General features: G+C 65.4%; 208 protein-coding genes, 9 tRNA genes and 5 pseudogenes (2 of these 222 cut by a window edge). 122 read left to right on the top strand and 100 right to left on the bottom strand.

Annotated features, from left to right (window positions below; all coding sequences use genetic code 11):
* From moeB to QE373_RS10500, 8 genes are all read left to right on the top strand, one after another.
* Positions 1-951: the 3' portion of a molybdopterin-synthase adenylyltransferase MoeB gene (moeB, locus tag QE373_RS10535; RefSeq protein WP_309686200.1), read on the top strand. 210 nt of this gene lie to the left of the window's left edge; 951 of the gene's 1,161 nt are visible here — the last part of the coding sequence; its start codon lies beyond the left edge, outside the window; its stop codon occupies positions 949-951.
* Positions 952-1,070: 119 nt separating this feature from the next.
* The gene (locus QE373_RS10530; RefSeq protein ID WP_309686198.1) at positions 1,071-2,903 is read left to right on the top strand and encodes a monovalent cation:proton antiporter-2 (CPA2) family protein; all 1,833 of its coding nucleotides are present in this window, start codon (positions 1,071-1,073) and stop codon (positions 2,901-2,903) included.
* A 168-nt stretch (positions 2,904-3,071) separates the two neighbouring features.
* The gene (gene folD, locus QE373_RS10525; protein ID WP_309686196.1) at positions 3,072-3,953 is read left to right on the top strand and encodes a bifunctional methylenetetrahydrofolate dehydrogenase/methenyltetrahydrofolate cyclohydrolase FolD; all 882 of its coding nucleotides are present in this window, start codon (positions 3,072-3,074) and stop codon (positions 3,951-3,953) included.
* Positions 3,954-4,120: 167 nt separating this feature from the next.
* Complete coding sequence (gene guaB, locus QE373_RS10520) at positions 4,121-5,575, top strand: IMP dehydrogenase (RefSeq protein ID WP_057506798.1); 1,455 nt, start codon at positions 4,121-4,123, stop codon at positions 5,573-5,575.
* Between the two features lie 109 nt (positions 5,576-5,684).
* The gene (gene guaA, locus QE373_RS10515) at positions 5,685-7,250 is read left to right on the top strand and encodes a glutamine-hydrolyzing GMP synthase (protein WP_309686193.1); all 1,566 of its coding nucleotides are present in this window, start codon (positions 5,685-5,687) and stop codon (positions 7,248-7,250) included.
* A 214-nt stretch (positions 7,251-7,464) separates the two neighbouring features.
* A complete protein-coding gene (locus QE373_RS10510) occupies positions 7,465-7,992 on the top strand; it encodes a hypothetical protein (RefSeq protein ID WP_309686191.1) in 528 nt (175 codons plus the stop codon).
* A 79-nt stretch (positions 7,993-8,071) separates the two neighbouring features.
* Positions 8,072-8,503: a hypothetical protein gene (locus tag QE373_RS10505; protein ID WP_309686190.1), complete on the top strand. Its 432-nt coding sequence runs from the start codon at positions 8,072-8,074 to the stop codon at positions 8,501-8,503.
* Between the two features lie 75 nt (positions 8,504-8,578).
* Entirely contained in the window at positions 8,579-9,442 is an 864-nt protein-coding gene (locus QE373_RS10500; protein ID WP_309686187.1) for a hypothetical protein, read from the top strand.
* A 159-nt stretch (positions 9,443-9,601) separates the two neighbouring features.
* On the opposite strand, the gene QE373_RS10495 is transcribed toward QE373_RS10500, so the two are convergent.
* Positions 9,602-10,546, bottom strand: a complete 945-nt coding sequence (locus tag QE373_RS10495) for a hypothetical protein (protein ID WP_309686185.1) — start codon at positions 10,544-10,546, stop codon at positions 9,602-9,604.
* Between the two features lie 132 nt (positions 10,547-10,678).
* On the opposite strand from QE373_RS10495, the gene QE373_RS10490 reads away from it, so the two are divergent.
* Both QE373_RS10490 and QE373_RS10485 read left to right on the top strand, forming a co-directional pair.
* Entirely contained in the window at positions 10,679-10,981 is a 303-nt protein-coding gene (locus tag QE373_RS10490; protein WP_309686183.1) for a hypothetical protein, read from the top strand.
* A 584-nt stretch (positions 10,982-11,565) separates the two neighbouring features.
* A complete protein-coding gene (locus QE373_RS10485; protein ID WP_309686181.1) occupies positions 11,566-12,270 on the top strand; it encodes a cyclodeaminase/cyclohydrolase family protein in 705 nt (234 codons plus the stop codon).
* Between the two features lie 236 nt (positions 12,271-12,506).
* Here QE373_RS10485 and QE373_RS10480 read toward each other — a convergent pair whose 3' ends face one another.
* The 3 genes and pseudogenes from QE373_RS10480 to QE373_RS10470 form a co-directional block, all read right to left on the bottom strand.
* Positions 12,507-13,655, bottom strand: a complete 1,149-nt coding sequence (locus QE373_RS10480) for a hypothetical protein (protein ID WP_309686176.1) — start codon at positions 13,653-13,655, stop codon at positions 12,507-12,509.
* A 234-nt stretch (positions 13,656-13,889) separates the two neighbouring features.
* On the bottom strand, positions 13,890-14,246 hold the full coding sequence (locus QE373_RS10475; protein WP_309686173.1) for a hypothetical protein: 357 nt from the start codon (positions 14,244-14,246) through the stop codon (positions 13,890-13,892).
* 546 nt (positions 14,247-14,792) lie between these two features.
* Positions 14,793-15,716, bottom strand: a pseudogene (locus QE373_RS10470) (LysR family transcriptional regulator).
* Between the two features lie 96 nt (positions 15,717-15,812).
* Between QE373_RS10470 and QE373_RS10465 the strand changes: the two are divergent.
* On the top strand, positions 15,813-16,652 hold the full coding sequence (locus QE373_RS10465) for a type 1 glutamine amidotransferase domain-containing protein (RefSeq protein ID WP_309686171.1): 840 nt from the start codon (positions 15,813-15,815) through the stop codon (positions 16,650-16,652).
* Positions 16,653-17,164: 512 nt separating this feature from the next.
* Here the strand turns inward: QE373_RS10465 and QE373_RS10460 are convergent.
* Both QE373_RS10460 and QE373_RS10455 read right to left on the bottom strand, forming a co-directional pair.
* Complete coding sequence (locus QE373_RS10460) at positions 17,165-17,314, bottom strand: hypothetical protein (protein ID WP_309686170.1); 150 nt, start codon at positions 17,312-17,314, stop codon at positions 17,165-17,167.
* A complete protein-coding gene (locus QE373_RS10455) occupies positions 17,307-17,975 on the bottom strand; it encodes a hypothetical protein (protein WP_309686167.1) in 669 nt (222 codons plus the stop codon). Before QE373_RS10455 ends, QE373_RS10460 begins: the two co-directional genes overlap by 8 nt.
* Before the next feature lie 251 nt (positions 17,976-18,226).
* On the opposite strand from QE373_RS10455, the gene QE373_RS10450 reads away from it, so the two are divergent.
* On the top strand, positions 18,227-19,009 hold the full coding sequence (locus QE373_RS10450) for a 3-hydroxybutyrate dehydrogenase (RefSeq protein ID WP_309686165.1): 783 nt from the start codon (positions 18,227-18,229) through the stop codon (positions 19,007-19,009).
* 70 nt (positions 19,010-19,079) lie between these two features.
* Here the strand turns inward: QE373_RS10450 and QE373_RS10445 are convergent, their stop codons facing one another.
* From QE373_RS10445 to QE373_RS10435, 3 genes are all read right to left on the bottom strand, one after another.
* The gene (locus QE373_RS10445; RefSeq protein WP_309686163.1) at positions 19,080-19,388 is read right to left on the bottom strand and encodes a transcriptional regulator; all 309 of its coding nucleotides are present in this window, start codon (positions 19,386-19,388) and stop codon (positions 19,080-19,082) included.
* Positions 19,385-19,801 (bottom strand): hypothetical protein, encoded by a 417-nt coding sequence (locus QE373_RS10440; protein ID WP_309686161.1) that lies wholly within the window; start codon positions 19,799-19,801, stop codon positions 19,385-19,387. Before QE373_RS10440 ends, QE373_RS10445 begins: the two co-directional genes overlap by 4 nt.
* A 502-nt stretch (positions 19,802-20,303) precedes the next feature.
* Positions 20,304-23,426, bottom strand: coding sequence for a discoidin domain-containing protein (locus QE373_RS10435; RefSeq protein ID WP_309686159.1), 3,123 nt, complete (start codon positions 23,424-23,426; stop codon positions 20,304-20,306).
* 493 nt (positions 23,427-23,919) lie between these two features.
* Here QE373_RS10435 and QE373_RS10430 point away from each other — a divergent pair, with 493 nt between their 5' ends.
* The gene (locus QE373_RS10430; RefSeq protein ID WP_309686156.1) at positions 23,920-24,669 is read left to right on the top strand and encodes a hypothetical protein; all 750 of its coding nucleotides are present in this window, start codon (positions 23,920-23,922) and stop codon (positions 24,667-24,669) included.
* Between the two features lie 18 nt (positions 24,670-24,687).
* Here QE373_RS10430 and QE373_RS10425 read toward each other — a convergent pair whose 3' ends face one another.
* From QE373_RS10425 to galE, 8 genes are all read right to left on the bottom strand, one after another.
* Entirely contained in the window at positions 24,688-25,557 is an 870-nt protein-coding gene (locus tag QE373_RS10425; protein WP_057506713.1) for a DMT family transporter, read from the bottom strand.
* Between the two features lie 50 nt (positions 25,558-25,607).
* Positions 25,608-26,651 (bottom strand): UDP-N-acetylmuramate dehydrogenase, encoded by a 1,044-nt coding sequence (murB, locus tag QE373_RS10420; protein ID WP_309686152.1) that lies wholly within the window; start codon positions 26,649-26,651, stop codon positions 25,608-25,610.
* Complete coding sequence (locus QE373_RS10415; RefSeq protein WP_309686148.1) at positions 26,651-27,706, bottom strand: quinone-dependent dihydroorotate dehydrogenase; 1,056 nt, start codon at positions 27,704-27,706, stop codon at positions 26,651-26,653. The genes murB and QE373_RS10415 overlap by 1 nt, the downstream gene beginning before the upstream one ends.
* Positions 27,707-27,713: 7 nt before the next feature.
* Positions 27,714-28,484, bottom strand: a complete 771-nt coding sequence (locus tag QE373_RS10410) for a class I SAM-dependent methyltransferase (protein ID WP_309686147.1) — start codon at positions 28,482-28,484, stop codon at positions 27,714-27,716.
* A 7-nt stretch (positions 28,485-28,491) separates the two neighbouring features.
* Positions 28,492-28,776 carry a DUF4190 domain-containing protein gene (locus QE373_RS10405; protein WP_057506717.1) on the bottom strand — a complete coding sequence of 95 codons (285 nt, stop codon included), beginning with the start codon at positions 28,774-28,776 and terminating at the stop codon, positions 28,492-28,494.
* Positions 28,777-28,822: 46 nt separating this feature from the next.
* On the bottom strand, positions 28,823-29,605 hold the full coding sequence (locus tag QE373_RS10400) for an SDR family oxidoreductase (protein WP_309686143.1): 783 nt from the start codon (positions 29,603-29,605) through the stop codon (positions 28,823-28,825).
* Complete coding sequence (locus QE373_RS10395; protein WP_309686141.1) at positions 29,605-31,137, bottom strand: aldehyde dehydrogenase family protein; 1,533 nt, start codon at positions 31,135-31,137, stop codon at positions 29,605-29,607. Before QE373_RS10395 ends, QE373_RS10400 begins: the two co-directional genes overlap by 1 nt.
* 247 nt (positions 31,138-31,384) lie before the next feature.
* Positions 31,385-32,380, bottom strand: coding sequence for a UDP-glucose 4-epimerase GalE (gene galE, locus QE373_RS10390; protein WP_309689700.1), 996 nt, complete (start codon positions 32,378-32,380; stop codon positions 31,385-31,387).
* A 618-nt stretch (positions 32,381-32,998) separates the two neighbouring features.
* Here galE and QE373_RS10385 point away from each other — a divergent pair.
* Positions 32,999-34,171, top strand: coding sequence for an undecaprenyl-phosphate glucose phosphotransferase (locus tag QE373_RS10385; protein ID WP_309686139.1), 1,173 nt, complete (start codon positions 32,999-33,001; stop codon positions 34,169-34,171).
* Between the two features lie 56 nt (positions 34,172-34,227).
* Positions 34,228-34,662, top strand: a complete 435-nt coding sequence (locus QE373_RS10380) for a low molecular weight protein-tyrosine-phosphatase (RefSeq protein WP_309686137.1) — start codon at positions 34,228-34,230, stop codon at positions 34,660-34,662.
* Positions 34,663-34,707: 45 nt separating this feature from the next.
* On the opposite strand, the gene QE373_RS10375 is transcribed toward QE373_RS10380, so the two are convergent.
* The 6 genes from QE373_RS10375 to QE373_RS10350 form a co-directional block, all read right to left on the bottom strand.
* On the bottom strand, positions 34,708-36,918 hold the full coding sequence (locus tag QE373_RS10375; protein ID WP_309686135.1) for a YjbH domain-containing protein: 2,211 nt from the start codon (positions 36,916-36,918) through the stop codon (positions 34,708-34,710).
* Positions 36,918-37,685, bottom strand: a complete 768-nt coding sequence (locus QE373_RS10370; protein ID WP_309686131.1) for a capsule biosynthesis GfcC family protein — start codon at positions 37,683-37,685, stop codon at positions 36,918-36,920. The genes QE373_RS10375 and QE373_RS10370 overlap by 1 nt, the downstream gene beginning before the upstream one ends.
* A gap of 6 nt (positions 37,686-37,691) precedes the next feature.
* Positions 37,692-38,381 (bottom strand): YjbF family lipoprotein, encoded by a 690-nt coding sequence (locus QE373_RS10365; protein ID WP_309686128.1) that lies wholly within the window; start codon positions 38,379-38,381, stop codon positions 37,692-37,694.
* Between the two features lies 1 nt (position 38,382).
* Complete coding sequence (locus tag QE373_RS10360) at positions 38,383-39,492, bottom strand: polysaccharide biosynthesis/export family protein (protein ID WP_309686125.1); 1,110 nt, start codon at positions 39,490-39,492, stop codon at positions 38,383-38,385.
* Positions 39,493-39,574: 82 nt separating this feature from the next.
* Positions 39,575-39,922, bottom strand: coding sequence for a hypothetical protein (locus QE373_RS10355; RefSeq protein WP_309686122.1), 348 nt, complete (start codon positions 39,920-39,922; stop codon positions 39,575-39,577).
* Positions 39,923-40,016: 94 nt separating this feature from the next.
* Positions 40,017-40,649, bottom strand: a complete 633-nt coding sequence (locus QE373_RS10350; RefSeq protein ID WP_309686120.1) for a phosphatase PAP2 family protein — start codon at positions 40,647-40,649, stop codon at positions 40,017-40,019.
* Between the two features lie 125 nt (positions 40,650-40,774).
* On the opposite strand from QE373_RS10350, the gene QE373_RS10345 reads away from it, so the two are divergent.
* Positions 40,775-40,851 (top strand) — tRNA-Arg (locus tag QE373_RS10345).
* Positions 40,852-41,159: 308 nt separating this feature from the next.
* On the opposite strand, the gene QE373_RS10340 is transcribed toward QE373_RS10345, so the two are convergent.
* The 3 genes from QE373_RS10340 to QE373_RS10330 form a co-directional block, all read right to left on the bottom strand.
* Positions 41,160-42,338, bottom strand: a complete 1,179-nt coding sequence (locus QE373_RS10340) for an alginate lyase family protein (RefSeq protein WP_309686116.1) — start codon at positions 42,336-42,338, stop codon at positions 41,160-41,162.
* Positions 42,339-42,571: 233 nt separating this feature from the next.
* Entirely contained in the window at positions 42,572-43,111 is a 540-nt protein-coding gene (locus tag QE373_RS10335; RefSeq protein ID WP_309686114.1) for a glycosyltransferase, read from the bottom strand.
* A 390-nt stretch (positions 43,112-43,501) separates the two neighbouring features.
* Positions 43,502-44,566, bottom strand: coding sequence for a glycosyltransferase (locus tag QE373_RS10330; protein ID WP_309686111.1), 1,065 nt, complete (start codon positions 44,564-44,566; stop codon positions 43,502-43,504).
* Between the two features lie 200 nt (positions 44,567-44,766).
* Between QE373_RS10330 and QE373_RS10325 the strand changes: the two genes are divergently transcribed.
* Positions 44,767-44,964: a hypothetical protein gene (locus QE373_RS10325; protein ID WP_309686108.1), complete on the top strand. Its 198-nt coding sequence runs from the start codon at positions 44,767-44,769 to the stop codon at positions 44,962-44,964.
* A gap of 90 nt (positions 44,965-45,054) precedes the next feature.
* Here QE373_RS10325 and QE373_RS10320 read toward each other — a convergent pair whose 3' ends face one another.
* Both QE373_RS10320 and QE373_RS10315 read right to left on the bottom strand, forming a co-directional pair.
* Positions 45,055-46,401: a hypothetical protein gene (locus QE373_RS10320; protein ID WP_309686105.1), complete on the bottom strand. Its 1,347-nt coding sequence runs from the start codon at positions 46,399-46,401 to the stop codon at positions 45,055-45,057.
* Entirely contained in the window at positions 46,385-47,785 is a 1,401-nt protein-coding gene (locus QE373_RS10315) for an oligosaccharide flippase family protein (RefSeq protein WP_309686102.1), read from the bottom strand. Before QE373_RS10315 ends, QE373_RS10320 begins: the two co-directional genes overlap by 17 nt.
* Before the next feature lie 296 nt (positions 47,786-48,081).
* On the opposite strand from QE373_RS10315, the gene QE373_RS10310 reads away from it, so the two are divergent.
* Positions 48,082-50,307, top strand: coding sequence for a polysaccharide biosynthesis tyrosine autokinase (locus tag QE373_RS10310; protein WP_309686098.1), 2,226 nt, complete (start codon positions 48,082-48,084; stop codon positions 50,305-50,307).
* 1,169 nt (positions 50,308-51,476) lie between these two features.
* Here the strand turns inward: QE373_RS10310 and QE373_RS10305 are convergent.
* On the bottom strand, positions 51,477-52,124 hold the full coding sequence (locus QE373_RS10305) for a hypothetical protein (RefSeq protein ID WP_309686097.1): 648 nt from the start codon (positions 52,122-52,124) through the stop codon (positions 51,477-51,479).
* 170 nt (positions 52,125-52,294) lie between these two features.
* On the opposite strand from QE373_RS10305, the gene QE373_RS10300 reads away from it, so the two are divergent.
* Both QE373_RS10300 and QE373_RS10295 read left to right on the top strand, forming a co-directional pair.
* A complete protein-coding gene (locus QE373_RS10300; protein WP_309686095.1) occupies positions 52,295-52,891 on the top strand; it encodes a hypothetical protein in 597 nt (198 codons plus the stop codon).
* Positions 52,876-53,079, top strand: a complete 204-nt coding sequence (locus tag QE373_RS10295; protein ID WP_309686092.1) for a hypothetical protein — start codon at positions 52,876-52,878, stop codon at positions 53,077-53,079. Before QE373_RS10300 ends, QE373_RS10295 begins: the two co-directional genes overlap by 16 nt.
* A 35-nt stretch (positions 53,080-53,114) precedes the next feature.
* Here the strand turns inward: QE373_RS10295 and QE373_RS10290 are convergent, their stop codons facing one another.
* On the bottom strand, positions 53,115-53,351 hold the full coding sequence (locus QE373_RS10290) for a DUF1272 domain-containing protein (RefSeq protein WP_309686088.1): 237 nt from the start codon (positions 53,349-53,351) through the stop codon (positions 53,115-53,117).
* 139 nt (positions 53,352-53,490) lie between these two features.
* Here QE373_RS10290 and QE373_RS10285 point away from each other — a divergent pair, with 139 nt between their 5' ends.
* On the top strand, positions 53,491-54,519 hold the full coding sequence (locus tag QE373_RS10285) for a TraB/GumN family protein (RefSeq protein ID WP_309686085.1): 1,029 nt from the start codon (positions 53,491-53,493) through the stop codon (positions 54,517-54,519).
* 26 nt (positions 54,520-54,545) lie between these two features.
* Here the strand turns inward: QE373_RS10285 and QE373_RS10280 are convergent, their stop codons facing one another.
* On the bottom strand, positions 54,546-55,769 hold the full coding sequence (locus QE373_RS10280; RefSeq protein ID WP_309686082.1) for a GAF domain-containing sensor histidine kinase: 1,224 nt from the start codon (positions 55,767-55,769) through the stop codon (positions 54,546-54,548).
* A gap of 565 nt (positions 55,770-56,334) precedes the next feature.
* On the opposite strand from QE373_RS10280, the gene QE373_RS10275 reads away from it, so the two are divergent.
* Positions 56,335-56,514, top strand: coding sequence for a hypothetical protein (locus QE373_RS10275; RefSeq protein ID WP_309686079.1), 180 nt, complete (start codon positions 56,335-56,337; stop codon positions 56,512-56,514).
* Positions 56,515-56,641: 127 nt separating this feature from the next.
* Positions 56,642-57,328, top strand: coding sequence for an outer membrane beta-barrel protein (locus tag QE373_RS10270; RefSeq protein WP_309686076.1), 687 nt, complete (start codon positions 56,642-56,644; stop codon positions 57,326-57,328).
* A gap of 87 nt (positions 57,329-57,415) precedes the next feature.
* Here the strand turns inward: QE373_RS10270 and QE373_RS10265 are convergent, their stop codons facing one another.
* The gene (locus QE373_RS10265) at positions 57,416-57,772 is read right to left on the bottom strand and encodes a response regulator (protein WP_123700699.1); all 357 of its coding nucleotides are present in this window, start codon (positions 57,770-57,772) and stop codon (positions 57,416-57,418) included.
* Entirely contained in the window at positions 57,765-58,871 is a 1,107-nt protein-coding gene (locus QE373_RS10260) for an ATP-binding protein (RefSeq protein ID WP_309686072.1), read from the bottom strand. The genes QE373_RS10265 and QE373_RS10260 overlap by 8 nt, the downstream gene beginning before the upstream one ends.
* Positions 58,872-59,066: 195 nt before the next feature.
* Here QE373_RS10260 and QE373_RS10255 point away from each other — a divergent pair, with 195 nt between their 5' ends.
* The 10 genes and pseudogenes from QE373_RS10255 to thrC all read left to right on the top strand — a co-directional run bounded on the left by QE373_RS10255 (position 59,067) and on the right by thrC (position 71,581).
* Positions 59,067-62,204: a response regulator gene (locus tag QE373_RS10255; protein ID WP_309686069.1), complete on the top strand. Its 3,138-nt coding sequence runs from the start codon at positions 59,067-59,069 to the stop codon at positions 62,202-62,204.
* The gene (locus tag QE373_RS10250; protein WP_309686066.1) at positions 62,201-63,025 is read left to right on the top strand and encodes a protein-glutamate O-methyltransferase CheR; all 825 of its coding nucleotides are present in this window, start codon (positions 62,201-62,203) and stop codon (positions 63,023-63,025) included. The genes QE373_RS10255 and QE373_RS10250 overlap by 4 nt, the downstream gene beginning before the upstream one ends.
* Entirely contained in the window at positions 63,025-63,594 is a 570-nt protein-coding gene (locus QE373_RS10245) for a chemotaxis protein CheB (protein ID WP_123700697.1), read from the top strand. The genes QE373_RS10250 and QE373_RS10245 overlap by 1 nt, the downstream gene beginning before the upstream one ends.
* Positions 63,591-64,703: a hybrid sensor histidine kinase/response regulator gene (locus tag QE373_RS10240; RefSeq protein WP_309686061.1), complete on the top strand. Its 1,113-nt coding sequence runs from the start codon at positions 63,591-63,593 to the stop codon at positions 64,701-64,703. Before QE373_RS10245 ends, QE373_RS10240 begins: the two co-directional genes overlap by 4 nt.
* Positions 64,704-64,748: 45 nt before the next feature.
* Positions 64,749-65,447: an AraC family transcriptional regulator gene (locus QE373_RS10235; RefSeq protein ID WP_309686059.1), complete on the top strand. Its 699-nt coding sequence runs from the start codon at positions 64,749-64,751 to the stop codon at positions 65,445-65,447.
* A gap of 66 nt (positions 65,448-65,513) precedes the next feature.
* Positions 65,514-66,461, top strand: coding sequence for a DMT family transporter (locus tag QE373_RS10230; RefSeq protein ID WP_309686057.1), 948 nt, complete (start codon positions 65,514-65,516; stop codon positions 66,459-66,461).
* Between the two features lie 68 nt (positions 66,462-66,529).
* Complete coding sequence (locus QE373_RS10225; protein ID WP_309686055.1) at positions 66,530-66,730, top strand: hypothetical protein; 201 nt, start codon at positions 66,530-66,532, stop codon at positions 66,728-66,730.
* A 157-nt stretch (positions 66,731-66,887) separates the two neighbouring features.
* Positions 66,888-69,330, top strand: a pseudogene (gene thrA / locus QE373_RS10220) (bifunctional aspartate kinase/homoserine dehydrogenase I).
* A complete protein-coding gene (locus QE373_RS10215) occupies positions 69,327-70,241 on the top strand; it encodes a homoserine kinase (protein WP_309686052.1) in 915 nt (304 codons plus the stop codon). Before thrA ends, QE373_RS10215 begins: the two are co-directional and overlap by 4 nt.
* A gap of 26 nt (positions 70,242-70,267) precedes the next feature.
* The gene (gene thrC, locus QE373_RS10210) at positions 70,268-71,581 is read left to right on the top strand and encodes a threonine synthase (RefSeq protein WP_309686049.1); all 1,314 of its coding nucleotides are present in this window, start codon (positions 70,268-70,270) and stop codon (positions 71,579-71,581) included.
* 149 nt (positions 71,582-71,730) lie between these two features.
* Here the strand turns inward: thrC and QE373_RS10205 are convergent, their stop codons facing one another.
* Entirely contained in the window at positions 71,731-72,471 is a 741-nt protein-coding gene (locus QE373_RS10205; protein ID WP_309686046.1) for a helix-turn-helix domain-containing protein, read from the bottom strand.
* 143 nt (positions 72,472-72,614) lie between these two features.
* Between QE373_RS10205 and hisS the strand changes: the two genes are divergently transcribed.
* The 10 genes from hisS to hisIE all read left to right on the top strand — a co-directional run bounded on the left by hisS (position 72,615) and on the right by hisIE (position 81,677).
* Positions 72,615-74,012: a histidine--tRNA ligase gene (gene hisS / locus QE373_RS10200; RefSeq protein ID WP_057506745.1), complete on the top strand. Its 1,398-nt coding sequence runs from the start codon at positions 72,615-72,617 to the stop codon at positions 74,010-74,012.
* A gap of 222 nt (positions 74,013-74,234) precedes the next feature.
* Positions 74,235-74,543, top strand: a complete 309-nt coding sequence (locus QE373_RS10195; protein ID WP_309686042.1) for a YerC/YecD family TrpR-related protein — start codon at positions 74,235-74,237, stop codon at positions 74,541-74,543.
* 56 nt (positions 74,544-74,599) lie between these two features.
* Positions 74,600-75,511: an ATP phosphoribosyltransferase gene (gene hisG / locus QE373_RS10190; RefSeq protein ID WP_309686039.1), complete on the top strand. Its 912-nt coding sequence runs from the start codon at positions 74,600-74,602 to the stop codon at positions 75,509-75,511.
* Positions 75,508-76,803 carry a histidinol dehydrogenase gene (hisD, locus tag QE373_RS10185; RefSeq protein ID WP_309686036.1) on the top strand — a complete coding sequence of 432 codons (1,296 nt, stop codon included), beginning with the start codon at positions 75,508-75,510 and terminating at the stop codon, positions 76,801-76,803. Before hisG ends, hisD begins: the two co-directional genes overlap by 4 nt.
* The gene (gene hisC / locus QE373_RS10180) at positions 76,800-77,894 is read left to right on the top strand and encodes a histidinol-phosphate transaminase (RefSeq protein WP_309686034.1); all 1,095 of its coding nucleotides are present in this window, start codon (positions 76,800-76,802) and stop codon (positions 77,892-77,894) included. Before hisD ends, hisC begins: the two co-directional genes overlap by 4 nt.
* Complete coding sequence (gene hisB, locus QE373_RS10175) at positions 77,891-78,964, top strand: bifunctional histidinol-phosphatase/imidazoleglycerol-phosphate dehydratase HisB (protein ID WP_309686031.1); 1,074 nt, start codon at positions 77,891-77,893, stop codon at positions 78,962-78,964. Before hisC ends, hisB begins: the two co-directional genes overlap by 4 nt.
* Positions 78,961-79,566, top strand: a complete 606-nt coding sequence (hisH, locus tag QE373_RS10170; RefSeq protein ID WP_057506751.1) for an imidazole glycerol phosphate synthase subunit HisH — start codon at positions 78,961-78,963, stop codon at positions 79,564-79,566. The genes hisB and hisH overlap by 4 nt, the downstream gene beginning before the upstream one ends.
* A complete protein-coding gene (gene hisA / locus QE373_RS10165) occupies positions 79,563-80,297 on the top strand; it encodes a 1-(5-phosphoribosyl)-5-[(5-phosphoribosylamino)methylideneamino]imidazole-4-carboxamide isomerase (RefSeq protein ID WP_309686026.1) in 735 nt (244 codons plus the stop codon). The genes hisH and hisA overlap by 4 nt, the downstream gene beginning before the upstream one ends.
* Positions 80,291-81,067 carry an imidazole glycerol phosphate synthase subunit HisF gene (gene hisF / locus QE373_RS10160; protein WP_057506753.1) on the top strand — a complete coding sequence of 259 codons (777 nt, stop codon included), beginning with the start codon at positions 80,291-80,293 and terminating at the stop codon, positions 81,065-81,067. Before hisA ends, hisF begins: the two co-directional genes overlap by 7 nt.
* Positions 81,057-81,677, top strand: a complete 621-nt coding sequence (gene hisIE / locus QE373_RS10155; RefSeq protein WP_057506754.1) for a bifunctional phosphoribosyl-AMP cyclohydrolase/phosphoribosyl-ATP diphosphatase HisIE — start codon at positions 81,057-81,059, stop codon at positions 81,675-81,677. Before hisF ends, hisIE begins: the two co-directional genes overlap by 11 nt.
* Positions 81,678-81,695: 18 nt before the next feature.
* On the opposite strand, the gene QE373_RS10150 is transcribed toward hisIE, so the two are convergent.
* From QE373_RS10150 to QE373_RS10135, 4 genes are all read right to left on the bottom strand, one after another.
* Positions 81,696-83,867, bottom strand: coding sequence for a hypothetical protein (locus tag QE373_RS10150; protein ID WP_309686021.1), 2,172 nt, complete (start codon positions 83,865-83,867; stop codon positions 81,696-81,698).
* Positions 83,868-83,948: 81 nt separating this feature from the next.
* Positions 83,949-85,466 carry a serine hydrolase domain-containing protein gene (locus QE373_RS10145; RefSeq protein WP_309686019.1) on the bottom strand — a complete coding sequence of 506 codons (1,518 nt, stop codon included), beginning with the start codon at positions 85,464-85,466 and terminating at the stop codon, positions 83,949-83,951.
* Between the two features lie 161 nt (positions 85,467-85,627).
* The gene (locus QE373_RS10140; RefSeq protein WP_309686017.1) at positions 85,628-87,193 is read right to left on the bottom strand and encodes a M56 family metallopeptidase; all 1,566 of its coding nucleotides are present in this window, start codon (positions 87,191-87,193) and stop codon (positions 85,628-85,630) included.
* A complete protein-coding gene (locus QE373_RS10135) occupies positions 87,190-87,585 on the bottom strand; it encodes a BlaI/MecI/CopY family transcriptional regulator (RefSeq protein ID WP_309686015.1) in 396 nt (131 codons plus the stop codon). The genes QE373_RS10140 and QE373_RS10135 overlap by 4 nt, the downstream gene beginning before the upstream one ends.
* A gap of 183 nt (positions 87,586-87,768) precedes the next feature.
* Between QE373_RS10135 and QE373_RS10130 the strand changes: the two genes are divergently transcribed.
* From QE373_RS10130 to QE373_RS10120, 3 genes are all read left to right on the top strand, one after another.
* Positions 87,769-88,488 carry an SGNH/GDSL hydrolase family protein gene (locus QE373_RS10130; protein ID WP_309689697.1) on the top strand — a complete coding sequence of 240 codons (720 nt, stop codon included), beginning with the start codon at positions 87,769-87,771 and terminating at the stop codon, positions 88,486-88,488.
* A 23-nt stretch (positions 88,489-88,511) separates the two neighbouring features.
* A complete protein-coding gene (locus QE373_RS10125; protein ID WP_309686013.1) occupies positions 88,512-88,952 on the top strand; it encodes a hypothetical protein in 441 nt (146 codons plus the stop codon).
* 115 nt (positions 88,953-89,067) lie between these two features.
* Positions 89,068-89,496, top strand: a complete 429-nt coding sequence (locus QE373_RS10120; RefSeq protein WP_309686011.1) for a hypothetical protein — start codon at positions 89,068-89,070, stop codon at positions 89,494-89,496.
* A gap of 78 nt (positions 89,497-89,574) precedes the next feature.
* Here QE373_RS10120 and QE373_RS10115 read toward each other — a convergent pair whose 3' ends face one another.
* The 6 genes from QE373_RS10115 to hutI form a co-directional block, all read right to left on the bottom strand.
* Positions 89,575-91,473, bottom strand: a complete 1,899-nt coding sequence (locus QE373_RS10115; RefSeq protein ID WP_309686009.1) for an HWE histidine kinase domain-containing protein — start codon at positions 91,471-91,473, stop codon at positions 89,575-89,577.
* 85 nt (positions 91,474-91,558) lie between these two features.
* On the bottom strand, positions 91,559-93,673 hold the full coding sequence (locus tag QE373_RS10110; RefSeq protein WP_309686007.1) for a TonB-dependent receptor: 2,115 nt from the start codon (positions 93,671-93,673) through the stop codon (positions 91,559-91,561).
* A gap of 349 nt (positions 93,674-94,022) precedes the next feature.
* Positions 94,023-95,690, bottom strand: a complete 1,668-nt coding sequence (hutU, locus tag QE373_RS10105) for a urocanate hydratase (RefSeq protein ID WP_309686005.1) — start codon at positions 95,688-95,690, stop codon at positions 94,023-94,025.
* A complete protein-coding gene (hutG, locus tag QE373_RS10100) occupies positions 95,687-96,541 on the bottom strand; it encodes an N-formylglutamate deformylase (protein ID WP_309686003.1) in 855 nt (284 codons plus the stop codon). The genes hutU and hutG overlap by 4 nt, the downstream gene beginning before the upstream one ends.
* On the bottom strand, positions 96,538-98,091 hold the full coding sequence (gene hutH, locus QE373_RS10095) for a histidine ammonia-lyase (protein WP_309686001.1): 1,554 nt from the start codon (positions 98,089-98,091) through the stop codon (positions 96,538-96,540). The genes hutG and hutH overlap by 4 nt, the downstream gene beginning before the upstream one ends.
* Positions 98,092-98,105: 14 nt before the next feature.
* Positions 98,106-99,311: an imidazolonepropionase gene (hutI, locus tag QE373_RS10090; protein ID WP_309685999.1), complete on the bottom strand. Its 1,206-nt coding sequence runs from the start codon at positions 99,309-99,311 to the stop codon at positions 98,106-98,108.
* 67 nt (positions 99,312-99,378) lie between these two features.
* On the opposite strand from hutI, the gene QE373_RS10085 reads away from it, so the two are divergent.
* Entirely contained in the window at positions 99,379-100,749 is a 1,371-nt protein-coding gene (locus QE373_RS10085; RefSeq protein WP_309685996.1) for a formimidoylglutamate deiminase, read from the top strand.
* Positions 100,750-100,773: 24 nt separating this feature from the next.
* On the top strand, positions 100,774-101,505 hold the full coding sequence (gene hutC, locus QE373_RS10080) for a histidine utilization repressor (protein WP_309685994.1): 732 nt from the start codon (positions 100,774-100,776) through the stop codon (positions 101,503-101,505).
* Between the two features lie 35 nt (positions 101,506-101,540).
* Here hutC and QE373_RS10075 read toward each other — a convergent pair whose 3' ends face one another.
* From QE373_RS10075 to QE373_RS10065, 3 genes are all read right to left on the bottom strand, one after another.
* Positions 101,541-102,542, bottom strand: coding sequence for a restriction endonuclease (locus QE373_RS10075; protein ID WP_309685992.1), 1,002 nt, complete (start codon positions 102,540-102,542; stop codon positions 101,541-101,543).
* A 237-nt stretch (positions 102,543-102,779) separates the two neighbouring features.
* On the bottom strand, positions 102,780-103,280 hold the full coding sequence (locus tag QE373_RS10070) for a phasin family protein (RefSeq protein ID WP_309685990.1): 501 nt from the start codon (positions 103,278-103,280) through the stop codon (positions 102,780-102,782).
* A gap of 106 nt (positions 103,281-103,386) precedes the next feature.
* A complete protein-coding gene (locus tag QE373_RS10065) occupies positions 103,387-103,662 on the bottom strand; it encodes a polyhydroxyalkanoic acid system family protein (RefSeq protein ID WP_309685988.1) in 276 nt (91 codons plus the stop codon).
* A 114-nt stretch (positions 103,663-103,776) separates the two neighbouring features.
* On the opposite strand from QE373_RS10065, the pseudogene QE373_RS10060 reads away from it, so the two are divergent.
* From QE373_RS10060 to aroA, 4 genes and pseudogenes are all read left to right on the top strand, one after another.
* Positions 103,777-104,578: pseudogene (locus QE373_RS10060) on the top strand (FHA domain-containing protein).
* 404 nt (positions 104,579-104,982) lie between these two features.
* Positions 104,983-106,068, top strand: coding sequence for a 3-phosphoserine/phosphohydroxythreonine transaminase (gene serC / locus QE373_RS10055; RefSeq protein ID WP_309685986.1), 1,086 nt, complete (start codon positions 104,983-104,985; stop codon positions 106,066-106,068).
* A gap of 62 nt (positions 106,069-106,130) precedes the next feature.
* The gene (pheA, locus tag QE373_RS10050; protein WP_309685984.1) at positions 106,131-107,327 is read left to right on the top strand and encodes a prephenate dehydratase; all 1,197 of its coding nucleotides are present in this window, start codon (positions 106,131-106,133) and stop codon (positions 107,325-107,327) included.
* A 79-nt stretch (positions 107,328-107,406) separates the two neighbouring features.
* Positions 107,407-108,718, top strand: a pseudogene (gene aroA / locus QE373_RS10045) (3-phosphoshikimate 1-carboxyvinyltransferase).
* A gap of 265 nt (positions 108,719-108,983) precedes the next feature.
* Here aroA and QE373_RS10040 read toward each other — a convergent pair.
* Both QE373_RS10040 and QE373_RS10035 read right to left on the bottom strand, forming a co-directional pair.
* Complete coding sequence (locus tag QE373_RS10040; RefSeq protein ID WP_309685982.1) at positions 108,984-109,553, bottom strand: energy transducer TonB; 570 nt, start codon at positions 109,551-109,553, stop codon at positions 108,984-108,986.
* Between the two features lie 143 nt (positions 109,554-109,696).
* Entirely contained in the window at positions 109,697-110,341 is a 645-nt protein-coding gene (locus QE373_RS10035) for a TonB family protein (RefSeq protein ID WP_309685980.1), read from the bottom strand.
* Between the two features lie 115 nt (positions 110,342-110,456).
* Between QE373_RS10035 and serS the strand changes: the two genes are divergently transcribed.
* Positions 110,457-111,737 (top strand): serine--tRNA ligase, encoded by a 1,281-nt coding sequence (gene serS / locus QE373_RS10030; RefSeq protein ID WP_057506779.1) that lies wholly within the window; start codon positions 110,457-110,459, stop codon positions 111,735-111,737.
* A 333-nt stretch (positions 111,738-112,070) separates the two neighbouring features.
* Here the strand turns inward: serS and QE373_RS10025 are convergent, their stop codons facing one another.
* Positions 112,071-112,649 (bottom strand): NAD(P)H-dependent oxidoreductase, encoded by a 579-nt coding sequence (locus tag QE373_RS10025; protein WP_309685977.1) that lies wholly within the window; start codon positions 112,647-112,649, stop codon positions 112,071-112,073.
* Between the two features lie 109 nt (positions 112,650-112,758).
* Between QE373_RS10025 and QE373_RS10020 the strand changes: the two genes are divergently transcribed.
* Together QE373_RS10020 and QE373_RS10015 are read left to right on the top strand one after the other, a co-directional pair.
* Entirely contained in the window at positions 112,759-113,766 is a 1,008-nt protein-coding gene (locus QE373_RS10020; RefSeq protein WP_101099119.1) for a LysR substrate-binding domain-containing protein, read from the top strand.
* 150 nt (positions 113,767-113,916) lie between these two features.
* Positions 113,917-114,006, top strand: a tRNA-Ser gene (locus tag QE373_RS10015).
* Positions 114,007-114,560: 554 nt separating this feature from the next.
* Here QE373_RS10015 and QE373_RS10010 read toward each other — a convergent pair.
* The gene (locus QE373_RS10010) at positions 114,561-115,577 is read right to left on the bottom strand and encodes an IS30 family transposase (protein WP_309685976.1); all 1,017 of its coding nucleotides are present in this window, start codon (positions 115,575-115,577) and stop codon (positions 114,561-114,563) included.
* Between the two features lie 841 nt (positions 115,578-116,418).
* Between QE373_RS10010 and QE373_RS10005 the strand changes: the two genes are divergently transcribed.
* From QE373_RS10005 to cho, 7 genes and pseudogenes are all read left to right on the top strand, one after another.
* Entirely contained in the window at positions 116,419-117,783 is a 1,365-nt protein-coding gene (locus tag QE373_RS10005; protein WP_309685973.1) for a S41 family peptidase, read from the top strand.
* Position 117,784: 1 nt separating this feature from the next.
* On the top strand, positions 117,785-118,777 hold the full coding sequence (locus tag QE373_RS10000) for a hypothetical protein (RefSeq protein WP_309685971.1): 993 nt from the start codon (positions 117,785-117,787) through the stop codon (positions 118,775-118,777).
* 247 nt (positions 118,778-119,024) lie between these two features.
* Complete coding sequence (locus QE373_RS09995) at positions 119,025-119,315, top strand: hypothetical protein (RefSeq protein ID WP_309685968.1); 291 nt, start codon at positions 119,025-119,027, stop codon at positions 119,313-119,315.
* A 583-nt stretch (positions 119,316-119,898) separates the two neighbouring features.
* Positions 119,899-120,135: pseudogene (locus tag QE373_RS09990) on the top strand (hypothetical protein); the annotation flags it as partial.
* A 713-nt stretch (positions 120,136-120,848) separates the two neighbouring features.
* Entirely contained in the window at positions 120,849-121,076 is a 228-nt protein-coding gene (locus QE373_RS09985) for a hypothetical protein (protein ID WP_309685966.1), read from the top strand.
* A 738-nt stretch (positions 121,077-121,814) separates the two neighbouring features.
* A complete protein-coding gene (locus QE373_RS09980) occupies positions 121,815-122,132 on the top strand; it encodes a hypothetical protein (protein WP_309685964.1) in 318 nt (105 codons plus the stop codon).
* A 118-nt stretch (positions 122,133-122,250) separates the two neighbouring features.
* On the top strand, positions 122,251-123,111 hold the full coding sequence (gene cho, locus QE373_RS09975) for an excinuclease Cho (protein WP_309685962.1): 861 nt from the start codon (positions 122,251-122,253) through the stop codon (positions 123,109-123,111).
* A 36-nt stretch (positions 123,112-123,147) separates the two neighbouring features.
* On the opposite strand, the gene QE373_RS09970 is transcribed toward cho, so the two are convergent.
* Positions 123,148-124,113: an AraC family transcriptional regulator gene (locus QE373_RS09970; RefSeq protein WP_309685960.1), complete on the bottom strand. Its 966-nt coding sequence runs from the start codon at positions 124,111-124,113 to the stop codon at positions 123,148-123,150.
* 191 nt (positions 124,114-124,304) lie between these two features.
* Between QE373_RS09970 and QE373_RS09965 the strand changes: the two genes are divergently transcribed.
* Positions 124,305-125,462: an MFS transporter gene (locus QE373_RS09965; protein WP_309685958.1), complete on the top strand. Its 1,158-nt coding sequence runs from the start codon at positions 124,305-124,307 to the stop codon at positions 125,460-125,462.
* A gap of 22 nt (positions 125,463-125,484) precedes the next feature.
* Here QE373_RS09965 and QE373_RS09960 read toward each other — a convergent pair whose 3' ends face one another.
* On the bottom strand, positions 125,485-125,850 hold the full coding sequence (locus QE373_RS09960; protein WP_309685956.1) for a hypothetical protein: 366 nt from the start codon (positions 125,848-125,850) through the stop codon (positions 125,485-125,487).
* A gap of 191 nt (positions 125,851-126,041) precedes the next feature.
* Here QE373_RS09960 and QE373_RS09955 point away from each other — a divergent pair, with 191 nt between their 5' ends.
* Both QE373_RS09955 and yecR read left to right on the top strand, forming a co-directional pair.
* Entirely contained in the window at positions 126,042-126,377 is a 336-nt protein-coding gene (locus QE373_RS09955) for a hypothetical protein (protein ID WP_309685954.1), read from the top strand.
* Between the two features lie 213 nt (positions 126,378-126,590).
* On the top strand, positions 126,591-126,983 hold the full coding sequence (yecR, locus tag QE373_RS09950; RefSeq protein ID WP_309685952.1) for a YecR family lipoprotein: 393 nt from the start codon (positions 126,591-126,593) through the stop codon (positions 126,981-126,983).
* Between the two features lie 249 nt (positions 126,984-127,232).
* On the opposite strand, the gene QE373_RS09945 is transcribed toward yecR, so the two are convergent.
* A complete protein-coding gene (locus tag QE373_RS09945) occupies positions 127,233-128,456 on the bottom strand; it encodes a hypothetical protein (RefSeq protein WP_309685951.1) in 1,224 nt (407 codons plus the stop codon).
* Between the two features lie 285 nt (positions 128,457-128,741).
* Between QE373_RS09945 and QE373_RS09940 the strand changes: the two genes are divergently transcribed.
* From QE373_RS09940 to QE373_RS09920, 5 genes are all read left to right on the top strand, one after another.
* Positions 128,742-129,002 (top strand): hypothetical protein, encoded by a 261-nt coding sequence (locus tag QE373_RS09940; RefSeq protein ID WP_309685949.1) that lies wholly within the window; start codon positions 128,742-128,744, stop codon positions 129,000-129,002.
* A 327-nt stretch (positions 129,003-129,329) separates the two neighbouring features.
* Positions 129,330-129,719: a hypothetical protein gene (locus QE373_RS09935; RefSeq protein WP_309685948.1), complete on the top strand. Its 390-nt coding sequence runs from the start codon at positions 129,330-129,332 to the stop codon at positions 129,717-129,719.
* An 82-nt stretch (positions 129,720-129,801) separates the two neighbouring features.
* A complete protein-coding gene (locus tag QE373_RS09930) occupies positions 129,802-130,278 on the top strand; it encodes a hypothetical protein (protein WP_309685946.1) in 477 nt (158 codons plus the stop codon).
* 61 nt (positions 130,279-130,339) lie between these two features.
* Positions 130,340-130,600: a hypothetical protein gene (locus QE373_RS09925; protein ID WP_123700648.1), complete on the top strand. Its 261-nt coding sequence runs from the start codon at positions 130,340-130,342 to the stop codon at positions 130,598-130,600.
* A 171-nt stretch (positions 130,601-130,771) separates the two neighbouring features.
* Entirely contained in the window at positions 130,772-131,338 is a 567-nt protein-coding gene (locus QE373_RS09920; protein ID WP_309685944.1) for a hypothetical protein, read from the top strand.
* 65 nt (positions 131,339-131,403) lie between these two features.
* Here QE373_RS09920 and QE373_RS09915 read toward each other — a convergent pair whose 3' ends face one another.
* Positions 131,404-131,901, bottom strand: a complete 498-nt coding sequence (locus QE373_RS09915; protein ID WP_057506796.1) for a ferritin-like domain-containing protein — start codon at positions 131,899-131,901, stop codon at positions 131,404-131,406.
* A 199-nt stretch (positions 131,902-132,100) separates the two neighbouring features.
* On the opposite strand from QE373_RS09915, the gene QE373_RS09910 reads away from it, so the two are divergent.
* Positions 132,101-133,168, top strand: a complete 1,068-nt coding sequence (locus QE373_RS09910) for a hypothetical protein (RefSeq protein ID WP_309685941.1) — start codon at positions 132,101-132,103, stop codon at positions 133,166-133,168.
* Between the two features lie 159 nt (positions 133,169-133,327).
* Here the strand turns inward: QE373_RS09910 and QE373_RS09905 are convergent, their stop codons facing one another.
* From QE373_RS09905 to QE373_RS09890, 4 genes are all read right to left on the bottom strand, one after another.
* The gene (locus QE373_RS09905) at positions 133,328-133,804 is read right to left on the bottom strand and encodes a hypothetical protein (RefSeq protein ID WP_309685939.1); all 477 of its coding nucleotides are present in this window, start codon (positions 133,802-133,804) and stop codon (positions 133,328-133,330) included.
* Between the two features lie 155 nt (positions 133,805-133,959).
* The gene (locus QE373_RS09900) at positions 133,960-134,376 is read right to left on the bottom strand and encodes a type II toxin-antitoxin system VapC family toxin (RefSeq protein WP_309685938.1); all 417 of its coding nucleotides are present in this window, start codon (positions 134,374-134,376) and stop codon (positions 133,960-133,962) included.
* The gene (locus QE373_RS09895; protein WP_309685936.1) at positions 134,373-134,627 is read right to left on the bottom strand and encodes a plasmid stabilization protein; all 255 of its coding nucleotides are present in this window, start codon (positions 134,625-134,627) and stop codon (positions 134,373-134,375) included. Before QE373_RS09895 ends, QE373_RS09900 begins: the two co-directional genes overlap by 4 nt.
* A gap of 189 nt (positions 134,628-134,816) precedes the next feature.
* Positions 134,817-135,203: a DUF2628 domain-containing protein gene (locus QE373_RS09890; RefSeq protein ID WP_309685934.1), complete on the bottom strand. Its 387-nt coding sequence runs from the start codon at positions 135,201-135,203 to the stop codon at positions 134,817-134,819.
* 283 nt (positions 135,204-135,486) lie between these two features.
* Here QE373_RS09890 and QE373_RS09885 point away from each other — a divergent pair, with 283 nt between their 5' ends.
* The gene (locus QE373_RS09885; protein ID WP_309685933.1) at positions 135,487-136,911 is read left to right on the top strand and encodes a DUF4832 domain-containing protein; all 1,425 of its coding nucleotides are present in this window, start codon (positions 135,487-135,489) and stop codon (positions 136,909-136,911) included.
* A 134-nt stretch (positions 136,912-137,045) separates the two neighbouring features.
* Here the strand turns inward: QE373_RS09885 and QE373_RS09880 are convergent, their stop codons facing one another.
* The gene (locus QE373_RS09880; RefSeq protein ID WP_309685931.1) at positions 137,046-138,110 is read right to left on the bottom strand and encodes an SDR family oxidoreductase; all 1,065 of its coding nucleotides are present in this window, start codon (positions 138,108-138,110) and stop codon (positions 137,046-137,048) included.
* 87 nt (positions 138,111-138,197) lie between these two features.
* Between QE373_RS09880 and QE373_RS09875 the strand changes: the two genes are divergently transcribed.
* On the top strand, positions 138,198-138,581 hold the full coding sequence (locus QE373_RS09875) for a helix-turn-helix domain-containing protein (protein ID WP_309685929.1): 384 nt from the start codon (positions 138,198-138,200) through the stop codon (positions 138,579-138,581).
* Positions 138,582-138,742: 161 nt separating this feature from the next.
* On the opposite strand, the gene QE373_RS09870 is transcribed toward QE373_RS09875, so the two are convergent.
* Together QE373_RS09870 and QE373_RS09865 are read right to left on the bottom strand one after the other, a co-directional pair.
* Positions 138,743-139,789: an NYN domain-containing protein gene (locus QE373_RS09870; RefSeq protein WP_309685928.1), complete on the bottom strand. Its 1,047-nt coding sequence runs from the start codon at positions 139,787-139,789 to the stop codon at positions 138,743-138,745.
* 88 nt (positions 139,790-139,877) lie between these two features.
* Complete coding sequence (locus tag QE373_RS09865) at positions 139,878-140,132, bottom strand: DUF3253 domain-containing protein (protein WP_309685926.1); 255 nt, start codon at positions 140,130-140,132, stop codon at positions 139,878-139,880.
* 1,065 nt (positions 140,133-141,197) lie between these two features.
* On the opposite strand from QE373_RS09865, the gene QE373_RS09860 reads away from it, so the two are divergent.
* Together QE373_RS09860 and QE373_RS09855 are read left to right on the top strand one after the other, a co-directional pair.
* Complete coding sequence (locus QE373_RS09860; protein WP_309685924.1) at positions 141,198-142,400, top strand: OmpA family protein; 1,203 nt, start codon at positions 141,198-141,200, stop codon at positions 142,398-142,400.
* Positions 142,401-142,438: 38 nt separating this feature from the next.
* Entirely contained in the window at positions 142,439-142,828 is a 390-nt protein-coding gene (locus QE373_RS09855) for a DUF6180 family protein (protein WP_309685922.1), read from the top strand.
* 8 nt (positions 142,829-142,836) lie between these two features.
* Here the strand turns inward: QE373_RS09855 and QE373_RS09850 are convergent, their stop codons facing one another.
* The 3 genes from QE373_RS09850 to QE373_RS09840 form a co-directional block, all read right to left on the bottom strand.
* A complete protein-coding gene (locus QE373_RS09850; RefSeq protein ID WP_309685920.1) occupies positions 142,837-143,502 on the bottom strand; it encodes an NAD-dependent epimerase/dehydratase family protein in 666 nt (221 codons plus the stop codon).
* Between the two features lie 62 nt (positions 143,503-143,564).
* Positions 143,565-144,617, bottom strand: a complete 1,053-nt coding sequence (locus QE373_RS09845) for a DUF4189 domain-containing protein (protein ID WP_309685918.1) — start codon at positions 144,615-144,617, stop codon at positions 143,565-143,567.
* On the bottom strand, positions 144,601-145,173 hold the full coding sequence (locus QE373_RS09840; protein ID WP_309685916.1) for a DUF4189 domain-containing protein: 573 nt from the start codon (positions 145,171-145,173) through the stop codon (positions 144,601-144,603). The genes QE373_RS09845 and QE373_RS09840 overlap by 17 nt, the downstream gene beginning before the upstream one ends.
* Before the next feature lie 89 nt (positions 145,174-145,262).
* Here QE373_RS09840 and QE373_RS09835 point away from each other — a divergent pair, with 89 nt between their 5' ends.
* The 15 genes from QE373_RS09835 to QE373_RS09765 all read left to right on the top strand — a co-directional run bounded on the left by QE373_RS09835 (position 145,263) and on the right by QE373_RS09765 (position 160,168).
* Positions 145,263-146,939 carry a type IV secretory system conjugative DNA transfer family protein gene (locus QE373_RS09835; RefSeq protein ID WP_309685914.1) on the top strand — a complete coding sequence of 559 codons (1,677 nt, stop codon included), beginning with the start codon at positions 145,263-145,265 and terminating at the stop codon, positions 146,937-146,939.
* A gap of 409 nt (positions 146,940-147,348) precedes the next feature.
* A complete protein-coding gene (locus tag QE373_RS09830) occupies positions 147,349-147,828 on the top strand; it encodes a hypothetical protein (protein WP_057687460.1) in 480 nt (159 codons plus the stop codon).
* A gap of 85 nt (positions 147,829-147,913) precedes the next feature.
* Positions 147,914-148,993 carry a VirB8/TrbF family protein gene (locus tag QE373_RS09825; RefSeq protein ID WP_309685912.1) on the top strand — a complete coding sequence of 360 codons (1,080 nt, stop codon included), beginning with the start codon at positions 147,914-147,916 and terminating at the stop codon, positions 148,991-148,993.
* Positions 148,990-149,766 carry a TrbG/VirB9 family P-type conjugative transfer protein gene (locus tag QE373_RS09820; protein ID WP_057687458.1) on the top strand — a complete coding sequence of 259 codons (777 nt, stop codon included), beginning with the start codon at positions 148,990-148,992 and terminating at the stop codon, positions 149,764-149,766. Before QE373_RS09825 ends, QE373_RS09820 begins: the two co-directional genes overlap by 4 nt.
* Entirely contained in the window at positions 149,763-150,974 is a 1,212-nt protein-coding gene (locus QE373_RS09815; protein WP_309685910.1) for a TrbI/VirB10 family protein, read from the top strand. Before QE373_RS09820 ends, QE373_RS09815 begins: the two co-directional genes overlap by 4 nt.
* 15 nt (positions 150,975-150,989) lie before the next feature.
* Entirely contained in the window at positions 150,990-152,033 is a 1,044-nt protein-coding gene (gene virB11, locus QE373_RS09810) for a P-type DNA transfer ATPase VirB11 (protein WP_057687456.1), read from the top strand.
* A gap of 55 nt (positions 152,034-152,088) precedes the next feature.
* The gene (locus QE373_RS09805; protein ID WP_309685907.1) at positions 152,089-153,015 is read left to right on the top strand and encodes a lytic transglycosylase domain-containing protein; all 927 of its coding nucleotides are present in this window, start codon (positions 152,089-152,091) and stop codon (positions 153,013-153,015) included.
* A 69-nt stretch (positions 153,016-153,084) separates the two neighbouring features.
* Complete coding sequence (locus tag QE373_RS09800; RefSeq protein WP_057687454.1) at positions 153,085-153,465, top strand: TrbC/VirB2 family protein; 381 nt, start codon at positions 153,085-153,087, stop codon at positions 153,463-153,465.
* Positions 153,458-153,790, top strand: a complete 333-nt coding sequence (locus QE373_RS09795; RefSeq protein ID WP_057687453.1) for a VirB3 family type IV secretion system protein — start codon at positions 153,458-153,460, stop codon at positions 153,788-153,790. The genes QE373_RS09800 and QE373_RS09795 overlap by 8 nt, the downstream gene beginning before the upstream one ends.
* Before the next feature lie 47 nt (positions 153,791-153,837).
* The gene (locus tag QE373_RS09790) at positions 153,838-156,285 is read left to right on the top strand and encodes a VirB4 family type IV secretion/conjugal transfer ATPase (protein ID WP_309685904.1); all 2,448 of its coding nucleotides are present in this window, start codon (positions 153,838-153,840) and stop codon (positions 156,283-156,285) included.
* A gap of 31 nt (positions 156,286-156,316) precedes the next feature.
* Positions 156,317-157,090 (top strand): hypothetical protein, encoded by a 774-nt coding sequence (locus QE373_RS09785; protein WP_309685902.1) that lies wholly within the window; start codon positions 156,317-156,319, stop codon positions 157,088-157,090.
* A gap of 71 nt (positions 157,091-157,161) precedes the next feature.
* On the top strand, positions 157,162-158,307 hold the full coding sequence (locus QE373_RS09780) for a type IV secretion system protein (RefSeq protein WP_123700626.1): 1,146 nt from the start codon (positions 157,162-157,164) through the stop codon (positions 158,305-158,307).
* A 33-nt stretch (positions 158,308-158,340) separates the two neighbouring features.
* On the top strand, positions 158,341-158,856 hold the full coding sequence (locus QE373_RS09775; protein WP_309685900.1) for a DUF4189 domain-containing protein: 516 nt from the start codon (positions 158,341-158,343) through the stop codon (positions 158,854-158,856).
* A 131-nt stretch (positions 158,857-158,987) separates the two neighbouring features.
* The gene (locus QE373_RS09770; RefSeq protein ID WP_309685898.1) at positions 158,988-159,527 is read left to right on the top strand and encodes a DUF4189 domain-containing protein; all 540 of its coding nucleotides are present in this window, start codon (positions 158,988-158,990) and stop codon (positions 159,525-159,527) included.
* Between the two features lie 326 nt (positions 159,528-159,853).
* Positions 159,854-160,168, top strand: a complete 315-nt coding sequence (locus tag QE373_RS09765) for a DUF4189 domain-containing protein (protein ID WP_309685896.1) — start codon at positions 159,854-159,856, stop codon at positions 160,166-160,168.
* 250 nt (positions 160,169-160,418) lie between these two features.
* Here QE373_RS09765 and QE373_RS09760 read toward each other — a convergent pair whose 3' ends face one another.
* From QE373_RS09760 to QE373_RS09740, 5 genes are read right to left on the bottom strand one after another with little or no spacing between them, the layout of a single operon-like run.
* Positions 160,419-161,747 carry an XVIPCD domain-containing protein gene (locus QE373_RS09760; protein WP_309685895.1) on the bottom strand — a complete coding sequence of 443 codons (1,329 nt, stop codon included), beginning with the start codon at positions 161,745-161,747 and terminating at the stop codon, positions 160,419-160,421.
* A complete protein-coding gene (locus tag QE373_RS09755; RefSeq protein WP_309689690.1) occupies positions 161,744-162,394 on the bottom strand; it encodes a hypothetical protein in 651 nt (216 codons plus the stop codon). The genes QE373_RS09760 and QE373_RS09755 overlap by 4 nt, the downstream gene beginning before the upstream one ends.
* Before the next feature lie 58 nt (positions 162,395-162,452).
* Positions 162,453-163,103 (bottom strand): hypothetical protein, encoded by a 651-nt coding sequence (locus QE373_RS09750; protein WP_309685893.1) that lies wholly within the window; start codon positions 163,101-163,103, stop codon positions 162,453-162,455.
* Positions 163,104-163,146: 43 nt separating this feature from the next.
* Positions 163,147-164,469, bottom strand: coding sequence for an XVIPCD domain-containing protein (locus QE373_RS09745; RefSeq protein ID WP_309685891.1), 1,323 nt, complete (start codon positions 164,467-164,469; stop codon positions 163,147-163,149).
* Positions 164,469-165,119 carry a hypothetical protein gene (locus tag QE373_RS09740; protein WP_309685889.1) on the bottom strand — a complete coding sequence of 217 codons (651 nt, stop codon included), beginning with the start codon at positions 165,117-165,119 and terminating at the stop codon, positions 164,469-164,471. The genes QE373_RS09745 and QE373_RS09740 overlap by 1 nt, the downstream gene beginning before the upstream one ends.
* Positions 165,120-165,544: 425 nt before the next feature.
* Here QE373_RS09740 and QE373_RS09735 point away from each other — a divergent pair, with 425 nt between their 5' ends.
* The 6 genes from QE373_RS09735 (at position 165,545) to QE373_RS09710 (ending at position 170,695) form a co-directional block, all read left to right on the top strand.
* Positions 165,545-166,642: a DNA adenine methylase gene (locus tag QE373_RS09735; RefSeq protein WP_309685887.1), complete on the top strand. Its 1,098-nt coding sequence runs from the start codon at positions 165,545-165,547 to the stop codon at positions 166,640-166,642.
* Between the two features lie 153 nt (positions 166,643-166,795).
* The gene (mntR, locus tag QE373_RS09730; protein ID WP_309685885.1) at positions 166,796-167,251 is read left to right on the top strand and encodes a manganese-binding transcriptional regulator MntR; all 456 of its coding nucleotides are present in this window, start codon (positions 166,796-166,798) and stop codon (positions 167,249-167,251) included.
* Positions 167,244-167,765: a tRNA adenosine(34) deaminase TadA gene (gene tadA, locus QE373_RS09725; protein WP_309685883.1), complete on the top strand. Its 522-nt coding sequence runs from the start codon at positions 167,244-167,246 to the stop codon at positions 167,763-167,765. The genes mntR and tadA overlap by 8 nt, the downstream gene beginning before the upstream one ends.
* 67 nt (positions 167,766-167,832) lie before the next feature.
* Complete coding sequence (orn, locus tag QE373_RS09720) at positions 167,833-168,402, top strand: oligoribonuclease (protein ID WP_309685881.1); 570 nt, start codon at positions 167,833-167,835, stop codon at positions 168,400-168,402.
* Between the two features lie 201 nt (positions 168,403-168,603).
* Positions 168,604-169,452 carry an EcsC family protein gene (locus QE373_RS09715; RefSeq protein ID WP_057687441.1) on the top strand — a complete coding sequence of 283 codons (849 nt, stop codon included), beginning with the start codon at positions 168,604-168,606 and terminating at the stop codon, positions 169,450-169,452.
* A 130-nt stretch (positions 169,453-169,582) separates the two neighbouring features.
* Entirely contained in the window at positions 169,583-170,695 is a 1,113-nt protein-coding gene (locus QE373_RS09710; protein WP_309685877.1) for an alkene reductase, read from the top strand.
* Between the two features lie 39 nt (positions 170,696-170,734).
* Here QE373_RS09710 and QE373_RS09705 read toward each other — a convergent pair whose 3' ends face one another.
* The gene (locus tag QE373_RS09705) at positions 170,735-171,643 is read right to left on the bottom strand and encodes a mechanosensitive ion channel domain-containing protein (protein ID WP_309685875.1); all 909 of its coding nucleotides are present in this window, start codon (positions 171,641-171,643) and stop codon (positions 170,735-170,737) included.
* 249 nt (positions 171,644-171,892) lie between these two features.
* Positions 171,893-174,271, bottom strand: a complete 2,379-nt coding sequence (ppsA, locus tag QE373_RS09700) for a phosphoenolpyruvate synthase (protein WP_309685873.1) — start codon at positions 174,269-174,271, stop codon at positions 171,893-171,895.
* Between the two features lie 146 nt (positions 174,272-174,417).
* Between ppsA and QE373_RS09695 the strand changes: the two genes are divergently transcribed.
* From QE373_RS09695 to QE373_RS09640, 12 genes are all read left to right on the top strand, one after another.
* Positions 174,418-175,254 carry a pyruvate, water dikinase regulatory protein gene (locus QE373_RS09695; protein WP_309685871.1) on the top strand — a complete coding sequence of 279 codons (837 nt, stop codon included), beginning with the start codon at positions 174,418-174,420 and terminating at the stop codon, positions 175,252-175,254.
* Between the two features lie 155 nt (positions 175,255-175,409).
* On the top strand, positions 175,410-175,922 hold the full coding sequence (locus tag QE373_RS09690; protein WP_309685869.1) for a DUF1249 domain-containing protein: 513 nt from the start codon (positions 175,410-175,412) through the stop codon (positions 175,920-175,922).
* A gap of 40 nt (positions 175,923-175,962) precedes the next feature.
* On the top strand, positions 175,963-176,451 hold the full coding sequence (locus tag QE373_RS09685) for an 8-oxo-dGTP diphosphatase (RefSeq protein ID WP_309685867.1): 489 nt from the start codon (positions 175,963-175,965) through the stop codon (positions 176,449-176,451).
* Between the two features lie 444 nt (positions 176,452-176,895).
* On the top strand, positions 176,896-177,510 hold the full coding sequence (locus tag QE373_RS09680) for a CDP-alcohol phosphatidyltransferase family protein (protein ID WP_309685866.1): 615 nt from the start codon (positions 176,896-176,898) through the stop codon (positions 177,508-177,510).
* A gap of 13 nt (positions 177,511-177,523) precedes the next feature.
* A complete protein-coding gene (gene phaE / locus QE373_RS09675; protein WP_309685864.1) occupies positions 177,524-178,603 on the top strand; it encodes a class III poly(R)-hydroxyalkanoic acid synthase subunit PhaE in 1,080 nt (359 codons plus the stop codon).
* Positions 178,600-179,667, top strand: coding sequence for a class III poly(R)-hydroxyalkanoic acid synthase subunit PhaC (phaC, locus tag QE373_RS09670; protein WP_309685862.1), 1,068 nt, complete (start codon positions 178,600-178,602; stop codon positions 179,665-179,667). Before phaE ends, phaC begins: the two co-directional genes overlap by 4 nt.
* A 65-nt stretch (positions 179,668-179,732) precedes the next feature.
* Positions 179,733-179,939, top strand: a complete 207-nt coding sequence (locus QE373_RS09665) for a PspC domain-containing protein (RefSeq protein WP_309685860.1) — start codon at positions 179,733-179,735, stop codon at positions 179,937-179,939.
* Entirely contained in the window at positions 179,909-180,376 is a 468-nt protein-coding gene (locus tag QE373_RS09660) for a hypothetical protein (RefSeq protein ID WP_309685858.1), read from the top strand. The genes QE373_RS09665 and QE373_RS09660 overlap by 31 nt, the downstream gene beginning before the upstream one ends.
* A 253-nt stretch (positions 180,377-180,629) precedes the next feature.
* Complete coding sequence (locus QE373_RS09655) at positions 180,630-180,845, top strand: hypothetical protein (protein ID WP_057508615.1); 216 nt, start codon at positions 180,630-180,632, stop codon at positions 180,843-180,845.
* Between the two features lie 181 nt (positions 180,846-181,026).
* Positions 181,027-183,405, top strand: coding sequence for a Tex family protein (locus tag QE373_RS09650; protein WP_309685854.1), 2,379 nt, complete (start codon positions 181,027-181,029; stop codon positions 183,403-183,405).
* 232 nt (positions 183,406-183,637) lie between these two features.
* Positions 183,638-185,812, top strand: a complete 2,175-nt coding sequence (locus QE373_RS09645; RefSeq protein WP_309685852.1) for a PAS domain S-box protein — start codon at positions 183,638-183,640, stop codon at positions 185,810-185,812.
* Between the two features lie 134 nt (positions 185,813-185,946).
* Positions 185,947-186,105 (top strand): hypothetical protein, encoded by a 159-nt coding sequence (locus QE373_RS09640; RefSeq protein WP_309685850.1) that lies wholly within the window; start codon positions 185,947-185,949, stop codon positions 186,103-186,105.
* Positions 186,106-186,217: 112 nt separating this feature from the next.
* Here the strand turns inward: QE373_RS09640 and QE373_RS09635 are convergent.
* The 10 genes from QE373_RS09635 to QE373_RS09590 form a co-directional block, all read right to left on the bottom strand.
* Positions 186,218-186,303, bottom strand: a tRNA-Leu gene (locus QE373_RS09635).
* Between the two features lie 46 nt (positions 186,304-186,349).
* The gene (locus QE373_RS09630; RefSeq protein ID WP_309685848.1) at positions 186,350-187,297 is read right to left on the bottom strand and encodes an SOS response-associated peptidase family protein; all 948 of its coding nucleotides are present in this window, start codon (positions 187,295-187,297) and stop codon (positions 186,350-186,352) included.
* 57 nt (positions 187,298-187,354) lie between these two features.
* A tRNA-Glu gene (locus tag QE373_RS09625) sits at positions 187,355-187,430 on the bottom strand.
* Between the two features lie 49 nt (positions 187,431-187,479).
* Positions 187,480-187,555, bottom strand: a tRNA-Ala gene (locus QE373_RS09620).
* Between the two features lie 44 nt (positions 187,556-187,599).
* Positions 187,600-187,675, bottom strand: a tRNA-Glu gene (locus QE373_RS09615).
* 49 nt (positions 187,676-187,724) lie between these two features.
* Positions 187,725-187,800, bottom strand: a tRNA-Ala gene (locus QE373_RS09610).
* 181 nt (positions 187,801-187,981) lie between these two features.
* Positions 187,982-188,057, bottom strand: a tRNA-Glu gene (locus QE373_RS09605).
* 52 nt (positions 188,058-188,109) lie between these two features.
* Positions 188,110-188,185: transfer RNA gene (locus tag QE373_RS09600), tRNA-Ala, on the bottom strand.
* Positions 188,186-188,261: 76 nt separating this feature from the next.
* Positions 188,262-190,616, bottom strand: coding sequence for a heavy metal translocating P-type ATPase (locus tag QE373_RS09595; RefSeq protein ID WP_309685846.1), 2,355 nt, complete (start codon positions 190,614-190,616; stop codon positions 188,262-188,264).
* Positions 190,613-191,011, bottom strand: a complete 399-nt coding sequence (locus QE373_RS09590) for a heavy metal-responsive transcriptional regulator (RefSeq protein ID WP_309685844.1) — start codon at positions 191,009-191,011, stop codon at positions 190,613-190,615. Before QE373_RS09590 ends, QE373_RS09595 begins: the two co-directional genes overlap by 4 nt.
* A 196-nt stretch (positions 191,012-191,207) precedes the next feature.
* On the opposite strand from QE373_RS09590, the gene QE373_RS09585 reads away from it, so the two are divergent.
* The 3 genes from QE373_RS09585 (at position 191,208) to dsbG (ending at position 194,015) form a co-directional block, all read left to right on the top strand.
* The gene (locus QE373_RS09585; protein WP_309685842.1) at positions 191,208-192,251 is read left to right on the top strand and encodes a helix-turn-helix domain-containing protein; all 1,044 of its coding nucleotides are present in this window, start codon (positions 191,208-191,210) and stop codon (positions 192,249-192,251) included.
* Between the two features lie 100 nt (positions 192,252-192,351).
* A complete protein-coding gene (locus tag QE373_RS09580) occupies positions 192,352-193,149 on the top strand; it encodes a TlpA disulfide reductase family protein (RefSeq protein WP_309685840.1) in 798 nt (265 codons plus the stop codon).
* Positions 193,150-193,178: 29 nt separating this feature from the next.
* Positions 193,179-194,015: a thiol:disulfide interchange protein DsbG gene (gene dsbG, locus QE373_RS09575; protein ID WP_309685838.1), complete on the top strand. Its 837-nt coding sequence runs from the start codon at positions 193,179-193,181 to the stop codon at positions 194,013-194,015.
* 533 nt (positions 194,016-194,548) lie between these two features.
* Here the strand turns inward: dsbG and QE373_RS09570 are convergent.
* On the bottom strand, positions 194,549-195,055 hold the full coding sequence (locus tag QE373_RS09570; RefSeq protein ID WP_309685836.1) for a hypothetical protein: 507 nt from the start codon (positions 195,053-195,055) through the stop codon (positions 194,549-194,551).
* Positions 195,056-195,370: 315 nt separating this feature from the next.
* On the opposite strand from QE373_RS09570, the gene QE373_RS09565 reads away from it, so the two are divergent.
* Positions 195,371-198,157, top strand: coding sequence for a glycoside hydrolase family 3 C-terminal domain-containing protein (locus tag QE373_RS09565; RefSeq protein WP_309685834.1), 2,787 nt, complete (start codon positions 195,371-195,373; stop codon positions 198,155-198,157).
* A 138-nt stretch (positions 198,158-198,295) separates the two neighbouring features.
* On the opposite strand, the gene QE373_RS09560 is transcribed toward QE373_RS09565, so the two are convergent.
* Positions 198,296-199,381: an alkene reductase gene (locus QE373_RS09560; RefSeq protein ID WP_309685832.1), complete on the bottom strand. Its 1,086-nt coding sequence runs from the start codon at positions 199,379-199,381 to the stop codon at positions 198,296-198,298.
* Positions 199,382-199,575: 194 nt separating this feature from the next.
* On the opposite strand from QE373_RS09560, the gene QE373_RS09555 reads away from it, so the two are divergent.
* The 4 genes from QE373_RS09555 to QE373_RS09540 all read left to right on the top strand — a co-directional run bounded on the left by QE373_RS09555 (position 199,576) and on the right by QE373_RS09540 (position 203,006).
* A complete protein-coding gene (locus QE373_RS09555; RefSeq protein ID WP_309685830.1) occupies positions 199,576-200,334 on the top strand; it encodes an SDR family NAD(P)-dependent oxidoreductase in 759 nt (252 codons plus the stop codon).
* Between the two features lie 70 nt (positions 200,335-200,404).
* On the top strand, positions 200,405-200,854 hold the full coding sequence (locus tag QE373_RS09550) for an MgtC/SapB family protein (protein ID WP_309685828.1): 450 nt from the start codon (positions 200,405-200,407) through the stop codon (positions 200,852-200,854).
* A gap of 60 nt (positions 200,855-200,914) precedes the next feature.
* Positions 200,915-202,054, top strand: a complete 1,140-nt coding sequence (gene lldD, locus QE373_RS09545; RefSeq protein ID WP_057508630.1) for an FMN-dependent L-lactate dehydrogenase LldD — start codon at positions 200,915-200,917, stop codon at positions 202,052-202,054.
* Between the two features lie 160 nt (positions 202,055-202,214).
* Positions 202,215-203,006 (top strand): CDP-diacylglycerol diphosphatase, encoded by a 792-nt coding sequence (locus QE373_RS09540; protein ID WP_309685825.1) that lies wholly within the window; start codon positions 202,215-202,217, stop codon positions 203,004-203,006.
* Between the two features lie 12 nt (positions 203,007-203,018).
* Here the strand turns inward: QE373_RS09540 and QE373_RS09535 are convergent, their stop codons facing one another.
* Entirely contained in the window at positions 203,019-203,648 is a 630-nt protein-coding gene (locus QE373_RS09535; protein WP_309685824.1) for a hypothetical protein, read from the bottom strand.
* 166 nt (positions 203,649-203,814) lie between these two features.
* Between QE373_RS09535 and QE373_RS09530 the strand changes: the two genes are divergently transcribed.
* Complete coding sequence (locus tag QE373_RS09530; RefSeq protein WP_309685822.1) at positions 203,815-204,996, top strand: amidohydrolase family protein; 1,182 nt, start codon at positions 203,815-203,817, stop codon at positions 204,994-204,996.
* 10 nt (positions 204,997-205,006) lie between these two features.
* On the opposite strand, the gene QE373_RS09525 is transcribed toward QE373_RS09530, so the two are convergent.
* Positions 205,007-205,879, bottom strand: a complete 873-nt coding sequence (locus QE373_RS09525; protein WP_309685820.1) for a LysR substrate-binding domain-containing protein — start codon at positions 205,877-205,879, stop codon at positions 205,007-205,009.
* Positions 205,880-206,006: 127 nt separating this feature from the next.
* Here QE373_RS09525 and QE373_RS09520 point away from each other — a divergent pair, with 127 nt between their 5' ends.
* Positions 206,007-207,473 (top strand): amidohydrolase family protein, encoded by a 1,467-nt coding sequence (locus tag QE373_RS09520; RefSeq protein WP_309685818.1) that lies wholly within the window; start codon positions 206,007-206,009, stop codon positions 207,471-207,473.
* A 12-nt stretch (positions 207,474-207,485) separates the two neighbouring features.
* Here the strand turns inward: QE373_RS09520 and QE373_RS09515 are convergent, their stop codons facing one another.
* A complete protein-coding gene (locus QE373_RS09515; RefSeq protein WP_309685816.1) occupies positions 207,486-208,238 on the bottom strand; it encodes an ion transporter in 753 nt (250 codons plus the stop codon).
* Positions 208,239-208,454: 216 nt separating this feature from the next.
* On the opposite strand from QE373_RS09515, the gene QE373_RS09510 reads away from it, so the two are divergent.
* The 3 genes from QE373_RS09510 to QE373_RS09500 all read left to right on the top strand — a co-directional run bounded on the left by QE373_RS09510 (position 208,455) and on the right by QE373_RS09500 (position 214,242).
* Positions 208,455-208,838 carry a hypothetical protein gene (locus tag QE373_RS09510; protein WP_309685814.1) on the top strand — a complete coding sequence of 128 codons (384 nt, stop codon included), beginning with the start codon at positions 208,455-208,457 and terminating at the stop codon, positions 208,836-208,838.
* 239 nt (positions 208,839-209,077) lie between these two features.
* Positions 209,078-210,763, top strand: coding sequence for an ATP-binding protein (locus QE373_RS09505; protein WP_309685812.1), 1,686 nt, complete (start codon positions 209,078-209,080; stop codon positions 210,761-210,763).
* 65 nt (positions 210,764-210,828) lie between these two features.
* Positions 210,829-214,242, top strand: a complete 3,414-nt coding sequence (locus QE373_RS09500) for a response regulator (RefSeq protein ID WP_309685810.1) — start codon at positions 210,829-210,831, stop codon at positions 214,240-214,242.
* Between the two features lie 22 nt (positions 214,243-214,264).
* Here the strand turns inward: QE373_RS09500 and QE373_RS09495 are convergent, their stop codons facing one another.
* Positions 214,265-214,915, bottom strand: a complete 651-nt coding sequence (locus tag QE373_RS09495) for a response regulator transcription factor (RefSeq protein WP_309685809.1) — start codon at positions 214,913-214,915, stop codon at positions 214,265-214,267.
* Positions 214,916-215,035: 120 nt separating this feature from the next.
* Between QE373_RS09495 and QE373_RS09490 the strand changes: the two genes are divergently transcribed.
* Positions 215,036-215,707 carry a response regulator transcription factor gene (locus tag QE373_RS09490; RefSeq protein ID WP_309685807.1) on the top strand — a complete coding sequence of 224 codons (672 nt, stop codon included), beginning with the start codon at positions 215,036-215,038 and terminating at the stop codon, positions 215,705-215,707.
* Positions 215,708-216,056: 349 nt separating this feature from the next.
* Here QE373_RS09490 and QE373_RS09485 read toward each other — a convergent pair whose 3' ends face one another.
* The 12 genes from QE373_RS09485 to QE373_RS09430 form a co-directional block, all read right to left on the bottom strand.
* Entirely contained in the window at positions 216,057-216,686 is a 630-nt protein-coding gene (locus tag QE373_RS09485; RefSeq protein ID WP_309689687.1) for a DUF2968 domain-containing protein, read from the bottom strand.
* 164 nt (positions 216,687-216,850) lie between these two features.
* The gene (locus tag QE373_RS09480; protein WP_309685805.1) at positions 216,851-219,025 is read right to left on the bottom strand and encodes a TadG family pilus assembly protein; all 2,175 of its coding nucleotides are present in this window, start codon (positions 219,023-219,025) and stop codon (positions 216,851-216,853) included.
* A gap of 2 nt (positions 219,026-219,027) precedes the next feature.
* Positions 219,028-219,483 carry a DUF3613 domain-containing protein gene (locus tag QE373_RS09475; RefSeq protein ID WP_309685803.1) on the bottom strand — a complete coding sequence of 152 codons (456 nt, stop codon included), beginning with the start codon at positions 219,481-219,483 and terminating at the stop codon, positions 219,028-219,030.
* A complete protein-coding gene (locus tag QE373_RS09470; RefSeq protein ID WP_309685802.1) occupies positions 219,480-220,367 on the bottom strand; it encodes a Flp pilus assembly protein TadD in 888 nt (295 codons plus the stop codon). The genes QE373_RS09475 and QE373_RS09470 overlap by 4 nt, the downstream gene beginning before the upstream one ends.
* A gap of 4 nt (positions 220,368-220,371) precedes the next feature.
* Positions 220,372-221,289, bottom strand: a complete 918-nt coding sequence (locus QE373_RS09465; RefSeq protein ID WP_309685800.1) for a type II secretion system F family protein — start codon at positions 221,287-221,289, stop codon at positions 220,372-220,374.
* Positions 221,290-221,320: 31 nt separating this feature from the next.
* On the bottom strand, positions 221,321-222,289 hold the full coding sequence (locus QE373_RS09460) for a type II secretion system F family protein (RefSeq protein WP_309685798.1): 969 nt from the start codon (positions 222,287-222,289) through the stop codon (positions 221,321-221,323).
* Positions 222,290-222,291: 2 nt separating this feature from the next.
* Positions 222,292-223,638 carry a CpaF family protein gene (locus QE373_RS09455; protein WP_309685795.1) on the bottom strand — a complete coding sequence of 449 codons (1,347 nt, stop codon included), beginning with the start codon at positions 223,636-223,638 and terminating at the stop codon, positions 222,292-222,294.
* Positions 223,623-224,867 (bottom strand): fimbrial protein, encoded by a 1,245-nt coding sequence (locus QE373_RS09450; RefSeq protein ID WP_309685793.1) that lies wholly within the window; start codon positions 224,865-224,867, stop codon positions 223,623-223,625. The genes QE373_RS09455 and QE373_RS09450 overlap by 16 nt, the downstream gene beginning before the upstream one ends.
* A 23-nt stretch (positions 224,868-224,890) precedes the next feature.
* A complete protein-coding gene (locus tag QE373_RS09445) occupies positions 224,891-226,216 on the bottom strand; it encodes a type II and III secretion system protein family protein (protein WP_309685791.1) in 1,326 nt (441 codons plus the stop codon).
* Positions 226,217-226,234: 18 nt separating this feature from the next.
* Entirely contained in the window at positions 226,235-227,269 is a 1,035-nt protein-coding gene (cpaB, locus tag QE373_RS09440) for a Flp pilus assembly protein CpaB (protein ID WP_309685789.1), read from the bottom strand.
* Between the two features lie 20 nt (positions 227,270-227,289).
* On the bottom strand, positions 227,290-227,772 hold the full coding sequence (locus QE373_RS09435) for a pilus assembly protein (RefSeq protein WP_309685787.1): 483 nt from the start codon (positions 227,770-227,772) through the stop codon (positions 227,290-227,292).
* Positions 227,769-228,088: the 3' portion of a prepilin peptidase gene (locus QE373_RS09430; protein ID WP_309685785.1), read on the bottom strand. Its footprint extends 226 nt past the window's final position; 320 of the gene's 546 nt are visible here — the last part of the coding sequence; the start codon falls outside the window, past its right edge — the gene reads right to left on this strand; its stop codon occupies positions 227,769-227,771. The genes QE373_RS09435 and QE373_RS09430 overlap by 4 nt, the downstream gene beginning before the upstream one ends.

The raw sequence follows: 228,088 nt of genomic DNA, 5'->3' as shown, positions 1-228,088 counted from the left end.
TGCCAGACCGGCAAGCGCTCTGCCGATGCCGTGCAGTTCCTGCATGCCGCAGGCTACGCGCAGGTCGCCTCGGTGGCCGGTGGCACCGTCGCCTGGCGCCTGCAGCAGCTGCCGCTGGTGCAGCCAGCCGGCAGCGCCGAAGACCGCGATTTCCATGACCGCTATTCCCGCCACCTGCTGCTGCCGCAGGTCGGCGTGGATGGTCAGCGCCTGCTGCAGCGTTCGCGCGTGCTGGTGCTGGGCGCCGGCGGCCTGGGCTCGCCAGCCGGTTTCTACTTGGCCGCCGCCGGGGTAGGGCAGCTGCGCTTCGTCGACGATGACCGCGTGGAGCGCAGCAACCTGCACCGGCAGATCGTCCACACCGAAGCCAGCGTCGGCCAGTACAAGGTCGATTCGGCGCGCGAGCGCCTGCTGGCGTTGAACCCTTCCATCGCCATCGAGGCCATCGCCGAACGCGCGACGTCGGCCAACATCGACGCCTTGATGGACGGCGTGGACGTGGTGCTGGACGGTTCGGACAATTTCCCGCTGCGCTACCTGCTCAATGATGCGTGCATCAAGCACGCCACGCCGCTGGTATACGCGGCCATCGAGCGTTTCGACGGTCAGGTGAGTGTGTTCGATGCCGGTCGCCAGCGTGGCGTGGCGCCGTGCTACCGCTGCCTGTTCCCGCAGCCCCCGCCGCCGGAATTCGCGCCCAACTGCGCCGAAGCCGGGGTACTGGGCGCGCTGCCCGGTCTGGCCGGCGTGCTGCAGGCTACCGAAGTGCTGAAGCTGCTGCTGGGCATCGGCGAACCGCTGACCGGGCGGCTGCTGCGCTTCGATGCGCTGTCCATGTGCTTCCGCGAAACCCGGCTGTCGCCGGATCCCCACTGCGCCGCCTGCGCGCCCGGTCAGGCCTTCCCCGGCTACATCGACTACGCTGCGTTCTGCTCAAATCCGCAACGATGACCGCGATGATTCGGGTGCTTGTTTCATATCCGGAACGATGAACCGCAACCCACGTGCTATTGATTGCGACCTGCATGCCCTATCGTTGACGCACTTCAACGCATCACAGGAATGGCCGCATGGCGGTGGAAGCAGCTGCAAGCAGTGAACTGGTCAAGGTCGTCGCCCTGTTGGGCGCGGCAGTGGTGATGGTGCCGTTGTTCCGGCGCTTCGGCCTTGGGTCGGTGCTGGGGTACTTCACTGCTGGCCTGGCGATCGGGCCGTTTGGGCTGGGCTGGTTCTCCGATCCCCAGGCGATCCTGCACACCGCCGAACTCGGCGTGGTGATGTTTCTTTTCGTGATCGGACTGGAGATGCGGCCCTCGCACCTGTGGAGCCTGCGCAAGGAGATCTTCGGGCTGGGCACGGCGCAGATCGCCACCTGTGCGATCGTGCTGACCCTGGTCGCCAAGCTGTTCGGGCTGCCGTGGCGGGTGGCCTTCATCGGCGCCACCGGCTTCGTGCTGACCTCTACCGCGGTGGTGATGCAGCTGCTGGCCGAACGCGGCGACATCGCGCTGCCGCCGGGCCAGAAGATCGTCTCCATCCTGCTGTTCGAAGACCTGCTGATCGTGCCGCTGCTGGCGCTGGTCGCCTTCATGGGCCCCTCGGCCGGCAGTGCCGACGGCGAAGGGTCGCGCTGGCTTTCGGTGGCCATCGGCGCCGGCGCGGTGGTCGGCCTGGTTCTGGTCGGGCGCTTCCTGCTCAATCCGCTGTTCCGCATCCTGGCCGCCGCCAAGGCACGCGAGGTGATGACCGCCGCCGCGCTGCTGGTGGTGCTCGGCGCGGCGCTGTTGATGCAGCTGTCCGGCCTGTCGATGGCGATGGGCGCCTTCCTGGCCGGCGTGCTGCTCAGCGAATCCACCTTCCGGCACCAGATCGAAGCGGATATCGAGCCGTTCCGCGGCATCCTGCTGGGACTGTTCTTCCTCAGCGTCGGCATGGCGCTGGACCTGGGCGTGGTGGCGCGCAACTGGCCGCTGATCGTCGGGCTGGTGCTGGCGCTGATGGCGGCCAAGGCACTGTGCATCTATGCCGTGGCCCGGGTGATGGGCAGCAGCCATGCGCAGGCGCTGGACCGCGGCGTGGTGATGGCGCAGGGCGGTGAGTTCGCCTTCGTGCTGTTCGCCGCGGCCGCCAGTGCCGGCGTCATCGATGTCGACATCAATGCGAACTTCACTGCCGTGGTGGTGCTTTCGATGGCGCTGACCCCGCTGGTGGTGCTGGCGCACAAGCATTTTGCCGCGCCTGCGGTGGTCAGCATGGAAGGCGTGGAAACCGCCGAAGGGCTGTCCGGCAGCGTGCTGCTGATCGGCTTCGGCCGCTTCGGCCAGGTCGCCAGCCAGTCGCTGTTGGCGCGCGACGTGGACGTGACCATCATCGACAACGACGTGGAGATGATCCACAGCGCCGAGCGCTTCGGCTTCAAGATCTATTACGGTGACGGCACCCGGCTGGACGTGCTGCATGCCTCCGGTGCGGGCAGCGCCCGGGCGATCGCGGTGTGCGTCAACGATGCGGCCGAGGCCGACCGCATCGTCGAACTGGTCTCCCACGAGTTCCCGCAGGCCAAGCTGCTGGTGCGCTCGTTCGACCGCGAACATTCGCTGCGGCTGATCCATGCCGGCGTCGATTTCCAGATCCGCGAAACCTTCGAATCGGCGGTGATGTTCGGCCAGGCCGCGCTGATGGAACTGGGTGCGGACGAAGACGATGCGCGCGACATCGCCGAGCAGATCCGCGAGCGCGACGCCGAGCGCCTGCAGCTGGAAATGGCCGGCGGCGACCTCAGGGCCGGCGCGCACATGACCTTCGGCAGTTCACTGCCGGGCGTGCCCACGCCGACCCCGTTCACCGTGCCCAAGCGGCAGTCGCGCACGCTGAACGCCGATCAGGTGCCGCCCGAGGCCTGAGCAGGGGAGGGACCGCCCGGTAGCGACGGCCGCTGGCCGTCATTGCGGGATTGACCGCCCGGTAGTGACGGCCGCTGGCCGTCATTCCCTGATTGACGGCCAACGGCCGTCACTACCGGGCCTGAATCAGGGACAATAGCCCTCCCCGCCGCTCCACGCCCGCTTTCGATGACCTTGCCAGCCACCGCCTCCCACCCCGCGCGCATCCTCGACGGCCGCCGCATCTCCGAAGACCTGCTGGACAGCCTGAAGGTGCGCGTAGACGCCCGTGTCGCCGCCGGTGGCAGCCGTCCGGGCCTGGCCGTGGTGCTGGTGGGCGGCGACCCGGCGTCCACCGTCTACGTGCGCAACAAGCGCCGTGCGGCGGAAAAGGTCGGTATCGAGGCACATGATTTCGATCTCCCGGCCGGTACCAGCGAATCCGAGCTGCTGGCCCTGATCGACCGCTTGAACGCCGACCCGAAGATCCACGGCATCCTGATCCAGCTGCCGCTGCCCGGCATTCCCGACGCGCGCCGGCTGATCCAGCGCATCGATCCGCGCAAGGACGTGGACGGTTTCCACCCGGAGAACGTCGGCCACCTGGCCCTGCGCGAGTTCGGCCTGCGCCCCTGCACCCCGCGCGGCATCACCACGCTGCTGGGCCACACCGACCAGCCGGTGCGGGGCCGCAACGCCACCATCGTCGGGGTCAGCAACCATGTCGGCCGGCCGATGGGACTGGAACTGCTGATCGCCGGCTGCACGGTGACCAGCTGCCACAAGTTCACCCCCAAGGACGTGCTGGAACAGGCCGTGCGCAACGCCGACATCCTGGTGGTGGCGGTCGGCCGCCCCGGCATCGTGCCGGGTGAATGGGTCAAACCCGGCGCGGTGGTGATCGACGTGGGCATCAACCGCCTGGAAGATGGCCGGCTGGTCGGCGATGTCGGCTTCGAAGCGGCCGCAGAGCGCGCCAGCTGGATCACCCCGGTGCCCGGCGGTGTCGGCCCGATGACCGTGGCCACCCTGATGCAGAACACCCTGGAAGCGGCCGAAGCGTTCGTCTGAGGGCACCCGGTCGCTGACGGATGGGTAGCGCCGACCCATGGTCGGCGAGCGCAGCGGCGCCGTTCGCCCCACACCCCACCGGCGCGACACTGCGTCGCATCTACCCCCTGCCGCTGGGCGGAGAAACAGGGTAAAATGACGCGCTTCCCCACATCTCGGGTATGCCGATGCTGCGCATCCAGGCTGAAGCTCTCACCTACGACGACGTCTCGCTCGTCCCCGCCCACTCGATCATCCTGCCCAAGGATGTCAGCCTGGAAACCCGGCTGACCCGCGACCTGCGGCTGAAGCTCCCGATCCTGTCCGCTGCGATGGATACCGTCACCGAAGCACGCCTGGCCATCGCCATGGCCCAGCTCGGCGGCATGGGCATCATCCACAAGAACCTGAGCGTGGAACAGCAGGCCGCCGAAGTGGCCAAGGTCAAGAAGTTCGAGGCCGGCGTCATCCGCGACCCGATCACCGTCGGGCCGGAAACCACCATCCGCGACGTGCTGGCGCTGACCCAGGCCCGCAACATCTCCGGCGTGCCGGTGGTCGATGGCGGCCAGCTGGTCGGCATCGTGACCCACCGCGACATGCGCTTTGAAACCGAGCTGGACGATCCGGTCCGCCACATCATGACCAAGAAGGATCGCCTGATCACGGTCAAGGAAGGCGCCGCGTCCGAAGAAGTGCAGCAGCTGCTGCATCGCAACCGCATCGAAAAGATTCTGGTGGTCAACGATGATTTCGCCCTGCGTGGCCTGATCACCGTCAAGGACATCCAGAAGAACACCGACTACCCGAACGCCGCCAAGGATTCGGCCACGCGCCTGCTGGTCGGTGCCGCGGTCGGCGTGGGCGGCGATACCGATCGCCGCGTCGAAGCGCTGGTCGCCGCCGGCGTGGACGTGCTGGTGGTGGATACCGCGCACGGCCATTCGCAGGGCGTGCTGGACCGCGTCAGCTGGGTCAAGAAGCACTTCCCGCAGGTGCAGGTGGTCGGTGGCAACATCTGCACCGGCGAAGCCGCACTGGCGCTGCTGGATTGCGGCGCGGACGCGGTCAAGGTCGGCATCGGTCCGGGCTCGATCTGCACCACCCGCGTGGTCGCCGGTGTCGGCGTGCCGCAGATCACCGCCATCGACCTGGTCGCCGAGGCGCTGCAGGATCGCATCCCGCTGATCGCCGACGGTGGCATCCGCTACTCCGGTGACATCGGCAAGGCGCTGGCCGCCGGTGCATCCACCATCATGATCGGTGGCCTGCTGGCCGGTACCGAGGAATCGCCCGGCGAGACCGAGCTGTTCCAGGGCCGTTCGTACAAGAGCTACCGCGGCATGGGCTCGCTGGCGGCGATGGAAAAGGGGTCCAAGGACCGCTACTTCCAGGATGCTTCCAGTGCCGACAAGCTGGTGCCGGAAGGCATCGAAGGCCGCGTGCCGTATCGCGGCCCGGTCGGCGGCATCATCCACCAGCTGATGGGCGGCCTGCGTGCCACCATGGGCTACGTGGGCTGCGGCACGGTCGAAGACATGCGCAGCAAGCCGAAGTTCGTCAAGATCAGCGGCGCCGGCCAACGTGAGAGCCACGTCCACGACGTGCAGATCACCAAGGAACCGCCGAACTACCGCGCCTGAGGCCGGACGCAGGAAGAGGAACGAGGAAGCTGATTCCCGTTCCTCTTTCTACATACGCCGCTGGTTGCGCTTTCGTACTCCGTTATTCCTCCTGCATCGCCCGGGCATCATGACCAACATCCATACCGACAAGATCCTCATCCTCGATTTCGGCGCGCAGTACACCCAGCTGATCGCCCGTCGCATCCGCGAACTGGGTGTCTACTGCGAAATCTGGGCGTGGGACCACAACCCGGCCGACATCGCCGGCTTCGGTGCCAAGGGCATCATCCTGTCCGGTGGCCCGGAGTCGACCACCCTGCCGGGCGCGCCCGCCGCGCCGCAGGAAGTGTTCGACAGCGGCCTGCCGGTGTTCGGCATCTGCTACGGCATGCAGACCCTGGCCGCGCAGCTGGGTGGTGAAACCGAAGCGGCCGACCAGCGCGAGTTCGGCCACGCCGAAGTCAACATCGTCGCCCCGGATGCGCTGTTCGCCGGGCTCAGCGACCATCCGGGCGAGGCCAAGCTCAATGTGTGGATGAGCCACGGCGACCACGTTTCCAAGGCACCGCCGGGCTTCACCATCACCGCCACGACCGACCGCATCCCGGTGGCCGCCATGGCCAACGAAGAAAAGCGCTGGTACGGCGTGCAGTTCCACCCGGAAGTGACCCACACCCTGCAGGGCCAGGCGCTGCTGCGCCGCTTCGTGGTGGACGTGTGCGGCTGCGAAACCCTGTGGACCGCAGCGAACATCATCGAAGACCAGATCGCCCGCGTGCGCGAACAGGTCGGCGATGACGAAGTGATCCTGGGCCTGTCCGGCGGCGTCGATTCGTCGGTCGTGGCCGCACTGCTGCACAAGGCGATCGGTGACAAGCTGACCTGCGTGTTCGTCGATACCGGCCTGCTGCGCTGGCAGGAAGGCGACCAGGTGATGGCGATGTTCGCCGAGCACATGGGCGTCAAGGTGATCCGCGTCAACGCGGCCGACCGCTACTTCGCCAAGCTGGAAGGCGTGAGCGATCCGGAAGCCAAGCGCAAGATCATCGGCAACCTGTTCGTGGACATCTTCGACGAAGAATCCAACAAGCTGAAGAACGCCAAGTGGCTGGCGCAGGGCACCATCTACCCGGACGTGATCGAATCGGCCGGCAGCAAGACCGGCAAGGCGCATGTGATCAAGAGCCACCACAACGTGGGCGGCCTGCCGGAACACATGAAGCTGGGCCTGGTGGAGCCGCTGCGCGAGCTGTTCAAGGACGAAGTGCGTCGCCTCGGCGTCGAACTCGGCCTGCCGCGCAGCATGGTCTACCGCCATCCGTTCCCGGGCCCGGGCCTGGGCGTGCGTATCCTGGGCGAAGTGAAGCGCGAATACGCCGAACTGCTGGCCAAGGCCGATGCGATCTTCATCGAAGAGCTGCGCAAGGCGGACCTGTACGACAAGACAAGCCAGGCGTTCGCGGTGTTCCTGCCGGTGAAGTCGGTGGGCGTGGTGGGCGACGCGCGTGCGTATGAGTGGGTGATCGCGCTGCGGGCCGTTGAGACCATCGATTTCATGACGGCGCATTGGGCGCATCTGCCGTATGAGTTCCTGGGTACTGTGAGCAACCGGATCATCAATGAGTTGCGGGGGGTGTCGCGGGTGGTTTATGACATCTCGGGGAAGCCGCCGGCTACTATTGAGTGGGAATGAGTTGAAAGAACGAGGGCGCCGATAGGCGCCCTTTTTGTTTGTGGTGTCCGCTAGCGCTTGGTCCAGTTCTACGCCGGCTTGTTAGCCGGGCCCTCCTGCCCTAAGATCGAGGTAAGTCAACGGGAAAGCCCACCATACGGCGCTTTGTGGATGAGTCGTATTGCCGGGCCCGCAGGTCCGTCTATTGGGTGGTTGGGCATCAACGGAGAGGTTCGTGTTCATTCCTTCAGGCAGAAATCCACGCGTCGCTTCCTCGATTAACCCATTTGTTGCAAGCTCGATAAATCCGCGGGTCGCGAGCAGTCTCAATCCGCGAATTGCCTCAAGCAAGAATCCGTTTATTGCTTCAAGCCTGAACCCGCGCGTCGCCAGCAGCATCAACCCAAAGGTCGCAAGCAACCTCAACTATCGCGTGGCGAGCGGCATAAATCCGGCTGTAAGCTCCAGCCTAAATCCTCGGGTAGCTTCATCAATCAACCCCAACATCAGCTCAAACATTCCGGGCCTATTTACGTTCAACCTCGACCTTGACCCGACTGGCTTCACTGTTCAGGCAAATGATCGAGTGAGCCTACTGTTTACCCCTGGGTGTGATTTCACTGGCGTTCTTATCACGGCTAGAAATGACTTCCGCAATGAGTTCGATCTCTCCAACGAGTGGATAGGCTACTGGGTCCATGCGCGCGATGACATTTGGTTGCGTTATGACCTCTCCAACGAGTGGGTAGGCTTCACGAGCTGATGCCCAACAATTAATTCAAGCCGAGCCGACCTCACGGGTCGGCTTAAAATTCAGAGTTTAAGAAGGGATTCTTAAAGACATGAGCGATCATTCCCAAATTCTTGTTATCTCTTCCGAGCATACGCTTCTCGGCACGCACCGCGGCACTGTCCGGGTAACTTCGGGCGGCACCCTGTGTCTGGAGGGGACATTAAAGGGAACACTCGATATTCAGATCGGAGCCACAGTACGCATCAACGGGCAGCAGCAGGGAACCGTTGCGATTGCTGCGCGTGCTTCGGTCACTGTCTTTGGTGCCATTCAAGGCACCACCAGTCTAGAGCGTGGCGCGTCTTTGACCATCGAGCCTTCCGGCAAGCTCGCGGGAACGCTTGTTAACTATGGGCTGGTCGTAGTCCGTGGTGTTTTCGGTGGCGCACAATCCGGCAATGGCACTATTCGCCTAGAGGGCGATGGCTACATTAAGAAGCCCACCTCGATCAAAGATGGCGCTCACTACTACGAGTGGTAGGCAGCGGTGCAACCTAACAATTCATTCAAGCCGACGTCGCTTCGCTGGCGTTAGCTCTTCTATCGAGAGTTCATTGTGTCCGAGCAGAAGATTGAAGAACCGCGCACCCCAGTGACTCTGGCTGAGTTTCTAGAGTCTTCGCCACCGGCAACGCTGGCCGTTATTAGTGATCTGACCTCGATGGAGTGGCGTGGCGGTGCGCACTGGTACTTCATTGCGGCGCCGGAGTTGCATCTGCACTGCGGAAATGAACGGTGCAGCGGAATGCGCGTGTTCCGGGCGGTTCAGCCGCCGCGCTCCAAGGATGTGCCAACGAGCGACTATCAATTTCTCTTCGTTGACTACTGTTGCTCCAATTGTGCTGCGACGACGAAGACATTCTCATTGGCCGTCAAACGACATGGCGACGGCCCGGCCGGACATGCATATAAGTTCGGTGAGCTTCCAAATTTCGGGCCTCCCACGCCCGCCCGCCTTCTCAAGCTGATCGGACCTGACCGCGAGCTTTTCTTGCGGGGTCGTCGCTGTGAGAATCAGGGGCTCGGTATTGGAGCGTTTGTCTACTATCGGCGCGTGATTGAAGGACAAAAGAACAGGATCATTGATGAGATCTTGAAGGTTTCACAAAAGATTGGTGCGCCTCCTGAGGTGCTGGCGGCTCTTGAAGCCGCGAAAGCCGAAACGCAGTTCAGTAAAGCCATCGACACCATCAAGCCTGCGGTTCCACAAGCACTCCTCGTAAACGGTCATAATCCGCTCACGCTTTTGCATTCCGCGCTCAGTGAAGGCCTGCACCAACAATCGGATGAGGTCTGCTTGGAACTTGCCACAAGCGTCCGCGTTGTCCTGGCGGAGCTTTCAGAGCGCTTGGCGCAGGCACTGAAGGATGAGGCGGAACTCAACAAAGCCATCTCGCGACTGATGCAGGCGAAGGGCTGACAATTCGTTCAATCCGAAGCCGCTTCGCGGCTCGGCTTAACTCAGGCGCCGAACGTCCGCCACTGGCCGGAAGCGGACATGGCTGCAGGCAGGCTGGTGAGGCTGCGGCTAAAGCCCGCTCTCGATCCGAAGCGGGCATAGATGCGAAGCGCTGCCACTTCAGGTGATAATCGAACTTTTGCCCACCTGTTGAACCTTGACGTCATGCGTCGCACGACCGGTGCGAACCCCAATCAAGGTGCCTAGCCATGACCTGAGCCAGGGAAGGTCGAGTGCCTCGCCCTCGACGTTAATCGCAGGGGTGTCGAAAAAGCCCTGAATGTCGGACTTCGCGTAAGAATGTAGGTCGAATCCGCCAGAAACTATCCCCACGATGCCCCACTGATTCCCGACTGTTGCGAGAATGGGGCCGCCGCTCATCCCGCTCAAGATGTCAACATCTGTTGTCTGGTCTAACGACAAGGGCTCAAACATCCGAACCTTTTTGCCGACGGGCTTCTCAATTGCCGAGCGCAAGGTGATATTGCTAATCGCCAAGGTATCGTCGGGCTTCTCTCGACCATAGATTCTTCGATTAGCTTCCGGATATCCAGAAGCCAGTGCGCCCACTTGTGCTGGCCATTCAACCGGCAAGTCCTGGCTCTCGCCGATGTCAATTGCCTCACGGCCAATGGAATTAAACACCTCCGGGGGGATCCAGCCGGCAGCAAGATCAACGTCAGGATCGTTCGCCCGGTGCAACTGAACATTGACGTCGACGTGAGTGTCGCCTGCAGGGAAAAAGAAGCGCTTCCAAACCTCTGAAGGGTATGGCTCTTGGTCCCCAGCAAGAGCAAGATACTTGCGCCTGTCATCATCAATAGCGACTTCAAGTGCATCAATAACATGTGCACAAGTGATTCCAAATATCTCACCTTGGTGTCGAACAAAGGTCAGCGTGCCACTGCGGAGCTTGGGTAGCTCCTGGTCGGGTTGGACCAAGATATGCTCGGGAGGCTCGAGAAACGCTCCCAAGCTATGGTTTCCAATAAGGATGGGGCAGCAGAAGCGGTAAGCGTTGGAACTTTCATCCGCGTCGAACAAGTCGTCATGGTATTCGTACATGGTCGAATTATCCGTGTAAGCATGGGCGCCTTGTCAAGGTCGTCCGGGCAGGCTTCGTGCGCTCTCTCTTACGGCCTTTTGTTGCTAATCATCCGTTTGTGCTACGAGGCGACCTTGGAATGGAGGTCTCATATGGCGATACCCGATTGGGTGTGCCCGAAGAGCTTCTATGTCGACGCGGAAGGTATCACGTATGAACGAGGGTCATTGAAGATGTATTTGGACAGCACTCATCCCGAAGGTGATGCCATCTTGGGCGGCATCCGCGATACATTTCGGGGTGCTGTTTCTGATGGCGGGCCTCGTTTGCCGGGAGAATGCGATATCGCGATTATCAGGTCCGCGGATCTTCGAATGATCTACGAGGGAGGTTTTCATCACTTCCTGGAAGACCTGGCTTTCGAGTCTCGCCTGGTGCGCGCCAGGTTCGAGTGACCGGTTGTGGCCGGAGGACGTCATACGACCCCAAGCGGACATCTGGCTTTCTACCGGAGCGAGATCACAATAGTCACTGAGCCATCGCTAGGTCCGGCTATACGCTGGCTTGTTAGACGGAGTCAGTCGCCCTAGGATCGAGTTGTATCAGGGGGAAAGCCCACCATGCGCTGTCTTGTGGCTAAAAACATCTCTACGCTCGGAGAGCATATGACTGGGCCATGTAGCTGGCGCGATTGGCTTTCCGTGCTTCGGCTGCCGATCACTTGACCCCTACCGACTCGGTGAGCTTGGGGTACATGGGCTACATACTGGAGACATGCTAGGCCCGGACTGGGAGAAGATCGTCGTCGTCGTCGTCGTTCCGACTGAGTACCAGTTTTATGAGCTTCGGATCTACAAGCCGTCGGATACCAAGCCGCATATTGAAAGTTCCTATGTTCGCATGCTCGTCCCACAGGACAGACCAACTGTCGTACAATACATGTAGCGCCCTCTCGTTGAGCACGATTGACATTTTATTTAAGCCTAACCCTCCACGCGGAGCGGCTTAATTCAGGCGTTATAATCCATGCGAGGCATTCGTGACTGAGAAACAGCAAGACAACAGACAGGTGGCGCTTCTCGATCGCTCGACAGGGCAGCTGCTCAATGATTTTGGCGCAGGGAAAGCCTCCCCGGGGTCTGGGAGTGCTGCAGCGCTGATGGGGCTTCTTGCTGCCAAGCTGCTTATAACAGTGTGCGACAAAAGCGCGACCAAGCCTGAGTGCAAAAAGAATGAGAACGTACTCATGTATATCAAGGAGCAAGTTCTAGCAATTGAGCCAAGACTAATAGAGCTCTTTGAGAAGGATGCAAGTGAGTTTGACGAAGTTGTAGCACTCCGCATCGCTCGAGACATCGCAGAATCAGCTCAGGAAAAGTCAAAGCTTTCCCGTCAATCACAGGATCTGCTGGAAACAGCTACTGATAATGCTTTTCATATCATCGAGCTCTGTATGAAACTCATCGACCATGGCGTGGTCGTATTTGAGTCAGGGTGGCATGCCGTTCGCGGCGACTCTGGCGCCGCTCTGAGCGCAGCCATAGCCGGAGTGATGTCAGCTATCTTCATAGCAAACCTGAACATCAAAACACTTAAAGGTCGCAAATATGCTGAGGATAACCTTCGCCGTTGCGATGAGCTATACAAAGAGCTTTCCGCCAAACAAACTAAGGCCTTCTCCTGCGTCACATCTCTCAATGCAGAGGCGATCGCATCCATCCAGATCGAGCTTGATGGAACCTGAAAATTCTCTGCAAGCCGAGCACTTCTTCGCAGCGTTGGCTTATTCTAGCGTTGAACGTCCGCTACTGGCCGCAGGGCTTCATGCGACCCAAAGCGGACTATTCAAAATAGGGAGCTACTGATCCATTGCGGTCTTCCGAGGCTCATAATAAACCAGGGGTGATTAAGCCATTTCGCCTGACATGACAACGATATACTGCCTATGGTCAGGCCTGTCAGGCAATCTCGTATTTGAACTCAGCTTGAGCTATTTCCTAGTTTGAAGTTCATGTGTATGGCATGTATTGCCAGTTTCGGGGCAAGCCGCTCCAGCTCGTTGTGGATATCATTGATGTACGTATCACCTTCAGGAGAGAGCCACGCGCTTCGAATTCCACTTGGATTGATTGTTTCGCCATGTAGTGCCATGTAGTTCGCTTCACACTCCATTGCCCATTCATCTATTGCTATCTGGGCAGAATCCTTGTGCAGACTTAGGGCCTCCACCAAAGCCAAGGAATACACGAACATCAGGTAAAGCATTCTGATCGGAGGGTGAGGATGAGAACTCTCGTCTTGTAAATCCCGTTCCCAGTGAAGATGCTCGAACATTCGTAACGGCAAATACATGCCCATGAACGAATACTTCGCTGCGGACGAGTCATCGGCATAAAGTATCTGAAGGGCCAGAAGACTAGCGGGGTCGGCGCTCTTGAAATACCCGATTGAGAGGGCGTGCTGTACAGAAAATAGATAATTGAAGCCTTCTTCAATAGCCCCGCCATCCGCATCAAACTCTAACGCTTGCTTCGTCAGCGCTGCTAATCCCCCTGGTACATCGTCGCCTTCCGACCAGTCGAATGCACCAAGACTTTGAATTAGACCAAGGTGGCCACGGACTAAATGGCTGACCTCATGCATAAAGACACTCTCGACAAAGCGGACAGTCAGAAAGGCGGCGAACGCTTTGCGAATCGGGCAAGCAGGCTGGGCCGGGTGAAATTGAGAATTTGCCATGCTGCTTGGCATGTGGGAGATCGGATCGGCCTGAGTCTCTTTTTCAGGTGAGCCCACTTCTGTCAGCATATCGCTGCGCGACAGCATCATGGTCGTCAAGCAAGCTGCGTTGAACACGAATCCGTAGCTGATGCCAATAAAGGCCACCTTGGCAGGCTGAGCCTGTGAAGAAAGCGAAGAAAATGCTCGGGCGTTAAGCTCATTGTAAATGCCGCAGCGCAGTTTCATGCCAATAGCTTTGAAGTACAGATTCTCGATTCGCTTTCGATACTGCTCAAGCCCGCTTGCGACCTGAGATATCAGATGTCTAGTCCATGCATCAGGGTGCGATGGCAACTCTAGGCCGCCTCTCGTATTCAGCATCACTTGCAAGTCATGAGGAAGAGGCATGCTCGTATTTTACTCTTGCGGGGGAATGCCCGCTCAAGAATGTTATCAAAAGTACTCGTGTGAAAGGTGATCCCGACATGTCCAGTGCCGTGACGCAGTGTTTTTTGTCTATGGTAGGCCCACATTCAAAGTTATTGAAACTCACTCGGCAGTACGGTCGCCTCTGGCCGGAAGCGGACGTTGTTCTATTCGACGCTAGACGAAGTTTGCCGTGAGTATGCTCCGGGAGGCAGGTTACTCCGGTCTCACCTCGTGGCACGCCCACTCAGCCAACCCCCGGCAAGCCAGAAATAGCCCATCAACGGTCCCCTCATCCAAATGCCGCTCCGGCTCCGCTGCCACCCGGCAGCGGTCCGCCGCATGCAGCACCTCCAGCACCGTCAGTAGCCCCACCAACGCGCGCTCGGTCCGCGCCAGGCTCACGCGGCGGCCGGGTGACACGTCGTTCTCCGGCCAGGGCAGCCCATCAGCCCCCTCGCATCCGCGCATGCGCTTGAGAATGCCCAAGAAGGTGCTCAGGTACGGCAGTTGAGTGTCGTCTTTGGTAGGCTCAACAGCGGCGTACGAGGAGAAGGTGTCGGATTCGCCCATGGCGTCGGTTTCCTTGGTTGTGCTTAACAGCGCCACCGCGTAGGCCGGGTGGCGGACGATGCGTGGCTGCAAACCGGTTGATGCAGCGCTATTGGCCGGTGAGTCCGAGGACTCCCACGCACCGCCCGCCATAAAGGCCGACGGATTGCCCGCCGGCACCGGTTAAGGACGGTGCCGACGGGCAAGCGTAAACGGCAGACGTCGCCTTCTTCGGGTTTGCAGACGCGCGCCCCCGTTGTCGGTGGCGCGCCATGGTGCTTACGCCGTCGCTCCGAATACCAATAGAATTCGCGAAGAAATCGCGGGATTCGAGAGCGAAGAACTATTGTTGCACGCGCTATTCGTGCAGCGCACGACGCCTCAAGGCGCATTCACGCAGGTGGTCTGCTGATTGCGAATTGACGTGGCGCAATCTCCCATGCCGCAAGCGAATAGTGCGACGGCCTTCTTTGCAACAATTTTTACTCCGCAGCGAATGGCAACGCTGCTCGATCAGTCGCACAGCCCGAATCGCAAACGCGACACCGCTAGGAAGGGCCAGAAACCTCAACCAACGCCGTCCTCGACGACTGCCGCATTCCCCACCAGCAACTCAATCATCGCTCGCGCCGCCGCCGACTGCCGCCGATGCGGCGCATAGATCACCGAGAACGGCCGCGACCGCCCCCGCAACTGCGACAGCACCTCCACCAAGTCCCCCCGCTTCAACCGCTCCCGCACGATGAACTCGTAACTCTCGCAGATCCCAATCCCCTGTTCGGCCAGCGACACCACCCCCAGTACATCGTCAGAAGTCTCGATCGACGAACGCGGCAGCCAGTCTACATCCCGCCCATCATCGCGAAACACCCACGGCGCCAACCGCCCAGTACGCGGCATCACAAACGGCAGGCACATGTGCTGCTCCAGATCCTCCAGCGTCTGCGGCGTACCCCGGCGCTGCAGGTACTCCGGCGAAGCCACCAGCACGAAAGGCGCATCTTCCAGCTTTCGTCCCACCAGTCCGCGATCCGGTAGCTGCCCCAGGCGAATAGCCAGATCTAAGCCCTCAGCCACCAGGTCCACATTGCGGTTGGTGATGCTCAGTTCCACCTGCACCTGTGAATGCTGCTGCGCAAAGCGCGCCAGCACGGGCGGCAGCCGATAGTGGCCATAGGTGGTGGGCACGCCCAGGCGCAGGCGGCCGGCGAGCGCACCGTCCTGGGCCATTACGTCGCGCTCGGCGTCGTCCAGCAGGCCGAAGGCGGTACGCACCTGTTCCCGGTAGAGCCGCCCGGCGTCGGTCAGGCCCACGCGGCGGGTGGTCCGCTGCAGCAGTTGCCGGCCCAGCCGGGCTTCCAAGCGGGTGACCGCGCGGCTCAGCACCGAGGGCGTGGTGGACAGCGCCACCGCGCCGACCGTGAACTAGCCGTGCTCGACCACCGCCAGGAACACCTCCACATCGCCCAGATAGTCGAACTTGCGGCTCATTTGGCTCTTCGCGGAACAGATGTTTTGCGATGGGGCCAATTTATCGCCGGTGGGGCGATGAATAAAGTGGCGGCCATTTCCCGATAGGAGCTCCCCATGAACCTGATGACTGGGCTGGCCGCAGGGCTGGCCCTGACCCTGGCCGCCAGCGGCGCGCATGCTGCCAACGTGCTGGTGGTGCTATTCGACGAAAACCACCTGGACCTGAAGGACGGCAAGGTGTTGTCCACCGGCTTCTATCTCAACGAGTTGATGCAGCCGGTCAAGCTGCCGCTGGACGCGGGTCACGAGGTGACCTTCGCCACACCGCAGGGGCGGGCGCCGACATTGGATGCGTCCTCGGTGACGCCGGTGTACTTCGGCAACGATGCCGCGCAGCTGACGCTGCACAAGGACCTGCTGGAGAAGCTGGCGCTGACCTCGCCGACGGCGTCGTCGGTGGTCAGTCTGGCGCGCATCGAGCACCAGGGATACGCGCGTTTCGATGCGGTCTACATTCCCGGTGGCCACGCGCCGATGCAGGACCTGCTGAAGAGCCCTGCGTTGGGCCGGCTGCTGGCCGACTTCCACCAGCGCAACAAGACCATCGCGCTGGTCTTTCATGGGCCGATCGCGCTGCTGTCCACGCTGCCGGATGCGGGTGGTTTCGTGGCGACGCTGGAAGCTGGTGCGATGCCGGCCACGCCGAAGTGGATCTACAGCGCCTACCAGATGACGGTGATCAGCAACCAGGAAGAAGAGCAGGCCAAGCCGCTGCTGGGCGGCAGTGAGATGAAGTTCTACCCGCAGACCGCGCTGCAGCGAGCGGGCGCGCGGTTCAGCAGCAACGCCACGCCGTGGACGGGGCATGTGGTGGTGGATCGTGAGCTGATTACCGGGCAGAATCCCGCTTCGGCGCTGGAGGTGGGGCGGCGTTTGGTGGAGCGGTTGAAGTAAGCCGGTTCCTGCAGCGCATGTCTTTCTGGCGCTCGATCTTGCCCGGTACATGCAGTCTGCTCATCGTTCGCAGCAACCCAACAGGCTGCCGCGAACGATCACTCGCTTAGTTCATGTGGCGCATCGCCGATGTCGTCTGTTCTTGCTGCTGTGTCTGGTCCTGAGTCAACTTAAGATGGGTTGGACTGTCGAACTTCTTCCGCGTGTTGCAGGTTCTGCGCTGCTGGCTGCTGGCTGCTGAGCAGCAACCTTTCCATCCACATGCGAGTGGAACTGCGGTCCCTCTGCCTGCTTGATCGCCTGATCCAGCTCGTATGAGAGCCGGTAAGCACTGAGCTCCGTCGATCGCGCCATCATAGCGTGGCCTGTTTCGTGACCGAGAATCGACGTGAGCTGGTCGATTCGTTCGTTCCGTCGTGGACGATCCAGGATGTTGGCATTGACGCTGATACTGCGCAGCTCGGCGTCGTAGTGACCACCCTCGTTGGAAGGCGGATCGAATGTAATTTTCCTCAGTGAATCTGCTTGATGGCTTTGACCATCAGATCAGAAAGGAATGGGGATGATTCAATCGCCTCGCGCAGATCGCGGGTCGACGCAGGTGTCAATGAAGCCTGCTGACGCGTCTCTTCAATCATCCGCTCAATGCGGGGATCAATCATCGCTTGGCTCCAGCTCGAGCATGACAGTCCTTGCGCAGGTTGGTGCGTCACGGCGATCTACGGAAACAGCCACATAGAGTGTCAGTGATGATTCGGCGGGTTTGTAGAACGTGATCCGGTCATCATCCCCGAACGTGGGCACATACATCTTGAACCCGTCAGTTAGCAGCGGAACTTTCAGTGCATCAAAGCTCAGGCAAGCGTCCGGTGGCTCCAGCGACAATTGCACGGAGTTGCCTGCGGAAGAGGTTGATCGCTTCCAGACCGCCCACGTATAGGTTCCGTTGCCGGCTGTCCCGGTGATGCCGCGCCGACGTCCATCGACGTCATTGGGCAGTGCGACGCCGAGCGCCTTCTGCACACGGTCCGGCTCTGCGTCCGCGTAGCTGCGCAGGGTGCGCGCCAATGTGTGGATCTGATCAACCAAGGCGGAAGCGCTGAACGACGGTCCAGCCTTCATCGCAGGATATTGGGTCCACTTCAGTCGCTGCTGTGCCTCGCCGGGAATCGCGGCGTCGCCAATTGCAGCAGCCTTGTCCTGTTCACGTTGGATATCAGTCGATGTTACGTCCTGCACGGCCTTCTCCTGATTGGCTTTTGAGGGCTGAGCACACGCCGAAAGCCCCAGCACTAATAGCCCGGTCAACAGCGACAGGGGCATACGTCGTCCTTTTCGATACCGGTCCATCACCTTCTCGCGCGGAGTGGAGTGCAGGGAGTCTAGACCAGCGGATGGTGCGATTGTGGTGACGACGCTCACTGGTGACGAGCTGCTTGCCGCACCCATACGTGTCTTTGGGACGCGCTTCCTGGGGGCGGCTTATTGGGGTGCAGTGGCGTTGAGGAAGAGCATCCACGCTTGGGGTGGGGCTACAGCTACACTGACCACCCATGCCCGATGGAAGCTCGCCCATGTTCAGTGGAAAAGTCGCCGTGGTCACCGGCTCCACCAGCGGAATCGGTCTCGGTATTGCCACCGCGCTGGCGCGGCAGGGCGCCGACATCGTGCTGAATGGATTCGGCGATGCGCAGGAGATCGAAAGGATCCGCGCCGGGCTGGAGGCCGACTTCGGTGTGCGGGTTGCGCATGATGGCGCCGACCTGTCGCGTGGCGAGGCGGTGCGGGAAATGATCGCCCACGCGGTTGCGACAATGGGGCGCATCGACATCCTGGTGAACAATGCAGGCATCCAGCACACCGCATCGATCGAGGAGTTCCCAGTCGAGAAGTGGGATGCGATTCTCGCTTTGAATCTATCGGCAGTGTTCCATGCCACGGCGGCGGCCCTGCCCCGCATGAAGCAGCAGGGGGCCGGTCGCATCATCAATATCGCGTCGGTGCATGGACTGGTTGCTTCGGTGAACAAGGCGGCTTACGTGACGGCCAAGCATGGCGTGGTTGGATTCACCAAGGCGACGGCACTGGAAACCGCTGGCACGGGCATCACCGCCAACGCCATCTGCCCCGGATGGGTGCGAACGGCGCTGGTCGAACAGCAGATCACCGCGCTGGCGGAGCGGGACGGAACGGACCAAGAGTCGGCCGCTCGCGCGTTGTTGGCCGAGAAGCAGCCATCGCTGCAGTTCGTGACGTCCGAGCAGCTCGGGGACATGGTGGTCTTCCTGGCTTCGGACGCTGCGGCTCAGATGACGGGGACGGCGCTTCCGATGGATGGTGGTTGGACAGCGCGGTAGGTCGTTGTGAGGTTGCCGGCCGGCGGCCGGCACTACCGAAGCCGACGGGGTTGCCGGCCAGCGCCCGGCACTACCGGGGGCGGTCGGGTAGTGCCTCTACCCGCAGTTGCACACCTAGCGCACGCGTCACCTGCAGCACCGAGTCGAAGTGGAGCGGACGCGTGCCGCTCAATTGCCTTCGCATGAACTCGGTGCCCACGCCGCACGCCCTGGCGACATCGTCGATTCCATCCAGCTCCGCGACCAGCAGCAAGGCGCGGGCGAAGCTGGCTTCGTCGCAGCCGTCCATCCGCAGGCGCACATCAAGGAACTCCGCACGCTGGGCGGCGCGGGCTTCGGGGCTGTTGACGGCGGGGCCGGTGAAGTCGTCTCCGCTCATTGCGTGCCCCACATTTCCGCCATCGACGACTTCACCATCTCGCGTCCGCAGACGATCAGCCCTTCGACCATCTGCCCGGTGATTGCCGCTTCCGGATGCACTTCCGGCTTGGCCACGTGGACGGCGTGCAGGATTTCCAGGACCGAGCCCAATGCCTGCAGCGTGCGGATGGGGACGCCGACTTTGCCTTGCCGTTTGAGCTCGGCATGGCTGTCCGGGCCGATCAGGGGAGCATCGCTGCCAACGTCCGGTACGAGCCGCAGGCTGACGACGGGCTCGCTGCGTGCGCGCAGCAACTCCGACTCTTCTAGCCGATGTTCCAGGCGTTCTATGAAGTAGGGCGGGAACTCGCTGATCCGGTCGCCGATCAAGGCGTACAGGCGCTTGGCGCTGAGGGGGTAGTTGGTTTCCATCGGTCGTCCTTCGCATGGCGGGTGGCCACCTGCGCGAAGGCGCGAGGTGGCGGGCGATGCGGGTTGGCATACCGGTGATGATTCCCAAAAAAGCCGGCGGATCAGGATCCCCTCGCATCGCCCACCGTCGAACCGATGGGCAATGCTGTGCATTCTCCGCCGTGCCCAGAGGGCAAAACAGAGCTAAGTAGGGAATCAATCAAACAGGATGCCAATCCCGGCTGTTGCTCTTCGGCTTCAGCACGGCCAGCTTGCGATGGGGTGGGGGAGGCGTCCATGAGGAAAATTGCGAAGTTGGGGATGTCCGTCAGAGCAGAAGCGTGACGACCCACGGTCGTCACCCACCAAGGCAAGGAGACACCCACCAAGGCAAGGATCACTCACCCGGGCGGGGGATCATTTACCCGGGCGGGGGATCATTTACCCGGGCGGGGGATCATTTACCCGGGCGGGGATTCTCTGTGACGACCAGCGGTCGTCACTACCCATGCGGAAAGGCGGTTTACCAGCGCGCTTCCAGGTGCTTGAACGCGCGCGGCAGCAACACGCCATCGGCATCGAATGCGTCCATGCGGCGTCCGTCCACGCGTACCGCGCGCGGCCGCGTGCGGCTCGGCCACCACACCCGCACGGCGGTTCCTTCGCGCAGGCCTTCGCCCAGCGTCACGCTCAGCACGCCGTCGCGCTGCCATGCGTCCAGCTTCAATATGCCGTAGGCCGTCGGCAGGCGTTCCACTGACAGGCCGTCGCCCACAAGCCAGGACGCTGGCGTGCCCGGCAGCAGGGACAGCGCGTCGTCGTCCTCGCGCATCAGCATGCCGAACAAGGTGCGGCCATATTCCGCGCCGATCCACGTATGCGGCATGTCGCCCAGGTAGCGCGGGAAGCGCAGTCGCGAATGCACCACTTCGGCCAGCACCTGCCATTCCAGCGGGCGACGGTCATGCAGCAGGCCGAGCAGCAGTTCGTTCGCCGCCTCCGGTTGGCCAAGGTGCACGTAGCTGAGCACATTGCGGATTTCGTACGGCGTGTACGCATACAGCGCGCCCGGCTGTGCGCGCTTGCGGACATCGTCCAGGTAACGCGCGAAGGTGGTGCGCAGGGCCGCGTCGGGCAGCACGTCCTGCGCGCCGGTCGGGTCCAGCGCGATCGAAACGCCGGTCGGATCGCCATCGCCCAGGTCGGCCGAAGACGGGATGAAATCGATGCCTTCCCAGGCCATCGTGGCGCGGATCGAAGCGGCGACTGCCTCATGCAGCAGGCGGCCCTGTTCGCGCGCCCAGAGGGCGGTTTCGCGATCGCCCAGCGCATCGGCCAGCCATGCGCCGTCGTGCCAGCCCTTGATGCCCCAGTAGTCATCCCAGTAGCTGTGGGTGGGTGCGGGATAGCCTTCGTGGCTGATCGAAGGCGCCAGGATGCCGGCGAAGCGCTCCGCTGCGGGGTGGCTGGCCATGTAGCCTGGCACCAGCGTGCGCTCGCGCAGTTCCTGCAGGAAACGCATCGCGGCCTTCACCTTGGGCAGGTAGGCACGCACCGATTCCGGGCCCCCGTCCAGCCGTGCCACGTCGGCGACCAGGCTGATGTACTGGCCCTGGCTGTCGTACTCGATGTCCGAACCGAAGCCGGTGTTGACGCTGCCATCGTTGTTGAGGATCGGCGAAACCAGGCCGTTGGCATGCACGCCGTGCGCGCTGTACCAGGCCAGGTAATCGCGCGCCACCGCTGCTTCGCCCATGCGCAGCAGCACCGCCGAGGTGGCCATGCCATCGCGGATGAAGGAACGGTTGTAGTTGCGCGGGCCGGGCTGCATCGCCGGGCCGGTCTGGTTGATCAGCATGTAGGCGGCCTGCGCGCGCAGCATGTCCACCAGCGAATTGTCCGGCAGCCGCAGGCCGACCTGGCCCAGCCGCGCCTGCCAGTCGGCGGCGGCGCGTGCGGCCAGTGCATCGAATTGCGCGTCGGCGTCAGCAGGGGCGTCGGGCAGCACCAGCGGCGGCGCCTGCGGCAGGCTGCCATCGGCCGCCGCTGGCGCAGTGCCCAGCGGGAAGGCGACCACGACAGCGCGGGATTCACCCGGCTGCAGCGACATGCGGTAGGCGAAGGCGGCCGCGGCCAGTCCGTCGGCATCCTCCGCACGCTGCGCGTGGGGCAGCTGGCCGCTGGCAATGGCGGCGCTGATTTCACTGCTGCCTTCCATGCCGAACGGTGCGGCGCCCGCGGCGTCCACCGGGGTCAGCGACTGCAGCAGGCGGCGACCATTGACGCTGATCGTGCGGCCCTCGATGGCCACCTCGCGGATCGGCGACAGGCCGCCGTTCTGCCACGGCGGGTTCATCTGCATCGGGCGCACGGCGAGGGTCAGCGTGCCGTTGATCGGGGTCGTGCCGGTGTTGTGCAGGCGATGACGCAGCAGCGTCACCGGTTGCCCGCCCAGTTCAATGGCGAACGCCTCGCTGTGCAGGTCCAGCCCCGGCTGCGGTGTCCACGCTGCCGATGGCATCGGCTTCCAGCCATCGCGCAGCGCATGCCGCACCGGTTGCCCGGCAGCGCCTGCGGCGCGGCCGTCGGCACTGCGCCAGATCGGTTGCACCAGCGGGGCGCCCTTGAAGGCTTCGATGTTGCCGTACTCGTCGAAGATCGATTTCTGCACGCCGGCATGCACGCCCACGGCGGTCCAGTAGGTCTGCTGCATCTGCAGCGATGCCGGCGCCAACGCACGCTGCGCGCCACTGGCGGCCACCTGGTAGCGCTTCATCGGGGTCATTACCGCGGCAGGTCCCAGCAGGCGGATCCGCTGGATGGACGGCGCGCGGCCTTCCACCCGCAGGCGCAGGCCATGTGCGGTGACCGCGGCAGTGCCGGCCAGCCAACTCTGCTGGCGGCTGCCGGCCTGCGGGTCGCGCGCCAGCACGCTCCATCTGCCGTTCGCGTCCTGCACCTCCAGCTGCGCAGGGCCATGTGCGCCTTCCGCCCAGTCCACCACCAGGCCGGTCGTGGCCAGGGCGCGGGGCAGGGCGACATCCAGCACATGCGTGCCATCGGCTGCAGCGGGAACCGCTACCGTGCCACCGCCCTGCCACAGCGCGGCGGCCGGCTCGGCGCCCAGCTGGGCCAGGCGCGCGCTGCTGCGCGTATCCAGCGGTTCCATTTCAAGGATCGACACGCCCCAGTCCGAGGTACGTTCGGGGCTTGCTACGCGCAGATAGCGGGCCTGGCGCGGAGCGAAGAACAGGGTTTCGACGCCGCCCAGCGAATCGCCCATGGTGTAGGCCAGGTCCCACTGCTTGCCATCCAGCGAGGTCTGCAGGGTGTAGCCCTCCGGATTGGAGACGTCCCAGGTGATGCGAACGCCGCCGAGCAGCGCCGGCTGGCCGACATCGACCTGGAACCAGTGGCCGGGGGTGAAGGCACCACCGGTCACCGTTGCGGGATCGTTGTCGATCAGGTGGCCGATGGCCATCGCCGCCACCTGCTGCGATGAACTGCTGGCCTGCCACTGGCTGCGGGGCGCCAGGTCCTGCGCGCTGCAGATCCCGGTCCAGGCAAGGGTCGTCAGCAACAGCAGGCGTGCCACGCCCGCCGTCGCGCCTCGGATCGTCTTCCCGTTACTGGCTTGCAGCAGCATCTCTCCACTCCTCTACGCATGGGTAACCCCACGCTGGGATGAGCAGACGCTAACAGGCACTGGAAGCGCTTACACGACGCGCTGCGGCAGGCCGCCGGCGACGCCCCGGGCCTGACCGGGCCCGGGGGCGGGGTGGGCAGGTGATCCGCGGAAACGGGGAGCCAGAGGAGGAAGGCAGGCGATTGCGCGGATCGCTGGCTGAACGCGCCAGATTGCGCCAGATTCCCAAGCGTGCGTGCAAGCGATTCCTGGTAGCCGGCATTCCGCCGACACCGCATCCTGCGCGGGCTCGGTCGTCCATCTTGCGGTTGAAGTCGGGCCATAGCCCGCACCTCTCGACGATCCTGAGCCTTGTGTGGCGTAAATGGCTTGTCGGTGAGCCGGTCCATCGGGCCGGGAGCGACCTGCGATGTCGCCGTGAGGCTGTTTCTACATCCGCTTTTCCCGGTTCTGGGATAGTTCGGATTCAGACCAGTCCTATGGCGGATTCCTCATGAACCAGGTGCCGATCGTCCACGCAACGGAGATGTTGGCCCGCGCGTTCGGCGTCGTCGCAGCGAGCGTACGACGGCAGTCCAATGAGAATGACGGCGTCACGGCGAGGTTCGACGTCGTCGATGACGCCGGCCGACAGTGGCGGCTGGACGCAGCGCCCCTGCGGCGTCAGGCGGGCCACCACGCGCGGCCCCCTGGCGCGACCCGCTGGGGTCGGCATTGGGTGCTGAGGGAAGTATTTGCCGCGCCGGACGGACCGGGCGATGCAACGCCGCCGCAACCGCTTCTGGTCGAACCGGCACCGCCTTGCATACCCGATGCCTGGGAGTGCGCCGACGGGCGCCCGCTGGAACGGGTGGGCAGCTGGCTCGCACAGCCGGCTGGCCTGCCCACGGCAACGGACATCCTGGGACAGGCGTTCGTCGATATGTGGCTCGGCAACCGCCAGCACATCGCGACCATGCACGCGCGTGCCGAAGCGCTGCACGATGCGTTGGCCCGGCATGCGTTGGCATTGGAACAAGCCCCGCCAAGCGGTGCCGCATCGCCGGTATGCAATGAAGCCTACCGCCACCAGCGCGTGCTGCGGCATCTGGTGGAAACCCAGCAGCTGCTGCTGGGCCCGCAGGCGTCAGGGCATCCGGTCGGCGTGCGTCGCGACGCGCTGCGGCGCCTGAACGCCCTGCTGGAAACCGAGCGGACCCGGAGCGTGCAGGGCGATACGTTATGGTGGGCCGGAGCGGGCTGATCCCACCGCGGCGGCCGTCTATTCGCCCGGCTTGGCGGCCGCGCTGGCGGCTTCGCTCTTCGCCCGGCGTGCCAGCACCGCCTCGCGGTGTGCGATGTAGGCATTGGAACCGAGGATGATCAGCGCGCCGATCACGGTCCAGCGATCCAGCACCTCGTCGAACAACAGCCAGGCCATGACGCTGACCAGGGGCAACTGCATGAAGCTGATCGGGGTCAATGCGGACACCTCCCCCAGGCGCAGGGCGCGGGTCCACAGCAGCTGGCCAAGCGTGCCCAGCACCCCCGTGAGCGCCAGCCACAGCCAGGCGATGCCGCTGGGCCATTGCCAGACAAACAGCGCCGGTATCAACGACAGTGGCACCCAGAACACATAGGTGTAGAACACCACGGTATCGGCGCTGTCCACGCGGGTGAGCTGTTTGATCTGGATGGCGACCACCGAGCTCAGCACGGCCGCGGCCACTGCCACCAGGCTGCCCGCGCTGAAGCTGCCGGTGCCCGGCCGCACGATCACCAGCACACCGATGAAGCCGATGATCACCGCGGCCCAGCGCCGCACGCGGACCGTTTCGCCCAGCCACAGCACCGCGGCGATGGTGACGAACAATGGCGTGGAGTAGGACAGCGATACCGCCTGCGCCATCGGCAGATGACCCAGCGCCCAGAAGGCGCACAGCATCGAGGCCAGGCCGATCGCACTGCGCATGAAGTAGCGCGGAAGCTGCTGGGTTTTCAGCGGAGCGCGGCCGGGGCGAAGCAGCATTGGCAGCAACGCCAGCAGGCCGAACGCGTTGCGGAAGAAGGCCACTTCCTGGGTGGGCACGTAGGCGGTGGCATAGCGGATGGCCAGGGCCATGAAGCCGAAGGACAACGTACTGCCCAGCATCAACCAGGCCGCGCGTATCGGCGGCGCACGGGTACTCGAAAGGGAGGGGGTCACCACTGCGCGCCGATCAGCCTCGGTTCCGGTTCAATGGCGACCGAGAAGGTTTCCAGCACCGAAGCGGAGATGCGCCTGGCCAGGGCGAGCAGCTCTGCGCCGCTGGCGTTGCCGTGGTTGACCAGCACCAGCGCATGGCTGGGCGCCACCCCGGCATCGCCTTCGCGGAATCCCTTCCAGCCGCAGTGCTCGATCATCCAGGCGGCCGATACCTTGCGCTGGTCCTCGCGTTCTGCCGGATACACCGGCAGTTCCGGGAAGGACTGCAGCAGCACCTCCACCTGGTCCACGCCAAGGATCGGATTCTTGAAGAAGCTGCCCGCATTGCCCAGTACGTCCGGGTCCGGCAGCTTGCGGCTGCGGATCGCGATCACCGCGTTGGCCACGTCCACCGCACTGGGCGTATCGATGCCCTGCGCCTGCAGTTCTTCGGCGATGCCGGCGTAGTCCATGCGCAGTGCGTGCAGCAGCGGCAGGCGCAGCTCCACGGCGGTGATCAGGTAGCGCTCCGGCTGCTGCTTGAACACGCTGTCGCGGTAGCCGAAGGCACACTGTTCGGTGTCCAGCCGCACCCATTGGCCTGCATCGCGGTCCCAGGCTTCGACGGTCTGGATGAACTCACCGACCTGGACGCCGTAGGCGCCGATGTTCTGGATCGGCGATGCGCCCACGGTGCCGGGAATCAGCGCCAGGTTTTCCAGTCCGGACAGCCCGTGCTGCAGCGACCAGAGCACCAGCTTGTGCCAGTTCACCCCGGCCGCGGCGCGCACCACGGTGTAGTCGGCGCGGTGTTCCAGGATGTCGATGCCCTGGTTGGCGAACACCAGCACGGTGCCCTGCACGTCACCGGCCAGCAGCACGTTGCTGCCACTGCCCAGCACCAGCAAGGGGCCTTCGGCCACGCTTGGCAGGGCCAGGGCATCGGGCAGGGTGGCGGAGTCCTGGATTTCCAGCAGCTGCGCGGCCTGCGCCTGCACATGGAAGGTGTTGAGCGCCAGCAGGGAGGCGTTTTCGGTGAGGGTCCAGCCGCTGGTTGCCATCACAGGCCTCCCACCGCACCGCGACTGGGTGCTTCGCGGCGGCGACGGATCGCTTCGACGCATTCGGAAACCAGCGCCGGGCCGCGGAACACCAGCCCGCTGTAGAGTTGCACCAGCGCGGCACCGGCGGCCATCTTGGCCACGGCATCGGCACCGGAGCTGATTCCGCCCACGCCGACCAGCGGCATGCTTTCCGGCAGCCGCGCGCGCAGGCGGCGCAGCACCAGCGTGGACTGGTCCAGCAGCGGCGCACCGGACAGGCCGCCGGCCTCGTTGGCGCGCGCATCGCCGGCGATGCGGCTGCGATCGATGGTGGTATTGGTGGCGATCACCCCGTCCACCTGCAGTTCGGCCAGCACGCGCGCTGCGGCATCGATATCGCGCTCATTGAGATCCGGTGCCACCTTGACCAGCATCGGCACGCGCTTGCCGTGCACGCTGGCCAGCTGTTCCTGGCGCTCGCGCAGGCCGGCAACCAGCTGGCGCAGGGCGTTTTCTTCCTGCAGTTCGCGCAGGCCGGCGGTGTTGGGCGAGGAGATGTTGACGGTGATGTAGTCCGCCAGCGGGTACACCTTGTCCAGGCAGGCGATGTAATCGTCCAGCGCCTGCTCGTTGGGGGTGTCCTTGTTCTTGCCGATGTTGATGCCCAGCAGCCCGCGGCGGTCGCGTGCGGCTTCCACGTTGCGCACCAGTGCGCCCACGCCGGCGTTGTTGAAGCCCATCCGGTTGATGATGGCGCCGTGGTCCGGCAGCCGGAACAGCCGCGGCCTGGGGTTGCCCGCCTGCGGGCGCGGGGTGATGGTGCCGATCTCCACCGACCCGAACCCCAGCGCGAACAGGGCGTCGATGTGCGCCCCGTTCTTGTCCAGCCCCGCAGCCAGGCCGACCGGGTTGGGGAAGGTCAGGCCGAAGGCGGGCGTGGGCAACGGCGCGATGCGCGGCGCCACCAGCGGCGTGGTGCCGAAGCGGTAGGCGGTGTCCAGCGCGGCCAGGCCCAGGCCGTGGGCGCGCTCGGCATCGAGGGAGAACAGGAAGGGGCGTGCAAGCGAGTACATGGGCAGATCAGTCCAGCGTGCCGAGGAAGGCACGGGTTTGGTATTCAAAAGCGACCTTGCCGTCGACGGCATGCTGGTCGAACAAGGTGCGCAGCGCGGCAAGCATCGATTCGTGATTCGGCTGGCCGGCAGTGGGGGCGTAGGACGATGAGAGCAGGCGACCCTGCAGGGCATCGAAGTCCAGCATCTGCACGTTGGGGAAATAGCCGATGGCCTGCAGGCCGCCGGCGAACCAGTCACGCATCTGCTCGTCGGTCTGGTAACGCTCGGCCACCGCGCTGTAGTCGGTGCCGAACTCCAGCAGCAGCTGTTCGTAGCCGCGCAGGAACGGGGACGCATCCAGCAGGCGCGAGTTCCAGAACACCAGCACCCGTCCGCCCGGGGCCAGGATGCGTTTCCACTCGCGGCGCACGGCGTGCGTGTCGAACCAGTGGAAGGCCTGCGCGGCGCTGACCAATCCGATGGTGGCATCGGCCAGGCCGGTCGCCTCGGCGGTGCCATCGGCGGCGCGGAAGCGGGGGTACTCCCTGCCCAGCCAGTGCTCGGCTGCCGCGCGCATGGCTGCATTGGGTTCCACTGCGATAAGCGGATGGCCGGCGGCCAGCAGGATCTGGCTGGAAATGCCGGTGCCGGCCCCGATGTCGGCAACCAGCGCCTCGCGCGGCACGCCTTGTTCGTCATGCAGCCAGCGCAGCAGGGCCGGCGGATAACCCGGGCGGAAGCGCACGTAGTCTTCGACGCGGTTGGAAAAACGGGATGCCGATTCAGGAGTGCTCATGCCCACCTCATGATGAAACGTGGGCCAGCCAGGCCAGGCCACCGAAGAAGGCAAGGAAGGCGCCGATGGCCAGCACCGCGCCCAGCACCATCAGCCAGCCGAGGACCAGGCCCCCGATGGCCAGCCCGTCGCCGTCGAGCTCGTGCGGGCGGCGGCGGATTTCGGCGCGGGCCATGTGCCCGGTGATGATCGCCCCGATGCTGGCGATGAAGGGCAGCACGGTCCAGCTGCAGATCCCCAGGACCAGGCTGGCGACGGCCAGTCCACTGGTATGACGGTTAGGCACGCTCATGCGGGTCCTCCCTAAAGACCCGGCCATGATAGAGGTTGTGCCTCGATTAGCCCATCAATACCTGACCACCGTCCACATTGAGCACGTGCCCGGTAATCCATCCGGCCAGCGGCGAGCACAGGAACAGGGCGGCATGGGCGATCTCTTCGGGCCGGCCGAAGCGGCCGAAGGGAATCTTCGCCAGCGTGCCGTGGTACAGCGCCGGATCGTCCACGCGGCGGCGGTCCCACAGGCCGTCTTCGAATTCGATCGAGCCCGGCGCGATCGCGTTGACCCGGATCCGGTACTGCGCCAGGGCCAGCGCCTGGCTGGTGGTGTAGTGGGACAGCGCGGCCTTGGCCGCGGCGTACGGCGCAGCGCCCGGACGCGGTTGCTGGGCGGCGATGGAGGACAGGTTGAGGATGCAGGCATCGGTGGATGCACGCAGCCAGGGCAGGGCCAGCCGCGAAGCGCGCACCGCTGCCATCAGGTCGACCTGCAGGCTGGCGGCCCAGCCGTCTTCGTCGTCGGCCATGCCGTAGCCGGTCGCATTGTTGACCAGCACATCGATGCCGCCCAGCGCTTCGGCAACGTTTTCCAGCCATCCGCCGATCTGCTCCAGACCGGAGAGATCGGCGGCGTGGGTATGCAGCGGGGTGCCCTGGTCCTGGGCATCACGTGCCAGGGCGGCGAGGCCCTGCTGGCCGCGCGCGCAGACCGACACCGACGCACCTGCGCCGGCGAAGGCCAGCGCGATGCAGCGCCCGATGCCCTTGCTGCCACCGGCGATGGCGACCCGGCGGCCAGCCAGCGTCGCGCCATGCCCGGCGGCAGTACGGCCCGTGTCCATCACAGGTCGAACTTGATGCCCTGGGCCAGCGGCAGCGAATCCGAATAGTTGATGGTGTTGGTCTGCCGGCGCATGTAGACCTTCCAGGCATCGGAGCCGGATTCGCGGCCGCCGCCGGTGTCCTTCTCACCACCGAAGGCGCCGCCGATCTCCGCACCGGACGTGCCGATGTTGACGTTGGCGATGCCGCAGTCCGAACCGGCCGCCGACAGGAAGCGCTCGGCGGTCTTCAGGTTGGTGGTGAAGATCGACGAAGACAGGCCCTGCGGCACGCCGTTCTGCATGTCGATGGCTTCGTCCAGCGTGCTGTACTTCATCACGTACAGGATCGGCGCGAAGGTCTCGTGCTGCACCACTTCATCGCTGTTCTTCAGGCCGGTGACGATGGCCGGCAGCACGAAATTGCCGGGGCGGTCGATGCGCGTGCCGCCGGTTTCGATGGTGCCGCCGCTGGCCTTGGCCTTTTCAATGGAGGCCAGGAACTGCTGCACGGCGCCGTCGCTGTTGAGCGGGCCCATCAGGTTGGCCGGGTCGGTCGGATCACCGATCTTGCCTTCCACCTGCTTGTACGCCTTGACCAGCGTGGCCAGCACGTCGTCATGGATGGATTCGTGCACGATCAGGCGGCGGGTGGTGGTGCAGCGCTGGCCGGCGGTGCCGACCGCACCGAACACGATGCCGGGAATGGCCAGCTTCAGATCGGCGGTTTCGTCGAGGATGATCGCGTTGTTGCCGCCCAGTTCCAGCAGGCAGCGGCCAAGGCGGTGCGCGACCTTCTCGGCGACCGTGCGGCCGACCTGGGTCGAACCGGTGAAGCTGATCAGCGGCACGCGCTTGTCGGCCACCATCTTTTCCGACAGCGCGGTGCCGGCGTCGTTGATCAGGAAGAACAGGTCCGGGAAGCCGGCATCGCGCAGCGCTTCATTGCAGACGCGCATGGAGGCGATCGCGGTCAGCGGGGTCTTGTTGGACGGCTTCCACAGGCAGATGTCGCCGCAGACGGTAGCCAGGAACGCATTCCACGCCCAAACCGCGACCGGGAAATTGAACGCGCTGATGATGCCGACCAGGCCGAGCGGCTGGTACTGCTCGTACATGCGGTGGCCGGGGCGCTCGGAATGCATGGTGTAGCCGTACAGCATGCGGCTCTGGCCGACCGCGAAGTCGGCGATGTCGATCATCTCCTGCACTTCACCGTCGCCTTCCGGCTTGCTCTTGCCCATTTCCAGGGCAACCAGCGAACCCAGCGCATCCTTGTTGGCGCGCAGGGCTTCGCCGCACAGGCGCACCGCTTCGCCACGGCGCGGAGCCGGGGTGGTGCGCCAGGTCTTGAAGGCTTCCTGCGCCCGCGCGATCACGGTTTCGTATTCGTCGGCGGTGGTGGCGCGGACCTGGGCGATGGCTTCACCGGTGGTCGGGTTGACCGGGGTGATCAGCTCGCCGCCGGTGGCGGTGGACCACTCGCCGTTGCCCAGATAGGTACCGGCGTTGATCGCATCCAGGCCCAAGGCCTTGAGCAGCTTGGCAGACATGCAGACTCCCTCTTTTCGCGTTGTATTGGGGCAGCCGCAGGCCCGGGGGGCAGCGGCGCACTGAGCCGGAGATGGTAGCAGAGGGCCCGGCGGGGCCATGGTGCGGTGCGGTGGGGCGGACGTTATCGGTAGCGCCGAGCCGTGCCCGGCGGGGGCGGTAGGAAGACGAGGCGTGACGGCCCCCGCCCCGGTAGTGACGGCCGCTGGCCGTCTGCTTTTGCTCGTGGTGGCGGACGACCGTTGGTCGTCACGCTCCTTGCCTGGACCAGTCCGGCTGAGCCCGGTGCCAGCGCCACGCGCTTTCAATGATCGGCCCCAGTTCGGTCCAGCGCGGTACCCAGCCCAGTTGCGCCCGCGCCTTCGCGCTGGACGCCACCAGGCTTGCCGGATCGCCGTCCCGGCGCGGTGCCACCTCGAACGGCACCGGCTTGCCGGACACCTTGGCCGCAGTCGCTATGACCTCCCGCACCGAGAAGCCTTGGTCGTTACCCAGGTTGAAGGCATGCGCGCCGGCACTGGATTCCATGAAATCCAGCGCAAGCGCGTGCGCCTGGGCAAGGTCCTGCACATGCACGTAATCCCGCACGCAGGTGCCATCGGGTGTCGGGTAATCGTCGCCGAACACTTTCAGCGCCGGACCGTCGCCCAGCGCGGCCTTCAGCACATTCGGTATCAGGTGGGTCTCGCACAGGTGGGCCTCGCCGATACCCTGATCGGGCAGGGCACCTGCAGCGTTGAAGTAGCGCAGCGTCACCGAACGCAGGCCGTAGGCGTGGGCGGCGTCGGCCAGGATGCGCTCTGCCATCAGCTTGCTGGCGCCGTAGGGGTTGATCGGGGCCTTGGGGTGCTCTTCGTCGATGAGGTCAGCCACCGGGTTGCCGAACACCGCTGCCGTCGACGAAAACACGATGCGGCCCACGTCATGACGACGCATCGCCTCAAGCAGGTTCAGCGTACCGGCCACGTTGTTCAGGTAGTACGCGTAGGGCTGGGTGACAGACTCCCCCACCAGCGAGCGCGCGCAGAAGTGCATGACGGCATCGAAACGGCCGCCTGCCAAGGCCCGGTCCAGCGACGCCGGGTCCAGCAGATCGGCGTGGATGAAGTCGCCCCAGCGCACTGCGCCGCGATGACCGGTGGAGAGGTTGTCCAGCACGGTGACCCGATGGCCCTGATCGTGCAGCCAATGCGACATGTGGCTGCCGATGTAGCCGGCGCCGCCGCAGATGAGGATGTTTTTCATGACGTCCCGTAAGGCGAGGGGAACTTTCAGATTTTTCCGCTGGCAGCAGCGCGCGCTGTGTGGCGGAATGCTCGAGGCGACCTGCACTGTACGAGCGCCCTGAAAGGATAGTGGACCCGTGCATGTCAAAATATTGACGTTTTCTGCCCGAAATAGGGTGTGCTGTGAAGCAGTTCACCTTTTAGAAGTACTGGAGCAGGGTCAATCTCTGGTACATTTGCGTCATAAATCAATGCGTTTCTTCCATTGTGGTTTTTATTGTTGCGCTGCCAGGGGAGGTCAGTGCACGAGCGAGAAGGTGCCGGAAGATGCGTAATCCAGGAGAAGTTGAAGTGCTACAGGGATCTGTAGGCGGCCTTCCAGAACCGCAGGCAGCAGGACGCGGTCGTCGCGTTGAGGCGCGGGCCGCGCTGGAATTGGGGCTTCGGCTTGCTGACCTTCTGGTCATACCCGCTGCCGCGATCGTGAGTCATCTGGTTCGCAACGGCGGCATGGCCCCGTCGCAGCCGCAGCGGATCGTATTCGGCGCACTGCTGCTCAGCACGGTGATCTGCTTCGGTATCGCCCCGGTGTACCGCAACTGGCGCCGCACGAGGCCTGCTGGCCGATCTGTGGATCGTGCTTCTCGCCTGGACGGCCTCGTTCGGCCTGTTCTCCACCTATGCGGTGCTGGTGGACATGGCCGATGCCGTGCCGACGTTCTGGCTGGTGGGCTGGTATGCCCTGGGACTGCTGGGCATGACGGCAACGCGGGTCAGCTTGCGCGTGCAGCTGCATCGCCTGCGCTCAAAGGGACTGGATTGCCAGCGCGTGATCCTGGTGGGCCTGCGCGCGCCATCGCTGAAGCTGCATCGCCTGCTGCGCGGCAAGCCCGAACTGGGCAAGGAAGTGGTCGGTTATTTCTCCAGTCCCGGCGACATCGCGCGACCACGCCGCGAAGACGGTCTGCGCTGCCTTGGCACCATTGATGACCTTCCTCAGTACATGGACCTGCACCGCGGCGAATTCGACCAGCTGTGGGTGTCGCTGCAGATGGGTAGCGGCCCGCAGATCAAGCAGATCTTGAAGCGGATCGAGCGCTATCCGGTGCCGGTCCGCATCATCCCGGACATCAGCGGCTACGGTACGCTCAATCCGGGCGTGCATCTGGTCGGCAACGTGCCGATGATCGGGGTGCGGCAAGGCTTGCCGGACCAGCATTTCAGGTTGGTGAAGCGCGTCGAGGACTTGATTGTCGCCAGCGCAGCCCTGGTGCTGCTGGCGCCGCTGTTGGCCGTGTTGGCCGCGGGTGTCAAGATCAGCTCGCCGGGGCCGGTCTTTTTCAGGCAGCGCCGCCATGGCCTGGGCGGTAAAGAATTTTCGATGCTCAAGTTCCGTTCCATGCGGGTGCATGCCGAGACGCCGGACAAGATTACCCAGGCGACCCGCAACGACCCCCGCATTACCCGTTTTGGTGCTTTCCTCCGCCGGTCCAGCCTGGATGAGTTGCCGCAGTTCCTGAACGTACTGGGCGGCAGCATGTCAGTGGTGGGTCCACGACCGCATGCGATCCAGCACAACAACCACTATGAAAAGCTGATCGAGCGCTACATGCATCGGCACTACGTCAAGCCCGGCATTACCGGGTGGGCGCAGGTGCATGGATTGCGTGGCGAGACGCCGGAGCTGCGATCAATGAAGAAGCGCGTTCAGTACGATATCGACTACATCCGTCGTTGGAGTCCGACGCTGGATGTGAGGATCATCGCGTTGACGGCGTTCAAGGTGTTGGGGCAGAAGTCGGCTTATTGATGCAGCACGGGCGCCCGCTGCGCTACCCTGTGCGCTGATGGCGACAGGAACGGGTTGTGTTCAAGAATATTCTTTTCGTATGCGTGGGAAACATCTGCCGCAGCCCCTCCGCGGAGTTCATGCTGCGGGAGCTGGTGGCTGATAAAGGCATCCAGGTGTCCTCCGCGGGACTGGGTGCACTGGTCGACCACGGCGTGGACCCCACCGCGCAGGCGCTGCTGCTCGAGCATGGGCTGGATGGCAGCAGCCATCGTGGGCGGCAGATCAGTGGCGGCATCCTCGGCCAGGCCGACCTGGTGCTGACGATGGAGCGCAAGCATGTACGGCGCATCACCGAGATCGCACCGGAAGCCTCGGGCAAGACGTTCCTGCTCGGCAAGTGGCAGCAGGACCGTGAGATTCCCGATCCCTACCGCCAGCAGCGCGCTGCCTTCGAACACGTCTACGGTCTGATGGCTGAGGGCGTGCAGAGTTGGATCAAGTACCTGTAAGCCCAGTGCGAAGTGTCGGTGCCGAGCGGTTCGGCACCGTAGTGGTCAGTCGCTGATCGACTTCAGGTTGTCATAGAAGAAGCGCTCGTCGCGCTCGCCGGTGACGTTGTACAGCGAGTACTTGCGCTGCAGCATCGCGCCGCCATCGCGGATCAGCGGATTCCAGTTGATCGCCGCCCGGGAGCGGGTGGAGCGGGGCAGGATGTTGTCGAACGGGATGCTGAAATACAAGCCCTTGTCGAAGCTGCCTTCGCCGAAGTCCGCGGCCGATACATCGGTCTTGGTCGCATAGGCCCCCATGGTCACGCCATTGTCGAACACGCGGGCGATGTTGACCGTGGCGCCGTAGTCGCCGGCCAGATAGCGTCCCACCGACATCGAGCCGACGATGCGTTCGCGTGCGTCAAAGGCGTAGTAGAGCGTGGCGTGCCCCGTTGTCATCCGGTAGTCGCGCAGGCCCCAGTGCTGGTCGTAGTCGCGCTGCTGCACGCGGTTGATGTTCGCACTGACGGCCCATGGCTGGTCCATCGGCCGGTACAGCAGTTCGCCACCCACGCCGGCGTACATCCATTCCAGGTAGCCGGCGTAGGCCATGCCGTAGACATCACGTCCGAAGCGATGGGCCACGTTGAGCTGAAGGTTGGGCAGGGTGACATCATTGTCAACCATGTAGCGGCGCAGGTCGGTGCGCACGCGAGGCAGTCGGCTGGGCGCGTTGTACTTGAACTTGTCGTAGTTGTTCAGCAGGTCGGCGCTGACCGTGCCGGTGAGCCACACGTCGGGCCGGAAGAAGAAGCTGCCAGAGTAGTTGGCCGCGACCTGGTACAGGATGAATCCGTCCGGACCGCCAAGGTTCTGCCGATAACCCAAGCTGAAGCCGCCGCCATAAGGACGGTTCGGTGCGCGGTACAGCACCTCGCGCGCAACCTCCGTGGGAACCTGCAGGCCGGTGCTGCGGCGTAGGACATCATCACTGACCGTACCGTCAAGGTTGCCGAGCAGGGCATCGCGCTTTACCGACATGTCCACGATTGGCATCCCCAGACGCGTTGTGCGCAGGGTGTACCAGTCGTAATCATCGGCCGTGCTGCTGGACAGGATCCTGCCCGCACGGCCGAGGCCCTTGGCCGGGCTGAAGTAGCGCGTCTGGTAGCCGTCAACGAATAGTTCCTTGCCGCGGCGGGATATTGCGTCCACACGGAAACCGGCATTGTTGCGGAGCTGGGAGGCGATGGTCGCCCAGTGGGGCTCCGCCTCGTTTAAGACGCGGGGTTCAACCGTCGCGGTGTCCGCGATTGCCGAGCCACGGGTATCCGCGACAGGAGCTCCTGGGTCGGCACGTGGGGTCGGATTGATCGGCGGTGGATCGAAAGGCTTGGGCGCCGAGGAGGCGCCGCCGGGATTGCCGCGCAGGGTAAGCGAGAACATCGCCGCGTCGCCGCGCTCCCACGCCGCTGTCAGTTCGACATTGGCATTGGGCACGTAGACCAGGCCAACGTTGACCGGCGTACGTTGGGTCAGGTTGTTCTCACGGGGCTCGCGCTTGTAGTCGTTGCCGTCATACTCCACTTTCACCAGCAGCGCGTCCATCGGTGTCTGGTAGGTAAGGCCACCGAAAATGCCGACTGGCCCGCGGAACATGTTGCTCACGCCGAATTTGCCGGCCTGAGCGATCGCGCTGGTGGCGATCGGCCGACGATCCTTGAACCGGTCATCAATGACGCCCAGCGGGTTGGAAAAGTCACCGCGGTTGCCAAGATAGCCGGTGGCCAGGCCCAACGATGCATCCACGGGGCCGAAGCTCTTGCTGGCCACCAGATATTCACTGGAGAAAAAGCCGGTGCCACCGATGTCGCGCACACCGAACGATACGTCAGGCAGCCAGCGCGATTCCTGCCACAGGCGTAGCTTGAAATCGATCGATTTGTCTTTGTAGTTCTGGTCGCCGGCGATGCTCGGGCCGTAGCGGATGTTCGACACGTTGATGTAGCGGAACGTGCCTTCGAACCAGGTTAACGGCTGCAACGTGACGTTGTAGCGGCTGTAAGGGGAATTGTGTGACGCGGTAAAGGCGATGTCTCCCGCCTTGTTCATGCGTGCGGTCGGGGTCTGCAGCAGCCCGCTGCCGCCCCATTCGCTGGCCGTCACCGGCGGTGCCTGCTGCGCATGCAGCGCCGTGGACAGGCACATTGCAAGCATGCTCACCGTGAGCGTGGCACGGCGACGGGCGACCAGGGGTTTTGCGGAAACGGTCATCAAGGATCGACAGGTTGCGTGGCGACGAACGAAGCGAAATCTTCGTTGAAGGAGGCATCAATGCGCTTCAGCGCGGATTCGCGGATCGGCACGTAGATCGTGCCGCCGGCAGCCACGGGCTGTGGATCGGCGCGGTTCCACGCGGCGACACCGAGTGCCTGAACAAGTCCATCGGGCTGCACCACGTACAGCGTGCTCGGATCGGCGGCGCCGGAGACCGGACAGCGCGCCAGGTAAGTCTTCGCGTCCTGCAGCGGTTGGTGCGGCAGCTCGCAGGGCTGGGTCACGGCGCCGATGACGTGCACGGTCTGCGGGCGCAACGGGATCATGATGCTGTCCCCCTGCGTGGCGATGGGATTATTGAGCGGCTGGACCTGCATCAGACGGCGATCAAGCACGAGGCGCACGCGACCCGTCGCGGGATGGGCATCGAGCCAGTCGTGCAGTAGTGCGCCTGCCACCCGCACATCGAGGTTTTCATGCTGCGGCAGCTGTCCCAGCGTATGCAGCAGGCCGGCACGCTGGCGCACCTGGTCCTGCCGTTCGTGCTCGCGCTGCAGGCTTCCGCCGAGCAGGTAGGCGGCTGCGTCCGGGCGCACGGCGTTGAGCACATCGGAGATGCGTCCACCCTGCTTTACCTGCACCACACCGGGCGACTGCACGGCTCCCACGACGGCGACCTCGGAGATGCCGGCCGGGAGCGGTGGCTCCGCCTTGGCGGGCAAACCGGTTACAAGGAAAACAAGCGCTGCCGCACTGCGAAACATCATCGTTCAATCCTGCGCCGGGCGATAGGGTTTGAGCTGGGTCAGTTCAACCGCGTAGCCTGGTGCCAAGTGCTGGCGGCTCTTCCAGATGAAGCCGGTCGTTGCATCGGCCCAATACAGGTTGGTGGCGTCGATTCCGCTGCCCTTCAAGCGTTCCTCGAAGCGCACAAGCTGCATGGGCCTGCCAAGGATTTCAACCTTGTCGGTGCCATGGCGCGTAAGCGTGCCGCTGACCGGCACCGACACCGCATACGGCGGAGTGGCGTCGTACTGCCGCTGCACCTGCACTGCCGTGGTGACTCCGGCGAGGTGATCGAAAGGCGAGTCGCCGAGGATCCGCATGCTGAATTGCCGGCCGTTACCGGAGGTGCCGGTCACCAGCCCGTCGCGGTCAAGCTGGAACACCGCTTGCTTCCCTGCGTACCACGACTGTTGCCCGTCATCGACGTAGCCCAGCACCATCACCGCGCTCATGTCCGGTGCGCGCAGCTGGATCTGCGGATAGCGATTGGCCGCTACCTGGGCAGGTGTGGCTTCTACCTGCCGATTGAACAGCAACCGGAACGAGTCGCTGGTGGAGCGACTGGCGGACGTGCAGGCGGCCAGACCCAACACCAGCAGCGACGCGATCGCGCGCAGTCCCAGGCTGCGCCAGCCGACCAGAGAGGCAGCGCGGGATACCTCAGCGTGCGCCATGTCAGTTGTTTCCGATCTCGCTTTCCGTACGCGCTGCGTTGTACAGGATGCTGGTGAACGGCAGCAGCTGGTTGACGAAGCGGTTCCAGCGCGTCACGCCCGCGGCACCGACGAAGACGACGTCACCGGGCTGCAGCATGAACTGGCTGGCGACAGCGAAGGCGGTCGGCGAACGCGCTTCGAGCTGGTAGACCATCGACGGCTCGGCAAGCAGGTCATGGGAGCCGCGGATTACGTACACGGAGTTGCCGCTCGCGGTGGCCTGGGTGATGCCGCGGGCGCGACCCAGTGCCTGGTTGAGCGACACATCGCCGGTACGGAAGCTGTAGGCGCCCGGCAGGTTCACTTCACCTACGACGAAGATTTCCTTGCGGTCCAGGTAAGGAACGAAGATCGAATCGCCGTCTTTCAGGTAGAGCTGACGCCCGCCGTACTGGTTGGCCAACGTCTCCAGGTTGATCGTATAGGTCACGCCGGCGCGGCTGAGCCGCACGCCGGATAGGTCCGCCTGGCTGGCGTTCAAGCCGCCCTGGCTGATCGCATCGGACAGCGTCAATGGCGAGGTGCCCAGCGACAGCGGCGTCGAGCGCTCGGCTGCACCGGTGATCCAGACGCGCTGGCTGCCATAGGTCAGTACCGATACGTCAACCTGCGGCGATTCGATGTACTTGGCAAGCCGCTGGGTGATTTCTTCCCGCAGCTGCACCGGCGTCCTGCCCTGGGCAGTGATCTTGCCGATGTACGGGTAGAACATCGAGCCATCACTCTGCACCAGGCGACCCGCCAGATTGCCCTGCTGCTGTGAGCCGGCGGGCACCGTCAACTCGGGGTGGTCCCAGACGGTCACGTACAGGACATCACCAATGCCGACTTGGTATTCCTGTGGCTGGTAGTCGAAAAGCTCTGCCGGCAGCACCTGCTCGGCCTGCGTTGCACGGTCCATCGCAATCAACTTAGGCGTGATCGTGACCATCTCCAAGCGACCATCGTCGCTTTGCTGCGAGCGCGAAACATCGCCCTGCCGCAGATGCTGGCCGGGCGCGAGCAGGCAGCCGGGAAGGGTGACGGACGCCAGGACGGCGACAGCAAGGCAGGAGAGCTTGGTCTTCATGGATCGATGTAGTTTCCAGCAGGCAAAAAAAACCCTCGCCAAGCATTGCCCGGCGAGGGCTGGGATTCAAGCGGGCTAGATATCAGCCGCCGGTGCCACCGGTACCGCCGGTGCCGCCAGTACCACCGGTACCGCCCGTGCCGCCGGTGCCACCACCGCCGTCGCCGCCACCGCCGCCGCCGCCGCCGCCTGCATCGTTTTCACCGCTGGAGCTGTCGCCGCCAACGCTGTAAAGAACGGCGGCTGTCGCCACTGTGGCAACTACGGTACCTGCGATGGCGACAGTGGAGTAGCCAGCTGCCACCTCCGCGCCGGCTACTTCTGCGCTGGTGGCTGCGCCTCCGGTCGAGGCCTGCTCAACCTGTGCATCCTGGGCCAGGACGGGGGAAGACAGGCCAACGAGGGCCAGTACTGCAAAGATCTTCTTCATAAAACGGGGTCTCCTACTCCGTCTGGGGGGATTTGAACGCCCCTATGGTCGCGGTAATGAGCTCTAGGTGTCAAGGCGATTACGTCATAAAGGCCTAATCCGTCAGCACCTTAGCTTCCACTGTGACGGACTTCTCATGTAGCGTGCTTCGCGCATGCGGGTCTTCTGCCCCGGACAGCGCCGTGGCGAGACGGACCACGGCCTCATGTGTTGTTGCCTCAGGAAACGCCAGCGGTATAAAGGCGCCGGCGACGAGCGCCGTGGCGAGCCATCCGGGCCGCGCCGGGGAGCTCGCGTCCAGCCTCCGTAATGTCCATACCGCGCCACTTGCGCCGAGCAGCCAGCCGCTCACGATCTCCGACCACGAATGCGCTTGCAACGGAAGCCGCGAATAGGCAATGACCGCTGCCAGCATCAGTCCGGCCGCTGCGCTCCAGTGCGATCGCCGTGTGCTCAGCCCCACTGCAAGCAGCACCGGCCAGATCAACGCGGACAGGGTGGCGTGACCGCTGAACCCGGTGAAATCGAGCCGCGCCAAGCCGATGCCCCATCCCAGAAAGGCGAGTTTGGAGCCAAGCACCAGCGTTCCGATGACGCAAAGCGAGGCAATACATCGCAGCGACCAGCGACTGCGCTGGCAGGCACCGAAGGCAATCAGGACCATTGCGGCTGGCAGCAGCGAGCGGCTGTCGCCGAGCATCGAAAGCGGCTGCCATATATAGGGCATGCGGTTGCGGCGCCACGCGGGGGAGGGTTCGCCAGCATACGAGGTGGATAGCCTGTGCAGCTGACCGCGAGGCGTCCCAGCTAGTCGGGCAGGCCGCCACCCTGTATCCTTCACACTCTCGATCTGGCCCCGTAGCTCAGCTGGATAGAGCGTCCCCCTCCTAAGGGGAAGGTCGCCCGTTCGAATCGGGCCGGGGTCACCATCAATTTTCAAGCAGGGTAGGTGGCCATATGTGTCTCCTTCAAACCCACATTGATTCAGAGATCCTAAAGCCGGAATCGCGTTCCCCGAATGTGAGCCGATCGAGCATTACTTGGCAAGGATCTTTCTTCATATAGCTCGCAGTTCTGGCGACGGCTTGCTGTTACTGTTGAACAAGGCACGCGCGGAGTCGATCAAAGCGAGGCCATCAGCTGATCTTCTGGCGCGGGCTAATCTGTGTACCACTCAACGCAGACAGCACGTCTCCTCATGAATCCTTACTGGCGTGGGAGGTCTTTCTCAGGCCACTCAATTTTCTGAGTCATCGGCGACTATAGGTATCCCATGTGTAAGCGTCTCCCAGAGCATGTGCAACGTGCCTCGACTGGGTCGATTATGCGATAACCACTTCGCTGTCTGAGGCATCGAAACTCCCAGCACCCCTGCGTAGTACGCATAGCTGATCTCGAGGGTTCCAGATAACCTAGCAGACAGCTTTCCGCCGCAAAGCCATTCGGGGGGCTGCTTTCGATTTAGTACGGTCGAATGAAATTCCATGGCGGCAACGAGGCGGTACGCGGAGTCTTGGAATAGAGTCCCTCCTTGGATTCTATCTGTCTCGGCGGCATTTGAAATTGCTGATAGTCCCATCGCGGTGTGCGTAAGGTCTCGGCAGGTCTCTTGAGTTACACCGGGCGCTAGGAGCGACTGGCCATGCCAGTGCGTGTTGAGATTTTTATTACACTCTGGGTCTGGCAGCGGCCCTTTGCCATCACCAGGGGCATATATGTATGCAGGCACTCTCTCCCGCCACTCACGGACTGCGCTGTCGTAAAGATCTCTACGGTCAGTGAAAACCGCAATATTCATCTTCGCTTCCACGCGACTTGCATACCAGTTGCCGTTAAGGCAATTTCCCATTTTTTGGATGTCAGGGAGATACTGCTGGAGCAAATACGATTTAAAGTTCTGAACGTCTGAAGCTGGCCACAAGTCGCTCGTATGAGCAATGATCTCTGCCGCTCGTGTCCACATTTGTGCCGCCCAAGCCGCTTGGAGCGGCGCGTTGCTTAGTGCATGGCCTTGTGACAAAGTTGAAGACCATGCGTTCATTATCTCTGCTGCCTTGCGGGCATGCCGCTCGTCCTTTAGATACACCCAGAGTAAAGCATGAGAGTAAGCTGCCTGAGCGTCAGAAATTTCGGCGCTACATCCGATATCCGGTTTGGAGTACGGGCCGCATTCTACTCGGGAAACAGGGCTGGCCTCGTAACCAAGAGATGCACGGCGATCATCTCGAAGTAGCGTAAGGGCTGCAACCTTGAACTTATCGCCGTGTTCGATCGAATTACGACCTGACTCCATTGTGGCCCCGTCGATCAGAACGCCAGGGTGCACAAAGTGCGGTGGCGCACTCTGTGCATTCAACTCTTGGCTGCTGAGCATCAAAGATGCTGTTAGGGTGACACTCAGCTGAATACGCTTCATAACGAAGAATAGGGGGGGCATTAATATCCCATTACGAAGGTCGCGGGGCGCGCTCTTTTTAATTCGATAGCCCAGAACGGAGTAGGAATGAGCTTTTGCGTACATAGTTCATGATTTCAGAAAAGCATGAAGAATAGGGGGGGCATTAATATCCCATTACGAAGGTCGCGGGGCGCGCTCTTTTTAATTCGATAGCCCAGAACGGAGTAGGAATGAGCTTTTGCGTACATAGTTCATGATTTCAGAAAAGCATGTACCGCGTCCAGGAGCTCTTGCCTGGCGGGCGACTCAATGAGTGAATCGCGGGTCGCGCTGTTGAGTGCATCGCTCATAGCCTTCTCGAATTCTTCGGAGTCGCCAAAGCAGGGGAAGATTCCTGGGATTTCTTTGAATTCGGTAAGGGTGTCTAGCTGGTGATCGTTAACGTGTTCGCCCAGAGCGTGCCTTCTTGGCAATACAACCGTGGGGATGCCTGCTTCAAGTGCGCGAATTATGTTTCCCATTCCGGCGTGGGTCACAAATAGGTCAGATTCCGATATCTTGATTGAGAAGGTTTCAGGATCAATGAAGGGTTTATTGGCGAAAGGTAAGTGCGTTGCTTCGTGGTCAGCGGTCTGTGCAAAAATTCTACAATTAGAATGGTGTAGCGCCCATTCCGAAAGTAAACCAGATAACCGGGGGAAAGGCGCTTGTGTTCCGGCTGAAGAAAAAATAACTTTCAAATCACTCTGCCTCGGTACTTGGGGTTTGAAGTTTGCGCTAACGCCGGCCATTGAGTCCATACTTCGTTAGCCAAGTAGAGGGCCATCCGTCCCGAGACCGAGAGACGTCGAGTATTGGCTATGCTGTCGATCCAGAGCGTTTTTGCTCCCAGAAGGCGTGCGAATGCTATGCCAATCAGGCCGGGTGCTGCCCCGGTAGAAATTACGTGAGTGGGGCGGGTCTTTAATACTGATTTAACGACAACCGGAATGCCTCTCAGGGTGGCAGGAAGTGACTGCCTATTGAAGTCCGGCAAGGAGATCGTCTCAGTATAAAAACCCTTATGAAGCTGTGAGCGTCCCGTAGTTGCAAGCATTACTATTCCGTGCTCCGACAGTCCTGGAGCTAGACGCTCCATCTGTACCAGATGCCCACCCCCTGAACAAATAAGTAAAATTCTCCTATTCATGAATTGCTCTTACAAGTTCTTGTGCCTGCTGCTCCCAGCGAAGGTTCTTCGCCAGCAAGCCAGCACGTGACGCTGCTTCGTAGGATTCTCTATTTGAAATGGCATCCCGTACGCCGGCAGCGATTGACTCTGGATCAAGAGTGCGTACGAAACGGGCGCCATTAAAAAGTGAGCGCAGAGTAGGGGTGTCGGAAAGCACCATCGCTTTCCCAAGGCTGATTGCCTCATTGGCCACGCTTAGCTGGACGTTTTCTCTTGTCGTAAGACCAAGCACGGCAGCTACGCCGGACAAGAGGCTGTCAAACTTTTTCAGTGGCAGGAATCCGGTCAGCGTCACATTTGGCGGCGCCTCGGCAAGTTCGTCGGGGCTTATTTTCCCGTCGTGCCGCCCAGTAATAATGAAGCGAACTGATGGCGCCTTGCGAGCTGCTTCGAATACAACCTGTAGCGGCTCATCCTCGTCGAATGAGCAAGGAAACAGCACCGCATCAGACAGTTCTTCATGCTTGTCGTCATCGCGAGAGTCATTGGAGTTCTCAAGCGCCTTGTCCTCCAGAACAAACAGGTTGCTTTGGGTACCTAGCGCTTCCTCGAACTCTCGCCTGACGCTCTCATTGTGCACGACGACTGCGTCCATGCGCGGTATCAAGCGCGAGATGCCTGGAACGGCAAGCCATTTGCGCCGCAGGAAGCTATTGTGAATATCAATAACAACTCGAGCGTTTTTACCTTGTGCAATTTTGTATATATACGCTAAATGTAGCAGAAAGCTTGGTGGAGCCTGGACCCACAGGGTGCTGGGACGGATTCGAGCAAGGATGATGCAAGTCCTGATTATGCGGATAGAATAATCGAGAGGTAAGAGGAGGGGGCTCTTGAGGATCTTAGGTAAATAGATAATCTTGTAGCCCCAGTACTGATCCATCGTCTCGCCTCGGCGCTGATAGCCGACCCAAGCGACCATTAATTTTCTACTGTTCATATGGCGAAATGCACCGGGAAGTTGGCGGTGTATGAAATTTCCCTCGATCTCTCGCTGATGATTGTGGCCGGACATCCCGCGACGATCATGTATTCGGGGACTGATTTAGTGACAATGCTCCCCGGGTACACTACGGCGCCGCGTCCAATAGTGACTCCTGGCATAATTCTTGCGCCTGGAAAGATCCATGCGTAATCTTCTATCGTGACACTGCGGGACACGGTGCGCGCGAGAGGGTCGTTTAGGTCGTGCCCCATCGTGTAGATTCGAACGTCGTGAGAGATATTTACGTTAGATCCAATCGTTACGGGGGCTCGGTTGTCTATGAAGCACCAGCGATTTACCGTGGAATTGTTGCCGATACTGCACTTGCCGATGTCAAAAAAACGGACGTAACCGTGAATAGTGGTCCGGCGCCCAATGCTGCCCATAAAGACGGAGAAAAGAAGTCTTCGAGCTGGGAAGAAAAATGAGGCGGTGATCGAAATGCAGAGTAGCTCGACAGCAAGCTTCTTGATGGTTAATCGAATATGCATAATTGGCTCACTAAGCAGCTTTATTTGTCAGTTGCACACTTCATTTGATGATTTCGCTTTCCTTTTCTGCTTGAAAAGGAAGAATGTTAAGGTCATCGCAATGATATACATGGGCTTAAATATCCCTCGGTTCATCAACTCAAGCATGTAGATGAAGAATACTGACAGAGCTGCCAATGTCCTCGGGTCATGAGATGCAGCGTGACGTCTGACCAAGTAGGAAAAGATCGCGCCTGTTATCAAGAAGAATACTATGACGCCCCACATTCCGTAGCCGATCATGAGCCCGCCTAGGATTGATGGAGTAAGTGACGAATCTTCGCGTCCATTCACGACGACGCCGAGCACTCTTCCTGACGTCATCGAGTATCCTGGCAACATTGTCAGAAAATCCGAGAAAAAGAACCAAGAGCGCTGAACGTAGTCGGTCAGTGAGTCCAGCCTTTCTATGGATGCTTCCGCGACACCCATGCCCTCGCGTGAGGCTAAGTGCAACGGTACATAAGGAAGTGTGAACTCAGGTAGGACTACCGAGTACTCCCTGATCATAGCCTCCCAGTCAAGAGTTCGCCCGGTTGAATTATTAGTTCGAACTAGGTAGGAAATGCCGAATAGGAACATTACCACCGGAACCAGCAGCGCAAAAGGCGTACGGTACTGCAATAGTCGGCTTCCGGCTGGAATGGCGATGAGGGTTGGAAGGAGAAGCCCTAAAACTAAGAGGATAGGCTGATTGCGATAGCCCAGTGAAAGTAAGATTAGGAATGTCATCGCCGGCAGAGTCGCCATCTTCCATCGAAAACGTCCATGCACGGATAGCTCATAGCAGAATTTGGCAATCACCGCCGGAATGGCTAGTTCAACTAGATAGGAGATCTTAGCTGATATTCCGAAGCGGGCTTCGGGGTTGAATAGAACTAGTCCGTGGTTTGCGATGATCCATCCGGCACACAGTGCCGAGATAAGGATGATCAGGCTGGCGAATGAGCTTCGAAGCTGCACCGTTACATCTTTGTCTTTTTTGTAACTGACGGCGCCTGAGATAGACCGGCCCAAAAGAAAGCTTGCTATTGCACAGGCAAGCACGCTCATCCACATCAGCTCGTCGATGTATCCGCGATACGTTGTCAGCGGGAATATGCCAAAGCCGTAGTAGACGGTTAATATAAGAATGAAGCTGAGATCAGGCTTCTTGGCCAGTCTTGTGACGGATGGATAGAAAAAGTATGCGGCGAAGAAGACCGGAAGAAGTCCTACTGCAGATCCCACCAAGGAAGCGAGATCTTGATTTTCAGCGAGTAACAGCGCTGACAGCAGTGTCGCTCCGCCAGCGATTGCGGCTGATGCAATGACGTTATCACGCGTGGTGGCCATTGACATTGCCCTCCCGTTTCTTCAGGTAAATGGCGGTACCGTAGAGCAAGATGCAAAGAATCAGATCGCATGCGACCGATGTAAATGCTGCGCCTCGCCAGCCTAACGTTGGAATTAGTAAGACATTGAACCCGACATTGAGTGCTGCAATTGTAACTTGTATGCAGCTCCGAATTCCTTGATAGTCTGCGCCTGTCAAAGCATCGGCGATCAGGAAATGGAAAGCGCGAAGCAGAGGAATGATCGCTAGGTATTTGAGGACCGTAGCGGTCTCCTCGTAGCCGGCCCCGAGTATCATCGGGGCAAGGCTGGAACACAGGAAGACGCCTGCTGTTCCAGCCATTCCAAGCGCTAATGTAGATGGGAGATAACTATGGGCATAGCTCAACGATGGGCCTATTCCGCCCGATCCGGCCTTGAAGAACCCTGCATAAGTGACTGTCAAAAGCGCTCTGATTGGGGAAAACGCAACGTCAACAATCTTGTAGGCCGCAGCATAGTTGCCTGCGATAGCATCTGTGCTATAGCGCGGAAGGATAAGCTTGTCCGCGTCATTGTAAATGCCTTGCGAAGATATACCGATGGAGAACTTAAGCCCTTCGAAGACCTCTGAGAAGTGAGCTGCCCTGGTAACCTCGTATGATTTCAAAAATATCGCCTGGACTATAGCGCACGGCACTAGCGCGCTTGCAATGTACAGTACCAGCCAAGTATTTAGATTGTCGCCTGCCAAGAAATAGCCGAGGGCGGCGGCTATGATTCTAGATGTTGATGACAAAAGTGTAGCTGTGGCGACAAGCTGCATTTTGCCTTGCGACTGGAATGCCTGGGTTGTGATTTCTTGTATTTTTGTGAACACCAGCTCTGCGATTAATACTGCTACCCCGACCGTAGCCCACTGGTGGCCCGCGCTCTTGCCGATTAGAAATAGGTACAGAGGAGTCGCAATCAGGATGGTGGTCGATGTGAAGAACAATGCGTTGCCATAGTAGGCCGGGAGTCGCGTACTGTCCCTGGAGCAGTTCTTCACTATAAGCGCGCCGCTTCCCAGGCCTATAAACGGGGCCATGATTACTGCTAGTGCAATAGCTGATGCAAAGTGGGCGAACTGATTTGGTCCGACCGAGCGTGCAAAAGCGACAAAATACAATGCCTGCGCCAGGAGTCTGCCAAGGTTCGCAGCGACAATTAGTATCGTGTTCTTGGTTGTGCTTCCTTGGCGGCTCGCAACCTTCCTGAGTATTTTTCGCAGCATGGTCGTGTTCAGTCCATTTTTTCTCTCGCGCGATAGGTGGGTTGGTTCCGCTGCTGCGAAGACATGCCCTGCGCGAATCATTTGAATCAGTGTTGTTACGGGACGATGGCTGCGGTTGGTCGGCGGCATCGAGGCGCAGCTGGTAAAGCCTTTTATCATAGCAATAGAGCGCGCGGGGTGCACATGTTTGATGTTGGGGATTGCCTGCGTTGTGCTGAATTCTGAGGGTCAGTGCAGCGAGTGGCCGCTTCTTAACGCTTTTGCGGCCCCTGTCGCTGCGGTGATCGTGTAGACTTCCCGGGTCGCGCGGGCGTAAAGACGCGGTTGCGCGCTGCTTTAACGTCGCTCCCTTGTCCTTGGGTTCGGCTTCATTTGAAGGCTTCTCGGTTCATGACGACCGGTAATTTCAGGGTTTAATTAATCACATGACAAGTAGAACGGATTCGCGAGCTGTCGGCGAAAGTGAGCTCGACTTGCGCGAGCTCGCCGGCATCATGGTCGACCGCAAGTGGTGGTTATTGGGCACAACGATGCTGTTCATGCTCGGTGGGCTTGCGTATGCGTTGTTGGCTCCAAGGGTCTATCTCGCGCAAGCTATGGTGCAAGTGGAATCGAAGGTCCCTAGTATCCCCGGTTTAGCTGACCTTGCGTCTTTGGGAGGTAGTGGTAGTACTGCGTCTACCACTGAGGTCGCGCTCCTTACTTCGCGAACGTCTATTGGTGAAGCTGTCGACGCGTTGCACTGGGACGTTTCAATTACTCCTTATCGGTTGCCCGTGATTGGTGACTTTTATGCGCGAAATTTCAAACCCCAGTCAGACGATCGGCTTGCTCCCTCTAGGTTCGGGCTCTCCAGCTATGGTTGGGGTGGCGAAGATATCGTAGTTTCTGAGTTGGAAGTCGTTCCATCGATGGTTGATGCCACGATGATGCTTCAGGTCGGCGCTGGCGGGAAGGATTATGTCCTCTACGATGAAGATGGCAACGTTATTCTGAAGGGGGCGGCAGGTGCCGTTGCTCAGGGTAAGGGCGTTAAGATTTTTGTCGAATCTCTGGACGCGCGTCCGGGAATGCGTTTTGAGGTGGTTAAACGCAGGCGTCTGGATGTGCTGTCTGAATTGCAGCGGGATATTAATGTAGTAGAGGATGGTAAGGATTCTGGAATTCTGCAGGTTACCTATGAGAGCACTGACCCACTTCGTGCCGAGGCTTTGGTACAGAGGCTGGTCGAGGCCTACGTTCGGCAGAATGTGGAAAGAAGTTCCGCCGAAGCCGCTTCGCAGCTGAAGTTTGTGAAGGATCAGCTGCCCACGATCCGCCTGCAGGTTGAAAGAGCTCAGCTTGCGATGAGTGCGTATCAGTCGCGCGCAAATTCTGTCGACATCACGATGCAGACCAAGGGACTGTTGGAACAGGAAGTGGCGGTTGAGGCGAGCATCCAACAGTTGCGACTCAAGCAGGCCGAGATGGATCGGAGTTTTACCAGAGAGCATCCGGCTTATCGCGCACTTCTGACTCAGCTAGCTGGGTTGGAATCTCGAAAAGGTGGATTCCAACGAGAAGTGGGTCGTCTTCCTGAGACTCAGCAAGAGCTGCTGCGTCTTACTAGAGACCTTCAAGTAAGTAACGAACTTTACACAGCGTTGCTCAACCAGGCTCAACAGCTTGATGTCGCACGGGCAGGTGCGGTCGGTAATGTCCGCATTGTTGACGCTGCGGTTAGCGATGTGGCGAACCCGATCAAGCCGCGTCGAGGGCTAGTCGTGCTCATCGCAACCGTCCTGGGTGCATGTCTGGCTCTTGGCGTGGTTCTTGTTCAGCGTCTGCTAAATCCGGGGATCGAGGACCCTGCAGACATTGAGGCCTTGGGACTTCCCGTGTATGCGGCGATTCCGCTCAGCGTCTCCAACGCGTTGCCGAAGTTGCGCAAGGGTAAGCATGGAACGCGTGTCATTGCTGATGGGCGACAACATTTGTTGGCAGTCAATTCACCTGCAGACCCTACTGTAGAGGCGCTTCGGAGCTTGAGGACTAGCTTGCATTTCGCGATGTTGGAGGCCAAGAACAATATATTGACTATTTCTGGCCCTCGGCCCGGAGTCGGTAAAACGTTCGTTTCCACTAATCTTGCGGCAGTTATCGCTCTTGCTGGTCAACGAGTGCTCGTCATCGACGCCGATATGCGAAAGGGCACTCTTCATAAGATCCTTGGAGTTTCGCACCAGAAGGGTCTGTCTGATCTTTTGGCTGGGAAGCTGACCGCGGAAGAGGCCATTCGTCCAGTGTCAGGTCTTGACAACATGCATTATATGGTTCGTGGTGAAATCCCGCCTAATCCGGCGGAATTGCTCATGCATCCGCGTTTCGTAGAGTTGCTGGATTCCGTCGCTACCCAGTACGACTTAGTGATTGTTGATACGCCGCCTATTCTCGCCGTTACAGATGCTGCGCTCGTCGCGGCGCACGCGGGTTCCAGCTTGCTCGTTACTAGGTTTGGCGTGAACCAGCCTAAGGAAATTGAGTTGACCATGCAGCGGTTCGAGCAGAACGGAGTCCAGGTTAAGGGTGCTATCTTCAACGCGGTAGAAAAGCGGGCGACGGGCTATTACAGTTATGGGTATTACGAGTACAAGTCTGACGATAAGGGTTGAGCTGTATCGCAATTAGTGGTTAACGGGTCCCGGGAGTAATCTCGGGGCCCTTTTTTTGCATTGGTTTTCGAATATTATCTAAACAAACTCGGTCGAAGTTCGACTGAATCTTCCCGCGTGTTTTAGGATGCGACTCACATAAGTTTGGGGCTCACTGCTCAATTCATATTCAATTGTGCCGGGGCCGCAGGCCTGCCTGGGATGACGTGTCTGGAGCTGTTCCTCCTCGAAATGAATCAGGCACTCCCTTGGTAGTCCGAGCCGGCGTTGGCTGGACGGCAGTATCCGATTTCACCTGTGTGAGGCCAGCTCGCGTCCTGTCGGTACTCAAGTTGTTATCAATTGTCTACAGCGGTGGCGTGCACTGAGTGATAGGTCGATGGAAGAGGCGCATTGCGGCTCGCAGTGCTTCGCCGATTTACTGGCGTCAACAGCCTGTAGCGTATTCGCCACAATATTCTCAACGTCCGTTGATCACTGGGCATATACCCTATACGTCACTGCCTTCACCTTGCGGTTCGCGGCCCGAAACCCTTAAATCCACCACCCAGGAGTTGCATCTTGATCGCCAACAAGCGAGGCCAGTTGAAGGCGATAAAGAAAGCCGGGAATTAAAGGCTTCTAGCTGGAGGCGTCACGGATGACTTGCAACTCGACCTAAGTCCGGTTCGGTGGCCAAAGCCAGATAGGCCCGGCGGGACGTCCGCCGCGAGGCAGGTTCATAATAAATCCGACGCGCCAAACACTCCGCCAGGCTGATATTCAATTGGATTGCTCTTGTGCAGACTTTGGGCCGCTTCAGATCAAGAAGCGTCCAAAATCCGCGGTTTCCTCGTTGCTCTGGCTGTATCGATTCAATGGCGCTGTGGAGCTAGGACCGGCCGACTCGCCTCATACATCGCCGCTGCTGCCGCCTGCAACATGCGCGATGTAGTCGCGTCTGGTCGGCCGCAGAAGAGACTGATGGCAGATAAGGAACGGTGGCGCCGTGGGCGTTGGCTGGTTCGTGTCGGACGTGTACCCGATAGAGCATCAGGTGCTCCATCCGGTTTGCCGGCAGGGGCTTCTGATATTGCCAAGCGGAGCCTGCGCTACACAACCCCATGGTGGAGCTTTGCAGATTTACTTACTCTTCAATCGAACATGGACGGCAAGGAGCACCACCCATCTCACACCCCCGGCCCATGCACACTGACCAGCACATACACCACCACGCTGTTGGCGGCCGATCCGGCAATACAGATCACCGTCGCCGCCACCGCGCAGCGCCACAGCCGCAGCGCGGTCCGTTGCCGTAGCCAGGCAACCTGCGCAACCCAGAACCACCCCGCTGCGAGCAATGACAGCACCACGCCCGCCAGCACCGCTCCTTCCTGCCCCATCGAGATCAGGCTCAGGCCGATGGAGGCCAGCAGCGCGAATGGCGAAACCAGGTAGCACTGCTCGTAGAAGGGCAGCCGCAGCGTCTCCCGGTCCACCGGCCGGCGGGTGCGCAGCAGGTAGTAAAGCGATCCGGCCAATGCCCAGATCCCGAACGCGATGGTCCGGTACAGCAGCAGGTTCTGCTCCGAGGCCAGCACCACGGCCGCCAGCGAGCCGCCCAGATCCGGCGCGGAGGACCGGATCGCCATGTCAACGCCATGGGCGATCAGCACGCACAGGATCAACAGCAGCGGTGGACTGATCGCCGCACTGAAGCGGGTCTCGCTTTCCGAACGCAGCTGGCTTGCAGCGTATTCGGCCATCACCACCGGGGAGTGCAGGATGCGCAGCAGTGAACGCGGCAGCAGCGCGATCCAGCTCAGGGCTTCGAACACCAGTTCTTCAAGCGATTTCAGGATCTTCAGGAAATCCGTGCTGGGGTCCGCTGTCGGGCGGGACGGGCCCGTTGGCGCACATTACCACCGGCACTCTGTCGCACCCGTCATTCCCTGTGGCAATCTCCACTCAACGCGGCCAGCCCGGCCTGCCCATCCGGAGATCTGCAATGTCCATTGCCCATCGCAGTGCCTTGGCGGTCGCGATCATGCTGTCGGCGCTGTGCGCCTCGTCGCGCGTTTCTGCGCAGGACCCCGCACCCGGCCTGGGCGACCTGCAGGGCCTGGATGATCGCGATGCCGCCCGCACGCTGGGTGCCCGTGGCTATGCGCGGCAATCAGTTTCCGGTGAGTACGGCAACTGGTGGAACGAGCGCGACCAGCGCTGCGTGATGGTCCGCAGTGACCGTGGCCGCATCGCATCGGCGGTCACCACCCCCGCGCCGGACTGTGGCAAGCAGCCTGGCGGTAAGAAGGACGGGATGAGCGATGGCGCCAAGGTGGCCGTGGCCGCTGCCGCCATCCTCGGCATTGCCGCACTCGCGCACCAGGCGCACCATCACGACGATGGTGACCACGACGATGATGCACGCCACGAAGCCGACTACGAACGCGGCTACCGCGATGCCGTGCACGGTTACGATGCCGATGCAGATCAGGGTGCTTACAGCGATGGCTATGGCGCCGGCTGCGCGAGCGCTCCAGGCAGGTGCCGTGGCGCTCTGGCAACAGTGCGGGAGCATCCGCCGGCATGGACGACCTGCTAGGCGCACGTGCCGCGGGTGCGGACACGCAACTGCGGGCGCGCGGCTTTACTGATCGCGACGCACAGCAGCGCCATGGCCGCTCGGTGGTGACGTGGTGGAATGCGCAGACCCGCGAATGCCTGCACGTTGCGACCGGGGACGGCAGGATCGAGTCGATCCGCCGCGTCGACGCCGACAACTGCCGCTGACGCCGGCACGCCGCAGCGCCCGCGCGCGGCCTGGATCAGCCAGCCAGCGGTTTGAATACCCGCACCGGCGAGGCGGAGTTGCGTTCCAGCGCGGCGCCCTCGCGCGTCGGGCGCGGGCACAGCGTGCCGCCGCAGTTCGGGCAGCGTTCGCCCAGTCGTTCCTGCGCACAAGCGGTGCAGAAGGTGCACTCGAACGAGCAGATCCACGCGCCGGTCGACGCGGCGGGCAGGTCGGTGTCGCAGCATTCGCAGCCAGGACGCATCTGCAACATGGGGTGGGCCCCGAACAAGGATCGGGCGCCAGCGTAACGCCGGGCCGCCCGCGGTTCCAGCGCAGACCGGCGCCAACGAACGTTTTACACAGCACGCAGAGGCACTGGATACAGTGCGCGATCACTCAAGGGGTTGGCCATGCAGCACCGACATGACGGGCAATGGATCAGGTGCGGTTTCATCCTGGCGCTGCTGCTGTGCGCGCCGCTCTCTGTCGCCGCGCAGGCCGTCACCGCAGAAGGGCCCGTGGTGGACATGGCGGCCGTCCAGGTCACCGGCGAGCAGCCCGGTCCGGGCTTGTGGAAGGTGAGCAACGCGCAGGGCCATGTGTTGTGGCTGTTGGGTACGGTGGCACCGTTGCCGGCCGGCGTGACCTGGCGTTCGGACCCGGTGCAGCAGGTCATCGCCGCCTCCGACCACGTGCTGGGTCCGCCCGGCTGGACACCGGACGTCAAGCTCGGCCTGCTGCGCGGCCTCACCCTGCTGCCGCTGGCGATGAAGACCGCCAGGGATCCGCAGGGGCGCACCTTGCATCAGATCGTGGCACCGGACACCTACGCGCGATGGCTGGGCTTGAAGGCCACCTACCTGGGGCGCGATGGCGGGGTGGAAAAGAAGCGCCCGATGATCGCTTCGGGCGAGCTGTACATGGCCTTCCTCAAGCGCCAGGGGCTGCGCGACAGCGGGCAGGTCACCGAGGCCCTTGAACGTGCCTACAAAGCCAACAAGCTGGAGCCGGAAGAGGCGCGGGTGAAGCTGCCCATTGCCGATGCGCGCGGCGCCCTGAAGGAATTGCAGGGCAGCGAGGTGGACGACCGCGCCTGCTTCGAGCGCACCCTGGATACGGTGGAATTCCAGGCCCCGGTACTGCGCGAGCGTGCCAATGCCTGGGCTGCTGGAGATATCGGGGCCCTGCGCCGGCTGGCCGTGATGTCCATGGCGCGCACCTGCAGGGACGTAGTGCAGGATTCGGCGTTCGCGCGCAGCCGCGGCTGGAACGACCTGGGGCAGCAGGCGCGCACGCAGTGGCTGGGCCTGGCCGACAAGGCGCTGGCCCAGCACGCCAGCACGTTCTCCACGGTGCCGGTCAGCCTGCTGCTGGGACCGGAAGATTATCTGGGCGCGCTGCGCGCACGCGGCTACACCATCGAAGCGCCGCCGGAATGAGCTGCCTTTGCTGACGCCTGTACGGCTCAGCGCAATGGCATGCGCAGGGTAAAGGTGGTGCCGATGGCGTCTGCGGACTGCACCGTCAGCGCGCCGCCATGCGAAACGGCGATCTGCGAGGCGATGTAGAGTCCCAGGCCCAGGCCGGAATCCAGCCGCTGGTCGCCGGTGCGGTGGAAGGGCTCGAACAAGGTCTTCATCGACGCCTCGGCGATCACGCCCTCGTTGCGCACTTCCAGCACCAGCGCCGTGTCGTCGGCGTGGCCGCGCAGGGCGATCGGACTGCCCTTGCGGCCGTGGATGGCCGCGTTGATCAGCAGGTTGCTGACCAGTTGCGAGAGGCGGTCGGCATCGCAGGTCACCACCTCGGGAAGGGCCAGTTCAACGATCAACGGGCAACCGGGGTAGGGCGCCATTGCCTGCTCGGCGGCGTTGGCCAGCAAGGCAGACAGGTCTCGCCAGGGCCGCACGCGCAGGGCGATGCCCGAGCCGAGGCGGCCGCGCGCGAAATCCAGCGTCACATCGATCAGTTCCGCCATCCGGTCAGCGCTGTCGTCCAGGTGCCGCAGCAGACTCTGCTGCGCCTCGCTGGTGGCCGACAGGGACAGCAGGTCGGAGGTCACCCGGATCGCCTGCAGCGGGTTGCGCAGGTCGTGGGCCAGCACCGCGATGAACTCCTCGCGCTCCTTGCCTTCCTGGCGCAGCGCGCTGTTGAGCACTTCGGAGGCCTGCAGGCGGCTCTCAGAAGATGCGGCCCGATCCCGCTCGACGCTGTCGTGGTGGTCATCGGTGTCATGTGCTTCCGCCGCGCTGATCTGCTCGGCCACCACCGCACCCAGTGCGCGCATGGCGTGCAGGATTTCATCGGTGATCGGGCGCGGCTCCGGGTCCAGCGTGCACAGGGTGCCGAACACCCGCCCATCGGCCAGCACCACCGGCACCGAGATGTAGCTGCGGAAGCCGTGCATCGCCGGGATGGGACTGTCGCAGCGCTTCTGGTCCTGGCGGTAATCGCCGAACCAGATCGCCTCCTGGGTCGCGGTGACGTCGCGGCAGAAGGTGTTGATAAGGTCCAGCCGCAGGCCGGCGGAGATGCCGAGCCCGGCACGGTCCAGTGCGTGCACGGCGCGCCATTGCTGCTCACCGACTTCACCGATCAGTGCGACCCGCATGCCGCTGACGGCACAGGCGAGTTCCAGGCAGGAGTGGAACGAGGGCAGGGGGCCTTCCTTGGTGGATCTGTTCTGCATGGGTAGGTGCTTTTGTCTCGGCAACGTTGAGTCGATCACGGCGTGTGCGGGTCGATTGTGACATCGCCTTTCGTGCTCCGTCCCTGCGTGCTGGGCCTTACCCTTAATCATTCAGCGTTGCGCTGGTGGTTTGGTGAGTCGTTCAGGGGCTGAGGGATAGGCGTGCGAAGGGATTCCGGAAATGCGCACGTGTTTGCAGACCGGGGCGAGGACAGGGCGCTAGCGTGTCAGCTGCAGGCCCGATTTCTCCAGGCCGAGGATTACCCGTATGCACCTCCTGCTCGCGGTGTCGGAAGTCGCAATCGCCTTTGCCTGCGTCCTGGGTCTGGTGCATCTGGGCAGTCGTGCGCGGCAGCGGAGCAAGCGCAAAGGTAAGCGAAGTCCATTTTCAGATAAGTCTCATTGAGCTCCTGGCAGGGCGTCCTTAGCGTTGGCCCGGCAGCGGTCCGCTGCGTGGGTCACCGCTTGCGTCTTTCGACGTGCGTGGCGGCGATCTCCCGTCCTTCGGAGTGTCGTGAAATTGTCTGAACGTTCGAAAGGTCCCCGCGTAGCGCCGGGGCGTGCCGTGCCAAAAAACCGCTTCTTCTACGCCTACGCGAAGCTGCGTCACTGGCATGTCGGGATGATGTCGGCACTGTGCCCGGCCATCCGCTATGCGCTTACCGGCGACACCGGCAAGGTGCGTTCGCATGGGGGCTGGCGCAAATCGCGCCTGCGCATCCCCGGCCTGCGCGACACCGACTGAATCGTGATGGTTGCCTGCACTTAGCCGCGTCCTATGGGGTGCGTGCGTCGCATGCGCCAAGATCTCGCCGACAACTTGCCCGGCCACCTGCATCGCAGGTGCCGGCTTCCCCCACTACGAGAATCAAATGTCCAAGATCAAGCTTGCTTCCCTTTCGCTGCTCGCCCTGGCCAGCCTGCAATCAACCGCAGCGCTCGCCGACGACGGCAACTACTACGTCGCAGGTCGCGTTGTCGGTGCCGAGCACAAGGCGCGGGAAATGGCCGACAGCGCGCGTCCGGGCATCGGCGCGTTCGTGCCGGGCCAACAGAAAGACAAGTTCACCACCGGCTCGTTTGCCGCCGGCTACCAGTATGGCAACGGCTGGCGCGTGGAGGGTGAGTACACCCTGCCGAAGACCGATACCTTCACCAGCGGCTCGACCGTATTCCCGACCAGCAGCAACGTGCATTACATCGAGGCCCAGCGCCTGATGGCCAACGTGTACCGCGATTTCGCCATCACCGACCAGGTCGCGCTGTACGGTTCGGTCGGTCTGGGCATCACCCGCCTGAAGTCCGATGGCTGGCAGGGCACCGTGGCGCGCCAGTACAACGTGGGCCGCCAGGATAACCTGTCGTGGTCGCTCGGCGCCGGCGTTGCGTACTCGCCGATCGACAAGCTGACCCTGGACCTGGGCTATCGCTATGTCGACATGGGCCGCACCGAGAGTGGCTGGAATGCCTTCCCGAATGCACGCAGCCTGCAGGACGAGAAGATGAGCGCCAACCTGGTGTCGAGCGAAATCTATCTGGGCGGCCGTTACGCCTTCTGACGGCGCAGCGTGCCGGTTACCGGCGATGCTGCGTTCGGTGGCGGGCTGCACGCGCAGCCCGTCGCCGCGCTCGATCCTGGCGACCGATCAACGTGCGGTCAGCAGCTCGACCAGCTGCCGCAGCCGATACGGCTTGGGCAGGAATTCCACATGCCCCGGCAACGGCGGCAGCTGCGAGCGGGCATAACCTGACGACAGGATCATCCGGGCGCCCGGCTGGGTACGGGCGACATGTTCGCTGAGCTCGATCCCGGACATGCCGTTGGGCATGCTGACATCGCTGAACACCACGTCGTACTGACGCTCGCCGGCCATCATCGCCAGCGCCTCGTGGCCATCGGCGGTGGTATCGACGTTGATGCCCATGTCCTGCAGGGCCAGTCCGATCATGTCGCGCAGGTCTTCCTGGTCTTCGACCATGAGTACGCGGATGGAATCAGTCATTGGCGGGAACCTCCAGGGCAGGCAGCAGCAGGCTGACCGTCGTGCCACCACCTTCGGTGCTGGACACGTCGACGAAACCGCCGCATTGGGTGATGAAACCGAACACCTGGCTCAGGCCCAGACCGCTGCCCTTGCCGATGTCCTTGGTCGTGAAAAACGGCTCGCTGGCCCGCGCGGCGACGTCTGGCGCCATGCCGTGGCCTTCATCCTGAACGCGGATGGCGACGAAATTACGGTAGGTGGGCGTGTCGGCCTGCGGATCCAGGCGACGCTCGATGTCCCCGATGATACAGATACGACCGCCCTGCGGCATGGCATCGCAGGCATTGCCGACCAGGTTGGACAGCGCCGCCTCCAGCTGCCCCGGATCCAGCAGCACGTCGGGCAGGTCGCTGCGCAGCTGCAGGCTGAGCGAATGATGGGCCAGGCAGCGCTGCTGCAGCGCCGCCATCGCCGGCTGCAGCCAGTTCGCGGTGGTGACGCGTTCGCGCACCAGCGTCTGGCCGGCGCCGAAGGCCAGCAGCTGCCGGGTCAGCAGCGCGCCACGGTCGGCCGCGGCCTGCGCATTGCCGATCAGGCGTTCGGTGGTCTCATCGGCCGCACAGCGCAGCGCGATCAGGTCCAGCGCATTGTGGATGGTGGTCAGCAGGTTGTTGAACTCGTGTGCCAGCCCGCGGCTGAGCTGGCTGACTTTCTCGAACTGCTGGGTGCTGGCCAGCGCACGTTGCGCATCCCGCAGCAGCACCTGTGCCTGGTAGCTTTCGGTGATATCGCGGGTCACCTTGACGAAGCCGACCAGCTGCTCGGCCTCGAATACCGGCTCGATGACCACGCTGGCGCGGAAACGACTGCCGTCACTGCGCAGGCGCCAGCCTTCCCCGGCATAGCGGCCTTCGCTTATGGCGATCGACAGCGAGCGTTCGGGCTCGCCGGCATCGCGGTCGGCGGGGCAGTGGAAACGGCTGAAATGGGTGCCGATCACTTCTTCGGCGCTGTAGCCCTTGATCCGCTGCGCACCGGGATTCCAGGTGCACACCACGCCGTCCGGATCCATCAGGTACAGGGCATGGTCAGTGACGCTCTCGATGAGGAGCGTCAACTGTCGGGACGTATCTGTCTGGGCGGTGAGCTTGGAGACGGCGTTTACCACGGGACTGCGCTGAAACCCCTGAGGCCGGTGACGCTAGAAGCGACAGTGTGAAGGAATTGTGTAGGCAGGCACGTGCCGAAAGTCGTGCCGGAAACGACGGGCATTCAGTTAACATCCCACTTCTTTGTGTCGGGATCTCCAACGATGACGTCAGCTTCAAGTATGCGCGACCCGTGGATATGGGCTTTGTCGGCCGCCCTGCTGGGAGCAACCGCCGCCCTTGAACTGGTTGTGCCACTTGGCTATGCGGTGTGGCTGGCGTATTTCCTGGCGATCGGCGTGACGGTATTCCAGCGCCATGCCGGGCTGCCGTTGGTGGTTGCGGTGGCGGCCTGTGTGTTCCTCGCGGTGGGCTACAACATTGCCCCCGCCAGTACCAATTCAGCTTTCTCTTTCGTCAACCGGACGATTGGCGGATTTGCCTTCCTGATGATCGCGTTGATCGTCAATCGCGCAATCCAGGCGCGCCGCGAAGCGTCCGAGGCGCTGTGGCTGCAGGAAAGCGAAAACGTGGTGGCGATGAGCCTGCGCGGCGACCTGGGGCCGGAAAAAATCGCTGAAGCGGCGATGACAACCCTGGCTGAGCAGCTGAAGGCGCAGACCGCGGTGATGTACCGCATCGAGAACCATCAGTTGCTGCTGACCGGCGGCGTGGCGCTGCCGGCGTCCATTCCGCAGTCGCTGGGCCTGGAAGAAGGACAGCTGGGCCAGGTGATCCGCGAGGGCAAGGTGCGCCACCTGCAGGAAAGCGAGGGCAGCGTGCTGCAGATCAGTACCAGCCTGGGCAGCACCCAGCTGCGCGAGCGGGTGCTGGCGCCGATCTTCAGCGATGAGCAGATCGTCGGCGTGGTGGAACTGGGCCGGATCCGCCCGGGTCGTGCCCCGCAGCTGGACCGCGAGCTGCTGCAGCGCTGCGCCGACACCATCGGCATCGCGCTGCGCGCGGCGGTGCTGCGCGCGCGACTGGCCGAGCTGCTGGAAGAATCCCAGCGCCAGGGCGAAGAACTGCAGGCCCAGCAGGAAGAGCTGCGGGTGGCCAACGAAGAACTGGAAGAACAGAGCCGCAGCCTGCTGCATTCGCAGACCAACCTGGAGCAGCAGCAGGCCGAGATGGAACAGACCAACGTGCAGCTGGAAGAGCGCACGCATGAGCTGGAAGGCCAGAAGCAGGCGCTGCTGGTGGCGCAGGCGCAGCTGGTGCGCAATTCCAATGAACTGTCGGCCGCCTCGCGCTACAAGTCCGAGTTCCTGGCCAACATGTCGCATGAGCTGCGCACTCCGCTCAACAGCTCGCTGATCCTGGCCAAGCTGCTTTCGGACAACCGCGATGGCACGCTCAGCGATGAGCAGGTCAAGTACGCGCAGGCCATCCTGTCGTCCAACAACGACCTGCTGGCCCTGATCAACGACATCCTGGACCTGGCCCGCATCGAGGCCGGTCACGTGGAGCTGGCCGATGAAATCGTCGTGGTCGAAGGTGCATTGCAGCGCCTGCGCGAGACCTTCGAGCCGCTGGCGCGCGAAAAGGGACTGGTGCTGGAGATCGTCGCCGACGCCGGCGCACCCAGCCAGTTCACCGCCGACAGCCAACGCCTGCAGCAGATCCTGAAGAACCTGCTGGCCAACGCGGTGAAGTTCACCGAACACGGCACGGTCAGCCTGCAGGTGCAGGCGGTCGGCCGCGACCGCGTGCGTTTCGTGGTGCGCGACAGCGGTATCGGCATCGCCGCCGAGCAGCTGGACGCCATCTTCGAAGCCTTCCGCCAGGCCGATGGCAGTACCCGCCGCCGCTACGGCGGCACCGGCCTGGGGCTTTCCATTTCGCGCGACCTGGCAACCCGCATGGGCGGTGACATCCGCGTGGACAGCGAGCCGGGTCGCGGCAGTACCTTCACGGTGGAATTGCCGCTGAGCGGAGCACCGGAACAGGCCGACGCGCCGGCGACATTGGGCACGGCGCACGCGCCGCAGCCGGTGGTCGCTTCGGCACCGTCACCGGCCCGGGCAGCGTCCGGCGCCGGCCCGTCGCCGGTGCGCAGCGACGCGGTTCCGCCGTCGTTGGGCGCCTGGAAGACAGCCGTGGCCAACGGTGCCGGCGCCCAGCGCAGTGAGCGCCTGATCCTGGCCGTGGAAGATGACGCGACGTTCGCCGAAGCGCTGGTCGCGCTGGCGCGCGAACTCGATTTCGACTGCGTGGTGGCCACCACCGCCGAAGAAGCCTTGTCGCTGGCGCGCGAGCTGCGCCCCAGTGGCGTGCTGCTGGATATCGGCCTTCCCGATGTGTCCGGCCTGAGCGTGCTGGAGCGCCTGAAGCGCGATCCGCTGACCCGCCACATCCCCGTGCACGTGGTGTCGGGCATGGAGCGCAGCCAGCTGGCGATGGAACTGGGCGCCATCGGTTACGTGATCAAGCCGGCCACCCGCGAGCGGCTGGTCGAGGCGATCCAGCACCTGGAAAAGACCAGCCAGCGCGACGTGCGCCGTCTGCTGATCGTGGAAGACGACACCGAACTGCGCGGCAACCTGGAACTGCTGCTGGGCCGGGAGCAGCTGGAAATCACTGCCGTCGGCACCCTCGCCGAGGCGGTGCAGCAGCTCAGCAGCGCGACCTTCGACTGCATGGTGACCGACCTGGCGCTGCCCGATGGCAGTGGCTACGACCTGCTGGAGTTCATGGCCGGCAGCGAAGATGTCAGCTTCCCGCCGGTGATCGTGTATACCGGCCGCGCGCTGGGCCGCGAAGAAGAACAGCGCCTGCGCCGTTATTCCAAGAGCATCATCATCAAGGGCGCACGATCGCCTGAGCGCCTGCTCGACGAGGTCACCCTGTTCCTGCACAGCGTGGAAGCGAACCTGCCCAGCGACCAGCAGCGCCTGCTGCGCGAAGCGCGGCGCCGCGATTCGGTGCTCGATGGCCGCACGGTGCTGTTGGCCGAAGACGATGTGCGCAACATCTTCGCGCTGTCCAGCGTGCTCGAACCGCTGGGGGTGAAGCTGGAAATCGCCCGCAACGGCCGCGAAGCCGTCGATCGCCTGGCCAGCGTGGAAGTGGACCTGGTGTTGATGGACATCATGATGCCGGAGATGGATGGCTTGACCGCGATGCGGGAAATCCGCAGCCAGCGCCAGCACAAGGACCTGCCGATCATCGCGCTGACCGCCAAGGCCATGCCCGACGACCGCGAGCGTTGCCTGCAGGCCGGCGCCAACGACTACATCGCCAAGCCCATCGACGTCGACAAGCTGGTGTCGTTGTGCCGTGTGTGGTGCTCGCGGCAATGAACGATCAGGAGCTGTTCGACCTGGAACTGAAGGTGCTGGTGGAGGCGATCTACCAGCGCTACCACTACGATTTCCGCAACTATGCGGTGTCTTCGCTGCGGCGCCGGATGCACCAGGCGATGCAGCGCTACGAGTGTGCGCGCCTGTCGGACCTGCAGCACCGGCTGCTGCACGAGCCCGAACTGTTCACCCAGGCCATGCAGTTCTTCACCGTGCAGGTGTCGGAGATGTTCCGTGACCCGTCCTACTTCCTGGCACTGCGCGAGCACGCCGTGCCGGTGTTGAAGACCTATCCGTCGATCAAGCTGTGGGTGGCCGGCTGCAGCACCGGCGAGGAAGTCTGGTCGCTGGCGATCCTGCTGCAGGAAGAGGGGCTGCTGGACCGCAGCATCATCTACGCCACCGACATCAACCCGGCTGCTTTGGCGGCCGCCGAATCAGGCACCTACGGCATCGACCGCATCGCCCAGTTCAGCCGCAATTACCTGCAGGCCGGCGGTCACGGTTCGTTGTCGGACTACTACACCACCGGCTACGACGGGGCGATGTTCGATCGTCGCCTGCGCCGAAACGTGGTGTTCGCCGACCACAGCCTGGCTACCGACACGGTGTTCTCCGAAGTACACCTGGTGTCCTGCCGCAACGTGCTGATCTACTTCAACCGGCCGCTGCAGGACCGCGCCGTCGGCCTGTTCCGCGAAGCCCTGGTGCATCGGGGTTTCCTGGGACTGGGCAGCAAGGAATCGCTGCAGTTCGGCGAGCACGGCAACGCCTTTGAAGCCGCTGCGCGCGAACAGCGCCTGTACCGGAAGGCGGCCTGATGGACGCCCTGGTCCCGCGCCTGTTGGTGATCGGTGCTTCGGCCGGCGGTGTTTCGGCGCTGCAGCGCGTGCTGGGTGCGCTGCCGGCGGCGCTGCCCTGCCCGGCGCTGGTGGTGCTGCACATCCCCCGTGACCGGCCCAGCCGCATTGCCGAACTGCTCGATCCGGGCTCGGCGTTGCGGGTGCGCGAGGCCGAGGACAAGCAGCCGCTGGAGGTGGGCACGGTGACCTTCGCGCCACCGGACTACCATATGCTGGTCGAAGACGAAGCCTCCATCGCGCTGTCGCTGGATGAGGCCGTGTTGTTCTCGCGGCCGGCCATCGACCCGTTGTTCGAATCGGCCGCGGCGGTGTTTGGACCCGATGTACTGGCGATCCTGCTGACCGGGGCCAGCAGCGATGGCAGCGAAGGCGTGGCCGCGGTGCGCCAGGCCGGTGGCCAGGCCTGGCTGCAATGCCCCGAAGATGCCGAGGCGTCGATGATGCCTGCCTCGGCCCTGCAGCGTGCCGGCGCCGATGCGGTGCTGACGCTGGACGAGATATGCGAATGCCTGAAGGAAATGAAATGAACCTGCTTGCTCCCGCGCCAGTGGCAGACGCCTCGCCGGTCAACATACTGATTGTCGATGACGTGCCGCAGAACCTGGTCGCGATGGAAGCGCTGCTGCGCCGTGATGGCCTGCGCATCCTCTGCGCTGCCTCCGGCAACGAGGCGCTGGAACTGCTGCTTGAACACGAAGTCGCGCTGGCCCTGCTGGACGTGCAGATGCCGGAAATGGATGGTTTCGCGCTGGCCGAACTGATGCGCGGCTCGGCGCGCAGCCGCGATGTGCCGATCATCTTCCTGACCGCCTCGCCGCAGGATCCGGTGCGTGCGTTCAAGGGCTATGAAAGCGGTGCCGTGGACTTCCTGCACAAGCCGATCGAACCGCAGATCATCCTCGGCAAGCTGGGCGTGTTCATCGAGCTCTACCAGCAGAAGCGCCTGTTGAAATCGCGCAACGAAGCGCTGGAGCGCGCGCTGACGCTCAACGAAACCATGATGGCGGTGCTGACCCACGACCTGCGCACGCCGCTGTCGGCGATCCTGCTGTGTGCGGACAAACTGTCGCTCGACATTCCGGCTGATGCCAGCGCGCAGCAGACCCTGCGCCACCTGGAAACCAGCACGCTGCGGATGGCGCGCATGGTTGACCAGCTGCTCGACTTCTCACGCATCCGCTCCGGCGGGCTGCGCCTGGAGCGCACCCCGTGCAACGCCGCCAGCGTGGTGGACGCGGTCGTGCAGGAGGTGGAGCAGGGCAACGCGACGGCCGCGATCGAAGTGGTCGCGCTGGGCGATGCGCGCATGCAGGGCGACCCGGACCGGCTGGCCCAGGTGGCCTCCAACCTGATCGGCAATGCGCTGCTGCATGGCGGGCAGTCGCCGATCCAGGTGCACGTGGATGGCGAGGACCCGGCCCAGGTGGTGCTGCGCGTGCGCAACCGCGGGCAGATCGGTGAAAGCCTGCTGCCGCGCCTGTTCGAACCGTTCAAGGCCAGCTTCCACGCCAGCAAGGGACTGGGCCTGGGCCTGTTCATCGCCGACCAGTTCGTGCGTGCGCACGGCGGCCAGCTGCAGGCGCGCAACGAAGCGCAGGACGTGGTGTTCGAAGCCCGGCTGCCGCGCCGGGCCTGACCCGCCGGCATTGCGCGGCTGCCGTCGCGGCGGCAGACTCCTGCCATGCACGCGCCGCGCTTCCATGTCCGCAGTTACGGTGACGCCTGGGGCGGCGATCGCCACGCCTACGCCCAGTGGGTGTTGCCGTTGCACGGTGAGCTGCAGTTCGAGCTCGACGGTCACGCTGCGCGGCTGGATGCGCTGCAGGGCGTGTTCGTGGCGCCTGGCGAGACCCATGACCAGGTCGGGCAGGGCAGCAACCAGCACGTGATCATCGACTGCGACGCCGCCTGGTTCGACGACCACACCCTGGAACACCTGCGCGGGCAGCGCTGGCTGTCGTTGCCGCAGGCGCTGCGTACCTCGTTGCAGGCACTACCGGCCGGGAGCTCGGGCGAGCACCTGTTGCCGCTGCTGCTGCAGGCATTCGCGCCCGATGGCAGCGGTGCACGCCTGCAGGCCTTGTGCGCTCGCATCCAGTCGGCCCCCGGCGAAGCCTGGCCGGTGGAACGCATGGCACGCTTGGCAGGCCTGAGCAGCAGCCACCTGCATGCCCGTTTCCTGCGCGAGCTGGGGCTGCCGCCGCAGGCCTGGCTGAGTGCGCTGCGGCTGCGCTGGGCGCGCCACCTGCTGCGCAGCACCCAGGTGCCGATCAGCACTGTCGCCCAGCTCGCCGGTTACTCCGAACAGAGCGCGCTGAGCCGTGCGTTGCGGCGCGAGACCGGACTCACCCCGTCGATGTGGCGGCACCAGTCACCGTAGCCCGGGTCAAGACGCGCGCCACCGCGGCGCACTAGACTTCGCGCCTGTCTGCAGCATGGGTGTGCGATGAATCGTTCGATGGGCGTGGGGATCGGCAACGGCGTGATGGCCGGTGCGCTGTGGGGCGTGGTGTTCCTGGCTCCCGCGGTATTGCTGGCATTCGATGCCCTGCAGTTGTCGGCCGGCCGCTACCTGATCTACGGGCTGGTGGCGCTGTTGTTGCTGGCGCCGCGCTGGAAGCGGCTGGCGCCGCGGATCGGCATGGCCGAATGGCGCGGGCTGGTATGGCTGAGCCTGGCCGGCAACCTGGTGTATTTCCTGCTGCTGGCCACGGCGGTGCAGTGGGCCGGCGGCGCGGCTGCTTCGCTGATCGTCGGGCTGATTCCGGTGGTGGTGACCCTGGTCGCGGTGCGCGAAGAAGGCGCGGTGCAGCTGCGCCAACTGGCGCCGGCGCTGCTGCTGTGCCTGCTGGGCGTGGCGCTGGTGGGGTACGAAGCCCTGGTATCCGAACATGTGCAGACGCCGTGGCGGCAGCGCGTGCTGGGTCTTGTCTGTGCCTTCGGCGCGTTGCTTTCGTGGGCGGCGTATTCGGTGGGCAACAGCCGCTGGCTTGCCCGCCGTCCGGATCTTTCCGCACACGACTGGTCGCTGCTCACCGGCGTGGTCACCGGTGCCCTGGCGCTGCTGCTGGTGCCGTCGGCGTTCGTGTTCGATGGCAGCGTGCATGCGCCGGCCCAGTGGGGACTGTTCTGGATGGTCAGCGCCGGGGTTGCGGTGATCGCCTCGCTGCTTGGCAATGCCTGCTGGAACCGCGCCAGCCGGCTGCTGCCGCTGACCCTGACCGGACAGATGATCGTGTTCGAGACCTTGTTCGCGCTGTTGTATGGCTTCGCCTGGCAGCGCCGTTGGCCCACCCTGCTGGAAACCATTGCGATCGGCTGCCTGGTGGCCGGCGTGCTGTGGTGCGCGCACGCACACCGCGCGCCGCCGGCGATCGCCGAACATGCCGGCTGAACGCAGGCGTGGCCTGCATCGTCTCCGATGCAACCATTTTCGCCGGCGTTGGCGGCCGATGAAGGCAGGTGTTTTCTGCACTGCAACACTTGACAGCGGCTTGCCCGGCGGTGTTTTCTAGCGGCATGGTCCCTGCCGCCGCCACCTTCGCCTCGCTTGCTGCCGCTTCTGCGGCAGGCCTGCGCGCGGGCTCCATGGCCGGCACCACCACCATTACCACCATTACCACCACCACCACCCGCAGGGTGCGGTCCGTCGTCTTCGCGTAACTCACGAAAACCACGGCCCCGCACCGAACCAGGTGGCGGGGAAACCTTCCACTGGCGCGATGCGGGGCCTCCCACCGAGGTCACCATGTCCATTGCCGCTGCTGCACCCGCCGCCGATTCCGCTCCGCTACGTTCCGCCGTGCAACCGCACGTGGTGGTGCACAAGTTCGGCGGGACCTCCGTCGCCGATGCCGACTGCTACCGCCACGTAGCGCGGCTGCTGCAGGCGCGTCCGGAAGCGCTGCAGGTCACCGTGGTGTCTGCCATGAAGGGCGTGACCGATGCGCTGATCGCGCTGGCGCGGTTGGCCGCGGCCGGCGATGCGCAGTGGCGCGAAGACTGGCATGACCTGCGCGCGCGCCCATCGCGGCGCGGCTGCTTCGCTGCTCGGTGAACACGCCGGCGCCAGCGTGGAATGGCTCGATGCGCGGTTCGATGAGCTCGCCGAACTGCTGGCCGCACTGGCGGTGATCGGTGGCCTGCCCGAGGAGGTGCTCGACCGCGTGCAGGGCCTCGGTGAAGTATGTTCGGCACACCTGCTGGGACAGCATTTCCTGGCCAGCGGCGAGCCGTGCGCGGTGCTGGATGCGCGCGAGGTGCTGGTGGTCGAGCACGACGAGCTGGGCGTCAACGTGGATTGGGAAACCAGCGCACAGCGCCTGCACGCGTGGCGGCAGGCGAACGTGCAGCAGCGCATCGTGGTCACCGGCTTCATCGCTCGCGACCGCCGGGACCGCATCACCACCCTTGGCCGCAACGGCAGTGATTACTCCGGGGCGATCTTCGCTGCGCTGTTCAACGCCGATGAGCTGCAGATCTGGACCGACGTCGATGGCGTTCTGTCGGCTGATCCGCGGCTGGTGCCCGAAGCGGTGCAGCTTGAAGCGTTGAGCTACGACGAGGCCTGCGAACTGGCCTACTTCGGGGCCAAGGTGGTGCATCCGCAGACGATGTCCCCGGCGATCCAGCGCGGCCTGCCGATCCTGATCCGCAACACCTTCCAGCCCGAACACCCCGGCACCCGCATCACCGCCGAGCGCTCGGTGCGCGGGCCGATCAAGGGCCTGACCCTGAGTGCGGAACTGGCCGTGCTGAACCTGGAAGGCACCGGCCTGATCGGCGTGCCGGGCACGGCGGAGCGGGTGTTTTCCGCGCTGCGCCAAGCGCAGGTGTCGGTGGTGATGATCTCGCAGGGGTCTTCCGAACACTCGATCTGCTGCGTGGTCCGCGGCAATGAATCCGAACGCGGCCGTGACGCCTTGCTGCAGGCGTTCGCCCATGAGCTGGCAGTCGGCCAGGTCCAGCGGGTGCAGCTGCGTGGCGGGGTCAGCGTGCTGGCGGCGGTGGGCGATGGCATGGCCGGCCAGCCCGGCGTGGCCGCGCGCCTGTTCGAATCGCTGGGCAGAGCGCAGGTCAACATCCTGGCCATCGCGCAGGGCTCGTCGGAACGCAACATTTCGGTCGCGGTGGACAGTGGCGATGCCACCCGTGCGCTGCGCGCGGCGCATGCCGGTTTCTGGCTGTCACCGCAGACCTTCGCGGTCGGGGTAATCGGGCCAGGCAACGTCGGCGCGGCACTGCTGGACCAGCTGCAGGCCGCGCAGCCGCAGCTGCTGGGCAAGGCCAACATCGACCTGCGCCTGCGCGCGGTGGCGTCACGGCGCGGCATGCACCTGGCCCCGCGCGCGCTGCAGGGGCCCTGGCGGGCCGCCCTGGCCGACGCAGCGTCGGCCAGCGACCTGGACGCGTTCACTGCGCACCTGCTGTCGGCGCACCTGCCGCATGCGGTGGTCATCGACTGCAGTGGCAGCGCCGAGGTCGCCGGGCGCTACGAAGGCTGGCTGGCGGCCGGCATCCACGTGGTCACCCCGAACAAACAGGCCGGCTCCGGTCCGCTGGCACGCTACCAGTCGATCCGCGCTGCGGCCGCCGCCAGCGGGGCGCGCTTCCGTTACGAGGCCACCGTGGGCGCGGGCCTGCCGGTGATCACCACGCTGCGCGACCTGGTCGATACCGGCGATGAGGTGCTGTCCATCGAAGGCATCTTCTCCGGCACGCTGGCCTGGCTGTTCAACCGCTTCGATGGCAGCCAGCCGTTCTCCGCGCTGGTGGAGCAGGCGCGGGGCATGGGCTATACCGAACCGGACCCGCGCGATGACCTGTCCGGCATCGACGTGGCACGCAAGCTGGTGATCCTGGCGCGCGAAGCCGGCCGCGACCTGAGCCTGGAACAGGTGCAGGTCGAAAGCCTCGTGCCCGAGGCGCTGCGTGCGGGCAGCGTGGAAGCGTTCATGCAACGCCTGGGCGACAACGATGACGCGCTGCTGCAGCGCCTGCAGCAGGCCCGCGCGCGCGGCGCCGTGCTGCGCTATGTCGCTGCGCTGTCCGCGCAGGGCGCATCGGTCGGGCTGGTGGAAATACCGCTGGACCATGCCTTCGCCAACCTCAAACTGACCGACAACGTGGTGCAGTTCCGCACTCGGCGCTACTGCGACAACCCGCTGGTGGTGCAGGGCCCCGGCGCCGGTCCGGAAGTCACCGCGGCCGGCGTGTTCGCCGATCTGCTGCGGGTGGCGGCCGGTGAAGGAGCGCGCCTGTGATCGCACGTGCCTTCGCACCGGCATCGGTCGGCAACGTGGGGGTGGGCTTCGACATACTAGGCCATGCCATCGCCGGTGTCGGTGACACGGTGAGCGTGCGCCGCATCGCCGAGCGCGAGGTGCGCATCGAGGCCATTCGCGGGGCGGACGTGCCGCTGCCACGGGAGGCTGCGTTGAACACCGCCGGCGCCTCCCTGCTGGCGCTGCGGCAGGGGTTGGAGCTGCCGTTCGGCTTCGCCGTGGAGATCGACAAGGGCATCCCGCTGGGATCGGGCATGGGCGGATCGGCGGCCTCGTGCGTGGCCGCGCTGGTGGCTGCCAATGCGCTGCTGGACAGCCCGCTGGACCGCCACGCGCTGTATCGCTTCGCGCTGGAAGGCGAACTGGTGGCCAGCGGTGGTCGCCATGGTGACAACCTCGGCCCGATGCTGCTGGGTGGGCTGGTGCTGAGCACCGCCGACCGGCTGGTGCCGATCCCGGTGCCGGCGCGCTGGCACAGCCTGCTGGTGCACCCGGATGCAGTGCTGGAAACGCGCCGCGCCCGCGCCGCGTTGCAGGGCAGCTACGCGCTGGGCGATTTCGTGGCGCAGAGCGCCAACCTGGCGCTGGTACTGGCCGGCTGCCACCAGGGCGATGCGACGCTGGTGCGTGCGGGTCTGCGTGACGTGCTGGTCGAGCCGCGCCGCGCGCCGTTGATCATCGGCTTCGACGCCGCGCGCGATGCCGCGCTGGCGGCCGGGGCGATGGGGGCCAGCATCTCCGGGGCCGGCCCCAGTGTGTTCGCCTGGTTCGAAGACCCGGCCAGTGCCCAGGCCGCTGCCGCGCCGGTGCAGGCGGCGTTCGCTGCCGCCGGCTTCGACAGCCAGGCCTGGGTGTCTTCGCTGGCGGCGCCGGCGGCGGTGCTGTTGTGACTCTCTCCCCCCTACAGGAACGTGCGATGCGCTTTGTCTCTACCCGCGGCCAGTCTCCCACCGTTTCGCTCAGTGCGGCGATCACCGCCGGGCTGGCGCCCGATGGCGGCCTGTACGTGCCGGAACAGCTGCCCGCGCCGCGCCAATGGGTCGCAACCCCAAGCCTGGCGCAGACCGCCGCGCAGGTGCTGGCACCGTTCTTCGACGGCGACCCGCTGGCGGATGCGCTGCCGGCGATCTGCGCCGAAGCCTTCGATTTCCCGGTGCCGCTGCGTGCCTTGCCGCGTCGCGGCGACCACGTGCTGGAACTCTTCCACGGGCCCACGGCCGCGTTCAAGGATGTCGGCGCGCGCTTCCTCGCCGCCACCCTGGCGCGGCTGCGCAGCGGCGCGTCGACGCCGCTGACGATCGTGGTGGCCACCTCCGGCGATACCGGTGCCGCCGTCGCGGCGGCCTTCCATCGCCAGCCGGGCCTGCGCGTGGTGGTGCTGTATCCCGATGGCCGGGTGTCGCCGAGGCAGGTACACCAGCTGGGCTGCTTCGGCGACAACATCCAGGCCTTCCGCGTTGCCGGTTCGTTCGATGACTGCCAGGCGCTGGTCAAGCAGGCGCTCGGCGATGCCGCGCTGCAGGCCGCGGTGCCGCTCAGTTCGGCCAACAGCATCAGCCTGGGCCGGCTGCTGCCACAGATGAGTTACTACGCCCATGCCGCGCTCCAGCACCAGCAGGCGGGCAGGGCGGCGTTGAACCTGGTGATCCCCACCGGCAACCTCGGCAATGCGATGGCCGCGATCCTGGCGCGGGCCATCGGCCTGCCGATCGGGCGCATCGCCCTGGCCACCAATGCCAACGATGTGCTGCCGCGCTACTTCGCCGGTGCTGACTACCAGTCCGCGCAAAGCGTGGCCACCACCGCCAACGCCATGGACGTCGGCGCGCCGAGCAACTTCGAGCGGCTGCGCTGGCTGTTCAACGGCGATGATGCGGCGTTGCGCCAGGCCTTCACCGCAGAGGCGGTGGATGACGTGGCAATCCGCGCGACCATCGCCAGCGCGCATGCCGGCAGCGGCGAAGTGTTCTGCCCGCACACCGCCACCGCGGTCACGGTGCTCAACGCGCTGCGCGCCAGGGGAAGCAAGGGTGACTGGGCGGTGGTGGCCACCGCGCACCCGGCCAAGTTCGAATCGGTGGTGGAACCGTTGATCGGTGAAACGGTGGCGGTGCCGCCGGCGCTGGACGCGCTGCTGCGCAGGCCCGCACACGCCGAGCCGCTGGCGGCCGACTATGCGGCGTTCCGTGCGGTGCTGCAGGCCGGCTTGCCGAGCCCGGAACGCCGGTAGCGCCGACCCATGGTCGGCGAGCGCGCAGCGCGGGCTGGGTCCGGCTGACGCCAGCCTGAGCGTAGTGCGGTAGCGCCGACCCATGGTCGGCGAGCGCGCAGCGCGGGCTGGGTCCGGCTGACGCCAGCCGTCGCCGCGCGCGCAGCGCCTTACCCGGTGGCCAACGTCTGCAGCGCCGGCTCGTCCAGCAGCTCCACCACGTTCAGGTGGGGCAGGGCGATCAACGCCTGCTGGCGCAGGCGGGTGAAGGTGCGGCTGACCGTTTCCATGGTCAGTCCGAGATGGTCGGCGATGTCACCGCGGCCCATCGGCAGGCTGACCCGCAGCGGATCACCGCCCAGCCGCGCCTCGCGCGCGGCCAGCCGCAGCAGGAAATCGGCGACCTTCTCGGTGGGCTGCAGGCGGGCCAGTGACAGCGCGGCATCCTGCGCCTCGTCCAGCGCCTGGCAGGCGCGCTGCAGCAGTTTGCGTTCCAGGTGCGGGTAGCGGCTGCGCAGGTCGCGCATATGCGCCAACGAGACCCGGCAGACGCGGCTATCGGCGATGGCTTCCACGTCGTGGCGATGATGGTCGCTGCTGCTCAGCCCCAGGTAATCGCCCGGCAGCACGAAGCCGTTGATCTGGCGGCGGCCATCGGACAGTGTGCGCACCAGCCGCAGGGCGCCCTGGGTCAAGGTATAGACATGCTGGCGCGGTTCACCGGCGCGGGCCAGCGTGGCGCCCATCGCCACCTGCTGGGACACGGTGACCGCTTCCAGCGCCTGTACTTCTTCGGGCGACAGCGCCGAACACACCGCCAGGTGGCGCACCGAACAGTGCAGGCAGTCCTGCGTCGTACAGCCGGGGGCGGTACGCAGCGTGTCGGCAGGGGCGGGATCAGGACGCGACATGGCGTGGGGGCGACGCGTGCAGCAGGGGGAAGTGCCCATGATACGGCATGTGGTCGCTTGGCCCTGGCGCAGGCGCGCCGGCCGGTGCAGCCGCTACAATAACCGTCCTTGCCCTTCCCCCCCGTTTTTCGCAGGAGCCCCACGTGATCAAGCCCCGTACCCCGCCCGGCATCATGGAACTGCTGCCGCGCGAGCAGATTGCGTTCCAGCGCATGCTGGACGTCATCCGCCGCAACTACGAGCGGTTCGGGTTCCTGCCGGTGGAAACCCCGGTGTTCGAGCTGTCCGACGTGCTGCTGACCAAATCCGGCGGCGAAACCGAGCGCCAGGTGTATTTCGTGCAGTCCACCGGTGCGCTGGCCAATGCCGCCCAGGCCGGTGATACCTCGCTCCCGGAACTGGCGCTGCGCTTCGACCTGACCGTGCCGCTGGCGCGTTACGTGGCCGAACACGAGCACGAGCTGACCTTCCCGTTCCGCCGCTACCAGATGCAGCGCGTCTACCGTGGCGAGCGCGCCCAGCGCGGCCGCTTCCGCGAGTTCTACCAGTGCGATATCGATGTGATCGGCAAGGATGCGCTGAGCATCCGCTACGACGCCGAAGTGCTGGCGGTGATCCACGCGGTGTTCTCGGAACTGCGCATCGGTGCTTTCGCCGTGCAGCTGAACAACCGCAAGCTGCTGCGCGGATTCTTTGAAACGCTTGGCGTGGCCGAAGGCGAGCGCCAGCTGGCCGTGCTGCGTGAGGTGGACAAGCTGGACAAGCGCGGCGCGGACTATGTCCGCGACACCCTGGTCGGCGCCGATTTCAACATCCCGGCTGCGCAGGTCGAGCGCATCCTGGCCTTCGTCGCCGTGCGTTCGCAGGGCCATGACGATGCGCTGGCGCAGCTTGCCCTGCTGGAAGCCGATGCGGCCGCCAGCGAGACCCTGCGCACCGGCGTGGCCGAGTTGCGCGAGGTGCTGCAGCTGGTCAAGGCGCTGGGCGTGCCCGAGCAGGCGTACTGCCTGAACTTCTCCATCGCCCGTGGCCTGGATTACTACACCGGCACCGTCTACGAGACCCTGCTGACCGACCACCCGCAGATCGGTTCGATCTGCTCGGGCGGCCGCTACGAAGACCTCGCCAGCCACTACAGCAAGTCCAAGCTGCCCGGCGTGGGCATCTCCATCGGGCTGACGCGGCTGTTCTGGCAGCTGCGCGAAGCCGGCCTGATCGAAGGCATCGAGGCCAGCAGCGTGCATGCGCTGGTGGCGCTGATGGATGAGCAGGGCATGCCGCATTCGCTGGATATCGCCCGCCGCCTGCGCGTGGGCGGGATCAACACCGAAGTGCAGATGGAAGCGAAGAAGATCGGCAAGCAGTTCCAGTACGCCGCCAAGGCCGGCATCCGGTTCGTGGTGCTGGCGGGCGAGGATGAACTGGCGCGCGGCGTGGTGGCGGTCAAGGACCTGCTGCGCGAACAGCAGTTCGAAGTCTCCCGCGAGGAGCTGGCCAGCACCCTGCAGGTGGAACTGGAGCAGGCCCGCGCGATGGCGTGAAACGCCACGCAAGCCGCCGGTAGCGCCGACCGATGGTCGGCGGCTTTTCAACGCGTGCCCTGACGCATGACGCCGATCATGGATCGGCGCTACCGCTGTCACGCCACCGCCCGGCCCAACCCCAATAGACCGCTTCCAGACCGGCACCCGCCGGTTTGACTGTCAGGTCGTGTTTGCGTTAATGTACTAGCGCGCTATTACATTGATACCCGCTCCGACCCGATGAAAGCCCGTCCCGCCCCCGATCAGAAAGACACCCAGGCCGACCTTGCCTCGCTGGCCGAGGCCTTTGCCGCCCTGCGCGAGCCGGCCGAAGTGGCCGCCTTCCTGCGCGACCTGTGCACCCCGGCCGAACTGGAAGCCATTGCCGATCGCTGGAAGGTGGTCCCGCTGCTGCAGCAGGGCGTGCCGTATCGCGAGATCCACGAGCGCACCGGGGTCAGCGTGACAACCACCGGGCGCGTGGCGCGTTCGCTGGAGCATGGCCATCGCGGCTACGCCGCCGCCATTGCCCGCCTCGCCACGCGCTGATCCCCCTTTCCGGAGCGCCCCCGCCGCTCCCACCCCGTATTCCAAGAGACCTTCCCATGAGTGCATCGCAAGCAGCCCCGGCACGTGACCGGCTGCGTATCGCCATCCAGAAAAACGGCCGCCTGGCCGAGCCGGCCCGCAACCTGCTCAGTGCCTGCGGGCTGAGCTGGCGCGAGAGCCGCGACAAGCTGTTCTGCTATGGCGAATCGCTGCCGGTGGACCTGCTGCTGGTGCGCGACGATGACATCCCCGGCTTGATCGCCGATGGCGTCTGCGACCTCGGCATCGTTGGCCGCAACGAACTGGACGAGCAGGGCGCCGCCCGCGTGCAGCGCGGCCTGAAGCCGGCCTTCCAGGCACTGCGTGGGCTCGGGTTCGGCGCGTGCCGGCTGATGCTGGCGGTGCCCGAAGAGTGGGACTGGCAGGGCCCGCAGCAGTTGGCCGGCACCCGCATCGCCACCAGCTATCCGGCGATCCTGAAAGACTGGCTGGACGCACGCGGCATCCAGGCGCAGGTGGTGGAACTGTCCGGTTCGGTGGAAATCGCCCCGCGCCTGGGCACCGCCGACCTCATCTGCGACCTGGTCTCCAGCGGCGGCACGCTGCGCGCCAACCAGCTCAAGCCGGTTGAAACCCTGCTCGACAGCGAGGCCGTGCTGGCCGGTGCGGTGATCGCCCCGGACGATGCGCGCGGTGCGCTGCTGGCGATGCTGCTGCGCCGCCTGGATGGCGTGGTGCAGGTGCAGGACCGCAAGCTGCTGATGTTCCGCGCCGAGCCGGCCGACGTGGCCGCGCTGGAGAAGCTGCTGGCCGACGCCGAACCGCTGGTGCGTTTGCCTGCTGACGACGGCGCGCCGCGCCTGCAGACGATGTGTCCGGGGCCACTGAGCTGGCAGCGGATGGAAGAACTGGAGCGCGCAGGCGCCCAGGGCCTGATGGTACTGAGCGTGGAGCGGTCGCTGGCATGAATCGTCTTGACTGGTCGGAACTCAATGAACTGGACCGCGCCGGGGCCTTGCAGCGCCCCGTGCAGGCGGTCGCCGCACAGACCCGCCAAGCCGTGGCCGCGCTGATCGCGCAGGTACGTGCCGACGGCGATGCGGCCCTGCGCGAGATCACCGCGCGTTTTGATCGCGTGCAGCTGGACGATATCGAAGTCACCGCTGCCGAATTCGAGGCGGCCGAACAGGCCGTCGCCGTTGACCTGCGCGCGGCGATGGAAGAGGCCGCCGCGCGCATCCGGCGCTTCCACGAAGCGGGCATGAGCCAGGGCTACGCAGTGGAAACCGCGCCGGGCGTGCACTGTGAGCGGATGATACGGCCCATCGGCCGCGTGGGCCTGTACGTGCCCGCGGGCAGCGCACCGCTGCCGTCGACCGCCCTGATGCTGGGTGTGCCGGCGGCGCTGGCGGGCTGCCCGCAGGTGGTGCTGTGCACGCCGCCGCGCGCCGATGGCAGCGCCGACCCCGCCGTGCTGGTCGCCGCGCGCCTGACCGGCGTGCAGCGCGTGTTCAAGCTGGGCGGCGCGCAGGCCATCGCCGCGATGGCCCATGGCACCGCCAGCGTACCGGCCTGCGACAAGCTGTTCGGCCCGGGCAACTCCTTCGTGACCGAAGCCAAGCAACAAGTGGCGCAGGACGGAAGCGTGGCCATCGACATGCCGGCCGGCCCGTCCGAGGTGCTGGTGATCGCCGATGCCGGCGCCAATCCGGCCTTCGTCGCCGCCGATCTGCTGTCCCAGGCCGAGCACGGCCCGGATTCGCAGGTGCTGCTGCTGACCGACGATGCCGCGCTGCTGCAGGCGGTGGAAGCCGAAGTCGAGCGCCAGGTGGCGCTGCTGCCGCGCGAAACCATCGCACGCCAGGCACTGGGCGCGTCCCGGCTGATCCTCGTGGATCGCCTGCAGGATGCCTTTGAAATCAGCAACCGCTACGCACCGGAACACCTGATCCTGGCGCTGCGCGAACCGCGTGCCTGGCTGGGCCAGGTGCAGGCGGCCGGTTCGGTGTTCCTTGGCGATTACACCCCCGAAGCGCTCGGTGACTACTGCAGCGGCACCAACCACGTGCTGCCCACCGCCGGTGCGGCGCGGGCGTGGAGCGGGGTCAGCGTGGCCAGCTTCCAGAACACCATCAGCGTGCAGAGCGCCAGCGCCGAGGGCATCGTCGCCATCGGCGGTTGCGCGCGCATCCTGGCCAGCGCCGAAGGCCTGGATGCGCATGAACGTGCGGTCGCGCTGCGCATGGAGGCGGTGGCATGAGCGCGAGCGTGCAGGACGTGATGGCGCTGCTGCGACCGGACCTGCAGTCCTTTGCCGGCTACAGTTCGGCGCGCAGCACGGCGCTGCAGGGCGATGTGTGGCTGAACGCCAACGAATCGGCATGGGCCAATCCGGCCGATGCCAGCGGCAGCAGCCGGCGCTACCCGGACCCGCAGCCGCCGGCGTTGCTGCAGGCCTTGGCCGGGTTGTACGGCGTCAGCCCGCAACAGCTGCTGGTCGGGCGCGGCAGCGATGAAGCAATCGACCTGCTGGTGCGCGCGTTCTGCCGCCCCGGCGTGGATGCGGTACTGGCGACGCCGCCGGTGTTCGGCATGTACGCGGTGTGCGCGCGGCTGCAGGGTGCGCCGCTGCTGGAGGTCCCGCTGGTGGACGGCCCTGCCGGCCTGCAGGTCGACCTCGATGCGGTGATCGCCACCGCACGCGGGCAGGGCGCGCGCCTGGTGTTCCTGTGTTCGCCGTCCAACCCGGCCGGCAGCGAGATCAGCGCCGCCGACATCGCCCGCACCGCGCAGGCGCTGCAGGGCCAGGCCGTGGTGGTGGTGGACGAGGCCTACATCGAGTACAGCGACCAGCCATCGGCCACCGCGCTGCTGGCGCACTACCCGAACCTTGCCGTGCTGCGTACGCTGTCCAAGGCGCATGCGCTGGCCGCCGCGCGCGTGGGCAGCCTGATCGCCGCACCGGAAATCATCGCCGCGCTGCGCCGCTGCCAGGCGCCCTATCCGGTGCCGCAGCCGTGTGCCGAACTGGCCGTGGCGGCCCTGCAGCCGGCCGCGCTGGCCGCCACCCGCGCCCGCATTGAAGACGTGATGCGCGAGCGCGCGCGACTGTTCAAGGCGCTGGCGGGCGTGGACGGCGTGCGCCAGGTGTACCCCTCGGCCGGCAACTATCTGCTGGTCCGGTTCGACGACGCGCAGGGCGCGTTCGATGCGCTGCTGGCCGCCGGTGTGGTGGTACGTGACCAGCGCGCCGCGCCGCAACTCGGTGATGCGCTGCGCATCAGCATCGGCAGCACCGACGAAAACCAACGCGTGCTTGCCGCGCTCTCGGCCTGGAGGGCCGCTGCATGACCCCCATCCTGTTCATCGACCGCGACGGCACCCTGATCGAAGAGCCCGCCGATCACCAGATCGACGCCTACGAAAAGCTGCGCTTCGTGCGTGATGTCATTCCGGCATTGATCAAGCTGCGCGACGCGGGTTGGCAGTTCGTCATCGTCAGCAACCAGGATGGCCTGGGCAGCGAGAGCTACCCGCAGGCGATCTTCGATGCGCCGCATGCGCTGATGATGCACGTGTTCGAAAGTCAGGGGATTACCTTCCGTGACGTGCTGATCGACACCAGCTGGCCGCACGAGAACCTGCCCACGCGCAAGCCCGGCATCGGGCTGATGACCGCCTACCTGCAGGACCGCAGCATCGACTGGACGCGTTCGGCGATGGTGGGCGACCGCCTGACCGACATCCAGTTCGCGCAGAACCTCAACATCCGCGGCTTCCAGCTGCGCACCGAAGAGTTCGGCGGCGACTGGGACTGGCCGGCCATCGCCCACGCGCTGGCCGATGCGCCGCGCACCGCGGTGGTACAGCGCAACACCAGGGAAACCCGCATCCGCGTCGAACTGGACCTGGACGCGCAGGCCGAGCCACGGATCCATACCGGCCTGCCGTTCTTCGACCACATGCTGGAACAGATCGGCAAGCACGGCGGCATCTCGGTGCGCATCCAGGCCGAAGGCGACCTGCACATCGACGAGCACCACACCATCGAAGACACCGGGCTGGCGCTGGGCCAGGCGCTGCGTGAAGCGCTGGGTGACAAGCGCGGCATCGGCCGCTACGGCTTCACCCTGCCGATGGACGAGACACTGGCCAGCGCGGCGCTGGATTTCAGCGGACGGCCATACTTCGTGTTCGATGGCGAGTTCAAGCGCGAGCGCGTCGGCGACCTGCCCACCGAACTGGTGCCGCATTTCTTCCGCTCGCTGTGCGATGCCGCGGGCCTGAACCTCAACCTGCAGGTGCGCGGCGACAACGACCACCACAAGGTGGAAGCCTGCTTCAAGGCGCTGGCGCGCGCGCTGCGCACCGCCGTGGCCCGGCAGGGCACCGAGCTGCCCAGCACCAAGGGGGCGCTGTGACCGAAGTCGCCTTGATCGATGCCGGCGGTGCCAACCTCGGTTCCGTGCGCTACGCGCTGGAGCGGCTGGGCGCGCAGGTCAGGCTGGTGCGCGATGCCGACGGACTGCGCGACGCGCGGCGGGTGATCCTGCCCGGCGTCGGCGCGGCGGTGCCGGCCATGCAGCGCCTGCACGCGCAGGGCCTGTTCGAGCCGTTGCGCCAGCTGGAGGTGCCGCTGCTCGGCATCTGCCTGGGCATGCAGTTGCTGTTTGAACGTTCCGAAGAAGGGGGTGGCGTGGCGACGCTGGGACTGATTCCCGGCACGGTGCGCAAGCTGGTACCGGCCACCGGCATCCGCGTGCCGCACATGGGCTGGAACCGCCTGCTGCCGCTGCGCGGCTCGCCGCTGCTGCGCGACATCCCCGAACGCGCCAGCGCTTATTTCGTGCACAGCTATGCTGCTCCGTTGAACGCGCACACCGTGGCCGCCTGCGACCATGGCGGGCTGTTCAGCGCGGTGGTCGAACATGGCCGCTACTTCGGTGCGCAGTACCACCCCGAACGCTCCGGTGACACCGGAGCCTTGCTGTTGCGCAACTTCCTGCAGGACACCGCCGAATGAGTTTCATCGTCTATCCCGCCCTTGATATCCGCGAAGGCCGCGTGGTGCGCCTGCGCCAGGGCGACTACGCCCAGGAAACCCGCTACGGCGATGATCCGCTGCCGCGCGCGCAGGCGTTTGCGCGCCAAGGCGTACAGTGGATGCATCTGGTCGACCTGGATGCCGCCCGTGCCGGCGGCTATACGCTGGCGCCGCTGCTGGCGCAGATCCGCCAGCAGGCCGGACTGCACGTGCAGACCGGTGGCGGCGTGCGCGGTCGCGAGGACGTCGAACGCATCCTGCAGGCCGGTGCCGGCCGGGTGGTGGTCGGGTCACTGGCCGTGCGCGAACCGGATGCGGTGATCGGCTGGCTGGCCGAATTCGGGCCGGAGCGCATCACCATCGCACTGGACGCCCGCCAGGACCAGGACGGCCAGTGGCAGCTGCCGATCCACGGCTGGACCGAAAATGCCGGCGTCACCCTGGACGTCCTGGCCCAGCGCTACGCTGCGGCCGGCATGCGCCACCTGCTGTGCACCGACATCGCCCGCGACGGCATGCTGGCCGGCCCCAACCTGGATCTGTACCGGCACCTGGCCGCACTGCTGCCGGGCGTGGCGATCCAGGCCTCCGGCGGCATCCGCGACGTGGCCGACGTGGCCGCTTCGCGCGCTGCCGGCTGCAGCGGCGCGGTGCTTGGCAAGGCGCTGCTGGAGCAGCGCATGGACCTGGCCGAGGCACTGGCATGTTGAGCCGCCGCATCATTCCCTGCCTGGACGTGCGCGATGGCCGCGTGGTCAAGGGCGTGCGCTTCCGCGACCACGTGGACATGGGCGATATCGCCGAACTGGCGCTGCGCTATCGCGACCAGGGGGCCGATGAGCTGGTGTTCTATGACATCGGCGCCAGTCCGGATGGCCGCAGCGTGGACGTGGAATGGATCGAGCGCATCGCGCGCTTGATCGACATCCCGTTCTGCGTGGCCGGTGGCATCAGTGACGTGGAAACCGCACGCCGCGTGCTGCACGCCGGTGCCGACAAGATCTCGATCAACTCGCCCGCGCTGGGTCGCCCGGAACTGATCACCGAACTGGCCGACGCCTTCGGCGTGCAGTGCGTGGTGGTGGGTATCGATTCGGTACGCGAAGCCGATGGGCAATGGCGCGTGCGCCGCTTCACCGGTGATCCCTCCAAGACCCAGGCCGTGGCCGTGCGCACGCTGGACTGGGTGCGCGAGGTGCAGCAGCGCGGCGCCGGCGAGATCGTGCTGAACTGCATGGACAGCGACGGTGTGCGCCGCGGTTACGACGTGGAGCAGCTGCGGCATGCGCGCGCGGCCTGCCACGTGCCCTTGATTGCCTCCGGCGGCGCCGGCAGCCGCGAACACTTCGCCCAGGTGTTCGACCAGGCCGATGTCGATGGCGCACTGGCGGCCAGCGTGTTCCACAGCGGGGCCATCGCCATTCCAGAATTGAAGCGCTATCTGCGCGAGCAACAGATCGAGGTGCGGGATGTCTATTGAAGTACTGCCGGGACTGCCGGCGCTGGAACGCCTGGACTGGAGCAAGGGCGATGGCCTGCTGCCGGCCGTGCTGCAGGATGCCGACAGCCTGCAGGTGCTGATGCTGGGCTATGTGAGTGCGGAGTCGCTGCAGGTCACGCTGCAGACCGGCCACATGACCTTCTTCAGCCGCAGCAAGCAGCGCCTGTGGACCAAGGGCGAGCAGTCCGGCAACGTGCTGGCGGTGCAGTCGATCGCGGTGGACTGCGATGCCGATACGCTGCTGGTGCGGGCACGCCCGGCCGGCCCCACCTGCCACACCGGGGCGGACAGCTGCTTCCCGCAGGCGCCGAAGGATTTCATCGGCCAGCTCGACCAGCTGGTGGCCACGCGCGAGGCGCAGCGGCCGGCCGGCAGCTACACCACTTCGCTGTTCGACGGTGGCATCCGTCGTATCGCCCAGAAGGTCGGCGAGGAAGGCGTGGAGACCGCGCTGGCAGCGGTGGTGCAGGGCGATGACGAGCTGCTGGGCGAAGCCTCGGACCTGGTGTTCCACCTGTTGGTGCTGCTGCGCGCGCGCGGCCTGGGCCTGCAGGACGTGCGCACGCTGCTGGAATCACGGCACCGCTGAGTCATCCGACGCGGTGGGTCATTTCGCAGGCAGGTAGCGCGGACGCTGTTCGTACCACTCGCGCGCACCGGCCAGGTGCCACTTGCGCTGCTCGCCATTGAGTTCCACGCCCGCACCCAGCACACCCCAGCGCAGGTACATGTCGCCGCGCCGGCCGGCCTTGCCCAGGTCAAGCCGGCCGCGCAGCGACAGTCGTTCGTTCTCTGCCTGCAGGTCATCCACCACCAGCTGGCCATGCCGCAGCCGCAGTTGTCCGCTGGCCTGCACCTGCCCGGAGTCGACCAGCCCCAGCACCCAGCGCGGGTAGCTGCTGCGCTCACCGAAGGCATCCAGCAACGGCCCGGCGTCACGCAGGGTGATGTCGGCCACCGCATCGGCGCTCAGCGGCGGCGCGGCGGCCAGGTGCCCGCTGCGAACCGCGACCTCGCCCCACCAGCCGGCGTCCTTTGAATCGGCGATGCGCACTTCCTGCAGCCGCACCGTGGTGCCACCCAAGTCGAATTGCTTCTGGCTGAAATCGGCGCGCCTTACGCGGGCCTTCAGCAGTGCGTTGCCGCGCATCGCCACGCCCGCCACCTGCATGCGCGCATTCTGGCCGCTCAGGTCGGCCCGGCCGGTGCCGATCCGGCCGGTGGCATCCAGTTCCACGTCCCCGCTGATCAGCCCGGTGCCGCCCAGCAGCTTCACCTGTTCGTTGCCCAGGTAGCGGTTGTAGCGGGTCAGGTCAGGCACCTGCGCGTTGTTGAAACGCAGCCGCGCCCGCACGCCTTCCTTCAGTTCCTGCAGGCGGGCGTCGCCACTGAGTTCCAGCGCCAGCGCACGACCGTCGAACAGCACCTGCGAAGGCGCATCGGACGGTGCGGCGCGGAACTGGTCCACGTCCACCTGCACGTGCACCTGCGGCGTGCGGCCTTCGACGATCCGCCCCTGCGCACGGGCATCGCCCTGCATCCGTACCCCGGCTACCTCGGCGATGGCAGCCACGTTGGGAATCTCCGCGGTGCTGCCCGGTGCCAGCCGGCCATCGGCCAGCGTCACGTCGGCCCGCAGCAGCCCGCCGCCATCCAGCCGGAACCACGGTTTGCGCACGATCAGGTCGGATATCCAGTTCAGCGAATCGAACGTCCATGCCGCCTTCAATTGCCCGGACGTGCGCGGCAGCAGCTCGGACATCGCGTGGAACGGGATCTCGCGCCCGGCGATGTGCAGGTCGGCATCCAGTTCACTGCCGCTGGCTTCATCGCGCGGCAGCCGCGCCTGCAGCCGGATGTCATCGGCCACGTCCAGCTGCAGCGCCAGCAGGCCGCGATCCTTGGCGTGCTCACCGGCGTGCACCGGCAGGCGCCACACCACGTGCCCGCCAGGCCGCAGCGTGCCATGGTCCATCGCCAGCTGGCCCTGCAGGCGGGCGGTGGAGGGCACCGTGCCGACCGTGGCATGGGCCCCGGCGGTGTCGATGCGCACGGCCTGGCTGCGGCCGTCGATGGCCAGCTCGGCGGTCAGGATGCCGAGCTTGCGCAGGCCTGGCGCATCGTCGCGGTAGTGGCGCGGGAAGCTGGCCCGCGCCTGGATATGGGCCTGGTCCAGCAGCGTCGTACCATCCCAGCTGATCCGCGCATCATCGAAGGTGGCGTTGGAATCGAACAGTTCGGACGGGCCGCCCTTCATCTGCTTCAGGAAGCCCACCGTGGCGCTGGCCTTGCCGGAGATCAGCAGCTTGCCGAACTGACCGCTGCGGATGCTGTCGCTGTGGATCGCATCCATCCGCACCGTCCAGCCACGGTCGCCACGTGGCGGCGGCGGGATCACCTTGTCCACGCGGGTGATCACCGCGCGTACGCCGGCTGCATCCACGCGCGGGATGTGGATCTCGCGGCGCAGCAGCGCCGGCAACGAAATGAACGCACTGGCCCGTTCGGCACTGAAGATATACACGGTGCGGTTGGCCTGCCCGCGCACATGCACGTTCCACAGCACCGCATGGCCCGGCACCAGGGTCAGCGCCGGCCCGTTGCGCAGCTGGAATTTCTCCGGCTTGCGGTTGGTCACCATGTCGAACAACGGCGTGTTGAGGAACACGTTGCCGGCGACCAGGTACAGCAGGTACAGCGCCAGCACTACCGCAAGCAGGATGCGCACCGGGCGCGGCCAGCGCTGCAAACGCTGCAGGCGCTTGGGAATCAGGGACATGGCGGGGCGCAGTTGGAAAGAATGCCGCCACTATCGGCAGTGGCGGCGCGCCATGGCGTGAAGGCGGGGCGGTCGCGACCCTCAGCGGCGGCGGTAATACGCCCGAGCCGGGCCGTGTTCGACGCTGAAGGCGTTGACCTTGCCGAAGGCATCGCGGTGGAACTCGATCTGCAGCCCGTCGATATCCGGCGACACGAAACGGTTCGGGGCCAGCGCCAGCATCGCGCCATCGCGCGGCTGGCCGGCAACGCCCACCCGCAGCACGCCGTCGACGATCCTGACCTGCAGCGCCGGTACATCGAAGAAGTCGGCCAGGGCGCGGCGCTGGTCCATCGGCACGCCGCTGTCCTGAGCGAAGATGCCGGTGTAGTCGGCATGGCCCGGTGCGCCCAGGTCCAGCGCCAGCGTGCGCTGCAGCGGGTTGACCCCGACACCGATCGCATCGGACAGCGCGTTGCGGATCTCGGCCGCCAGTGCCGCACCGTTCTCGCCATTGGTCAGGATCACCAGTCCGTCGCCGGTTTCCAGATAGCCCTCGATCCACGCGCGGTAGCTGTCGTTGGAACCGCCGTGGTGGAAGATGCGCGTGCTCCCCGCGCCGTCCAGCCGCGGCCCCAACCCATGCCAGCTCGGCGAGACCTCGGTCATCATGTCGGTGGCGATGGCGCGTGGCAGGAACGCGCCACGCCCGTGATAGCTGTCCAGCAGCGCGGCAACGAAGGCGGAAAGGTCATTGGCGCTGGTCCACAACCCCGAAGCCGCCTGTTCCGGGAAGCTCTGCCAGCCACGCGGCAGCGCCGTGGCGGCGCCTTCGCCATCGTGGGCCTTGGCGATGTTGGGCGTGCCGGCGGCAGGCGTGGCATAGGTGCTGCGCTGCATGTGCAGCGGGGCGAATACCTCGGTACGTGCGAGCGCCTCCAGCGGCTTTCCGCTGGCCTGCTCCAGCACCAGTTGCTCCACCATCACGCCGCCACCGGAGTAATTGCCGCGCTCACCCGGCGCATGCAGCAGGCGCACCGGACGGTTCTTCGCCGGCGCCACGCCGTCCAGTGTCTGCAGCAGGGTGGGCAGGGGCTCGTCGGGCAGGTAATCGGCAAACCCGTGCACGCCCAGTCCGGAGGTATGCGACATCAGCATGCGCAGGGTGACTTGCGGGGCGGGAACCTCGGGCGTGGCAGGGATTTTCCAGCCGGCCAGCAGCGGGTTGACGTCGCGGTCAAGCGCCAGCCGGCCATCGGCCACCAGCCGCAGGGTGGTCGCGGCGGTCACCACCTTGCTGACCGAACCGACCGAAAACAGCGTGTCGCCGTCCACCGGCAGCGTGGCGCCGGCCTGGCGCGTGCCGTAGCCGGCGCTGTGTACCACCTTGCCATCGCGCAGCACGGCGATCGCCACGCCCGGCACGTGGTGGTGGGCCATGCGCTGCTGCAGCGACCAGTGCGGCAGCGGCGCAGCTTCCGGCAGCAGGGTCGGGCGCAGGCCGCTCTGCAGCGCGCTGCGGATGGCAGCGTCCTCGCCGGCCAGTGCCAGCACGGGCAGGGCCAGCAGCAGGCCTATGGCCAGCGCATGGCGCACGGATGAAGCGGTCAGGAAATCCATGTGGGGCCTCGGGTGGTCCGGTGTGGGAGAGGGGAACGTCAGGCAGGGCAAGGCACGCGCCGGCAGGGCACGTTCAAGCGGGAAGCGGGGGACCACGGGCCTGCCATGCGCAGGCGCGAGCGGGGAATGACGGGCCTGCCACGAGCAGGCCCGTGCGGGATTCAGCGCCGCTCGGCGACGGCCCCGCGTTGTTGCAGGTAGCTGCGGATGTCAGCGCTGCGCGCCTGGTTCAATGGTGAACGCCACTGGCCCAGGTCAGCGACCACGCCAAGGTTCACGTCCGCGCCGTGTTCGACCAGATAGGCCAGCGTGGCCAGATCGCCGGAGCGTGCGGCATTGATCAGCGGTGTTTCGTCACCGGGTACGATCCGGTTGACGTCGGCACCGGCAGCCACCAGTCGCTGCACCACCGGCAAGTGACCACGGCCGGCAGCGACGATCATCGGATTGCCATCGTCAACGGAGGGCAGGTCGGCACGCGCGCCCAGCGCAAGCAACTGATCGACCATCGCCAGCTGGCCACTGCGTGACGCGGCGATCAGCGCGGTGCCGTCGCCGCGCTGGCGTGCATCGACCGGCACGCCGGCGGTGACCAGCCGCTGTACTTCGGCGCTGTCACCCGCCGCTGCGGCGGCGATCAGCCGCTCTACCTGCGCGGAGGTGTACACAGCGGCAGCGCGTCCGCCTGCATCGCGCGGCGTGGAGGCCAGCGGCGCACCGAGCCGCGGCGTGGCGGCAACGCTGAGGCCGGCGCACGCCAGCAGCCCGGCTACGCACAGTGTGGTCCAGGCCATGCGCCGGGCCGGGGCAACGCGCTGCGTATCGATGGCCAGCAGGCCGTCAACGCGCTCGGCCAGGCCGCCGCGCTGGCCGGACATGCCCACCGCCAGCGGCCCCTGTGCCGCCGGGCGCGGCATCAGGCCGGCCACCGCCTTCAACAGCGACGAAGCGTACTGCTGGCCGCCGCCGGACTGACGCGCCGCACGTGCATCACAGGCCATCTCGCGCGCCCGTTCCAGCTCGATTCCCAGCCGCTTCATCAGCGGATTCCACCAGTACAGCGCCAGCACCGCGTGCTGCGCGGCTGCCACCCACAGGTCGCGGCGGTGGATATGCGCGGCTTCATGCAACAGCAGGTCGCGCAGTGCGGATGCGGACAGTGCGTCCACCAGGTGCGGCGGGATCAGGATGCGCGGGGTCCATAGACCCACCACCATCGGGCCGGGCGCAGTGGTCGACAGGGCAATCCGCGCACCGGGGGGCAGGCTCCAGCGCAGCGCCGATTCCAGCGCCGGCGACAGCGTGGCAGTGCGATGCAGGCGGCGTGCCTGCTGCCATGCCTGCGCCAGGCGCAGCAGGTGGACGAGGGTGCCGGTCAACCAGGCCAGTGCCAGCAGCGGCAGCAGCATCGCGCTGATCGCAGGCAGCCGAGGGGCAGGCGCTGCGGCATCGGTTGCCACCGGCGACACCGCCGCCGTCGTGGTGAACGCAGGTGCGGTGGCGACCGCAATCCCCTGCGTTTCACTCGCCGCCGGCGCACCCGGCAGCAGTACCAGCAACGGCGAGGCGGCGGCCAGCACGAACGCGGCCAGCAACACCCACGAGCGGGTTTCCGCACTCAGCCGGCTGCGGCGCAGCAGCACCACCACCACGCCCATCAGCAGGGCGCTCTGCCACAGGTGCTGCGCACCCATCATCAGCAGGGTTGGGACCCATTCCAGGCTCATTTCGCTTTCCTTCCAGTGGGGGCATCGTCGACGCGCTTCTGCAGCGCGGCCAGTTCATCGGCATCCATGTCGTGCTCTTCGATCAGGTGCTGCGCCAGCACGGTGGGCGAATCATTGAAGAAGCTGCGCAGGAGATTTTCCAGTGCCTGGCGGCGGGCTTCACCGCGGCTGATGGCTGCGCTGTAGATGAAAGCGCGTCCTTCGCTTCGGTGATGCACCAGGCCCTTCTTGTCCAGCACCTTGAACATCGTCAGTACCGTCGTGTACGCCACTGGCTTGCTGCGCGACAGCTCATCGGCGACCTCGCGCACCGAGGCCTCCTTCTTCTTCCACAGCACCTCCAGGATGCGGCGTTCGGAATCGGTCAGCGTGGACGAAACAGGACGGGCCATGGGCGCTTCTACTATTGAATTAGTTGATGGGTGCATCGTGCTCCGCCGCGCCACGGCGTGTCAACTATGTAATTAGTAATGGGCCGGGTGCTACCTTCGCTGTACCACCGCTTTCCGTGATGCCTGATGAGCAAGCTGTTCCGCCGCCTCTCCATCCTCCTTGCCGCAGCAACGCAGTTGGGTATGGTCCATGCGCAGCCCGCCGCGACCGATCCGCTGTTCACCGCCGCGCCGGAATCGCTGCAACCGCAGCAGGTGCGCGCGCTGCAGCAGCGCCTGTCGGACTGGCCGCAGCTGGCGTACTACCGCGGCCAGAACGCCGCGTTGCCGCCGCCACTTGAGGGTGAAGCGCGGGTGGTGTTCTACGGGGATTCCATCACCGAAGGCTGGGGCCGTACCGGCAGTGAGACCTTCTTCGCGGGCAAGGGCTACCTCAACCGCGGTATCTCCGGCCAGACCACCGCGCAGATGCTGCTGCGCTTCCGCCAGGACGTCATCGCGCTGCGTCCTGCGCTGGTGGTGATCCTGGCCGGCACCAACGACATCGCCGGCAACACCGGCCCAGCCAGCCAGGCGATGATCGAAGACAACCTGCATTCGATGGTTGAACTGGCGCAGGCGCACGGCATCAAGGTGGTGCTGTCTTCGGTGCTGCCGGTCAGTGCCTACCCGTGGCGTCCCGGCCTGCAGCCGGCGGCCAGCGTGCGCGCGCTGAATGCCGCACTGAAGCGCTACGCGGACCAGCAGCGGCTGGTGTACCTGGATTACCACGCAGCGCTGGGCAATGCGGACGGCGGACTGGACAAGGCGCTGGCCGATGATGGCGTGCATCCCACGCCGGCGGGCTATGCAAAGATGGCCCCCTTGGCCGAAGCCGCGGTAGCGGCGGCACTGGGCCGCTGATCCAATCCATCAAAGGGACGGGCATGCTGGGTTTGCAGGCGTGGGGCGCGGTGGAAAGTGGGGTCCTGGGCGGCGCGCTGGCCAGCATGCTGGTGGCCTGGTGGACACGGCGGTTGCCCCGCCATTACAAGGGCTGGTCGCGCGGCGCGTTGTCGCGTCGACATCGCACGGAAATACGCATCGCCAATACGCTGTTCTTCGCCGGATTGGTGTCCGGGGTGGCGCTGTATCCGCTGGGCGGCTTTGCGCAGAATGATCCGCGGCCGTTGTTGCTGGCCTTCGGTCTGGCCTCACTGCTGCCGTTGCTGGCGCTGATGGTGGTGCCGTGGCTCAGCGGGCGCAGTGTGCGGGCGGCATTCGTCGCCTTCAGCCATGGCCAGGGGACGCCGGTCTGGGCGACCTATCCGCTGCTGGCTGCCGGTCTGGTGGGGCTGGGCTTCGCCATCGCCGGGTTCCTGCGCTGACCGGCTTGAGGCGCCCTGGCAAGCCCGCTACGGTGTGCGCCATGACCATCACCCTCCGCCAGGAACGACCCGCCGACGCCGGCCCGATCGCGCTCATCGCGTGCGGCAGCATGCCATGAGCGGACGCGGCGTGGTTTCGCTGCTGGTCTGGCTGAGTTGCGTGCCGGGCATGTTCGTGCACAGCACGATGGGGACGACGCTGTTCGGCATGCAACTGGCCGAGCTGGCGTGGCCGCCGTCGTGGCAAAGCCTTTGGTTGCTGTGTGCCGTCCTGGCCAGCTTGGCAGCTTGGCCGATGCTGGGGGTGTTGACCCTTCGCTGGCTGGAGAATCGTCCGCTGCACTGGCGATGGCCGCTGGTCGGCACGCTGATGGCCACCTGCTGGATGCTGCCGCGCGGCTGGATTCTCGCCCTGTTCGTCGCCCCCGGGGTACTGTTCGCAGCGTACCTGTGCGCATGGCACGTACTCGGTTGGCGGCGGGCCCAGCGGTCATCGGTGGCACCGCCCCGCGCTGACCCTGAGCGCCCTGCGGACGGCCTGTAGCGACGGCGCCCGCTGGTGCCGTCAGGCAGGTGCGCTGCGGCTGGATGACCGCCTGCGTCGCGGCCAGGCGCGCAGGCCTCAGTCGGCCACCGCGACCGCCTGCTCCGACACCGCCAGCAGGATCGAACAACGCAGTCCGTCTTCGGCGAAACCGTAGTCCACCTTCGCACCGATCTGGTACGGCAGGGCGCGTTCGATCAGCTCGCGGCCGGCGCCGCCACCGCGGATGCTCGATGGGTCGGCGGGCAGGTCGCGCACGCCATGCTCCTGCCAGTCCACGCGCAGTCGCGGGCTGGCCGCTTCGGATGCCCCTGCATCCACCAGGTTCCAGCGCACGTGCAGGCGGCCGCCCTGCTGGCGCAGGGCCCCGTACTTGACCGCATTGGTGGCCAGCTCATGCAGGGCCATCGCCAGCGGCTGCACCGTGCCCGAACGCAACGGCACCTCGGCCGGTCCTTCCAGCACGATCTGATCATCGTGCGCGGAAGGATCCACGTGGGCGGACAGCTCGGCACGCAGCAGCACGTCGAACTGCACGCGATCCAGTTCACCCAGCCGCGACAGCAGGCTCTGCGCGCGTGCCAGCGCATCCAGCCGGGCATCGAAACGGATGGAAAAATCGGCCATGTCACGGCTGGTGGCCAGTGTACGGCTGGCCATCGCACGCACCACCGACATGATGTTGCGGGTGCGGTGCTGCAGCTCGTCCACCAGCATGCGCAGCAGCGATTCGTTGCGGGCACGTTCGTCTTCGTGTTCGCTGCGCTCGGTGACATCGCGCGTGGTGCCGATGATCGCCTCCACCTCGCCATCCAACCCTAGCTGCGGCACGAAGATGTAGTCGTACATGCGCCGCCCCAACGGACCTTCGAAGGGAACATCGCCGCGGATCGGCCGACGCGTGGCGATCACCTGCTCGATCTCGCGGCTGTGCATCGCCGCGTGCCAGTCCGGATAGCCCAGCTCCAGGCAGTTGCGGCCCAGCGCCTCTTCTTCGGTCTTGCCCCACATGCGCAGCAACGCGCGGTTGGCGTAGGTGAAACGATGGTCCAGGTTGAACACGTAGGCCAGGTCGGGCGAGCTGTCCAGGAACGCCTGCAGCCTGCGCCGCTCGCGCTCGGTGTCATGCAGCGCACGGCCCACCGCATCGGCGGCCTGCTGCAGGGCGACCTGCTGGTCTTCGCGGTCCAGCACCAGCGCGGCGATGCGGGTAGCGAAGCTGGCCACTTCCTGTTCCCAGCCGCTGAGCGCGCGCGGCGTGGACAGGAACAGCAGCAGCCAGGCACGTTCGGGTTGGTCCTGCCGAGCCACCGCGATGGGCCTGCAGGCGGGGCTGCCGTGCTCGATGCATGCGTCCCGCCAGTTCGCGTGCCACGCCGTGTCGGTGGCAGCGTCGCCCCCGCCGGGCAGTTCCAGATGCGCTGCCTGCGGCGCCGCGTCGGCATGTTCCAGCAGTGCGGTGATCGCTGGGTGCACGTTGCAGCTGCTGCCATAACCAGGGCGCTGCCGATCGCCGGGGGTGACGAAGAAGGCACTGCGCAGGCCGGGCTTCAGGCGCTCGATGGCCTCGGTGAGTACCCGCAGGCATTCGCGCGGCGGCGTACCGCGGGCCAGGGTATCCAACAGGATCGCCTGCTCGCGGACCAGTTGTTCGGCACGCACCCGGCGGGTCATGTCCACGCACATGCCGTGCACCTGCCCGAGCGCGCGATCATGGCGGCCGCGCAGCATCAGCCAGCGGCGGCTGATGCCATCGGTCCACGGAAGCTCGATTTCAAAGACCGGCTGGTCCTGTTCCTGCCGCAGGATGCGTCGCCACGCACTGCGCAGTGCCTGCGCGCCGATGCCGGCCAGTTGTGCGCTGGCCGTCTCCGAAGCACGCAGCTGGCGGGTGGCGGTATCGAACTGCCACACCCCTACGCGGGTGTCGTCGAGGATGGCGTCGATGGCGAGCGCGTCGGTCAGGGCAGGGGACATCGCAGGCGCGGACGTTCAAGGATCGCCTTTTTTGCCAACATTCCCGCCAACACCCTGTGAAGGCGGGTCGCGCTGCTGCCGGGTCTTACTCGAAACGCAGGCGCACACCGGCATACACGCCGAAGCGTTCGCCCGGCGTGGAGCGCGCCACATCGCGCCCGCCATCGTCGTAGCCCGGCGTCACCGTGGCGGCGTAATGGCGGTCGCCCAGGTTGCGCAGCTCCAGCCAGCCCTGCCAGCGCCCACTGGGCGCGTCGAAGCCCACGCGGCTGCCGAAGATCAGATGGCTGTCGGCACGCACGCTGTTGGCGTAGTCGACGAACACCCTGGAAGCGTATTCGGTGTTCAACGCGGCATACGCACCCGATGCATGGTCGTAGCGCAGTTCGGCCTGGTAGAAGTGCACCGGCAGGCCCGGCAGGCGGTTGTCACCGAAGCGGTCGTCATGGCGGTAGCGGAAGTCACTGAAGGTATACGCCTGGCGCAGCGACAGACGCCCGGTTCCTCCTTGCCACAGCGTGCTGTCCAGCCCTGCTTCGATGCCCCGGTGCACGGTGGGGCTGGCGTTGTTTTCGGCGATGAACAGGTTCGGCACCGGCACCACTTCCACGCTCAGCAGCTCATGGTTGACGTGCGCGTAGTAGCCGGTGAGCTCCCAGCGGCCGATGCGTCCCTCGCCGCGTGCGCCAAGTTCCAGCGTGGTGGCGGTCTGGTTGTCCAGCTCCACCGGCGCGCGCTGGCGGCCGCTGGATGCACCGTTGCCGGCGGCGAAATACTGGTTGGAGCCCCAGATCATCGACCAGGGATGGGCCGGCTCCACCGAGCGGCTGAGGTTGCCGAACCACTGCGTGGCCGGCGAGGCCTGCCAGGTGAAGCCGAGCCGCGGCGCGTAGTCCCAGTCGCGCTCGTTCAAGCGCGCGTCGGTGCGCGGCCAGGTGACTTCCACCGTGCGCCGCGTCTGCACCAGCGCCAGCCCGGTCTGCACGCGCAGCGCATCGCTCAGCTGCAGTTCGTTGCTCACGTGCAGCGTGCTGTCGGTGCCGTGGTGGGAAAAGTCACGGGTGTGGGTACCGGCCGGATAGCCGTTGCTGGCCAAGCGCAGCGTCTCGCGTACGTCGGCATCCAGGTCGTGGGTGACGCGCAGGCCGAGCGTGGTCACGCTGTCATGGCCGAACAGGGTGTGCCGGCGGCGGTAGTCCAGCGTGGCATTGAGGTTGGCGTAGTCCAGCTGCTGCCGGTACAGGCTTTCGTTCAAGTCCATCGGGTACTTGTGGTACACCAGCCCGGCCTGCAGCGAGGAATCTTCGTCCAACTGCAGCGTGGTCATGTTGCCGATCCAGGTGCTGCCCGGCTGCGGCCGCTTCGCGTCGATGGCCAGGTTGGCCGGGTTGGCCGCGCGCGGGTCGTTACGGATCTGCGCGCGGGTCAGCCGCCCGGGTGTTTGGTGGTTGGTTTCGCGGTAACGCAGGAACAAGCGCGTCTGCAGGTCCGGGTTGATCTGCCAGCCGATGTTGGCCATTGCGCCCTTGCCATCGCCGCTCGCATGTCTCTGGTAACCGTCGAATTCGGTGTCGGTGTAGGCGAAGTAGTAATCCACCGCATCCTGCACGCCGCCATAGCCGAGGCTGCGCTTCTGGTAGCCGCGGCTGCCGGCTTCGTAGTGCAGTTCCAGGCCCGGTGCATCGCGGCCGCTGCGGCTGACGTAGTTGATCGCACCCCCCAGCGCCAGCGCGCCGCGCTCGAAGCCGTTGGCGCCGCGCAGCACGTCCACGCGCGACAGCCACAACGGTTCCAGCAGCTCGTACGGGGTGCCGCCGGCCGCGGTCAGCGGCAGTCCATCCAGCGACACCGCGATACCGGAGGCATGCGCGCCCGGGCCGCGGTTGATGCCCGAACCGCGGATGGACACCTTGGTGCCTTCGTTGCCGGGGGACTGCGCACTGATGCCCGGCTGGTAGGCCAGCACATCGGCGGTGCCGCCGACGCGGCCCTGCGCGACCTTGGCCAGGTCGATCACGTTGCCCGCGCCGGGCATGCGGGCCAGCGCCTTGCGCGCGGCATCGGTGGTCTCGGCGGCGGTGACCTCGACGCGGTCCAGGGTAGTGGGCTGGGCAGCCGTTTCCGCACGGGCGGGCAGGGCAGCGAGGGCGGTCAGCACGGCAACGGTGAGCACGCAGGTGCGCGGGAGAGCAGAAGTCATGAGCAGTAGAGCCAGCAGCGGAGTAGGGTCGCGGCTGGGGACGAATCCTGTAAACCGCGCAGAGGCGGCGAAAGTTAACAGGGTGTTCGGAGGTTGTCGAGACGTGGATGCATGAGGGCGGCGTTGGTAGCGCCGAGCCGTGCTCGGCGAGCGCAGCGGCAGGGGCAGGAGCGGAAGCGTGACGACCGACGGTCGTCACCCACCGGAGCAGGAGCGGACGGCCAGCGGCCGTCACTACCGGAGCAGGAGCGGACGGCCAGCGGCCGTCACTACCGGAGCAGGAGCATGACGGCCAGCGGCCGTCACTACCGAAGCAGGAGCATGACGGCCAGCGGCCGTCACTACCGGGTCAGCGCAGGATGCCGGGCAGGTCCAGGCCCTTTTCCTTTGCGCAGTCGATGGCGATCTCATAACCCGCATCGGCATGCCGCATCACGCCGGTGGCGGGGTCGTTCCACAGCACGCGGGCAATGCGCTTGGCGGCCGCTTCGGTGCCGTCGCACACGATCACCATCCCGGCGTGCTGCGAGAAGCCCATGCCCACGCCGCCGCCGTGATGCAGCGACACCCACGTCGCGCCGCTGGCGGTGTTCAACAACGCATTGAGCAGGGGCCAGTCGGATACCGCATCGGAGCCGTCGGCCATCGCTTCGGTTTCCCGGTTCGGCGATGCCACGCTGCCGCTGTCCAGGTGGTCGCGGCCGATCACCACCGGCGCCTTCAGTTCACCGTTGGCCACCATCTCGTTGAACGCCAGGCCAAGCCGGTCGCGGTCGCCCAGCCCGACCCAGCAGATACGTGCCGGCAGGCCCTGGAACTTGATCTTCTCGGCCGCCATGTCCAGCCAGCGGTGCAGGTGCGGGTTGTCCGGTATCAGTTCCTTGACCTTGGCATCGGTCTTGGCGATGTCTTCCGGATCACCGCTCAGCGCGGCCCAGCGGAACGGGCCGATGCCGCGGCAGAACAACGGCCGGATGTAGGCCGGCACGAAACCGGGGAAATCAAACGCATCCTCGACACCTTCCTCCAGCGCCATCTGGCGCAGGTTGTTGCCGTAGTCCACGGTCGGCACGCCCAGCGCGTGGAAGGCCAGCATCGCGCGGATGTGGTTGGCCATCGATTCGCGCGCGGCTTTCTCCACTACCTTCGGCGCGGACACGCGCTTGTCGTCCCATTCCTCCACTGTCCAGCCCTGCGGCAGGTAGCCGTTGACCGGGTCATGCGCGGAAGTCTGGTCGGTCAGCAGGTCCGGCTTGATCCCGCGCACCAGCAGTTCGTCCAGCACGTCGGCGACATTGCCGAGCAGGCCGACCGACAGCGGCTTCTTCGCCGTGCAGGATTCTTCGATCAGGCGCAGTGCTTCGTCCAGGTCGTCGGTCCAGGTGCCCAGGTAACCGGTGCGCAGGCGCATTTCGATGCTGCTCCTGCGGCATTCCACCGCCAGGCACGAGGCGCCGGCCATCACCGCCGCCAGCGGCTGCGCGCCGCCCATGCCGCCCAGTCCGCCGGTGAACAGCCACTTGCCGGCCAGGCTGCCGTCATAGTGCTGGCGGCCCATCTCCACGAAGGTTTCAAAGGTGCCCTGCACGATGCCCTGCGCGCCGATGTAGATCCAGCTGCCGGCGGTCATCTGGCCGTACATCGCCAGGCCCTTCTTATCCAGTTCGTTGAAGTGGTCCCAGTTGGCCCAGCGCGGTACCAGGTTGGAGTTTGCGATCAGCACGCGTGGCGCATCGGCATGGGTGCGGAACACCCCCACCGGCTTGCCGGACTGCACCAGCAGGGTCTGGTCGTCTTCCAGCCGGGTCAGCGCATCGACGATGCCATCGAAGCTTTCCCAGTCCCGCGCGGCGCGGCCGATGCCGCCGTACACCACCAGTTCCTGCGGCCGCTCGGCCACGTCCGGGTGCAGGTTGTTCATCAGCATCCGCAGCGGCGCTTCGGTCAGCCAGCTCTTGGCGGTCAGCGTGGTGCCGGTCGGCGCGATGATGGTGCGGGACGGGTCGTTACGGGTCATGCGGCGCTCCGGTTGGATGCGAATTCAAGGCAGGCGGTGAGCACCTGCGCCAGCGTGTGGCGCAGCGGTGTGGCGTGGTCGTCATCCAGCGGGGTGGGCCAACTGTGGGCATCCAGCGCCTCGGCGGCCGGTTCGGCCATGTAGCCGCGGCAGGCCAGTTCCATCTGCAGGCTGTGCACGCCGCCGGGGATGTCGCTGTAATGGCGGGTGATCCAGCCGCCCTTGAAGCGGCCGTTGCGCACGTGCGGCAGGCCGCTCAGCCGGCACAGGTTTTCCACCACGTCGGACAGCGCGTTGTCGCAGGATGTGTCCACTTCGCCGGTCGGGCCGGCGGTGCCCAGGTTGAACTGCGGCAGCTCGCCGTCGAACAGGTGCGGAATGCGCGAGCGGATCGAATGCGCGTCGTACACCACGACGGTGCCGTGGCGCGCGCGCAGGCGGGCGATCTGTGACGCCAGCGCCGCGTGGTAAGGCGCGAAGTACACCTCGCGGCGACGCAGGATCTCGGCCTCGTCCGGTTCCTGCGCCGGCTTGTACAGCGGCTGGTTGTCGAAGGTGGTCAGCGGGCACAGGCCGGTGGTGTTCTGGCCCGGATACAGCGACACCCCGCTGGGGTCGCGGTTGAGGTCGATCACCGAACGCGAGATCGATGAACGCACCGTGGTCGCGCCGAGTCCGCGCGCGAAGGCGTACAGCTCATGCACCCACCAGTCGGCATCGCGCCGGGCCAGCCACGGCGAGACGAAGCGCCCGGCGAGGTCGTCCGGCAGCGCGGTGCCGGTGTGCGGGAAGCTGATCAGCAGCGGCGCATCGCCTTCGTGCACTTCCAGCCACGGCGGCTGCGCACTCATGCCACCGGCTCCACGTTGGGCAGCACATCGGCCAGCCCGGACGCCAGCGCGCCACTGCGCACCAGGTCGGTGGCAGCCACCATGTCCGGATGGAAGTAACGGTCTTCTTCCAGCGTCGGCACCTGTGCGCGCAGCAGCACGCGGACTGCTTCCAGCGGACCACTGGACTGCAGCGGCGCGTGGAAATCACATCCCTGCGCGGCGGCCAGCAGCTCGATGCCGACCACGTTGGCGGCGTTCTCGGCCATCTGCAGCAGGCGCCGCGCGCCATGCGCGGCCATCGACACATGGTCTTCCTGGTTGGCCGAGGTGGGAATGGAATCCACGCTGGCCGGATAGGCGCGCTGCTTGTTCTCCGATACCAGCGCGGCGGCGGTGACCTGCGGGATCATGAAACCGGAGTTCAAGCCCGGATGCGGGGTCAGGAACGCCGGCAGGCCGGACAGCGCCGGGTCCACCAGCATCGCCGTGCGGCGTTCGCTGATCGAGCCGATCTCGCAGATCGCCATCGCCAGCATGTCCGCAGCGAAGGCCACCGGCTCGGCGTGGAAGTTGCCGCCGCTCAGCGCTTCACCGGTATCAGTGAACACCAGCGGATTGTCGGACACCCCGTTGGCTTCGATTTCCAGCGTGGTGGCGGCCTGGCGGATGATGTCCAGCGCCGCGCCCATCACCTGCGGCTGGCAGCGCAGGCAGTACGGGTCCTGCACGCGTACGTCGTTGTCTCGGTGCGATTCGCGGATCGCCGAACCCTGCATCAACGTGCGCAGCGCAGCGGCGGTGAGGATCTGCCCGCGCTGGCCGCGGATGCTGTGGATGCGCGGGTCGAACGGGGTATCCGAACCCTTGGCCGCTTCCACCGACAGCGCACCGGTGACCAGGGCGGCCTGGAACACGATCTCGATCTCGAACAGGCCGGCCAGCGCGTAGGCGGTGGAAAACTGGGTGCCGTTGAGCAGCGCCAGGCCTTCCTTCGCCCCCAGCTGCAGCGGCTGCAGGCCGGCACGCGCCAGTGCGTCGGCAGCGCTGAGACGTTGTCCGTCAACGAACGCTTCGCCAACGCCGATCATCACGCTGGCCAGGTGGGACAGCGGCGCCAGGTCACCGGAAGCACCGACCGAACCCTGCGCCGGAATCACCGGCACCACATCCTGCTGCAGCAGCGCTTCCAGCAGCTGCAGTGTCTCCACGCGCACGCCGGAGGCGCCCTGCGCCAGGCTGACCAGCTTCAGCGCCATCATCAGCCGCACCACCGGCAGCGGCATCGGTTCGCCAACGCCGGCGGCATGTGACAGCACGATGTTCCGCTGCAGGGTGGCCAGGTCTTCCGGTTCGATGCGCACGCTGGCCAGCTTGCCGAAGCCGGTGTTGATGCCATACACCGGTGCGCCCTTGGCGACGATCGCTTCGACGGTGGCGGCACTGGCACGCACGGCCGGCAGGGCCGCCGCGTCCAGCGCGATGCGCGCGCCACGGTAGACCTGCCGCCACTGCGCCAGCGGCACGTGGGCGGGGCGAAGCACCAGGGTGTCGGGTGTTTCATGCTGCATTGAAGCGTGCTCCATCAGAAGGGATCAGGCTGCCCGCGCACCACGCGCGCGTGCAGCGGGTTGAAGCCGATGCGGTAGACCAGGTCGGCGGGGGCGTCGATGTCCCAGATCGCCAGGTCTGCGTCCATGCCCACCGCCAGCTGGCCGATGCGGTCGGCGCGGCCGAGCGCGCGCGCGGCGTTGCGGGTGAAGCCGGCGATGCATTCGTCCACGGTCAGCCGGAACAGCGTGGCGCCCATGTTCATCGCCAGCAGGGGGCTGGTCAGCGGGGAGGTGCCGGGGTTGCTGTCGGTCGCCAGCGCCAGCGGCACGCCGGCTGCGCGCAGCGCCTCGATCGGCGGCAGGGTAGTGTCACGGGTGAAGTAGAACGCGCCGGGCAGCAGCACGGCGACCGTGCCGGCGGCCGCCATTGCCGCGATGCCGGCCGCGTCCAGGTGCTCGATATGGTCGGCCGAAAGCGCCCCGTGGCGCGCGGCCAGTTCGGCCCCGTGCTGGTTGCTCAGCTGTTCGGCATGGATCTTCACCGCCAGCCCGTGCGCGCGTGCCGCCTCGAAGACCTGCGCTGCCTGCGCGGTGGAAAACGCGATGTTCTCGCAGAAGATGTCCACCGCCTCGGCCAGCCCTTCGGCGGCGATGGCGGGGATCATCAGCTGGCAGACTTCATCGATGTAATCCTGCGCCTGCCGTCCCGGCGGAACCGCATGCGCGCCGAGGAAGGTCGGCACCACGTGCACGTTGCAGTCCACGCCAAGCTGGCGCGCGACCTGCAGCTGCTTGCGCTCATCGTCCAGGGTCAGCCCGTAACCGGATTTGATTTCCAGCGTGGTGATGCCTTCGGCGCGCATCGCCAGCAGGCGAGGGCGGCTCTGGCGTGCCAGCTCCTGGTGGCTGGCCGCGCGGGTGGCACGCACGGTGGACACGATGCCACCGCCGGCGCGGGCGATGTCGGCATAGCTGACGCCCTGCAGGCGCTGCTCGAATTCGTTGGCGCGGTTGCCGGCGTAGACCAGGTGGGTGTGGCAGTCGATCAACCCGGGCGAGATCCAGCGGCCTTCGCCGTTGATGCGCGTGGCCGGCTGCAGCTGCGCGCCACTGCCGGCCGCGCCGACATGCACGATGCGACCGTCAAGGCTGGCCAGTTCGGCATCGGCGATCACGCCCAGGCCGTCGCCCTGCAGGGTCATCAGGTGTACGTTGGTCCAGAGGGTGTCGCAGTGCATGGGCTGGGCTACACGGCTGAGCTGATATGTCTATACAATATAGGCGTCCCTTTCCGGTTGTCCAGCCATGACGGATTCGTTGTCTCCCCCTGCCTTCCACGCCGCCCGCGCACTGCTGCCACAGGGCTGGGCGCGCGATGTCCGGTTGACCGTGGTCGATGGCTGCATCGGGGAGATCCACGTCGGCGTGCCGGCGCAGGCGGGCGACCAGCGCGTGCAGATCCTGGTGCCGGGCGTGCCCAACCTGCACAGCCACGCCTTCCAGCGCGGCATGGCCGGGCTGACCGAAATCGGCGGTGGCGATGGCTACAGTTTCTGGAGCTGGCGCGAACTGATGTACCGCTTCCTGGCCCGGCTGGTGCCGGACGCGGTGGAGGCGCTCGCCGCCCAGGCCTACATGGAAATGCTGGAGTCCGGCTTCACCCGCGTCGGTGAGTTCCATTACCTGCACCACGATGCCGATGGCCGGCCGTATGCCGACCGCGCCGAGATGTCCGCGCGCATCGCCGCCGCCGCCGCGCAGACCGGCATCGGCCTGACCCTGCTGCCGGTGTTCTACGCGCATGCCGACTTCGGCGGTGCCGCGCCCAATCCGGCCCAGCGCCGGTTGATCCACGACGTGGACGGGTTCGCGCAGCTGCTGGATGGCGCGCGCACGGCCCTGCGCGGACTGCCCGATGCGGTGCTCGGCATCGCCCCGCACAGCCTGCGTGCGGTGACCGGTGAGGAGCTGTCCGCTCTGTTGCCGCTGAACGATGGGCCGGTGCACATCCACATTGCCGAACAGCTGCGCGAAGTGGATGCCTGCGTGGCCTGGAGCGGCCTGCGCCCGGTGCGCTGGCTGTATGAAAACGCGGCGGTGGACGCGCGCTGGTGCCTGGTGCACGCCACCCATATCGATGACGACGAACGCGCGCGCATCGTTGCCAGCCACGCCGTGGCCGGCCTGTGCCCGATCACCGAAGCCAACCTCGGCGACGGCCTGTTCCCGATGCAGGCCTTCGCGCGCGAGGGCGGACGCTTCGGCATCGGTTCGGATTCCAACGTGCTGATCGATGCGGCCGAAGAGCTGCGCCTGCTGGAATACGGCCAGCGCCTGAGCCTGCGCGGGCGCAACGTCATTGCCCCGGATGCGCAGCGCAGCAGCGGCCGGTTCCTGTTCGATGGCGCGCAGCACGGCGGTGCGCAGGCGCTGGGTGTGCTGGCCGGCTTGCAGCCCGGCGCCAGTGCCGACCTGCTGGAACTGGATGCCGCGCACCCGGCGCTGATCGCCCGCGATGGCGATGCCTTGCTTGACAGCTGGGTGTTCGCCGCACGTAATGGCGCGCTGCGATCGGTATGGCGACGCGGTCGCCAGTGCGTGGCCGACGGCCGCCACCTGCAGCGCGACGCCATCACCGCCCGTTTTGCCCAGGCCCTGCGCGGCGTGCTGGGCTGATCCTCTTTCCGAATCGAGACCACAGTGAAGGCCAGCAAGTCCGCCACGCTCAACCAGCGCATCCGCAGCGAACTGGAAGGCCGCATCCTCAGTGGCGAATGGGCGCCGGGATTCCGCATCCCGTACGAACACGAGCTGATGGAGCAGTACGGCTGCTCGCGGATGACGGTGAACAAGGTGCTGACCGCACTGGCCGAAAGCGGGATGATCGAACGCCGGCGGCGCGCCGGTTCGTTCGTGGCGCGGCAGTCACCGCACCTGGAACAGGTGGCGCTGGCGATCCCGGATATCGCCATGCAGGTCACCGCGATGGGCCATCAATATGCGTACCGGCTGCTGCGCCGCCAGTTGCGCAGCGCCCGCGACGGCGATGCCGGCGAGCAGGAACTGGCCGGTGAGGCGAGCCTGCTGGCGATGGACTGCCTGCACCTGGCCGATGACCGACCGCTGGCGCTGGAACACCGGCTGATCAGCCCGACCGGTGTGCCTGAGGTGCTGGAGGTGGATTTCGCGGTCACCGCACCGGGCAGCTGGCTGCTGCAGAACGTGTCGTGGACGCGTGCCCAGCACCGCATCAGTGCGTGGGGGGCCGATGCGGCCAGCGCCAGGCTGCTGGATGTCAAAGCGGGCACGGCGTGCCTGGTGATCGAGCGGCATACCTGGCGCGGGGATCAGGCGATCACGCGGGTACGGCAGATATTCCTGGGGGATGCGTGGGATCTGGTGGCGCGGTTCGCGCCTGGGAACAATCGCTGATTCGTTGTTGACGGCCAGCGGCCGTCACTACCCGGTTACAGGGTGGTGCACTGGCGCCAGCGGACCGGCTCGTCCACGCCGGGTCGGGAATTAAGCTGGATGCGCACGTTGCTCAGTGCGGGGTAGCGGGTCACCTGGTCGCAGATCATCGGCCACACATGGTCCAGTTCGCCGCTGCGGTTCACCACCAGCGTCTGCCGGGTCTGCCAGATGCCGCTGTGCACGCCGGGCAGCTTGCTCAGGGCGCGGGAGATTTCCTGCTGGTAGCGATCCAGCGTTTCGGTATCCGGGTTGAGGTCCGGGCCGGCCACCGGCGCCTGCGTGGCCGGCGGCGCCGGATCAACGGCGGCAGGTCCAGCCGCAGGCGCGGTATCGCCAGCGGCAGGCGCAGCAGCCGGGGCCTGGGCGACGGCCGGGGCCTGCACCGGAGCCGGCGCAGCCACCTGCACGGTCTGATAGCCCATGCCCACCAGCAGGCCCAGCGTGCTGGAGGCGAAGGCAGCGATCACGATGCGCCGGATCGCCTCGTGGCGGGCCGCATTCTTGACCCCCGATTCGATGTCACCGGGCAGGTAGGGCGACAGCAGCGGCCACAGCCGGCGGCCATCCAGCACTTCCACGGCCTGCTTTTCCGCAATGGCCTGGCCATCGCCATCCACCAGGCCTTCGGTGATCAGGATGCCGCCGCGGGCGCCGGCCAGCCGCGCCGCCGCGCCCAGTTCGTTGATCGCCGCGGTGCCGATGCGGTAGGCCAGCCCATGCTTGCAGGTCACCAGGAAGTGCCCGCTGGCATCGGCCATCAGGAAGTCGCTGCGCGGCTCGCGGGTGTCGTCCTCGTGGCGGCTCATTTCGGTCAGCCCGCGGCGCTCGTGCAGGGCGCGCTTGACCAGTTCGGAGAAATCGCGCCAGTGCATGCCCGCCAAGGCCTGCAGCCCCAGTTGCATTTCCTTGCGACGCCGTTTGACCAGCCACAAGAAACCGGTGGCGAGGACGAAACAGGTGACGGCCAACAGCAGGGCCAGTATCCAGGAGAACATGCAGGCAGCAACGCACAACGCAGGAAGGGGCGGACAGTGTACTGGGGCGCAGTGCTTACAGCGTCAGGGCAATCCCCACAAAGCGCGGCGCACGTCTCAAACGGCAGGCACGAAAAACCCGCCATTACCGAATCCGTGAGGGGAGGGACAAACGGGGTAATGACGGGTTGAATGCAGTGTCGCCCACCGACTGCTGCGTTGCAACAAAGCGGCGGGCAACACAGCGTTCCGGCAGGATCAGCTACCGGTCGGCGACTGGTGGCTGCCCGGGGTCGGTTCACCACTGGCCGGGCTGGCCTGGCGGCTTTCCAGGCGGTTCAAGCGCGCGGTCAGCGAATCGATGCGTGCGTTGAGCGCGGTCACGTCTTCGGCACTGGGCACGTGCAGGCGCTTGAGCACCCCGTGCACGCGGTCCTCGAAGGCTTTTTCCACCTTGTCCCACGTGCCAGAGGCCTTCTCGCGCGCCTGGCCCAGATGTTCCTCCACGTTGTCCCGCCAGCCCGGGCCGTCTTCGGTGGCTTTCTCGCGGCGGCGGCTCTCGAAGGCTTCGCCTTCCTTCACCAGGCCATCGAAGAAGCGGCTCCCTTCGGCCTGCGCGCGGCCCAGCGCACCCAGGCCGGCCAGCCAGACCTGCTGCGCCGAATCACTGAGCTTGCGCGAAACGCGCTCTGCCTGGTCCTGGAAGGAGGCTTTGTCCTGTCCGTCGTTGCGGGGGTCGTGCTCGTCATACTGGTTCATGGGGTCTCCTGCATGGGCGGATGCAGGGACCAGACTAGCGCTGCAACTGCTGGGGCGGCGTGATGGCCGCCGGCAGCGTCGGCCGGCAGTTCAGCCGGCGGTCGGATCAGCCCAGTTTTTCCTTCAGCACGCGCTGGATCTCGCTTTCCACCATGCCCTTCATCGCCGACAGCAGGAAGCCGAGCTTGGCGGTCACGCGCACCGCGCTGGGCTGCAGTTCGATGGCACCGTCCACGCCGCTGCCGGAGAAATCCAGCACGTCGCCGCGCCAGGTGGACTGCAGGCCGAAACGACCAGCCAGTTTGGCGGCCACTTCCTCGATCGCCTGGCGCGCGGCCGGTGCGGCCAGGGCGTGGGCGTGGACGATATCGATGCTGGACATGCGGGTTCCTTTGCGGGGTGGGGCGGTGACAGGGCGTGCATTGTGCGCATCAGCCGCGCAAACGCCAAGCGAGGGTTCTTCTGCGAATGCCAGCCAACTGCTAGTCTGCGCCGCATGCCTAAACTGCTCGTGCACTACAGCCAACCCTCGCAACCCGACCAGCCGCTGGTGCCGGGGGTGCAGAAGATCGTGCGCCAGGCCAACGGCAGCATCCGCCTGGTCGAAGCCAGCCAGGGCAGCCTGCTGCTGGCCCAGCTCAGCCTGGACCAGCGCGGCCTGTGGCTGCAGGTGGCCGCCGGCGTGCGCGGGGTGCATGTCAATGGACGTCCGGTAAAACGCATGGCGCTGCTGCGCGCCGGTGATGCGGTGTACGTGGAAGGCGTGGAACTGCTGATCCAGGGCGAAGTGGATACGCCGATGCTGCCGCCCTCCGCCACAGGCGGCGGTACAGTCCGACGAACCGCGCCTGCTGCGTGGCGCTGGCGGGCCACACCACGGCCGCGGCTACCCGCTGCACGGACCGTTGCTGGTAGGCCGCAGCAGCGAGGCGGACATCGAGATCGACGAGCCGGCGTTTGCCGACCAGCACGCGCGCATCGAAAGCCACGGCGAACGGATCCTGCTGCGCGACCTGGGCACCGGCGAAGGCAGCCGCGTCAACGGCGTGGCCGTGCGTCACTGCTGGCTGCAGGGCGGCGATCAGGTGGTGTTCGATGGCCAGCACCGCTTCGTGCTGGAACTGCCCGACGACCCGCGCCAGCGCCCGCTGCCGACGGAAGAGTTCGTCTTCAACGACGTGGACGAAGCGGCCGAACCGCAGGCCCCGCGCCGCGTGCGCCGCTGGCCGTGGCTGCTGGTCAGCGCCCTGCTGCTGGCCGGCGTGCTGAGCCTGCTGCTGTGGTTCGGCGCCCGCTGAGCCCGGTAACCCCGGCCCGGTAGTGACGGCCGCTGGCCGTCATCGCCGTTGCCCTTGCCTTGGTAGGTGACGACCGTTGGTCGTCACGCTGTTGGCCGGTTGCCGCTGCGCTCGCCGAGCACGGCTCGGCGCTACCACCTCGGTCCCGGTAGTGACGGCCGCTGGCCGTCAGGCTGTTGCCCTTGCACTGGTAGGTGACGACCGTTGGTCGTCACGCTGTTGCCGGGTTGCCGCTGCGCTCGCCGAGCACGGCTCGGCGCTACCAGCAGCCCGGCCCGGTAGTGACGGCCGCTGGCCGTCATCGCCCGCCAATGGATACCAATGCAACCAAATTTCCCTTGAACGGCGCGGTCTAAAGCCTGATGCGCTGCGGCATACTAGGGGTCTTGCCCCACAGGTGTGACATGACCCGCGCGTACAACTTCAGTGCCGGCCCTGCAGCGTTGCCGGAAGTGGTCCTGCGCCAGGCGCAGGAAGAGATGCTGGACTGGCATGGCGCCGGTGCCTCCATCGTGGAAATGAGCCATCGCGGCCCGGAATTCATGGCCGTCGCGGCCGTCGCAGAAGCCGACCTGCGCCAGCTGCTCAGCGTGCCTGACGACTACGCGGTGCTGTTCCTGCCCGGTGGTGCCACCACCCAGCAGGCGCTGATCCCGATGAACTTCGCCAGCCCCGGCCAGCGTGCCGACTACGTGCTCACCGGCCACTGGGGAAAGACCGCGGTCAAGCAGGCCTCGCCGTATGTCAGCGCGCACGTCGCCGCCAGCAGCGAAGCCAACGCCTTCCGTGACATTCCCGCGCGCGCCGACTGGCAGCTGTCGCCGGACGCCGCCTACGTGCACATCACCGCCAATGAAACCATCCATGGCGTGGAGTTCCGTGACATCCCCGATACCGGCGATGTCCCGCTGGTGGCCGATTTCAGTTCGTCCATCGCCAGCGAACCGCTGGACATCAGTCGTTTCGGCGTCATCTACGCCGGTGCGCAGAAGAACCTCGGCCCGGTCGGCATTGCCGTGGTGATCATCCGCCGCGACCTGCTCGAGCGCACCGGCCAACCGCGTGCGGACATCTTCACTTACGCCTCGCACGCCGCCCGCGACTCCATGCTCAACACCCCACCTACCTGGAACTGGTACCTGGCCGGGCTGGTGTTCAAGTGGATGCTGGCCGAAGGCGGGGTGGTCGAGTTTGCCCGCCGCAACGCCGCCAAAGCTGCGCTGGTGTACTCGGCGATCGACGCCTCCGGCGGCTTCTACCGCAACGAAGTGGCCGTGTCGGCGCGCTCGCGGATGAACATCCCGTTCTTCCTGCCCAGCACCGATCTGGACGCGCGATTCGTCGCTGATGCCAAGGCCGCAGGCCTGCTCGCGCTGAAGGGCCACAAGGCGGTCGGTGGCATCCGGGCCTCGCTGTACAACGCCATCCCGGTGGCGGGTGCCGAGGCACTCGTTGCCTTCATGGCCGATTTCCAGCAGCGTCACGGTTGAGCCGCTTCACTGTGTCTACTCCCGGCGCGCGTTGACCGCGCGCCCTGTACCAAGGAACACCGATGGCACGCAAACCTGCCAAGCCGGCCAGCCCCAAGGCCCCCGCTGCAGCACCGAAGAAGGCATCGCCGAAGGCCAGGGCCAGCAAGCCCACCAAGCCGGAAACTCCCGCCAGTGCACCGCCGGTATTGGCCGATGTGCGCGGCAAGATCGACCAGATCGACCGCGACATCCAGTCGCTGATCGCCGAGCGCGCGCGCTTCGCCCACCAGGTCGGCAAGGCCAAGGGCAAGCTGGCCGCCGCCGTGGATTACTACCGCCCCGAACGCGAAGCCCAGGTGCTGCGCATGGTGGTGGACCGCAACGAAGGCCCGCTCAGCGATGAACTGCTGGTGCATGTCTACCGCGAAATCATGTCCGCCTGCCTGGCCCAGCAGGAGCCGCTGAAGATCGGCTACCTCGGCCCGGAAGGCACCTTCAGCCAGCAGGCCGTGCTCAAGCACTTCGGCCGTTCGGCGCTGGGCCTGCCGATGGCCAGCATCGAAGAAGTGTTCCAGGAAGTTGAAGCGGGCAACGCCGATTTCGGCGTGGTGCCGGTGGAAAACTCGGGGCAGGGCACCATCCAGATCACCCTGGACATGTTCCTGACCTCCAACCTGAAAATCTGCGGCGAAGCAGAGCTGCGGGTGCAGCAGTACATCATGTCGCGCAGTGGCCACCTGGAAGACATCGAGCGCATCTACGCGCATCCGCAGTCGTTCATGCAGACCTCGGCCTGGCTGCGCGCCAACCTGCCCAAGGCCGAGAAGATCCCGGTGTCGAGCAATGCCGAAGGCGCGCGGCGCGCCCGCAATGCCGACGACGCAGCGGCGATCGGCGGTGAGAACGCCGGCCACGTGTACAACCTGAAGAAGGTGGTCACCAAGCCGATCCAGAACGATGCCGACAACACCACCCGCTTCCTGGTAATCGGCCGCAGCCTGTTTCCCAGTTCCGGCCATGACCGCACCTCGGTGCTGGTGCTGATCCATGACAAGCCCGGCGCGCTGTTCGATGTGCTCAGCCCGTTCGCCCGCCACGGCATCAGCATGAACCGCATCGAATCGCGGCCCTCGCACCACGGCAAGTGGGAATACGGCTTCTTCATCGACCTGTCCGGCCACATCGACGATGCGCCGATGCAGGCCGCGCTGGCCGAACTGGAAGGGCATGCGGCCCAGATCAAGGTGCTCGGCTCCTATCCGGTGGCCGTGCCCTGAGTAAGTTCCGCGGGAGTGCCCACGCGCTCCCGCGCCCAGATCCCTCGCCGCACCGCGGCGCTGACGGAAGCAACAGACGATGAGCAACACGCAACACTGGATCGCCCGCAAGGGCCAGCCCCTGCAGGGCAGCCTGGTCATTCCCGGCGACAAATCGGTTTCCCATCGCGCGGTGATGTTCGCCGCGCTGGCCGACGGCACCTCCACCATCGACGGCTTCCTGGACGGCGAAGACACCCGCGCCACCGCGCGCATCTTCAGCCAGATTGGGCGCACGCATGGAAACCCCGTCGCCGTCGCGGCGCGTGGTGCACGGCGTGGGCATCGACGGCCTGCAGGCCCCGGATGGCGAACTGGACTGCGGCAACGCCGGTACCGGCATGCGCCTGATTGCCGGCGTGCTGGCCGGGCAGGCGTTCGACAGCGTGCTGGTAGGCGATGAGTCGCTGTCCCGCCGCCCGATGCGCCGGGTCACCGGGCCGCTGGCGCAGATGGGTGCGCGCATCGATACCCAGGACGACGGCACCCCGCCGCTGCACGTGCACGGTGGCCAGGCGCTGAAGGGCATCGATTTCGCCTCGCCGGTGGCCAGCGCGCAGGTCAAATCCGCGGTGCTGCTGGCCGGGCTGTACGCCGAAGGCGAGACCTCCGTGGTCGAACCGCACCCGACGCGTGACTACACTGAACGCATGCTCGCCGCCTTCGGCGTGGAGATCACGTACTCGCCCGGCAAGGCCCGCCTGCGCGGCGGCCAGCGCCTGCGCGCCACCGATATCGTGGTGCCGGCAGACTTCTCCTCGGCCGCGTTCTTCCTGGTGGCGGCCAGCATCATTCCCGGTTCCGAACTGCGGCTGCAGCAGGTTGGCCTGAACCCGCGGCGCACCGGCCTGCTGCACGCCCTGCGGCTGATGGGCGCGGACATCACCGAAGAATACCCGGCCGAGCAGGGCGGTGAGCCGGTGGCGGACCTGGTGGTGCGCTATGCCCCGTTGAAGGGCGCGCAGATTCCCGAAGCGCTGGTGCCGGACATGATCGACGAGTTCCCCGCGCTGTTCGTGGCGGCCGCGGCGGCCGAAGGCCAGACCGTGGTGACCGGCGCAGCCGAACTGCGGGTCAAGGAATCCGACCGCCTGGCGGCGATGGCCACCGGCCTGCGCACGCTGGGCGTGCAGGTGGACGAAACCGAAGACGGCGCCACCATCCACGGCGGTGCCGTGCTGGGCAGCGGCACGATTGAAAGCCACGGTGATCACCGCATCGCCATGGCCTTCGCCATTGCCGGCCAGCTGACCGACGGCGAAGTGCGGATCAACGACGTGGCCAACGTCGCCACCTCGTTCCCCGGCTTCGACAGCCTCGCCAGCGGCGCCGGCTTCGGCCTGACCGCCTGAACCCCGGTAGTGACGGCCGCTGGCCGTCATGCTCTGCCCCGGTAGTGACGGCCGCTGGCCGTCATGCTTCCGCTCTGGTGAGTGACGACCGGTGGCCGTCATGCTCCTGCTCTGGTGGGTGACGACCGTTGGTCGTCACGCTGTTGCTCCATTGCCGCTGCGCTCGCCGAGCACGGCTCGGCGCTACCAGGGGTCGCTTCACCTCCCGCACAAAAAAATGCCGGCCCAATCAGGCCGGCATCTTCAAATCACACCCTAACCGCACTCAACGTTCGGTACGGAAATCCACCGGCACGTTGACCACGCTGGCAATCGCACGGCCGTTCTGCATGGCCGGCTCGAACTTCCAGTTACGCACCGTAGTCAGCACCGCACGGTCCAGCTCGCGGTCGCGCTGACCAGTACGCGAGACGATGCTCGCCTCGGTCACGCTACCGCTTGGGGCCACCTTCAGGCTGGCTACCACGCTGCCCTGCACGCCATTGCGCAGCGCGCTCGGCGGATACGACGGCTTGGTATTGCTGGTCAGCGGACGCGCCTCGCGGTTACGCACCGCCGGGGCCGCGCGCTGCTGGGTCGGGGCCGGGGTGGCACGCGGGGCGGTGGCCGGCGCATTGGCGACCGGCGTGCCGGTAGCCGGCAGCATCCGCTCACCTATCGGCGCCGGCGCCACTTCCGTGTTGGACGTCCGCAGCCACAACAGCGCAGCGGCAAACATCGCCACGATCAGCGCTATCCAAAGCCAAGGGGACGGGCGGCGGCGTTCGTGGACAAGATCAGCATCGGCCTGATGATGCGGCGAGGCCGGCATTTCCGGAGCATGGGTCGCACTCATGTTGGATCTCCTGCACTGTCGTTTCCGACGACGCCCAAAGTCTTGCCGCTAACGCATGGCACGGGTGTAACCATCGCGTCAACGCGGTGCATGGAGTTCAGGTTCGGGTGCAGGGTCCGTTCAGTGATGCACAACGTGCGTGATCAACGACCCGGGGTGAAATCAAACGGCACTTCAATGGTGCCCGGCACGGCCTGTCCATTGCTCATCGCCGGGGTGAACTTCCAGCGGCGCACGGCTTCGGTGGCGGCACGGTCCAGGTCGCGCGAGCCACTGCGCTGTACCAGCGCCACCCCATACGGGCGGCCGGTGGCATCCACTTCCACGCGCAGGACCACCGAACCGGATTCGCCACGGCGCAGCGCGGCCGGCGGGTAGGTCGGTGGCGGCGACTGGCCGGCGATCGGCATCGGGCGGTCATTGGCCACCGGACCGGCGGTGGTCGGCGCGGTACCGGGGGCCGGCACGCCTTCTACCATCGGCGCAGGCGCCGGCGTGGTTTCCACCAGGGTCGGGGTTTCTTCCGGCGGCGGGGCAGGGCGCGCGTCGGGCATGTCGCTGGAACCGGCTGCCGCGGCCAGCGGCTCGGGCAGCGGCTCGATCTCGGCCACTTCCTGCGGCGTCTTGGCGGCCGGGTCGGCCTGGAAGAAGCCCTTGTCGCGGCTGCTCAACCACACCACCACGAACAGCAACAGCCCCACCGCGAACGCGATGCCGGCGATCTTCAACGCATTGCGGGGAATCTGCAGGGTGATGGACTTGCCGGACGAGGTGCGGGTAGCAGGCATGACGCAAACCAATACGGGACCGGGCGATTCTGGCACAGCCGCGATGAACCGTCCGGCAGAAATCCGCATAACAGGCGATAATCTGGTTCCTGAACCACAACCACCGACAGCCGCCATGCTCGATCCAGCCCTGCTCCGCAACCAGCCCGCCGACCTTGCCGAACGCCTGCGCTCCAGTCGCGGCTTCGAGCTGGACGTGTCCGCGCTGGAGTCGCTGGAAGCAGACCGCAAGCGCATCCAGGTGCGCACCCAGGAACTGCAGAGCCTGCGCAACAGCCGCTCCAAGGCGATCGGCCAGGCCAAGGCCAAGGGCGAAGACGTGGCCGCGATCATGGCCGAAGTGGCTGCGTTTGCCGACGAACTGAAGGCATCGGAAGTCACCCTGGACGAACTGCGCGAGAAGATCGACGCGGTCGCGATGATGATCCCGAACCTTCCGGCAGAGGACGTGCCGGCCGGCGCTGACGAAAGCGAGAACGTCGAGCAGTCGCGTTGGGGCACCCCGCGCCAGTTCGATTTCAAGGTGCTGGACCACGTAGAGCTGGGCGCCCGCAACAAGTGGCTGGACGGTGAGACCGCGGCCAAGCTGTCCGGCTCGCGCTTCACCGTGCTGCGCGGCCCGATCGCGCGCCTGCACCGCGCCCTGGCCCAGTTCATGCTCGACCTGCACAGCGGCGAGCACGACTACCAGGAGACCAACGTGCCGGTGATCGTGAACGCCGACAGCCTGTACGGCACCGGCCAGCTGCCGAAGTTCGAAGAGGACATGTTCATCACCCACTTGGGTGAGCAGAAGCGTTACCTGATCTCGACCTCGGAAATCTCGCTGACCAACATCGTGCGCGATGAAATCGTCGATGCCGAGCGCCTGCCGCTGCGCATGACCGCCCACTCGCTGTGCTTCCGTTCTGAAGCCGGCAGCGGTGGCCGCGACGTGCGCGGCATGATCCGCCAGCACCAGTTCGAGAAAGTGGAACTGGTCACCGCCTGCCGCCCGGAAGACAGCGATGCCGAGCACCAGCGCATGACCCGCTGCGCCGAAGTGGTGCTGGAAAAGCTGGGCCTGCCGTACCGCAAGGTGCTGCTGTGCACCGGCGACATGGGCTTCTCCGCAGTGAAGACCTACGACCTGGAAGTGTGGCTGCCCTCGCAGGACACCTACCGCGAGATCAGCTCGTGTTCCAACACCGGTGACTTCCAGGCCCGCCGCATGCAGGCCCGCTGGCGCAACCCCACCACCGGCAAGCCCGAGCTGCTGCACACCCTCAACGGCTCCGGCGTGGCCGTCGGCCGCGCGATGATCGCAGTGATGGAGAACTACCAGAACGAAGACGGCAGCATCACCGTGCCGGACGTCCTGCGCCCGTACATGGGCGGCCTGGAAACCATCGGCTGAAGCACCGGTAGTGACGGCCGCCGGCCGTCATCTCTCTCAACACGGGGTCAGAGTCCTTTTCTTCGAAAAGGCGTCTGATCCCTCTGGCTGCCAGCCAACTGCCCGGGGTCAGAGTCCTTTTCTACGAAAAGGCGTCTGACCCCTCTGGCTGCCAGCCAATGGCCGGGGTCAGACCCCTTTTCGCAGAAAAGGGCTCTGACCCCATTCGCAGGACAAAAAAAACGGCCCCGCAAAAGCAGGGCCGCCGGTCGGGCTGGAATAGGGGAGGGGATCTTCCAGCCCACGGCTACCGGCCGACGACGAGACCGCCAGCAACCGTCTTGAACGCTTTACTCAGGCCTCGGCAAATTCCGTTTCCGGCAGGCTCGCCAGCGCGGCCGCAATGGCCTCTTCGCGATGCTTCGGCGAATACGCGATGCCTTCGGCACGCACGAACTCCACCTCGGTGATGCCCATGAAGGCGAACACCTGGCGCAGGAAGGGCTCCTGGAAGTCCGCCGGCGAATCGGTATAGATGCCGCCGCGGCTGCTGGCGATGATCACCCGCTTGCCACCGGCCAGGCCCACCGGGCCCGCTTCGGTGTACTTGAAGGTCTTGCCGGCCACGGCCACGCGGTCGATCCAGGCCTTCAGCGTGGACGGAATGCTGAAGTTGTACATCGGCGCACCGATGACCACGACATCCGCCGCCAGGAACTGCGCCATGACGTTTTCAGCATCCGCGACCTCGGCCGCATCCGCGCCGGCCAGCGAGCTGCCGCGCAGGTGGGGGATCGGGTTGGCATCCAGATCACGGTAGGACACGTCGAGGGAGTCGACCGACTCCTTGAAACGGGCGACCACGGCCGCCGACAGCTGGCGGGAGACCGAGTTGTCGCCGAGCGCGCTGGCGTCGATGTGAAGAAGCTTCATGGCAGTCACCTGATGTTTGTGGGGGTGGGCAGCCGTGCTGCCGACGGGACAAACGATAGGTTGTTGCCAATCTGGGATAAAGATGGTTGAATGCCACGTATTGTTCTAGATATGGAACTGCAGCATGCAAGACCTCAACGATCTCTACTACTTCGCCATGGTCGTGGACCACGGCGGTTTTGCCGCAGCCGAACGCGCGCTGGGCATCCCCAAGTCCCGCCTGAGCCGTCGCATCAGCCAGCTGGAGACCGATCTTGGCGTCCGCCTGCTGCAGCGCTCCACGCGCCGTTTCGCAGTCACCGACGTCGGTACCAGCGTACACCGACACGCGCAGACCATGTTGGCCGAAGCCCAGGCTGCCCGCGAGGTGGTAGACCGCCTCAGCGCCGAACCGCGCGGGCTGGTGCGCGCCAGCGTGCCGGTATCGCTGGCGCAGATGCAGTTGCCCAAACTGCTGCCGAAGTTCCTGGAGCAGTACCCCAAGGTGCGGCTGCAGCTGAACATCAGCAACCGCCGCGTGGACATCATCAACGAAGGCTACGACGTCGCCCTGCGCGTGCGTTCGCGGCTGGATGACGACGGCAGCCTGGTAATGCGCAGCTTCGGCCAGGTGCAGGAACTGCTGGTGGCCAGCCCGAAGTACCTGGACCGCGCCGGCCGCCCCAAGGACCCGGACGAACTGACCAACCACGTCACCCTGAGCATCAGCGAAGACGAAGCCCGCCAGCGCTGGGAACTGCACGGCCCGGAAGGCGCGGTGCGCCGCGTGGACCTGCAGCCGCGCGTGGCCGGCTTCGATTTCCCGCTGCTGCAGAGCATGGTCAAGGACGGCTTCGGCATCACCATGCTGCCGGAAACCGTCTGCGCCGATGCCGTACGCAAGGGCGAGCTGGAAGTGGTGCTGCCGGACTGGTCGCTGCCGCAGGGCATCTGCCACGCCGTGTTCGCCTCGCGCCGCGGCCTGCTGCCGGCCGTACGTGTGTTCATCGACTTCCTGGCCGAGCACCTGCCGCCGCAGCTGGAAGCTTCGCGCCTGGATTGCGGTGGCGCCTGCGAACGAGCGAAAGAGAAGATCAAGGCGACAGCCTTGGGCGCGTTGGCCGTGGACGCAGGCTGACCTACACGGCGGCCACCCTGGTAGCGCCGAGCCACGCTCGGCGGAACCCGTTACCGCCCGGTGTGCTGGCAGGCGCAGGACCATGGGCAAACGCCCCCGACGCATGCGAGAATACGCCTCCCCGGAGCGCCTCCGGGACTGCAGCACATCGGAGAGATGGCCGAGCGGTTTAAGGCACCGGTCTTGAAAACCGGCGAAGGGTCAAACCTTCCGTGGGTTCGAATCCCACTCTCTCCGCCATATACACAAGACGCCCCGAAAGGGGCGTTTTGCGTATATGGCGGAGAGAGTGGGGTGGCAGGAGCCGCGCGGGTTCGACGGATTCGCCTGGAGCGAATCCGGACAGCCGAATGGCTGGCCCTCGGCCGCTTGCGGGCGAGGGTGAGGTGCATGGATGCACCTCACAATCTCACTCGGGCTTTCCGTAGATTGAGACGCCCCGGAAGGAGCGTTTTGCGTATCTGGCGGAGAGAGGAGGGTGCCGAATCGACGCGGGTTCGACGGATTCGCCTGGAGCGAATCCGGACAGCCGAATGGCTGGCCTTCGGCCGGTTGCGGACGAGCGTGAGGTGCATGGATGCACCCAACAATCCCACTCGGGCTATTCGAAGGCCAAGTTGCTCCGAAAGGGGCGTTTTGCGTAGATGGCGGAGAGTCCTAATGCCGATGCAGCGCGGGTTCGACGGATTCTCCTGAAGCGAATCCGGACAGCCAAATGGCTGACCCTGCAGCGCGCAGGGCGGAAGGATTGGGTGCATGGCGGCACCCAACAATCCCACTCGGGCTGGGCGGTCTCAAGAAGCAAGCGCAACACGTGATCTGAATTCGGCGATCTCTTTGTCCATCACTTCGGCGGGCGTTTTCCAGCCAAGCGTCTGACGCGGGCGTGTGTTCATGAGCATCGCAACGTGATTGAGGTACTCCTGGCTCGCGCTCGACAGATCAATGCCCTTGGGCAGGAACTGCCGAAGCAATCCATTGGTGTTCTCGTTGCTGCCGCGCTGCCACGGCGCGTGTGGGTCAGCAAACCACACGTCGATATCCAGGCGATCCATCAGCTCTGGATAACACGTCAGCTCCGTGCCTCGGTCGTAGGTCAAACTGGTGCGCATGGATTCAGGCAGCTTTTTCAGTTGCCGACTGAAACCCTCCAGTGCCGCTTCAGCTGTGCAGCCATCCATCTTGCAGAGGATCACAAAGCGTGTCTTACGTTCGACCAGCGTCCCTACGCAGGAGCGGTTGAAAGCACCCTTGATCAAGTCGCCTTCCCAGTGGCCCGGAACCAGTCGCTTCTGCACTTCTTCCGGGCGATGCACGATACGCAGCTGCTCAGGAACCCATGTCCGCTTGGCTGCCGTCGTGCGGCGTAGACCTCGCGTCGGCTTGCTCTGCCGAAGCGCTTCCACCAGCTCTTTCTTCAGCCCTCCGCGCGGATGGGCATAGATGCTGGCGTAGATAGTCTCGTGGCTGACGCGCTGGCTGGAATCGTCCGGGTGCATGTCACGAAGCTTGGCAGCAATCTGCTGGGGCGACCAGCGATACAGCACCAAGTGATCACGAACGAACTGAGACAACTCGCTGCCCTCGGTCAGCCGCCGGTGCCGAACAGAGCGTAATCGGCGGGCACAATAGTCTTTGCCAGCCTCGCTGGCGCTGTACGCCCCAGCGATCTGGCGCGCCACCTCCCGGCTCAGGGTCGAAGGGCTGCGCCCCAAGCGCCTGGCGATGGATCGCATGCTCTTGCCATCCTGGATCTCGATCTGGACAACGGCGCGCTCTTCGGCGCTCAAATGGTTGTAATGCCTGGACATGCTGACACCCTACTGGTTAGTGGGTGTTGCACTTGGAAATTGAGTCTAAGCTGTCTGGAGAGTGAGAAGCCCCGAAACGGGCACATTTGCGTATCTGGAGCAGAGGGTGTGGCAGAAGGAACGCTGTTTCGACGCACTCACGTAGAGCGAATCCGGGAAGCCGATGAGTGACCCTGGGGTGCGTGGTGCGTGAGAGTTTGGTGCATGGATGCACCCGCCGAGTCCACTCGCGCTATCCGAAGTTTGAGTCGCCCCGCAAACGGCCTTCTGCGTACTGGGCGGAGAGGGTAAATGCAACAGTGAGTCAGGCTCTACTTGCAGGATAGCCGCGAGCGAAAATTGAAAGCGTTTCATGGATGTGTCTGGCCTAATGGCTTTGGCGTCTAGGTCGCTATGTTCTAGCTGATTCAGCTTGGTCTTGCGCTGGCATCCGTTTAAATGCGAAGTCCCGATTAATAGAGGGCACGTTCGCGAGTGAGCCAAAATACAGCAGATCGTGAAAAGATCTGGGTAGAGGCCAAAAAAAATTTAATGGTGCCTCAGCATGCTGCGTGATCAATAAATTAATTTATAAGCAGTGATTGGTATGAAAAACCATGCGACGCATGACGCGTAGTTGCGGCTACCTGATGTGCCGTTGTAGCGATCGCATATCTGGAATAGTTCCCACTACTCACTGCGAGGAAATCAGTAATTGGACATTAAGTACCTGTTGGCCTTAAATACGCCAGCGGTGCAATCGCTTGCCCAGTCGCACTCACCGCCGGCAAGAAGCTGCGCTCTGGGATTTGTTGCGTCGGTCGTATGAGAGAAGCCTCCACTCAACAAAGGAGGGGTCTTCATGAGCCGTGTCCCGCTGGCGTTCGTATTTGTGATTTGCTGCATTGTTGCAGGCTGCAATCTTGCCGGGTTTCCGCCCTTGGGGTGGAGCACCAGAGAGGAAGGGGCGCAGGACTGTCGCTTCGACCATCTGGGCAATCCTCTTGTTGGAGAGAGCGCCACGGTTCTCGTCGACGCCAAGAGCGGTTCAACGTGCCGAGCGGTGTATGCACTGAACAGTCAAGACTACGCTTCCAAGACGCTCAGTCTCTCTGCGCGGCACCTGATCTCAGAGGGAGCCTCGTCCGTCCAGTTGCGCGCTTTTGACGGGAAGAAAACTGTCGGGCGTGCAACGAGACGATTCGAGAGCGGAGCGCTCAGCTCAGAAGTTCTGATCCAGATGGAGCTGCCCAAGTCTTATGACCTTGTCGTAGTCTCTTTTGTTGCCGAAAATGAAGCCCGACTAGGGGTGAAGGGGCTGAGGGTGGAATCGGCTGAATCCAATAGCGCTGGGGACGCACAGGCTCAGGCGATCTATGCCGAGGCGGTGGGCCTCATCAAGGCCCATGCTCTGGCTTACGATGCGCTAGACCCAGATCTGATTGAGGCGGGGCGGCCTGCCTCGGATGCCACGCTTTGGCAGGCGCGCTCGGCCATCAAAACCCTTCTGCGGGAGTTGGGGGACGGCCATAGCTTTCTGAACTCGCCAGATGGCGTGCAGGAGGCGGAAAGGATATCCAAAGCCGAAATGCAGCACTCAAGTTGGCGCATGCTTCGTCCAGGGATCGCGGTCATCCACGTGCCGATGTTCCGTGGAACGGACGATGAGTTTAAACGCGTCTTTGCGAACAGCATCCGTGAAGCTCTCAGGAGCGGACTTGAGGCGGGAGCTAAGGCATGGATTGTTGACCTCAGCGGGAACAGGGGCGGAAACATGTGGCCGATGCTGGACGGCCTATCGCCTCTGCTGGGTGCGGAGGGGGTGGGTATCTTCCGCTATAGAGACGGTTCTTCCAGTCCCTGGACTCTCAAGGGCCACGAAGGAATTATCGACGTGCCGGACCTCAGAAGTGCGCCTGTCGCAGTGGTGACGTCTGGTCGGACAGCTAGCTCTGGGGAGGCCGTTGCAGTGGCTTTTCGTGGGCGGCCTCTCACACGCTCTTTCGGGGCTCCGACGTCTGGCTACTCTACGTCCAACACAACATACAAGCTTGCAGATGGATCCAGACTCTATCTCACCACGGCTGTATTTGAGGATCGGAACGGCAATCGCTATGGAGGCAAGCTGGTCCCGGACCAGGTCATTCAGGGCGTAGATGCCGAGGCGTCATTCGGTGCAGCTGGTGACTGGTTGGATGCGTGTTTGCGGGGGGAGTGTCATGAGTAGCATGGTCGAGTGGTTCTCGGCAGGTCAGACAGCAAGGGAGATAACTGAGGCGTCGTTCGCGTCACATGACTTGTCAGTGTCGACGTCGATTGCTAAGGCCGGCAATCGAGTCCGAGCAAAGCTTGCAGAGCTTCTAGAATGTGATGCCGACGACGTCTATGTAGTTGGTTCGACAAAGTTTGGTGTGAGTCTGCTTCATGGGCATGGCTTTGTCTCAGGAGAAGCTGATCTTGATCTCGCTGTGGTGTCGTCACCCATTTTCGGCAGGATTAAGCGTGAAGCCGAGCGGGTGAGTGGAGGCTTCTTGCACGACCATGCCTTTAACGGGCAACGAACGCCTGGGAAGCGTACGGCGAGCGCCGTAAGGGCTACCCTCATCCGCGACATCCAGCATTCGGTTATTCATGCTGAATGTCTACCGGAGCTGCCGATCCGTCGAGAACTATTGGGCTTCTGTGCCGACGCTAAAGCTACTGAGCATGCATATTTTTCGCGTGTCAGTGTGGCATTCTACCGATCTGCTGATGCTTTTTTGGCGTCTCAATCTCAAAGAGTGGTCGCTTTTACTAAGGCCCGATCTCTTTCCCGGGCGCCTAACGGAGCGGCGGCGGCTGGTTATTCTGATGCATTGACTTGGGACGAATTTCTGGGTCATCCGTTCTGTTCTGACGGGCGCCTGGTAGGCCTGCTTCAACGCCTGGGCGATCTCTGTTCTCTGAGTTATAGCTATGTTATGCCAACGTCTGTGGACATTGGGAACGGCTGTGGATTTGATGTTCTCGCCTTCCACAATGGAGTTCTCGACGGAGTGCAACCCAGTCATTTTTTTCAGCTCACTGGAGAATTCGCCGAAAAGGGAATCTCGGTACGAATGGTTCCGGTTGGGCTGATCCCGCACATGGCCGCTACAGTCACGGCCAATGCGATGCTCACTGCGATGAGAGAGCTCGGAGAGAGTATGGTTTCACGTCGCCTTATGGTTCTCGCGCCTTAGCGGGTGTAAGCGTGCCAGTAAAGGGTAGCTTGGTAGCGAGGCTGCGGATTGCCTTGACTACGGCGTGTTGAAGAAGCAGATGGAGACCGACGATTTTCGTCTGTATGTCCCACGTTTGGCGACAATCAGCGAATCACTTTCCACAAGATCGTCGGCCCGTCGCTCAGGCTCTATATTGCAGCTACTCCCAACGTGTGGGACGCACCAGCCTGCGTGACGGTCATCAGCTTCGAGATGGATCGCAGCGATGCTTGACTTCCCGCGTTTCATACGGCGGGTAGATGGCGTCACCGGCGCAGTGGTCAAGGATGGGGCGCACAATGTTTTTTCAGTCTATGCCCCACACGGGATGGACAAGGGCCCCCTGTTTCACGCCCATATCTCTGGCCGCCAAGCGTCCCAGGAACCGGCGCAGCAAGGCTTGCAGCAAGCCGCGGCGCTCCAGCAATCTCAGTCCAGCCAACAGGCGCTTGAGCAGGCGCAACAGCAAACCCAGCAGCAGGAGCAGGCCCCGAAGATCTTAATGGCTAGGCCATGACGAAGCGTTCGGTCTGGAACTCAGTTCCGAGACCGATACTCCCTGATCATCTCGGTAGTGACATCTTCCGGATAGCAAACAGGCGAGTACCCGCCGCCACGACTGTACGAGCTTCGTTTCCCACACCGACTACCATTGGCGGCGGTGTTGAAGGGGCAGGGGCAGTTGCCGGGCGTGGATGCTATGGACTGCTGTATCAAGGCTTCCCTGATCTGAGCGTCTGTGGGCGGCGCCCCCGACGGCTTGGCCATTGCCGCGGGAGCGACGGCGAGCGCAGCGATCAGCAGTTGGGTCCTAAGGTTCATTGGTTGGGTCCTTCCAAGCGCACCTGATTTTTGCCGAGGAAATCATGCAAAAGCTGTGCCATTTGACGTTGTCGGTAGGCAGCCGAGCATCAGTTGCGAATCAATTCGGGCGCACTTCCGCAGAACGCCGCTCCTGAATCGTTGAAATGCCACATGCCCGACGCGGGGGAGGGCAATGGTCCTCGACAAAGCCAAGTCCCAGCTTTCAAATACCGCGCCTTCCCGGCACTCGTGGCAAGCTCAAGGCCGCACGCTCATCTCCCCAACAGGCGCCCCAAATGGAAACCTTGATGACCCCGGACGGCCGTTACCTCATCGTCCGAGGCCGACTATGGCGAGCCAGCAATCCTCACCTGGATGAGCAACGCAGAGACGAGCTTGTCCACGCGCTGATGGATGCACGCCGGGCCGTCAAAGCGGCCAAGGCCTCAACAGATGAAGAGGCCTTGGCCGCTGCACGGCAGGCAGTAAACACCGCCAAGGTCGCCCTGGGCGAACGAGGCCCGGTATGGTGGGCCGCCACCGGGACTGCAGCACATCGGAGAGAGTGGGTGCCGAATCGACGCGGGTTCGACGGATTCGCCTGGAGCGCATCCGGACAGCCGAATGGCTGGCCCTGGAGCGCGCAGCGCGGAAGGGTTGGGTGCATGGATGCACCCAACAATCCCACTCGACAAGTCCGAAGATCAAGACGCCCCGAAAGGGGCGTTTTGCGTATCTGGCGGAGAGAGTGGGGTGGCAGAGGCCGCGTGGGCTCGACGGTTTCGCCCGCAGAGACGACGGACAGCGGGCTGGCTGGCTGGCGAGGCAGTGGAGCGAAGGGCAGGGGCGCATGGACGAGCGTCCATATCCTGCGGGAGGATTACCACCGCACGTATCGGCGTTCCGAAATTGGGTCTATCCCCAATCACTGTGGGCTCTAAGCCGGCCCGCCCGGCTTCCCAGCGTCCAAGTCCCTACCATGTACGCGTGAGTGCGCTGCCAACTTGCGCGAGAAAAACGAGCGAAGGGTGAAAGTGGTTTTTGGCTGAATCTGGCCCAATCACCTAGGTATCTATATTTGCGACGTTCTAAATGATCTCTTCAATCTCGCACCCAGCGAACTAGCATCCGTCCAACCGCGGAGTCCTAATTGATAGAACAACTCTTAGAGAGCGAGCCAGAGCGCGGCAACCCGGGTCAAATATTGGACCCCAAGCGAAATCTTGGCACGTATTCGACTAGCGCAATGGATGAGGACATCGTCCGTGCCATGACCAAATACATGCCGTATAACAAGATCAACAGGAATGAGTATGCATTCCTGATTGAAGTCGAACGCCGTTGCATCGATTTTATCGCCTCGCTCCTGCATGCTCCTGCGGGCGACGGCGCCTTCGGCGCCATTTATGAGTCCACCAGTGAGCAGGCATGGGAAATCGGCTGCAATGAAAAATTACATGGGCGATGTGTTTAGTGGTTCGATGTTGGATGACCAAGAATTCTACTGTCCTATTAAGATCAGGCGTCTATTTGGGAGTATCGGGGAGTTGGAGGGTCACGAGTTTTTGCAGGTCGATCGGATTCCAACGTTCGTTCTTTCAGTGTGCGTAATGAATAAGGTGTTCGCGCTCCGTGGCGGTGCGGCCTAAATGGGCAATTGCACTGTGTGCGGAATTGTGTCCGGGTCGCTGAGCAGCTACATAATCTACGAGGACGAGGATATAGTATGCTTTCTGGATATTAACCCTATAAGCGCAGGGCATGCGCTTATATGCCCAAAGGCTCATATCGCAGGCTTCATTGATATGTCTGACGCCCTTGTGTCAAAGATTTTCTGTTTTGGGAGGCGCTTGGCCTCAGCATTTGAGAAGGTGCAAGCTATCGATGGAGTTTCTATTCTTCAGAACAATGGGAGCTTCAACGAGCTTGGCCATTTTCATCTTCATGTTTTTCCTCGGCAGCGAGGCGATGGCTTCTCATGGAATAGGAGCGATGCGTTTCCTGGGACCGCTGGCGGGTTTGTTGACATGCAACGATCGCTTGTTAACGCTTTGAGGTAAGTCTAGACAGATCTGTGCGAAATCCGAGATCAGTACGGGCGTACGGAAGGGAGCGCGCATGGAGTGCAGGGGATCGCGGGCGTACGTGAGGGATCCCCGCACTCGTGGCAAGCTCAAATCCGCACGCTCATCTCCCCAACAGGCGCCCCCAAATGGAAACCTTGATGACCCCGGACGGCCGTTACCTCATCGTCCGAGGGCGACTATGGCGAGCCACCAATCCACACCTGGATGAGCAACGGAAAGACGAGCTTGTCCACGCGCTGATGGATGCACGCCGGGCCGTCAAAGCAGCCAAGGCCTCATCAGATGAGAAGGCCCTGGCCGCTGCACGGCAGGCAGTAAACACCGCCAAGATCGGCCTGGGCGAACGAGGCCCAGTGTGGTGGACCGACGGTTCCCCCGACCTCAACCGGCGCATGGTCAGCAACACACCTTACGCTGACTGGTTCAACAGCCTCAGCGCATGACCGACAACAAGGCGGCAGGCTTCGCGCCGACGCGTCCGCTGCCACCACGCAGACACGCCATTTCCCCGCACACGCCGATACAGCTGGCAGTTTGAATGCCGCTGGTAACCTTGAGCTCATGCCTTCATCTGCCGCTCAAGCACGTCGATCAAGCCACGCATCTGAGTACCAGTATCCCGAGCACCTGCGGGAGGTAGCCGCGGCGTTACCCCGCCTGCCAGGGGTGTATACGTTTCACGGCGTCGAAGGCGGCTTGCCTCTCTATATCGGCAAGAGCATCAATGTTCGTACCCGTGTGATGGATCACCTGCGCACGCGCGAAGAAGCCTCGCTGCTGCGGCAAAGCCGGAGCATCAGCTGCGTGCGAACGGCGGGCGACCTGGGCGCCCGGCTGCTGGAGGCGCAGTTGGTCAAGCGCCAGATGCCGCTCTACAACCGGCTGCTGCGCAAACTCCCTCGGCAGTTCAGCCTGCGGCTGTATCGTGGCGAGGTTTCGGTGGTCAACTCGGCCGACTACGAGCTCGCCAGCGCTCCGATGCTCTACGGCCTGTATTCCAGCGAACGATCCGCGTTGGAATCGCTGAGGCGCGTCGCCGATGATCAGGCGTTGTGCTATTCACTGCTTGGTCTGGAGCGTCTGCCCAAAGGGCGTCCGTGTTTCCGGTCCATGCTGCGCCAATGTCTCGGCGCCTGCTGCGGAAAGGAGACCCCCGCCGAGCATGAGCTGCGCCTGCGTGCTGCGCTCGCGCATCTGGAGGTTACTGCGTGGCCTTACGGCGGCCGCATCGCCATTGAGGAGGCCGGCGAGGACATGACCCAGTTTCATGTGGTCGACAACTGGGCCTACCACGGCAGCGCGCCGACGCTGGCCAAAGCGCGGCGTATCAAAGCGGATTCCGAGCACTTCGACCGCGATTCGTACAAGATTCTCCGCTATGCGCTGGACCGTGGCACGGCGGTTGTCCATCTGCTTTCCTGAAGCTTTCCACCCGCGCCCCAACGCCGGTGGCCCATCCTACAAGGCCGCCAACCCACGCCCTCGCCGCGTCGCGCCAGGCGAATGCCCCCTCACGCGCTTGTAGGCGCGACTGAAAGCCGCCTGCGACGCGTAACCCAGACGCTCTGCCACCACTTCGATGGGCAGGCTTTGCTGGGTCAACCATTGACTAGCCAATTGCATGCGCAGCTCAGTTACGTAACGCAGCGGCGCGGTGCCAATGACGGCCTGGAAACGGTCTGCAAACACAGAGCGTGAGATGTTCGATTCTGCAGCCAGCGCTTCGACGGTCCAGTCGCGCCCGGGGTCTTGGTGCAGGGCCAGCAACGCCAGCGATAGCCGCGGGTCGCGCATGGCCATGACCAATCCGGATGCGCCTTCGCACCCACGCTCCACCCAGTCACGCACGATCATCGCGGCTACTGCGTCCGCCAGGCGGGCGAGTATTCCAGCAAAGCCAATACGTCCGGAGCAGACCTCGCGCTTCATCGCATCGATCATCGGCAACAGCCCGGGAAACTGAGCGGCGTTGCCATCGGCCAGCATCATGCTTGGCATCAATTTGCCCAGCCCTTGCATGCCGCCGAGATCGAACGCCATGCATCCGTGGAAGAGCACGGCGCTTGGCACGGCATGCGTGCTCGGGCACGTGTCGATCCCGCTTACCGCGTCACCCAGCGGCGCGGCGTCCAGCGTCTCCAGATACTGGACGGACTGGTCCTCTCCCGACAACAGCGAGTGGCCTTCTCCGCGGGGAACAAGCACGACATCGCCGGCCGACAAAAGGTGCTGGCTGCCGTCCGCACTACGAAGCAACGCGTTGCCCACCGCCACGTAGTGGAAGTAGGCGTGCCCCGGCTTCGGGGCAAATCCCAGCCCGAAGGTCGGCCCGGTCTGGATGCGCCGGTAATGGACACCCTGTATCCGCATGCCGGTCAGCAGCTGGCTGATCAGATCGGTGGAGTGGGGCGCAGCGTCGTTCATCGGGGCAGTCAGGGGTTTCGATCAAAAAGTCAGGTCGGACGATCATAGATCATCCTGATCTCGCTCCCTAGACTCTCGTCTGCACGATTGCACTGGGATATTTGATGAGTAATGACGTAGTTGATGCCGCAGGCGCGCCTGACGCTGTGGCTTGGAATACCGAGGCGCCGTCTTCATCGGCATGGGTGGCCGTGTTTTCGCTGGCCATGGGGGTCTTTGGGCTGCTCACGGCCGAGTATCTGCCTGCTAGCCTGCTGACGCCGATGGCGGCGGATCTGGGCGTGTCCGAGGCGCTGGCAGGTCAGGCGGTGACGGTCACTGCCGTGGTGGCCCTGTTCGCTGGCCTGCTGGTACCCCGGCTGACCCGCTCCATCGACAGGCGCGTGGTGCTGTTGAGTTTCACGTTGCTGATGATCCTCTCCAACGCCTTGGTGGCACTGTCTTCCAGCATGGGCGTCCTGCTGGTGATGCGCGTCCTTCTGGGCGTCGCGCTGGGCGGTTTCTGGAGCATGGCAGCGGCTGTGGCCATGCGGTTGGTGCCGCCACAGCGTGTGCCGCGCGCGCTCTCGATCATCTTCAGCGGGATTGCGGTCGGCACGGTGGTATCCGTTCCTTTGGGCAGCTACCTGGGGGGACTGTGGGGCTGGCGCAGCGCGTTCTGGGCGGCGACGGCGGTAGGTGGGCTCACCTTTGCATTCCAGTGGTTCACGCTGCCCCGGATGGCCCCGCGCAGGTCGGCAGTTCCAGAGTCGGTGGTGGGGCTTCTGCGCCGGCCCGGCATCGCGGTCGGCATGCTCGGCTGCGTTCTGGCGCACACCGGTCAGTACGCGCTGTTTACCTATATCCGCCCCACGTTGGAAAGCCTGGGGCAGATGAGCGCCGATGGCCTGGCGCTGATTCTGCTCGGGTTCGGTGTGGCGAACTTTGTCGGCACGCTCTTGGCCGGCTGGCTCATGGAGCGCAGTCTGAAAGTCACGCTGGTGGTCATGCCGGCCCTGGTTGGCGTAGCGGCGCTGGGCATGCTTCTGCTGCCGGTGGGCGTGGGCGGGTTGTCGATCCTTGTCGCGCTCTGGGGGCTGGCCTTCGGTGGCGTGCCCGTCGCCTGGTCGAGCTGGGTCGCGCGTGCGGTGCCCGACCAGGCCGAGAGTGCCGGCGGGATGGTCGTCGCCGCGGTGCAGTCTTCCATCGCGGCGGGTGCGGCGCTGGGCGGCCTGGTGTTCGGGCTGGGGGGCATCGTTGCCGTGCTCAGCGTTGCTGCGACGGTGATGCTCCTCGCCAGCCTGCTCATCGCGTTGCGGGTCAGGGTGGGTTCGCGGCCGCTCTCAGCAGGTCCGACGTTCCACATCTAGCCGACAGCCGGCGATAGCGGCGCTAGACACTGGCCGATTGAAGGCGGCGACGCAGCGCACCTGCCGCCGCCGCGATCGCCATTGCAGGCACCGCGAGCACCAGGGCGTAGACCAGTCCGGCCAGCGATAACGGGCCAACGCCCGACATCACCGCCACCACCGGCACCTGCAGCAGCATGAGCAACAGTCCCGACAGCCATGCGTGACGGGGAAAACAGGCACCCAGGACCGCCGCAATGACCAGTGCGATGGGATAGACGACCGTCCAGAACGCGGGTGCGTCCCAGGGCTCGCCGCCCGGCGTCCGCCAGGCCACCAGCACCCAGAACACCACGCCGACTTTCAGCGTCACCGCACTTGCTGCAAGCAAATTACCCGTCATCCGCATCGTTGGTCTCCGCACGAACGCGCAGCATGCCACTGGCGCCGTGGACGGGGTATGACCAGCACGGGCAGCAGGATTCTGGGAGAAGCAGCGCCGCCAGCACATATCGATGCACCGATTTCTGTCTCCATCCCTGAGACCAGCCCAACCTATCCTCCAGCCCCATGGACGCCCCCCACCAAACCCTCACCCCCATGCCAGACGACTTCCACTGGAAGCCGCGCTGCCACCTCGACACGCTCCCCACCGGCCTTTTCCTCCACGGCGAGATCGTCGCCAGCATGCACCAGCGCATCGACGGCGCGTGGCTGGCCCGGCTGCACCGGGACGATGGCCTGGATAGCCCGCTGGTCATGCGCCGCTGCACCTCCTTCGATGCCGGCCGCAAGGGCTGCGAACTATGGGCCCTGCGCCACGAGCGCGCCCTGCGCCGCAAGGTGGCGATAAAGCTGCAGTGGATCCAGGACAACGTAGTGCTGCGCGGCAGGGGCAGGCCGTTGGACCTTCAGGACCTGGCTTCTTCTCATTGATATTTGCCGCGAGCGGGTGAGGCCGATCTCTCGCATAGTTGAAGCCGGGACGAGGAGTCGTCAGTTGCCAAGCGTTCGACGTTCTGGACGAGGCAGCTCCCTGTCGGGGCGACGAGCGGCATGGCGAAGAAATGTGACTGGTGTCACAATATCGCCGCCATCTAAGATGGCCGGTTAGCCGAGAACGGTGCCGTAATACAACAGGGGACATGGATGAAGAAGTTGCTTGCCGCTGCTGCGGTCGTATTGATGCTTTCTGGGTGCTCGAGCACTAAAGACTGGGCTGCCACGGGCGGAAGCCGCGCCGATGGCGTCGTACGCCTTTCTTTCGTACACGGAGCTTTCGAGAAGCCTGTGTTGAACGAATCGCAGGCCGTCGCGCTCGCGTCGAAGCGTTGCGCTACGTGGGGTTACAGCGGAGCCGAGGCATTCGGTGGCACTACCTCACAATGCAACATGCCTGGCGGACTCGGTGGCTGTAATCAATTTATCGTGACAAAGGAATATCAGTGCCTTGGTCAGGGTAACGGTCAGCAGGCTGGAGTGTATGTTGAATCCGTACCTGCTGAAGAAAAGCAGATCGATAACCGCAACAGGTGGTTCTGAATAGATTCTTCAGCTCTATTGCCAAGCCTGCCTTCGGCCACGAAGGCAGGCTTGGCTGAACATCTTTTTTTGCGATAATTTTTAGTGCTTCGAACCATGGCAGTCATTCGGCCGGTTAGGTGCTGGACGAAGGTTGTCTGCGAAACATCAGGATTGAATTGTTTTGTGTCTGACTGAAATCGAGCTGATAGGCCGGCGAACCGCAGTTCTCTATCTTTTCGCGCAGTTGTAGTTGTATTGGCAGCCTGCCTAGCCTGACGTGAGCCCGAGCTCTGATATTTTTCCCCACGGCATTATGGTTATGCCGTCGCATTCGCCTTTCAGAACGCCTTTTGAATTGGCCTTGGAAACAATGCCATGGCCGTTGTTCCCTCTGACGACGGCAGCACCACTGTCGCCCGGAGCGCAAGCGAGCGCCGCGCCTTCCACGCGTATCCACGTGCTCGCGCAGGGCAGTGCTTGCCCGGGACCGCACGCTATCCCAGGGTTCCACTTGATACTGACCACCTTCCCGCAGCTCCATTCCGTTCGGACGCCCCTGAAGCAGAGTTCCTGCCCCACCTCTGCACCCGTCCACATATACATGATGGACCGTGTGTTGTAGTCCGAGGTTGAAGTCCCATACACGGACCTGAGTGTCGGGTACGCACCGGTTGTATGCCATTGAACGTCATGGCTAGCATCGTCAATGGCGTCGACAAAAGTAAGTGGTGTGGAAAACTTGCTTGGGTAACCGTAGTTGCCATAGATCAGAGCGTCGGGGCAGTGTGCAGCCGTGGTAATTCCTTTCCTTCCAGTTGCTGTGTGCTTTACAGGAAATCCAGTCGTGCAGAAGGAATTGTTATTCTGAAGCACCGCGCCGCCATTGATGTAATTCACCATATTGAGCGATTTGGACATGTTGGGCCTGAGGGATATCGCAAGGCCCAGCACATGCTCGAGCTTCCTCACAGTAAGCGTGAGTTCTTCTGCTTTCTCCTCGTTCCCCTCGATGTGAATGACCAAGCGATCTTTGCCCGGCTCACCGATGAAGCCGGTAATTCCAGGGATGGTTCTGTAAAGCAGATCCCTGTGCTTATCAACAATTTCGTAGAACTCGTCCTCGGTGTGTTTGTGGCCTGTCACTATGACCACGCGAGTGTTTCCGCTGGCTGTTCTCAGGATTCTGTCGTTTACGGGCTCAGAGCCTTTTAGTTCGACCAGAACGTGTTGATCTGGCACCTGCTGGATGGATAAGCCTGTCAATCTGCCTGCGAACTCCTTACGCAGGTCTTCCATGGACTGCAGAATTTCGGTCTGAACCGCGAGCCGTGTAATTGCGTCGTCGATGGTCACTCCAGGATGCTCAGTGACATAACTCTTCACCAGCGCTTGCATTTCCCCACCCAGATCGGAGTCCGGGTCGGGCACCTGTGCGGCTGCGTTTGCGGACAGGTAAAGTAAGATTGAACAGCCGAGAAAGCTCCATTTCATGAGGTTCTCCGTGTACTTTTGGGTTGGTCTCAGGGCGCCTTCGGCGTCCCGAGATGGCAGGCTAGCAGTCATGCGAAATACATTTAGTGACGGAGCTCACGGCGTATCGATCCGACCTTCCGGCTGATGTATCAGATAGCACTTGGTGCGTGCTGTGCGACGAGAGGGGAAGTGTCAGCTCTCGCACCCGGAGGCCGCGTCATATCCGAGTCTGAATCTGACGCGCAGCGCGCATAGCGTCGGTGGATAATGCCAACGGACAACCGCCGCCATGGAAGGCAAGCAATGAAAACCATCTGGTACGTCTCAGCCACGATTTCACTGCTCTGCGCGGCACTCGCCATCTGGCTGTCAGCCACCGCAGGCGCCGGCCCGAAAATGCTCGCGGCTGCGCACCTTTTCATCCTTGGCGCCTGCGCCGCCCTGGTCTGCGTCATCACCGCCGTCGCCCTTCAAAGTCGTCGCGTGATCCCCAGCGCCGTGGTCCTGCTCGCCTACGCGGCAACCTTCGTGCTCTTCTTTGTGAGCATCGGCAACGTCCGGTAACACCGCTGCCGCCGAGCCAAATCCGCAACTTTCCTCATGTACACGCCCGCCACACCAGCACACGATGACCGTGCTGACCCGTAGGGCCAGCCGGGATTGGCATCCCGAACGTCGTTAGAAAGGCATCTCCGTTGTCGCCCTTGGGCACGGCGGAGCATGCGCCCTCGTGCCATCCTTTTGGCGGACGGTGCGGGGGATCGCATGATCCGCCGGTTAACTGCCTTTTACGACGCCGGTATGCCAACCCGCACCGTCCGCCACCCCGCGTCCCGGCGCCGGTGGCCATGCCATGCGAGGTCACCCTTGTCCGCAGAATTCAGAGCCCGCGTGCGCCTGTACGCTCTCATTGGCGAATCTGTCCACACGCTCCCCCCGCGCTTCGTCCAGAAGCTGGAAGGCATCCTGCAGGCCCACGAGAGTTCGCGGCACGCCTATCGCCCCGTGGTGGCCGTACCGCCGCCGCGCCGGCGCCCGGCCGGCGACGGCTCCAACCCGGATCCCCGCGCTGCCGCCGACGCTTGGCGCTGCGACCTCAGGCTGGTGGACCGCCAGTTGCGCGCCCTTGCCGAGGTGCTGGAAATCGTCCACATCGCGCACCGCGACATTCACACCTCGGTGGAGGAGGGGATATCCAGCGAGAGCCTGATCGACGCCTTGCTGGGCGATGGTCGCGACAGGGTCAGGGCGGCGCGCGATGCCTTGCGTGGCGTGCTTTGAGTCGCGCCGGGTAACGCTACAATTCCCCACAGCCGGCAGCACGCGGGCACGCCCGATCTACACCCCCATGAGCAGGATGCACATGCGCAGATCCGCCTATACCTTCACCGAAACCCCGCACGTCATCGTCGGCCTCGGCACCGCCCTCGTGGCGACCCTTCTGGCAATCACTGTCGCCAGGGGCTTTGTGCTCTGGTTCGGCGCTGCGTTCGCGGTGTTCTCCGCACTTGCCGCGCTCCGCTCGCTGGGCGCAACGATCATCGTCACCGGCGATTCGCTGACCCGTCGTTCGCCATTCGGCGAGACCCGCATACTGTGGCGCGATCTGGATGGCGTGGAGATCGGTCCCGGCTGCAGGACCCTGCTGTTTCGTGCCGGCGCCAAGCAGGTGTGGATGCGCCGTCCCGCTGACTCGGTGACGGCGTGGTTCAAGGCATTCCACGAGCAGGATGCTGACGAGGACGCACTCGAGCAGTTGTTGTACATGGCGGACGTGCAGCGCGTTTCGGCAGAGCAGGGCTGGTTGACGCCGCTACGTGCTTCGCGAGGTCACCAGTGAGCCGTGGCGGGGTACACCATCATCTGCTGACTGATAGCGCGGGAAGCGCGAAGGGCCTTCCATGAAGCTCTTCTGGGACATTGCGGCGAGAGCGTCACTTCTGTCCGCTGTCTTCATGGCGTGGGTGCTCGCCGGTGCGCCGCCAGTGGGCGGGGTGCATTCGGAGGGACACGTGCTTTGGTTCGGAGCAGGCGCAACCGTGATCTGCCTGGTGACCGCCTTTGGCTTGGACCGTCGTCGACTGGCCGCGAGCGGAATGTTGATGGTGCTCTACGCTGGGGTTTTTGCAGCGCAGTGGCTGCAGGCGATGGCTATAAGTTGATCGATCTGCAGTCGTCCGCCGGTATCTTGGACAGCATAGGATGGGCAGGCTAACAACCACGCTGATGATCTTCCGTGACGCGGCTCACGATGGCACGCTTCGCTGGCAGATGACGGTCTGTCCGGGCGAGTGCGAGTGCATAATCCTCGCAAAGGGCCCGGAGGATCTGGAATGACGAAGTCCACGCTTTACGCTGCCGCCGCACTGGGCATGCTTGTGTGCGCGCCATTTCAACTGCGCGCCGCATCCCCGGCTCTGCCTGTCCCTACTGCTTCAAGCAAAGCCTCGCGCGCCGACGAAGCCGCCCTCTGGAACAAGATCCAACAGTTCGCTTCCGCCGCGGTCGAAGGCGCAGGCCGCTTGAGGCGCACAGCGGGCATCGAAGATGGCGAGAAGTCCGAAGGTGGTGGCCCGGACATCGTCATAAGCCCAAGCCTCACCGCAACCAACGTCACGATGGATCTGGATAAGACGGGACAGCATGAGATGCTCTCATTCGAGCTTCGCGGCGGGTGCATTTCCACGCGCGGCCTGTTGGCGCACTACCCGGAGGTGCTGGTTCTCGGGGTCCCCAAACACCCGGATGCGGCCTCACTGCTCGGCACGATCCTGGGCGATGCGGTGGCTATCTACACGATTACCTCGGCAACAGGCCCGGCACCGGGCCCATGCATCACCCGGGTCTCCGTGCTGACCGTCGAAAGCGCAAAAGCACGGATGCTGCTGCGCCTGAAGTAGTCAGGCTCGAGTAGTCAGGGGAGTGGCCCGGCCAATGAAAGGCCATCCCCTGACCGCCATCGGCCTTACGCCGGCTCGACCGCCTTCGCTTTCTGTCCGGCCTTCGCCAGCAAGGTCAGTTTCTCGTCGGTGGCCTTTTCTTCGGCCAGCGTCTCCAGCAGCAAGGGCAGGGCATCCTTGTAGCCCAGCTCCTTGGCCAGCGCCGCGATCGTGCCGTACGAGGCAATCTCGTAATGCTCGACCTTCTGCGCTCCGCCAATCAGCGCGGCATCGCGCACCGGCCCCTTTTCCACTGATTCAATGACTTCCTTGCCTTCTTCCACCAGGCCTTCCATCGCCGCGCACTTGATGCGCTTCAGGCGGATGCCCAGCACCTCCACGACCTTGTCGATCCGTTCGATCTGGCCTTGGGTTTCCTCAAGGTGGGTGTCGAACGCGGCCGCCAGATCGGGATTGGTCGATGCGCGCGACAACCGCGGCAGCGCCTTGCTCATCTGCTTTTCCGCACTGTAGATGTCGGAAAGTTCGTGGATGAAAAGATCTTCGAGGGTTTTGATCGGCATGTCGGCGACTCCACTGAGGAGAGGCGAAGGTAGGCCTGCAGGTGTTCAAGCGAAGGGGCGGGTGGGTGAGGGGCGTGAGAGGGTCGGCGTGGCGGGGTGGATCAATTGCGCGTGATTTCCCCATTTCCCCGTGTTCACAGCAAAGCGCGCAGCCTCACCTCGCTTGCTGCGCCCGCAGCTATTCAGATGGAGCATCACCATGAGTACACCCAGTGGATTCCCGGACCGCCGCCCACTCGGCACCGAGTACGACACCGTCGTCACCTCTACCCCCGTCATCACCCCCACGCCGGAAAGCGCGGTGTCCTGGGGCGCGATCATCGCCGGCGCCGTGGCCGCCGCTGCGCTTTCTCTGGTGCTGCTGATCCTGGGCGTCGGCCTGGGCCTGTCTTCGGTGTCGCCGTGGTCGTTCGACGGCGTATCCAAGGAAACCTTCGGCTGGACCAGCGTCGCCTGGCTGACCTTCACTGCGCTGGCCGCTTCCGGCCTGGGCGGTTACCTGGCCGGTCGTCTGCGTACCAAGTGGACCAACCTGCACGGTGATGAGACCTACTTCCGCGATACCGCGCACGGTTTCGTGTCGTGGGCGGTTGCCACCCTGCTGACCGCTGGCCTGCTCACCTCCGCCATCGGCGGCGTGCTGGGTGCCGGCGCGAAAGTGGCCGGTGCCACCGCTGGCGCCGCTGCGACCACCGCTGCCGCGGCAGGTGCGGGCGCTGGTGCGGCCGCGATGGGCCCGCAGGAAGGCGACATGAATTATTGGGTCGACTCCCTGTTCCGTAACGCCTCCACCAACCCGCCGCCGGCACCGCCGGCCCCGCCGATGGGTGCCGATGCTGGCGCGCCGCCGGCTGCACCGATGGGTCCGGCTGCCGGCCCGCGTGATGCTGCCATGCCCCCGCCGCCGCGTCCGATGCCGGGCAACGAGCGCGGTGGGGATCGCCGTGAAGTGCGTGCCGAGGTAAATCGCATCGTGGTGTCCAGCCTGCAGAGCGAGGGCCTGGATCCGGCCGACAAGCAGTACCTGGCCCAGCTGATCGCCCGCGAAACCGGTATGACCCAGGCCGAGGCAGAGGCCCGCGTGACCGACGTGCAGACCCGCATGCGGGCCGCGCTGGAAGATGCCAAGAACACCGCCAAGACTGCCGCCGATGATGCCCGCAAGGCAACTGCCTACGCCGCGCTGTGGCTGTTCATCACGCTGCTGATCGGCGCGTTCTTCGCCAGCCTGAGTGCCACCTGGGGTGGCCGTCGCCGCGACCTGTAACTTTCGTATCCACCAAGGAGAACCGACATGAAAACCCTACTGCTCTGGTTCCTGGGCGTTCCGATTCCGCTCCTGATCCTGTACGCGATCTTCTTCTAAGCATCGCCAGCAAGTAAAAACGCCAGGCCGCAGTGATGCGGCCTGGCGTTCTTTTTTGGGTCAGTCCTGCAGGCCCCACTTGCCGGCGTCGGCGTGCTTTTCTTTATAGATGGCACCGGCGAAGTCGACGTGCAGTTCGGTCCAGTCGCCGCCATCGCGGTGGGCCAGCAATTCGAAGTGCTTGGGCTTGCGCTCGGGCGTGCCCTCGGCCGTCCAGCCGGCCTTCTTCACCGCAGCCAGCACCGCGCGTGGATCGGCGGGCACGTCCGGGTGGTGGTGCTTGGGGCCGTGGTGCGGCTTCTTGTGTTCCACCTCGACAAACCGGCCGCCCTTCTTGGCGATGCGGCTGACTTTGATCTCCGACGGCCGTTGCTCGCCTTCCACGCGGATGGCGAGACCTACAGTGAGCGGGAACGCGTCAGCGCCCTTCGGACCGAGATCGGCAAGGTAGGCGGCATCGTCGGCGATGAAGGTGAAACGGTGGGCAAAGACGTGTTCGATGACGCCGGTGAGGGCGACCTTTTCATGGTGCGGCATGCATTTCTCCTGAGAGCGCCCAACCGCGGGCGCATCTCCGTTATGGAGTTGGCGAGCGGGCGTTGCAATGCATGCCTAGCAGTACTCGCCAGGCGTAGATAGCAGCCAGTCAGCCACGGCCAGCCAGTCGGCTCTACAGGGCCAGGGGCGATGCCTCAGCAGGTCCACGGGTCGATGATGTCGATCCCGGCTGCCTGGAACGGCCCGGCATCGCGGGTGGCGACGGTGAAGCCATTCGCTACTGCAATCGCGGCAATGTAGCCATCCGGCGTTGGGAACCCCTTGCCGCCCATCCGCGCAGTCACTGCGAGATCGGCGTAGCAGCGCGCGGCCTCCAGATTGAAGGGCAATACCCGGTCGTGGAACAGCTCGATCAGGCCATCGACCGCGCTCAGCAGCGTCTGCTTTCTGCGCCCGGCCGGCAACGCGCCGACGCCGTACAGCAACTCCGCGATCGTCACGCTGGAGAGATAGAGCGTCTCCGCCGCCTGCCTGTCCATCCAGTCGAGTACAGCGGGGGAGGGCGTAGGCCTCATCGCTTCTGAAACGACATTGGTGGCAAGGACGATCATTCAAACCCCATCGGCTTGGCCGGCGTTTTATCGCGCGTGGCCGTCAGCGCATCGATATCGGCGTCGGTGAGGCCGTGATCGGCGCTCAGCGCCGCCAGGGCCGACCCCAGCCGCACCCGGCTGGCCGGTCGCACGGCGGATTCCAGAATGTCGCGGATCTCGGCCTCGGTGCTGCGACCATGCTGTGCCGCGCGCACTTTGAGCGCCCTGTGGGCTTCCTCGGAAAGGTTTCGAATGGTCACAGCGGGCATGTGGGGGGCATCCATTAGCGCGTGACGTCGATGATATCACTATGCCCGGTGTGATATCAGTCAAGCGCGGGTATCGCTTCCCGGCAGCGCCGCGCCACGCTCAGCCGGCGCAGGCGCGGCCGCAGCCAGACGGGCTGCGGCCTGACCCCGAGCACCGCCGAGCACGGGCCGGCGCTACCGTTTTCCCGCTTAGAACAGGCCTTCGAACGGGTTCCAGCTGACCTTGCCCTGCACGCGTTCGGCGTAATAGCTGTAGTTGGTGCTCATGGCCACGGAAAGGCCAAGCGCTGCCGCCAGTGCCCGTATCAGCAGGTCCGGCACGAAGAAGGAGACGACGATGAGCGCCACGTACAGGCCAAACACCACCAGGCCCTTGCGCCACATGCCCAGGATGAAAAGGTAGATCCAGCTGAAGAACAGGGCGAACAGGTTGATGTTCACTTTGAACTTGCCGGCGAAGGGCAGTTCCTTGAGTGCCTGACGGTATTCCTTGGTCATCGGTGCGCCATGCTGTGCGAAGAAGTCGAAACGGTACTGCCACTTCGGGCTCAGCGGGACGGTGTTCGGTGTTTCCATTGTTGATCAAAGCTCCATGTAATCGTTTACATGATAGCTAGATCAATTCGTATTCACCATGGGAACGCCGCCGAGCACGGCGCGGCGCTACCGACGTGTGCTGCACCGAGCGAAACTGTGATCCGGTCGATAAATTTCGGTATGTTTCGATATTGATACATAACGAAACATGACATAAGGTCGTCGGCGACACCCCTGAGGCAGGTCCAATGCCTCCCTGTCGCGTCTTCCCTCGTGCAACCGAAGAGGTACGTCCATGTCGTCGTCACGTCCGTTTTCCGGAATGCTGGCTGTCGCAGTCCTCGCCAGCGCCCTGTCCGCCGCCTGTGCCCATGCCGGCACCCTGACCCCGGCGGTATCCACCCAGGAGTTCGACAACCCGCATCGCGGTTTCATGTTGTGGGGCAGTTCGTATGCCGTGGATGGCGGGGTGGACAATTTCCACGGTGCGCACATCTATCACGTGTACCTGCCGTGGCGGATCATCGAAACCGCCGACCAGGTCTTCGACTGGAACGCGGTGGAAACCTTGTACCTGCAGCCGATCCTCAACGACGATCCGCTGGCCACCTTCGTGCTGCGCCCCGTGGCCGATTATCCGGAAAGTGCCGCCAGCCAGATCGACGCGCATTACACCGGCGGCGAGAACGAACGCGACTATCCGAAGTTCCTCGAACAGGCGCCGCTCAACATTCCGTATGCGGTGCGCGCCAAGTGCGATTCGGATGGTCCGATCCGCAGCCTGGACTACAACAACCCGGCGGCGCGCCAGCAGATGCAGCAGTTCGTGCAGGCGCTGGCTGCGCGCTTCGATGGCGATCCGCGCATCACGGCCATCCAGGTGGGCCTGCTCGGCTTCTGGGGCGAATGGCATACCAGTGGCTGCGAAGACCTGCAGCCCAATGCGCAGACCCGTTCGCTGATCCGCGATGCCTACACCGCCGCCTTCCTGAAGACGCCGCTGCAGACACGCTATGCGCGGGCATCGGACGTGGGATCGGCGCTGTTTGGTTTCCACGAGGATTACTTCCCCTCGTTCACCGGCAAGTGCAATGCGTTCAATCCGCAGATGCCCAGCTGCAGCGACGATGGCTGGTGGAACTTGGAATACGGGCTGGCCAACGAGGTGCCGGCGGCGCGGCAGAACTGGATGGTCAACCCGGTCAGCGGCGAGAGCCCGAACAGCAACCAGAAGAGCACCTGGACCAACCGCACCGCCGATGTACGCAAGCTGCTGCGCGATTACCACTTCAGCTTCCTCGGCCCGGCCGGTGCGCATGAAACCAGCGGCAATGCTGCCAAGCTGAAGACCCTGAAGAGTGACCTGGGTTACCGGCTCGGCATCAGCACGGTGACCTGGCCCAACACCCAGGTGCGTGGCCAGCAGGCGGCACTGCAGCTGGATATCAAGAATCACGGCTCGGCCCCGCTGTACAACGCCTACCACGTGGAACTGCACTGGGTGGCGGCCGATGGCAGCACCAAGGCGCGCACCTCGATTCCCGCGGTGACCCTGAGCGAGATCATGCCGGGCACGGTGCAGAGCCGCAGTACCACCTTCACCGTGCCCGCCACCTTGGCGGCGGGTAGTTACTCGCTGCGGCTGGCGCTGGCCGACGACGCCCCGGGCCGCCGCAACATCGCCCCGCAGAACGACGGGCAGGATGCGCAGCGTCGGCTGCCGCTGGGGCAGGTACAGGTGAACTGAGGTATCGCGGTTCGCTGATACGTGGCGATGCGGCACAGGGTTGCATCGCCACGTCGGCAGCGCGGCAGGGCCGGCCCGAGCGGCGGCCTCGCCCGGGGATGGATGCCGGGGCGCCTGGCTGCGCTTGGGGGCGCCTACGGAATCAGCCGCCGCGCCCGCAGCGTGGCGAACAGGTCGAAGAAAGCGTCATCGCTGGGCTGGTAGTCCAGGAAGCCCAGCCGACGGCTCTTGGACATATCGGTCATGACTTCGACCGGGCGGCCCAGGTCGGCGTCGGTGTGCCACGGCGACACCAACCGCTGGATGTCCGGCTCGGCCAGGCCCTGTTCGATGGCCAGCTGCACCCACAGCGCCGCATCGTCGGCCATCTGCCGTTCCAGTGGCCGCAGCTCACCGGTGAACGGTGCCGCTTCGATGCCGAACCAGTCTGCGATGCGGCCCCACATCCAGCTCCAGCGGAACACATCGCCGTTGACGATGTTGAAGGCCTGGTTGGCGGCTGCCGGGGTCTGGGTGGCCCAGACCAGCTGGCGTGCCAACTGGCGCGCGTCGGTCATGTCGGTCAGTCCGTTCCACTGCGCCAGTGAGCCGGGGAAATAGAACGGACGGCCGCTGCGCTTGCACAACGAGGCATACACCGCCAGCGTGGTGCCCATGTTCATGGCATTGCCCACCGCTGCGCCGATCACCGTGTGCGGGCGATGCACGCTCCAGCTGAAGCCATCACGCGCGGCCGCCGTGAAGACCTCGTCTTCCTGCGCGTAGTAGAAGTTTTCGATCGGCAGGCGCGGCTGTTCCTCGCGGAACGGGGTTTGTGGCAGCGCGCCCTGCGCGTAGGCCTCGAAAGGCCCGAGGTAATGCTTCAGCCCGGTCACCAGCGCGACGTGCTGCACCGACGCGGCCGGCTGCAGTGCATCCAGCAGGTGGCGCACCATGGCTGCATTGACGCGGATATTTTCGGCCTCATTGGCCTGCCGCGACCACGTGGTGATGAATACATGGGTTGGCTGCAGGTCCGCCAGTGCGGCCCGGGTGGCCTGCGCGTCACGCAGATCGGCCGAGACACCGTGAACGCCCGCCGGCAGCGCCGCCGGATTGCGCGCCAGACCGTAAACCTCCCAACCTTCCTGGAGCAGCTGCTGGATCAGGGCGCTGCCGGTAATGCCGGTTGCACCGACTACCAACGCTTTCTGGGTCATGGGATCGCCTTTTGCATCAAATATCAGGCAGACACCTTAGGATATCGGGGTCAGGCCCGAAAGAAGGCACCAAATGGTAACCACGCGATGAAAGCAGGCACTCCGGAACAGGAATGGCGTGAAGACTGCGCGCCCCGGCGGGTGCTGGAGCTGTTCAGCACCAAGTGGACGTCGATGGTGCTGCACACCCTGGCCGTGCGCCATGACGGCGTGGTACGCAGCAACGCGCTGCATCGCAGCCTGCCTGCGATTTCCAGGAAGATGCTGATCCAGACCCTGCGCGAGATGGAGTTGGCGGGCATCGTGCTGCGGACCGAACATCCCACCGTGCCGCCGTCGGTGGAGTACAGCCTGACCGCGCTGGGCCGGCAGCTGGTGGAGCCGATCGAGCTGATCTACGACTGGGCGCGACGCAATGCCGATGCGCTGGACGCGCTGAAAGCGCGGCCGACGTCGCGGCGGCGCGGATAGCCCCAGGCAGGCCCTTTCCCATTCCGCATCCACCACACGGGAGAATGTCGTGACCGCTGACATGTTGGATACGCAACGCGATACCCCGGCCGATTACAGCGACGCGCTGTACCGGGTGTATTTCGAGGTGGGGGAGTGGCAGCAGGTCGCGCTTGGTGCGATCAGTGCATTCCTGCTGGAGCGCAGCCGGGACCATCCGGCGTTCCACTTCGATCCTGCGTCGGTGCGGCGGGTGGACCATGGTTATGCGCTGGAACTGCCGATGCAGCTGATTCCAGAAGTGGTGCGGGCGCTGGCTGAGCGGAATGTGGCGGTGTACCAGGTTGTGAGGCGGGGGCGGGTTTGAGTGGCGGCGTTGCGATCTGGATGGTCGCTTTAACGGCTGGTTTCTGCTGCACAAGCGTTACAGCCCATTTTCCAGAGCCGGCCGGGATGTGGGCCAGCTGAGGATAGCTCTTCAGCATTTTCATCAGTCCTGAGTGGCCGTATTTCTTCGGTGCAAACCCGGGGTGCGTCTTGGTCAGGTGCAGCATCAACTCGTTGCCGCCCACCTTGCCGCCCGGCGCTTGCGCTGCCAGGTGCCTGACTGCATCAAGCACGAAGGAAGGCGATTGCTTGGCGACGGGCGACGCCGCTTTCTTGGCTGCAGGCGCCTTGATCACGACCGTTGGCGAAGGCTTGGCGGGCACCGGCGGCTTGGCTGGCATCGCCTTCGCCGCAGGCGGTATGGGCTGCTTCACCACTGGCACTGGGGCAACCACCACGCTGGTCCCTTTGCCCTCGAAGAACTGGTCGCAGGATTTCCGCAGGGCCGGGGGCGAGTTGGCGTCGCCGACGATAAAGACAGCTGCACCCCGTTCCCGCAGCTTTCGACACAGGTAGGCGAAGTCGGAATCACTGGTCACCAGGCAGAACGCATCTGCTCGACCATCCAGCAGGATCTCCAGAGCGTCCAGTGCCAAGGCGATGTCCGTGGTGTTCTTGCGTGGTGCATAGGCGTATTGCAGGCAGGGGGTGAATGCCTCGCGAACCAGCATCTCCTGCCACTTTCCGCCCAGCGTGGGGTGCATGCCGTAGCCGCGCCGGATGACCAACCGCCCGAGCCCGGCGGTCTTCTGCAAGGCGAACTCAGCGATTTCGGGTGAGACGTTATCGCAGTCGACGAGGATCGCCACGCGGGCCGTGCTGGTCGTCGAGGAGCCGCTCATCCGTGCGCTACCTGAGGTGTGATGCCCCATCTTGGCGGCAAACCGGGAGCCTCGGCAAGCAGGGCCCCGCGAGGGGTAAGCGGTGCCGCTACCGGAATCCCGCCCCGCGCCGCAGACGGATGGGGCCCGACCCCAGGGCATCCGGGTCCAGTTGCTCATCCTTGCGGGTGATGATGATCCGATCTGCCCGCGCCAACGCTGCGGCGGCGTCGCGTACCGGCTGCATCAGCGGCCGCCATCCGGCGGGGTCCGGGCTGAGCGCGCGCGCGACCTCGGACGGGCAGATGGAGGCCGACGCCGCGCGCTGGCCCAGCAGATCGATGATGGCGGCCGCGATATCCATCGCTGCACGATGCGTGTGCGCGCGTGATGGACGCGCGGAGGTGGGGTGGGTAGCGCCGTGCCCTGCTCGGCGGCATTCCGTTCCGGCAGCTCGATGCCGGATGCAGGCCGCGCGGTGCGCTCGCCGAGCGTGGCTCGGCGCTACCAATGCGTGGGCGCGCGTGATGGGCGCGCGGAGGTGGGCTGGGTAGCGCCGTGCCCTGCTCGGCGGCATTCCGTTCCGGCAGCACGATGCCGGACGCAGGCCGCGCGGTGCGCTCGCCGAGCGTGGCTCGGCGCTACCAATGCGTGGGCGCGCGTGATGGGCGCGCGGAGGTGGGGTGGGTAGCGCCGAGCCGTGCTCGGCGGAGTTCCGTTCCGGCGGCACGATGCCGGACGCAGGCCGCGCGGTGCGCTCGCCGAGCGTGGCTCGGCGCTACCAATGCGTGGGCGCGCGTGATGGGCACGCGGAGGTGGGCTGGGTAGCGCCGAGCCGTGCTCGGCGGAGTTCCGTTCCGGCGGCACGATGCCGGACGCAGGCCGCGCGGTGCGCTCGCCGAGCGTGGCTCGGCGCTACCAATGTGTGGGCGCGCGTGATGGGCGCGCGGACGCGGGCTGGGTAGCGCCGAGCCGTGCTCGGCGGCATTCCGTTCCGGCAGCACGATGCCGGACGCAGGCCGCGCGGTGCGCTCGCCGAGCGTGGCTCGGCGCTACCAATGCGTGGGCGCGCGTGATGGGCGCGCGGACGCGGGCTGGGTAGCGCCGAGCCGTGCTCGGCGGCATTCCGTTCCGGCAGCACGATGCCAGACGCAGGCCGCGCGGTGCGCTCGCCGAGCGTGGCTCGGGGCTACCAATGCGTGGGCGCGCGTGATGGGCGCACGGAGGTGGGCTGGGTAGCGCCGAGCCGTGCTCGGCGGCGTTCCGTTCCGGCAGCACGATGCCAGACGCAGGCCGCGCGGTGCGCTCGCCGAGCGTGGCTCGGCGCTACCAGAGCCGGAGCCATGCGTTCGATTCTGGCCATTCACGCCGTGCAAATGGGCGCCGGATAGGATGCTGGCCTCACTGCCATCACGGATCGATCCAGTACATGAGCTCATCCACGCATGTCTTGCCGCTGTCTGCTGTTTCAGTGCTGTTGATCGCCCTTGCCGGCTGCTCCAAAGCGCCCGATGCGGCAGCGCCGGACCCGGTGGCAGGCACCGCCGCAACGACCCCCGATGAGGACGCCGACGTAGAGCAGGCCAGCGAAGCGCCCGAATTCCCGGTCATTCCGTCGATCGTGGTGCCGGAGATCATCGGCGTCACCCCGGCGCAGCGTGCGCTGGAAAGTTCACTGCAGTCGATCCTCGACCCGGTGAAAGGCATCACCGTTTCCCCGGCCCGCTGCAGCACCGATGGCAGCCTGATCAATGATGCCGGCATCACCAGCGTGGACGCACAGGGCAAGCTGACCCGCAACGGCGACGAGGGCATCTTCGTCATCAACCCCGATGGCAGCGGCACCGCCAATTTCGAGGGCGGACTGGTGCGGGTGAACGCCGATGGCAGCGGCACGATCAATGGCAACCCCGGTGGCGGTGGCGACGATGCCATCATCAGCGTGGAGGCCGATGGGTCCGGTACGTACAACGGCGTGGCCGGGTTGATCCGCCTGGATGGCAAGGGTGCGGGCACGTGGAATGGTGACAGCGGCCTGATCACCAACAACGGCGATGGCAGCGGGACCTGGAACGGTCCGAAGGGGCTGGTGCGCGTCAATGCGGACGGCTCGGGCACCTGGAATGGCGATGAGGGCCTGATCACCAACAACGGCGATGGCACCGGCACCATCGGACCGCCGGCACGACCGGTGAAGATGCCGCCGCTGGCGCGCCTTGCACCGGCCGGAAAATTCCCGCCGCTGACGAAATTCGCACCCCCGGGCGCGCCCTGCGGTTATGTGATCACGCTGAACGACCGGGTGCTGTTCGACTTCGACAAGTCCGACATCCGCCCCGACGCGGCCAACCTGCTGGATATCTTGGCCGGCGCGCTGGCGGAAGTTAAAACCACCGGCATGGAGGTGCGCGGCCACACCGATTCCAAGGGCGCGGACGATTACAACCAGAGCCTGTCCGAACGCCGCGCGGCATCGGTGGTGGCGGCATTGCGCGAGCGGGGTGCGGGCCAGCAGGCGGCGTCGAAGGGCTATGGCGAAACCCAGCCGGTGGCACCCAACGAGCTGGACGGCAAGGACAATCCCGGCGGCCGGCAGTTGAATCGCCGCGTGGAAATCTTCGTGCGCTCGTGAGTTCGGCGACGCATGCTCACCACTTGCAGGAGAACGGAATGAAGGCAGCGATACTCGCAGCGTTGGGCACGGTGGCCGTAGTGGGAATGGCCTCGCCGGCCAAGGCGGACGATTTCAGCCTCGGCTACGATGTGGACCGCTTTCCAGCGGTCAAGCTGAGCATGCAGGCGTGCCGCGCGGCAGTAACGCGTGGGGCCGCGGCGGTGGGCTACACCACCCGCGTGGACCAGGACCAGAAGACGCTGGTGCTGCACGTGTCCGCCCCGCGCGAGGACGGGCGGTCGCTGATTTCGTACTGCATCAGCGCAGGGGACCAGACCGTGTTCGTGATCCAGGCATTCGACTATTCCGGGCCGAACAATCCGGACGTGGACCGCGTCAAGGCGCGCGTCGGTGCGGAAGTCCGCAAGGTCGCGCGCGGCGGCTGAGTCCGGCGTTACGCGGCTGGCTGGCCGAGCTGGTTGATCTCGCGGTTTTCGACGATGGCAGGCGGGCTGGGGGAGCGGGCCAGGGCAATCATCGCCCGGCCGATCGCACCGTTGGTGGTGGCCGCCCCCGGCACGTTCTTGACGATCATTCCCTGCAGCGGGCTGGCAAGCGCATGGAACATGCGCATCACCCCGTGCGGGCTGTGCGTGCCTTCTTCGGGCAGGATGCCGCCCGGTCGCAGCATCACGGTGGTGACCGGCAGCCGTTGCAGCGCATCCTCGGTTTCGCCCTTGATGCGCAGCGGCATCAGCCGGCTTTCGGGATCGGAATTGGCGCCGGAAACATAGAAGAACCGCCCCTGCGGATTGGCGGCGGCATACGCCCGTGCCACCGACAGGGTCAGCTCGAAGGTAACGCGGCGGTATTCCTTTTCGGCGGTGCCGATGGGCGGTGCCCCGGCGCAGTAGAAGGCTGCGTCGATACCGGACAGCTGCGCCTGCACGTTTGCCGCCTGGCTGAAGTCTTCAAGCAGCACTTCGTTGACCTTTGCCTCGGCGCGGTCCAGCGGCCGGCGGGCCAGCACGGTGATGCGGGTGACGTCAGGCGAGGACAGGCAGGCGTTGAGCACGCCCTGGCCGAGCAGGCCGGTCGCGCCGGTGAGGAGGATATGCATGGCGAGGAATCCTGCGAATCGGGAGTAGAGTGCGGTGACCCGGACTCTACTCCCGCTGCGCGTTACTTGGCGTGCATGCACTCGTTGAACAGCACCGGGCAGACCGCTTCTTCGCTTTCCACGCATTGGGTGACCACGGCATCCTCTGCCGCCGGCTTCGTGCCGGCTTTGGCGCTGTAGGTCTTCCAGCCGCCATTGGAATCCTTGGTGCGCACGATCGCGGCGCATTCGCCCATGGTCCAGGCAACAGCGGTCTCGCAGCCCTGCTTGCCGCACTTGCTGATGGCGGTGTCCTTGGCGTCGCGCTCGGTTACGCCCAGGTGCATGGCGAAGGCCTCGCCGCCGCGTTCGACCGCGATCGCGCTCCATGGCTGGGCGATGTTCATGCTGCTCGATTGTCCTTCGCCAGGGGCCATGCGGGTACCCGTGCCGCGCGCTGCGGGGGGCTTGGCGATGAACTCCGCACCACCGGGGAAGAAATCAAGCTTGGGCTTGGCCACGCGATTGATCGCGATCAGCTCCATCCGGTAATTCAGGCGGTCAAGGGCGGAATAGGCGAACTTCCAACCGGTGCAGAACGTCTGTTCCTCGGCGCTGCGGCACTGTGCACCGCCGCCCGCTTGGCACGCTGCAAGCGCTGCCTCGGCGGCTTTTTTCTTGTTCTCACCGGTATCGAAATACATGCCGCCCTGCTGGCTGTAAGCGGGGGCGACACAGGTATTGGCGAAGGTGGCGACCGGCCAACAGGTACCGTTGCATTTTCCCATCGCGCTGCGGGTGGCGATGTCCGGGCTGTGTTCGTTCAAGTTGACGTTCCAGCTGCCATCGGCGGTATTGACCACCACCGCACCCCACCAGTCGCGCATTGCATCGTCGCGGACCCTGCGGTTGGCGGCCGCCGCTGCGGCTGCTGCCTGTTGCTGCGCCGCTGCTTCTTCGGCGCTGATGTAGGTCGCCGCCTGCTGGCTCTGCTGCCAGCCCAGGAAGTTCATCTGCTGCGCGTGGGCCTGCATCTGCGCCTGGCGCCCGTTCTGGGCATGGGCGATGCCGCCTGCCATTGCCAGCGCGGCGGTGCAGAGGGCCAGCGTCAGACGCCAGTTAGAAGCAATGTTCAAGGTTCACCCCGCACTTCTTGCCGCCAGCGGCGTTGCACTGCTCCAGCGCCGTGGCACCCAGTCGCTGCGCCTCGGGTGTGCCCGTAGCGGCGCTTGCGGCAAAGATCGCGCGCTTGTTCGGGGTCGGGTTCCTGTCCACGGCCATGGCAAGGCACTGGTTGCGGATGGGCAGGGTGATCAACTCGGCGCAATCGGTGGCGCCGCTGCTCTGGCAGTCCTTGCGCGCGCGTACCTTGGCCTCGGCAGCGCCCATGCCCCTGCCATCGCCGACGATCTGCTTGTTGTCGCTGACGAACATGCTCATAAACATTTCCATGCCTTCCGGCAGCATCCTGCTCAATTCACCGGGGGCCGGGGTCGGCTGGGCGGCGGTCGCCGGCGGCGCAGCGAGAGCAGGGGCACTGAGGCTCGCTGCCAGAATCATCGCACCAAGCATCCACGACGAGGATCGTTGCATTCCTTTGCTCCAGGTTTGTTTTTGGCGCGCGGAGCATACCCGGATCGCGGTCCGCGTGATGTGATGCCCCTGGTATGGGGCGAGAAGCGTGACGAACAACGGTCGTCACCCACCGGGGCCATGCAGCTACCCGTGTCACGGCCAGTTGTGTAGAGTCCGGCCCATCATGCGCTCACGGAGGATCGGGTTTGTCCACGCAGAAATTGGTTCGTTATTCGGTCGCCTTCGTCGCGACCCTCGTCATCGGTTACCTGCTTTCGGGCTACCTGACCCTGCTGTTCCTGGGCCTGGATACGGCGCATTACAGCTGGAACACCTACTACCCGTACGTCAGCGCACTGGACCAGCCTGAGGTCGCGCCCTTCGTGGGCAAGATCAAGGCCGCCGGTTACGTCGGCTTCGGCATCCCGCTGTTCCTGTTCGTGGTGGTCGCCGGCTTCCTGCTGCTTCGGCGCAAGAAGAAAGGCCTGCACGGCGATGCGCGCTTCGCCACCGGCTCGGACCTGTCTTCACACGGGTTGTTCAAGAAGACCGGCGACAGCATCGTGGTGGGCAGCTACAAGGGCAAGCTGGTGCGCTTGTCTGGCCAGCAGTTCGTGATCCTGGCCGCGCCGACCCGTTCGGGCAAGGGCGTGGGCGTGGTGATTCCCAACCTGCTGGAATACGAAGAGTCCGTGGTGGTGCTGGACATCAAGCAGGAAAACTATGAGCTGACCAGCGGATGGCGCGCCAAGCAGGGCCAGGAAGTGTTCCTGTTCAATCCCTTTGCCGAAGACCGCCGCAGCCATCGCTGGAATCCGCTCAGCTACGTCTCCGATGACCCCGCTTTTCGCGTATCCGACCTTATGAGCATCGCCGCGATGCTGTATCCGGATGGCTCGGACGACCAGAAGTTCTGGGTCAGCCAGGCCCGCAATGCCTTCATGGCCTTCACGCTGTACCTGTTCGACAACCATGACGACGAACGCCGCAGCGGCTTCCCGGGCGGGCAGGGAGTTCCGACGCTGGGTGCGATCTACCGCATCTCCTCCGGTGATGGCACCGACCTGCGCAAGTACCTGCAGACGCTGGCCAGCCGTCCGTTCCTGAGCGCAAATGCCAAGTCGGCCTTCGCCAACCTGCTGTCGCAGGCGGACGAGACGTTCGCCTCGATCATGGGCACCTTCAAGGAGCCGCTGAACGCCTGGATCAACCCGGTGCTGGACGCGGCCACCAGCAGCAACGACTTCCTGCTGACCGACCTGCGCAAGAAGAAGATGACCATCTATATCGGCATCCAGCCCAACAAGCTGGCCGAAAGCCGGATGATCATCAACCTGTTCTTCAGCCAGATCATCAACCTCAACACCAAGGAGCTGCCCAAGTCCAATCCGGACCTGAAGCACCAGGTGCTGCTGCTGATGGACGAATTCACCTCCATCGGCAAGGTGGACATCATCGCCTCGGCGGTGTCCTACATGGCCGGCTACAACGTGCGGCTGCTGCCGATCATCCAGAGCATGGCCCAGCTGGACGCCACCTACGGCCGCGATGTATCGCGCACCATCATCACCAACCACGCCCTGCAGATCCTGTTCGCCCCGCGCGAGCAGCAGGATGCCAATGACTATTCGGACATGCTGGGGTACACCACCCTGCGCAAGAAGAACATCACCAAGGGCCGTGAGAAGAGCCACAGCTTCAGTGAAGAGCGGCGTGCGCTGATGCTGCCGCAGGAGCTGAAGGCGATGGGGACGGACAAGGAAGTGTTCCTGTACGAGGGCATTCCGCACCCGGTGATGTGCGACAAGATCCGCTACTACAAGGATCGTCACTTCACCTCGCGCCTGCTAGCAAAGGTTGACGTACCGAGCTTGCAGATATGAATCATCGTGCGTTGAATGGCGTCATATAAATGCGTTCATCCGCGTGAAGTGGTGACGCACGTCAACAAATTGTCGTGCGTGGGTAGAACTTTCATGCTTTCTTGACGCACTGTTGACCTCGTTCTATGCCACTCTTCGCCATCAGTTCAGTTCATCGAATTGATGGAGTCGATCAGGTGGTGATCCGCATCACCGGAACAGGGATGGCTTCTAACGTGGTGCAAGGCGATGTAGCAGGCCTCAAGGGCCGGCGCACCGTCAGTTTGGCAGGCGGCTTCGGCCGCAGGGGAGACGGTTGCACGTAACGGCACAGGCCGGCGCGTAACCGGTTCCAGCGTGCAGATGCAACGCTGGACTGCCGGAACACCCCACGTCGAGGCTGCTTATTCGTACGTCAAAGGATGTTCGTATGCAGCAAGCGTTGCTGAAGATTTTCATCGCCGTGGCGGCGGTCGCGATGTCGGGTTGTGCCACCAAGCCTGCGCCGGATTTCGGCGGGCGTTGGAAGCCGGTCAATCGCTTTGACGCTGCTCCCACTGAAATTCCCCTCTACACCAGCTATGCCTTCCAGGCATCGCCGATGGATGGCACGTTGAAGGCCATGCTCGAGCGCTGGGCGGCCGATTCGGGCATGTCGCTGGATTACCGGCTGGGTTCGGATTACACGCTGCATGGCGGCGTGTCCCGCATCTCCACCACCAGTGCACAGCAGGCCGTGGCCGACGTCACCACTGCATACGCAGCACAGGGCGTCTACGTGAGCATCGTGGGCAACAAGATCGTCGCCGGCAGCAGCGCCGCCGTGCCGACGGCTGCCACCACGCCAGCCAGTGCGCCCAACGCCACGCCCGCATCCGCACCCGCCGAAACCGCGCCGAGCGGTAGCTGACTGCTGCCGTTTTCCCATCGTGATGCTCCTGCGCTGGTCGCAGGGGCATGGCGCTCATTGACGATCATGCAGTCCGGAAAACCCCATGTTCCGTAAGAAAGACCCAGGCAATAGTCCGAAGGTGGAGCAGGCCGTCGCCAAGGCGGTGAGCTACGAGATCACCGTGGCCGACATGGCGCGCAAGAGCGAGCGCCGCGCCTGGTGGGTGGCCGGTGCGTCGCTGGTGATGTCGCTGGCGTTGGCAGGTGGTTATTACTACGTGCTGCCGCTGAAGGAGAAGGTGCCGTTCCTGGTGATGGCCGATGCCTACACCGGCACCGCTTCGGTGGCGCGGCTTTCCGGGAACCTGGGCGAGAACTCGATCACCACCAACGAGGCGATCAATCGCAGCAACGTCGCCCAGTATGTGCTGGCGCGTGAGTCCTACGATTACGCGATCATGGGTCTGCGTGACTGGGAGCAGGTCTTCGTGATGTCGGACCAGAATGTCGGTGCGGCCCTGCAGGCGCAGTACAACCGCAGCAATCCCCAGAGTCCGCTGGTGCTGTATGGCACCGATCGCGCCCTGCGGGTGAAGATTCTCAGCATTACCCCGCTCGGGGCACTGCCGAACGGAGGATTCCGCGGCGCCTCGGTGCGCATACAGCGGACGCTTCTGGACAAGCGCACCGGCGGCTCCAGCTACCTGGACAACCAACTGGTGACTCTGCAATTCGAGTACAAGGCAGCGCTTGCGCTCAACGAGCAGGAGCGCGTGCTCAATCCGCTGTCCTTCCAGGTGACCGAATACCGGGTGGATCGTGACTATGCCGCTGCAGGCGTGCCCGTTCCTGACGGCAGCACCGCCGCACCGGTCACCGCGCCACCGGCGGGAGTAGCTGCTGAGTTGGCACCGGCACAACCGGTTGCCCGCTTTGATCCAGTCACCGGCCAGCCGCTGGAAGCGCCGGCCGGGTCTGCGCCGGGTCAGGTGCTGCCTGCGCAGCCGCTGCCGCCTGGATCGGCGCCGGGGCAGGCCGTGCCTTCCACGTATCCGCCGCAACCGGTGCCTGCCCAAGGTGCGCCGGTTCCCGGCGCCCCGGCGCAGGCTGCGCCGGGCCAGGGCACGCCGCTTCCGGCGCGCAACGTTTCCACCGGAACTGCTGATGGAGCAAGCAACCGATGAGTAGTCGCAAGATCAGGACGTGTGCATGGATGGTCGCCGGGGCGCTTGCCCTGTGCATGGCCACCGCGTCGGCGCAGGGCGTCGATCAGTACGAATATGAGAAGGACCGCATCTATCCGGTTCGCACGGGCTTGGGCCTCACCACCCAGATCGAGCTGGATCCCAACGAAAAGATCCTGGACTACAGCACCGGTTTCAGCGCCGGCTGGGAGCTGACCCGTCGTGGAAACGTCTTCTACCTGAAGCCGAAGAACGTCGACGTGGACACCAACATGATGGTCCGCACCGAGACCCATCACTACATCTTCGAATTGAAGGTGGTGGCCACCGATTGGCGCCAACTGGACCAGGCGCGCCGGGCGGGCGTGCAGTACCGCATCGCCTTCAGCTATCCCAGCGGTACCGAGTTCGGGGTCGCCCAGGAAGCTGTGCAGGAAGAGGCGCAACCGCTGCTCAGCACTTCGCTGGCCAAGGATCGTCGTTACAACTTCGATTACTCGTACTCCACCCGGCGCGTCAAGAAGATGGGCTGGTTGATACCGGTCAATGCGTATGACGATGGCCGCTTCACCTATGTACGCCTGCCTGCGTCGCCGGAGTACAAGACCGGCATCTTCCCGGCTGTGTTCGGTCGTGAGACCGAGAACGGCGAGGACTTCGTCGTCAACACAACGGTCGAAGGCAACACCCTGGTGGTGCACGGCACCCATCCGTACCTGGTGATCCGCCACGGTGACAACGTCGTTGGCCTGCGAAGGAACGTCAAGAAATGAGCCAGAACACTCCTCCGGGCAACGGACCCGACGATAGGCGCGACGGCACCCAGCCGGAAAACAATCCGTACTTCAACCGTGCCGACGCCGCGCCCGCGCCCGACCTGGACGCTGCCGCCCCGCGCCTGCGCACCGTGGAAGAACGCCGGCTGGACCGCAAGGCGTTGCTGTTCCTGGGTGGCATCCTCGTGCTGGTGGTGGCCATGGGCTTCCTGCTGGTGCGCAAGAGCCGCGAACCGGATCCGACCCCGCCGCCGCGTGCGGAGGTTCGGACGACCACGCCGGTGTTGCCGACCATTCCCTCTGCCGCCGCTGAGCCGCCGCCGGCGGACCCGATTCCCCTGCTGCCTCCGCCGCCGCTGCCTGCGCAGCAGCAGGCGCCGATGTTCAGCAGCAATGACAGTGGCGAGCGTGGCCCGCGTGCCATGACACTGTTGGAACGCCGCATCGCCGCTGGCGAAGCAATGGGCAACGGGCAGGGTGGGCAGGGCCCGCAGCAGATGGACTCGTCGACAGAGGCCTACATGCGTGCCGCGATGGCCGCGCAGAACCCGCAGGCCGCCGGTGCGACGGAGGGTGAGGAAGAGCGTGAAGCGGTTTCCAACGCTGCCTTCATCCGCAGCCCGGATGCGCTGCTGGTCCGCGGCACCTACCTGCGTTGTGTATTGGAAACCCGCATCATCACCGATGTGCCGGGTTACACCTCGTGCCTGGTGACCGAGCCGGTGTATTCGATCAACGGCCGCACGCTGCTGCTGCCGAAAGGGTCGAAGATTTATGGCAGCTACAACGGCGGCCCGGTGGCCAAGCGCGTGGACGTGATCTGGGATCGCATCACCACCCCGAACGGCATCGATGTGGCGATGTCCAGCCCGGGTGTTGATGGCCTCGGTTCGGCCGGCGTTCCGGGCCAGTACACGGCTCACTGGGGCCAGCGTATCGCAAGCGCGCTGATGATCAGCCTGATCGCCGACGCCTTCAAATACGCTGCCGCCGAGAATGGGCCGGAGTCCACCACCATCAGCAACTCGGGCTTCGCTATGCAGAATCCATATGAGAGCGCCACAGCGCGCACCATGGAGCGGTTGGCCAACCAAGCGCTGGAGAACCAGCGCCAGCCCACCGTCACCGTCAACCAGGGCACTGTCATGAACGTCTACGTCGCCAAAGACGTCGACTTCAGCGCCGTGCTCGGCCGCCGGATGTAAGGAGCAAAACGGACCGTGGACGCAGAAACTTCCCCCATCGCACTGGTCTCCAGTGAATTCCTGCAGTACCAGTACGAAGTGCTGGGCATTGCCGGGTTCATGGAGTCGCAGGACGTGACGGAAATCTGCATCAACCGTCCGGGCGAGCTGTACCTGGAAACCCGCAGTGGCTGGGAGCGCGTAGAGGTGCCGACCTTGACCTTCGAGCGTGCCCGCCAGTTCTGCACGGCGGTGGTCAACGAGAGCAACACCGGGCAGCGCATCACCGATGCCGACCCGATGGTCTCGTTGACCTTCCCCAGCGGGCCGCGCGCGCAGTTCGTGATACCGCCGGCCTGCGATGGCGGCAAGGTTTCCATCACGATCCGCCTGCCGTCCAAGCACACGCGCACGCTGGCGCAATACCAGCAGGATGGCTTCTTCGACCAGATCCTGGAACAGGAAGCCGGCCTCAACACGCAGGACCAGGAGCTGCTCGCGCTGCGCCATTCGCGGGACTACGCCGAGTTCTTCAAGCGCGCGGTGCAGTACCGCAAGAACATCGTGGTGTCCGGTGCCACCGGCAGCGGCAAGACCACCTTCATGAAGTCGCTGGTCAATCACATTCCTGCCGACGAGCGGCTGGTGACCATCGAGGATGCGCGCGAGCTGTTCATCACCCAGCCCAACGTGGTGCACCTGCTGTACTCCAAGGGCGGGCAGAGCAGCAGCAACGTCACCGCAAAGACCTGCATGGAAGCGTGCCTGCGCATGAAGCCGGACCGCATCATCCTGGCCGAGCTGCGCGGTGATGAAGCGTTCTACTTCATCCGCAACTGTGCCTCCGGCCATCCCGGTTCGATCACCAGTTGCCACGCCGGCAGCCCGGAGCAGACCTGGGACCAGCTGGCGCTGATGGTGAAGGCATCTGCCGAGGGCTCCGGCCTGGAGTTCGCGGTGATCAAGCGCCTGCTGCAGATGACCATCGACATCGTGGTGCACGTGAAGGCGCATGCAGGCTCGCGCTACATCACCGGCATCGATTTCAATCCCGGCCGCACCCAGGGACAGGAGCATTGACCATGGGCATGCACACCGAGGCACGGATCAACACTGGCAAGGGGAGGGCGCGCTGATGCTGCCTGGACTCGAGGCACTGGCCTGCCCGGAAATGGCCGTCTCCATGGACGTGATGAAGCACGTGGTGCAGGTGGAATCGTCGCGCAATCCGTACGCCATCGGCGTGGTGGGCGGCGCACTGGCGCGCCAGCCACAGCGGCTGGACGAGGCCGTGGCAACTGCCCGCATGCTGGAACAGAACGGCTACAACTTCTCGCTGGGGCTGGGCCAGGTGAACCGCTACAACCTGGCCAAATACGGGCTCAACAGCTACGAAAAAGCATTCGAGACCTGCCCGAACCTGCAGGCGGCCTCGCGCATCCTGGCCGAATGCCACTCGCGTTCGGGCGGCGACTGGGGCAAGTCCTTCAGTTGCTACTACTCGGGCAACTTCACCACCGGGTTCCGGCATGGCTACGTGGACAAGGTGTTCAATTCGATCAAGCGCAGCCAGATGGTGGCTGCGGTTGGCGGTGGCGTGCAGCCCATCCGCGTGATCGACCGCCAGGGACCGCGCCCTGCCGCGGCCACGCGCCAGCCACTGCCCGAGCGGGTGACGCGACTGAACAATCGTATTTCCAGCGGCCAGGCGCCGGTGGTGGTGGCACAGCCCGATGATCCTGCCCGTGCTTATGTGGTTTATCCCAATACCAATGAAATGGTCCGCGGGAGCCTGTTGAACACGGCGGACAACGCCTTGTCGCGCGCGGTGATGGGCCTGGTCGACCGCGCCGTTCCGCCCGCCCAACAGCAGCCGGTGGGCCAGTATGCAGAACCCCCGCAGCAGGTCACGCCGGCAGTAGCAGGTCCGCAAGGACAGCAGGCACCGGTGCTGCTGCAGCCTTGGGGCCAGCGCAGCGCGCCCGCGTCGGGTAACGTGCCGCCCCCCCATCAGCCCCAGGTTCCCCAAGGGCCGCCTGTGGACGACGCATTCGTGTTCTGAAGTTTTACCGGGGCGCCCCCGCGCCCCGTCAACGCAGTGACCCTCCAGCTCAGGAAAGGAAAGCAACCGATGAAGACCCAGATTGATCTCGCCAACGCCAAGCGCACCGCCAAGACCCTCGCCCTGGCTACCGCCTTCGTTGGCGCCCTGTTCGTACCTGAGGTGTTCGCCCAGGCAGGCTTCGCAGAGACCGACAAGAAGGTCTGTGGCTTCTTCGACAGCATCAGCGGCCTGCTCAACATGGCTTCGATCGCCGTCGTCACCATCGCGGTGATCTTCGCTGGTTACCAGATCGCTTTCGCCCACAAGCGCATTTCCGACGTGTCGCCGATCCTGATCGGTGGCCTGCTGATCGGTGCAGCCAGCCAGATCGCCAAGATGCTGCTGGGTGACGGCGCCACCGAATGCACCGCTGCGCTGGTGCAGGCTTCCAGCCTGTTCTATGCATAAGAACGTCGTCTTCCGCGGATGCACACGGCCGGCGATGTTCCTCGGCGTGCCGTATGTGCCGTTCTTCATGGTCGCCGGCGGCCTGTTGCTGCTGTCCATGTACTGGAATCTGTGGGTTCTGCTCGCGATTCCAGTGGCGGTTTTCATCATGCGGCAGATGGCAAAGCGTGACGAGATGATCTTCCGTCTGATGGGATTGCGCCTGCAGTTCAAGTTCCGTGCGCGGAACCTGCAGGACCATGACGGAATGTGGGTGTTCAGCCCCAATGCCTACCGCAAGACCCCACCGCCGGATGACTACCGTCGGCCCAAGAAAAAGCGCTGAAGAGTCTCATCCGCAGTACGGTTTGCACAGTGATCCAGGAGCGTTGCATGTTCAGTCCCGATACGTCGATCAGCGAGTTCATTCCCTTGTCCTCGCACGTTGCACCGGCAGTGGTGAAGACCACCGGCGGCGACTATCTGCTGACCTGGCACCTGGAAGGGCTGCCGTTTGTTGGCCGTGAAGAGTGGGAGCTTGAGCACAAGCACAACACCTTCAATCGCCTGCTGCAGTCGCTGCGCGCGCCGGACTTCGTCAACGTGGCGTTCTGGGTACACGATATCCGGCGCCGGCGTACGTTGAAATCGCGCAGCACGTTCAAGGAGCGCTTCAACCAGGACGTGTCCGATGTCTACATGGACATGCTGTCGGGCCAGCGCATCATGCAGAACGAGCTCTACCTGACCATGATTTACCGGCCGGTAGTGGCCGGTAAGCGCTTCGTGGAAAAGTCCGGCAATGTGGAGCGGCTGCAGGCCGAACAGGAGCAGGCGGTCGAGAAGCTGCTGGAGCTGGCCGGCAACGTGGAGGCGGTGATCCGCGATTACGCTCCGTATCGCTTGGGAATGTACGAGGCAGCCAACGGCGTGGTGTTCTCCGAGACGCTGGAATTCTTCGGCTACCTGCTCAATCGCATCGACGAGCCGGTGCCGGTGCTCGCTGCCCCGGTTGCCGATTACCTGCCGGTCAGCCGGCACATGTTCTCGCCGAAATCCGGCGATTTCGTGATCAATACGCCGAACGGCGTCAACCACTTCGGTGCCATCCTGAACATCAAGGAGTTCGCCGAAGGGACGTGGCCGGGCGTGCTGAACGGCCTTAAGTACCTGGACTTCGAGTACGTCATCACCCATTCCTTCAGCCCCATGGGCCGCCAGGATGCATTGAAGATCCTTGATCGCACCAAGGGCATGATGATCTCCTCCGGTGACAAGGCGGTCAGCCAGATCGTCGAGCTGGATTATGCGATGGACCAGTTGTCCTCGGGCAACTTCGTGCTGGGCGAGTACCACTACATCATCGCGGTGTATGCCGACAGCCAGGCCAAGCTGGCCGCCAACGTGTCCGCCACGCGCGCGGAGCTGTCCAATGCCGGCTTCGTCTCGGCCAAGGAAGACCTGGCGGTGACGTCCTCGTTCTACTCGCAGATTCCGGCCAACTGGCGCTACCGCACACGGCTGGCAAACCTGAGTTCGTTGAACTTCCTCGGCCTGTCGCCGCTGCACAACTTTGCCACCGGCAAGCAGCACAACAACCCCTGGGGCGACTGCGTGACCACGCTGCAGACCACCAACGGGCAGCCCTACTACTTCAATTTCCACGCCACCCATCCGGCCGAGAATTCGCTGGGTGAGAAGGCCATCGCCAATACCATGGTCATCGGCAAGTCCGGTACCGGCAAGACCGCGCTGATCAACTTCCTGCTCAGCCAGGTCCAGAAGTACGATCCGGCGCCGACCATCTTCTTATTCGACAAGGACCGTGGCGCGGAGATCTTCGTGCGTGCCTGCGGCGGCAACTACCTGGCATTGGAGAACGGCCGCCCGACCGGGTTCAATCCGTTCCAATGCGAGCGCAATGAATCCAACGTGCAGTTCCTGGCCGATCTGGTCAAGATCCTGGCCGGCAAGACGCAGTACAGCGCCCGCGAAGAGGAAGACATCTTCCGCGCAGTGGAAAGCATGCTGGACACGCCGATGCACCTGCGCAGCATGACCAACTTCCAGAAGAGCCTGCCCAACATGGGCGATGACGGTCTGTACGCACGGATGCGGCGCTGGACGTCCGGCAACTCGCTGGGCTGGGTGTTCGACAACCCGGTCGATACCATCGACCTGCAGAGGGCCAACATCATCGGCTTCGATTACACCGAAGTGATCGACAACCCGGAAGTGCGCGTGCCGGTGATCCAGTACCTGCTGCACCGTCTGGAATCGCTGATCGATGGTCGCCGCTTGATCTACGTGATGGACGAGTTCTGGAAGATCCTCGATGGCAGCGGCGGCCTGAAAGAGTTTGCCAAGAACAAGCAGAAGACCATCCGTAAGCAGAACGGCATGGGCATCTTCGCGACCCAGAGCCCGGAAGATGCACTGAACAGTGACATCGCCGCGGCGCTGATCGAACAGACCGCTACGCTGATCCTGCTGCCCAATCCGAACGCCAGCCGCGAAGACTACATCGAAGGCCTCAAGCTGACCGAAGCCGAGTTCAAGGTCGTCACCGCCTTGGATGAGCGCTCGCGCTGCTTCCTGGTCAAGCAGGGCCACGCCTCCAATGTGTGCCAGCTGAACCTGCGCGGGATGGACGACATCCTGTCGGTCATCTCCGCATCCACCGACAACATCGATGTCATGCACCATGTGCTGCATGACGCGGCCCTGCGTGAGAAGGTCAGCGAGGCGGATCTCACTCCGGAACAGTGGCTGGAAGATTTCTACAAGCGTCGGAAAGGTTCGGGCAAACCGGCCTCTTCCAGCCGAGAACAGGCAGCCTGACATGAAGAACAATCGCACTCAGGAGGACACCATGAATCCGACGAGCCGAAAAACCCCCGGTTCCAGGTCGCGCGCGGTACTGCTGCGCTCCGCGTTGGCCGGCGCCATCGGTCTGGGCGTCTGCGCACCGGCGTCCGCGCAATGGATCGTCAAGGATCCGACCAACTTCGTCGAAAACCTGTGGAACCGTGTCGAAACCGCTGGCGCGCGCGTCGCGGCAGCAGCCGAGTACGCCAAGACCGCCCAGCGCTGGAATGAGCTGCGGGTCAGGGCAATGGCGCAGATCAACAGTTTCGGGCTGCCCTCAGGCGCGACGCTGACCATCGTGCCGGACAATTACCTGGTGCCTGAAACCTGCGGCACCGGCGGTGGGCTGAGCGTGGGCACGGTGTTTGAAAAATTCGTGTTCCAGCCTACTGGTGATTGGAAGGCGCAGCAGGAGCAGATCTGCGTCAACATCCGCACGATGCAGAATCGCAAGTACAACGAGTCGGTACGCTTCATTGGCGAGACGTTGCCGGTGATGCAGGACGCGTTGGATGCGATCACCACGGTGCGGCAGGCGAGTGCGCTGCTGGGCAACATCAGTGCGGTGGACAGTGACTCGCTGCGTACGGCGAACGATATTGCGGTGAAAACCCAGGAGTTCGAAAGCCGCATGGCGGCTTACGATGCGTATATCCAGGTGATGGAGGCCAACCAGATGGTCGTGGCCAAGACCGCGTTGAAGGGTGACCCCACCACCGGGATGATCCGCGACCTGGTCAAGACCGCCGCATTGAAGACCGCGTTGGAAATCAAGTAAAGGAACTGCTGGCGCGCTCGATTGATTGCAGCGCCAGCCACTCCCCTGTGGGAACTCCAAGGAATGCAGGAATGATGTTCAGGTCCATGTCCAACTTTGAATTTTCCGATGGTCTGCAGCAGTTGCTGCATTCGGTCGGTCGTGTCCAATCCATCGGTGACTTCGTCTTCTTCCGGCTTATTCTGGATTTTCTGGAAGAGCGGATCACCGAGTTCGGCATCGAACTGCTCGGCAATACGATGGCCTGGGTGGGTGGGATCGCCCTGACGATCATGACCATCTGGGTGCTGGTCCAGGGTTTCCGCATCGCGACCGGACGCAGTCGCGATTCGATGATGGAACTGGTCACCAACATGGCCCGTGCGGCGCTGATCGTCAGTGTGGCGACGACGATGGGCATGTTCGGACGTGAGTTGAATGAATTCCTGACCACCGATCTCAAGGAGCGTATCTCCTTCCTGGTGACCGGAAAGGGCTCGCCGGAAGAACAGATCGACGAGGCACTGGCTTGGATGCAGGTGGCGTTGTCGAGCATCGATGCGATCAACGTGATGGGTGATCCCAGCATGGTGCAGGAAAAGTCGCGCGCCCTGTGGTTCATCGGCCTGGGTACGGGTGGGCCTGCCATTACCGCCGGTTCCATGCTGCTGCTTTACCAAGTGGCGATGGCGCTGTTCATCGGTCTCGGTCCGATCTTCATTTTGTGTCTGCTGTTCGACCAGACCAAGGCGCTGTTCCAGAAGTGGCTGCTGTACGGAATCGGCACGATGTTCTCCATGGCGGTTCTGGCGGCGATGGTGTCGATCGCGCTGGACATGGTGATCCGTGTCGCAGGTACCTTCTGGATAACGGCATTGGCCGACAAATTCCTACTTGATGGCGCACTCGCCGATGGCGTGACCAGTCAGGCCATGCAGCAGGGTGGCATGGGGCTTATCCTAACGACCTTGATCCTGACCGCGCCCCCAATGGCGGCGTTCTTCTTCCAGGGTACGCTGGGCAACTTCATGGCATATTCGCAGATAAGCGGTGGTGCCGGCGCTGCCCCGAGTGCGGATGGAAGGCCGCCGGGGACGTATACGCCGAGTGCTCCTGGTAGCGGCGAAGGATCGGGTGGTTCGACGCCGGCTAATTTGCATAGAGACGTTGCCGGCAGTGGATCGCAGGCAGCCACGGTGGTGGGTGCAGGCCAGCGCGGCAACGCACGTGATTATTGATGCAGTGCTATGGAACGTGAGGGGTAATTCCTGATGCTTGGACGAATAGCCGCAGCACTCTTTTCTATCTCAGGCATGTGGGCCTTTTCTGGCGATGCTGCAGCCGAGGGTGGGTGCCCGCCTGGGCAGTATCCGATAGGGGGCCAAGGCGTGCAGGGCTGTGCGCCAATCCCATCAAACTCAGCACCCATGGCGCCTCGTCCCGATGGAAAATGGATCACGACGTGGGGCGCAATTGCGAGTTCTGCATCGACAGGATCCACCGGCGTCAGCACCGGCAAGAGGCGAAAGTCCGAGGCGCTGGGTGAAGCGATGACCGTTTGTGCCCGCAAGGGAGCTACCGACTGTAAAGAAGACATAACCTACAAGAACGGTTGCGTTGCGCTTGTCGATCCACCTGTAGGATCTTCCTTCCAAGGTGGAATTGCGACTGCCGCGACGGTCGAGCGTGCGCTGGAGCTTGCAACCCAGAGGTGTAGGGAGGGAGGTGCGCCCACGTGCACCGTTGTACATACCAACTGCAGTGAGCCGATCTTCAAGCGCTTCTAGCCAGAAGTGGTGTTTGGGCTACGGTAAGACGTTGCTGTTGGCCAACTGCTGAGCCGGCGTTGGCTTGGTCGCTGATAGTCCTGTCATTGTCCATAACGCATTCCAAAAGGTACGCCAGTGGAATCGGCACGATGTTCTCCATGGTGGCGCTGGCTGGGATGCTTTTCATCGCATTCTTCTTCTCACTGGGCAGCGCGGGTGCCTACGCCGAAGGGCGCTGCCCTCCGGGCCAGTACCCTGTAGGCGGCCAAGGCGTAGGAGGCTGCGCACCGATTCCAGGCTACAGCGGCAACCAGGGGGCGCAGCCCGCGCCGCCGCCGATTGATCCGGGTCGTTACGAGGACCGCTGGGGCGCAATGGCGCTGTCTGACTCGACTCCTGATGCCGGCGTCGTGGTCGACCAGTTGACTGAAGGTGATGCCAAGCGTGTCGCCATCGAAAAATGTTCCCGGAACGGTCTGAAAGACTGTCGGATACTCCTTACCTACCGAAATCAGTGCGCTGCGTGGGTCGTTCCATCTGCAGACGCGCCAGGGGCGAAAACAGGCATTTCAGCTGGATTGTCCGAGCAGGCTGCGGTGGACAATGCAACTTCGAAGTGCAAATACGCCCCCGGTGGTTCATGCGTGCTCGCTTACAGCGCGTGCAGTCTCCCCCAGTGGACGCGATAAGCAACGGCTGGGCGTCAAGTCCATCCTCGCCGGCACGCGAGTCAACGCATGCGGGTCGGCATCTGTTGAGTGCACCGCCACCCTTGGTCAACCGCGTGCACAACTCTTCATGCGCGTTACTCTTGCTGTCAGCAGTTATCGTCTGCTCCTGGCTTCCTGCTTTTCCCGCATTCGCAGAGGGCCGCTGCCCGCCCGGTCAATATCCTGTGGGCGGCCAAGGCGTAGGAGGCTGCGCCCCCATCCCGGGGGCTGCAGCGAGCCAGCAACGCGCTGCTCCGCAGCCAGCCGCGCCGACATCACGTTGGGGCACGCGATGGGGGGCGATCGTGGCCTCCGCAGCCACGTCTGATGCGGGTGCCGCCGCTGGCCGTCTGACGAAAAGCGACGCGCTCAGCGAAGCGATGGCGAAATGTCGACGCAATGGCGCAACGGACTGCAAGGTGATGGCCGAGTACAGCAACCAATGCGTGGCGTGGGTCGTGCCGGATGGCGGCGATGCCACGGCGCTCGGCGGCCTGGGCGAAGGCGCTACGCCAGAGCTGGCATTGAAGAAAGCACAGAGTTATTGCGAGAACCGTGCAGGTAATGGCTGCAAGGTGGCGTACAGTGCATGCAGCCTGCCTGAGATTGAGCCGATCTGACTGCTGGCTGCGCATCAACCCGTCAGCTGTGCATCGATGCTGCCGGGACCGGTGTACAGCGAGCTATGAGGCCTGCAGTTTCCCTGAGCGCTGAGCCTGTTCGTTCAACCTCTTCCCCAGTGGACGCTCAGAGCGTCCATCTGGCCTGGTCTTGACCCGATCCCACGCCGAAACCAGCGCGTGAGATCGGCTTGAGCAAGCCACGTAGGCGTACAGTAGGCCCTGCCCAACCAGGGCGCCCGGGAACGGCTCAGGCATTCATGCTGCGCGCAGCCGCCTGGCTCTGCTCGATCTGGATGTCACGATCCTGCGAGGCCACCTGCTGCGCGGCCTGCTGTGAAGCCACGCGCTCGCTGGACTGATCCAGTGACGTGTTCATTGCCTCGGTGGTCGCCACCGACACCCGCAGGTGCGCCGGATCGTTGACTTCACCCTGCACGCCGAACGTGCGCGACGCATCGCTGCTCATCAGCACATTGTCGATGCGGGTGCCGCCGTTGGCATGCATTTCCGCCGCCAGGCTGCCGGCGAGCTGGCCGCTGTGCTGGTCCGGTGTGCGGCCCACGCGCAGGTCCTGTGCTTCCACGCCGCGCAGCGCGTCCTGGAACAGCAGGTTGCCGGGGTGGCCAGGCTGATCCATGCGCATCGCGCCGTCGCGCTTGTGCGCTTCTTCTTCCGCCGCCTTGCGCGCAGGCTCGCCCGGCTCCAGCGGGCCGCGGATGCGGTTGATGATGTCCTCCGCGTTGCCGATCCCACCGCGGGTCGCAGTGGTCAGGCCGCCGCGCAGGAATTCCAGCTTGTCGCGGTACTCGCTGATCATGCCGTCGTTCTGCTTGGCCAGCGTCTGCGAGGCGGGATTGTTCAGTACAGAGCCCTCGCCCAGGAAGTTGTGCATCTTGTGCGAATCCAGCGACCGACCGGCAGCCAGCAGCGCCGAATCGGGCATCAGGAAGCCAGCTACCGCGCCGTTGCGGAAGCCGGATCCGTACAGGTTCTTGATCTCGGTTTCGTTCGCGTAGACCTTCACCTGGCCGTAGTGGCCGGACGCCGCGCTGACCGGATCGGCCGACATCACATGGTTGACCATCGCGTCGCCGCCTTCGCGGATGCGGTAGCCCAGACTGGCTGCGCCGTAGGCATTGAAGGTTTCGCCCTTCAGGCCATGGTGGTGCGCGGAAATCTGTGCGAGCGAGCCGCCCAGCGAATGGCCGGTGACGGTGACATCCAGACGCTGTCCGCTGCGGGTTTCCTCGCGCTGCGCGAACTCATTGGCGCGCGCGGTCAGCGCGATCGCATCGTCCGCCTGCAGGTTGGTACGGGCCACGACCATGCCCAGGTCAGTGACCACATCGTGCAGTGGCTGCTCGGTTCCACGGTGGGCGACCACGATCTCGTTGGTGTCCACCCGTTGGTAGATGAAACCCTGGTAGCCGTTCTTGTTGTTGACGTGTTCCAGGATGCGGTAGCTGTGGTCACCGATCGGGACAACCTGCGCTTCATCGGGAGCCCAGCGGCCGACAGCGCGATCCTTGTAGGCATCATCGGCGAGTGCGGCGTAATCCTGGCTGCGCAGGCTCATGGCTGGGCCTCTTTACCGGCAAGGGTCACCGAGAACAGTGCGTCACGCAGCTCGGGCTTGAAGCCCTCCGGTGTGTCCTTGCCATAGTCGGCGTAGTTGTCCATCGCATCGCGAGGATAACCGAGGTCGGCGTAGTGCTGGATCTCGGTCTCGCCTTTGACGAAACGGTCGGCCTCGATGAAGGACACGAAGCGGGTTTCACCATCGGCACCGGTCGCCTTCAACGTGGCGCCGGCCCCGCTGAACTTCCACTGGCAGACGCCGCGATCGTAGTAGTCCTCATCGAGCATGCGGTCCAGATAGACCGTTCCCTGGTACTCCGTATCTGAGATCTTCTTCAGCTCTACCGGTTCCTGGCTGGTGATGCGGCCCGCGCGGCCGGTAGCCGGCACGATGCGCCCGCATTCCTGTTCGTTGATGACGTCGTACTGGGCGGTGCCTTTGACCACGGTGAACGGGCCCGGCGCATCGTTGATCTTCAATACAAATTCGTATGCCTGGCGCGGGGCCGGGTTGAGCTTGGCCAAGCCGCGGCCGCCCTGTTCGACGTCCTGTTCTGCGGCAGTGATTTCCTGGTTCATGGCGGTCTCCGAATGGCAAGCAGTTAGAAGCAGCAACACAGCGCACGGTAGAAGTGATCGGCGCACTGGGGGCCTCCTGGATGGTGGGGGGAAGAGGGAAGCAATCAGGGTCATCGGGCGGCACTCATGGGCGCGCTTCCTTACCCATCAGGGTGGCTGAGAACAACGATCCGCGCAGTTCCGGCTTGAACTCGGCCGCGGCATTCTCACCGTAGTCGGCGTAGTCATCCAGCGACTCGCGCGGATAGCCCATGTCAGCGTAATACCGCGTTTCGGTACCACCCGAGATGAAGCGGTCGGCGGCGATGAAGGAGAGGAAGCGGGTCTCGCCCACGCCACCAGTCGCCTTCAGCATCGCGCCTGCCCCGCTGAACTTCCACCGGCAGACGCCGCGATCGTAATAGTCTGCATCGAGCATGCGGTCCAGATGGACCGTGCCGCGGTACTCGGTGTCGGAGATCTTTTCCAGCGCGACCGGTTCCTGGCTCGTGATGCGCCCGGCGCGTCCCGTCGACGGCAGGATGCGTCCGCATTCCTGTTCGTTGATGACGTCGTACTGGGCGCTACCTTCCACCACCGAAAACGGGCCCGGCGCATCGTTGATCGTCACCACGAATGCGTACGCCTGGCGGGGGGCGGGATTCAGCGTGGCTAGCCCGCGGTCGCCCTGTTGGGCCTTCTGTCCTGCAGCGGTGTTCTGCTGCTCCACCGAGGTGCCGGAGTGGCAGGCGGCGAGCAGCACAAGGAGGAGGCTGGGCAGGATCCGCATGCGCATGAAACGCCGCTTGGCTGATCCGCCAGATGGCAGTGGCGTGCAATCAAGCATGCATCTGCCGCGTTGCATTCTGCTGCTGGGCCAGCTGAAGCTCTTGTTCCTGGCCCATGCGCTGGGTGGCTGCCTGCTGCACGCGTTCGCTGCTCTGTTCCAAGGGAATCTGCATCGCCTCGGCGGTCGCCACCGAAACCCGCAGGTGCGCCGGATCGTTGGCCTGGCCCTGCACGCCGAAGGTGCGCGAGGCATCGCTGCTCATCAGCACGCTGTCGATGCGGGTGCCGCCGTTGGCATGCATTTCAGCGGCCAGGCTGCCGGCCAGCTGGCCGCTGTGCTGGTCCGGCGTGCGGCCCACGCGCAGGTCCTGTGCTTCCACGCCGCGCAGTGCGTCCTGGAACAGCAGGTTGCCGGGGTGGCCGGGGCTGTCCATGCGCATGGCGCCATCGCGCCTGTGCGCGTCTTCTGTGGCCTTGCGGGCCGGCTCACCCGGATCCAGCGGGCCGCGGATGCGGTCGTAGAGATCCACGGTCACGCCCGGCACGCCGCGCGCACCGGTGGTGACGGCCCCGCGCAGCAGTTCCATCTTGTCGCGGTATTCGTCGATCATCCGCGCGTTCTGCCTGGCCAGCGCCTGCGTGGCAGGGTCGTCCAGCACCGAGCCGGCATCAGCGAAATTGCCGAGCTTGTGCGCGCCCAGCGAGCCGGCGGCGGCGACCAGCGCCGAATCCGGAATCACGCCGTTGTACCACTTGTTGCTGAAGCCGGCGTTGCCCAGTGTGCGTATCTCATCGGGCCTGGCGTACAGGCGGACCTCGCCGTAATGGCCAGAAGCCGCGCTGACCGGATCCGAGGCCATGGCGTGGTTGAGCACGCTCTTGCCACCTTCGGGAATGCGCAGGCCAAGGCTGGCCGCGCCGTAGGCGTTGAAGGTTTCGCCTTTCAGGTCGAAGTGGTGGGCGGTGACCTGGGCCAGCGCGCCGCCCAGCGAATGCCCTGTGACAGTGACTTCCGGGGCCCGGCCTTCGTTCTCGCCGATGTGCTTGGACAAGGCGACCGCACGCTGGGTCAGCGCGATGGCGTCGCCCGCCTGCAGGTTGTAGCGCGCCAGCACCATCCCGCCATCGGCAAGCACCGCATCCTGCGCGATCTCTTCGGTGCCGCGGTGGGAGACGATGATCTCGCCGGTATCCTCGCGTTGGTAGATCGTGCCCTGGTAGCCGTTGACGCGGTTGTTTACGTGCTCCAGCACCTTGTAGTTGTGCCCGTTGAGTGCAACCACTTCTTCCTGGCCAGGCGCGTGGCGGCCGACCTTGTGGTCTTCATATGCATCGGCGGAAAGCGCAGCGTAGTCGCGGTGGGTGAGCGGCATCAGCGCACCTCATGGGCGGTCAGGGTCGCGGTGAACAGCGCATCCTGCAGTTCCGGGCGGAACCGGGTCGGGTCTTCGTGGCCGGCCTGGCCGAAGTCCGGTACCGACTCCACGCGCGGGTAGTCGCGATCCGGGTAATGCCGGGTGAGCGCCTTGCCGGCGATGAACTGATCGGCCTGGATGAACGAGGTGAAGCGGGTTTCGCCGTCGGCCCCGGTGGCTTTCAACATCGCGCCGGCCCCACTGAAGGACCACGTGCAGACACCGCGGCCGTAGTAATCCTCATCCAGCATGCGGTCCAGGTAGACCGTGCCGCGGTACTCGGTGTCGGACACCTTCTTCAGCTGCACCGGCTCCTGGCTGGTGATGCGCGCGGCCATGCCGGTGGCGGGAATGATGCGGCCGCACTCCTGCTCATTGGTCACGTCGTACTGCGCCACGCCTTCCACCACGGCGAATGCACCGGGGGCATCGGCGATGCTCAGCACCAGCTCGAACGCCTGGCGCGGGCTGGGATTGAGCTTGGCCAGGCCCCGGCCGCCGTTCTCGACGTCCTGTTCGGCGGTGGTGATTTCCTGGTTCATGGCGTTCTCCGGATGGCAGGCGGTGAGGAGGAGCAGGGCAGCGCACGGCAGAAACGTTCGGCGCACGGAGGGCCTCCTGGCTGCGGGTGGAAAGGGGGGAAGTCGGTGCCGTCATGCCGGGCCACGCAAGCGGCCGAGCACGCCGCAGACGGGCGCAGGGCAGGGCACGCGTGCGGGAGCCTGGGGCTCGAACCGGTGTGCGTGGGCCGCGGTGTTGTCTCCGTTCCTTGGCGACATGTGCTCGATTCGTGACGAATAGACCTCCTTTTTACCAGTTCGACGTTTCGTTTGCGTCAAAACGTTGGCGCTCGGGTAACGGGATCACATCGGTGGCGCCGCGCAACGCTCGGCGCAAACGCCTGATCCCAGGCGTGATTGACCGCACTGCATACCCGCCGAGCGCGGCTCGGCGCTACCATGGCGGGGAATTTCGAATGCCATCATGTGATCAGGGGAACCGATTGAATCCGCGGGAAGATTCCACTGACTCCGTGCCTGCCGAGCACGCGGCTTACCTGCGCAGCCAGCTGATCACCTATATCGGCAACAAGCGCGCCCTGCTGCCGTTCGTGGAGGCCGGCATCGCCCATGCCAAGCAGTGCCTGGGCAAGACGCGGATCGATTTCCTGGACCTGTTTTCCGGCTCCGGCGTGGTCGCTCGGCTGGCCCGCCGGCATGCCGCGCTTCTGCACTGCAATGACCTGGAGCGCTACAGCGAGGTCGGCAACCGCTGTTACCAGGCCAACGTGGCGGACGTGGATGCGCGGGCGCTGGAGGAAGCGCTGGCCCACGTTGCACGGCGGGTGCAGCGCGAACTGGCGCCGGGCTTCCTGTGTGAACTGTATGCGCCGCTGGACGACGATGACATCCAGCCCGGTGAGCGGGTGTTCTATACGCGGCGCAACGCGATGTTCCTGGATACCTTCTGCCAGGTGCTGGTGGATACGCCGGTCGACCTGCGGCCGTTCCTGCTGGCGCCGGTGCTGGCGCAGGCGTCGATGTATACCAACACTTCGGGCGTATTCAAAGGCTTCCACAAGAACCGCGAAGGCGTCGGCCAGTTCGGCGGTACCGCGCGCAACGCGCTGTCGCGCATCCTGCGCCCGATCGAGGTGCAGGCGCCGGTGTTCAGTCGCTTCGCCTGTGATGTGCAGCTGCACCGTCGCGATGCCAATGCACTGGTGCGTGAACTGGACGTGGTGGACGTGGCGTACTTCGATCCGCCCTACAACGAGCATCCGTATGGTTCGAATTACTTCATGTTGAACCTGCTGTGCGATTACCAGCGGCCGTCGCAGGTCAGCCGGGTGTCGGGCATTCCCAGCGACTGGAACCGTTCGGACTACAACAAGGCCCGGCTGGCCGAGGCCGCACTGTTCGATGCGGTGGCGCAGGTGCGCGCCCGTTTCGTGCTGATCTCGTACAACTCCGAAGGCTTCATCAGCCACGAACGCTTCGTTGCCGGGCTTGAGGCGATGGGCGCGCTGAGCGTGATGGACACGCGCTACAACACCTTCCGCGGCAGCCGGAACCTGGGTGCCCGGGACACCCATGTAACCGAGTTCCTGTACCTGCTGGACAAGCGTTGAACCCCATCCGGCCGTGCCGGAGCGGCGAGGCAATGACGGCCGCCTGCCCCCGTAGTGACGGCCGCTGGCCGTCGTGGTGGATGCCCTCCGCTGCGCTCGCCGAGCATGGCTCGGCGCTACCGATGGTTTCCGGCGCCCGCGTACAATACCCGCATGCCAGACAGCACCCGCCCGAAGTCCGTCCTGCCCGCTACCCAGGTCCACATGGAGGGCTTCGCGCAGGTGCGTGAGGCGCGCCGGTCCGAGCTGGTGGAGGACTACGTGGAGCTGATCGCCGACCTGATCGCCGACGGTCGCGAGGCGCGCCAGGTGGACATCGCCAGCCGCCTCGGGGTGGCGCAGCCGACGGTCGCCAAGGCGCTCAAGCGGCTGGTCAAGGAAGGCTGGGCGATCCAGCGCCCGTACCGCGGCGTGTTCCTGACCCCGGCCGGCGAACAGCTGGCGCGCGATGTACGCGCCCGCCACCAGACCGTGGAGCGCTTCCTGCTGGCGCTCGGCGTGGATGCCGATTCGGCGCGGCGCGATGCCGAGGGCATCGAGCACCATGTCAGCGAAGCGACGTTGACCGCGTTCGAGGCCTTCCTGGCCAAGGCGGTGCCGCATGCCTGACGCGCTGCCGGTCCACGATGCCGACGAACACTGGATGCGCCATGCACTGGCGCTGGCCGAGCGCGCGCAGCGCGAGTTCAACGAGATCCCGGTTGGTGCGGTGCTGGTCAGTGCGGACGGTGAGGTGCTGGGCGAAGGCTGGAACCTCAACATCGCCGAGCACGACCCCAGCGCGCATGCCGAGATCGTGGCGATGCGGCGGGCGGGCAGGGCGCTGCAGAACCACCGGCTGATGGGCAGCACGCTGTACGTCACCCTGGAGCCCTGTGCGATGTGCGCGATGGCGATCGTGCACGCGCGCGTGGCCCGGCTGGTGTATGCGGCCACCGACCCGAAGACCGGGGCCTGTGGCAGCGTGTTCGACCTGCTCGGCGACGCGCGCCACAACCACCGGGTGGACATCCATGGCGGCGTGCTGGCACGCGAGGCGAGCACCCGGCTGACCAATTATTTCCGCGCCAAGCGCGGCCGCCCGCTGCTGTCATTGGATGCGCCGGCCACCGACGAGGGCTGAACGGCGCGGTATCATTGCCGCATCCATTCATGGCGAGGCCGCGGCCCGCCCACAGCGAGGAAACACGATGGCCGACACCGGCGCGGGCAACGACCGACTGATCTGGATCGACCTGGAAATGACCGGGTTGGACACCGACAACGATTCCATCATCGAAATCGCCACGGTGGTCACCGATGCCCAGCTCAACGTGCTTGCCGAAGGCCCGGAGTTCGCCATCCACCACGCGGTGGAGCGGCTGGAGGCGATGGATGAGTGGAACCGCAACCAGCACCGTCGCTCGGGCCTGTGGCAGCGCGTGGTCGACAGCCAGGTCAGTCTGGGCCAGGCCGAAGCAGCCACGGTGAACTTCCTGGCCGAATGGATCGGCGCGGGGGCGTCGCCGATGTGCGGCAACTCGATCTGCCAGGACCGCCGTTTCCTGCATCGTGAAATGCCGCGGCTGGAGAAGTATTTCCACTACCGCAACCTGGATGTGTCCACCATCAAGGAGCTGGCCAAGCGCTGGGCCCCGATGGTGGCTGCCGGAGTGGGCAAGAACAGCAACCACACCGCGCTGAGCGACGTGCATGATTCGATCAACGAACTGAAGCACTACCGGCAGTTCATGGGCACCCTGGCTGGCCTGCCCGACTGAAAGGTAGTGACGGCCGCTGGCCGTCAGAAGACCGGCTGAAAGGTAGTGACGGCCGCTGGCCGTCAGAAGACCGGCTGAAAGGTAGTGACGGCCGCTGGCTGTCAACGGGCCAGCGGCCGATGACACAGCTGACGGCCAGCGGCCGTCACTACCCGGTCGTCGTCACCCGGCCGTTCAACTCCCCGGCGCTAAGATCAGGCGATGAACGAGCCGATCCTGCTTCCCCGTGACATCGCCCACCAGCCCCAGGACTGGGCTGACCTGCAACGCGCCGTAAGCCTGCTGGAGGCGCCGACCATCACCGCGCGCATGGCCAACCTGGTCGGCACGCCGCTGGAGTTCGCGGTGAGCCGGCTGCCCACCGCGGTGTCCAGCCGCATCCATGGCGCCGTGCAGGCCGCGCTGTACAAGGCGGTGCAGGGCGCGTTGATGAGCATGGACAACACGCCGGGCAAGTCCGCCTCCACGCGCTGGCACAAGCTGGCGGCGGCCACCTCCGGTGCGGTCGGAGGTGCGTTTGGTTTCGCCGCGCTGCTGATCGAACTGCCGGTGTCCACCACCATCATGATGCGCGCGGTGGCCGACGTAGCCCGCAGCGAGGGCTTCGACCTGGCCGACATGTCCACCCGCCAGGCCTGCCTGGAAGTGTTCGCGCTGGGCGGCAACGCCAAGAGCGATGATGCCAGTGAAACCGGCTATTACCTCGCGCGCGGCTTCACCGCCGACGTGGTGCGGCACCTGTCGGCCGAGCTGGCCGGGCGGGTGGTGACCGGCCGCAACCTGACCCTCGGCGTGGCGCCGAAGGAGGCCGGCAAACTGCTGGCCAAGCTGGTGGAGAAAGTGGCCGGGCGGTTCGGCGTGGTGATCACCGAGAAGTTCGCCGCGCAGGCGGTGCCGATCGTCGGCGCGGCTACCGGTGCGGCGTTGAACACCATGTTCACCGACTACTACCAGGACGTGGCGCGCGGTCATTTCATCGTGCGCCGGCTGGAGCGCAAATACGGCGAGGACGTGGTGCAGGCCTGTTACCAGCGTATCGCCCAGGGCTGACGGAGCGGCGCTGCTGCGTCGCCGTCGCTGATCGTTGCGCCACAGGCACAACTGTATTGCCCGGCCGGGTCTGTAAGCGGTGGTGGCCGGCCCCCATCCTTGTTGCATGCTCATAGCGCAAGGAATTTCCATGCTGTTCTCTCCGTATTCCCTGGGTCCGCTACGGCTGGCCAACCGTATCGTGATGCCGCCGATGACCCGCTCGCGGGCCGCCGAAGGCAACGTGGCCACCGCGGACATGGCCACGTACTACGCCCAGCGCGCCTCGGCCGGGCTGATCGTCAGCGAAGGCACCCAGATCAGCCCGCAGGGCCAGGGGTATGCATGGACGCCGGGTATCCACAGTCCCGCGCAGATCGAAGGCTGGCGCGCGGTCACGGACGCGGTGCATGTCGCGGGCGGGCGCATCTTCGCCCAGCTGTGGCACGTGGGACGGGTCTCCCACGTGGCCCTGCAGCCGGGTAATGCCGCACCGGTCTCGTCGTCCGCGCTGCAGGCCGAGCGAGTGAAGGTGTTCGTCGATCCCACCGGTGCGGGTCCGCAGTCCGGGGTGGGCGAGATGATCCAGCATTCGATGCCGCGGGCGCTATCGGAGGAAGAGATCCCGGGCATTGTCGCCGAGTATGCGCAGGCCACCCGCAATGCGCTGGCCGCCGGCTTTGATGGGGTGGAGCTGCACGGGGCCAACGGGTATCTGATCAACCAGTTCATCGATTCGCAGGCCAACCAGCGCACCGATGGCTACGGTGGCACGCTGGCCAACCGCCTGCGCTTCCTGCGCGAAGTGGTGGCGGCGGTGGTGGAGGTGGCCGGCGGCGAGCGGGTCGGGGTGCGGCTGGCGCCGCTGACCACGCTGCAGGGCGCAGTGGATGACACGCCGCAGGCCACGTATCTGGCCGCCGCGCACGTACTGGACCAGCTGGGCGTGGGCTACCTGCACATCGCCGAGGCCGACTGGGAGGATGCTCCGGTGATGCCGGTGGCCTTCAAGGAGGCATTGCGGATCATCTACCGCGGCACGTTGATCTATGCGGGGAAGTACACGGTGGCACGCGCCGAAGAAGCGCTGGAAAAGGGCTGGGCGGACCTGATCGGCTTCGGCCGGCCGTTCATTGCCAATCCTGACCTGCCGCAGCGCCTGCAGGCCGGCGCCGCGTTGAATGAGCCGGACCGCGCCACGTATTTTGGTGGCGGGGCGGAGGGGTTCATCGATTATCCGGTGCTGGAAGCGGTAGAAGCGTAGGAGCAGGAGCGTGACGACCAGCGGCCGTCACTACCGGGGTCAGCGCGGGTCGCGCACCAAGGCGTCGGCGCTGGTGACGCTGCCGTCCTTGCCGTGCAGGTACAGGTGCATGTCCTGCTGCGGGTACGGGATGTTGATGCCTGCCTTGTCGTAGCCCAGCTTCAGCTGCTCCAGCAGGGTCACCTTGGTGCCGAAGTGGTCGGCGGCGTTGACGTAGCAGCGGATGCCCAGGTTGATCGAATGCGCCCCCAGTTCGTAGACCACCACGTCCGGCGCCGGCGTGGCCAGCACGCGCTTGTCGGCCTTCATGATGGCCAGCGCGGTATCGCGCGCCAGCTGTATGTCGTCCTCGTAGCCGATGCCGATGACCAGTTCCACGCGGCGCGTCGGCTCGGCGGTGAGGTTGATGATCGGCGCGGCGGTGATCAGCGTATTGGGGATGGTGGTGTGCTGGTTGTCGGCGCCGGTGATCACGGTCTGGAAGATGCGCACGTCACGCACGGTGCCGGTCTGCCCGGCCACCGTCACCACATCGCCCACGCGGAACGGTCGCAGCGTTACCAGCATCACCCCGGAGGCGATGTTGGACAGCGAATCCTTCAATGCCAGGCCGATCGCCAGGCCGGCGGTACCCAGTACCGCCAGCAGCGGGGAGATCGGCACGCCCAGCGTGGCGATGGCCAGCACGGCGACGATCACCAGCGCAGCGGCATACACCACGTTGCGCATGAAGCTGCCGAGCATCGGGTCCATGCCGATCCGCGCCGTGGCGCGTGGCAGCACGTTGGATACGCGGCGCGCCAGCCAGATGCCGACCAGCAGCACCACGACGGCGGCGATCAGCGGCAGGCCGTAGGTTTCGAAGATGCGTTCCCAGTTGAGGCTGTGCCACCAGGACGAAGCGGGCAGGGCGGGCGCGGGGGCGGTCGTGGGGGCAGCGGCGGACATGCGGTCTCCTGGGCAGGCGCTGGAAACAACAAGCCCCGCATAGGCGGGGCTTGTGTGTGGCAGGAGTATGCCCGGCGATCGGTAAAGATCCTGTAGAAGCGTGACGGCCAGCGGCCGTCACTACCGTCGCCAGGCCTGCTGGTAGCGCCGAGCCGTGCTCGGCGAGCGCAGCGGCAAGGGGGAACAGCGTGACGACCAACGGCCGTCACCTACCAGCCTGGGGGTGACGGCCAGCGGCCGTCACTACCATCAGCCGGCCTGCTTCAGCTTGGCCAGGCGCAGCCAGGTGTCGACCACGGTATCGGGGTTGAGCGATACCGATTCGATGCCTTCCTGCATCAGCCACTCGGCCAGGTCCGGGTGGTCCGACGGACCCTGCCCGCAGATGCCGACATACTTGCCCTTGGCGCGTGCGGCCTTGATCGCCATCGACAGCAGCTTCTTCACCGCCGGGTTCCGTTCGTCGAACAGGTGCGCGACGATCGACGAATCGCGATCCAGGCCCAGCGTCAGCTGGGTCAGGTCGTTGGAGCCGATCGAGAAGCCATCGAAGATATCAAGGAACTCATCGGCGAGCAGTGCGTTGGACGGCACCTCGCACATCATGATGATCTTCAGGCCGTTCTCGCCCTGCTTCAGGCCATTCTGTTCCAGCACCTCGACGACCTTGCGGCCTTCTTCCAGCGTGCGGACGAACGGAATCATGACCCACAGGTTGTCCAGGCCCATCTCGTTGCGCACGCGCAGCACGGCCTTGCATTCCAGCGCGAAGGCAGCGGAGAAACTCGGGTCGACATAACGGCTGGCGCCGCGGAAGCCGATCATCGGGTTTTCTTCGTGCGGTTCGTAGTTGGTGCCGCCGATCAGGTTGGCGTACTCGTTGGACTTGAAGTCCGACAGGCGCACGATCACCGGGTTCGGGGCCACCGACGCGGTCAGCGTGGCGATGCCTTCGGCCAGGCGATCCACGTAGAAGCTCACCGGATCCTTGTAGCCGGCGATCTTCTCGTCGATCTTCTTCCTGGTCGCCGCGTCCTGGCGGTCATATTCCAGCAGCGCATTCGGGTGGATGCCGATGTGGCTGGCGATGATCATTTCCAGGCGCGCCAGGCCGATGCCGGCGTTGGGCAGCTGGCCGAAGTCGAAGGCACGTTCCGGGTTGGCCACGTTCATCATAATCTTCAGCGGCGCCGGCGGCATGTTGCCGAGATCGGTGGTGGTGCGTTCGAAGTCGAGGATGCCTTCGTAGATGAAGCCGGTGTCACCTTCGGCGCAGCTGACGGTGACCTGCTGGCCGTCCTGGATCAGCTGGGTCGCGTTGCCCGAGCCGACCACGGCCGGCACGCCCAGCTCGCGCGCGATGATCGCGGCGTGGCAGGTGCGGCCACCGCGGTTGGTGACGATGGCCGAAGCACGCTTCATCACCGGTTCCCAATCGGGGTCGGTCATGTCGGCGATCAGCACGTCGCCGGGCTGCACGCGGGCCATGTCGTCCAGCGTCTTGACCACGCGGGCGGTACCGGCGCCGATCTTGGCACCCACGGCGCGGCCTTCGGCCAGCACCTTGCCGTCCTTCTGGCTCAGCGCGAAGCGCTCGATCTGGGTGGCGTGGCTGCGCGACTTCACCGTTTCCGGGCGGGCCTGCACGATGAACAGCTTGCCGCTGACGCCGTCCTTGGCCCACTCGATATCCATCGGCCGGCCGTAATGCTTTTCGATGACCAGTGCCTGCTTGGACAGTTCCTGCACGTCTTCATCGCTGATCGAGAAGGTGCTGCGCAGGTCGCCCGGGGTGTCTTCGATGCGCACGCGCTCACCGGGCACGTCCGAATACACCATGCGGATGGCCTTGCTGCCCAGCGAACGGCGCAGGATCGCCGGCTTGCCGGCATTCAAGGTGGGCTTGTAGACGTAGAACTCGTCCGGGTTGACCGCACCCTGCACGACCATCTCGCCGAGGCCGAACGAGGAGGTCACGAAGACCACGTCGCGGAAGCCGGATTCGGTGTCCAGGGTGAACAGCACGCCGGAAGAGCCGACGCCCGAACGCACCATCAGCTGCACGCCGGCGGACAGGAACACGTCCTCGTGCTTGAAGCCGTGGTGGACGCGGTAGGCGATGGCGCGATCGTTGTACAGCGAGGCGAACACTTCCTTGACCTTCAGCACGACATCGTCGGCGCCGGTCACGTTGAGGAAGGTTTCCTGCTGGCCGGCGAACGACGCATCGGGCAGGTCTTCGGCGGTGGCCGAGGAACGCACCGCCACGGCGATGTCGCCTCCGCCGTTTTCGGCGCTCAGCTGCGCGTAGGCCGTGCGGATGTCCTGGTCCAGCTGCGGCTGCAGCGGCGCATCGATGACCCAGCCCCGGATCTCCTTGCCGGCAACGGTCAGCGCGGCGACGTCTTCGACATCCAGCGTGGCCAGTTTGTCGAAGATGCGCTTGGACAGGTCGTTATGGGCAATGAAGTCCTTGAAGGCTTCAGAGGTCGTGGCATAGCCTCCGGGCACGGACACCCCGAGACCGGCGAGGTTGCCGATCATTTCGCCAAGCGACGAATTTTTTCCACCTACGCGGGCCAGGTCGGCCAAGCGCAGTTCGTGCAACCACAGGATATTCTCGTTCAAGCGCGATGCTCCGTTTGGCCATCGCCCGAGGCGGGCTGGGAATGGCCGCGTCCGTAGGAAGAAGCCGCTATGATGCCGGTCGGACTGCCGTCGGCACAAGCTTGTGACAGCAGGTGTTTTAAGTTTCGGACTGGGAAAATGCGCATATGACGACCATCCGGCCGGTGTTCTATGTATCCGATGGAACCGGTATCACCGCTGAAACCATTGGGCATAGCCTGCTCACCCAGTTCTCCGGATTCAGCTTCATCACGGACCGGATGTCGTTCATCGACGACCCCGAAAAAGCCGCCGAGGCCTGTGCCCGGATCCAGGCGGCAGGGGAGCGCTACCAGGTCCGGCCGATCGTGGTGAATTCCTGCGTGGACCAGAGCCTGAGCGTGATCCTGGCCAGCAGCGGGGCGCTGATGCTGGACGTTTTCGCCCCTTTCATCGAGACGCTGGAGACCGAACTGTCCTCGCCGCGCCTGTCGCGGGTGGGCCAAGCGCACGGCATGGTGGATTTCGAAACCTACCACCGCCGGATCAACGCGATGAACTTCGCGCTGAGCCACGATGACGGAATTGCTGTCAATTACGACGATGCCGACGTGATCCTGGTGGCCGTCTCGCGGGCCGGCAAGACGCCGACCTGCATCTACCTGGCCCTGCATTACGGGGTCAGCGCGGCCAATTACCCGCTGACCGACGAAGACCTGGAAACCGAGCAGTTGCCACCGCGCCTGCGCAATTACCGCCGCAAGCTGTTCGGGCTGACCATCGATCCCGAGCGCCTGCAGCAGATCCGCCAGGAACGCCGGCCGAATTCGCGCTATGCCCGCCGCCGAAACCTGCCGCCGCGAAGTGGCCATCGCCGAGCGCATGTTCCAGCTGGAGCGGGTGCCGACGCTGAGCACCACGCATACCTCGATCGAGGAGATTTCCAGCAAAGTGCTGGCGACGCTGGGGCTGCGGCGGGAGTTGTATTGAGGGGGGAGGGGTGACGGCCAGCGGCCGTCACTGCCGGAGCGAGGCGCTGACGGCCAGCGGCCGTCACTACCGCAGGGCGGCCGTCAGTACCGGGTGAACCCTGATCGTGCGCCGAACATGGCACCGGCACAAGCTGCCGCGGCGCGCCGGCTTTGTGTAGGATCGAGCCATGGCCCAAGCCCGTCCCCTCGCCGAACGCATTCCCCGTCTCAGCCGGCTCAGCTGGCTGATGGGCCTTTACGCAGAGAACCACCGGCACCTGGTGCGCCTGTTCGCGCCGGGCGACCTGGAGGTCGGCAGCTATGTTTCCTCGGTCGGTGATGGGCTGGATGTCCGCCTGGACGTGATCGCCCGCCACGCCTACACGGTGGAGCTGCGGCTGACCTACGACCTGTGCGACCCGGTCACCGGGCAGCCGGATCCATCGGCGTATATCCGGCTGTACCGCGACGCCCGCCAGGCTGAAACCACGCACTGCTACGTGGGCCGCCGCTGGCAGGACGTGGTGGGCTTGTACCCGCCGCCGGCCGAGCTGATCAGCCACCGCATGCGCATGAACACCTTCCTGGGCAAGTGGCTGGATTACCTGGCCGAACGCGGCCATGGCGTGGCCACGCTGGTCCGGGACCACGACACGCAACCGGCTGCAAGCGCTGAAAAGCGCCTGTCGGTCGTGCCCTGATCGGACATAATCAGCGGCTCACCCGTTGCTGGACCCCCGCATGCCGTATACCCCCATCGTTGCCACACTGGGCTACGTGCTGTCGCCTGACCGTCGCCAGGTGCTGATGATCCATCGCAACACGCGGCCGGGTGACCATCACCTGGGCAAGTACAACGGACTGGGCGGCAAGGTGGAGCCGGACGAAGACGTCGCCAGCGGCATGCGCCGGGAGATCCAGGAAGAGGCCGGGATCGACTGCACGTCGATGCAGCTGCGCGGCACGATCAGCTGGCCGGGCTTCGGCAAGCACGGCGAGGATTGGTTCGGTTTCGTGTTCGTGATCGATGCCTACGAGGGCACGCCGCACGGCGGCAACCACGAAGGCACGCTGGAGTGGGTGGACGTGGACAAGCTGGATACCCTGCCCATGTGGGAAGGCGATCGCCATTTCCTGCCGCTGGTGTTCGACACCGATCCGCGCGCCTTCCATGGCGTCATGCCGTACCGCGATGGGCGGATGCAGTCGTGGAACTACAGCCGGATCTGAGCAGCGCTGGCATCCCGCCGAGCACGGCTCGGCGCTACCGAGCCCCGCGCGCCGAAGCCGGGGGGATGCAAGGCATGCGCGGACAACCTGTGCCACCCGCCGTATCTGAAGGGCCCTAGCTTCAATCCCGCCATACCGTGTTCTGTCAGAGGGAAAGCCCCCTTCAAAGGGGGCGCGCCGAAGGCGGGGGGATGCAAGGCATGCGCGGACAACCTGCGCCACATCAGTGGCGCAGGTTGTCCACAGGGGGTGTGGATTGTTGGTGAGCAACTTTGTGGATAACCCCCGCACGCCCCCGCCGGGCAACGCTGTCAAGATGGGTGGCCAAAAATTCACCGCAGGTGATGATCGGTGATGGCGTGGTGAATACGTCGTCCGCGGCACCCGCTGTTGCCTTCGCGCGCCCTCGCGTACCCTGTAGCCCACTGCTGCCCGTGAGCCTTCATGAAACGACACTTCTCGATGCTGCGCGAGTTCCAGCTGGCCGACTGGTTCACCCTGGCCAACGCCTTCTGCGGCACCGGCGCGGTGTTCGCGGCGATGCGCTTCCTGCAGGACGGGGCGCAGGGCTACCTGCTGTTCGGCATGGCGCTGATCCCGCTGGCTTTCATTTTCGATGCCCTGGACGGGCGCATCGCGCGCTGGCGCAAGTCCAGTTCCACCCTCGGCCGTGAGCTGGACTCGCTGTCCGATGTGATCTCCTTCGGCGTGGCGCCGGCCGCGCTGGCGTATGCCTGCGGCATGCAGGGCGGTTGGGACTGGCTGGTGCTGAGCTACTTCGTGTGCTGCGGGGTCAGCCGCCTGGCGCGCTACAACGTGACCGCCGAGGCGCTGTCCGAAGGCGGTGACAAGGTGCCGTATTTCGAAGGTACGCCGATCCCGAGCAGCCTGCTGCTGGTGATCGTGCTGGCCATTGCCGCGGCAACCGGCGGTATCGGCGAGGCGCTGTGGCTGGGCCAGTGGCAGCTGGGTCCGTGGCAGCTGCACCCGCTGGTGCTGCTGTTCGCGCTGTCCGGGTCGCTGATGATCAGCAAGACCCTGCACATCCCCAAGCCATGACGCAGGCACCGGCATGAGCGGATCGAGCAACCAGCCCGGTGGCATGGATTTCGAGGCCCTTGCGCGCCACTACTACGGCGCGTGGGGCGATTCGCTGCGTCAGGGCGGTGCCGCTGGCACCGATCCGGGTGAGTGGAAACAGGTACTGGACTGGTGGGCGCAGCTGCTGCCCGAGCGCGGGCCGGGGCCGGCCGACGATGCGCTGCATCGTTTCCGCGAACAGGCCGGTGGCTGGTACGGCACCATGCAGCAGGTGGCCTCGCAGTTTGCCGGCCGCGATGCCAGCAGCGCGGACGTGGCCCAGGCCTGGCGCGATGCGGTGATGGGGCAGGGCAAGGGCGAAAGCCTGCTGCACTGGATGCTGCAGGGCGCGCAGGGGAGCACCGGCGCCGGCGGCGGCATGGACGATGTGGTGGCCGTGCTGGAGCAGTGGCAGCAGCGCCTGGCGCCGTGGCTGCAGAGTCCGGCATTTGGCCCGGCGCGCGAACACCAGGCGCGCTGGCAGAAGCTGCTGCAGGCCCAGCAGGCGTTCCAAGGCCATTCCAAGGAATATGTGGCGCAGATCCAGCAGGCGCTGGACGCGGCATTCGCGCTGTTCGAACAGCGGCTGGCCGAGCACGAGTCGCCGGGAAGCCAGCTGACCAGTGCGCGGGCGATGTTCGATCTGTGGATCGAGGTCGCTGAAGAGGCCTATGCGAAGGTGGCGTTGTCAGAGACCTTCCAGCAGGTGTTCGCCTCGTTGGGCAATGCACAGATGCGCCTGCGTTCGGCCGTGCAGCATGAAGTGGAACAGCTGAGCGAACGCGTGGGCCTGCCGACGCGCACCGAAATGGATGCCGCGCACAAACGCATCGCCGAGCTCGAGCGCCAGCTGCGTCGCCTGCAGGCCAGCGTGGAGCAGCTGCTGCGTACCCCGGCGGCGGCAACCGACGACTGGGCCGAGGCGGTGCAACCGGCGGTGGCCAAGGTGGTGCCGCGGCCGCGCAAGCGTGCGGCGGCTGCACCGAAAGCGGCGCCCCCCACGGCCAAGCCGGCCAAAGCGACAAAAGCGGCCAAGCCGGCCAAGCCGCGCGTCCGGAAGCCACGCACATGAAGGGCCCGCTGGGATTCAACGCCGACGACCTGATGCAGGAAACCCTGGCCATGCAGCGCAAGCTGATGGAGGGCCTGCAGCTGCTGCCATCGGTGGAGGACGTGGATTACGGCGCCACCGCGCGCGAAGCGGTCTGGAGCGATGGCAAGGTGGTGCTGTACCGGTTCGTGGGCGACCAGCCGCCGGTGCATGCCCGGCCACTGCTGATCGTCTACGCCCTGGTCAACCGGCCCTACATGGTGGACCTGCAGGCCGACCGTTCGCTGGTGCAGAAGCTGCTGGCACTGGGGCACGATGTCTACGTGCTGGACTGGGGCTACCCGGACCGCTCCGAGCGCTACCTCACTCTTGAAGATTACCTGCTGCGTTACATCGACGGCGCGGTGGACGCCCTGCGCGCGCGCAGCGGCGGAACCGTGGACATGCTCGGTATCTGCCAGGGGGGGGTGTTCGCGCTGTGTTATGCCGCGCTGCGCCAGGCCAAGCTGGCCAACCTGGTTACCATGGTCACGCCGGTGGACTTCCATACTGCCGACAACATGCTGTCGCATTGGGCGCGCCAGGTGGATGTGGACCTGCTGGTGGACACGCTGGGCAACATCCCGGCCGACCTGATGAACAGCAGTTACCTGATGCTCAAGCCGTTCCGGCTGAATGTGCAGAAATACGTGGGCCTGCTCGACATCCTCGATGACAAGGCTGCGCTGGAGGACTTCCTGCGCATGGAAAAGTGGATTTTCGATTCGCCCGACCTCGCCGGCGAGGCCTTCCGCGAGTTCATCAAGCAGTTCTACCAGGGCAACGGGTTGATGCGTGAGGGCGTGCAGATAGGCGATGAGCGGGTGCAGCTGTCGCAGGTGACGTTGCCGGTGCTGAACCTGTACGCCGAGCAGGACCACCTGGTGCCGCCGGATGCATCGCGCGCGCTGCGCGGACGGATCGGCAGCACCGATTACACCGAATCCAGCTTCCGTGGTGGGCATATCGGCATCTACGTGTCCGGCCGGGCCCAGCGTGAGGTGCCGGCCACCCTGCACGAGTGGCTGGTGGCGCGCAGCGGCTGATCCCGCTGACCTCTCGTAGACGGCGAGGTCGCTAGGGTAGTATCCAGACCATCGGAGTTCCTGCCATGAATGCCACCACGCCTCGTACTCTCTCGCGCTCGCTCAGTGACCGCATGATCGCCGGGGTGATCGGCGGCATCGCGCACCGCTTCGGTTGGAGTCCCACCCTGCTGCGCATCCTGTTCGTGGTGGTGTCCATCGCTTCGGCCGCCTTCCCCGGCATCCTGGTCTACCTGATCCTGTGGCTGCTGATCCCCAACGAAGCCGACTGATCCCGGCGCCGCGCTGGCTGCGCCCATTGCAGTTGCTGGGCGCGGTGTGGACCTCGCCCAATACGCTGATCGGCCTGGCTGCGGGCGCGGTCGGGCTGCTGGCCGGCGCACGCGCGCGCTGGAGCGGCCGCGACTGTGCGCTGGTGTTCCAGCACTGGCCGTGGGGACCGGGCGGGGCGATCACCCTGGGCAACGTCATCCTGCATACCGGCGGCGATCTCAAGGTCGCCTGCCATACCTATGCGCACCAGGCCGGGCATGGCGTCGAGCCGACCATCCGGCTGGACGACCATGAGCGCGCGCATGTCTACCAGTATCTGGTGCTGGGCCCGCTGTACCTGCCGGTCTACCTGCTGTGCGGCGGGGTGAGCGTGCGCAATCCGTTCGAACGTGCGGCCGATCACTATGCGCGTTTCGGCCATGGCTGGTGGCCCTGACGGCTGCGTCATGGGCTCATGACGTCGACAGCGGGCGCCCGGCGCCAGATGTGATCGAGATGTTACCGGGGCGTTAAAAACGCGTAAGGATTTCGCACGGATCTTCCGTCATTTCCGTGCAACCGGTCGTTATTACCCTTCGTGACATCTGAGTCAGCTTGCACGCGCTAAGCTGCACTCAGGCGGTCGTGAAGGCAGTACTGCAGCGGCCACCTGCACCAAAGCGCAGTACGTAACCTGGAGAACACATCACATGGCAATCGTTCTATATGTCGGTGGTAGCAAGGACGGCGACAAGGGCGTGATGCCCTATGGCTTCAGCAAATCCCGCGCCGAAACCGCGCTGGGGCCGGAGATCTATACCGAGCGGTTCATGGAACTGCAGGGCGTGGGCAAGGTCCGGTTGATGGCACTGGAGAGCCTGCGCGACGACATCGTCATGCAGCACGCCGCACGCCACTACCGCTGATCCCAGCACTGGCCTGGACACGCGATGAGGGCGTGTCCGCGCCGACATCCCAGCCGAACGCAAGGATGTCGGCGCAGGCAGGATGCCTGCCCCGCCACGCACGCCGCTGTCAACGCCTTCCCGTGCCAGCCGTGCGGGGCCAGAATGGGATCTTTCCGCATCAAGGCCACGGCCGGACGCAATGTCAGATACCCAGCTTGCCCAGCAGATCGCCCAGACCATCGCCGATGAAATCGGTGCCCAGGCTGCCCAGGCGCGTGCCGCCATCGCGTTGCTCGACGAAGGCGCCAGCGTTCCGTTCATCGCGCGCTACCGCAAGGAAGTCACCGGTGGGCTGGACGACACCCAGCTGCGCAACCTCGAATCGCGCCTGACCTACCTGCGTGAACTGGAAGACCGTCGCGCTGCCGTGCTGTCCAGCATCGACGAGCAGGGCAAGCTGACCGACGAACTGCGCAGCGACATCCTGGCCGCCGATACCAAGAGCCGGCTTGAAGACCTGTACCTGCCGTACAAGACCAAGCGCCGCACGCGTGCGCAGATCGCCCGCGAGGCCGGTCTGGAGCCGCTCGCCGATGGCCTGCTGGAGGACCCGACGCGCGAACCGAAGGTGTTCGCCGAGACCTTCGTTGATGCCGGAAAGGGCGTGGCCGATGCCAAGGCCGCGCTGGAAGGTGCGCGGGCGATCCTGATGGAGCGGTGGGGCGAAGATGCCGCGCTGGTCGGCGAGCTGCGCGGCTGGCTGTCCGACAACGGTGTGATCCGTGCGCGCGTGGCCGAAGGCAAGGAAAACGAGGGCGCCAAGTACCGCGATTATTTCGAGCACGCCGAGGCCCTGGCGAAGATCCCGTCGCACCGGCTGCTGGCGCTGTTCCGCGCGCGCCGCGAGGAGATCCTGCACCTGGAACTGGACCCGGGCACCGATGCCGAGGCCGGCCACCAGTACGGCGAAGGCCGCGTCGCGTTCAAGGCCGGGATCCGCGACGCGGGTCGTGCGGCCGATCGCTGGCTGCTCGATGCCTGCCGCCTGACCTGGCGCGCCAAGCTGCACATGCACCTGCTGCTGGACCTGTTCAACCAGGCCCGCGAGAAGGCCGAGGCCGAGGCGATCACCGTGTTCGGTGACAACCTGAAGGATCTGCTGCTGGCCGCACCGGCCGGGCCGAAGACTGTGCTCGGGCTGGATCCGGGTATCCGCACCGGCTGCAAGGTGGCCGTGGTGGATGCCACCGGCAAGCTGGTAGCCACCGACACCATCTACCCGCACGAGCCGCGCCGGCAGTGGGAGCAGTCGCTGCAGTCGCTCAGGCACCTGTGCATCAAGCACAACGTGGAACTGATCGCGATCGGCAACGGCACCGCCAGCCGCGAGACCGACAAACTCGCCGGTGAGGTGATCGCCGCGATCGGCAGCACCACGCTGCAGAAGATCGTGGTCAGCGAGGCCGGTGCGTCGGTGTATTCGGCATCGGAATTCGCGGCCAGGGAGTTCCCGGACCTGGACGTGTCGATCCGTGGCGCGGTGTCCATCGCGCGCCGCCTGCAGGATCCGCTGGCCGAACTGGTGAAGATCGAGCCGAAGGCGATCGGCGTCGGCCAGTACCAGCACGACGTGGACCAGTACCGCCTGGCACGGGCGCTGGAAGCGCGCGTGGAAGACTGCGTCAACGCGGTCGGCGTGCACGTCAACACCGCCTCTGCCGCGCTGCTGGCGCGCGTTTCCGGGTTGTCTTCCACGGTGGCCGAGAACATCGTGCGGCACCGCGACGACAACGGCCCGTTCAAGCGCCGCAAGGACCTGCTGAAGGTTCCGCGACTGGGCGAGAAGACCTATGAACAGTGCGCCGGTTTCCTGCGCATCGCCGATGGTGACCAGCCACTGGACGCGTCCTCGGTGCATCCGGAGGCCTACCCGGTGGTGGAACGCATCGTGGCCGCGACCGCGCGCCCGATCAAGGCGCTGATCGGCGATGGCAGCTTCCTGCGCGGACTGAAGCCGGAACAGTTCACCGACGAAACCTTCGGCGTGCCGACCGTGCGCGACATCCTGAAAGAACTGGAAAAGCCCGGTCGCGATCCGCGTCCGGAGTTCAAGGCCGCCCGCTTCGCCGAGGGCGTGGAGGACATCAAGGACCTGCGCGAAGGGATGATCCTGGAAGGCGTGGTGAGCAACGTGGCGGCGTTTGGCGCGTTCGTCGACATCGGCGTCCACCAGGACGGACTGGTGCACATCTCGGCGTTGTCGGACACCTTCGTCAAGGATCCGCGCGACGTGGTCAAGGCCGGCGACATCGTCAAGGTGAAGGTGCTGGAAGTGGACGTGGCGCGCAAGCGCATCGCCCTGACCCGGCGCCTGGACGATACGCCCGGTCAGTCGACCAGCCGACCCGGCGCCCGCGATGAGCGCCCGAACGCTGGCAATCCAGCGCGCCGCGATGGGGCAGGCGGCCGCGGTCCCGGCCAGCCGCGCGGCCATGGCGGCGGTGGGCGTCCGGGCAGCACGGCGGCCCCGGCGAACAATGCGCTCGCTGACGCCTTCGCCCGGGCCAAGCGCAGCTGAGTACGACGGCCTGGCCGGCCGATCCGCGCTGACCGGTCGCCGCTGCTTCGGCATTCTGTGACGGGGGGGCTTACGCAGCGCCCCGCGATTGCGCACACTGCACGATGAGGGGGCCGATAAGGCCCGGGCCAGATGCCGGGAGGGCCATGGAGGTCAGTTCTGCAGGCGTATCGACCAGGTCCCCGTGCGCGAGCACGCGACAGGCCTGTGCGCGGCTGCGTGCGGTGCGCCGATGAGCGATCTTTCCGACGGTCCGGCCAAGGGCCTGCAGGCGCAGCTGGAACAGGCGCTGGAGCAGGTCCGGCGGCTGCGCATGATCATCGACGGCAGTGCCGCCGGTACCTGGGAATGGAATCCGACCAGCCACCACATGCAGGTCAACGCGCGCTGGGCGGAGATCGTCGGCTACACACTGGAGGAGCTGCAGCCGATTTCCTCGGACACCTTCGAACGCCTGGTCCATCCGGACGACCTGCAGCGCTCGGATGCCCAGCTGCAGGCGCATTTCGCCGGCGAGACGCCTTTCTACGAGTGCCTGGTACGGATGCGCCACCGCGATGGCCATTGGGTGTGGGTGCAGGACCGTGGCCGGGTGTGCGAGTGGGATGCGCACGGGGCGCCGGTGTGGATGGCCGGCGCGCATGCCGACGTGACCGATCTGCAGCGGGCGCGCCAGGAAGTAGCCGGTGCGCGGCAGCGGCTGCAGTCGATCGTCGATTCGTCCGATGAAGTAGCGGTCATCGTCACCGATGAGCACGGCACCATCACCCTGTTCAATTCCGGGGCCGAACGCCTGCTCGGCTACCGCGCCGACGAAGTAGTAGGCGTGGCCAGCCCGGTGCTGTTCCACCATGGGCAGGAAGTGGAGGCGTTCCTGCAGACCCTGCCCGCCGACGAGGTGGCCGGCAGGGACCTGTTCGGCGTGCTCAGCGGGCGTGCGCGCGAGCACACTTATTCCCGGCAGTGGACGTTCCTGCGCAAGGATGGCCAGCACCGCCAGGTGCGGCTGTCGATCAGCGCGCTGGCCGATGCCCAGGGCGAGGTCACCGGCTTCGTAGGCATGGCCACGGACATCACCGAAGTGCTGCAGGCGCGGGCCGAAGCGCGCCTGGCCGAAGAGAAATTCGCCGGCGCCTTCACCAGTGCCGCGCTGGGCATGGCGCTGGTGTCGCTGGAAGGGCGCTGGCTGGACGTCAATGACGCGCTGTGCCGGATCATGGGCTATTCGCGCAACGAACTGCTTCAGGTCGATTTCCAGCGCCTGACCCACCCCGATGACCTGGATGCCGACCTGGCCATGGTGCAGGGCCTGCTGCGCGGCGAGCGGGCGCACTATCACCTGGAAAAGCGCTACATCGGCCGCGAGGGCAACGTCATCTGGACACGGCTGTCGGTGTCGCTGGTACGCAGCGAGCAGGGCGATCCACTGCACTTCGTATCGCAGATCCAGGATGTGACCGCCCAACACGCCAGCGAACAGCGCGTGCTGCAGGCCGAACAGCGCAGCCGGATCACCCTGGATGCAGTGACCGACCTGGTGCTGAGCGTGGACCTGGACGGCCGCATCGAGCATGCCAATGCGGCCGCGGTGCGAGCGCTGGGTGGCCCGGATGGCGCCCCGCTGCACGGCCACCACGTGGGCGAGATGCTGCAGCTGACCACCGAATACGCGCCGCTTTCGCCATTGGACCTCTCCGTGCTGCTGGACCCGGACAGCAACGCGGTGGACCTGCATTCGGACCTGCTGCTGGTGCAGGGGGGCGAGAACATGCCGGTGGATGTGTCGCAGGCCTGGTTGCACGACGACGCCGGCGCACTGCGTGGCGCGGTCTGGGTGATACGCGATGTGACCCAGCTGCGCGCGCGGCAACGCGAGGCGCGGCAGCTGGCCGAGATGGATCCGCTGACCGACCTGGTCAACCGGCGCGGTTTCGAAGCGCACCTGCAGCAGGCCATCGCCCACGTGGACCGCACCGGGCAGGCTGCCTCGCTGATGTTCATCGACCTGGATCAGTTCAAGCCGGTCAACGACACCTGGGGGCACCTGGCCGGGGATGCCGTGCTGTGGGCGGTGGCCAACGTGCTGCGCCATGGCGTGCGCGATTCGGACGTGGTGGCGCGGCTCGGGGGCGATGAGTTCGCGGTGATCCTGGCGGGCTGTTCGCTGCGCCGCGCACGGCGCATCGCCGGCGAGCTGCTGCACACCATCGGCGGGCTCTCCATCCCGTGGGAGCAGCATCGGATCAAGGTCGGGGTGAGCATCGGCATCGCCTCGATCAACACCGGGATGAGTGTCGACGAAGCGGTGGCTGCGGCCGATGTGCAGTGCTATCGGGCCAAGGCGGCCGGGCGCAACAACGTGCAGTCCGAACCGATGGGGCTGGAATCGCCGCCGGAATTTGATTGATCGGTGCGTGAAGGTCTCAGCCGGTGAGAGCGGGGCAGGGGACACTGCCCGCACCTTCAGACACACCGGGGAATGGCATGGCAGGTTGGGATCGGGACGTGCTTCGCGCGTATGGGCCGGCGGCAGCAGCATGGGTGGCCGCAGTGCTGGGTTGGCTGCTGCTGGAACAGGTGCAGGCTGCGCCGCTGCAGGTGGAACTGGCCAGCGTGCTGCGCTGGATGGTGGTGGCCCTGCTGGGTGCCACGCTGGGCCATGGAGGCTGGGTGAGCTGGCGGCTGTGGCGGAGCGCGTGATAGGGGGACCGTGACGACCAACGGTCGTCACCCACCGGGCATGGGGCATGACGGCCAGCGGCCGTCACTACCAATGAAAAAGCCAGGCAGGTGGCCTGGCTTTTTTTCGTGCTGGTGCCGGTGAAAGGACTCGAACCTTCATGGGGTCACCCCCGGCTGATTTTGAGTCAGCTGCGTATACCATTCCGCCACACCGGCAGCGTGGCCGCGTAGTGTAAACAAAAGCACGCGCCACGGGTAGGCCTCAGGCCGCTTCGCTCCACGCGTAGTGGATGTCTTCGCGGTCGTCGAGGATCCGGTACTGCGCGGCCAGGTCGTTGGGGTCCGGGTTCAGCCACGCATCCAGATGGGTTTCGCGGATCGGCACGATGCCGCGGTCGTGGCCGGTGGCGGCGACATCGCGCGGCGGCTCGTCGGTGACCGCCGCAAACGACACCAGGCGCCCTTCGGGGCCTTCCCATTCGGCCCACAGGCAGGCGATCAGCAGGTCGCGGCGTGGCTGCGGCTGGAATTCCAGCACCACGTCGCTTTCGTCATCGGCGGCCTGCAGCGGCAGGCCCTTGCGCGGAACGTGCTCGTAGAACGACTGCACCACCACCACCCCGTGGCGATGACCGAACGCGCCGCGCCAGTAGCCTTCCAGACTGTCGCGGCGCGCGTTGTAGGTGCCCGGATACAGCACGTCGTTGCGCGCGGGTTTGTCCGGCAGCCGGCACTGGTAGCGCATCGGCTTGATCACCCGCTGGCCCTGTTCTGCCACGATCACCGGCGCATAGGTGCCGGGGAAGATGCGGTTGTCGCGCGGCAGTTGCTGGCTGCGCTGCAGGTCGTCCAGGCGCGACTGCGCGCGTTCGATTCGGTTGCCGGCGATGCGCAGCTCATTGCGCGCCTTCTGTGTGGGCTTGCTGGCCACGGCAGCCTGGGCAACGGTGCGCCGCTCATGCTGGCGACGCAGTTCGCCTTCCAGTTCGCTCTGTTCCTGCGCATGCCACTGCTGGATCATCGCCACGATATCGCGGCCGGCGTCGGTGCGTGCGCCACGGAATCCATCGTCCATCGCCTTCGGGGTCTTCGGCCGCTTCTTGGCCGGGTCGAAGGTGTACAGGCGGGAGAATTCGTCCAGCGACATCGTCGCGCCGTAATGACGGACCAGCTTGGCGTAGTCGGCGCGGATCTGGGCGGAATAGCACATGCGGGCAGCTTAACGCAGGAAAAGAAAAACCCGGCCGAAGCCGGGTTTTTGCAGAATTGGCGTCCCCACGGGGATTCGAACCCCGGTCGCCACCGTGAAAGGGTGATGTCCTAGGCCTCTAGACGATGGGGACGCACGAAAACTTGAGTTGTACTGCTATCCAGACGGCCTAATGCCTGGAGTGGTGGAGCCAAGCGGGATCGAACCGCTGACCTCCTGCATGCCATGCAGGCGCTCTCCCAGCTGAGCTATGGCCCCATTGAAACCCGGTTGCCTGATGGGTCAGGTTTCCGTTTTGAAACTGGCGTCCCCACGGGGATTCGAACCCCGGTCGCCACCGTGAAAGGGTGATGTCCTAGGCCTCTAGACGATGGGGACGCACGAAAAACTTCAAGTTGTAGAACCTTCGACGGCCTAATGTCGAAAGTGGTGGAGCCAAGCGGGATCGAACCGCTGACCTCCTGCATGCCATGCAGGCGCTCTCCCAGCTGAGCTATGGCCCCGTGTAACCGAGCCGCCTATCATACCGGCTTATTCACGTTTGTGGAAGCTTTTTTGAAGCTTCCCGGCAATTGAAGGATACACCCACCGAAGTGAAGACCCGACAAGCGCCACGCCCGTGAAGGCCGAAGGCGATGAACAAAAAAGACCCGGTTTCGTCCGGGTCCCGGTTGTTCAGATGAGTGGCGTCCCCACGGGGATTCGAACCCCGGTCGCCACCGTGAAAGGGTGATGTCCTAGGCCTCTAGACGATGGGGACGCATTGCTCATCAATTTATTCGCGACCTTTCGACGGCCTAATGCCGAAAGTTTGGTGGAGCCAAGCGGGATCGAACCGCTGACCTCCTGCATGCCATGCAGGCGCTCTCCCAGCTGAGCTATGGCCCCACGTCGCTGAGGTGCGAAATCATAGCGATGGGTACTGGGGTTGGCAAGCATTTATTGCAGTTTTCTGCATGCCGATTCAGACGCCCGGTAGACGCTGCGAACGCAGCCGAAGTGCATTGCTGATCACCGAGACCGAACTCAGGCTCATCGCCACCGCCGCGAGCATCGGCGACAGGCTGATTCCCCACGGCATCAGCACCCCGGCAGCGACCGGAATGCCCAGCCCGTTGTAAGCGAATGCGAAGCCGAGGTTCTGCTTCATGTTGCGTACCGTGGCACGCGACAACTGGCGTGCGCGCAGGATGCCGCGCAGGTCACCCTTGACCAGCGTTACCTGCGCGCTGGACATCGCGACGTCGGTGCCGTGCCCCATGGCGATGCCGATATCGGCGGTCGCCAGTGCCGGCGCATCGTTGATGCCGTCGCCGGCCATCGCCACGCGGCGACCCTGCTGCTGCAGCCGGCTGACCAGGGTGGACTTGGCTTCCGGGCGCATGTCGGCGTGGACCTCGTCCACGCCGAGCCGCGTGGCGACCGCCCGCGCGGTCCGTTCCGCGTCGCCGCTGGCCATGACGATGCGAAGGCCATCGGCGCGCAGTGCACGGACGGCCTCGGCGCTGGTCGGCTTGATCGGATCGACCACCGACAACGCCGCCGCAAGCGTGCCATCGAGTGCCAGCAGCATCACGCTCGCACCATCGGCACGCAGTGCATCGGCGCGCTGCAGCAGTCCGGCAGGCAGCATCACGCTGTTCTCTTCCATCAGCGCACGGTTGCCGATCAGGAGGGTGCGCTCGCCGACGCGACCGCGGGCCCCGCGTCCGGTCATCGAATCGAAATCCTCGACCGGCAGCAGGGCCAGGCCGCGCGCGCGGGCTTCGGCCACGATCGCCATCGCCAGCGGGTGTTCGCTGCCCTGGTCGACACTGGCGGCCAGCTGCAGCAGCTGCGTGGCATCCAGCGAGTCGTCAGCGGCAGCCAGCTGCCCGAACACCGGCCGGCCTTCGGTCAGCGTGCCGGTCTTGTCCAGCACCAGGGTGTCGATGCCGCGCAGCGTTTCGATGGCCTGCGCATCGCGGAACAGCACGCCGTGCTGGGCGGCCCGTCCGGTAGCGACCATGATCGACATCGGCGTGGCCAGCCCCAGCGCGCAGGGGCAGGCAATGATCAGCACGGCCACCGCATTTAGTACGCCATGCGTCCACGATGGCGCAGGGCCGAACAGGCCCCAGCCCAGCAGGGTCAGCACGGCGACGCCAAGCACTGCCAGCACGAACCAGTACGCGGCCCGGTCGGCCATCCTCTGCATCGGCGCACGAGAGCGCTGGGCCTGCGCGACCAGCTGCACGATCTGCGCCAGCACGCCGTCCTCGCCCACGCGCCCAGCCACGACCACCAGGCTGCCCGAGCCGTTCATCGTGGCACCGATCACCGCATCGCCGGGCGCCTTGGCCACCGGCAGTGGTTCGCCGGTCAGCATCGATTCGTCCAGGTGCGACCGGCCTTCCAGCACCGTTCCGTCCACCGGTACTTTTTCGCCGGGCCTCACCCGCAGGTGGTCGCCGCTGGCAATCTGCTGCAGCATGACGTCGTGTTCACTGCCGTCGGCATCGATGCGCCGTGCGGTCTTCGGCGCCAGCCCGAGCAGTGCCTTGAGCGCGCCGGAGGTACGTGCGCGCGCGTGCAGTTCCATCAGCTGGCCGAGCAGGGTGAGCGAAATGATCATCGCCGCCGCTTCGAAATACACACCGACCTGGCCGTGCTGGTGGAACGAAGCGGGGAACAGGCCGGGGGCAACGGTGGCGACCAGGCTGTAGCCGTAAGCGGCGATCACCCCGGTACCGATCAGTGTCCACATGTTCGGGCTGCGGTTGCGGATCGACTGCGCCCAGCGCTGCAGGAACGGCCAGCCCGCCCACAGCACCACCGGACTGGCCAGCAGCGCTTCGACGCCCACCCGCAGGGCCGGGGCCAGGCCGTGCAGCAGCGGGGTCATCGCCAGCATCGCCAGCGCCATGGTGGCCAGGCTGAGGGGCAGCGACCACCAGAAGCGCCGGCGGAAGTCGGTCAGCTCCGGGTTCGCGCCGTCATCCAGCGTCGGCATCATCGGTTCCAGCGCCATGCCGCAGATCGGGCAGGTGCCCGGGACGTCCTGCACGATTTCAGGATCCATCGGGCAGGTGTACTGCGCTCCCTCGACGGCCGCTGCCGGTGCCGCCTGCGGCTGCAGGAAACGTTGCGGGTCAGCCAGGAAACGTTGCCGGCAACGGGCGGCGCAGAAATACCAGTCCTGCCCGTCGTGATGCGCGTGGTGGGGCGTGCTGGCCGGGTCGACGGACATGCCGCAGACCGGGTCGCGCGCGGTTGCTGCGGGGAGGGGCGCGGAGGCGGCCGCTCCACTGCAGCACGAACGGGGTGCACCTGCACTCATTCCAGTTCCTCCTGCAGAGCGGCCATGATCGGACAGCCGACCATCGCGCCATGCCCGGGGCAGGCGTCGACCAGGTGCGCCAGTGCATGCCGCATGCGCTCCAGTTCGCGCATGCGCAGGTCGATGTCGGCCAGGCGGGCAGCGGCGGTCTGGCGCACGCTGGCCATGTCGCCGCCGCGTTCGGCCGACAGCATCAGCAGGTCGCCGACTTCTTCCAGGCGAAAGCCCAGCGCCTTGGCGCGACGGATGAAGCGAAGCCGCTGCACCGCGTCATCGTCGAATATCCGATAGCCGGCCGCGGAGCGTCGGGCGGTCGGTAACAGCTGTTGCCGCTCGTAATAGCGGACGGTATCGATAGGCACACCGGCACGGCGCGAGAGTTCACCAATATTCATAAAGCCCTCCGAATGTGACCATCATCAACCCTTGAGTGAGGTCTAGAGTCAATAGCTGCTGAAAAGCAAGGCTTCTGACGCAGTTTGCAGCTTTCTTCATAGCCTCGGCCTGTACGCGATTCCTAACCTGCATCCACCGAAGAGCCTCGCCGTCAATGGCGGCGGCTCTGTTCGCGGGAGGCAAGAGGAGGAGCTGATGGACGCAAACAAGAACGAGCTGACTGAAATCGCAGTAGTGGAATATCCGGGCGCAGACCCGTCGGCTGCATCGATGCTGGCCGAGATGGCACATGTCGGGAACCGGCTGGCGCAGCAACAGGGCCGGCATACGGCACGTATCCTGGTGTCGCGCTGGATCATGGCCAGCGATGGCGGTGGACCACAGCGGGTGGCTGGCGCGGAGATGCTGGATGCGACCGTGCCTGCGATCATTGCCCTGCCCGGGCAGGTCAGCCAGAACGGACAGATCCGTGATGAGTCGGTCCTGCTGGATTGGTTGAGCGCCCACTACGACGGCGGGAGCCTGATGGCGGCGGTAAATGACGGAATCGGCGTGTTGTCGCGTGCCGGCCTGCTCGCTGGCCGGACCGTTGCCAGCGTGGACGCCACCCGTTTCCCCGGGCTGTCGTCGCAGGGCGGCAGCTGGGTTCCCAGTGAGCGGCTGCTGGTGGACGATGGTGACCTGCTGACCGTCACCGGTTCCCAGGCCTGGCGTTTCCTCGCCCTGCGGCTGCTTTACCGGGTGCACGGCCAGGGCGTCATGGCCGCGGTGGCACACCAGCAGGGCATCGTCGTGCCTGCCGGTATCCAGCAGGACCTGGAGCGTTTCAGTGCCAACTTCGCCCATGGTGATCGCGACGTGCTCAAGGCGCAGCGTTGGCTGCATACCACGGCTGCACGCGGTGCCACGCTGGGTGCGATCTGCCAGGCCTCGGGGCTGGAGCCGCGTACGCTGCAGCGTCGCTTCCTGAAGGCCACCGGGCTGCGCCCGATCGAGTACTGCCAGCGGCTGCGTATCGCCAAGGCGCAGCTGCTGCTGCAACTGGGCGGGGCGATCGATGAAGTGGCATGGGGCGTCGGGTATGCGGACCAGAGCGCATTCCGCCGCCTGTTCCTGCGCATCGTCGGCATGACCCCGGCAACGTACCGGCGCATGGTGGCAGGCAAGCAGCGCGCCGCGCAGGCCGGAACGTCGCCAATGGGCAGCCCGATCCGTCCGATCGACCGGCACGCAGCCTGAATGGACACCTGTCCTGTGGCTTGCCGCCGTCGCGAGGGTGAACGACCCTCGCTCTGGTTGAACGTGCAGGGCAGGACCCGTTGATGACGCACCCGTGATGATGAGCCTGGGACCAGTGCCGCTGCCGGTGGCACTGGCTGTTTCATTCCTGCTGCTGGCGTTGCTGGTGGCACGCCTGTGGCCACGTCCCCCCGGTATTTCGTGGCGGCCTGCCAGTGCCTTGCTGGTGGACATGTTCCTGCTGGGCCTGCTGGCTGCACGCGCGGTCTTCGTGCTGCGCGCCGCGCCACTGTACCTGGATGATCCCTGGTCGATCCTGCGGATCGGTGATGGCGGTTTCGATCCCAGCGGATTCTTCGTCTTTGCCGCGGGCTGGGGCGCCTGGAAGCTGCGCCGGCATCCTCCGCTGCGCCCGGCCGTGCTTGCCGCGACGCTGCTCGCCGCGGGTGGCTGGTGGGGTGCGAGCGCCGGGCTGCAGCACTGGCAGGCCGCGCAGGTCCGGCTTCCGGAGCTGGTACTGCAGGACCTGGCTGGCCAGCCGGTCGGGCTGGCGGCGGGGCAGGGCCGCCCCGTGGTGGTGAACCTGTGGGCCAGCTGGTGCGGTCCGTGCATCCGCGAAATGCCGGTGTTGGCGGCGGCGCAGCGGGCGCACCCGCAGGTGCGCTTCCTGTTCGTCAACCAGGGCGAGGATGTGGCCACGGTGCAGGGATTCCTGCGCGCGCATGCACCCGGCCTGCAGGGCGTGCTGCTGGACGAACCCGCCCTGACGGGCCAGGCGATGGGCGTGCAGGCGTATCCCAGTACGCTGTTCTTCGACCGCGAAGGAAACCTTCGCGAATTGCACCTGGGCGAACTGACCGCTGCAGGCCTCGAGCACAAACTGCGTCGGCTGCGGTAGCCTGCGCGAGCATTCAATCAGGAGTTGTCATGTTTTCCACGAATCTGCGCGTCGCACCCGCGGCGCTGGTGTTGCCGATCCTGTTGGCGCTGTCCGGCTGTGGCGAGGCGCAGACGCCGAAAAACGCCGCGCAGGCAACGCCTCCCGCGGCAGGTGCCAGTGGTGACGCATCCGCGGTCCCGGCTCCGATCAAGGGCCTGCAGAAACTCGGCTTCGACGTCGTTTCGGAATTCGAGGCGCCCGGTGGCCTGCGCGGGTTTGCCGGCGTGGTCGGCGGGCAGCAGCCGGCGGCGGCGTATCTCACTCCCGATGGCAAGCATGTGGTGGTGGGAAGCCTGTTCGATGCGCAGGGCAATGACGTCGCGCGCGACCTGCTGACCGAAAAGGTGGCCGGACCGATGACCGAGAAGATCTGGTCGCAGCTTGAATCCAGTGCGTGGGTTGCCGACGGCAAGGCAGGTGCGCCGCGCGTGGTGTACACCTTCAGCGATGCCAACTGCCCGTACTGCCACAGGTTCTGGGAGGCGGCGCGGCCGTGGGTGGATGCCGGCAAGGTGCAGCTGCGCCACATCATGGTGGGCGTGATCCGCGAAGACAGTCCGGGCAAGGCGGCGGCGATCCTGTCGGCGGCCGATCCGAGCGCTGCGCTGCTGGAGAACGAGCACGCGTTTGACCGTGGTGGCATCAAGCCGGTGGCGATCAGTGCCGATGCGTCGCGCAAGCTGGATGCGAACCAGGCGTTGATGGTGGAAATGGGCTTCCAGGGCACGCCGGGGATCCTTTTCAAGGATGCCGACGGGCACGTGCAGCGCCGTTCGGGCATGCCGCAGGGCAACGACCTGGAGTTGATGTTCGGCCCGCGCTGATGGGGTGTCGGTTTGCCGGGGCTGCGCCCCGGCACCTGCTTTTTTCAAGCCGGGGCAAGGGCAACTGCAACGGCCAACGGCAACGGCAACGGCAACGGCTTCAGGGCTGCTTGATGGCGGGGCGGGGTGGCTGTGCAGGACACGCCGTGAATCCGTCCATGGAGGCTCGCTTTTCGCATCCATGCGAAAAGACGGTCCTGCACAGCCACCCCGCCCCACCTTCGACAGGTCCAAGGTGGCCATGGACAAGGCAGGGGGGAAGGGGGGGAATGGGGTCAGAGTCCTTTCGCTACGCGAAAGGACTCTGACCCCTGCCTTTATTATTTTTTCAACGCGGGTGGCGGCCACCGGAACCTGTCCGGGGGCCGGGCGGTGGGGCTGGGCGGGGGCGTTGAGCGCCATGGATGGCGCGAAACGAGGCCCGCATGGATGCGGCTTTTGCCGTCCCCCGCGCAGCCCCACCGCCCGGCCCCCAGCACGTAGCCAGCAACAAAGCCACCCGCGAGGGGGTCCCACCCGTTCGACCCACGCGCCTACGGCGCCGAAGGCATCCCCGGCCGCACGTAGAACGACCTCCCGCTATCGTCCACGAACATCAGTTCCGGCGCGCCCTGCCAGGAGGTCAACATCGCGCCGGTGTTGTTCTGGTGCTTGACCATCAGCGTGGCGCCGCGATCCGGGTTGGCGACCACTTTGAAGACTTCGGTCGCGCCGGTGGCATCGTCCAACGTCAGGATCGCTTCGCCGCCCACGTCCAGCGTGCCGTAGCCGCCGCGCTCGGCGCCGTCCGGGCCCAACAGCACCACGCCGGACAAGGGCGCCGCACGCGGACCCAGCGGTTTTCCACCGCCAGCGGGATCGGGGACCGGTGCCCCCAGGATCAATCGCGGCTGGCCCTGCGCATCGCGGATGACCAGTCCCCGGGCCTGCAGTACCTGGTCGGGTGATTGCGCCTGCTGCTGGCGCCAGGCGGTCCACCCGCAGGCAGCCAGGGCGAGGAGAGAGACGGCGAGGGCGGTGCTGCTCAGGGCACGGGACATGCTGGATTCCTTCCTTGGATCGATCCATGACAATAGCCGATGCACGCAGGCGGCTCCAGTCGTCCATCCGACCTTCGCCGCATGCGACGAAGGTTGACAGCAGCAAACCCCCTCGACCACTCTTCACCTGTTGGATTGCCCCGCAATCCAGGAGCAGGTTGTCACGCCGGACGGAGGGGTCCGTGCGCAGGCCCGCTCCGCCCCGGCCCCTGCAGCACCGCTTCGGCGAGGCCTGCATGCGGGCTAGCGCTGCTCCCTTCGGCGGCACCCTTTCCAGGACCGACTGCGCAGGCATCGGGTTTGAAACGTCTGTCGATGAAAACGATTACAAAGCAGCTCTCCCTTTCCGCCGCCATCGCGCTGGCGCTTTCCGTTCCCGCCTTCGCCGCCGACACCGCGGCGTCCTTCAACGTGCTGGCGCTGGACAAGGCGCCGTTGGCTGCTGACGTGCCGTCGCTGGTCACCCAGCTGGGCGAGGTCCAGGCCGACGTGGTGGCCGTGCTGGACGTGGAGCGTCCGGTGGGCGCGATCGATCCGCTGCAGACCCTGGCCGACCAGCTCGGCTATGACTATCGATTCGTCCAGGCGGACGTGGATGCGCAAGGCACAGCGCAGGGCCAGGTGCTGCTGAGCCGTATCCCGGTGCAGGCCGAATCCGGCCCGGAACAGGTCGGTCGCGGCTACCTGCGACTGGCCGACGAGCGCCACGTGGTGGCGCTGTATGCACAGGCCAGCGCGGATGCGACGGCCTTGCCGGCGCTGCTGCAGTCCTCGCGCCTGGGTGCGCCGGCGGTGCTGCTGGCGCCGGGCTCGGTGGCCACCGACGGTTTCGTTGCCAGCGGTGTATCCGGTGTGGCGAGCAACGGCTTCGGCGAAGGCCGCGCATCGGACCTGAAGCTGCGCGATGCCAGCGGCAAGGCGTTGAAGGCGCAGCTGCTGGCCCTGCCGTATGCGCAGGGCGCCACGCCGTCGCAGCCATGGATGGACACCACGCTGGGCGCCGACGAGCGCACCCGCCTGCTGCTGGGTGAGATGACCCAGGACGAAAAATTCCAGATGCTGCGCAGCTACTTCGGGTTGGGCAAGGACGGCGGTCCGCTGCCGGAAGGCGCGGTCGGGTCGGCCGGTTTTGTGCCGGGCGTGGCGCGGCTGGGCATTCCGGCGCAGCAGTCGGCCGATGCCGGCGTCGGCGTGACCAACCCCGGCGGCATCCGCAAGGGCGACTTCGCCACCGCGATGCCGTCCGGTCCGTCAACGGCGTCCAGCTGGAACCCGCTGATCGCCTATGTCGGCGGCGCCACCATGGGCCGCGAAGCGTGGCAGCAGCGCTTCAACATCCTGCTCGGTGGCAGCGTCAACCTGCAGCGCGATCCGCGCAACGGGCGCAACTTCGAATACGCCGGCGAAGACCCGCTGCTGGGCGGGGTGATCGTGGGTGAGTCGATCCGCGGCATCCAGAGCCAGCACGTCATCTCCACGATGAAGCATTACGCGCTCAACGACATGGAGACCCGACGCAACTTCCACAGCGTGCAGATCGGCGACCAGGCCATGCACGAGTCGGACCTCCTGGCGTTCGAGATCGCAATCGAACTCGGCAAGCCCGGTTCGGCAATGTGTTCCTACAACAAGATCAACGGCATCTACGGTTGCGAACATCCGTACCTGATGAACCAGGTGCTGAAGCAGGAATGGAAGTTCCCCGGTTTCGTGATGTCCGACTGGGGTGGCGTGCACAGCGGCTCGAAGGCGGCGCTGGCCGGCCTGGACCAGCAGTCGGCCGGCGAAGTGTTCGATGCCACCACCTTCTTCGACCAGCCCCTGCGCCTGGCCGTTGCCGGTGGCACCGTGCCGCAGGCGCGGCTGGATGACATGGTGTCACGCATCCTGCGCACGATGTTCCTGCATGGCAACTTCGATAACCCGCCGCAGCACCAGCCGATCGACGTGGAAGCCGGGTATGCCGCGGCCCAGCGCACGGTGGAAGAGGGCAGCGTGCTGCTGCGCAACGAAGGCAACCTGCTGCCGCTGGCCGACAGCGTGAAACGCATCGTGATCATCGGCGGTCACGCCGACAAGGGCGTGATCGGCGGCGGTGGCTCGTCGATGGTGGGGATCACGGCAAAGGGCACCAATGCGGTGCCGGGCGTGATGCCGACCACTTGGCCGGGCCCGGTGATCTTCCATCCGTCATCGCCGCTGGAGGCGCTGCGCGCCGAGCGGCCTGATGCCCAGATCACCTACGTGGATGGCCGCAATCCGGCCGCCGCCGCGCGGGCGGCTGCACAGGCCGACGTCGCCTTGGTGTTCGCCACGCAGTGGTCGGCCGAATCGGTCGACCTGCCGGACATGCAGCTGCCCGACCAGCAGGACGCGCTGATCAGTGCGGTGGCCAAGGCCAACCCGAAGACCGTGGTGGTGCTGGAAACCAACGGCCCGGTGCGTACGCCGTGGCTGGCGCAGGTGCCGGCGCTGCTGCAGGCGTGGTACCCGGGCATCCGCGGTGGCGAGGGCATCGCCGCACTGCTCACCGGCAAGGTCAATCCGTCCGGTCGCCTGCCGGTGACGTGGGTGGTGGACGAATCGCAGCTGCCGCGCCCGCACGTACCGGGGCTGGGCTTCAACCCGAAGCAGCCGGCGGTGGACATCTTCGATTTCGACATCGAAGGCGCCAACGTGGGTTACAAGTGGGCAGCGGCCAAGGGCCTGGTGCCGACCTTCGCCTTCGGCCATGGCCTGTCCTATTCCAGCTTCGCCTACGGGAACCTGCAGGTGAGCGTGGAAGGGCAGCGTGTGGTGGCCAGCGTGGACGTGCGCAACACCGGCGCGCGTGCCGGCGCCGACGTGGCCCAGCTGTACCTGAAGCTGCCGCAGGGCCACACCACGCCGATCCGGCTGGTCGGCTTCGACAAGGTCAACCTGCAGCCGGGTGAGCAGCGCCGGATCCGCATCGAAGCCGAGCCGAAGACCCTGGCCGACTTTGATCCGACCGCGCGCCAGTGGAAGATTGCCGCTGGCACGTATCAGCTGCAGCTGGGCCGCAACGCGGCCGAGCCGTTGCAGGTGGTGGATGTGCAGCTGCAGGACACCGTGGTCCGCTGATCGCGGCGAGGGAGGTGACGACCAACGGTCGTCACCCACCCGCGTTCCGCAACGCGGTAGCGCCGAGCCACGCTCGGCGAGCGCAGCGGGACGCAGAAGCGTGACGACAAGACGGTCGTCACCCACCGGCCGGCGTTGCTACAGCGACGGGTAGTCGGTGTAACCCTCCGCGCCGCCGCCGTACAGCGTGGACTGGTCCAGCTGGGCCAGCGGTGCATCGCGGCGCAGCCGCTCCACCAGATCCGGGTTGGCGATGAACGCGCGGCCGAAGGCCACCGCATCTGCGTAGCCCGATGCCACTGCTGCCTCGGCACGTGCCTTGTCGTAGCCGTTGTTGGCGATCCACGCACCGCCGAAGCGCGAACGCAGCGCCGCGTAGTCGAAGGGAATGTTGTCACGGTCACCGCCGGTCGCCCCTTCGATCACATGCACGAAGGCCAGCCCGTCGATCCCGTCCAGCCGTTCCACGGCACGTTCGAACAACGGCTGCGGATTGCTGTCATGCGCATCACCTGCCGGCGTGGTGGGGGACAGGCGCACACCGGTGCGGGCCGCGCCGATGGTGCCGGCGACCGCGCTGACCACTTCGAACAACAGGCGGGTACGGTTCTCGATGCTGCCGCCGTAGGCGTCCTCGCGCTTGTTGCTGCCATCGCGCAGGAACTGGTCGATCAGGTAACCGTTCGCCGCATGGACTTCCACACCGTCGAAGCCGGCTTCGATTGCGTTGTGCGCGGCCCGGCGGTAGTCCTCGATCAATGCAGGGATCTCGTCCAGGGCGAGCGCGCGCGGCGCTGAAACATCCTCGAAACCGTTGGCGGTGAACGTCTTCGCGTCTGCGCGGATGGCACTGGGCGCGACCGGCACTTCGCCTTCCGGCAGCAGGCTGATGTGCGAGATGCGGCCGACGTGCCACAGCTGCAGCACGATCTTTCCGCCGCGGGCGTGGACTTCGTCGGTCACTGCCTTCCAGCCCTGCACCTGTGCATCGGTGTAGATGCCCGGTGTGTCCAGGTAGCCCTGGCCCAGCGGACTGATCTGGGTGGCTTCGGCAATGATCAGCCCGGCGCTGGCGCGCTGCCCGTAATACTCGACCGCCAGCGGCGTCGGGACGCGGTCCGGCAGTGCGCGGTTGCGGGTGAGCGGTGCCATCACCACCCGGTTGGCGAGGTCGATCCCGCCCAGGCGGGTTGCAGAGAACAGCAGGTTGTCATCGGTTGGCATCAAGCATCCTTCATTGGGGGAGGAGGGGCCGTGGCAGGGCCCGTGCGCCGAGCATAGGGCCTGGGTTGTTGCAGCGATGGGAAGGCCTGTTGCACACGCCGTGGACGCATGATGCGGGCGCCTCACGCCGTGCGGCGTACGGTTGTCGGCAACGGATGGACGTCCATCCAGACCAACGCAACAGGAGTCGAGCAATGATTGATTACCAACTCAAGGGCAAGGCCGCGATCGTGACCGGCGGTGTGTCCGGGATCGGCCTGGCCGTGGCGGAAATGCTTGCCGCATCCGGTGCCGCCATCTCGGTATGGGACCTCAAGCAGGAGGCGGTCGATGCCACCACCGAAGCGCTGCGCGGCAAGGGTGTAAAAGCGATCGGCATCGCGCTGGATGTCACCGACGAGGCGGCCGTGGAAGCGGCCGTGGCGCGCACCGTGGCTGAACTGGGCAGCGTGGATATCGCGGTCAACAACGCCGGCATCGCCGGACCGGCCGCGATCAGCGGGGACTACCCCGTGGACGGCTGGCGCAAGGTCATCGACGTGAACCTGACCAGCGTGTTTCTGTGCCAGCGCGCGCAGATCCAGGCCATGCGCAAGGCCGGCAACGGCGGCAGCATCATCAACATGGCCTCGATCCTGGGCCAGGTGGGGTATGCCGGATCGGTGGCCTACGCGGCAGCCAAGCACGGCGTGGTGGGGCTGACCCAGACCGCGGCATGGGAGCATGCGTCCGACCAGATCCGCATCAACGCGGTCGGCCCCGGCTTCATCAGCACCCCGTTGCTGGAACAGATGGACCCCAAGGTGCGGGCCACGCTGGAAGGCCGCCACGCGCTCAAGCGGCTCGGCACTCCCGAAGAGGTCGCCGCGCTGGTGGCCTGGCTGGCCAGCGATGCGGCCTCGTTCGCCACCGGCACCTACTACGCCATCGATGGCGGTTACCTGGCGCAGTAAGCCAACGGCTTTCACGGTCCTCGCACGGCGTTCCGGCCACCTTCACGGTTTGACCAAGGGAAGACGTGCGATGGATGTCAGCCAGGATATCTCCCTGCTGCTGCGGGTGGCGGCGGCCATGCTGTTCGGCGGGGTCATCGGCTTCGAACGCGAACTGGGCAAGCATGCGGCGGGACTGCGCACGCACATGCTGCTGGCCGGCGCGGCGGCGCTGATCGTCGGGCTCGGTGATTCGGTGGCCGAACACTTCCAGCAGGACCAGTACCGCGACCTGCTGCAGGTTGATCCGATCCGCCTTATCGAGGCGGTGGTGGCGTGCGTGGGCTTCATCGCCGCGGGCACCATCATCCGTGGCGCGCGCGATGGCGAGGTCAGCGGCCTCACCACCGCCAGTTCGCTGATCATGTCCGCCGCCGTCGGCATCGCTGTCGGTATCGGCGCGTATGTGATCGCCGCCGGCGTGACACTGATGTGCGTAGTGGTGCTGACCGTGATGCGCAAGGTCGAAAAGAAGCTGTAACCCGGCCATGCGCCGAAAGGTGGATTGCCTGGCGGCGCAGACTGCACCCATAGTCGGGCCATGATCATTTCCGCCTCCACCGACTACCGCGCAGCGGCGCAGCGCCGGCTGCCGCCGTTCCTGTTCCATTACGTGGATGGCGGCGCCTACGCCGAACACACGTTGCGGCGCAACGTGGAGGACCTGGCCGGCATCGCGCTGCGCCAGCGCGTCCTGCGCGACATGTCCGAACTGGACCTGCAGACCGAGCTGTTCGGCGAGACGCTGGCGATGCCGGTGGCGCTGGCACCGGTCGGCCTGACCGGCATGTTCGCCCGGCGCGGGGAAGTGCAGGCGGCGCGCGCTGCGGCCAGTCGCGGCATCCCGTTCACGCTGTCCACGGTGTCGGTATGCCCGATCGAAGAGGTCGCCCCGGCGATCAACCGGCCGATGTGGTTCCAGCTGTACGTCCTGCGCGACCGTGGCTTCATGCGCGATGCGCTGGAACGCGCACAGGCGGCCGGGGTGACCACGCTGGTGTTCACCGTGGACATGCCGGTACCCGGCGCGCGCTACCGCGACATGCATTCGGGGATGAGCGGTCCCAATGCTGCATTGCGGCGTGCCGGCCAGGTGCTGGCGCATCCGCGCTGGGCCTGGGACGTGGGGCTGCGCGGGCGCCCGCACGACCTGGGCAACATTTCAGCCTACCGCGGCAACCCGACCGGGCTGGCCGACTACATCGGCTGGCTGGGCAGCAACTTCGATCCCTCGATCAGCTGGAAGGACCTGGAATGGATCCGCGCATTCTGGAAAGGACCGATGATCATCAAGGGCATCCTGGATGCGGATGACGCACGCGATGCGCTGCGCTTCGGTGCCGACGGCATCGTGGTGTCCAACCATGGCGGGCGCCAGCTGGATGGCGTGCTGTCGACCGCGCGCGCGTTGCCGGCCATTGCCGATGCGGTAAAGGGCGAGCTGAAGATCCTCGCCGATTCGGGCATCCGCAGTGGACTGGACGTGGTGCGCATGCTGGCGCTGGGCGCCGATGCGGTGCTGCTGGGGCGTGCCTTCGTCTACGCTCTGGCCACCCACGGAGAAGCCGGGGTGGCCAACCTGCTGGACCTGGTGGCCAAGGAGATGCGGGTGGCGATGACCCTCACCGGCGCGCGTCGCATCGCCGACATCGGCCCCGGCCTGCTGGTGCGTGCCGACTGAGCACGGACCGGCGCGTAGTGCACGGCGGTCCGCAGCGCACGGCGGTGATCACGTGGGCACTGTCGATGAGTAACGGCAGGCGGTCGTTGCACGGTCCTTGGCCACGGCCGCTGGGCGACGACGCGGTAAACTGCGTGGCCTGCTGCCTTGCTCATGTTTCGTGACCTTACGTTCTGTTTCCCGTTACGTGCTGCCGATCCTCCTGCCGGCCTGCCTTGCCGCCTGTACCAGCATTGCGCCAGCGCCGCCGCCGGCCGCCTCCGATGCGCTGTGGCGGGTGATCCAGCGCGACTGCCGGCCCGCCGACCGGCAACCCGGCTGCCTGCTGCTGGATGAAAGTGCGCTGCACCGGCATGTGCTGGTCAAGGACCATCATGGGGCGTACCAGTACCTGCTGATGCCGCTGGACAAGATCAGCGGGATTGAAAGTGCGGCGCTGTACCAGCCGGGTTCGCCGAACTACTTTGCCGCTGCCTGGCAGGCCCGCCGCTTCACCGAACAGGCGCTGGGCCGGCCGCTGCCGCGGCGCTTCGCCAGCCTGGCGTTGAACTCGCCGCACGGGCGCTCGCAGCACCAGCTGCACATCCATGTCGACTGCCTGCGTGGCGAGGTGGCCGAAGGGGTCGCAGCGCAGCTGGCGGGCCTGGACAGCCAGTGGCGCCCGCTGCCGACGCGGTTGCGCGATCACGCCTATCAGGCACTTTACCTGCCCGGCGAGCAGCTCACCGCCAATCCGCTGCACCTGCTGGAACAACGCGTGGGGCTGGCGGCGATGGGCGAGTGGAGCCTGCTGGTGGCCGGTGCCGAGGATGCCGATCGGGGGCCGGGTTTCGTGCTGCTGGCCACCCGGGTCGACCCGGAAAGCGGCAACGAGGCCAGTGCCGAAGAACTGCAGGACCATGCCTGTGCGGCGCTCACCGGCAGCGCCCAGGCGCTGGAACGCGAACGCTGAGCGGAGCCCGTCTCAGTGCGGCAGCGCGCCCTGCAGGTAACTTTCGATCACATAACTGAAAGGCCGCTGCGCGCCGTCCCGCAGCAGGGCACGGATCTCAAGCACGGTGGCGCCGGCACCGTCGCCGCGCGCGGGCCAGTACGTCTGATCATGCAGGGTCTGGCGCTTGAAGCCGAGCGGGGCGACCACCCGGCCGAAGGGTTCGTCGCTGCCATCGAGCAGGCCGTTCATCGCCGGCGTCAGCAGCGCGGGCACGTACCAGTTGTCCGCTTCGGACAGCACGCGCTGGCCGCAGGCCAACTGCACGCGCCGGTAGCGCAGCGGCGTGCTGGCGCCTACCTGGAGCGCCCTGCGGACGTCGTCGGGGGCATCGCGCTGCACGCCCTGGACCCGTACCGCGCGGACCCGCGCCTTGCCGGCCAGGCCATGTTCGGCGCACCAGGCTTCCAACGTGGCGGTGGCGCTGCGCCCGGCCAGCACGCGCTGGTGCAGCTGTTCCACATGGTGGCGACCGCTGGCCATTGCCGCTGCGATGGACGCTTCCTGCGCCGGATCGGTTGCCGCGAAGGCGGCCACGGGCGCGGCGGCCAGCAGCGAAGCAGCCTGCCAGCGGAGTCGGTCGTTGCGGTCGAATGGGCCCATGGACATCTGGAATAAACGCGTGGCGCCTAGTCTACCCGCTCCCGCAGGCGGCCCGCTGCCGGGGTGCCTGGCAGTGGCGGGATGGATGCCTGCGATGCACCGATTTCATTGGCCGTCCGGCCGCGCGAAGCCGTAAGGTCGGCTGCATTCATCGAAGGAGATCCGCATGACGGCCCTGCATGTCCATGGCGCGGTCGATACCGTCGGCCAGCCGCTGTCGTTCACGATCGAGCACGGGCGGTTCCGCCGCTTCGGTGCCAGCGTGCCGGCCGACGCCGGTGCCGGCGAGGGGGTCGACCTGCGCGGGTATACCGTGCTGCCGGCGCTGGTGGACGGCCATATCCACCTGGACAAGAGTTTCGTGGGCGACCATTGGCGTCCGCACCAGCCGGTCGCCAGCCTGCGCGAGCGCCTGGCCCAGGAAAAGCAGGCGCTGGCGGCTGCCGCGCCGATGGACGTGCGCGCCGAGGCGTTGATGCGGCAGATCGCCGCGCTGGGTACCGTGGCGGTGCGTTGCCACGTCGATGTGGATGCGACCACCGGTCTGCACAACCTGCACGCGGTGCAGCAGGCGCATGCGCGCTGCGCCGACCTGCTGGACATCCAGTACGTGGCCTTCCCGCAGGCCGGGGTGATGTCCTGCGCCGGTACGGCCGCCGTGCTGCAGCAGGCGCTGGCGGAGGGGGTCGAGGTGGTGGGCGGAATCGATCCGCAGGGCCTGGACGGGGACGTGCAGGGACAGCTTGACCTGCTGTTCGACCTGGCCGACCGGCATGGCGCGCGGATCGACGTGCACCTGCACGAGCCCGGCGAGCAGGGCCTGGCGCAGCTGCTGCAGGTGTGTGCGCGGACCGAAGCGGCCGGGCTGCAGGGCCGGGTGGCGGTCAGCCATGCGTATGCCCTCGGCGAGGTGCCGCTGGCCCGTGCGCAACAGGTGGGCGAGGCGCTGGCACGCGCGCAGGTGGCGATCATGACCAATGCACCGGGCGACCGTCCGTTCCCGCCGGTGGCGGCACTGCATGCGCAGGGCGTGCGGCTGTTTTCCGGCAACGACAACATCCGTGACAGCTGGTGGCCGTATGGCAACGGCGACCTGCTGCAGCGTGCGATGTTGATCGGCTACCGGTCCGGCTTCTACACCGATGCCGAGCTGCAGCTGGCGCTGGACATGGTCACCACCCATGCCGCCGCGGTGCTCGGTCTGCCGGCCTATGGCCTGCAGGAAGGCGCGCCGGCGACCTTCACGGCGGTACGCGCCGATCACGGCCCGGCCGCGGTGGCGGGGGTGCCGTCGGACCGTATTTCGATGCGCCACGGGCGCTGGATCCTGCCGCCGCGCACCGCCTGAGCAGGCCCGCTCACCGCGCTTGGCTGTCGACCTGGCGCTTCAGCTCCAGCGCCAGGGCGCGCACGCCATCATCTGCGTTGTCACGGTAGAGGATGCCGATCTCGTAACTGTCGATCACCGGCAGTCCGTGCTCGCCATCGATGATGCGGTGGCCAGCGGTTACCGCGCGCCGTGGCAGCAGGCTGATGCCGATGCCATCGGCCACCGCACCCTGGATGCCGCTCAGCGAGGAACTGGTGAAGGTGATCCTCCAGCGCCTGCCGAGCGTTTCGATCGCATGGATCATCTCATCGCGGTACAGCCCACGCGGCGGGAAGGTGACCAGCGGCAACACGTCCTGGCCTGCGCTGGGCGCGTCCCTGGCGTCGATCCAGTGCATCGGTTCGGGCCAGCAATGCACCGCGGGTCGGCTGTTGCGCCGCTGCTTGACCAGTACCAGGTCCAGCTCGCCATGGTCAAAGCCATGCGCCAGGTCGCGGCTCAGGCCGCTGCTGATTTCCAGCCGGACCTGCGGATTGCCGCGGTTGAAAGCAGCCAGCATGCGCGTGGTGGTCGGATTGACGAAATCCTCGGGCACGCCGAGGCGCAGCGTGGTGGCCACCGTTGCGCCGGCGAGCGCCTGCAGTAGTTCGTCGTTCAACCCCAGCATGCGGCGCGCATAGCCCAGCAGCGTCTGGCCGGCGTCGGTGGGCTGCACATCGCGGTGACCGCGTTCCAGCAGCCGATGGCCGGCCAGCTGTTCCAGGCGCCGCACCTTCTGGCTGATGGTGGACTGGGTGGAATGCAGCCGGCTGGCGGCTGCGGTGAAACTGCCGCAGTCGGCGACCATGACCAGTGCGCGCAGCAGGTCCAGTTCAAACAGTGATCTATTTGCCTGGTTCATCGCTGATATTCAATTATTTTGTTTCCGCATGGATAGGGCGACTTCTACCATGGGCCGCCCGGGCATGCCAGCGCGCACGCCTGCCTTTGTTCCCGCGGCCTGCCTGCCGCGCAACCGGATGCCTGCCATGTTTGCCAGAACCCTGTGCCTGCTAGCCCTTGCGGTGGCCGGCGTACCCGCCGCGTCGGCGGCTTCGCCACAGCGTGCCGACGTGCTGATCCAGCACGCCACCCTCGTTGATGTTGAAGCGGCACGTACCGTCCCCGGACAGAGCGTGGCCCTGCGCGGCGAGGACATCGTCGCCGTCGGTGACGACGCGTCCATGGCCGCGCGGTGGACCGCGACGCGGCGCGTGGATGCGGGCAACCGCTACCTGGTTCCGGGGCTGTGGGACATGCACGTGCACTTCGGTGGTGGCCCGGCGTTGATCGAGGAAAACAAGGCGCTGCTTCCGCTATACATCGCCCATGGCATCACTACCGTGCGCGATGCGTCCGGCGACCTGCCGCAGCAGGTACTGCAATGGCGCGGGCAGATTGCCAGCGGTGCGCTCCAAGGGCCGCGGCTGCTGACCTCCGGCGCCAAGATCGAAGGCCTCAAGCCGGTCTGGAAGGGCACGCTGGAAGTGGGCAGCGAGGCGGACGTGGATGCCGCGATCGCGCAGCTGCGCCGCGACCGGGTGGACTTCGTCAAGATCACCGACAGTACCTTGAAGCCCGAACTGTTCCTGTATGCGGCCAGCGCGGCGCGCAAGGCGGGACTGAAGGCCTCCGGGCACATCCCGATGGCATTGACGGTGGAGCAGGCCGTCGATGCGGGACTGGCGTCGATCGAGCACCTGGATTACGCGTTCAAGGCCGGCAGCCGGGAAGAGGCCGCCATCGCCGCGGACTTCGGGGCCGGGCGGATCGACCGCGCCCAGGCCAACCAGCGCCTGGATGCCAGCTTCGATCGGGACACCGCGATGGCGGCGTACCGTGACTTCGCCCGTCGCGGTGTGTTCGTCACGCCCACGCTCAACGGCGGACGCATCCTGGATTTCCTCGACCAGGACGACCACAGCCAGGATCCGTACCTGGCCTACATCGGGCCCGGCCTGCGTGCGACCTATGCATGGCGCGTGGAGCGCGCCGCCAAGGCCACGCCGGCGCAGGTGCAGGCACGCCACCGGCAGTACCACCAGGTGGCCGCGGTGCTGCCGATGCTGCAGCAGGCCGGGGTGACGATCATTGCCGGCACCGATGCCGGCTTCCTCAATTCGTTCAACTATCCGGGCATCGGGCTGCACCAGGAGCTGCAGCTTTTCGTGCGCGAGGGACTCACGCCGCCGCAGGCACTGGCGGCCGCGACCCGCGCCGGTCCGGCCTGGTTCGGCCAGCTGGGTCGTTACGGTTCGGTGGAAGCGGGCAAGGCCGCCGACCTGGTGCTGCTCGATGCCAACCCGCTGCAGGACATCAGCGCGACCCGGTCGATCAACACCGTGGTGCTGCGTGGACAGGTGCACGACCGGCCCGGGCTGGACGCGATGCTGGAACAGGTACGCAGCCAGGTGGAGGCCTGGGACGCGGCGCAGGACGATGCGCCCGCTGATTGATCGGCGCCGTACTCAGTGCTCGCCGGCCTGCGGCGCGCGGGTCGCCGGGGACGGCGGAAGGGGGGCGTGGCAGGCGCAGCAGCAATTGCCGTGCGCGGGCGGGCGCCCCTGCATCGCACCGGCGAACAGTTCCGCGCCCATGATGCCGGTGGGAAAGGCGATGATGCCGTAGCCGAGCAGGATCGCGCAGCCGGTGATCAGTCGACCCAGCCCGGTCTGCGGGGTGATGTCGCCGTAGCCGGTGGTGCTCATGGTCACCGCGGCCCAATAGACGCCGACGGGAATGCTGCTGAAGCCATTGCCAGGACCTTCCACCAGGAAGATCACCGTGCCCAGCAGCATGACCAGCAGCACCATCACCCCGATGAACACCAGGATCTTCCGGCGTGCACGGGCCAGGGCATGGCGCAGGTGCCGGGTTTCTTCCAGGTAGACCGGCAGCTGCAGGATACGGAACAGGCGCAGCAGCCGCAGCAGGCGCACATCGGCCAGCACATGCAGGCCGGGCAGCAGCAGGGCCAGGAACACCGGCAGGATCGACAGCAGGTCGACCACGCCGAAAAAGCTGCGTGCGTACTGCCAGGGCCTGCGCAGCAGCCACAGGCGCAGCAGGTATTCGGCGGTGAACAGCGCGGTGAACATCCATTCCAGCGTGTGCAGCAGGCGGCCGTGCTGGCGGTGGACGTCGGCCACGCTGTCGAGCATCAGCACCAGCACGTTGGCCACGATCACCGCCATCACCGCCGCTTCCAGGCGGCGTGCCACGTGACCGCGGTCGGCGTGGCATCGTGCGGCAGTGCGGAGGTGCGCAAGCAGGGAATTCATGGCAGGGGAGAGGCGACAGGAAAGGATCGAGGGCGGGCAGCTTGGTGGCTCGAGGCGGAGTGCGGAATACAACAAACACGAAAAGGGGCCTATGCCGCTTTCGACTCTGGGCTGGCATTCATCCCTGCAGCAGCGTTGTCTGCAGGGAGGCGCTCCATGCATGCATCGGTCGGATGGCTGGCACTGGGTATCTGGGCGTGCTGCACTGCGTTGGCCGGTCCGGTCCAACGCTGTGGCAGCGGTGCCGCCGTGCGCTATCAGGACACACCGTGTGCCGCAGGCGAACCGGCGGCGCAGTGGACGGCCCCCGTCACCCACGCACCTGCCGCCAGGCCACCCGCCGTACGGCCGCCGCCGGTGCGGCACAAGGCGCCCCGGCCGGTGCCGGGCCGCAGCGTGCTGATTCCCCTGCAGGCCGATCCGCAGGCCTGCAGCCGCGCGCAGCGCGCACGGAAGAACGCGCTGCAGCGCCGCAGCCGACGCGAATCCTATGTCGAGCAGCGGCAGTGGGATGATCGCCTCAGGGATGCCTGCCGCTGATCCTGTACCCGGCACAGCGATTCAGGCGCGTCCTATGGGGAATGAGGACACGTCCGCCTATCGTGCAGGTCATTTCCCCGGAACCCTGTCGCAACCAGGAACGCCGCGCACGGCGCGGGCCTTTCCTGCCTGCACGCCCGAGCATGATCGCCTGTCTGCGGCCCCTCATCGACCTGTGTCGCCCGCGCGGACGGGGCCGTACTGCGCACCGCCGTGCGCCTGGCCCGGTACGTCGGCTCATGCGCCGTCTGCTGAGGGCGGCCGCGACCGCATCGGGGATCCTGTTGGGCATGGCGTTGGCCATCCCGGTGGCATTCGGCGCTCTCGTTGATGCCGGAGGGCCGGGTGTGCTGGCGATCGCCGTCGCGGCGTGTGTAGTGCTGACCGCTGTGGCCTGGCCGTTGCTGGCCCGGCTGGAGCGAGGCATGCCCGGGACGGCAACGCGGTGGGCGCGCCAGGCCGGCGGAGATGAGCTGTTGTTCCGTTCGCTGATCCAGATGACGCCTTGCGGGCTGTGCCTGGTAGACACCGCACGGGCGCAGCCGGTGGTCCAGAACGAGCTGATGCGCCGCTATGCCGGCGCGGCCGAACGCTGCGGCATGGACCTGTATGCCGCACTGGTGGAGACGCATGTGCGCGCGCGGTGCGCAGGCGGGCAGGGCGGTGATCCGGATATCGTCGAGTTCGAAGTGTCCCATCCTGCGGCGGGCCCGATACCGGCGCGGCACCTGCTGGTCAGCGCGACCCGGGTGGTGCACGCCCAGCGTCGGGTGCTGTTGTGCGTGTTGCAGGACCTTACCGCGCGGGTTGAACTGCAGCAACAGAAGGACCTGCTGCATGACCAGGCCGAAGCCGCACACCGCGCCAGGTCACACCTGCTGGCGGCCATGAGCCACGAGATCCGCACGCCGCTGCATGGCATCCTCGGCCACCTGGAGCTGTTGGCGCGCTCGCGCCTGGACAGCGAACAGCAGGCGCGCCTTCGCCGCATCACCCAGTCCGCCGATTCCCTGCTGCTGATCATCAGTGACGTGCTGGATCTGGTGCGGGTCGAGGCCGACCAGCTGGGCCTGGAGGTGGTCCCCTTCGAGCCGGCCGTGCTGATCGAAAGCGTGGCACTGTTGTATGCGCCCCTGGCGCAGGGCAAGGGCGTGGACCTGGACATGCTGATCGATCCGCTGCTGGCGCGCCATTATTCCGGTCCGATGGCGCGCATCGAACAGGTGCTGCGCAACCTGGTGGGCAACGCGGTCAAGTTCACGCCTTCCGGCAGGATCGAGATCCGGCTGCTGCGATCACGCCGGCCCGGCGCCCTGCGCTGGGAGGTCGCCGACTCGGGGATAGGCCTGGACACCGCACAGCAGCAGAACCTGTTCGAGCCGTTCTTCCAGGCAGACGCCTCCATCGCCGGCCGCTTCGGCGGATCCGGCCTGGGCCTGTCCCTGTGCCGGCAGCTGTGCCGGGCGATGGGCGGGGACATCGACGTGCAAAGCACCCCGGGGGTGGGCAGCGTGTTCGGATTCGACATCCCGCTGGTGGCCGCAGAACGGCCCGGTGACGCCGGCTGCGGGCCGCTGTCAGGCCGTCAGGTTCTGCTGCATTCCCCGGTCATCGGATGGCGTGAGGAGTTGGCGCGCCGCCTGCGTGGCTGGGGCGCCGAGGTGCTGCTGCTGGACAGCGTGGGGCAGCTGGACCTGCAGGGCGACAACGAGCCGTTGCCGCTGGTGGTGTTCGAGCGCAACCAGCGCGTCGCCGGTCCAGCAAGGCCTGCGGGGGTGGGGCGCATCGTGCGGGTACGCAGCGATGGTCCCCTGCGTGCGGCGCGGCGGGAGGGCACATGGCAGGTGTCGGCCTATTCGGCCGCCTCGCTGCTGCAGGTGCTGCTGGACGCAGGCGGCCGCGGCGATGGGGCGCCAGAGGGGTGAACCGATGGCAACCCCCGCAGTGATCGGCTAGATTCGAGCCGCGCAGTCGCGCAAAGGAAACCGGCTTGGATACGTTGCCCACCAGTGTTGCATCGGCCGTGCAGGGACGCTCCCTGTTGTCGTCGCTGCGCCGCCACCAGCGCAGGCTGCTGCTGGGCGGCGGCGGGCTCGTCAGCCTGTTGATCCTGGCAACCCTGCTGGTGGCGGTGCTGTCCGACATCGACGCATTCCATGCTGCGCAGCAGCGGAAGTTTGCCGAAGCGCGCGCATCGGTGGACTATTTCCTGTTCCAGCGCGACCGCGCCTACGCGGCCAACATCAACGGCAGCGAGGCCCTTTGGAACGGGCAACAGGCCCCGCTGCAGGCGCAGGGACGGCCGCTGGCGGACCGCTTCCTGGCCGCTGGCAGCCAACTGGTGGTACGGGCGGAGGGACGCACCGCGGTACCGTGGCTGGTACTGGGCGCGAAGGACAATCCACTGCCTCGACCACAGCTGGACGCCTATCTGGGCATCATGGTCGAGTACTCGGCCTATACCGCATCCACGGTCACCGCATTGCGTGCATCGGGACCGGTCACGATGTACCTCTACGAACCGCAGGGACGCCTGCTGGCGGTGGCCGGGGTGGCTGACGAGGCCCAACTGCTGCGCGCGTTGCGGGTCGGCAGCCGCGAAGAAGCCTTCACCCGGTTGCTGGTCAATGAAGAAAGGGCCCGCGCGATGCGACCGTTGGCGGGGCCGGTGGAAAGTGCGGCGGCCAGTGGCCGGTTGATCTCGCGCTTTGATACCAATCCAATCACCGGGCAGCCGTCGCTGGTCGGCGTGCAGACCTTGCTGCAGGGGCGTGAACCCGCCTTCCGGCGCATCGTTTTCGAGCCGGTCCAGACCATCAAGGCGCGGCTGGACGAGCGCGTATCCGGTGCTTACGCCGTGGTCACCCGTGACGGACGTACGGTGCTGCGCAGTGCCGGGATGCCACGCGATGTCAGTCCCGCGCTGGCGGGGCGGATCGCCGGCAGCGGCGGCGGCGACGGGCGCTTGCACAGGGGTGGCGAGTTCATCGTGCATGGGCCGGTACGCGGGGTGGATTGGACCGTCCTGCACTTCTATGGCTGGGGTGATCTGTGGCATGAAAAAGGTGGGCGGATGCTGGCCCAGGCGCTGGCGTCGGCGGTCATCCTGCTGGCGTTGTGGCTGCTGCTGCTGCGGCTGCACCGGCGCGTGTTCACTCCCGCCCTGGCGGACGCTGCGCGCGTGTATGAAAGCGAGGCGCTGAGCAGGGTGATCATCGATACTTCGCCGGTGGGACTGGTGCTGATCGATCCGTCCAGCGGTGAGCCACTGGTGGAAAACGAACCAGCCCGGCAGATGGCCGCACTGGTGGCCGCCGACGGCGATGCGCTCTACACGCTGTTGGCCACGCATGCGCGTACCGCAGCCGGTGCCGGTGCGGGTGCTGCGCTTGAGTTCCAGTGGAATGCCGCGGGTGCTGCCCGGCATGCGCTTGAACTGCAGGTGTCGATGGCCCCGGCGTCGTTCCGCGACCGGCCGGTCTGGGTTTGTGCCCTGCGTGACGTCACCGCGCAGGCCGAGCTGGAACGCACCCTGCGCGATGCGCGCAGCGATGCCGAACGCGCGCGCGCTGCCGCCGAGTCGGCATCGCAGGCCAAATCCGCGTTCGTTGCCACGATGAGCCACGAAATACGCACGCCGCTCAACGGCGTGCTGGGCCACTTGGAACTGCTCGCGCGCTCACCGATGCAACCGGCGCAGCAGGAGCGCGTGGAGCGCATCCGGCTATCGGCCGATGCGCTGCTCGGCATCATCAGTGACGTGCTGGATTTTTCCAAGATCGAAGCCGGGCAGCTGGACATCGACCCGGTGGCGTTCGAGCCGCGGTCGTTGATCGAACAGTCGGCGCTGCTGTTCTCGGCGCAGGCCCAGCGCAAGGGCGTGAAGCTGTACTACGCACTGGATCCGGCCCTGGACCGCGTGTTCGTCGCCGATGTGCAGCGCATCCGCCAGGTACTCAATAACCTGCTGGGCAATGCGGTGAAGTTCACCGAATCGGGCAGGATCGTGGTCAGGGCCGTGCTGCTGGAGCGCCCGACCGCAGCAGATCCGCTGCTGCGGCTGCAGGTGGTGGACTCCGGCATCGGCCTGGCCGAAGACCAGCTGGCGCAGTTGTTCCAGCCCTTCCAGCAGGCCGACGCCAGCATTTCGCGACGCTACGGCGGCAGTGGGCTCGGCTTGGCGCTGTGCCAGCAACTGGCTCGGTTGCTGGGTGGCAGCATCGGCGCGGAAAGCACGCTGGGCGTGGGCAGCGTGTTCACCCTGGACGTACCGGTGCAACGTGGCCGTGCGCCCGCTGCCGCCGTCGCTGCATTGGCCGGGCAGCACATCACGCTGCTGTCGGCCGCGGCGGAGTGGCGGCTGGAAATCGGCGGACTGCTGCAGCGTGCGGGAGCGGAAGTGACGGTGCTGGAGCAGCCGCCGCTGGAGCCTCACGCCGGCCAGAACGCCACCCTGCTGCTGTTCGGCGAGCGACGCGCGTGGAGCGCCGAGGATGAAGCGGCGCTGGTCGCGCAGCACCGGCACGTGGTGCGTGCCTACGCCAATGGACCGCTTTCGCCGCAAGAGATGCCCGATGGGGTGCATGTCAGCTGCTATGCAGGCCAGACCCTGCTGCGCGCGCTAGGCGCATTGCATGGCGATCTTCCGGCCATCGGGCCCACGCCGTCGGCGTCACCTGTCATCCCTCGTGGCCGGGTGCTGCTGGTCGAAGACAATCCCATCAACCGTGAATTGATCCAGCAGCAGCTGGAAGCGCTGGCGTTCTCCGTGGACACCGCCGAGGACGGGCGGGAAGGCCTGCTGGCGTGGCGGCAGCACGACCACCTGGCGGTGCTGACCGACATCAACATGCCGGTGATGGATGGGTACGCGCTGGCGCGTGCCCTGCGCGAACGCGGCGCGTCCGTGCCGATCCTGGCAATCACGGCCACGGCACTGGCCAGCGAACGCGAACGCTGCCGCCAGGCCGGGATAACCGACCTGCTGCTCAAGCCGCTGAACCTGGAAACACTGGCGCGCGTGCTGCAGCAGCATCTCGGTGCGCTGCCGGACGCTGTCAGCGTCGCTGCAGTGCCTGCGGCGTCCGTCGACGACCCTGCGCCAGGCGCAGCGATGGCGCTTCCCGAGCACCTGCGCCGCACGTTCGTCACCAGTTCCGCTGACGACCTCCAGCGCATCACGCGCGCGCGCGCCGACCAGGACGGGCCGGCGCTGCTGGACCGGGTGCATGCGCTGAAGGGCGTGCTGATGATGCTGGGGCAGCAGGCACTCGGCGAGCGATTCAGCGCACTGGAAGCACAGTTGCGCGACGGCGGAACGGCCGACGCGGCGATGCTGGATGCGGCGATCGAAGCGCTGCAGGCGCTGGTGGACCAGCAGGCGGCGCAGCTGGACGTTGGTTGAACGGTCCTGCTGCGGTGCGCGGTCAGGGGGCCGTCGCCGACAGGCCCAGTTCCACGGCGTATTTGAACAGGTCCGCATCGCGTTCGATGCCCAGCTTGGCCATCCCGTTGACCTTCTGCGTGCTGACGGTCTGCTTGCGACGGTCGAGTTTTTCGGCAATCGCGTTGACGCTCCAGCCGGCGACGAACAAGGTCAGTACTTCACGTTCGCGCGGGGACAGGGCAAGGGTGGGGCGCTGGGTACCGCGCGACGGCAGCAGCGGGGCGATGCTCGGGGAGAGATAGCGGCGCCCGACATGCGCGGCCATGACCGCCGCGGCAATGTGGCTTACATCATCGGCCTTGCTCAGGATATGGCTGATTCCTGCTTCAAACAGCGCCTGCACGATCGCGGCCTGGTCCAGGCCGGTGAACACCACGATCTGCAGTTCCGGATAGCGCTCGCGCAGCATCTGCAGCAGCGGCAGGCCGTCGCCATGCGCGCCACCAGGCATGGCGAAATCGGTGACCAGGACGTCGCAGGGGTGGGCGTCGAGCAGCGTGATCAGCTCGGTTGAATCGGCGGCGGATCCCACATGGACAAGGGCCGGTACCGTATCGAGCGCGGACTCCACGGCCACCCGGATCAGCGGATGATCGTCAGCCACCACGACGTAGATGGAATTATCGGCCATTCTGGACTCCCGCTTTCGTTGTCAGCCCCTGCAAAATGGGGGCGCGGCGCAACTATATGACAGCTTCGATTGAAGGTGGCATATAGTTCCCGGCATACCCTCTCCGCATGGGCTGACAACGTGTCACTTCGCATAGCGATCGCCGATGATCACCCCGTCCTGTTGGCCGGAATCGCCCATCTGCTCCGGTCCGAGGCCGACCTTGACGTGGTGGGCATGGTCAAGGACTCCACCGCCCTGGTCGCGCTGGTCAGCGGACAGGAAGTGGATGTGGTGGTCACTGATTTTTCAATGCCGCATGGGCAGTACGGCGACGGCATCGCCATGTTGCGGTTCCTGCAACGCCGGTTCCCGCAGACCCGCCTGGTGGTGCTGACCGGCATGGAGAGCCCGCTGGTGCTGAACAACATCCTGGCGGCGGGCGTGGAATGCATCGTCAGCAAGAGCGATCCGATCGATGAAGTGCTGCCTGCGCTGCGGATGGCGTGGGCGCAGGGTGCCTATCTGTCGCCGCAGGTGCGCGCGAGGCTGGCACCCGATGTCGGCACCGACGATCAGCAGTGCTTGTCCAAGCGCGAGAAAGAAGTGCTGCGCATGTATGCCGAGGGGCTGTCGGTGATCGAGATCGCCACCCGCATCGGACGCTCGCGCAAGACCATCAGCACGCAGAAGGTGGCGGCGATGCGCAAGCTCGGGCTGGTCACGGATGCCGATGTGTTCCAGTACGCCATCGCCCATGGCCTGGTGAATGCCTCGCAGCAGGCACGCGCCAAGGCGGTCGATGCGGGCTAGGGTTTGGGCCGGGTCCGATTCGCGGCGCATGGCCATGCCTCTATGGTGGCATGCAATGTCGCGGATCCACCGGTGCCGATGTGTTGCCCCTCCCACCTGCCCGTATCGCGCTGATGCTGGCCCGGTTCGCCGAGCTTGATGCAAAAGGTCAGGCTTCCTTCCTGGATACGCTCAACGCCTATCTGTATGCCTCGCCACAGCAACGCACGCGCCTGCGCGACGCTTGGTGCCAAGCCGTGGAGGGCGACCCCGGGCGAGGGCATGGCGCCCTTCCGTGCGAGGAGCCGGCAGGCCGGCCCTGAACGCCGATGGCGCCTTGCGGCGCCATCGGAGGGATACCTGGGCTGGATCAGTCGGCCGGCGGGGTGGGCGACGGCGCCTGGCTCGGCGTGGGCAGCGTGGTTTCCGGATTGCCCTGCTGCAGTTGCAGCTGCTGGATGCGCTGCTGCAGCGTACCGAGCTGGCTGTTGCTGCTCTGCAGTTCGGTGCTCAGGCTGACCGCCTGCTGCTGTGCCTGCTGCAGGGCGGTGCTCACCTGCAGCGACTGCGCACGCTCCTGTTCCACCTGCGCCTGCAGGGTGCGCAGGCGCTCTTCGTTGAAGCTGACCAGGCGTTCGGTGTAGCGCTTGCCGGCATCCAGGCGGATGGTGTCGATGTTGACCTGCGCCAGCTGCTCGGTCTGCTGCACGAACGTGCGGTACACGTGCTCGGCATTTTCGACCGAATCGGTCTTGATCACGCGCCAGAAATTCTTTTCCTGGAACAGCGCCACGTAGTAGTTCAGCGTGCTGGGATTGAACAGCAGGCTGGCACCGTAGTTGCCGTTGTAGGTGGTGCGCAGCTCGGTCAGCTGCTTGGCGTCCATGAGCTGGCGCAGTTCGTCCACCGAACTGCGCGCCACCGGCGCGGTACGTTCGGCATCCGGCACCGGCGTGCGCTCTGCGCGCGCCGCATGCGCGGCCGGCACCGAAAGGATCATCGCCAGTGCAGCCGCCACGACGCGCGTGCGTCGGATGGGCGCTGCCGTCCCTGAGTCATGTCGCATGTATTGGCCACCCACGAGTGGATTAGTGTTGATGTTGATGGTTCCCCATCGGCAGTCTAGCACGCGAAAATCCGCCGCCAATGGCACCCGTGTCGCATTCAGTAGACCAGCTGCGCGCTGTTGCACTGGATCGACTGCACGTGCACGTCGGTGCGGCCCAGCTCAAGCCCGAGCACGTTGGCGAGGGTGGTGGTGAGCAGGGTGCCGATGCCGTTGAGCACCGGCTTGAGCACATCCAGCACGGGCTTGAGCAGGATGCACAGCAGGCCGCGGCAGCTGACCTGGTTGCCCGGTGCAGTGACACCGCTGCCGAGGTACGCATCGAGCACGCCTTCCGGAGCGGTCTGCAGGTAGGACGACAGGTTCTTCTGCACGCAGCTGTTGTAGCCCACCAGGTTGCTGATCAGGCTGTCGCAGCGGTTGATCAGCAGGCCACCGGCGACCGATCCCAGCAGGCCGTTGAGCACGCCCAGGCCCTCGCCGGTCACGGTGGCCTTGAAGCCGTCCCAGACCGGGCCGGTCCTGAAGCAGGTGTTGAGGCCGAGCAGGCTGCAGGCATAAGGGACGCCGTTGGTCAGCTGCCACTCGTCGAACGGTTCGATGCCGTTGTGTGGCTGGGTGCGGCGCAGGAAGGTCACGGTGTCGTTGACGTTGTAGCGGCCGCCGCCGGGATTTGCCGCCTTCAGCAACTGGTCGGCCAGGTTGTCGGCGGCCTGGCTGGTGCTCATGCCGTTGCTGGCGGGACTGAGCAGGTTGGACAGCACGCGCAGCAGCTCTTCGACGATGTGGCTGACGGTATCGCCGATCAGCAGCGGGTTGATCCGGGTGGAGGCGGTCTCGCCGGCCGCCAGCGTGACCTGGTCGCTCGCCTGCAGTGCATCCAGGCTCAGCTTGTCATTGACCACCGCCGCGCCCAGCAGGGTGATCATCTGCTCGTTCTGCAGGGTGGTACCGCACACGTTGCGGGTTGAAAAGCGGTCGGCCTCGGCCACCTTGCCGACGCAGCTGCGCAGTACCGACGCATCCACGCGGATGGTCGCGGTGGGCCGTTCGGCGGTGCACTGCAACGACACCAGCGTGCCCATCGCATTGGTCACATCGGCATGCACCGGCAGCTTGACCCGGATGCCGAGGTTTCCCAGCAGCTGGCCCAACCCCAGGCCGAGGATCCGGATGCCGTTGGTGTCCACGTCGGCCACCACGCGTACCTGGGCGTTGTACGCCGTCGCGCCCACTCCGCCGATGCCGATCGACGGCGGTTCCACCACGCCGGTGCGCACGCTGACCGCCTCGCCGAGCAGGTTCAACTGGTTGATCGAAACGCCACGACCGCCGCTGGCGATGGTGATGCCGGTGGTCAGCAGGTCCAGCGCGCTGACATTGGCCTGCAGTGCACTGGAGGCGCTGCCATCGGGCGTCACGATCTTCGCGAACAGGCCGCTGCCGTTGGCATCGCTGCCAAGCTGCACGGCCAGTGCGTCCAGGTCGAGCCGTGTGCCGAGCGCATTGCGCAGCAGGGTGAGGTCGGCCGCGGCGACGCCGCTGCGTGCCAGGACGCTGGCGGTGGCATCGACCAGCCGTCCGAGTGACACCTTGTGCGCGGCCAGCAGTGCGTTGAAATCGCCGATGCTGATGTTGGCATCCACCGGGATGCCCAGCGCCTGCAGCAGGCCGCCGGGGGTGACGCGTGCCTGGGCCAGCCCGTCGTAGCCGAGCAGGGTGGTCTGGTCCAGGTCCACGCCGACCAGTTTCAGGGTGCTGCCCAGCGGGGTGTTGCCATTGACCCGCAGCAATTGCGAGCCAACGCTGAACACCGCGGTGGGGGCGCTGCGCTTGGCCACGGCCTGTGCGCTGATCTGCGGCAGCGATGCGTTCTGCCCGAACAGCGGCAGCACGCTGCGGCTGGCGGTGACCTTGACTGCGTTGAGCGGATGGCTGGCCGAGGCGCCGGCCACGAAATGGTCGGCGGCCGGATGGGTAGCGTTCCAGCTGCCGCACTGGATGGCCAGGACGCCGACGAAGCGGTTCTGGCGTTCGGCGTTGTTGCGTGCCGCACTGTTGTCGCTGAAGCTGGCGTTGCACAGGTCCAGTCGTTGTGCACCGGCGATCGCCGACAGGTCGGCGACCTTCTGCGCGTCGCGCTTTGCCCAGTACAGGTAGCCGATTTCCACCAGGCCCAGCATCGCTACCAGGCCGATCATCACCAACAGCATCGTCACCGACATGGCGCCGCGTTGCGGGTGCGGGAAGCCGGGCGTACGCGGACGCTGCATGCTCAGTTGCTCCCGCCCGGGGTGCTCTGGCTGACCGTGTTTTCGAAGTATTCGGGGATCTCGTGTTCGAAGCTCTTCAGGTAGCGGGCATAGCTGGCGTGGGCCTGGTCGCCCAGCACCGGCAGGCTGCGCCCGCCCTGCGCGCCGGATGCCTGCAGGTGCAGCAGGTAGCGGGTGGCATCGCCCGGTTCGGGCCGCGCGGCGCGCTGCACCACCGGCGCGACGGGCGCATCGGCGTAGCGCGGCGGCGGCGGCGGCGGTGCGGCATGCTGCGGTCCGTGTTGCGGCAGGGCCTCGCTCGGCGCAGGCAAGGGCGCTGCGGGGAGGGCGTCGGTCGGCGCTGGCACGGTGCGACCGAGCATGTGACCGGTGACCGGCACCTGCTGTGCAGGGGCGACGCCGGTAGCCAGCAGCAGGGACACGGCCAGCCCGTGCGCGAGGATCAGGGAACGGGTCATCGGGTGCTCTCCGTGGCAGGGGTGGGATGGCCGAAGCGTTCCAGCATGGTCGCCGGCAGGGTTGCATCGCCGCGCTCGGCACTGCCCAGCGCAACGGCCGAGACCGCGCGTGGATCAGCGGGCACGCGACGCGGCAGGCTGTCGGCACGTGCGGCGGCCGCTGCGATGGCGGTTGTGGTCTGCGCGGCCGGAGCGGCCGTGGTCGCGATGGCCGGTCGGCGCTGGCGCAGTGCGATGGCCTGGCGCTGGACCTCGGCGCGGGTGGTGTCGCTGACCTTGCCCTGCTGCATCAGGCGCTCGGCTGTTGCGGTGTCATTGCGCAGCAGCGCCCACACCGCCAGGTTGGCGACCGCGCGCGCATCGTCCGGGGCCAGTTCCAGTGCCTGTGCGAGCGGGGCGCGGGCCTGTTCCAACTGACCGGCACGCAACCGCGCATAGCCGAGGTCGCCCAGCACGGCAGTGTCCAGCGGGGTCAGCTGGGCGGCACGTGCGAGCGCGGCTTCTGCCACGGCATCCTGATCGCGCTGGGCGGCGATCAGGCCCAGGCCATGCCACGCCGCAGCGGCCTGCTCGCCACGGGTCAATCCGTCGTAGAGCGTGCCGGCGGCATCCAGCTGGCCGGTGTGGCGCAGCGCATCGGCCTGCAGCAGGCGCAATGCCGGGCTGTCGCCATGGCGCTGGCGGAAGGCCTCGATGTGCGCCAGCGAGGCGTAGTAGGCGCCCTGTTTCTGCATCCGCCTGATCAGGTCCAGGTAGGTGCCACGGGTGTCCACCGCATCGGCGCCGGGTTCGGCCAGGCTGGGCGCTGCCTGGCGATAACCGCCGACGCTCTGCGCGCAGGCGGCGAGGGCGAAACAGGAGACAAGGATCAACGGCCGCAGCATGGCATCACATCCGGGTAAGGGTAGAGGCCAGCGCCATCAGCGCCGGGCCGGAAAGCACCAGCATCAACGCCGGCAACAGGGTCACCATCATCACCACGGTCATCTTCACCGAGAGCTTGCCGACCTTTTCCTTCAGTGTGTGCCGGCGCTGTTCGCGCAGCCGAACGCTGAACTGCTTCAACGGCTCCTGCACCGCGCCGCCATGCGCATGCACCTGCACGATCAGCTGCATCAGGCTGCGCAGGTCTTCGTCGTCATAGGCTTCGGACAACCGGCGCAGCGACTGCGGGCGGCTGCGGCCGAGGCTGTAGTTGATGTTGGCATCGTGGATTTCCTGGCCGAGCACCGGCAGCGCCGGGCGCAGTTTGTCGCCCAGCGTCTGCAGGCTCTGGTCCATGCTGAAGCCCACGCCCTGCAGCAGGCGCAGCAGGTCGATCAACATCGGCAGTTCGTTGCTGACGCGCTTGCGTCGGCGCGCGGCCCAGACGCCCAGTCCCACCTTCGGCAGCAGCAGGCCGGCGGCCAGCGCGCCGATGCTGGTCAGCAGGCCGGCGACGCCTTCGGTGGGGGCCAGCGCCAGCGCCAGCAGCAGCACCGACACCGCCAGCAGCAGGCGCAACGCCAGGTAGATGGCCGTGCCGCTGCGGGTGTTCCAGCCTCCCAGGTCCAGCAGCATGCGGTCCTCACTGGCCAGCAGCGCGCCTTCGATGCGGCTGCCGCTGAACTGCGTGCCGATCGCTTCCAGCCACGCCCATCGGCTGCGCGCGGCCGGCGTGGCCGGCTCACGCGGCTGCAGGGCGGATTGCAGGGTCGCTTCGCTGCGCTGCTGGCGCGAGCCCTGCACCCAGTACGCCACGCCGAGCAGCGCGATACCGGCAGCAAGCAGCACCAGCGCCAGCATCCACCAGGTGGACGGGTTCATCGGTCTGCTCCTGCAGCGGTCGGGAGGCGGGTCATAGGGATTTGGCCAGCCGGTACAGCAGGAAGCCGCCGACCAGCTCCAGTCCCAGCGCCGCCAGCAGGATCTTGTGGCCCTGCGGCTCGCGCAGCATCGGTTCGAAGAAGCCGGGGCTGACCAGTGCCATCAGCAGCGCGCTGATCGGCGGCAGCAGCGCCAGCACCCACGCCGACATCCGCGTTTCGGAGGTGGTCGCCTTCAGTTCCTGCTGGGCCTGGTCCAGGTCGCGCATGAAGTCGCTGAGCCGCTGCAGCACCTGGTCGGAGCGGCCACCGATGCGGACGCACACGCCCAGCACCACCGCCAGCACCTCCAGCGCTTCCACCCGCCACGGCGCGGCCGCCTGGGCCAGTGCACGGTCCAGGTCCATGCCGCCGCGTGCATTGCGCAGGGTGGTATCAAGCAGGTCGCGCAGCGGCGCGACGGTCTGGGTGGAGGCGGTCTGGAACGACATCTGCAGGCTGTTGCCCAGTGCGGTGAGGCGCACCAGGTTGTCGAGGAAATCCGGCAGTTGGCGGATCAGTTTCTGCTGCAGCCGGCCGATGCGTCGCTGCAGCAGCAGCCAGGCCACCAGTGCATACAGCAGCAGGGTCAGCGGGAAGGCCCAGCCGGTGCCCAGCCGCATCGCCGCGAAGCCGGCCAGCGCCAGTCCGGGCACCAGGGCCAGTAGCGGCGCACGCCAGCCGGGCGTCATTCCGGCGCGCAGCAGCGCGGCATCCCAGGGCAGGGCGGGGCGGCCGCCTGCCGTTGCCTTGCCATCGGCGCTGGCAGCGCCGGCGGGTGTGGCCGCCACCGCTGCAGGTGCCGCAGTCGTCGCTGCCATCGACACGGCGCTGCGCTGCAGGCGCTGTTCTGCATGGCCCAGGGTGGCCTGCGCGCGCGCGCGTCGCTGCGCGCTGCCCAGCAGCAGCACTGCACCGGCGCCGAGCAGGGCGGCAAGGCTCAGCAGCAGGACGATGGCCATCGTCACCAGGCTCCCGGACCGAAGGAGTCACGCAGTGCCTGCCGGAACGGTTCGAGCTTGTGCGAATGCGGATGGAAGCCCAGGCCGATCCAGCGATCGGTTTCACGGCCGGCGTCGTCGATCTGCACCTCGTGGCGGAACATCTCCTGGGTGGAGATCATGTTGTCGCTGACGCCGGTGATTTCCGTGATGGAGATGAGCACGCGGCGGCCGCTGCCCAGGCGCGAGATCTGCACGATGAAATCGATCGCACTGGCGATCTGCCGGCGCAGGCTGTCTTCGCTGCCCTGGAAGCCGGCGAAGCCGGCGAGCATCTCGATCCGGTACAGGCAGTCGCGCGGTGAATTGGCGTGGATGGTCGCCATGGAGCCGTCATGCCCGGTGTTCATCGCCTGCAGCATTTCCAGCACTTCGGCGCCACGCACTTCGCCGACCACGATGCGGTCCGGACGCATCCGCAGGCTGTTGCGCACCAGGTCGCGGATGCTCACCGCGCCTTGTCCATCGGCGCCGCCAAGCCGGCTTTCCAGGCGCACCACGTGCGGATGGTTGAGCGACAGTTCGGCGGTGTCCTCCACGGTCAGCACGCGCTCGTTTTCCGGAATGTAATGGGCCAGCGCGTTCAACAGCGAGGTCTTGCCCGAACTGGTGCCGCCGGACACCAGGATGTTGCAGCGGCCCAGCACCATGGCCTGCAGCAGCGCCTGCATCGGCTTGTCGAAAGTGCCCATGTCCAGCAACTCGTCCGGCGTATAGGGATCCTTGCGGAACTTGCGGATCGACACCATCGGGCCGTCCACGGCCAGCGGCGAGATGATCGCGTTGAGGCGGCCGCCGTTGGGCAGGCGCGCATCCACCATCGGGTTGGAGTCGTCCAGCCGGCGGCCGAGCGGAGCGATGATGCGACGCAGGATGCGCAGCAGGTGGGTGTCGTCGGTGAAGCGCTGGGTGGCGCGCTGCAGCCGGCCGCCCTGCGAGACGTGCACGTCCTTGTAGCCGTTGATCAGGATGTCTTCGATGGTGGGATCGCGCAGCAGGTCGTCCAGCGGCCCGAAGCCGGTCAGTTCCTTGACCAGTCCGGCAGCGACGTCCTGCATTTCCTGTTCGTTGATCGGGATGCGCCATTCCTGCACGAAGGCAGCCGTTTCGCCCTGGGCCCAGCGGCTGACCGTGTCCGGCGCCCACGCGTCGATGTCGATCCGCTCGTCCTCGATCCGGTTCAGCAGGTGCTCGTGCGCGGCCGACAGCACCTTCTGGTACTGGTCGGTCTGGGCGAACGGCGTGGCGGCCGGTTCGACCGGCACCTCGCGGAACGGTGCATTCGGGAAGGGCATCACTTTGTCTTCCATCGCAGGCTACTCAAGGCGTTGGCAAGCCGGTCGCGCAGTCCCTGCGCTTGCGGTGGCCGGGTGGACGGGTCGAAGCGGGCAAGCAGCGGGACAAGCGCACGCAGGTAGGGATCGCGTGGTGCATCGTCCAGCAGCAGGCGTCCCTGGCTGGCGCTGGCGCGCAGTCGCGGGCGTTCGGGCAGGGTTGCCAGCAGCGGCAGGTCGAAGCGTTCGGCGATCTGCGCCGCGCCCATGCCGGCCTCTTCATCGCTGCGGTTGACGATCAGGCCGAGGCGTCCGCCCTCGCGTACGCCGGCGGGCAGTTGCTTCAGCAGCTGGTCCAGCGAGACCAGGCTGGCGATGGCACCATCGGTGACCAGCCATATCGCATCCGCGCTTTCCAGCAGCACGCCGGGAACCTGCCGCAAGGGCGTACCGCCCAGTTCGCACAGCACGCTGCAGAACAGGCCGCACAGGCGCTTGAGCAGCAGGCCGGGATCACTCGGCGGCAGCGATTCACTGCCCGCGGCGCGATCCAGCAGGACCAGTCCGCCGGGATGGCGGGCCATGGCGGTGCGCACCAGCGTGGCATCGATGCGGCTGGCACTGCGCAGCGCTTCGTCGTAGTGGAACCGGCTTTCGATGTTCAGGTACAGCGCGACGTCGCCTGCCGGCTGCCCCATGTCCAGCAGCAGCACGTCCTGGCTGTTTTCGGGCGCGCGCTGCTGCTGGGCCAGCGCGCAAAAGTGGGCGGCCAGCGTGCTGGTGCCCATGCCGGGCCGCACACCCAGCAGCAGCGTCAGCGGGGCCTTGCGTGCGCGCTCCGGCGCGGATGCGACGGCCGGCGCGGAGGCGCGCAGCAGCACCGCCTGCACTTCTTCAGTGTCCGCGTCCAGGTCGACGATGTCGCGCAGACCGACGCGCAGCGCAGTGACGACGCCTTCCAGCTGTGCAGCGCCGGTGGCGCCGACCGCGACCATGGCCAGCTCCGGGCGGAACTGGCGGATCTGCCGCACCAGCTCCGCCGAGGCGGCGGCGCGCGCGGCGTGGAAGTCCAGCAACACCAGCGTCTGCACCCCTGCGCGCAGCTGCTGCACCGCGCCGGGGAATCCGGCGTCGTGGTAGGTCAACGGCCAGTGCGGCGGCAACTTGGCCGCCAGCCGGGACAGCAGCTCGCGGTCACTGGCGAACACGACCAGGTTCATCGGCAATCCCGACGAAGGCAGGTGGCGTGCAGTGGCGAAGGGCATGTGCTGGGTGCTCCGGCCATGGATCAGCGCGAGAAGCCGGGGACGGCGTCGGGTCCGACCGGGCCGATCAGCCAGGAGCCCCACACCGGCAGGTTGGCGCGTGCTTCACGCTCGCCCGGCAGCGGCAGTTCGGTGTTGCGTGCCAGCGGCTTGACCAGCCGCGGGGTGACGATGATCACCAGCTCCTTGTCCTGGCGCTTGTAGTCGAGGTTGCGGAAGAACGAACCGATGACGGGCAGGTCGCCCAGCAGCGGCAGCTTGTTGACGGTGGAGGCCACGGTGCTGCTGACCAGCCCGCCGATCACGAAGCTTTCGCCATCGCCGAGTTCCACCGTGGTATCCGCACGCCGGGTGCTGATCGAGGGCACTTGCACGCCGTTGAGGGTCAATGCGTTGCTGTAGTCCAGGTCGCTCGCTTCCGGGGCCACCTTCAAGGCGATGCGGTCGGCGGAAAGCACCGTGGGCGACACGGTCAGGCCGATGCCGAACGGCTTGTAGGTGATGGTGGTGGTGCCCAGCCCCTGTGGTTCCAGCAGGGGCAGTTCACCGCCGGCCAGGAAGCTGGCGCTCTGGCCGGACAGCGCGACAAGCGTGGGTTCTGCCAGCACGCGCGCCATGCCATTGCTCTGCAGCAGGTCGATGTCCGCGCTCCACAGGTCCTTGCTGGAGCCGAACACCAGCTTGAACGCCGACTGCAGCGGGGTGCTGCCGCTGTCCCCGTCGCCGCTGGCCACGCCACCCGGGCGCGCGATGCCATACGAGAAGCCGCCGTTCTGGTTCTGGAAATTGATGCCGATCTGGCGCAGCACGCTGCGGTTGAACTCCACCACCTTCACTTCCACCTGGACCACTCCGCCGATGCCGACCGTGGACACGTCGGCCACCCGCCCATCGGCGCCGGTCGCGGCCTCGGCGGCCTTGCGCGCCTGCGCGTGGTCCAGCAGCGATGGGCTGCTGCCGCTGAGCAGCGCGTCATTGCCCTGCACCGTCAGCGCGGTGCCGGCGTCGCTGGCCAGACCCCCCTGTACCGCGCTGCGCACGTCCACCTGCAGGCGTTGCGGTTCGGACTGGCCACGCTGCCACAGCAGCAGGGTGGTGGTGCCTGGCGCCTTGCCGACCAGCAGCGCCTGGCGGTTGCCGCGCAGTATCACCACGTCGGCGACCCCGGGGTCGGCGATCGCCACCCGTTCCAGGTTGGCCGGCAGCGTCCACGGACGTTGTTCGCGGGTCTGCAGGACGAAGTCCGGCTGGACCTGCGCCTGCAGGCCGGGCGGGCAGGCCAGCGCAAGGGCCAGCAGGGCCAGCAGCAGCGGGCGTCGGAACAGGCGAGGGGTGCCGCGATACGTCATGGGTCGGTCTCGTCTCGTTCAGGGGGTACCGCTACCGCGGATGATTTCAATGCCGGCCGGCGCCCGCGGTGCACTGCTGCGGCGCACAGCGGGCGCCGTGGTCGCCACCGCCGGTGCCGCGCGCACGCTGCTGCGGCCGGCCAGCGCATAGCCGTCCAGGCCGGCGTAGGCATCGTTTTCGGGCTGTGCCAGCGCGGCGGCGCGATCGCCTTCCAGGCCGCGTGCCGCGGCCAGTACGGGCCGGGGCAGGGGGAACAGCGAGGGATCGGCGATGCCGGTATCAGACGGATTGCGCAGGGCCAGGAACAGCTTGCCCTGCTGTGCGCCAAGCAGCAGGCGGTTGGCATCGGCGACCGGCACGGCCAGCACGGCGCTGCGCGCAGGCGGCTCCGGCGCAGCGCTGGACGACGGGCTGCCGGAAGCGCTCGACCCGCGGATATCGGCGGCCCGCGGGTCACCCTCGACACTGGCCGTGGCTTCACCCTGCGGTGCCGGCTGCAGGGGACGCAGGTCGTGCGCGCCGTAGCTCAGCACCCGCAGCCGCGACAACAGCAGCCGGGCCTGCGCGGTTTCCAGTTCGCCGTAACCTTGGCTGCCCTTCAGGTTGAGGAACACATCGACGAAGTCGCCGGGCAGGATGCGGTTGCCGGCCGCGGCCAGCTCATCCACCGGCACGGCGAGCGCGCGCTCGCCTGGGCGCAGCTGCAACGAGAACCCCTGGGCCAGCAGGCCCTGCTGCAGCACCGTGCCCTCGGGTACGTCCTGGGTGGGCACCAGCCCGACCACGCTGACCACGTCCAGGTAGGCGCCGTCTGGCGCCTGGGTGCGGCTGGCCATGCGCACCTGGCCTGGCTCGATCGGCACGCCGGCGGCAAGCCGTCCGCCGGCCTCCACCACGCTCACCCCCTGCGGGGTTTCGCTGGCGGCATGCGTGGGCGTGGCGCTGGGTGCCTGCACGGCGCTGGCACGACGGCCGACCACGAAGGCGACCAGGGCCAGCAGCACGGCGAGGGCGATCAGGGCGAGGGCGGCGATGCGGGTGAACTTGAGCATGGAGCTTCTCCTGTCGCCTTTCAGTTGCTGCCCAGGTCGAGCTGGGCGATGGCGGTACTGCTGATGGGTCGGTCCAGCACCCAGCCGTACAGGCGGCCGGTGCCAGGAAGGAAGGGTTTGGCGCGGTAGTCGAAGCTCACCGACACCTGCATGCATTGCGCATCGGCAAGGCCGGAACACGGCGCGGCCGGCGACACCACGATCGGGCCGCTGCTGGCGCTGCTGCAGTCCGGCGTCTGCGCGGCATAGGTCAGCAGCCATTGCATGGAGCGCTGCGCGGCTTCACAGGCCGCCACCCGACGCTGGTCCAGCGGGGCAAAGCGCAGCGAGGCACGCGCGCCTTCGGAAGAGGCGGTCGCCAGGGTCTGCTGCACCGCCATCAGCATCACCCCGGTATAGGTGAGCAGCAGCAGTGGAATCAGCCCGAACATCAGCATGAAGGCGTATTCGATGGTGACCACGCCGCGTTGCCCGTTGCGCGTCGTTCGTCCGATGCGTCTCATGGCGCGGCCCCCCACAGCGTCCAGCCAGCCCAGCAGATGCTGGTCAGGCCGAGATAGGCGGCGTACGGGATGCCTTCGCGGCCACCGCGCGCCTGTTGCAGGTGATGCAGCACAGGAGCCAGTGCGCGATGCTGTGCGGCGTCGTGCTGCAGCAGCATCAGCCGTGGCGGCAGATGCAGGCGCAGGCTGCGCCAGCTGTACACCGCGACCGCATGCACGCCCGCCATCAGGCTGGCGCCGATCCAGACCGGCAGCAGGGCCTGCCAGCCGAGCAGGAAGCCGAGCACGGCGAAGAATTTGACATCACCGGCGCCCA

The sequence above is a fragment of the Stenotrophomonas sp. SORGH_AS_0321 genome (assembly GCF_031453215.1).
GTDB classification, from domain to species: domain Bacteria; phylum Pseudomonadota; class Gammaproteobacteria; order Xanthomonadales; family Xanthomonadaceae; genus Stenotrophomonas; species Stenotrophomonas chelatiphaga.
The sequence above is the reverse complement of the archived record's forward strand: the minus strand, read 5'-3'. Positions and strand labels throughout refer to the sequence as shown.

Coding starts and splice junctions, on each gene's coding strand:
- QE373_RS10330 (WP_309686111.1), bottom strand. CDS start 44,566: ATGTCCGGCCACAATCATCAGCGAGAGATCGAGGGAAATTTCATACAC.
- QE373_RS09880 (WP_309685931.1), bottom strand. CDS start 138,110: ATGACCCAGAAAGCGTTGGTAGTCGGTGCAACCGGCATTACCGGCAGC.
- QE373_RS10235 (WP_309686059.1), top strand. CDS start 64,749: ATGCACGCGCCGCGCTTCCATGTCCGCAGTTACGGTGACGCCTGGGGC.
- QE373_RS10435 (WP_309686159.1), bottom strand. CDS start 23,426: ATGCTGCTGCAAGCCAGTAACGGGAAGACGATCCGAGGCGCGACGGCG.
- QE373_RS10445 (WP_309686163.1), bottom strand. CDS start 19,388: ATGAGCGGAGACGACTTCACCGGCCCCGCCGTCAACAGCCCCGAAGCC.
- QE373_RS10400 (WP_309686143.1), bottom strand. CDS start 29,605: ATGGACACGGGCCGTACTGCCGCCGGGCATGGCGCGACGCTGGCTGGC.
- QE373_RS09995 (WP_309685968.1), top strand. CDS start 119,025: ATGCTTGACTTCCCGCGTTTCATACGGCGGGTAGATGGCGTCACCGGC.
- QE373_RS09455 (WP_309685795.1), bottom strand. CDS start 223,638: ATGGAAGACAAAGTGATGCCCTTCCCGAATGCACCGTTCCGCGAGGTG.
- galE (WP_309689700.1), bottom strand. CDS start 32,380: ATGAAAAACATCCTCATCTGCGGCGGCGCCGGCTACATCGGCAGCCAC.
- cpaB (WP_309685789.1), bottom strand. CDS start 227,269: ATGCTCAAGTTCACCCGCATCGCCGCCCTCGCCCTGATCGCCCTCGCC.
- orn (WP_309685881.1), top strand. CDS start 167,833: ATGGCCGACACCGGCGCGGGCAACGACCGACTGATCTGGATCGACCTG.
- QE373_RS09825 (WP_309685912.1), top strand. CDS start 147,914: ATGTTCCGTAAGAAAGACCCAGGCAATAGTCCGAAGGTGGAGCAGGCC.
- QE373_RS10415 (WP_309686148.1), bottom strand. CDS start 27,706: ATGTACTCGCTTGCACGCCCCTTCCTGTTCTCCCTCGATGCCGAGCGC.
- QE373_RS09595 (WP_309685846.1), bottom strand. CDS start 190,616: ATGAGTGCAGGTGCACCCCGTTCGTGCTGCAGTGGAGCGGCCGCCTCC.
- QE373_RS09460 (WP_309685798.1), bottom strand. CDS start 222,289: ATGGCCATCGTCCTGCTGCTGAGCCTTGCCGCCCTGCTCGGCGCCGGT.
- QE373_RS09525 (WP_309685820.1), bottom strand. CDS start 205,879: ATGAACCAGGCAAATAGATCACTGTTTGAACTGGACCTGCTGCGCGCA.
- QE373_RS09550 (WP_309685828.1), top strand. CDS start 200,405: ATGGATGTCAGCCAGGATATCTCCCTGCTGCTGCGGGTGGCGGCGGCC.
- QE373_RS09565 (WP_309685834.1), top strand. CDS start 195,371: ATGAAAACGATTACAAAGCAGCTCTCCCTTTCCGCCGCCATCGCGCTG.
- QE373_RS09665 (WP_309685860.1), top strand. CDS start 179,733: ATGAATGCCACCACGCCTCGTACTCTCTCGCGCTCGCTCAGTGACCGC.
- QE373_RS10430 (WP_309686156.1), top strand. CDS start 23,920: ATGAACCAGGTGCCGATCGTCCACGCAACGGAGATGTTGGCCCGCGCG.
- QE373_RS09475 (WP_309685803.1), bottom strand. CDS start 219,483: ATGACCCGTTCCCTGATCCTCGCGCACGGGCTGGCCGTGTCCCTGCTG.
- QE373_RS09555 (WP_309685830.1), top strand. CDS start 199,576: ATGATTGATTACCAACTCAAGGGCAAGGCCGCGATCGTGACCGGCGGT.
- tadA (WP_309685883.1), top strand. CDS start 167,244: ATGCCTGACGCGCTGCCGGTCCACGATGCCGACGAACACTGGATGCGC.
- QE373_RS10310 (WP_309686098.1), top strand. CDS start 48,082: ATGACAAGTAGAACGGATTCGCGAGCTGTCGGCGAAAGTGAGCTCGAC.
- QE373_RS09745 (WP_309685891.1), bottom strand. CDS start 164,469: ATGCCGCTCACCCACCGCGACTACGCTGCGCTTTCCGCCGATGCATAT.
- QE373_RS10285 (WP_309686085.1), top strand. CDS start 53,491: ATGCAGCACCGACATGACGGGCAATGGATCAGGTGCGGTTTCATCCTG.
- QE373_RS09570 (WP_309685836.1), bottom strand. CDS start 195,055: ATGTCCCGTGCCCTGAGCAGCACCGCCCTCGCCGTCTCTCTCCTCGCC.
- QE373_RS10370 (WP_309686131.1), bottom strand. CDS start 37,685: ATGTTTCGCAGTGCGGCAGCGCTTGTTTTCCTTGTAACCGGTTTGCCC.
- QE373_RS09865 (WP_309685926.1), bottom strand. CDS start 140,132: ATGGATATCGCGGCCGCCATCATCGATCTGCTGGGCCAGCGCGCGGCG.
- lldD (WP_057508630.1), top strand. CDS start 200,915: ATGATCATTTCCGCCTCCACCGACTACCGCGCAGCGGCGCAGCGCCGG.
- QE373_RS09450 (WP_309685793.1), bottom strand. CDS start 224,867: ATGCCCTTCGCCACTGCACGCCACCTGCCTTCGTCGGGATTGCCGATG.
- QE373_RS10135 (WP_309686015.1), bottom strand. CDS start 87,585: ATGGCCCGTCCTGTTTCGTCCACGCTGACCGATTCCGAACGCCGCATC.
- QE373_RS10360 (WP_309686125.1), bottom strand. CDS start 39,492: ATGAAGACCAAGCTCTCCTGCCTTGCTGTCGCCGTCCTGGCGTCCGTC.
- QE373_RS09710 (WP_309685877.1), top strand. CDS start 169,583: ATGCTGTTCTCTCCGTATTCCCTGGGTCCGCTACGGCTGGCCAACCGT.
- hutI (WP_309685999.1), bottom strand. CDS start 99,311: ATGCACTGCGACACCCTCTGGACCAACGTACACCTGATGACCCTGCAG.
- QE373_RS09750 (WP_309685893.1), bottom strand. CDS start 163,103: ATGCGCATGCGGATCCTGCCCAGCCTCCTCCTTGTGCTGCTCGCCGCC.
- QE373_RS09480 (WP_309685805.1), bottom strand. CDS start 219,025: ATGCAGCGTCCGCGTACGCCCGGCTTCCCGCACCCGCAACGCGGCGCC.
- QE373_RS10355 (WP_309686122.1), bottom strand. CDS start 39,922: ATGAAGAAGATCTTTGCAGTACTGGCCCTCGTTGGCCTGTCTTCCCCC.
- QE373_RS10295 (WP_309686092.1), top strand. CDS start 52,876: ATGGACGACCTGCTAGGCGCACGTGCCGCGGGTGCGGACACGCAACTG.
- QE373_RS10035 (WP_309685980.1), bottom strand. CDS start 110,341: ATGCCTGCTACCCGCACCTCGTCCGGCAAGTCCATCACCCTGCAGATT.
- QE373_RS09655 (WP_057508615.1), top strand. CDS start 180,630: ATGGCAATCGTTCTATATGTCGGTGGTAGCAAGGACGGCGACAAGGGC.
- QE373_RS09785 (WP_309685902.1), top strand. CDS start 156,317: ATGAATCCGACGAGCCGAAAAACCCCCGGTTCCAGGTCGCGCGCGGTA.
- QE373_RS09875 (WP_309685929.1), top strand. CDS start 138,198: ATGAAAGCAGGCACTCCGGAACAGGAATGGCGTGAAGACTGCGCGCCC.
- QE373_RS10350 (WP_309686120.1), bottom strand. CDS start 40,649: ATGCCCTATATATGGCAGCCGCTTTCGATGCTCGGCGACAGCCGCTCG.
- QE373_RS10425 (WP_057506713.1), bottom strand. CDS start 25,557: ATGCTGGGCAGTACGTTGTCCTTCGGCTTCATGGCCCTGGCCATCCGC.
- phaC (WP_309685862.1), top strand. CDS start 178,600: ATGAAGGGCCCGCTGGGATTCAACGCCGACGACCTGATGCAGGAAACC.
- QE373_RS09885 (WP_309685933.1), top strand. CDS start 135,487: ATGCTGGCTGTCGCAGTCCTCGCCAGCGCCCTGTCCGCCGCCTGTGCC.
- QE373_RS10085 (WP_309685996.1), top strand. CDS start 99,379: ATGACGGATTCGTTGTCTCCCCCTGCCTTCCACGCCGCCCGCGCACTG.
- QE373_RS10115 (WP_309686009.1), bottom strand. CDS start 91,473: ATGTCCCCTGCCCTGACCGACGCGCTCGCCATCGACGCCATCCTCGAC.
- QE373_RS09830 (WP_057687460.1), top strand. CDS start 147,349: ATGCAGCAAGCGTTGCTGAAGATTTTCATCGCCGTGGCGGCGGTCGCG.
- QE373_RS09920 (WP_309685944.1), top strand. CDS start 130,772: ATGACGAAGTCCACGCTTTACGCTGCCGCCGCACTGGGCATGCTTGTG.
- QE373_RS09685 (WP_309685867.1), top strand. CDS start 175,963: ATGCCGTATACCCCCATCGTTGCCACACTGGGCTACGTGCTGTCGCCT.
- QE373_RS09895 (WP_309685936.1), bottom strand. CDS start 134,627: ATGCCCGCTGTGACCATTCGAAACCTTTCCGAGGAAGCCCACAGGGCG.
- QE373_RS09860 (WP_309685924.1), top strand. CDS start 141,198: ATGAGCTCATCCACGCATGTCTTGCCGCTGTCTGCTGTTTCAGTGCTG.
- QE373_RS09820 (WP_057687458.1), top strand. CDS start 148,990: ATGAGTAGTCGCAAGATCAGGACGTGTGCATGGATGGTCGCCGGGGCG.
- QE373_RS09955 (WP_309685954.1), top strand. CDS start 126,042: ATGCCAGACGACTTCCACTGGAAGCCGCGCTGCCACCTCGACACGCTC.
- QE373_RS10530 (WP_309686198.1), top strand. CDS start 1,071: ATGGCGGTGGAAGCAGCTGCAAGCAGTGAACTGGTCAAGGTCGTCGCC.
- QE373_RS10495 (WP_309686185.1), bottom strand. CDS start 10,546: ATGTACGAATACCATGACGACTTGTTCGACGCGGATGAAAGTTCCAAC.
- QE373_RS09910 (WP_309685941.1), top strand. CDS start 132,101: ATGAGTACACCCAGTGGATTCCCGGACCGCCGCCCACTCGGCACCGAG.
- QE373_RS09445 (WP_309685791.1), bottom strand. CDS start 226,216: ATGACGTATCGCGGCACCCCTCGCCTGTTCCGACGCCCGCTGCTGCTG.
- QE373_RS09985 (WP_309685966.1), top strand. CDS start 120,849: ATGGATGAGGACATCGTCCGTGCCATGACCAAATACATGCCGTATAAC.
- QE373_RS09590 (WP_309685844.1), bottom strand. CDS start 191,011: ATGAATATTGGTGAACTCTCGCGCCGTGCCGGTGTGCCTATCGATACC.
- QE373_RS09925 (WP_123700648.1), top strand. CDS start 130,340: ATGAAGCTCTTCTGGGACATTGCGGCGAGAGCGTCACTTCTGTCCGCT.
- hutU (WP_309686005.1), bottom strand. CDS start 95,690: ATGACCCGTAACGACCCGTCCCGCACCATCATCGCGCCGACCGGCACC.
- QE373_RS09900 (WP_309685938.1), bottom strand. CDS start 134,376: ATGATCGTCCTTGCCACCAATGTCGTTTCAGAAGCGATGAGGCCTACG.
- QE373_RS09630 (WP_309685848.1), bottom strand. CDS start 187,297: ATGTGCTATTCCGCCCAGATCCGCGCCGACTACGCCAAGCTGGTCCGT.
- QE373_RS09530 (WP_309685822.1), top strand. CDS start 203,815: ATGACGGCCCTGCATGTCCATGGCGCGGTCGATACCGTCGGCCAGCCG.
- QE373_RS10440 (WP_309686161.1), bottom strand. CDS start 19,801: ATGGAAACCAACTACCCCCTCAGCGCCAAGCGCCTGTACGCCTTGATC.
- QE373_RS10205 (WP_309686046.1), bottom strand. CDS start 72,471: ATGTCGCGTCCTGATCCCGCCCCTGCCGACACGCTGCGTACCGCCCCC.
- QE373_RS10375 (WP_309686135.1), bottom strand. CDS start 36,918: ATGACCGTTTCCGCAAAACCCCTGGTCGCCCGTCGCCGTGCCACGCTC.
- guaB (WP_057506798.1), top strand. CDS start 4,121: ATGCTGCGCATCCAGGCTGAAGCTCTCACCTACGACGACGTCTCGCTC.
- guaA (WP_309686193.1), top strand. CDS start 5,685: ATGACCAACATCCATACCGACAAGATCCTCATCCTCGATTTCGGCGCG.
- QE373_RS09960 (WP_309685956.1), bottom strand. CDS start 125,850: ATGCGGATGACGGGTAATTTGCTTGCAGCAAGTGCGGTGACGCTGAAA.
- hisG (WP_309686039.1), top strand. CDS start 74,600: ATGAGTGCATCGCAAGCAGCCCCGGCACGTGACCGGCTGCGTATCGCC.
- QE373_RS09780 (WP_123700626.1), top strand. CDS start 157,162: ATGATGTTCAGGTCCATGTCCAACTTTGAATTTTCCGATGGTCTGCAG.
- QE373_RS10025 (WP_309685977.1), bottom strand. CDS start 112,649: ATGAAGCTTCTTCACATCGACGCCAGCGCGCTCGGCGACAACTCGGTC.
- pheA (WP_309685984.1), top strand. CDS start 106,131: ATGGCACGCAAACCTGCCAAGCCGGCCAGCCCCAAGGCCCCCGCTGCA.
- QE373_RS10460 (WP_309686170.1), bottom strand. CDS start 17,314: ATGATTGATCCCCGCATTGAGCGGATGATTGAAGAGACGCGTCAGCAG.
- QE373_RS09580 (WP_309685840.1), top strand. CDS start 192,352: ATGAGCCTGGGACCAGTGCCGCTGCCGGTGGCACTGGCTGTTTCATTC.
- QE373_RS09775 (WP_309685900.1), top strand. CDS start 158,341: ATGCTTGGACGAATAGCCGCAGCACTCTTTTCTATCTCAGGCATGTGG.
- QE373_RS09435 (WP_309685787.1), bottom strand. CDS start 227,772: ATGAGACGCATCGGACGAACGACGCGCAACGGGCAACGCGGCGTGGTC.
- folD (WP_309686196.1), top strand. CDS start 3,072: ATGACCTTGCCAGCCACCGCCTCCCACCCCGCGCGCATCCTCGACGGC.
- QE373_RS10475 (WP_309686173.1), bottom strand. CDS start 14,246: ATGGGCGAATCCGACACCTTCTCCTCGTACGCCGCTGTTGAGCCTACC.
- QE373_RS10505 (WP_309686190.1), top strand. CDS start 8,072: ATGAGCGATCATTCCCAAATTCTTGTTATCTCTTCCGAGCATACGCTT.
- QE373_RS09560 (WP_309685832.1), bottom strand. CDS start 199,381: ATGCCAACCGATGACAACCTGCTGTTCTCTGCAACCCGCCTGGGCGGG.
- QE373_RS10070 (WP_309685990.1), bottom strand. CDS start 103,280: ATGAACCAGTATGACGAGCACGACCCCCGCAACGACGGACAGGACAAA.
- QE373_RS09690 (WP_309685869.1), top strand. CDS start 175,410: ATGGCCCAAGCCCGTCCCCTCGCCGAACGCATTCCCCGTCTCAGCCGG.
- QE373_RS09715 (WP_057687441.1), top strand. CDS start 168,604: ATGAACGAGCCGATCCTGCTTCCCCGTGACATCGCCCACCAGCCCCAG.
- QE373_RS10270 (WP_309686076.1), top strand. CDS start 56,642: ATGTCCAAGATCAAGCTTGCTTCCCTTTCGCTGCTCGCCCTGGCCAGC.
- QE373_RS09465 (WP_309685800.1), bottom strand. CDS start 221,289: ATGAACCCGTCCACCTGGTGGATGCTGGCGCTGGTGCTGCTTGCTGCC.
- QE373_RS10075 (WP_309685992.1), bottom strand. CDS start 102,542: ATGTTCTCCTGGATACTGGCCCTGCTGTTGGCCGTCACCTGTTTCGTC.
- hisB (WP_309686031.1), top strand. CDS start 77,891: ATGACCCCCATCCTGTTCATCGACCGCGACGGCACCCTGATCGAAGAG.
- QE373_RS10265 (WP_123700699.1), bottom strand. CDS start 57,772: ATGACTGATTCCATCCGCGTACTCATGGTCGAAGACCAGGAAGACCTG.
- hisF (WP_057506753.1), top strand. CDS start 80,291: ATGTTGAGCCGCCGCATCATTCCCTGCCTGGACGTGCGCGATGGCCGC.
- QE373_RS10065 (WP_309685988.1), bottom strand. CDS start 103,662: ATGTCCAGCATCGATATCGTCCACGCCCACGCCCTGGCCGCACCGGCC.
- QE373_RS09940 (WP_309685949.1), top strand. CDS start 128,742: ATGAAAACCATCTGGTACGTCTCAGCCACGATTTCACTGCTCTGCGCG.
- QE373_RS10255 (WP_309686069.1), top strand. CDS start 59,067: ATGACGTCAGCTTCAAGTATGCGCGACCCGTGGATATGGGCTTTGTCG.
- serS (WP_057506779.1), top strand. CDS start 110,457: ATGCTCGATCCAGCCCTGCTCCGCAACCAGCCCGCCGACCTTGCCGAA.
- QE373_RS09790 (WP_309685904.1), top strand. CDS start 153,838: ATGTTCAGTCCCGATACGTCGATCAGCGAGTTCATTCCCTTGTCCTCG.
- QE373_RS10125 (WP_309686013.1), top strand. CDS start 88,512: ATGCTGGGTTTGCAGGCGTGGGGCGCGGTGGAAAGTGGGGTCCTGGGC.
- QE373_RS09870 (WP_309685928.1), bottom strand. CDS start 139,789: ATGAGCGGCTCCTCGACGACCAGCACGGCCCGCGTGGCGATCCTCGTC.
- QE373_RS10230 (WP_309686057.1), top strand. CDS start 65,514: ATGAATCGTTCGATGGGCGTGGGGATCGGCAACGGCGTGATGGCCGGT.
- QE373_RS10195 (WP_309686042.1), top strand. CDS start 74,235: ATGAAAGCCCGTCCCGCCCCCGATCAGAAAGACACCCAGGCCGACCTT.
- QE373_RS09930 (WP_309685946.1), top strand. CDS start 129,802: ATGCGCAGATCCGCCTATACCTTCACCGAAACCCCGCACGTCATCGTC.
- QE373_RS10150 (WP_309686021.1), bottom strand. CDS start 83,867: ATGTCCCTGATTCCCAAGCGCCTGCAGCGTTTGCAGCGCTGGCCGCGC.
- QE373_RS10490 (WP_309686183.1), top strand. CDS start 10,679: ATGGCGATACCCGATTGGGTGTGCCCGAAGAGCTTCTATGTCGACGCG.
- cho (WP_309685962.1), top strand. CDS start 122,251: ATGCCTTCATCTGCCGCTCAAGCACGTCGATCAAGCCACGCATCTGAG.
- QE373_RS09650 (WP_309685854.1), top strand. CDS start 181,027: ATGTCAGATACCCAGCTTGCCCAGCAGATCGCCCAGACCATCGCCGAT.
- QE373_RS09505 (WP_309685812.1), top strand. CDS start 209,078: ATGCGCCGTCTGCTGAGGGCGGCCGCGACCGCATCGGGGATCCTGTTG.
- hisD (WP_309686036.1), top strand. CDS start 75,508: ATGAATCGTCTTGACTGGTCGGAACTCAATGAACTGGACCGCGCCGGG.
- QE373_RS10465 (WP_309686171.1), top strand. CDS start 15,813: ATGAACCTGATGACTGGGCTGGCCGCAGGGCTGGCCCTGACCCTGGCC.
- QE373_RS09890 (WP_309685934.1), bottom strand. CDS start 135,203: ATGGAAACACCGAACACCGTCCCGCTGAGCCCGAAGTGGCAGTACCGT.
- QE373_RS09815 (WP_309685910.1), top strand. CDS start 149,763: ATGAGCCAGAACACTCCTCCGGGCAACGGACCCGACGATAGGCGCGAC.
- thrC (WP_309686049.1), top strand. CDS start 70,268: ATGCGCTTTGTCTCTACCCGCGGCCAGTCTCCCACCGTTTCGCTCAGT.
- QE373_RS10120 (WP_309686011.1), top strand. CDS start 89,068: ATGAGCGGACGCGGCGTGGTTTCGCTGCTGGTCTGGCTGAGTTGCGTG.
- QE373_RS09485 (WP_309689687.1), bottom strand. CDS start 216,686: ATGATCCTTTCGGTGCCGGCCGCGCATGCGGCGCGCGCAGAGCGCACG.
- QE373_RS10395 (WP_309686141.1), bottom strand. CDS start 31,137: ATGTCTGCCAAGCTGCTCAAGGCCTTGGGCCTGGATGCGATCAACGCC.
- QE373_RS09800 (WP_057687454.1), top strand. CDS start 153,085: ATGAAGACCCAGATTGATCTCGCCAACGCCAAGCGCACCGCCAAGACC.
- hutG (WP_309686003.1), bottom strand. CDS start 96,541: ATGAGTGCGCAGCCGCCGTGGCTGGAAGTGCACGAAGGCGATGCGCCG.
- QE373_RS09760 (WP_309685895.1), bottom strand. CDS start 161,747: ATGAGCCTGCGCAGCCAGGATTACGCCGCACTCGCCGATGATGCCTAC.
- QE373_RS10300 (WP_309686095.1), top strand. CDS start 52,295: ATGTCCATTGCCCATCGCAGTGCCTTGGCGGTCGCGATCATGCTGTCG.
- QE373_RS10140 (WP_309686017.1), bottom strand. CDS start 87,193: ATGAGCCTGGAATGGGTCCCAACCCTGCTGATGATGGGTGCGCAGCAC.
- QE373_RS09705 (WP_309685875.1), bottom strand. CDS start 171,643: ATGTCCGCCGCTGCCCCCACGACCGCCCCCGCGCCCGCCCTGCCCGCT.
- hisC (WP_309686034.1), top strand. CDS start 76,800: ATGAGCGCGAGCGTGCAGGACGTGATGGCGCTGCTGCGACCGGACCTG.
- QE373_RS10340 (WP_309686116.1), bottom strand. CDS start 42,338: ATGAAGCGTATTCAGCTGAGTGTCACCCTAACAGCATCTTTGATGCTC.
- serC (WP_309685986.1), top strand. CDS start 104,983: ATGACCCGCGCGTACAACTTCAGTGCCGGCCCTGCAGCGTTGCCGGAA.
- QE373_RS09645 (WP_309685852.1), top strand. CDS start 183,638: ATGAGCGATCTTTCCGACGGTCCGGCCAAGGGCCTGCAGGCGCAGCTG.
- QE373_RS10005 (WP_309685973.1), top strand. CDS start 116,419: ATGAGCCGTGTCCCGCTGGCGTTCGTATTTGTGATTTGCTGCATTGTT.
- hisA (WP_309686026.1), top strand. CDS start 79,563: ATGAGTTTCATCGTCTATCCCGCCCTTGATATCCGCGAAGGCCGCGTG.
- QE373_RS09945 (WP_309685951.1), bottom strand. CDS start 128,456: ATGAAATGGAGCTTTCTCGGCTGTTCAATCTTACTTTACCTGTCCGCA.
- hisIE (WP_057506754.1), top strand. CDS start 81,057: ATGTCTATTGAAGTACTGCCGGGACTGCCGGCGCTGGAACGCCTGGAC.
- QE373_RS10320 (WP_309686105.1), bottom strand. CDS start 46,401: ATGGCCACCACGCGTGATAACGTCATTGCATCAGCCGCAATCGCTGGC.
- QE373_RS09905 (WP_309685939.1), bottom strand. CDS start 133,804: ATGCCGCACCATGAAAAGGTCGCCCTCACCGGCGTCATCGAACACGTC.
- QE373_RS09495 (WP_309685809.1), bottom strand. CDS start 214,915: ATGGCCGATAATTCCATCTACGTCGTGGTGGCTGACGATCATCCGCTG.
- QE373_RS09805 (WP_309685907.1), top strand. CDS start 152,089: ATGCTGCCTGGACTCGAGGCACTGGCCTGCCCGGAAATGGCCGTCTCC.
- QE373_RS09795 (WP_057687453.1), top strand. CDS start 153,458: ATGCATAAGAACGTCGTCTTCCGCGGATGCACACGGCCGGCGATGTTC.
- mntR (WP_309685885.1), top strand. CDS start 166,796: ATGCCAGACAGCACCCGCCCGAAGTCCGTCCTGCCCGCTACCCAGGTC.
- QE373_RS10290 (WP_309686088.1), bottom strand. CDS start 53,351: ATGTTGCAGATGCGTCCTGGCTGCGAATGCTGCGACACCGACCTGCCC.
- QE373_RS10245 (WP_123700697.1), top strand. CDS start 63,025: ATGGACGCCCTGGTCCCGCGCCTGTTGGTGATCGGTGCTTCGGCCGGC.
- QE373_RS09770 (WP_309685898.1), top strand. CDS start 158,988: ATGTTCTCCATGGTGGCGCTGGCTGGGATGCTTTTCATCGCATTCTTC.
- QE373_RS09970 (WP_309685960.1), bottom strand. CDS start 124,113: ATGAACGACGCTGCGCCCCACTCCACCGATCTGATCAGCCAGCTGCTG.
- QE373_RS10280 (WP_309686082.1), bottom strand. CDS start 55,769: ATGCAGAACAGATCCACCAAGGAAGGCCCCCTGCCCTCGTTCCACTCC.
- QE373_RS09535 (WP_309685824.1), bottom strand. CDS start 203,648: ATGGGCCCATTCGACCGCAACGACCGACTCCGCTGGCAGGCTGCTTCG.
- QE373_RS09520 (WP_309685818.1), top strand. CDS start 206,007: ATGTTTGCCAGAACCCTGTGCCTGCTAGCCCTTGCGGTGGCCGGCGTA.
- phaE (WP_309685864.1), top strand. CDS start 177,524: ATGAGCGGATCGAGCAACCAGCCCGGTGGCATGGATTTCGAGGCCCTT.
- QE373_RS10365 (WP_309686128.1), bottom strand. CDS start 38,381: ATGGCGCACGCTGAGGTATCCCGCGCTGCCTCTCTGGTCGGCTGGCGC.
- QE373_RS09855 (WP_309685922.1), top strand. CDS start 142,439: ATGAAGGCAGCGATACTCGCAGCGTTGGGCACGGTGGCCGTAGTGGGA.
- QE373_RS10405 (WP_057506717.1), bottom strand. CDS start 28,776: ATGAGCGTGCCTAACCGTCATACCAGTGGACTGGCCGTCGCCAGCCTG.
- QE373_RS09470 (WP_309685802.1), bottom strand. CDS start 220,367: ATGCTGCGGCCGTTGATCCTTGTCTCCTGTTTCGCCCTCGCCGCCTGC.
- QE373_RS10240 (WP_309686061.1), top strand. CDS start 63,591: ATGAACCTGCTTGCTCCCGCGCCAGTGGCAGACGCCTCGCCGGTCAAC.
- QE373_RS10250 (WP_309686066.1), top strand. CDS start 62,201: ATGAACGATCAGGAGCTGTTCGACCTGGAACTGAAGGTGCTGGTGGAG.
- QE373_RS09510 (WP_309685814.1), top strand. CDS start 208,455: ATGCATGCATCGGTCGGATGGCTGGCACTGGGTATCTGGGCGTGCTGC.
- QE373_RS10010 (WP_309685976.1), bottom strand. CDS start 115,577: ATGTCCAGGCATTACAACCATTTGAGCGCCGAAGAGCGCGCCGTTGTC.
- QE373_RS09585 (WP_309685842.1), top strand. CDS start 191,208: ATGGACGCAAACAAGAACGAGCTGACTGAAATCGCAGTAGTGGAATAT.
- QE373_RS10335 (WP_309686114.1), bottom strand. CDS start 43,111: ATGGCCGGCGTTAGCGCAAACTTCAAACCCCAAGTACCGAGGCAGAGT.
- hutH (WP_309686001.1), bottom strand. CDS start 98,091: ATGCAGCATGAAACACCCGACACCCTGGTGCTTCGCCCCGCCCACGTG.
- QE373_RS10000 (WP_309685971.1), top strand. CDS start 117,785: ATGGTCGAGTGGTTCTCGGCAGGTCAGACAGCAAGGGAGATAACTGAG.
- QE373_RS09680 (WP_309685866.1), top strand. CDS start 176,896: ATGAAACGACACTTCTCGATGCTGCGCGAGTTCCAGCTGGCCGACTGG.
- QE373_RS10410 (WP_309686147.1), bottom strand. CDS start 28,484: ATGAGCACTCCTGAATCGGCATCCCGTTTTTCCAACCGCGTCGAAGAC.
- dsbG (WP_309685838.1), top strand. CDS start 193,179: ATGTTTTCCACGAATCTGCGCGTCGCACCCGCGGCGCTGGTGTTGCCG.
- QE373_RS09915 (WP_057506796.1), bottom strand. CDS start 131,901: ATGCCGATCAAAACCCTCGAAGATCTTTTCATCCACGAACTTTCCGAC.
- QE373_RS10110 (WP_309686007.1), bottom strand. CDS start 93,673: ATGACTTCTGCTCTCCCGCGCACCTGCGTGCTCACCGTTGCCGTGCTG.
- QE373_RS10130 (WP_309689697.1), top strand. CDS start 87,769: ATGGTCCATGCGCAGCCCGCCGCGACCGATCCGCTGTTCACCGCCGCG.
- murB (WP_309686152.1), bottom strand. CDS start 26,651: ATGGCAACCAGCGGCTGGACCCTCACCGAAAACGCCTCCCTGCTGGCG.
- yecR (WP_309685952.1), top strand. CDS start 126,591: ATGAAGAAGTTGCTTGCCGCTGCTGCGGTCGTATTGATGCTTTCTGGG.
- QE373_RS10450 (WP_309686165.1), top strand. CDS start 18,227: ATGTTCAGTGGAAAAGTCGCCGTGGTCACCGGCTCCACCAGCGGAATC.
- QE373_RS09850 (WP_309685920.1), bottom strand. CDS start 143,502: ATGCATATCCTCCTCACCGGCGCGACCGGCCTGCTCGGCCAGGGCGTG.
- QE373_RS10145 (WP_309686019.1), bottom strand. CDS start 85,466: ATGGATTTCCTGACCGCTTCATCCGTGCGCCATGCGCTGGCCATAGGC.
- QE373_RS10480 (WP_309686176.1), bottom strand. CDS start 13,655: ATGCCTCTTCCTCATGACTTGCAAGTGATGCTGAATACGAGAGGCGGC.
- QE373_RS10455 (WP_309686167.1), bottom strand. CDS start 17,975: ATGCCCCTGTCGCTGTTGACCGGGCTATTAGTGCTGGGGCTTTCGGCG.
- QE373_RS09980 (WP_309685964.1), top strand. CDS start 121,815: ATGGAAACCTTGATGACCCCGGACGGCCGTTACCTCATCGTCCGAGGG.
- QE373_RS10040 (WP_309685982.1), bottom strand. CDS start 109,553: ATGAGTGCGACCCATGCTCCGGAAATGCCGGCCTCGCCGCATCATCAG.
- QE373_RS09695 (WP_309685871.1), top strand. CDS start 174,418: ATGACGACCATCCGGCCGGTGTTCTATGTATCCGATGGAACCGGTATC.
- QE373_RS10315 (WP_309686102.1), bottom strand. CDS start 47,785: ATGCCGCCGACCAACCGCAGCCATCGTCCCGTAACAACACTGATTCAA.